General features: G+C 68.9%; 227 protein-coding genes and 1 other RNA gene (1 of these 228 only partly in view). 107 read left to right on the top strand and 121 right to left on the bottom strand.

All coding sequences use genetic code 11. The annotated features are described in order from the left end of the window. Window positions 1-2,160: the 5' portion of a DNA polymerase III subunit alpha gene (gene dnaE / locus OG804_RS31320; RefSeq protein WP_328392233.1), read on the bottom strand. The gene continues 1,389 nt to the left of window position 1, outside the view; only the first 2,160 of its 3,549 coding nucleotides appear in the window; it begins with the start codon at window positions 2,158-2,160; its stop codon lies off the left edge, out of view. 248 nt (window positions 2,161-2,408) lie between these two features. On the opposite strand from dnaE, the gene OG804_RS31315 reads away from it, so the two are divergent. Then, complete coding sequence (locus tag OG804_RS31315; RefSeq protein ID WP_328392232.1) at window positions 2,409-2,855, top strand: hypothetical protein; 447 nt, start codon at window positions 2,409-2,411, stop codon at window positions 2,853-2,855. Window positions 2,856-3,180: 325 nt separating this feature from the next. Continuing rightward, window positions 3,181-4,353, top strand: coding sequence for a sensor histidine kinase (locus OG804_RS31310; RefSeq protein ID WP_328392231.1), 1,173 nt, complete (start codon window positions 3,181-3,183; stop codon window positions 4,351-4,353). A gap of 106 nt (window positions 4,354-4,459) precedes the next feature. Here OG804_RS31310 and OG804_RS31305 read toward each other — a convergent pair whose 3' ends face one another. The 7 genes from OG804_RS31305 to OG804_RS31275 form a co-directional block, all read right to left on the bottom strand. Continuing rightward, window positions 4,460-6,094, bottom strand: coding sequence for a solute symporter family protein (locus tag OG804_RS31305; RefSeq protein ID WP_328392230.1), 1,635 nt, complete (start codon window positions 6,092-6,094; stop codon window positions 4,460-4,462). Beyond that, on the bottom strand, window positions 6,091-6,444 hold the full coding sequence (locus tag OG804_RS31300) for a DUF485 domain-containing protein (RefSeq protein WP_328392229.1): 354 nt from the start codon (window positions 6,442-6,444) through the stop codon (window positions 6,091-6,093). Before OG804_RS31300 ends, OG804_RS31305 begins: the two co-directional genes overlap by 4 nt. Window positions 6,445-6,595: 151 nt before the next feature. Next, window positions 6,596-8,350 (bottom strand): sodium/solute symporter, encoded by a 1,755-nt coding sequence (locus OG804_RS31295; protein WP_328392228.1) that lies wholly within the window; start codon window positions 8,348-8,350, stop codon window positions 6,596-6,598. A 42-nt stretch (window positions 8,351-8,392) separates the two neighbouring features. Further along, entirely contained in the window at window positions 8,393-8,761 is a 369-nt protein-coding gene (locus OG804_RS31290) for a hypothetical protein (RefSeq protein WP_328392227.1), read from the bottom strand. After that, complete coding sequence (locus tag OG804_RS31285) at window positions 8,758-9,540, bottom strand: LytR/AlgR family response regulator transcription factor (RefSeq protein ID WP_328392226.1); 783 nt, start codon at window positions 9,538-9,540, stop codon at window positions 8,758-8,760. The genes OG804_RS31290 and OG804_RS31285 overlap by 4 nt, the downstream gene beginning before the upstream one ends. 41 nt (window positions 9,541-9,581) lie before the next feature. Beyond that, complete coding sequence (locus OG804_RS31280) at window positions 9,582-10,043, bottom strand: VOC family protein (protein WP_328392225.1); 462 nt, start codon at window positions 10,041-10,043, stop codon at window positions 9,582-9,584. A 90-nt stretch (window positions 10,044-10,133) separates the two neighbouring features. Then, on the bottom strand, window positions 10,134-11,033 hold the full coding sequence (locus OG804_RS31275) for a hypothetical protein (protein WP_328392224.1): 900 nt from the start codon (window positions 11,031-11,033) through the stop codon (window positions 10,134-10,136). A gap of 211 nt (window positions 11,034-11,244) precedes the next feature. Between OG804_RS31275 and lspA the strand changes: the two genes are divergently transcribed. The 3 genes from lspA to OG804_RS31260 are packed head-to-tail and all read left to right on the top strand — an operon-like array spanning window position 11,245 to window position 13,649. After that, complete coding sequence (gene lspA / locus OG804_RS31270; protein WP_328392223.1) at window positions 11,245-12,009, top strand: signal peptidase II; 765 nt, start codon at window positions 11,245-11,247, stop codon at window positions 12,007-12,009. After that, complete coding sequence (locus tag OG804_RS31265) at window positions 12,006-12,932, top strand: RluA family pseudouridine synthase (protein ID WP_328392222.1); 927 nt, start codon at window positions 12,006-12,008, stop codon at window positions 12,930-12,932. The genes lspA and OG804_RS31265 overlap by 4 nt, the downstream gene beginning before the upstream one ends. A gap of 9 nt (window positions 12,933-12,941) precedes the next feature. Then, window positions 12,942-13,649, top strand: coding sequence for a hypothetical protein (locus OG804_RS31260; RefSeq protein ID WP_328392221.1), 708 nt, complete (start codon window positions 12,942-12,944; stop codon window positions 13,647-13,649). Between the two features lie 13 nt (window positions 13,650-13,662). Here the strand turns inward: OG804_RS31260 and OG804_RS31255 are convergent, their stop codons facing one another. The 5 genes from OG804_RS31255 to OG804_RS31235 all read right to left on the bottom strand — a co-directional run bounded on the left by OG804_RS31255 (window position 13,663) and on the right by OG804_RS31235 (window position 22,609). After that, window positions 13,663-14,481, bottom strand: coding sequence for a PhzF family phenazine biosynthesis protein (locus OG804_RS31255; RefSeq protein WP_328392220.1), 819 nt, complete (start codon window positions 14,479-14,481; stop codon window positions 13,663-13,665). A 222-nt stretch (window positions 14,482-14,703) separates the two neighbouring features. Beyond that, complete coding sequence (locus tag OG804_RS31250; RefSeq protein WP_328392219.1) at window positions 14,704-17,130, bottom strand: HAD-IC family P-type ATPase; 2,427 nt, start codon at window positions 17,128-17,130, stop codon at window positions 14,704-14,706. Between the two features lie 34 nt (window positions 17,131-17,164). Next, window positions 17,165-20,389: an arabinosyltransferase domain-containing protein gene (locus tag OG804_RS31245; protein WP_442941687.1), complete on the bottom strand. Its 3,225-nt coding sequence runs from the start codon at window positions 20,387-20,389 to the stop codon at window positions 17,165-17,167. A gap of 124 nt (window positions 20,390-20,513) precedes the next feature. Then, window positions 20,514-21,023: a hypothetical protein gene (locus OG804_RS31240; protein ID WP_328392218.1), complete on the bottom strand. Its 510-nt coding sequence runs from the start codon at window positions 21,021-21,023 to the stop codon at window positions 20,514-20,516. Window positions 21,024-21,121: 98 nt separating this feature from the next. Beyond that, the gene (locus tag OG804_RS31235; protein ID WP_328398869.1) at window positions 21,122-22,609 is read right to left on the bottom strand and encodes a DNA polymerase IV; all 1,488 of its coding nucleotides are present in this window, start codon (window positions 22,607-22,609) and stop codon (window positions 21,122-21,124) included. A gap of 354 nt (window positions 22,610-22,963) precedes the next feature. Between OG804_RS31235 and OG804_RS31230 the strand changes: the two genes are divergently transcribed. Then, entirely contained in the window at window positions 22,964-23,839 is an 876-nt protein-coding gene (locus OG804_RS31230; protein ID WP_328392217.1) for a UTP--glucose-1-phosphate uridylyltransferase, read from the top strand. A gap of 32 nt (window positions 23,840-23,871) precedes the next feature. Here OG804_RS31230 and OG804_RS31225 read toward each other — a convergent pair whose 3' ends face one another. The 24 genes from OG804_RS31225 to OG804_RS31110 form a co-directional block, all read right to left on the bottom strand. Beyond that, window positions 23,872-24,387: an NlpC/P60 family protein gene (locus tag OG804_RS31225; RefSeq protein WP_442941686.1), complete on the bottom strand. Its 516-nt coding sequence runs from the start codon at window positions 24,385-24,387 to the stop codon at window positions 23,872-23,874. A 278-nt stretch (window positions 24,388-24,665) separates the two neighbouring features. Beyond that, window positions 24,666-25,634: a hypothetical protein gene (locus tag OG804_RS31220; protein WP_328392216.1), complete on the bottom strand. Its 969-nt coding sequence runs from the start codon at window positions 25,632-25,634 to the stop codon at window positions 24,666-24,668. 198 nt (window positions 25,635-25,832) lie between these two features. After that, a complete protein-coding gene (gene ileS, locus OG804_RS31215) occupies window positions 25,833-28,970 on the bottom strand; it encodes an isoleucine--tRNA ligase (protein ID WP_328392215.1) in 3,138 nt (1,045 codons plus the stop codon). Between the two features lie 369 nt (window positions 28,971-29,339). Beyond that, the gene (locus OG804_RS31210) at window positions 29,340-29,537 is read right to left on the bottom strand and encodes a hypothetical protein (protein WP_328392214.1); all 198 of its coding nucleotides are present in this window, start codon (window positions 29,535-29,537) and stop codon (window positions 29,340-29,342) included. 56 nt (window positions 29,538-29,593) lie between these two features. Next, window positions 29,594-30,439, bottom strand: a complete 846-nt coding sequence (gene wag31 / locus OG804_RS31205) for a DivIVA-like cell division protein Wag31 (RefSeq protein ID WP_328392213.1) — start codon at window positions 30,437-30,439, stop codon at window positions 29,594-29,596. A gap of 63 nt (window positions 30,440-30,502) precedes the next feature. Next, a complete protein-coding gene (locus tag OG804_RS31200) occupies window positions 30,503-30,805 on the bottom strand; it encodes a YggT family protein (RefSeq protein ID WP_328392212.1) in 303 nt (100 codons plus the stop codon). A 90-nt stretch (window positions 30,806-30,895) separates the two neighbouring features. Next, a complete protein-coding gene (locus OG804_RS31195) occupies window positions 30,896-31,672 on the bottom strand; it encodes a cell division protein SepF (protein WP_328392211.1) in 777 nt (258 codons plus the stop codon). 187 nt (window positions 31,673-31,859) lie between these two features. Beyond that, complete coding sequence (locus OG804_RS31190; RefSeq protein ID WP_328392210.1) at window positions 31,860-32,561, bottom strand: YggS family pyridoxal phosphate-dependent enzyme; 702 nt, start codon at window positions 32,559-32,561, stop codon at window positions 31,860-31,862. A gap of 338 nt (window positions 32,562-32,899) precedes the next feature. Then, window positions 32,900-33,631 (bottom strand): peptidoglycan editing factor PgeF, encoded by a 732-nt coding sequence (gene pgeF, locus OG804_RS31185; protein WP_328392209.1) that lies wholly within the window; start codon window positions 33,629-33,631, stop codon window positions 32,900-32,902. Between the two features lie 125 nt (window positions 33,632-33,756). Next, a complete protein-coding gene (ftsZ, locus tag OG804_RS31180; protein WP_328392208.1) occupies window positions 33,757-35,049 on the bottom strand; it encodes a cell division protein FtsZ in 1,293 nt (430 codons plus the stop codon). Between the two features lie 385 nt (window positions 35,050-35,434). Further along, window positions 35,435-36,100: a cell division protein FtsQ/DivIB gene (locus OG804_RS31175; RefSeq protein ID WP_328392207.1), complete on the bottom strand. Its 666-nt coding sequence runs from the start codon at window positions 36,098-36,100 to the stop codon at window positions 35,435-35,437. 33 nt (window positions 36,101-36,133) lie between these two features. Further along, window positions 36,134-37,573 carry a UDP-N-acetylmuramate--L-alanine ligase gene (gene murC, locus OG804_RS31170; protein WP_328398865.1) on the bottom strand — a complete coding sequence of 480 codons (1,440 nt, stop codon included), beginning with the start codon at window positions 37,571-37,573 and terminating at the stop codon, window positions 36,134-36,136. 68 nt (window positions 37,574-37,641) lie between these two features. Then, on the bottom strand, window positions 37,642-38,787 hold the full coding sequence (murG, locus tag OG804_RS31165; RefSeq protein WP_328392206.1) for an undecaprenyldiphospho-muramoylpentapeptide beta-N-acetylglucosaminyltransferase: 1,146 nt from the start codon (window positions 38,785-38,787) through the stop codon (window positions 37,642-37,644). Continuing rightward, on the bottom strand, window positions 38,784-40,226 hold the full coding sequence (gene ftsW, locus OG804_RS31160) for a putative lipid II flippase FtsW (protein ID WP_328392205.1): 1,443 nt from the start codon (window positions 40,224-40,226) through the stop codon (window positions 38,784-38,786). The genes murG and ftsW overlap by 4 nt, the downstream gene beginning before the upstream one ends. Beyond that, a complete protein-coding gene (murD, locus tag OG804_RS31155; protein ID WP_328398863.1) occupies window positions 40,223-41,689 on the bottom strand; it encodes a UDP-N-acetylmuramoyl-L-alanine--D-glutamate ligase in 1,467 nt (488 codons plus the stop codon). Before murD ends, ftsW begins: the two co-directional genes overlap by 4 nt. Window positions 41,690-41,738: 49 nt before the next feature. Further along, on the bottom strand, window positions 41,739-42,815 hold the full coding sequence (gene mraY / locus OG804_RS31150) for a phospho-N-acetylmuramoyl-pentapeptide-transferase (protein ID WP_328392204.1): 1,077 nt from the start codon (window positions 42,813-42,815) through the stop codon (window positions 41,739-41,741). Further along, the gene (locus OG804_RS31145) at window positions 42,812-44,365 is read right to left on the bottom strand and encodes a UDP-N-acetylmuramoyl-tripeptide--D-alanyl-D-alanine ligase (protein ID WP_328392203.1); all 1,554 of its coding nucleotides are present in this window, start codon (window positions 44,363-44,365) and stop codon (window positions 42,812-42,814) included. Before OG804_RS31145 ends, mraY begins: the two co-directional genes overlap by 4 nt. Continuing rightward, a complete protein-coding gene (locus tag OG804_RS31140; RefSeq protein ID WP_328392202.1) occupies window positions 44,362-45,978 on the bottom strand; it encodes a UDP-N-acetylmuramoyl-L-alanyl-D-glutamate--2,6-diaminopimelate ligase in 1,617 nt (538 codons plus the stop codon). Before OG804_RS31140 ends, OG804_RS31145 begins: the two co-directional genes overlap by 4 nt. Window positions 45,979-46,067: 89 nt before the next feature. Continuing rightward, window positions 46,068-48,029: a peptidoglycan D,D-transpeptidase FtsI family protein gene (locus OG804_RS31135; protein ID WP_442941685.1), complete on the bottom strand. Its 1,962-nt coding sequence runs from the start codon at window positions 48,027-48,029 to the stop codon at window positions 46,068-46,070. Then, window positions 48,026-49,048, bottom strand: coding sequence for a hypothetical protein (locus OG804_RS31130; protein ID WP_328392201.1), 1,023 nt, complete (start codon window positions 49,046-49,048; stop codon window positions 48,026-48,028). Before OG804_RS31130 ends, OG804_RS31135 begins: the two co-directional genes overlap by 4 nt. Before the next feature lie 235 nt (window positions 49,049-49,283). Then, window positions 49,284-50,261, bottom strand: a complete 978-nt coding sequence (rsmH, locus tag OG804_RS31125; protein ID WP_328392200.1) for a 16S rRNA (cytosine(1402)-N(4))-methyltransferase RsmH — start codon at window positions 50,259-50,261, stop codon at window positions 49,284-49,286. Window positions 50,262-50,542: 281 nt separating this feature from the next. Beyond that, window positions 50,543-50,974, bottom strand: a complete 432-nt coding sequence (mraZ, locus tag OG804_RS31120) for a division/cell wall cluster transcriptional repressor MraZ (RefSeq protein WP_328392199.1) — start codon at window positions 50,972-50,974, stop codon at window positions 50,543-50,545. Window positions 50,975-51,447: 473 nt separating this feature from the next. Beyond that, the gene (locus OG804_RS31115) at window positions 51,448-51,882 is read right to left on the bottom strand and encodes a DUF3040 domain-containing protein (RefSeq protein ID WP_328392198.1); all 435 of its coding nucleotides are present in this window, start codon (window positions 51,880-51,882) and stop codon (window positions 51,448-51,450) included. A gap of 195 nt (window positions 51,883-52,077) precedes the next feature. Then, window positions 52,078-52,470, bottom strand: a complete 393-nt coding sequence (locus OG804_RS31110; protein ID WP_328398859.1) for an SAV_6107 family HEPN domain-containing protein — start codon at window positions 52,468-52,470, stop codon at window positions 52,078-52,080. 241 nt (window positions 52,471-52,711) lie between these two features. On the opposite strand from OG804_RS31110, the gene OG804_RS31105 reads away from it, so the two are divergent. The 6 genes from OG804_RS31105 to OG804_RS31080 all read left to right on the top strand — a co-directional run bounded on the left by OG804_RS31105 (window position 52,712) and on the right by OG804_RS31080 (window position 58,174). Beyond that, on the top strand, window positions 52,712-53,326 hold the full coding sequence (locus OG804_RS31105; protein ID WP_328392197.1) for a GNAT family N-acetyltransferase: 615 nt from the start codon (window positions 52,712-52,714) through the stop codon (window positions 53,324-53,326). Further along, a complete protein-coding gene (locus OG804_RS31100) occupies window positions 53,323-54,888 on the top strand; it encodes a phytoene desaturase family protein (protein WP_328392196.1) in 1,566 nt (521 codons plus the stop codon). The genes OG804_RS31105 and OG804_RS31100 overlap by 4 nt, the downstream gene beginning before the upstream one ends. Continuing rightward, window positions 54,885-55,718, top strand: coding sequence for a carotenoid biosynthesis protein (locus OG804_RS31095; protein ID WP_328392195.1), 834 nt, complete (start codon window positions 54,885-54,887; stop codon window positions 55,716-55,718). Before OG804_RS31100 ends, OG804_RS31095 begins: the two co-directional genes overlap by 4 nt. Window positions 55,719-55,734: 16 nt before the next feature. Continuing rightward, on the top strand, window positions 55,735-56,514 hold the full coding sequence (locus tag OG804_RS31090; RefSeq protein WP_442941684.1) for an LppM family (lipo)protein: 780 nt from the start codon (window positions 55,735-55,737) through the stop codon (window positions 56,512-56,514). 41 nt (window positions 56,515-56,555) lie between these two features. Beyond that, window positions 56,556-57,713: a glycosyltransferase gene (locus OG804_RS31085; protein WP_328392193.1), complete on the top strand. Its 1,158-nt coding sequence runs from the start codon at window positions 56,556-56,558 to the stop codon at window positions 57,711-57,713. Window positions 57,714-57,817: 104 nt separating this feature from the next. Beyond that, window positions 57,818-58,174, top strand: a complete 357-nt coding sequence (locus OG804_RS31080; RefSeq protein WP_328392192.1) for a hypothetical protein — start codon at window positions 57,818-57,820, stop codon at window positions 58,172-58,174. A 49-nt stretch (window positions 58,175-58,223) separates the two neighbouring features. Here OG804_RS31080 and OG804_RS31075 read toward each other — a convergent pair whose 3' ends face one another. Next, window positions 58,224-59,225, bottom strand: a complete 1,002-nt coding sequence (locus OG804_RS31075) for a methylenetetrahydrofolate reductase (protein WP_442941683.1) — start codon at window positions 59,223-59,225, stop codon at window positions 58,224-58,226. A gap of 207 nt (window positions 59,226-59,432) precedes the next feature. Between OG804_RS31075 and OG804_RS31070 the strand changes: the two genes are divergently transcribed. The 4 genes from OG804_RS31070 (at window position 59,433) to OG804_RS31055 (ending at window position 64,978) form a co-directional block, all read left to right on the top strand. Further along, on the top strand, window positions 59,433-60,557 hold the full coding sequence (locus tag OG804_RS31070; RefSeq protein ID WP_442941920.1) for a polyprenyl synthetase family protein: 1,125 nt from the start codon (window positions 59,433-59,435) through the stop codon (window positions 60,555-60,557). Window positions 60,558-60,636: 79 nt separating this feature from the next. Beyond that, a complete protein-coding gene (crtI, locus tag OG804_RS31065; protein WP_442941682.1) occupies window positions 60,637-62,223 on the top strand; it encodes a phytoene desaturase family protein in 1,587 nt (528 codons plus the stop codon). A 74-nt stretch (window positions 62,224-62,297) separates the two neighbouring features. Continuing rightward, entirely contained in the window at window positions 62,298-63,971 is a 1,674-nt protein-coding gene (locus OG804_RS31060) for an alpha-(1->6)-mannopyranosyltransferase A (protein ID WP_328398855.1), read from the top strand. After that, window positions 63,968-64,978, top strand: coding sequence for a phytoene/squalene synthase family protein (locus OG804_RS31055; RefSeq protein ID WP_328392190.1), 1,011 nt, complete (start codon window positions 63,968-63,970; stop codon window positions 64,976-64,978). The genes OG804_RS31060 and OG804_RS31055 overlap by 4 nt, the downstream gene beginning before the upstream one ends. A gap of 16 nt (window positions 64,979-64,994) precedes the next feature. Here the strand turns inward: OG804_RS31055 and OG804_RS31050 are convergent, their stop codons facing one another. Further along, a complete protein-coding gene (locus OG804_RS31050) occupies window positions 64,995-65,363 on the bottom strand; it encodes an Rv2175c family DNA-binding protein (RefSeq protein WP_328392189.1) in 369 nt (122 codons plus the stop codon). Window positions 65,364-65,507: 144 nt separating this feature from the next. Between OG804_RS31050 and pknB the strand changes: the two genes are divergently transcribed. After that, window positions 65,508-67,421: a Stk1 family PASTA domain-containing Ser/Thr kinase gene (gene pknB / locus OG804_RS31045; protein ID WP_442941919.1), complete on the top strand. Its 1,914-nt coding sequence runs from the start codon at window positions 65,508-65,510 to the stop codon at window positions 67,419-67,421. Between the two features lie 40 nt (window positions 67,422-67,461). On the opposite strand, the gene OG804_RS31040 is transcribed toward pknB, so the two are convergent. The 5 genes from OG804_RS31040 to OG804_RS31020 all read right to left on the bottom strand — a co-directional run bounded on the left by OG804_RS31040 (window position 67,462) and on the right by OG804_RS31020 (window position 73,560). Next, window positions 67,462-68,289, bottom strand: coding sequence for an alpha/beta fold hydrolase (locus OG804_RS31040; protein WP_442941681.1), 828 nt, complete (start codon window positions 68,287-68,289; stop codon window positions 67,462-67,464). A 92-nt stretch (window positions 68,290-68,381) separates the two neighbouring features. Further along, on the bottom strand, window positions 68,382-69,350 hold the full coding sequence (locus OG804_RS31035; protein ID WP_328392187.1) for an AraC family transcriptional regulator: 969 nt from the start codon (window positions 69,348-69,350) through the stop codon (window positions 68,382-68,384). Window positions 69,351-69,419: 69 nt separating this feature from the next. Next, window positions 69,420-70,253 carry an alpha/beta hydrolase gene (locus OG804_RS31030; protein ID WP_328392186.1) on the bottom strand — a complete coding sequence of 278 codons (834 nt, stop codon included), beginning with the start codon at window positions 70,251-70,253 and terminating at the stop codon, window positions 69,420-69,422. 56 nt (window positions 70,254-70,309) lie between these two features. Next, window positions 70,310-71,320, bottom strand: coding sequence for a helix-turn-helix domain-containing protein (locus tag OG804_RS31025; protein ID WP_328392185.1), 1,011 nt, complete (start codon window positions 71,318-71,320; stop codon window positions 70,310-70,312). Window positions 71,321-72,174: 854 nt separating this feature from the next. Beyond that, window positions 72,175-73,560 carry a class II 3-deoxy-7-phosphoheptulonate synthase gene (locus OG804_RS31020; RefSeq protein ID WP_328392184.1) on the bottom strand — a complete coding sequence of 462 codons (1,386 nt, stop codon included), beginning with the start codon at window positions 73,558-73,560 and terminating at the stop codon, window positions 72,175-72,177. 172 nt (window positions 73,561-73,732) lie between these two features. Here OG804_RS31020 and OG804_RS31015 point away from each other — a divergent pair, with 172 nt between their 5' ends. Continuing rightward, window positions 73,733-74,221 (top strand): polyadenylate-specific 3'-exoribonuclease AS, encoded by a 489-nt coding sequence (locus OG804_RS31015; RefSeq protein ID WP_328392183.1) that lies wholly within the window; start codon window positions 73,733-73,735, stop codon window positions 74,219-74,221. Window positions 74,222-74,312: 91 nt separating this feature from the next. Here the strand turns inward: OG804_RS31015 and qcrB are convergent, their stop codons facing one another. The 4 genes from qcrB to ctaE all read right to left on the bottom strand — a co-directional run bounded on the left by qcrB (window position 74,313) and on the right by ctaE (window position 78,785). Continuing rightward, window positions 74,313-75,953 carry a cytochrome bc1 complex cytochrome b subunit gene (gene qcrB, locus OG804_RS31010; RefSeq protein WP_328392182.1) on the bottom strand — a complete coding sequence of 547 codons (1,641 nt, stop codon included), beginning with the start codon at window positions 75,951-75,953 and terminating at the stop codon, window positions 74,313-74,315. Continuing rightward, complete coding sequence (gene qcrA / locus OG804_RS31005) at window positions 75,950-77,098, bottom strand: cytochrome bc1 complex Rieske iron-sulfur subunit (RefSeq protein ID WP_328398851.1); 1,149 nt, start codon at window positions 77,096-77,098, stop codon at window positions 75,950-75,952. The genes qcrB and qcrA overlap by 4 nt, the downstream gene beginning before the upstream one ends. Before the next feature lie 96 nt (window positions 77,099-77,194). Continuing rightward, window positions 77,195-78,058: a cytochrome bc1 complex diheme cytochrome c subunit gene (gene qcrC, locus OG804_RS31000; protein ID WP_328392181.1), complete on the bottom strand. Its 864-nt coding sequence runs from the start codon at window positions 78,056-78,058 to the stop codon at window positions 77,195-77,197. Window positions 78,059-78,176: 118 nt separating this feature from the next. Continuing rightward, complete coding sequence (ctaE, locus tag OG804_RS30995; protein WP_328392180.1) at window positions 78,177-78,785, bottom strand: aa3-type cytochrome oxidase subunit III; 609 nt, start codon at window positions 78,783-78,785, stop codon at window positions 78,177-78,179. Window positions 78,786-79,020: 235 nt separating this feature from the next. Here ctaE and trpD point away from each other — a divergent pair, with 235 nt between their 5' ends. Next, window positions 79,021-80,079, top strand: coding sequence for an anthranilate phosphoribosyltransferase (gene trpD / locus OG804_RS30990; protein ID WP_328392179.1), 1,059 nt, complete (start codon window positions 79,021-79,023; stop codon window positions 80,077-80,079). Window positions 80,080-80,097: 18 nt separating this feature from the next. Here the strand turns inward: trpD and OG804_RS30985 are convergent, their stop codons facing one another. Together OG804_RS30985 and OG804_RS30980 are read right to left on the bottom strand one after the other, a co-directional pair. After that, entirely contained in the window at window positions 80,098-80,373 is a 276-nt protein-coding gene (locus tag OG804_RS30985) for an Lrp/AsnC family transcriptional regulator (RefSeq protein ID WP_328392178.1), read from the bottom strand. Between the two features lie 145 nt (window positions 80,374-80,518). Next, complete coding sequence (locus tag OG804_RS30980) at window positions 80,519-82,315, bottom strand: DEDD exonuclease domain-containing protein (protein WP_328392177.1); 1,797 nt, start codon at window positions 82,313-82,315, stop codon at window positions 80,519-80,521. A gap of 543 nt (window positions 82,316-82,858) precedes the next feature. Here OG804_RS30980 and OG804_RS30975 point away from each other — a divergent pair. The 10 genes from OG804_RS30975 (at window position 82,859) to OG804_RS30930 (ending at window position 91,535) form a co-directional block, all read left to right on the top strand. Then, window positions 82,859-83,437 (top strand): C40 family peptidase, encoded by a 579-nt coding sequence (locus OG804_RS30975; protein ID WP_328392176.1) that lies wholly within the window; start codon window positions 82,859-82,861, stop codon window positions 83,435-83,437. Window positions 83,438-83,608: 171 nt separating this feature from the next. Beyond that, window positions 83,609-84,694 carry an NlpC/P60 family protein gene (locus tag OG804_RS30970; protein WP_442941680.1) on the top strand — a complete coding sequence of 362 codons (1,086 nt, stop codon included), beginning with the start codon at window positions 83,609-83,611 and terminating at the stop codon, window positions 84,692-84,694. A 45-nt stretch (window positions 84,695-84,739) separates the two neighbouring features. Continuing rightward, a complete protein-coding gene (locus OG804_RS30965; RefSeq protein WP_328392175.1) occupies window positions 84,740-85,867 on the top strand; it encodes a glycosyltransferase family 4 protein in 1,128 nt (375 codons plus the stop codon). 87 nt (window positions 85,868-85,954) lie between these two features. Then, window positions 85,955-86,335: a polyketide cyclase / dehydrase and lipid transport gene (locus OG804_RS30960; RefSeq protein ID WP_328392174.1), complete on the top strand. Its 381-nt coding sequence runs from the start codon at window positions 85,955-85,957 to the stop codon at window positions 86,333-86,335. 42 nt (window positions 86,336-86,377) lie between these two features. Then, window positions 86,378-86,815, top strand: a complete 438-nt coding sequence (locus tag OG804_RS30955; protein WP_328392173.1) for an SRPBCC family protein — start codon at window positions 86,378-86,380, stop codon at window positions 86,813-86,815. 80 nt (window positions 86,816-86,895) lie between these two features. After that, window positions 86,896-88,185 carry an ArsA family ATPase gene (locus OG804_RS30950; protein ID WP_328398847.1) on the top strand — a complete coding sequence of 430 codons (1,290 nt, stop codon included), beginning with the start codon at window positions 86,896-86,898 and terminating at the stop codon, window positions 88,183-88,185. Next, on the top strand, window positions 88,182-88,715 hold the full coding sequence (locus OG804_RS30945; RefSeq protein WP_328392172.1) for a hypothetical protein: 534 nt from the start codon (window positions 88,182-88,184) through the stop codon (window positions 88,713-88,715). The genes OG804_RS30950 and OG804_RS30945 overlap by 4 nt, the downstream gene beginning before the upstream one ends. Beyond that, entirely contained in the window at window positions 88,712-89,701 is a 990-nt protein-coding gene (locus OG804_RS30940) for an ROK family protein (protein WP_328392171.1), read from the top strand. The genes OG804_RS30945 and OG804_RS30940 overlap by 4 nt, the downstream gene beginning before the upstream one ends. Before the next feature lie 360 nt (window positions 89,702-90,061). Next, complete coding sequence (locus OG804_RS30935; RefSeq protein WP_328392170.1) at window positions 90,062-90,787, top strand: lysophospholipid acyltransferase family protein; 726 nt, start codon at window positions 90,062-90,064, stop codon at window positions 90,785-90,787. A gap of 22 nt (window positions 90,788-90,809) precedes the next feature. Continuing rightward, entirely contained in the window at window positions 90,810-91,535 is a 726-nt protein-coding gene (locus OG804_RS30930) for a phosphoribosylanthranilate isomerase (protein WP_328392169.1), read from the top strand. Here OG804_RS30930 and OG804_RS30925 read toward each other — a convergent pair. Together OG804_RS30925 and OG804_RS30920 are read right to left on the bottom strand one after the other, a co-directional pair. Beyond that, window positions 91,444-92,328 (bottom strand): DMT family transporter, encoded by an 885-nt coding sequence (locus tag OG804_RS30925; protein ID WP_328392168.1) that lies wholly within the window; start codon window positions 92,326-92,328, stop codon window positions 91,444-91,446. The two genes, OG804_RS30930 and OG804_RS30925, sit on opposite strands and share 92 nt — an antisense overlap. After that, the gene (locus OG804_RS30920) at window positions 92,325-93,638 is read right to left on the bottom strand and encodes a hypothetical protein (RefSeq protein WP_328392167.1); all 1,314 of its coding nucleotides are present in this window, start codon (window positions 93,636-93,638) and stop codon (window positions 92,325-92,327) included. The genes OG804_RS30925 and OG804_RS30920 overlap by 4 nt, the downstream gene beginning before the upstream one ends. Before the next feature lie 171 nt (window positions 93,639-93,809). On the opposite strand from OG804_RS30920, the gene OG804_RS30915 reads away from it, so the two are divergent. Together OG804_RS30915 and OG804_RS30910 are read left to right on the top strand one after the other, a co-directional pair. Next, the gene (locus OG804_RS30915; protein ID WP_328392166.1) at window positions 93,810-94,568 is read left to right on the top strand and encodes a sporulation protein; all 759 of its coding nucleotides are present in this window, start codon (window positions 93,810-93,812) and stop codon (window positions 94,566-94,568) included. A gap of 1,014 nt (window positions 94,569-95,582) precedes the next feature. Next, entirely contained in the window at window positions 95,583-96,863 is a 1,281-nt protein-coding gene (locus OG804_RS30910) for an FAD-binding oxidoreductase (RefSeq protein ID WP_328392165.1), read from the top strand. 463 nt (window positions 96,864-97,326) lie between these two features. Here OG804_RS30910 and OG804_RS30905 read toward each other — a convergent pair whose 3' ends face one another. Then, a complete protein-coding gene (locus OG804_RS30905; RefSeq protein WP_328392164.1) occupies window positions 97,327-97,743 on the bottom strand; it encodes a cytochrome c oxidase subunit 4 in 417 nt (138 codons plus the stop codon). Window positions 97,744-97,756: 13 nt separating this feature from the next. Further along, window positions 97,757-98,743 (bottom strand): aa3-type cytochrome oxidase subunit II, encoded by a 987-nt coding sequence (gene ctaC, locus OG804_RS30900; RefSeq protein WP_328398845.1) that lies wholly within the window; start codon window positions 98,741-98,743, stop codon window positions 97,757-97,759. Between the two features lie 443 nt (window positions 98,744-99,186). On the opposite strand from ctaC, the gene asnB reads away from it, so the two are divergent. Continuing rightward, window positions 99,187-101,130 (top strand): asparagine synthase (glutamine-hydrolyzing), encoded by a 1,944-nt coding sequence (gene asnB / locus OG804_RS30895; protein ID WP_328392163.1) that lies wholly within the window; start codon window positions 99,187-99,189, stop codon window positions 101,128-101,130. 93 nt (window positions 101,131-101,223) lie between these two features. Here the strand turns inward: asnB and OG804_RS30890 are convergent, their stop codons facing one another. After that, a complete protein-coding gene (locus OG804_RS30890; protein ID WP_328392162.1) occupies window positions 101,224-102,195 on the bottom strand; it encodes a carbohydrate kinase family protein in 972 nt (323 codons plus the stop codon). Window positions 102,196-102,378: 183 nt separating this feature from the next. Then, window positions 102,379-102,735: a HesB/IscA family protein gene (locus tag OG804_RS30885; protein WP_328392161.1), complete on the bottom strand. Its 357-nt coding sequence runs from the start codon at window positions 102,733-102,735 to the stop codon at window positions 102,379-102,381. A gap of 243 nt (window positions 102,736-102,978) precedes the next feature. On the opposite strand from OG804_RS30885, the gene OG804_RS30880 reads away from it, so the two are divergent. The 6 genes from OG804_RS30880 (at window position 102,979) to OG804_RS30855 (ending at window position 107,794) form a co-directional block, all read left to right on the top strand. After that, a complete protein-coding gene (locus tag OG804_RS30880; protein ID WP_442941678.1) occupies window positions 102,979-103,659 on the top strand; it encodes a DUF3043 domain-containing protein in 681 nt (226 codons plus the stop codon). A gap of 7 nt (window positions 103,660-103,666) precedes the next feature. Beyond that, entirely contained in the window at window positions 103,667-104,209 is a 543-nt protein-coding gene (locus OG804_RS30875) for a bifunctional adenosylcobinamide kinase/adenosylcobinamide-phosphate guanylyltransferase (RefSeq protein WP_328392160.1), read from the top strand. Window positions 104,210-104,327: 118 nt separating this feature from the next. After that, window positions 104,328-104,969, top strand: a complete 642-nt coding sequence (locus OG804_RS30870) for a maleylpyruvate isomerase family mycothiol-dependent enzyme (RefSeq protein ID WP_328392159.1) — start codon at window positions 104,328-104,330, stop codon at window positions 104,967-104,969. 174 nt (window positions 104,970-105,143) lie between these two features. Beyond that, on the top strand, window positions 105,144-106,217 hold the full coding sequence (cobT, locus tag OG804_RS30865; protein ID WP_328392158.1) for a nicotinate-nucleotide--dimethylbenzimidazole phosphoribosyltransferase: 1,074 nt from the start codon (window positions 105,144-105,146) through the stop codon (window positions 106,215-106,217). Window positions 106,218-106,239: 22 nt separating this feature from the next. After that, window positions 106,240-106,989, top strand: a complete 750-nt coding sequence (locus tag OG804_RS30860; protein WP_328392157.1) for an adenosylcobinamide-GDP ribazoletransferase — start codon at window positions 106,240-106,242, stop codon at window positions 106,987-106,989. A gap of 91 nt (window positions 106,990-107,080) precedes the next feature. Beyond that, complete coding sequence (locus OG804_RS30855) at window positions 107,081-107,794, top strand: MBL fold metallo-hydrolase (RefSeq protein ID WP_328392156.1); 714 nt, start codon at window positions 107,081-107,083, stop codon at window positions 107,792-107,794. Window positions 107,795-108,197: 403 nt separating this feature from the next. On the opposite strand, the gene OG804_RS30850 is transcribed toward OG804_RS30855, so the two are convergent. The 3 genes from OG804_RS30850 to OG804_RS30840 all read right to left on the bottom strand — a co-directional run bounded on the left by OG804_RS30850 (window position 108,198) and on the right by OG804_RS30840 (window position 111,212). Continuing rightward, entirely contained in the window at window positions 108,198-109,298 is a 1,101-nt protein-coding gene (locus OG804_RS30850) for a branched-chain amino acid aminotransferase (RefSeq protein WP_328392155.1), read from the bottom strand. Between the two features lie 91 nt (window positions 109,299-109,389). Further along, window positions 109,390-110,487, bottom strand: a complete 1,098-nt coding sequence (gene gcvT / locus OG804_RS30845) for a glycine cleavage system aminomethyltransferase GcvT (RefSeq protein ID WP_328392154.1) — start codon at window positions 110,485-110,487, stop codon at window positions 109,390-109,392. Window positions 110,488-110,600: 113 nt separating this feature from the next. Next, window positions 110,601-111,212: a GNAT family N-acetyltransferase gene (locus OG804_RS30840; RefSeq protein ID WP_328392153.1), complete on the bottom strand. Its 612-nt coding sequence runs from the start codon at window positions 111,210-111,212 to the stop codon at window positions 110,601-110,603. A 257-nt stretch (window positions 111,213-111,469) separates the two neighbouring features. On the opposite strand from OG804_RS30840, the gene OG804_RS30835 reads away from it, so the two are divergent. After that, window positions 111,470-112,984, top strand: coding sequence for a leucyl aminopeptidase (locus tag OG804_RS30835; RefSeq protein WP_328392152.1), 1,515 nt, complete (start codon window positions 111,470-111,472; stop codon window positions 112,982-112,984). A 391-nt stretch (window positions 112,985-113,375) separates the two neighbouring features. Here OG804_RS30835 and OG804_RS30830 read toward each other — a convergent pair whose 3' ends face one another. Further along, complete coding sequence (locus OG804_RS30830) at window positions 113,376-113,729, bottom strand: oxidoreductase (RefSeq protein WP_328392151.1); 354 nt, start codon at window positions 113,727-113,729, stop codon at window positions 113,376-113,378. 255 nt (window positions 113,730-113,984) lie between these two features. Between OG804_RS30830 and sucB the strand changes: the two genes are divergently transcribed. The 9 genes from sucB (at window position 113,985) to OG804_RS30785 (ending at window position 121,294) form a co-directional block, all read left to right on the top strand. Next, window positions 113,985-115,709 (top strand): 2-oxoglutarate dehydrogenase, E2 component, dihydrolipoamide succinyltransferase, encoded by a 1,725-nt coding sequence (gene sucB, locus OG804_RS30825; RefSeq protein ID WP_328392150.1) that lies wholly within the window; start codon window positions 113,985-113,987, stop codon window positions 115,707-115,709. Between the two features lie 12 nt (window positions 115,710-115,721). Beyond that, the gene (locus OG804_RS30820; protein ID WP_328392149.1) at window positions 115,722-116,612 is read left to right on the top strand and encodes a TIGR01777 family oxidoreductase; all 891 of its coding nucleotides are present in this window, start codon (window positions 115,722-115,724) and stop codon (window positions 116,610-116,612) included. Next, the gene (locus OG804_RS30815) at window positions 116,609-117,136 is read left to right on the top strand and encodes a GNAT family N-acetyltransferase (RefSeq protein ID WP_328392148.1); all 528 of its coding nucleotides are present in this window, start codon (window positions 116,609-116,611) and stop codon (window positions 117,134-117,136) included. Before OG804_RS30820 ends, OG804_RS30815 begins: the two co-directional genes overlap by 4 nt. Further along, window positions 117,133-117,912, top strand: coding sequence for a lipoyl(octanoyl) transferase LipB (gene lipB, locus OG804_RS30810; RefSeq protein ID WP_328392147.1), 780 nt, complete (start codon window positions 117,133-117,135; stop codon window positions 117,910-117,912). Before OG804_RS30815 ends, lipB begins: the two co-directional genes overlap by 4 nt. Beyond that, complete coding sequence (gene lipA, locus OG804_RS30805; protein ID WP_328392146.1) at window positions 117,909-118,931, top strand: lipoyl synthase; 1,023 nt, start codon at window positions 117,909-117,911, stop codon at window positions 118,929-118,931. Before lipB ends, lipA begins: the two co-directional genes overlap by 4 nt. Window positions 118,932-119,236: 305 nt before the next feature. Further along, window positions 119,237-119,560 carry a type VII secretion target gene (locus tag OG804_RS30800; protein WP_328392145.1) on the top strand — a complete coding sequence of 108 codons (324 nt, stop codon included), beginning with the start codon at window positions 119,237-119,239 and terminating at the stop codon, window positions 119,558-119,560. Next, window positions 119,557-120,282 (top strand): hypothetical protein, encoded by a 726-nt coding sequence (locus tag OG804_RS30795; RefSeq protein ID WP_328392144.1) that lies wholly within the window; start codon window positions 119,557-119,559, stop codon window positions 120,280-120,282. Before OG804_RS30800 ends, OG804_RS30795 begins: the two co-directional genes overlap by 4 nt. 2 nt (window positions 120,283-120,284) lie before the next feature. Beyond that, window positions 120,285-120,722 (top strand): hypothetical protein, encoded by a 438-nt coding sequence (locus tag OG804_RS30790; RefSeq protein WP_328392143.1) that lies wholly within the window; start codon window positions 120,285-120,287, stop codon window positions 120,720-120,722. Then, window positions 120,719-121,294, top strand: coding sequence for a hypothetical protein (locus OG804_RS30785; protein WP_328392142.1), 576 nt, complete (start codon window positions 120,719-120,721; stop codon window positions 121,292-121,294). The genes OG804_RS30790 and OG804_RS30785 overlap by 4 nt, the downstream gene beginning before the upstream one ends. Window positions 121,295-121,305: 11 nt before the next feature. On the opposite strand, the gene OG804_RS30780 is transcribed toward OG804_RS30785, so the two are convergent. After that, window positions 121,306-122,034 carry a nuclear transport factor 2 family protein gene (locus tag OG804_RS30780; RefSeq protein ID WP_328392141.1) on the bottom strand — a complete coding sequence of 243 codons (729 nt, stop codon included), beginning with the start codon at window positions 122,032-122,034 and terminating at the stop codon, window positions 121,306-121,308. A 117-nt stretch (window positions 122,035-122,151) separates the two neighbouring features. Between OG804_RS30780 and OG804_RS30775 the strand changes: the two genes are divergently transcribed. Continuing rightward, entirely contained in the window at window positions 122,152-122,763 is a 612-nt protein-coding gene (locus tag OG804_RS30775; RefSeq protein WP_328392140.1) for a TetR/AcrR family transcriptional regulator, read from the top strand. 125 nt (window positions 122,764-122,888) lie between these two features. On the opposite strand, the gene OG804_RS30770 is transcribed toward OG804_RS30775, so the two are convergent. From OG804_RS30770 to OG804_RS30750, 5 genes are all read right to left on the bottom strand, one after another. Further along, window positions 122,889-123,551 carry a formylglycine-generating enzyme family protein gene (locus tag OG804_RS30770; RefSeq protein WP_328398841.1) on the bottom strand — a complete coding sequence of 221 codons (663 nt, stop codon included), beginning with the start codon at window positions 123,549-123,551 and terminating at the stop codon, window positions 122,889-122,891. Window positions 123,552-123,727: 176 nt separating this feature from the next. After that, entirely contained in the window at window positions 123,728-124,213 is a 486-nt protein-coding gene (locus OG804_RS30765) for an SRPBCC family protein (protein ID WP_328392139.1), read from the bottom strand. Window positions 124,214-124,555: 342 nt separating this feature from the next. Continuing rightward, window positions 124,556-125,488 (bottom strand): SMP-30/gluconolactonase/LRE family protein, encoded by a 933-nt coding sequence (locus OG804_RS30760; protein ID WP_328392138.1) that lies wholly within the window; start codon window positions 125,486-125,488, stop codon window positions 124,556-124,558. A 46-nt stretch (window positions 125,489-125,534) separates the two neighbouring features. Then, window positions 125,535-126,167: an NAD(P)-dependent oxidoreductase gene (locus OG804_RS30755; RefSeq protein ID WP_328392137.1), complete on the bottom strand. Its 633-nt coding sequence runs from the start codon at window positions 126,165-126,167 to the stop codon at window positions 125,535-125,537. Then, window positions 126,164-127,105, bottom strand: a complete 942-nt coding sequence (locus OG804_RS30750; RefSeq protein ID WP_328392136.1) for an EamA family transporter — start codon at window positions 127,103-127,105, stop codon at window positions 126,164-126,166. Before OG804_RS30750 ends, OG804_RS30755 begins: the two co-directional genes overlap by 4 nt. Window positions 127,106-127,199: 94 nt before the next feature. Between OG804_RS30750 and OG804_RS30745 the strand changes: the two genes are divergently transcribed. Further along, entirely contained in the window at window positions 127,200-128,090 is an 891-nt protein-coding gene (locus OG804_RS30745) for a LysR family transcriptional regulator (RefSeq protein WP_328392135.1), read from the top strand. Between the two features lie 38 nt (window positions 128,091-128,128). On the opposite strand, the gene OG804_RS30740 is transcribed toward OG804_RS30745, so the two are convergent. Beyond that, the gene (locus OG804_RS30740) at window positions 128,129-128,941 is read right to left on the bottom strand and encodes an NAD(P)H-dependent oxidoreductase (RefSeq protein ID WP_328392134.1); all 813 of its coding nucleotides are present in this window, start codon (window positions 128,939-128,941) and stop codon (window positions 128,129-128,131) included. Between the two features lie 130 nt (window positions 128,942-129,071). On the opposite strand from OG804_RS30740, the gene OG804_RS30735 reads away from it, so the two are divergent. Beyond that, window positions 129,072-129,932 (top strand): helix-turn-helix transcriptional regulator, encoded by an 861-nt coding sequence (locus OG804_RS30735; RefSeq protein ID WP_328392133.1) that lies wholly within the window; start codon window positions 129,072-129,074, stop codon window positions 129,930-129,932. A gap of 88 nt (window positions 129,933-130,020) precedes the next feature. On the opposite strand, the gene OG804_RS30730 is transcribed toward OG804_RS30735, so the two are convergent. Then, window positions 130,021-130,929, bottom strand: a complete 909-nt coding sequence (locus OG804_RS30730; RefSeq protein WP_328392132.1) for a hydrogen peroxide-inducible genes activator — start codon at window positions 130,927-130,929, stop codon at window positions 130,021-130,023. Window positions 130,930-131,059: 130 nt separating this feature from the next. Here OG804_RS30730 and OG804_RS30725 point away from each other — a divergent pair, with 130 nt between their 5' ends. Together OG804_RS30725 and OG804_RS30720 are read left to right on the top strand one after the other, a co-directional pair. Continuing rightward, window positions 131,060-131,647, top strand: coding sequence for a peroxiredoxin (locus OG804_RS30725; RefSeq protein ID WP_328392131.1), 588 nt, complete (start codon window positions 131,060-131,062; stop codon window positions 131,645-131,647). Window positions 131,648-131,664: 17 nt separating this feature from the next. Next, window positions 131,665-132,204: a carboxymuconolactone decarboxylase family protein gene (locus OG804_RS30720; RefSeq protein ID WP_328392130.1), complete on the top strand. Its 540-nt coding sequence runs from the start codon at window positions 131,665-131,667 to the stop codon at window positions 132,202-132,204. Window positions 132,205-132,286: 82 nt separating this feature from the next. Here the strand turns inward: OG804_RS30720 and OG804_RS30715 are convergent, their stop codons facing one another. Beyond that, a complete protein-coding gene (locus OG804_RS30715; RefSeq protein WP_328392129.1) occupies window positions 132,287-133,222 on the bottom strand; it encodes an AraC family transcriptional regulator in 936 nt (311 codons plus the stop codon). A 128-nt stretch (window positions 133,223-133,350) separates the two neighbouring features. Between OG804_RS30715 and OG804_RS30710 the strand changes: the two genes are divergently transcribed. Next, window positions 133,351-134,067, top strand: coding sequence for an NAD(P)H oxidoreductase (locus OG804_RS30710; RefSeq protein ID WP_328392128.1), 717 nt, complete (start codon window positions 133,351-133,353; stop codon window positions 134,065-134,067). On the opposite strand, the gene OG804_RS30705 is transcribed toward OG804_RS30710, so the two are convergent. Together OG804_RS30705 and OG804_RS30700 are read right to left on the bottom strand one after the other, a co-directional pair. Further along, window positions 134,048-134,476, bottom strand: a complete 429-nt coding sequence (locus OG804_RS30705; protein WP_328392127.1) for a TA system VapC family ribonuclease toxin — start codon at window positions 134,474-134,476, stop codon at window positions 134,048-134,050. The two genes, OG804_RS30710 and OG804_RS30705, sit on opposite strands and share 20 nt — an antisense overlap. Beyond that, window positions 134,473-134,715 (bottom strand): CopG family transcriptional regulator, encoded by a 243-nt coding sequence (locus tag OG804_RS30700; protein WP_328392126.1) that lies wholly within the window; start codon window positions 134,713-134,715, stop codon window positions 134,473-134,475. The genes OG804_RS30705 and OG804_RS30700 overlap by 4 nt, the downstream gene beginning before the upstream one ends. Before the next feature lie 115 nt (window positions 134,716-134,830). On the opposite strand from OG804_RS30700, the gene OG804_RS30695 reads away from it, so the two are divergent. Then, the gene (locus OG804_RS30695; RefSeq protein ID WP_328392125.1) at window positions 134,831-135,046 is read left to right on the top strand and encodes a type II toxin-antitoxin system VapB family antitoxin; all 216 of its coding nucleotides are present in this window, start codon (window positions 134,831-134,833) and stop codon (window positions 135,044-135,046) included. After that, window positions 135,043-135,483 (top strand): PIN domain-containing protein, encoded by a 441-nt coding sequence (locus OG804_RS30690; RefSeq protein WP_328392124.1) that lies wholly within the window; start codon window positions 135,043-135,045, stop codon window positions 135,481-135,483. Before OG804_RS30695 ends, OG804_RS30690 begins: the two co-directional genes overlap by 4 nt. Window positions 135,484-135,529: 46 nt before the next feature. On the opposite strand, the gene OG804_RS30685 is transcribed toward OG804_RS30690, so the two are convergent. Continuing rightward, a complete protein-coding gene (locus tag OG804_RS30685; protein ID WP_328392123.1) occupies window positions 135,530-136,399 on the bottom strand; it encodes a helix-turn-helix domain-containing protein in 870 nt (289 codons plus the stop codon). Window positions 136,400-136,565: 166 nt separating this feature from the next. Between OG804_RS30685 and OG804_RS30680 the strand changes: the two genes are divergently transcribed. Continuing rightward, window positions 136,566-136,886, top strand: a complete 321-nt coding sequence (locus OG804_RS30680) for a putative quinol monooxygenase (protein ID WP_328392122.1) — start codon at window positions 136,566-136,568, stop codon at window positions 136,884-136,886. A 52-nt stretch (window positions 136,887-136,938) separates the two neighbouring features. Here the strand turns inward: OG804_RS30680 and OG804_RS30675 are convergent, their stop codons facing one another. From OG804_RS30675 to OG804_RS30665, 3 genes are all read right to left on the bottom strand, one after another. After that, entirely contained in the window at window positions 136,939-137,403 is a 465-nt protein-coding gene (locus OG804_RS30675; RefSeq protein WP_328392121.1) for an NUDIX domain-containing protein, read from the bottom strand. A 279-nt stretch (window positions 137,404-137,682) separates the two neighbouring features. Continuing rightward, entirely contained in the window at window positions 137,683-138,477 is a 795-nt protein-coding gene (locus tag OG804_RS30670) for a maleylpyruvate isomerase family mycothiol-dependent enzyme (RefSeq protein WP_328392120.1), read from the bottom strand. A gap of 291 nt (window positions 138,478-138,768) precedes the next feature. Beyond that, window positions 138,769-139,209, bottom strand: coding sequence for a MarR family winged helix-turn-helix transcriptional regulator (locus OG804_RS30665; RefSeq protein ID WP_328392119.1), 441 nt, complete (start codon window positions 139,207-139,209; stop codon window positions 138,769-138,771). 112 nt (window positions 139,210-139,321) lie between these two features. Here OG804_RS30665 and OG804_RS30660 point away from each other — a divergent pair, with 112 nt between their 5' ends. Both OG804_RS30660 and OG804_RS30655 read left to right on the top strand, forming a co-directional pair. Next, the gene (locus tag OG804_RS30660) at window positions 139,322-140,224 is read left to right on the top strand and encodes an MBL fold metallo-hydrolase (RefSeq protein WP_328392118.1); all 903 of its coding nucleotides are present in this window, start codon (window positions 139,322-139,324) and stop codon (window positions 140,222-140,224) included. 180 nt (window positions 140,225-140,404) lie between these two features. Then, window positions 140,405-141,004 (top strand): AAA family ATPase, encoded by a 600-nt coding sequence (locus tag OG804_RS30655; RefSeq protein WP_328392117.1) that lies wholly within the window; start codon window positions 140,405-140,407, stop codon window positions 141,002-141,004. A 76-nt stretch (window positions 141,005-141,080) separates the two neighbouring features. Here OG804_RS30655 and OG804_RS30650 read toward each other — a convergent pair whose 3' ends face one another. Then, entirely contained in the window at window positions 141,081-141,935 is an 855-nt protein-coding gene (locus tag OG804_RS30650) for a methyltransferase domain-containing protein (RefSeq protein WP_328392116.1), read from the bottom strand. A 241-nt stretch (window positions 141,936-142,176) separates the two neighbouring features. On the opposite strand from OG804_RS30650, the gene OG804_RS30645 reads away from it, so the two are divergent. Together OG804_RS30645 and OG804_RS30640 are read left to right on the top strand one after the other, a co-directional pair. Next, window positions 142,177-142,665, top strand: coding sequence for a GNAT family N-acetyltransferase (locus tag OG804_RS30645; protein WP_328392115.1), 489 nt, complete (start codon window positions 142,177-142,179; stop codon window positions 142,663-142,665). Window positions 142,666-142,821: 156 nt separating this feature from the next. Then, entirely contained in the window at window positions 142,822-143,046 is a 225-nt protein-coding gene (locus OG804_RS30640; protein ID WP_328392114.1) for a hypothetical protein, read from the top strand. Window positions 143,047-143,270: 224 nt separating this feature from the next. On the opposite strand, the gene OG804_RS30635 is transcribed toward OG804_RS30640, so the two are convergent. Both OG804_RS30635 and OG804_RS30630 read right to left on the bottom strand, forming a co-directional pair. Continuing rightward, complete coding sequence (locus OG804_RS30635; RefSeq protein ID WP_328392113.1) at window positions 143,271-143,402, bottom strand: hypothetical protein; 132 nt, start codon at window positions 143,400-143,402, stop codon at window positions 143,271-143,273. Next, entirely contained in the window at window positions 143,399-143,989 is a 591-nt protein-coding gene (locus OG804_RS30630) for a GNAT family N-acetyltransferase (protein ID WP_328392112.1), read from the bottom strand. The genes OG804_RS30635 and OG804_RS30630 overlap by 4 nt, the downstream gene beginning before the upstream one ends. A 446-nt stretch (window positions 143,990-144,435) precedes the next feature. On the opposite strand from OG804_RS30630, the gene OG804_RS30625 reads away from it, so the two are divergent. The 3 genes from OG804_RS30625 to OG804_RS30615 all read left to right on the top strand — a co-directional run bounded on the left by OG804_RS30625 (window position 144,436) and on the right by OG804_RS30615 (window position 146,379). Further along, a complete protein-coding gene (locus OG804_RS30625) occupies window positions 144,436-144,597 on the top strand; it encodes a hypothetical protein (RefSeq protein ID WP_328392111.1) in 162 nt (53 codons plus the stop codon). Window positions 144,598-144,792: 195 nt separating this feature from the next. Next, window positions 144,793-145,209: a hypothetical protein gene (locus tag OG804_RS30620; protein WP_328392110.1), complete on the top strand. Its 417-nt coding sequence runs from the start codon at window positions 144,793-144,795 to the stop codon at window positions 145,207-145,209. 321 nt (window positions 145,210-145,530) lie between these two features. Further along, window positions 145,531-146,379 (top strand): LLM class flavin-dependent oxidoreductase, encoded by an 849-nt coding sequence (locus OG804_RS30615; RefSeq protein WP_328392109.1) that lies wholly within the window; start codon window positions 145,531-145,533, stop codon window positions 146,377-146,379. 184 nt (window positions 146,380-146,563) lie between these two features. Here the strand turns inward: OG804_RS30615 and OG804_RS30610 are convergent, their stop codons facing one another. Beyond that, window positions 146,564-147,226, bottom strand: coding sequence for an NAD(P)H-dependent oxidoreductase (locus tag OG804_RS30610; RefSeq protein ID WP_328392108.1), 663 nt, complete (start codon window positions 147,224-147,226; stop codon window positions 146,564-146,566). Window positions 147,227-147,312: 86 nt separating this feature from the next. On the opposite strand from OG804_RS30610, the gene OG804_RS30605 reads away from it, so the two are divergent. The 3 genes from OG804_RS30605 to OG804_RS30595 all read left to right on the top strand — a co-directional run bounded on the left by OG804_RS30605 (window position 147,313) and on the right by OG804_RS30595 (window position 150,069). Further along, window positions 147,313-147,768 carry a MarR family winged helix-turn-helix transcriptional regulator gene (locus OG804_RS30605; protein ID WP_328392107.1) on the top strand — a complete coding sequence of 152 codons (456 nt, stop codon included), beginning with the start codon at window positions 147,313-147,315 and terminating at the stop codon, window positions 147,766-147,768. Between the two features lie 347 nt (window positions 147,769-148,115). Then, window positions 148,116-149,678: a SulP family inorganic anion transporter gene (locus OG804_RS30600; protein ID WP_328392106.1), complete on the top strand. Its 1,563-nt coding sequence runs from the start codon at window positions 148,116-148,118 to the stop codon at window positions 149,676-149,678. Window position 149,679: 1 nt separating this feature from the next. Next, window positions 149,680-150,069 carry a MerR family transcriptional regulator gene (locus OG804_RS30595; RefSeq protein ID WP_328392105.1) on the top strand — a complete coding sequence of 130 codons (390 nt, stop codon included), beginning with the start codon at window positions 149,680-149,682 and terminating at the stop codon, window positions 150,067-150,069. A 141-nt stretch (window positions 150,070-150,210) separates the two neighbouring features. Here the strand turns inward: OG804_RS30595 and OG804_RS30590 are convergent, their stop codons facing one another. Next, window positions 150,211-151,224, bottom strand: a complete 1,014-nt coding sequence (locus tag OG804_RS30590; RefSeq protein ID WP_328392104.1) for an alpha/beta fold hydrolase — start codon at window positions 151,222-151,224, stop codon at window positions 150,211-150,213. 31 nt (window positions 151,225-151,255) lie between these two features. Then, a complete protein-coding gene (locus OG804_RS30585; protein WP_328392103.1) occupies window positions 151,256-152,281 on the bottom strand; it encodes a LacI family DNA-binding transcriptional regulator in 1,026 nt (341 codons plus the stop codon). Window positions 152,282-152,433: 152 nt separating this feature from the next. On the opposite strand from OG804_RS30585, the gene OG804_RS30580 reads away from it, so the two are divergent. Genes OG804_RS30580 through OG804_RS30570 form a run of 3 tightly spaced genes read left to right on the top strand, consistent with a single transcriptional unit; the run spans window position 152,434 to window position 155,894 of the window. Continuing rightward, window positions 152,434-153,312: a nitrilase family protein gene (locus OG804_RS30580; protein WP_328392102.1), complete on the top strand. Its 879-nt coding sequence runs from the start codon at window positions 152,434-152,436 to the stop codon at window positions 153,310-153,312. Next, entirely contained in the window at window positions 153,309-154,493 is a 1,185-nt protein-coding gene (locus OG804_RS30575) for a hypothetical protein (RefSeq protein WP_328392101.1), read from the top strand. The genes OG804_RS30580 and OG804_RS30575 overlap by 4 nt, the downstream gene beginning before the upstream one ends. A gap of 21 nt (window positions 154,494-154,514) precedes the next feature. Further along, window positions 154,515-155,894 carry an amidase gene (locus OG804_RS30570; protein ID WP_328392100.1) on the top strand — a complete coding sequence of 460 codons (1,380 nt, stop codon included), beginning with the start codon at window positions 154,515-154,517 and terminating at the stop codon, window positions 155,892-155,894. A gap of 44 nt (window positions 155,895-155,938) precedes the next feature. Here the strand turns inward: OG804_RS30570 and OG804_RS30565 are convergent, their stop codons facing one another. Both OG804_RS30565 and OG804_RS30560 read right to left on the bottom strand, forming a co-directional pair. Continuing rightward, window positions 155,939-156,502 carry a TetR/AcrR family transcriptional regulator gene (locus OG804_RS30565; protein ID WP_328392099.1) on the bottom strand — a complete coding sequence of 188 codons (564 nt, stop codon included), beginning with the start codon at window positions 156,500-156,502 and terminating at the stop codon, window positions 155,939-155,941. 111 nt (window positions 156,503-156,613) lie between these two features. After that, a complete protein-coding gene (locus tag OG804_RS30560; protein ID WP_328392098.1) occupies window positions 156,614-157,312 on the bottom strand; it encodes a TetR/AcrR family transcriptional regulator in 699 nt (232 codons plus the stop codon). A gap of 142 nt (window positions 157,313-157,454) precedes the next feature. Between OG804_RS30560 and OG804_RS30555 the strand changes: the two genes are divergently transcribed. The 4 genes from OG804_RS30555 to OG804_RS30540 all read left to right on the top strand — a co-directional run bounded on the left by OG804_RS30555 (window position 157,455) and on the right by OG804_RS30540 (window position 161,679). Then, entirely contained in the window at window positions 157,455-158,546 is a 1,092-nt protein-coding gene (locus OG804_RS30555; RefSeq protein ID WP_328392097.1) for a homogentisate 1,2-dioxygenase, read from the top strand. A gap of 107 nt (window positions 158,547-158,653) precedes the next feature. Further along, complete coding sequence (locus tag OG804_RS30550; RefSeq protein WP_328392096.1) at window positions 158,654-159,829, top strand: serine aminopeptidase domain-containing protein; 1,176 nt, start codon at window positions 158,654-158,656, stop codon at window positions 159,827-159,829. Window positions 159,830-159,916: 87 nt separating this feature from the next. Then, window positions 159,917-161,128 carry a CaiB/BaiF CoA transferase family protein gene (locus OG804_RS30545; RefSeq protein ID WP_328392095.1) on the top strand — a complete coding sequence of 404 codons (1,212 nt, stop codon included), beginning with the start codon at window positions 159,917-159,919 and terminating at the stop codon, window positions 161,126-161,128. Window positions 161,129-161,298: 170 nt separating this feature from the next. After that, window positions 161,299-161,679: a VOC family protein gene (locus OG804_RS30540; RefSeq protein WP_328392094.1), complete on the top strand. Its 381-nt coding sequence runs from the start codon at window positions 161,299-161,301 to the stop codon at window positions 161,677-161,679. Between the two features lie 45 nt (window positions 161,680-161,724). Here the strand turns inward: OG804_RS30540 and OG804_RS30535 are convergent, their stop codons facing one another. Continuing rightward, entirely contained in the window at window positions 161,725-162,894 is a 1,170-nt protein-coding gene (locus tag OG804_RS30535) for an acyl-CoA dehydrogenase family protein (RefSeq protein ID WP_328392093.1), read from the bottom strand. 127 nt (window positions 162,895-163,021) lie between these two features. Between OG804_RS30535 and OG804_RS30530 the strand changes: the two genes are divergently transcribed. The 4 genes from OG804_RS30530 to OG804_RS30515 are packed head-to-tail and all read left to right on the top strand — an operon-like array spanning window position 163,022 to window position 167,685. Beyond that, window positions 163,022-163,804 carry a hypothetical protein gene (locus OG804_RS30530; RefSeq protein ID WP_328392092.1) on the top strand — a complete coding sequence of 261 codons (783 nt, stop codon included), beginning with the start codon at window positions 163,022-163,024 and terminating at the stop codon, window positions 163,802-163,804. Between the two features lies 1 nt (window position 163,805). Continuing rightward, window positions 163,806-164,903, top strand: a complete 1,098-nt coding sequence (locus OG804_RS30525) for a hypothetical protein (protein WP_328392091.1) — start codon at window positions 163,806-163,808, stop codon at window positions 164,901-164,903. After that, window positions 164,900-166,378 (top strand): hypothetical protein, encoded by a 1,479-nt coding sequence (locus OG804_RS30520; RefSeq protein ID WP_328392090.1) that lies wholly within the window; start codon window positions 164,900-164,902, stop codon window positions 166,376-166,378. Before OG804_RS30525 ends, OG804_RS30520 begins: the two co-directional genes overlap by 4 nt. Continuing rightward, a complete protein-coding gene (locus tag OG804_RS30515) occupies window positions 166,375-167,685 on the top strand; it encodes an AAA domain-containing protein (RefSeq protein WP_328392089.1) in 1,311 nt (436 codons plus the stop codon). Before OG804_RS30520 ends, OG804_RS30515 begins: the two co-directional genes overlap by 4 nt. Before the next feature lie 45 nt (window positions 167,686-167,730). Here OG804_RS30515 and OG804_RS30510 read toward each other — a convergent pair whose 3' ends face one another. The 3 genes from OG804_RS30510 to OG804_RS30500 are packed head-to-tail and all read right to left on the bottom strand — an operon-like array spanning window position 167,731 to window position 169,759. Further along, complete coding sequence (locus OG804_RS30510) at window positions 167,731-168,249, bottom strand: hypothetical protein (protein ID WP_328392088.1); 519 nt, start codon at window positions 168,247-168,249, stop codon at window positions 167,731-167,733. 26 nt (window positions 168,250-168,275) lie between these two features. Then, on the bottom strand, window positions 168,276-169,457 hold the full coding sequence (locus tag OG804_RS30505) for a WXG100 family type VII secretion target (RefSeq protein ID WP_328392087.1): 1,182 nt from the start codon (window positions 169,455-169,457) through the stop codon (window positions 168,276-168,278). After that, window positions 169,454-169,759, bottom strand: coding sequence for a hypothetical protein (locus tag OG804_RS30500; protein ID WP_328392086.1), 306 nt, complete (start codon window positions 169,757-169,759; stop codon window positions 169,454-169,456). Before OG804_RS30500 ends, OG804_RS30505 begins: the two co-directional genes overlap by 4 nt. A gap of 72 nt (window positions 169,760-169,831) precedes the next feature. On the opposite strand from OG804_RS30500, the gene OG804_RS30495 reads away from it, so the two are divergent. The 5 genes from OG804_RS30495 (at window position 169,832) to OG804_RS30475 (ending at window position 174,836) form a co-directional block, all read left to right on the top strand. Next, window positions 169,832-170,272, top strand: coding sequence for a YbaB/EbfC family nucleoid-associated protein (locus OG804_RS30495; RefSeq protein WP_328392085.1), 441 nt, complete (start codon window positions 169,832-169,834; stop codon window positions 170,270-170,272). Between the two features lie 94 nt (window positions 170,273-170,366). Then, window positions 170,367-171,680 (top strand): S8 family serine peptidase, encoded by a 1,314-nt coding sequence (locus OG804_RS30490; RefSeq protein WP_328392084.1) that lies wholly within the window; start codon window positions 170,367-170,369, stop codon window positions 171,678-171,680. A gap of 9 nt (window positions 171,681-171,689) precedes the next feature. Then, the gene (locus OG804_RS30485; protein WP_328392083.1) at window positions 171,690-171,947 is read left to right on the top strand and encodes a hypothetical protein; all 258 of its coding nucleotides are present in this window, start codon (window positions 171,690-171,692) and stop codon (window positions 171,945-171,947) included. An 88-nt stretch (window positions 171,948-172,035) separates the two neighbouring features. Continuing rightward, the gene (locus tag OG804_RS30480) at window positions 172,036-173,571 is read left to right on the top strand and encodes a serine/threonine-protein kinase (protein ID WP_328392082.1); all 1,536 of its coding nucleotides are present in this window, start codon (window positions 172,036-172,038) and stop codon (window positions 173,569-173,571) included. A gap of 104 nt (window positions 173,572-173,675) precedes the next feature. Continuing rightward, window positions 173,676-174,836, top strand: coding sequence for an FAD-dependent oxidoreductase (locus OG804_RS30475; protein ID WP_328392081.1), 1,161 nt, complete (start codon window positions 173,676-173,678; stop codon window positions 174,834-174,836). Between the two features lie 4 nt (window positions 174,837-174,840). Here the strand turns inward: OG804_RS30475 and OG804_RS30470 are convergent, their stop codons facing one another. The 9 genes from OG804_RS30470 to OG804_RS30430 form a co-directional block, all read right to left on the bottom strand. Continuing rightward, on the bottom strand, window positions 174,841-176,475 hold the full coding sequence (locus OG804_RS30470; RefSeq protein WP_328392080.1) for a polyamine aminopropyltransferase: 1,635 nt from the start codon (window positions 176,473-176,475) through the stop codon (window positions 174,841-174,843). A 1-nt stretch (window position 176,476) separates the two neighbouring features. After that, window positions 176,477-176,902, bottom strand: a complete 426-nt coding sequence (locus OG804_RS30465) for a DUF350 domain-containing protein (RefSeq protein WP_328392079.1) — start codon at window positions 176,900-176,902, stop codon at window positions 176,477-176,479. A 40-nt stretch (window positions 176,903-176,942) separates the two neighbouring features. Beyond that, a complete protein-coding gene (locus OG804_RS30460) occupies window positions 176,943-177,365 on the bottom strand; it encodes a DUF4247 domain-containing protein (protein ID WP_328392078.1) in 423 nt (140 codons plus the stop codon). A 51-nt stretch (window positions 177,366-177,416) separates the two neighbouring features. Next, on the bottom strand, window positions 177,417-178,010 hold the full coding sequence (locus OG804_RS30455; protein WP_328392077.1) for a DUF4178 domain-containing protein: 594 nt from the start codon (window positions 178,008-178,010) through the stop codon (window positions 177,417-177,419). 115 nt (window positions 178,011-178,125) lie between these two features. Then, window positions 178,126-180,462, bottom strand: a complete 2,337-nt coding sequence (locus OG804_RS30450; protein ID WP_328392076.1) for a CHAP domain-containing protein — start codon at window positions 180,460-180,462, stop codon at window positions 178,126-178,128. A 94-nt stretch (window positions 180,463-180,556) separates the two neighbouring features. Beyond that, window positions 180,557-180,871, bottom strand: a complete 315-nt coding sequence (locus OG804_RS30445; RefSeq protein WP_328392075.1) for a hypothetical protein — start codon at window positions 180,869-180,871, stop codon at window positions 180,557-180,559. Between the two features lie 110 nt (window positions 180,872-180,981). Then, window positions 180,982-181,314, bottom strand: a complete 333-nt coding sequence (locus OG804_RS30440) for a hypothetical protein (RefSeq protein WP_328392074.1) — start codon at window positions 181,312-181,314, stop codon at window positions 180,982-180,984. A 40-nt stretch (window positions 181,315-181,354) separates the two neighbouring features. Beyond that, a complete protein-coding gene (locus tag OG804_RS30435; protein ID WP_328392073.1) occupies window positions 181,355-181,690 on the bottom strand; it encodes a hypothetical protein in 336 nt (111 codons plus the stop codon). Between the two features lie 249 nt (window positions 181,691-181,939). After that, entirely contained in the window at window positions 181,940-182,611 is a 672-nt protein-coding gene (locus OG804_RS30430) for a class I SAM-dependent methyltransferase (RefSeq protein WP_328392072.1), read from the bottom strand. Window positions 182,612-182,713: 102 nt separating this feature from the next. Between OG804_RS30430 and OG804_RS30425 the strand changes: the two genes are divergently transcribed. After that, on the top strand, window positions 182,714-183,265 hold the full coding sequence (locus OG804_RS30425) for a TetR/AcrR family transcriptional regulator (RefSeq protein ID WP_328392071.1): 552 nt from the start codon (window positions 182,714-182,716) through the stop codon (window positions 183,263-183,265). Window positions 183,266-183,318: 53 nt separating this feature from the next. Here the strand turns inward: OG804_RS30425 and OG804_RS30420 are convergent, their stop codons facing one another. The 3 genes from OG804_RS30420 to OG804_RS30410 are packed head-to-tail and all read right to left on the bottom strand — an operon-like array spanning window position 183,319 to window position 185,242. Continuing rightward, the gene (locus tag OG804_RS30420; protein ID WP_328392070.1) at window positions 183,319-184,011 is read right to left on the bottom strand and encodes an ABC transporter permease; all 693 of its coding nucleotides are present in this window, start codon (window positions 184,009-184,011) and stop codon (window positions 183,319-183,321) included. After that, window positions 184,008-184,925 carry an ABC transporter ATP-binding protein gene (locus tag OG804_RS30415; RefSeq protein WP_328392069.1) on the bottom strand — a complete coding sequence of 306 codons (918 nt, stop codon included), beginning with the start codon at window positions 184,923-184,925 and terminating at the stop codon, window positions 184,008-184,010. Before OG804_RS30415 ends, OG804_RS30420 begins: the two co-directional genes overlap by 4 nt. Then, window positions 184,922-185,242 (bottom strand): GntR family transcriptional regulator, encoded by a 321-nt coding sequence (locus tag OG804_RS30410; protein ID WP_442941918.1) that lies wholly within the window; start codon window positions 185,240-185,242, stop codon window positions 184,922-184,924. Before OG804_RS30410 ends, OG804_RS30415 begins: the two co-directional genes overlap by 4 nt. A 551-nt stretch (window positions 185,243-185,793) precedes the next feature. Between OG804_RS30410 and OG804_RS30405 the strand changes: the two genes are divergently transcribed. Further along, a complete protein-coding gene (locus tag OG804_RS30405; protein WP_328392067.1) occupies window positions 185,794-185,991 on the top strand; it encodes a helix-hairpin-helix domain-containing protein in 198 nt (65 codons plus the stop codon). Window positions 185,992-186,021: 30 nt separating this feature from the next. Here the strand turns inward: OG804_RS30405 and OG804_RS30400 are convergent, their stop codons facing one another. Together OG804_RS30400 and OG804_RS30395 are read right to left on the bottom strand one after the other, a co-directional pair. After that, window positions 186,022-186,336, bottom strand: coding sequence for a hypothetical protein (locus OG804_RS30400; RefSeq protein ID WP_328392066.1), 315 nt, complete (start codon window positions 186,334-186,336; stop codon window positions 186,022-186,024). Between the two features lie 99 nt (window positions 186,337-186,435). Next, window positions 186,436-186,867, bottom strand: a complete 432-nt coding sequence (locus OG804_RS30395) for a VOC family protein (protein WP_328392065.1) — start codon at window positions 186,865-186,867, stop codon at window positions 186,436-186,438. 262 nt (window positions 186,868-187,129) lie between these two features. On the opposite strand from OG804_RS30395, the gene OG804_RS30390 reads away from it, so the two are divergent. Beyond that, window positions 187,130-188,233, top strand: coding sequence for a C40 family peptidase (locus OG804_RS30390; protein WP_328392064.1), 1,104 nt, complete (start codon window positions 187,130-187,132; stop codon window positions 188,231-188,233). 115 nt (window positions 188,234-188,348) lie between these two features. On the opposite strand, the gene OG804_RS30385 is transcribed toward OG804_RS30390, so the two are convergent. Both OG804_RS30385 and glnA (OG804_RS30380) read right to left on the bottom strand, forming a co-directional pair. Next, window positions 188,349-188,564, bottom strand: a complete 216-nt coding sequence (locus OG804_RS30385) for a DUF4287 domain-containing protein (protein WP_328392063.1) — start codon at window positions 188,562-188,564, stop codon at window positions 188,349-188,351. A gap of 268 nt (window positions 188,565-188,832) precedes the next feature. Beyond that, the gene (gene glnA, locus OG804_RS30380; RefSeq protein WP_328392062.1) at window positions 188,833-190,269 is read right to left on the bottom strand and encodes a type I glutamate--ammonia ligase; all 1,437 of its coding nucleotides are present in this window, start codon (window positions 190,267-190,269) and stop codon (window positions 188,833-188,835) included. 224 nt (window positions 190,270-190,493) lie between these two features. On the opposite strand from glnA (OG804_RS30380), the gene OG804_RS30375 reads away from it, so the two are divergent. Then, window positions 190,494-190,949: an RDD family protein gene (locus OG804_RS30375; protein WP_328392061.1), complete on the top strand. Its 456-nt coding sequence runs from the start codon at window positions 190,494-190,496 to the stop codon at window positions 190,947-190,949. 45 nt (window positions 190,950-190,994) lie between these two features. On the opposite strand, the gene OG804_RS30370 is transcribed toward OG804_RS30375, so the two are convergent. Further along, window positions 190,995-191,729 (bottom strand): DUF4191 domain-containing protein, encoded by a 735-nt coding sequence (locus OG804_RS30370; protein WP_328392060.1) that lies wholly within the window; start codon window positions 191,727-191,729, stop codon window positions 190,995-190,997. Between the two features lie 171 nt (window positions 191,730-191,900). Here OG804_RS30370 and OG804_RS30365 point away from each other — a divergent pair, with 171 nt between their 5' ends. After that, the gene (locus tag OG804_RS30365) at window positions 191,901-193,316 is read left to right on the top strand and encodes a M20/M25/M40 family metallo-hydrolase (protein WP_328392059.1); all 1,416 of its coding nucleotides are present in this window, start codon (window positions 191,901-191,903) and stop codon (window positions 193,314-193,316) included. Between the two features lie 197 nt (window positions 193,317-193,513). After that, on the top strand, window positions 193,514-194,371 hold the full coding sequence (locus OG804_RS30360) for an alpha/beta hydrolase (RefSeq protein WP_328392058.1): 858 nt from the start codon (window positions 193,514-193,516) through the stop codon (window positions 194,369-194,371). Between the two features lie 57 nt (window positions 194,372-194,428). On the opposite strand, the gene OG804_RS30355 is transcribed toward OG804_RS30360, so the two are convergent. After that, a complete protein-coding gene (locus OG804_RS30355; protein WP_328392057.1) occupies window positions 194,429-195,871 on the bottom strand; it encodes a metallopeptidase in 1,443 nt (480 codons plus the stop codon). Between the two features lie 269 nt (window positions 195,872-196,140). Between OG804_RS30355 and OG804_RS30350 the strand changes: the two genes are divergently transcribed. Beyond that, window positions 196,141-196,428, top strand: a complete 288-nt coding sequence (locus OG804_RS30350) for a hypothetical protein (RefSeq protein ID WP_328392056.1) — start codon at window positions 196,141-196,143, stop codon at window positions 196,426-196,428. On the opposite strand, the gene OG804_RS30345 is transcribed toward OG804_RS30350, so the two are convergent. From OG804_RS30345 to OG804_RS30335, 3 genes are all read right to left on the bottom strand, one after another. Further along, complete coding sequence (locus OG804_RS30345) at window positions 196,425-199,436, bottom strand: bifunctional [glutamine synthetase] adenylyltransferase/[glutamine synthetase]-adenylyl-L-tyrosine phosphorylase (RefSeq protein ID WP_328392055.1); 3,012 nt, start codon at window positions 199,434-199,436, stop codon at window positions 196,425-196,427. The genes OG804_RS30350 and OG804_RS30345 overlap by 4 nt on opposite strands. A 58-nt stretch (window positions 199,437-199,494) precedes the next feature. After that, a complete protein-coding gene (gene glnA, locus OG804_RS30340; protein ID WP_328392054.1) occupies window positions 199,495-200,832 on the bottom strand; it encodes a type I glutamate--ammonia ligase in 1,338 nt (445 codons plus the stop codon). Window positions 200,833-200,896: 64 nt separating this feature from the next. Next, complete coding sequence (locus OG804_RS30335; protein ID WP_442941675.1) at window positions 200,897-202,429, bottom strand: alpha/beta hydrolase; 1,533 nt, start codon at window positions 202,427-202,429, stop codon at window positions 200,897-200,899. A gap of 157 nt (window positions 202,430-202,586) precedes the next feature. Here OG804_RS30335 and panB point away from each other — a divergent pair, with 157 nt between their 5' ends. The 4 genes from panB (at window position 202,587) to OG804_RS30315 (ending at window position 205,834) form a co-directional block, all read left to right on the top strand. Next, window positions 202,587-203,459, top strand: a complete 873-nt coding sequence (panB, locus tag OG804_RS30330; protein ID WP_442941674.1) for a 3-methyl-2-oxobutanoate hydroxymethyltransferase — start codon at window positions 202,587-202,589, stop codon at window positions 203,457-203,459. Window positions 203,460-203,587: 128 nt separating this feature from the next. Beyond that, a complete protein-coding gene (locus tag OG804_RS30325) occupies window positions 203,588-203,992 on the top strand; it encodes a hypothetical protein (protein ID WP_328392052.1) in 405 nt (134 codons plus the stop codon). After that, window positions 203,992-204,960, top strand: coding sequence for a prolyl aminopeptidase (gene pip, locus OG804_RS30320; RefSeq protein ID WP_328392051.1), 969 nt, complete (start codon window positions 203,992-203,994; stop codon window positions 204,958-204,960). Before OG804_RS30325 ends, pip begins: the two co-directional genes overlap by 1 nt. Further along, entirely contained in the window at window positions 204,953-205,834 is an 882-nt protein-coding gene (locus OG804_RS30315) for a CHAD domain-containing protein (protein WP_328392050.1), read from the top strand. Before pip ends, OG804_RS30315 begins: the two co-directional genes overlap by 8 nt. 115 nt (window positions 205,835-205,949) lie before the next feature. On the opposite strand, the gene OG804_RS30310 is transcribed toward OG804_RS30315, so the two are convergent. After that, entirely contained in the window at window positions 205,950-206,216 is a 267-nt protein-coding gene (locus OG804_RS30310; protein WP_328392049.1) for a hypothetical protein, read from the bottom strand. A gap of 452 nt (window positions 206,217-206,668) precedes the next feature. On the opposite strand from OG804_RS30310, the gene OG804_RS30305 reads away from it, so the two are divergent. Beyond that, window positions 206,669-207,055, top strand: a complete 387-nt coding sequence (locus OG804_RS30305; RefSeq protein WP_328392048.1) for a hypothetical protein — start codon at window positions 206,669-206,671, stop codon at window positions 207,053-207,055. Between the two features lie 119 nt (window positions 207,056-207,174). On the opposite strand, the gene OG804_RS30300 is transcribed toward OG804_RS30305, so the two are convergent. Next, on the bottom strand, window positions 207,175-207,432 hold the full coding sequence (locus OG804_RS30300) for a hypothetical protein (protein WP_442941673.1): 258 nt from the start codon (window positions 207,430-207,432) through the stop codon (window positions 207,175-207,177). A 64-nt stretch (window positions 207,433-207,496) separates the two neighbouring features. Beyond that, window positions 207,497-207,910, bottom strand: an RNA gene (gene rnpB, locus OG804_RS30295) — RNase P RNA component class A. A 112-nt stretch (window positions 207,911-208,022) separates the two neighbouring features. On the opposite strand from rnpB, the gene OG804_RS30290 reads away from it, so the two are divergent. After that, window positions 208,023-208,910 (top strand): alpha/beta hydrolase, encoded by an 888-nt coding sequence (locus OG804_RS30290; RefSeq protein WP_328392047.1) that lies wholly within the window; start codon window positions 208,023-208,025, stop codon window positions 208,908-208,910. Between the two features lie 81 nt (window positions 208,911-208,991). Here the strand turns inward: OG804_RS30290 and OG804_RS30285 are convergent, their stop codons facing one another. Further along, window positions 208,992-209,441 (bottom strand): DUF4870 domain-containing protein, encoded by a 450-nt coding sequence (locus OG804_RS30285; protein WP_328392046.1) that lies wholly within the window; start codon window positions 209,439-209,441, stop codon window positions 208,992-208,994. Between the two features lie 406 nt (window positions 209,442-209,847). Between OG804_RS30285 and fabG the strand changes: the two genes are divergently transcribed. Further along, window positions 209,848-210,600 carry a 3-oxoacyl-ACP reductase FabG gene (fabG, locus tag OG804_RS30280; protein ID WP_328392045.1) on the top strand — a complete coding sequence of 251 codons (753 nt, stop codon included), beginning with the start codon at window positions 209,848-209,850 and terminating at the stop codon, window positions 210,598-210,600. A gap of 20 nt (window positions 210,601-210,620) precedes the next feature. On the opposite strand, the gene OG804_RS30275 is transcribed toward fabG, so the two are convergent. Both OG804_RS30275 and OG804_RS30270 read right to left on the bottom strand, forming a co-directional pair. After that, the gene (locus tag OG804_RS30275; protein ID WP_328392044.1) at window positions 210,621-211,505 is read right to left on the bottom strand and encodes an SAM-dependent methyltransferase; all 885 of its coding nucleotides are present in this window, start codon (window positions 211,503-211,505) and stop codon (window positions 210,621-210,623) included. A 159-nt stretch (window positions 211,506-211,664) separates the two neighbouring features. Further along, on the bottom strand, window positions 211,665-211,946 hold the full coding sequence (locus OG804_RS30270) for a hypothetical protein (protein ID WP_328392043.1): 282 nt from the start codon (window positions 211,944-211,946) through the stop codon (window positions 211,665-211,667). A gap of 574 nt (window positions 211,947-212,520) precedes the next feature. Between OG804_RS30270 and OG804_RS30265 the strand changes: the two genes are divergently transcribed. After that, a complete protein-coding gene (locus OG804_RS30265; RefSeq protein WP_328392042.1) occupies window positions 212,521-213,534 on the top strand; it encodes a hypothetical protein in 1,014 nt (337 codons plus the stop codon). Here the strand turns inward: OG804_RS30265 and OG804_RS30260 are convergent, their stop codons facing one another. Together OG804_RS30260 and OG804_RS30255 are read right to left on the bottom strand one after the other, a co-directional pair. Next, window positions 213,535-214,572, bottom strand: coding sequence for an NAD-dependent epimerase/dehydratase family protein (locus OG804_RS30260; protein ID WP_328392041.1), 1,038 nt, complete (start codon window positions 214,570-214,572; stop codon window positions 213,535-213,537). Between the two features lie 22 nt (window positions 214,573-214,594). Then, window positions 214,595-215,725, bottom strand: a complete 1,131-nt coding sequence (locus tag OG804_RS30255) for a M20 family metallopeptidase (RefSeq protein ID WP_328392040.1) — start codon at window positions 215,723-215,725, stop codon at window positions 214,595-214,597. Window positions 215,726-215,762: 37 nt separating this feature from the next. Here OG804_RS30255 and OG804_RS30250 point away from each other — a divergent pair, with 37 nt between their 5' ends. The 6 genes from OG804_RS30250 (at window position 215,763) to OG804_RS30225 (ending at window position 220,025) form a co-directional block, all read left to right on the top strand. Next, a complete protein-coding gene (locus OG804_RS30250; protein ID WP_328392039.1) occupies window positions 215,763-216,368 on the top strand; it encodes a class I SAM-dependent methyltransferase in 606 nt (201 codons plus the stop codon). A gap of 40 nt (window positions 216,369-216,408) precedes the next feature. Then, on the top strand, window positions 216,409-216,888 hold the full coding sequence (locus OG804_RS30245; RefSeq protein ID WP_328392038.1) for a GNAT family N-acetyltransferase: 480 nt from the start codon (window positions 216,409-216,411) through the stop codon (window positions 216,886-216,888). A 56-nt stretch (window positions 216,889-216,944) separates the two neighbouring features. Next, window positions 216,945-217,343: a TOBE domain-containing protein gene (locus tag OG804_RS30240; RefSeq protein WP_328392037.1), complete on the top strand. Its 399-nt coding sequence runs from the start codon at window positions 216,945-216,947 to the stop codon at window positions 217,341-217,343. A 2-nt stretch (window positions 217,344-217,345) separates the two neighbouring features. Next, window positions 217,346-218,143, top strand: coding sequence for a molybdate ABC transporter substrate-binding protein (modA, locus tag OG804_RS30235; RefSeq protein ID WP_328392036.1), 798 nt, complete (start codon window positions 217,346-217,348; stop codon window positions 218,141-218,143). Between the two features lie 77 nt (window positions 218,144-218,220). Further along, on the top strand, window positions 218,221-218,979 hold the full coding sequence (gene modB / locus OG804_RS30230; protein WP_328398837.1) for a molybdate ABC transporter permease subunit: 759 nt from the start codon (window positions 218,221-218,223) through the stop codon (window positions 218,977-218,979). Continuing rightward, window positions 218,976-220,025, top strand: a complete 1,050-nt coding sequence (locus OG804_RS30225; protein ID WP_328392035.1) for an ABC transporter ATP-binding protein — start codon at window positions 218,976-218,978, stop codon at window positions 220,023-220,025. Before modB ends, OG804_RS30225 begins: the two co-directional genes overlap by 4 nt. A gap of 198 nt (window positions 220,026-220,223) precedes the next feature. Here the strand turns inward: OG804_RS30225 and OG804_RS30220 are convergent, their stop codons facing one another. The 4 genes from OG804_RS30220 to cobC all read right to left on the bottom strand — a co-directional run bounded on the left by OG804_RS30220 (window position 220,224) and on the right by cobC (window position 224,686). Then, window positions 220,224-221,363 (bottom strand): bifunctional RNase H/acid phosphatase, encoded by a 1,140-nt coding sequence (locus tag OG804_RS30220; RefSeq protein ID WP_328392034.1) that lies wholly within the window; start codon window positions 221,361-221,363, stop codon window positions 220,224-220,226. Between the two features lie 266 nt (window positions 221,364-221,629). Beyond that, window positions 221,630-222,367 carry a zinc ribbon domain-containing protein gene (locus OG804_RS30215; protein ID WP_328392033.1) on the bottom strand — a complete coding sequence of 246 codons (738 nt, stop codon included), beginning with the start codon at window positions 222,365-222,367 and terminating at the stop codon, window positions 221,630-221,632. Between the two features lie 103 nt (window positions 222,368-222,470). Further along, complete coding sequence (locus tag OG804_RS30210; RefSeq protein WP_328392032.1) at window positions 222,471-223,631, bottom strand: Nif3-like dinuclear metal center hexameric protein; 1,161 nt, start codon at window positions 223,629-223,631, stop codon at window positions 222,471-222,473. 11 nt (window positions 223,632-223,642) lie between these two features. Then, on the bottom strand, window positions 223,643-224,686 hold the full coding sequence (cobC, locus tag OG804_RS30205; protein ID WP_328392031.1) for an Rv2231c family pyridoxal phosphate-dependent protein CobC: 1,044 nt from the start codon (window positions 224,684-224,686) through the stop codon (window positions 223,643-223,645). 43 nt (window positions 224,687-224,729) lie between these two features. On the opposite strand from cobC, the gene OG804_RS30200 reads away from it, so the two are divergent. Both OG804_RS30200 and OG804_RS30195 read left to right on the top strand, forming a co-directional pair. Beyond that, entirely contained in the window at window positions 224,730-225,236 is a 507-nt protein-coding gene (locus OG804_RS30200; RefSeq protein WP_328392030.1) for a low molecular weight protein-tyrosine-phosphatase, read from the top strand. After that, complete coding sequence (locus OG804_RS30195; protein WP_328392029.1) at window positions 225,236-226,090, top strand: SURF1 family cytochrome oxidase biogenesis protein; 855 nt, start codon at window positions 225,236-225,238, stop codon at window positions 226,088-226,090. The genes OG804_RS30200 and OG804_RS30195 overlap by 1 nt, the downstream gene beginning before the upstream one ends. Window positions 226,091-226,097: 7 nt before the next feature. On the opposite strand, the gene OG804_RS30190 is transcribed toward OG804_RS30195, so the two are convergent. Further along, entirely contained in the window at window positions 226,098-227,075 is a 978-nt protein-coding gene (locus OG804_RS30190; protein WP_328392028.1) for a cobalamin biosynthesis protein, read from the bottom strand. A gap of 377 nt (window positions 227,076-227,452) precedes the next feature. Here OG804_RS30190 and sigJ point away from each other — a divergent pair, with 377 nt between their 5' ends. Then, window positions 227,453-228,394: an RNA polymerase sigma factor SigJ gene (gene sigJ, locus OG804_RS30185; protein WP_328392027.1), complete on the top strand. Its 942-nt coding sequence runs from the start codon at window positions 227,453-227,455 to the stop codon at window positions 228,392-228,394. The last annotated feature ends 50 nt before the right edge of the window (window positions 228,395-228,444 follow it).

Raw genomic sequence — 228,444 nt, 5'->3', positions numbered from 1 at the left:
CTTCTGCGCGATCTGCATGATCTGTTCCTGATAGACGATCAGGCCGAAGGTATCGGCCAGGATCTCCTTCAGGGGTTCTTCCAGCTCGGGGTGGATGGGCTTGACCTGCTGCCGGCCGTTCTTGCGGTCCGCGTAGTCGTTGTGCGCGTTCATGCCCATCGGACCCGGGCGGTAGAGCGCGAGCACGGCGACGATATCCTCGAAGCCGGTGGGCTGCATGCGGCGCAGCAGATCACGCATGGCGCTGCCGTCGAGCTGGAACACCCCGAGAGTGTCACCGCGGGAGAGCAATTCGTAGGTCGGCGGATCGGCGAGCGGCAGATTGTCCATATCGAGGTCGATCCCGCGATTGGAACTGATGTTGTCCAGCGCGTCACCGATCACGGTGAGGTTGCGCAGGCCCAGGAAGTCCATTTTCAGCAGGCCGATGGCCTCGCACGACGGATAATCCCAGCCGGTGATGATCGCGCCGTCCTGCGCGCGCTTCCACAGCGGGATCGCTTCCATGAGCGGTTCGGAGGACATGATCACCGCGCAGGCGTGCACACCGGCATTGCGGATCAGGCCCTCGAGACCGCGGGCGGTCTCGTAGATCTTGGCGACATCGGGATTGCTGCCGATGAGGTCGCGGACCTCCGCGGCCTCTTTGTACCGCTCGTGTTCGGGGTCCATGATCCCCGACAGCGGAATATCCTTCGCCATGATCGGCGGCGGCAGCGCCTTGGAGATCTGGTCGGCGATGGCGAAACCGGGCTGGCCGAACTGGACGCGCGCCGAATCCTTGATGGCGGCCTTGGTTTTAATGGTGCCGAAGGTGATGACCTGCGCGACCCGGTCACTGCCCCAGCGATCGGTCGCATAGCGAACCATCTCACCGCGGCGGCGATCGTCGAAGTCGATATCGATATCGGGCATCGAGACGCGTTCGGGGTTGAGGAAGCGCTCGAACAGCAGCCCGTGCGGAATGGGGTCGATATTGGTGATCCCCATGGCGTAGGCGACCAGCGACCCGGCCGCTGAACCGCGCCCCGGACCGACGCGGATACCGACCTCGCGGGCATGGTTGATCAGGTCGCCGACCACCAGGAAGTAGGCCGGGAAGCCCATCTCGATGATGACGTTCAGCTCGAATTCGGCGCGCTCGACGTATTCGCGCGGCACACCGTCGGGGAAGCGCCGATCCAGACCGCGATGGACCTCTTTGCGCAGCCAGCCGGACTGGTCCTCCCCCTCGGGAACCGGGAAGACCGGCATCCGGTCGCGGTGTTCCCACACCTCGGCGTAGGACTGGACGCGTTCGCCGATCCACACGGTGTTGTCGCAGGCGCCGGGCACCTCGGCGTCCCAGAGGGCGCGCATCTCGTCGGCGGACTTCAGGAAGTATCCGTCGCCGTCGAACTTGAACCGGGTGGGGTCGGACAGCGTCTTACCGGTCTGGATGCACAACAACGCCTCGTGGTTGAGTGCGTGTTCCTTGGTGACGTAATGGCAGTCGTTGGTGGCCAGCGGCGGGATGTCGAGGGTGCGACCGACCTCGAGCAGGCCCTCGCGAACCCGCTTCTCGATGGACAGACCGTGATCCATCACCTCGAGGAAGAAGTTGTCGCGGCCGAAGATCTCCTGCCATTTCGCGGCGGCCTCCAGCGCTTCGCGCTCGTGCCCGAGCCGCAGCCGGGTCTGCACCTCGCCCGAGGGGCAGCCGGTGGTGGCGATAATGCCCTCGGCGTGCGCGGCGATGAGTTCCTCGTCCATCCGGGCCCACTTACCGAGCTGGCCTTCGATGCTGGCGAGCGAGGACAGTTTGAACAGGTTCCGCAGACCGGTCGCGTTCTCCGCGACCATGGTCATATGGGTGTAGGCGCCGGAGCCGGATACGTCGTCGCCCTTCTGGCTGGGATCGCCCCACAGGACCCGCTTGGTGTCGAAACGGGAGGCGGGCGCGATATAGGCCTCGATCCCGATGATCGGTGTGATCCCGGCCTTCTTCGCCGAGTGGAAGAACTCGGCGGCGCCGTACATATTGCCGTGGTCGGTCATTCCCACCGCGGTCATACCGAGGCGGTCGGCCTCGGCGAACAGCGGTGAGATCTTGGCGGCACCGTCGAGCATCGAGTACTCGGTGTGGTTGTGCAGATGAACGAATCCGGACGAGGCGGCCAAGATCTGTCCTTCCTCCCAAGGCTCGGCGGGGGTTGGTGTAGCGAGTTTATGCGCTCGGTCCGACCACCCGAGCGCGGCCCGGGCGTGCCCCGAGGCTCGGGCGTGTCCCCCCAGGTACCCGGGCCACGAACTCGATTCCGCCACCGGCAGTCTCGGTCACTGGTAGGGTCGTGCCGCGTCACGACCACGGATGTACCGCACGAACCACGATCGACCCGCATACGCACGATCGATCAGCGAGGTGAACGATGACAGCACGTACGACGGCGTTCGTCCTGCCTGCCGCCGCGGCGCTGGCGGTGGGAACGCTGGCGGCCACCGCGGCTCCCGCCGCGGCCGACGGCGGTTCGTTCCAGACCGTCTACTCCCTCACCCAGGGCTCCTGTGTGGCCCAGGTCGACACCTCGGTCAACGGTCCCGGCTATCCGGAGCACGCGTCGTTCACGGTTTCGACCATCATGTTCGGGGTCGGACCGTGCAGCCTGCCGGTCACCCTGAACTGGCGGAATCTGGACACGGGTGAGACGGGGACGACCACGCGGACCGCGAACGGACCCGGATACTGGATGAACGACGGACGTTCGGCACTGTTCCATCCCGGTATCGGGCGCTTCACCGCGACCGTGACCGTCGGCGCGGCCCATCTCCCCGAACCCGGTTCGGTGGAATTCACCGTCGACAAGTACCAGGGGTGATCACCGGCCCCCGCAGACCAGCATCCGAACCGGTCGCCGTCTGATCGATCCGGGCATCCGTAAGACGCGTGCCCTCCGATCTCTAGGTCCGACTCGATGACGGCGTCGGCTCCTCGGCCCTGTCCTCCCCTGTCCCCTCGAACTCGTCCGCTCGACCTGTCCGCGTTCCGGCTCGCCGGCGTGGGCCGGTCATCGCTTCCGGAGAAGGTTTCCCGCGGCAATGGCGGTTGCCGCGGGAAGCGTGAGACGATGACCGGCCCAGGCCGGCGAGACGAACCGATCACGGTGCCGGCCCGGTTCCGGACGAATCGAGACAGGGAGTGCGATGACCGCGGCCGTCCTCGCTGTCGCCGCGGCGGCGGTACTGATCGCCGGGGCGCTGCTGATCCGGTCGCCGCGGCGCATGGTCACCACTCCGGCCGAACGGGCGGTCCACCTCGCGCTGCACACCGCGTCGCTGGCGGCGCGGCCGCTGCGGCAGGGTCTGACCCGGACCTCGGCCACGGACGCGGTCCCGCATCTGCGATCTCTCGTCGGGGCCGAGGGTCTGGGGGTGAGCGATCCCGAGGGGGCACTACTGGCCTGGGACGGAGCGCACGAGAACCTGGCGGCGGAGTTCACCGAGGCCGCCCGGCGGGCCGTGGCGGCGCAACGACCGGTACTGGTTGCACTGCCCGATCCCGACCGTCCGGGCCGCACCCTGGTCACTCAGCCACTGCTCACCGACAGCGGCACTGTCGCGGGCGCGCTCGGCATGGTCACCGGAAATCGCCCGGGGCCCGGGGCGCTCGGCGCGTTGGCGGAGGTGGCCCGGTATGCCTGCGGCCAACTGGAACTGGCCGAACTCGACGCTTCACGGTCCCGGCTGGACCGCGCGGAAGTCCGCGCCCTGCGGGCCCAGATCAGTCCGCATTTCATCTACAACGCCCTGAACACCATCGCCTCGTTCGTCCGCACGGATCCGGACCGGGCCCGGGAACTCATCCTCGATTTCGCCGATTTCACGCGGTATTCGTTCCGCGCCGCCGGGGAGTACACCGTCCTGGCCGACGAACTCAGCAATATCGAACGCTACCTGGAACTCGAACGCGCCCGGTTCGGTTCCGCACTCGAGGTCCGGCTGCGGATCGCACCGGAAGTGCTCGGGGTGACGCTGCCCTTCCTGGCATTGCAACCCTTGGTGGAGAACGCCGTCCGGCACGGTCTGGCGGGTACGCCCGGCGGCGGCACGGTCACGATCGAAGCGCTGGACGCCGGGACGGACTGTGTGCTGAGCGTCGAGGACGACGGCGCGGGCATGGACCCCGATCTGTTGCGTACGGGATCGCTGGACGCCGCGGGAGCCGGGGGCGAGGCGCATGTCGGGCTGGCCAATGTGGACGACCGGCTGCGCGCCGCGTTCGGAAACGACTACGGCCTCGTGGTGGACACCGCGCCCGGAGCCGGGACGAAGGTGAGTATGCGGGTGCCCAAGTTCCGGCCCGGGATCAGGCCGTGAACGCCGATCGGCCGTGCCCCGCTCACCCTCACAGAGCGGGGTCCGGCCGATCGGCGCCCGGGATCATCGGCCCGGGTACCGCCGTGACGGCACCCGGGCCCCGGATTCAGTGCGCGACCGCCTTCTCGGCGCCGACGCCGGTCAGCGCCCTGACCTCCATTTCCGCGGCCTTCGCCGGGTCTTCGCCGTCCTTCCCGCCGAGATAGGTGCCGACCACACCGAGTACGAATGCCAGCGGTATGGAGACGATGCCCGGGTTCGACAGCGGGAACCAGTCGAAATCCAGATCCGGCAGCATCGCCGTCGCGGACCCGGAGACCGCCGGGGAGAACACGATCAGCACGACCGTGGAGATCAGCCCGCCGTACATGCTGAACAGCGCGCCCGTGGTGTTGAAGCGCCGCCAGAACAGCGAGTACAGGATGGTCGGCAGATTCGCCGAGGCCGCGACGGCGAAGGCCAGCGCCACCAGGAAGGCGATGTTCTGCCCGTTGGCGAGAATGCCCAGCGCGATGGCCAGCACCCCGATCACCACCGCCGTGATCCGGGACACCCGGACCTGCGCGGCGTCGTCGGCTTTGCCGCGGCGGATGACGTTGGCGTAGATATCGTGCGCGAAAGACGCCGAGGCGGTGATGGTGAGACCGGCGACCACCGCGAGGATGGTCGCGAAGGCCACCGCCGAGATCACGCCGAGCAGGATCACCCCGCCGAGTTCGAAGGCCAGCAGCGGCGCCGCGGCGTTCTGCCCGCCGGCCGCCGCGAGGATCCGGTCCGGTCCGACGATCGCCGCCGCCCCGTAGCCGAGTACCAGGGTGAACAGGTAGAAGGCGCCGATCAACACGATCGCCCAGACCACCGAACGCCGCGCTTCTTTGGCGGTCGGCACCGTGTAGAAACGCATGAGCACATGCGGCAGGCCCGCGGTGCCCAGCACCAGCGCCAGCCCGAGCGAGACGAAGTTCAGTTTCGACATCTCGCTGCCGCCGTACTGGGCGCCGGGCGCCAGCACATCGCGTGCGGCCACCTTCGTATCGGCGGAGCCGCTGATCGCCGACTGCGCGCCGGTGAGGATTTCCGACGGGTCGAAGCCGAATTTCGCCAGCACCATGACGGTCATCACCGCGGCGCCGGTGATGAGCAGGACGGCCTTGATGATCTGCACCCAGGTGGTGCCCTTCATTCCGCCGACCAGCACGTACACGATCATCAGCACCCCGACCACGGCGATCACCACCGCCTGCCCGGTCTCACTGGACACATCCAGCAGCAACGCCACCAGGCCGCCGGCGCCGGCCATCTGCGCGAGCAGGTAGAACAGCGACACCGCCAGCGTGGTGATCGCGGCCGCGGTGCGCACCGGCCGCTGCTTCAGCCGGAAGCTCAGCACATCGGCCATGGTGAATTTTCCGGTGTTGCGCAGCATTTCGGCGACGAGCAGCAGCGCCACCAGCCAGGCCACCAGGAACCCGATCGAATACAGGAATCCGTCGTATCCGTAGACCGCGATGGCGCCGGCGATCCCCAGGAAACTCGCCGCGGACAGATAATCACCGGCGATGGCGATTCCGTTCTGCGGACCGGTGAACCCGCGGCCGCCGGTGAAATAGTCGGTGGCGCCGGAGGTATTACGACCCGCCCAGAACACCACGACCATGGTGACCACGACGAACGCCGCGAATATGGCGATATTGGCGGTCGGATTGCCGACGGTGGCGTCGGCGGCGTACAGCGTGTTCACGACGCGCTTCCTTCCAGTTCGGCACGCAGTGCCGCGGCCCGCGGATCGAGTTCCCGGTTGGCGAATCGGACGTAGAGGCCGGTGATGAGGAAGGTCGAGACGAACTGCCCCAACCCGAGCAGCAGCCCGATATTGATCTCACCGAACACCTCGGTGGCCATGAAGTCGTGCGCGTAGGCGCCGAGCAGCACATAACCGAGATACCAGAGCAGGAACAAGGCGGCCATGGGGAAGATGAAGCGGCGCAACCTGGTCCGGAGTTCTTGGAACTCCGGACTGGTCTGCACGGCGACGAAGTCGGGCGGCGGGGCGTCCCGCCCGCCGCTCTTGTCGAGATCGATGTCGGTCATGCCGGGTTCCTCGCAATGTGACGGGTGTTACCTGTGCAGAAGGTAGCGGCCCGGCACGACCTGCCGATACCTGTGATGCGGGTCACTCGGCAGAGGTGGGCAACTCTGCGGTGAGCGGTCGCCGCGACGCGACGAGCGGTAGCGCCCCGGATCAGTCCGTCCGTGTTCCGGGCACCCGGTCGGCGCCCATCCCCAGTCGTTCCGGCGCGTGCATCCGCACGAAAGCCCGGCCGACTCCCGGCGCGCGCGGCGTGAACCGGCTGACGAGCACCATCGACGCGAACGCCAACGGGACCGCGACCGCCGCCGGATAGCCGAGCAGTGCGGACGCCCAGCCGGCAGCCACGTCATCGGAGACGCCACCGAGCACCGAGACCAGCGTGGCCCCACCCGCCACGACTCCCCCGGTCACCAGACCGGCCGCGGCGCCCGCCGCCGTGAGGCCCGGCCACCAGATCCCCAATACCAGTAGCGGGCACAGGGTGGCGGCCGCGAGCGAGAACGCCAGCCCCACCGTGCGCGACAGATCGAGCGAGACCACCCCCAGCGACAGCCCCAACGGCACCGCGCCCGCGACCAGCGCCGCCACCCGGAAATCGCGGATGCGCCCGCGGAGCACATCGGTACTCAGTACCCCCGCGATGCTCACCACCAGACCGGAGGACGTGGACAGGAACGCCGCCATGGCCCCCGCCGCGACCAGCGCCGCGAGCAGCTGCCCCGGCAACCCCGCCAGCGCCGAGGACGGCAACAGCAGTACCGCCGCGTCCGAGGTTCCGGTGATCAGCAGCTGCGGTACGTACAGGCGGGCGAAGACACCGAGCAGCACCGGGAACAGATAGAAGGTCCCGACCAGGGCGATCACCGCCAGCGCGGTGGACCGGGCCGCCCGGCCGTCCCGGTTGGTGTAGAAGCGCACCAGGACATGCGGGAGCCCCATGGTGCCCAGGAAGGTGGCGATCATCAGTGAGTACACCTGGTACAGCGGATGGGGTCCGGCGAAACCGCCACCGGGCAGCAGCCAGCGCGCGCCGTCGCCCGGCGCCCCCGCCACCACCGGCACCGCCGCGCCCGGATCGAGTATCAAGCGGGTGTCCGGCGCCAGCTGGTGGACTCCCGCACTCAGCGATACCGGCCCGTCCACGGTCCGGCCGTCGAGCACCCCGTGCACCGAAACCCGCTGTGGGGCGGCCAACTGCACCAGCACCGGTGTCGTCACCTCCACCGTGGTGCGTTCGCTCACCGTCGGCGGCGCCGGCGCACCGAGTTCGCGATCTCCGGCGGGCCGGTCGGCGGCGAAGAAATGCATCAGCAGCACGAGGGCCGGCAGCGCGACCGCGGTCAGCTTCAGCCAGTACTGGAACGCCTGCACGAGCGTGATCGAGCGCATCCCACCCGAGACCACATTCGCCACCACGATCACCGCCACCGCCACCGCCCCCACCCAGCCCGGCACACCGAGCAGAATCCGCAGGGTCAGCCCGGCGCCTTGGAACTGCGGGATCACATACACCACGCACACCACCACGACCAGCGCGGCGGCGAGCCGGCGCAGCCGCGGCGAACCCAACCGGAACTCGGCGAAATCCGGCACGGTGTAGGCGCCGGACCGCCGCAGCGGCGCCGCCACGAACAGCAGCAACGCCACATACCCCGCGGTGAAGCCCACCGGGTACCACAGCGCGTCCGCACCGTATTTGGCGATCAACCCGGCCACCCCGAGAAACGAGGCGGCCGAGAGGTATTCCCCCGATACCGCGGCGGCGTTCCAGCGTGGTCCCACGCTGCGCGACGCGACCAGGAAATCCGAGGTGGTACGCGCCCACCGCACGCCGTAGACGCCCAGCACGACGGTCGCCACCGCCGCCGCGACCAGCGCCGCCACGGTGAGGCCGGACGCGTTCACGACACCGCCCGGTGCGGCCGGGCCGCCGTGGACAGCCGCGGCTCAATCACCGGTCAACTCGAGAAAATCGTTCTCGTTGCGTTCGGCCAGCCGCAGGTAGACGCGGCCGGAGAGCCACAGCACCGGATAGGCGGCGCCGCCCAGCAGCAGCCACGGCAGCCGGATGCCGAGTACCACCGTTTCGGCGATCGCGGTCACCCTGAACAGCAGCGGCAGCGCCGCGAACACGAGCGCGAGCGCCAGGCCGCAACTCAGCGCCAGTCCCAGTTGCGCCCGGACGAGCCCGCCGATCAGCGCCGCCCCGATCTCGGTCTGTTCGGCGACCTCCACCCGGGTCCGGACGCGGCGCGCGCCCCGGCGTTCGGCGAGCACCACGCGCCGTCGCGGTGGTCTCGGCGCCGGCCCGATCATCGCCGGTCCGGTGCCGGATGCGGTCCGTGCACCAGCCGCTGTTTGAGTTCGCGGACCTGCCGTCGGCTCACCGGCAGCTCCACCGGACCCGCCCCGCGCAGACAGACCAGCGTGCCCGAACCCGCCGTGCGCAAACCGGTCACCCGCCCCAGCGCCACCAGGTACGACCGGTGCACCCGGAGGAAATCGTCACGCCAGCGCTCCTGTAACGCCGACAGTGGAATGCGCACCAAATGCGATCCGGTGTCGGTATGCAGGCGCGCGTAGTCGCCTTCGGCCTCCACCCAGTTCACCTGCGACCGGTGCACCAGTGTGGTCACACCGCCCAGCTCGACCGGAATGACCTCGTTGTTCGCGCCCGGATCGGATTCGGGTTCGGTGCGGGCGCGCCGCTGCGCGATCCGCCGCACCGCGGCACCAAGCCGCTGCTGCCGGACCGGTTTGAGCAGATAGTCCACGGCGCCCAGATCGAACGCGGCCACCGCGTGATCCTCGTGCGCCGTAACGAAGACGATCGCCGGTGGATTCGCGAATTCCGCCAGCACCCCGGCCAGTTCCATCCCGTCCAGCCCCGGCATGTTGATATCCAGGAACACCGCGTCGGCGCCGCGCGCACGCAGTATCCGCAACGCACCGGTCGCGTCGGCCGCGCCGTGCAATTCGGTCACCGCGGGTTCGGCGCGCAGCAGGTACAGCAGCTCGTCCAGCGCCGGCTGCTCGTCGTCCACGGCCAGCACCCGCATCGCCAGACCCTCTTCCTGCTCCTTCGACTCGGTCATCGTAGTCATCGGGTGCACGCCGTGGGTCCGGGATGGGCGGTTCAGGATCCCAGCTGGTCCATTCGCCGCTGCATCTCCGCCGGCTCGATATCCTCCACATGGGTGGCGACGGTCCACTGATGACCCCAGGGGTCGACGAAGGAACCGGTCCGGTCGCCGTAGAACTGGGTCTGCGGGGCGCTGATCTCGGTGGCGCCCGCGGCGAGCGCCGCCGCGTAGGCAGCGTCCACATCCGCTAGATAGACGTAGAGGTTGACCGGGGTGCCGCCGATCGAGTGCGGATCGCGGAACGCCATATCGGGAGCCGGGTCACCGAGCATGAGCACGGAATTGCCGATCAGGAGTTCGCAGTGCATCACCGTGTCGTCGGGGCCCGGGATCCGCATCCGTTCGGTGGCGCCGAGCACCCGTTTGTAGAACTCCACCGCGTCGGCGGCGCCGGCGATCGCCAGACCGGGCGAAATGGTGGGGTAGCCCTCGGGAACGGGAGAGACATCAGACATCACAAGACCTCCGTCTCGGATCGTTTGTCGGATATCTGTGAGCTTAGGCCCGGTCCGCGGCCTCGTCGGGGCCCGGACGCGGCGGACCGGTCAGCCGCCCCAACTGACGTTCGTCTCGATGACCTGCCGCAGTACCGTGGAGGTCCGCGGATCGCGATAGAACTGGTGGCCGCCGATCGCGATCGATCCGGCAACCGGCAGCGGCAGACCCAGATCCACGGTGATATCGCCGCTGCCCTGCATCGCGTAATCCTCGATATCGAGGGTGCCGGCCTCGTTCGGCAGATCCCAGATACTCGACGTCGGGGTCTGGGTGACATCCAGATGGACCGTCAACCGGCCGCCGTCCCGATTCACCAGCGTGGCGGTGGTGACCTGGTCGAGATCGACCGCACCGCCGACGGTCTGCTGCACCCGCCACACCGCGCCCTCGCCGACCGGCTCGTCGGGAAAAGTGATGGACCGATAAACCGCCTGATAAAAGGCCTGCTCCAGGGCCGCGCGGGCGGAATTGGAGGTATCGGGAGCGGGCGCCAGGCGGAGCGCGGTGATACCGCCGAGCTCGCTCATCTCGAACCCGGCGTGGGTGCCGCCGGCGGCCGTGAGCGCCTCCGACAGTGCCGGATCGGTAGTCGTGACCGAACCGAGGGTGAGCTCCACACCGTCGGAATCGGTGGTAGCGGTCATCGGGATGGTCAGCGCGGGACTGGAGAAGTCGCGTACCTGCTGGGAATCGATCTGTTGTTGGATCCGGTGATCGGTGCGCAGTGTCACCGCCTGGATCGTGCCGTCGAAATAGGACGGCCGCAGCAGCGATCGTGGCTCGCTACCGGGATCCACGGTGGTGACCACGGCCGCCGCGATCGGCACCGTCACCTCGTTGCCGATACCCAGCGGTTCCGTACCGTCCGCGTCGGTCCCGGACTCCCCGCCGTCGCCGCAACCGGAACCGAAAGCGGTCAGCCCCACCGCGAGAACCGCTAACAGCACTCGGGACCTCGCCAGGCGAGGCGTGGGAATCGAACACAACACCGTCACGACCGACAGCCTACGAGGCATACCTGAGCGTGGGCTGGGACATCGCGCGGATCATCGGCCACCGGTCCCGGGCAGGCGCCGCGCCGGGCCGCGACGCGCCGCGACGACGGGCTCCGCGCGCCCGCGCGGGTGCCCACGGTGCTGCACCGATACACCTCGAGAGATGATGGTCGTCGTGAGTGAGGACCGGCCTACGCCAGAGCAGGACCCCGAAACCCTTCCCGGCGATACCGGCGCGCAGCCCCGGCAGCGGCTCCGGCTACTGCTGGCGGTCGCGGCGACGCTGTTCACGCTCGACCTGGTCACCAAGGTCATCGTGGTCGCGCAGCTGCGTCCCGGCGAATCGGTCTCGATCGTCGGCGATCTCGTGGAGCTCACGCTGGTGCGCAATCCCGGCGCCGCGTTCTCCATGGCCACCGGGATGACCTGGCTGCTGACTCTGGTCGCGACCGCCGTGGTGATCGGGGTGCTGCGCATCGGCCGCACCCTGCGCTCCACACTGTGGGCCGTCGGACTGGGCGGGGTGCTCGGTGGCGCGCTGGGCAATCTGATGGACCGCTTGTTCCGCGCGCCGGGACCCCTGCAGGGCCATGTGGTGGACTTCGTATCGGTCGGCTGGTGGCCGGTGTTCAACGTGGCCGATTCCTCGATCGTGTGCGGGGCGATCCTGCTGGTGCTGCTCACCGTTTTCGGTTTCGAACCCGACGGCACCCGCTACAAGGACAAGGTGGCCGCCGAGTCCGCGCAGGCCGCCGACTCCGCCGAGGGCACCGCGTCATCCCTGGACGCCACATCGTCGCCGGACACAGCGTCATCCCGGGACACAGCGTCATCCGATGACGCGACGCCCGCTCCTCCCGACACTCCCCGCCCCGACCGCGGCGGACCCGCCGCCGAGCGCGCCGACGGCGAGGAGACCGCCGCATGAGGGAAACCAGGACGATGCCGGTCCCCGACGGACTCGACGGCATGCGGGTGGACGCCGGGCTCGCCCGGCTGCTCGGTCTCTCCCGCACCGCGGTGGCGGCACTGGCCGAAGACGGTTCGGTACAGCTCGACGGCGTACCCGCCGGAAAATCGGATCGGCTCACCGCCGGCGCCTGGCTCGAAGTGGTGTTCCCGGAACCCCGCCGTGTCCTGACCATCGAAGCCGAGCCCGTGGAGGGTATGAGAATCCTCTACGCCGACGACGATATCGTCGCCGTCGACAAACCGGTCGGCGTGGCCGCGCACACCGGAGTCGGCTGGAGCGGCCCCACCGTCGTCGGTGGACTGGCCGCGGCCGGCTACCGGATCTCCACCTCCGGCGCACACGAACGGCAGGGCATCGTGCACCGGCTCGACGTCGGCACCTCCGGGGTGATGGTGGTCGCGCAGTCCGAGCACGCCTACACGGTGCTGAAACGAGCGTTCAAACAGCGCACCATCGACAAGCGCTACCACGCCCTGGTCCAAGGCCACCCCGACCCGAGCAGCGGCACCATCGACGCGCCCATCGGCCGCGCCCGCGGCAACGAATGGAAGTTCGCGGTCACCTCCGACGGCCGGCCCAGCGTCACCCACTACGACACCGTGGAGGCGTTCCAGGCGGCGAGCCTGCTCGATATCCATCTGGAAACCGGCCGCACCCATCAGATCCGGGTGCACTTCTCCGCGATCCGCCACCCGTGCTGCGGCGACCTCACCTACGGCGCGGATCCGCGGCTCGCCGAACGACTCGGGTTGCGACGCCAGTGGCTGCACGCGCGGTCACTCGGATTCCAGCATCCCGCCGACGGCCGATACCTGGAGATCACCAGCGAATACCCCGACGACCTCACCCAGGCGCTGCGCACCCTGCGCGACGCCTGACCCGCCCGCATGACCGAGCCGCCCGCGCCCCCGCCATTCCGGACCCGGCACCGCCGCCGGATGCGGGGCCTCGGGTTCGGCGCGGCCGCCGTCGCGTGCGGGGCGTTCATCCTGGCGCTCGGGGTGCTCGAGCCGCCCGCCGACGAAGGGGTGTCGACCGACCGTCTCGGACCCGACCAGGGAGAACCGGTCGCCGAATACCTCGACCGGGCCGGGGAGTCGCTGAGCGGACCCGACGACGGCGACCGCTGGGCGCTGGTGTCGTTCACCGACTACCGGCCCGCCGCCGAACTCCGGAACCGGGTCGGTGACCTACGGGTCGGACAGGCGCTCTACCAGGTGCCGTTACCCCGCGTCGCGACCCCGCTGGTCGCGGTCCAGGTTCCCGGCAGCGACGCCGCGCTGCTGCGGTCAGGTGACGACGCCGCCTGGCAGCTGGCCGACCAGCTCCGGTACACCGTCGCCGACGAGCGCACCGCCGCCACTCTGGAGGTAGCGGTGTCCCGCCTGCGCGCCGGCTGCGCCTGCGCACCCGGGGCGATCGTGCGAGCCCCGCTCCCGCGCCTGCGTGAACTCGCCGACCGCCCCGGAATCCGCGCGGTCCAGGCACTACCGGCCGACGCGACAGCCGGGCGGTTCGCAGTCGCACCGCTGCTGCCCGACTCCACCGACCCGGTCGGTCCGCCGCCCGACGACGGGCCGGTACCGACCGGCTGACCGGAACTGGCGATCAGAACTCCAGGGTCACCACGCCGTCCAGATACCGGTGGCAGCGACCGGTGAGCAGCACCCGGTCGCCGACGTGCTCGACCCCGAGCGTGCCACCCCGACGGGAAAGCTGACGCGCGGTCAAACTGCTCCGGCCGAGTTCGGCAGCCCACAGCGGCGCCAGCTGGGCGTGCGCGGAACCGGTGACCGGGTCCTCCGGTACCCCCACCCCCGGCCCGAAGAACCGGGAAACGAAATCCACCTCGTCACCTCGCGCGGTGACCACCACTCCTCGCGGTACCGGCGGAAAAGCACTCAACGCCGGCGCCAGCTCACGAACCCGCCGCTCACTGTCCACCACCACGACCACGTCCGCGCCGGAATACACCCGCACCGGCTCCACCCCCAATGCCGCCATCAACACCGGATCCGGTTCGACCGGCGTCGACTCCCCGGCGGGCAGATCCAGCACGTACTCGTCGTCATCGGTGCGATCCACCCGCAACCAGCCGCTGCGGGTGAAGAAACCGACCCGATCCTCACCCGGCTGGATATCGGTCAGAATATGCGCGGCGGTCGCCAACGTGGCATGTCCGCACATCGCCACCTCGGTCGCCGGAGTGAACCAGCGCAAATGGTAGGCGGGCCAACTCCCCGGCGGCGGCCCGGCTTCCGGAGGCAACCGCGACGTATAGAACGCGGTCTCGGCGAGATTGTTCTCCTCGGCCAACTGTTGCAGCACGGTATCGGGCAACCAGGTGGGCAACGGCATCACCGCGGCCGGGTTCCCGGAGAACGGTGCGTCGGCGAACGCGTCGATCTGATGCAACAGAACCTCCATGCCACGAAGGTACTCCAGACCTGAATGAACCCACCCCACAAGGCATCTGGGTTGGTAGAGTGTCGCGTCCGACGCGCCGCGATGCGGGTGCCGACGGGCGGTTCGCAACAGCGCGACCCGCTCCCACAAGGCGGCTCGTGAAAGACGGGTGGGCCGCGCCGCACACTTTGTGGGCCGCGCCGGACTGGGCGCGGGGTGGGTGCAGCTGTTCGCGGACGGGGCTCAGGATTCGCCGGGGGCCGCGGGAATCAGCGTGTGGGATTCACCGCGCAGGGTTGCGTTCGCCCACCAGGCGACCTCGACCAGCACGATCCCCACCGCGCCGCAGATGAACGCGGCGGTCGTGAGGCGGACGTTGGACGGGTCGAGCGCGAAGAACTCGCGGGTGAACGGAACCGAGAACAACACCAGGTACGCCGCTACCGAGACCGCCAGCAGCAGGATCTTCCACCAGGTGTACGGGCGCGCGACGATCGCCAGCACCCATACCGCGATCATGATCAGGGTGATGAGCGCTGTCGTGCCCGCTTGCATCTTCTGCTGTTCGCTGGCCTCCGGGCCCGCGTAGGCGATCAGATAGGCCACGAACGTGGCCGTACCGATCACCACACCCGACGGGATCGCCAGACGCATCACTCGCCCGACGAATCCGGTGCGCGCTCGTTCGTTGTTCGGCGCCAGTGACAGCACGAACGCCGGGATGCCGATGGTGAACCAGGCCGCGATCGTCACATGCCGCGGCAGGAACGGGTACCCGATCGGTTCGTAGCCGAAGATCTGCGAGCCCACGCCGGCGGCGCCGACGAGGAAGGCCAGCAGTACCGAGTACACGGTCTTGGTGAGGAACAGATTGGAGACCCGCTCGATATTGCCGATCACCCGCCGGCCCTCACCCACCACGTACGGCAGGGTGGCGAATTTATTGTCCAGCAGCACGATCTGCGCGACCGCGCGGGTAGCGGGGCTGCCCGACCCCATGGCGACACCGATATCGGCGTCCTTCAGCGCCAGCACGTCGTTCACCCCGTCACCGGTCATCGCGACCGTGTGGCCGCGCGACTGCAGGGCGCCGACCATGGCGCGTTTCTGGTCCGGGCGGACCCGGCCGAAGGTGGTCTGCGCGTCCACCACCCCGGCGAGTTCGTCCGGGTCCTCGGGCAGGGTCCGCGCGTCCACCGGGCGATCGCCGCCGGGCAGTTCCAGCGAGGAGGCGACGGCGCCGACCGAGACGGCGTTGTCGCCGGAGATCACCTTGATCGACACATCCTGGCTCGCGAAATAGTCCAGGGTGTCGCGGGCGTCGGTGCGGACCTTCTGTTCCAGCACGACGAGCGCGACGGGAGTGAGGGTCCCGGGCGCGCCGGGGGCGTCGACCGGACGGTCACCGCGAGCCAGCAGCAGCACCCGCAGGCCGGTCGCGCCGAGTTCCTCCGCGGCGCGGGCGTCCGCCGAGTCCGTGTCCAGCAGGACGTCGGGTGCGCCCAGCAGCCAATCGCCGTGTGGTCCGTAGGAGAAGCCGCTCCATTTCTTCGCCGACGAGAACGGCGCCACCGCGGTGTACTGCCAGCCGGGTGTGTCCGGGAGCGCTTCGGCGATGGCCTGCACGCTGGCATTGGGCCGGGGATCATCGGCGGCCATGGCAGCCAGCGCCTGCCGTGCCCTCGCCTCGGCGTCCGCTGTCGTCTCGATCATCCGGAGTTCGGCCAGGCGCATACCGTTCTCGGTCAGTGTGCCGGTCTTGTCCGCGCACACCACATCCACCCGCGCCAGGCCCTCGATCGCGGGCAGCTCCTGGACCAGGCATTTGCGCTGACCGAGCCGGACCACGCCGACCGCGAACGCGATCGAGGTCATCAGCACCAGGCCTTCGGGCACCATCGGTACCAGCGCGGCCACCATTCCGGTCACCGCGGGCCGCCACGATTCCCCGCTGGACACCAACTGGTTGTAGATACTCAGCGCACCGGCCGGAATCAGCAGATAGGTGATCACCTTGAGGATGGTGTCGATACCGTTGCGCAGTTCCGAGTTCACCAGGGTGAACTTGCTGGCCTCGGCGGCCAGTTTCGCGGCGTAGGCGTCCTTGCCGACCTTGGTCGCCCGATAGGCGCCCGACCCGGACACCACATAGCTGCCCGAGAGCACCTGCGCGCCGGTCCCTTTGGCGACATCGTCGGCTTCGCCGGTGAGCAGCGATTCGTCGATCTCGAGGAGCTCGGCTTCCACCACTTCCCCGTCGACCACGATCTGGTCGCCCGGTCCGAGTTCGATCAGGTCGTCGAGCACCACCTCGCCGGGCGCGATCTGCCCGGCCGTGCCGTCGCGGCGCACCGTGGGTTTGGCCTGGCCGACGATCGCCAACCGGTCCAGCGTGCGTTTGGCCCGGGTCTCCTGGATGATGCCGACCGCACTGTTGGCCACGATCAGCAGCCCGAACATGCCGTCGATCACCGAGCCGGTGGCCATCACCAGGACGAACAGCACACCCAGGATGGCGTTGATCCGGGTGAACACATTCGCCCGGACGATATCGCGGACCGAACGGCTGGCGCGGTCCGGAACATCGTTGGTGAGCCCGTCGCGCCGGCGTTGCGCCACCTCTGCGGCGCTGAGACCGGTCATCCCGACGGACTGCACAGTTGTCGACATGGGAGTCAGCGTAGCCAGCGTCGCCGCACGCGGCTCAGTAGGCGACATTGATCGGGCCGGGTGTCCACATACCGGAGCGGTCCTCCTGGGTGATCCGCGGGCGGGCCGGCACCGCATCGGGATCGATGGGCAGGAACTGCTGGAGCTGTCCCCAATCACGGTCCCAGTCCTGGTCCAGATAGGTGGGCAGGGTGCGGGCGTACAGCAGCAGGCCGGTCCAGCCCAGCGGGCCGCCGCCGTCGTGGTTCTGCCACAGGTTGGTGTCGTGCGCACCGACCCGGTCCGGCAGGATCCGGTACTTCGGCGCCTCGGCGATGCCGGTGCGGTGGTCGAACGGCCGCTGGCAGGGGAACTGCAGGCCGACAGCCCAGTCCAGCAGCACCGGATCGGCGGTTCCGACGACCGTGTTCAGGTCCTGGGTCTGCGGGATCCGGGGCGGGGTGAAGGCCAGCCACTGACGCGGATCGCGGTCACGGTCCTCGGCCACGATGCGCACGGTGTCGGCGTCGGCGTAGGGGGCCAGCGGTACCCGCAGGTTGCGCCAGGAGGGCGCCGGGCCGATGTCGATCGGGTTCACTCGGCGCAGCGCGACCGGGTTGTCCGGTGAACCGCCCGGCGCGGTGGTCGACCCGAACTCCAATTCCAGGGATTGCCCATGGGTCACCACACCGTCGGCGTCCTTGGACCAGATCCGCCCGGCGGCGCTGAGCGCGAGGATATCCGCGCGGTCGGCTACCGCCGGCAGGCGATACCAGCCGCTGGTCAGCTCGGCCGGTCCGTCCGCGTTATCGCTGCCCTGGACGGGTGTTCCCGGGTCGAGACCGAACGGCAGTGCGGGACTGTCCGTTTCGGTGGCCACCCCGGTTCCCGACGTCGCCGCCCCCATCGAATCGGCGATAGCGGCGTCCGCGCCTTCCTCGGCGTCGGCGCTCAGATCCGCCGCGACTCCGGTGGCGCTGAAACCGGTTCCGACGCCGGCCAGGGCAGCCGCGGGATCACCGGAGAGCGGGGCGAGCAGCCCGCGGTTCGGATCGGTTTCCACCAGGACGTGCGGGGCCAGACCACAGGCATTGCCGGCGAGCGCACCCAGGTTCGAACTCGCCAGCGAGAACGCCGGATATTGCGTGACAGCGCCTTTCGCGAACGACGCCACCTCGAACAGCACGATGAACGCGGCGGCCACCGTCAGCGCCGGGACCTTGGCGAACCGCCAGCCCCAACGCGAGATCCGATGGTGCCCCGCGTCCGGCGCCCGCACATGCCACCAGGCGGCGAGCGCCAGCAGCGCGACCGTGCCGAGCAGGAAAACCTTGTTGACGGCGATACCGGCCACCGACGGTTGTTTGTCCCACCAGGGGATGCTGTAGGAGGAGACGTACCACCAGCCGTTGGGGCCGGAGAAGACCAACGCCAGCAGGAAGGACACGGCCGCGGCGAACAGCGCCCGATTGCGCGGGCCGCGCATGACCCGCGGCCCGACCGCCACCGCGGTCAGGACCGCCACCGCCCCGGCAAGCCCGGCGAAAACACCCAGGTGGTGGGTCCATTTGGTGGGAGTCGTCATCATGAGCGCCATGGCGCCGACGGTGACGCCCAGGATGCGGCGCGACGGTCCGACCGCCGCCGTGGGGATACGGCCGCCTTTGCGCAACAGGGTCAGCAGGCAGACCGCCAATCCGGCGATCATCACGAAGATCCCGAACCGGCGGGCCACCGAACCGTCCACGGTGCCCATGAACAGGTACTGGTAGCGCAGGTATTCGTCGAACCACAGCACATGGGGGCCGGCCAGTTCGTGCACTCGGCGCATCTCCTGCATGGCCGACAGCGGCTGGTCCGCGAAGGCCACCACCAGCACCAGCACCCCCGCCGCGGCCAGCGGCAGCAGTTGCGCGAGCCACCCCGCCCGCGGCGCCCGCGCCGCGACGATCTTGATCAACGGCCGCAGCCCCGCCAGCAACGCGGCGAGACAGATCACGCCGTGCGGGCCGGCGGTACAGCTGAACGCGGCGATCAGGATCGCGACGGCGAACGGCAGCAACCGCCGAGTCGCGACTGCGCGCTCCACCGAACACCAGGTGAGCAGAACCCCCAGCGCGACCATGGGTTCGGGCCGCAGCCCGTTGTTGTAGGGCAGCCAGACGGCGAGGAACACCAGCGCACCGGTCCACGGCACGAACCGGTTCCGGTGCAGTGCGGCGCCGAACCGGGGCACCACCTCGCGACTGATCACCAGCCAGGCCAGCATCCCGGCCAGCAGGCTCGGCAGCCGCACCCACGGACTGGCCGTGCTCAGGTCGGCCATCCAGCCGATCAGGTCGTAGTACGGGGTGCCGACCGGATTCTCCGGGACGCCGAAATACCGGAAGTAGTTCGCCATGTATCCGGAGGCCTGCGCGGCCCGGCCCATCCCGAACTGATAGCCGTCGTCGGAGGTGGTGGCGCCGATGAAATGCCAGAGCACCAGGGTGCCCAGGACCACCACGTCGACCGGCCGGAAGGTCCACCAGCGGGCCGGCAGGAAACGGCGGGCCCGCCGGCCGTCCAGGCTGTCCAGCCGGTGCAGCGCGAACAACGAGATCAACGTCGCGACCACGGCCGACCAGATCGCTATCCGCTTCAGCGGGGTCGGGCTGGAACTGAAACGGCTGTCCACCTCGGCGGTCACGCTGGTACCGGCGGGATCCTCGAGATCGCTGAACACTCCGACCAGCTGCGGGCGGAAATCCCCGCCCAGCACCACTGGTTCGCGTCCGGTGAGCGTGGCGACGGATTCGCTCATGCCGGCGCGCACGCCGAGCTCACAGCCGGGGGCTAGATCCGCGACGGGAACGCTGTACAGCGATTGGTTGCGCAGCACGACATCGAGCTGGGCGCCGGTCTCCGGTGTCGCCGGCCGCACCCGGGCCAGGAAACCGTACCGTTCCAGATCGGGTGCGCCGTACGGAGCGGTCGAGGTCAGTACGCCGCCACCGGGACCCAACTGCTGGATCGCCGCGCACGGCACGGTGGCCGTGAAGTTCAAGGGCGCGTAGGAGACCAGTGGCGCCTCGATCGACGCCGCGGAATCGTCCTGCGGCCAGGTCAGGGTCGCGGCGTCCACTCGGACGGGTAGCAGCGGCACCGACAGTGCCAGCAGCGCTGCGATGAGCGCCGATACCAGCGCGACCGGCCGCGCCCAGCCACCCCGCGATCGGGGTCGCGGACCATCGGAGATCTTCGCCGGCTCGGGCGCCGCCACCACCATCGTGTCAGCCACGGGGCGCAATCCTAGCGGGGACCGCGGCGGCCCTTGCGGCTGCGCTCACCGATAGCACACGGACCCGACAGACGAAACCGGCCGGTCCGCTCTGTGCGGACCGACCGGTTCCATGATCCTGAACTCAGGCCACGCAGGCCGGCGACTGCACCTGAGCCTGGGCGAGCATGTTGCAGGCCCAGGTCTTCTCGACCTTCCAGACCCCGTCCTCGGCGACGAAGGGGACGTCGACGACGTTCTGGGTGTCGCCCAGTTTGAAATTGGCCTTGGCATTGAGGGTGTCGGCGAAGTCGTTCACCTCGGTGACCTCGATGGTGGCGCCCGAATCGGTATAGAACTGGGTCAGTTTCGCCGGCAGCTCCGGATCCGCCTCGGCGCCCTGCACCATCCCCAGCTTCTCCTCGTTCGGAACAGCCGGGTCGAGCGCGCGCTGGAGCTGGGTGTTCAGATCGGCAGCGGTGGGCACCGGAGGCAGATCGGCGGCGGCCTCGTCGGAGGCGGCGGCCGACGCGGACGTGGTGCTCGCGGCCTTGGTGTCCGAGTCGGAATCATCGCTACCACACGCGGTCAGGGTCAGCGCGGCCACGGCGGCCAGGCCGGCGATCGCGATACGTCCGGTCTTGCGAAGCTTCAACTGCTCGTCCTTTGCGTTCGAGGGTTCGGAGTCGTGATAATGGGACAGATCCACCGGAGCCGGCAGCGCTGCCCGGGACCAAACTACCCGGCGCCCCCTCAGGACAGACTGTCGAGCGGGCTCGCCGGGCACAACTCCCTGTTGTCGGCAGCGAAAGTACGCGCGATCCCCGGTCCTGTCGAGCGCGTCTCGAATCGCACGGTCACTCGCCCGTGCCCCGAACCCTGTATCCAGCCGAATCCCCATTCGGGATGCCGCACATCCGTACCCGGCCGCCAGAGTGCGTCGCCACCAGCGGAGATGCCGGAACTCGGCGCGACAGTGACGTTTTCGGCGGGTCCGGATCCGGAGACCGGGCCCGGGGGCCCCCCGGCGGCCGAGCCCGCCGCACCCGGCGCGGGTCTTACCGAATCCACAGAGCTCTCTTCGGCGGGCGCCAGAGAATCCGACCCCGCCGCACCGCCGTCCGGCGCCGATCCGGTGACGCCGGACAGCCCGGCCCCGGCCCGGTCGGCAGGCTCGGCGCCCAGCCGATCCAGTTCCGGGAACAGCGATTCCTGTCGAATCGTGGACAGCCCCGCGTACCCGACACCGACCAACCGGATAGGTCCCAGCTCACGCGGGTCCACCGCGGCCCGCTGGGCGGCGGCGGTGAGCGTCGGCAGATCCTCGGTCGCATAGGCGAGCGTGGTGGATCGGGTGGTGATGCTCATATCGGCGCGGCGGAGCTTCAGCACCACGGTACGGGCGGCGCGACCGTCGCGCACGAGCCGGCGATGGGCGGCGGCGGCCATCTCGCTGATCGCCGGGCGCAATCTCTCCAGCGTGACGATGTCGTGTTCATACGTGGTCTCGGCACTGATCTGTTTGGCCTCGGCACGTTCGGTGACCGGCCGGTCGTCTATCCCGCGGGCGAGGCGGTGCAGGGCCGCGCCCACACTGCCGCCCAGAACGGACGCCGCCTCTGACTCCGGAAGCGCCGCGAAGGCTCCCACCGTTTCGATCCCGAGGGCGCGCAGCCGGCTCTCCGCGACAGGTCCGATCCCCCACAGTTTGCGCACCGGCAGCGCGGACAGCAGCGCCTGCTGTTCACCCGGTGCGATCACCCGTATCCCGTCGGGTTTGGCCATGCCGGACGCGATCTTGGCCAGCTGTTTCCCACGCCCCGCCCCGACCGAGGCCACCAGGCCGGTGCGCTCCCGGACCTCCGTGCGCAACTCGGCACAGAACGCGGCGACCTCGGCCACGCTCGCTCCGGCCAATTCCGCCGGCTCGGCGAACGCCTCGTCGAACGACAGCGTCTCCAGCACCGGGATCCGCCCCCGCAGCGTTTCGAAGACCCGCCCGCTCAGCGTTCCGTACAGCGCGCCCCGCGGCGGAACGACCACCGCCGAGACGCCGACCAGTCGCCGCGCGTACTGCATCGGCATCGCCGAACGCGCCCCGAAGACCCGCGCCTCGTAACTCGCTCCCGCGACCACACCCCGCCCTCCGGTCCCGCCGACGAGTACCGGCCGCCCACGCAGGGTCGGACGCGTCAGTTGTTCGCAGGAGGCGAAGAACGCGTCCATATCGATGTGCAGCACCCAGCGCCGGGAAGTCTCGGCCGACAGCGAACCATGTACCGGATCGACATCCGGATGCCGGCCGCTCACCACGGAGTGGCCCACCATTTCCCGGCCGGCCGCCACCGCGGCCTTCGCCGCCGTCCGGTCACGCCCCTGCTGGTGTCCATGAACGCAGAATCTACGCGGGGTCGCCGACAGGTTCGGGCCGCCGCGGGCCGGATGCGGGTCGGTCACTACTGGGTTGCCGGAGATTCCCTGGATGGGCGCGCTCGCTGCCGACGGCCCGCCGGACCCGCCCACCGGGCATTTCCGGTGTCATCGGTCCGGACCGGGATGCCGCTACCCGGGTCACCGATATGTGATGATCGGACGATGAAGATCCGCAAGGCCGTGATCCCCGCTGCCGGTATCGGTTCCCGACTGCTGCCGCTGACCAAGGCGATCCCCAAGGAGATGCTGCCGGTCGGCGACAAGCCGGTGATCGAGCACACGGTACGTGAGCTGGTGGCCTCCGGGATCACCGATATCACCATCGTGGTCAGCGGCGGGAAATCGCTGATCCAGGACCATTTCCGGCCCAACCCCGCCCTGGTCGCCCAGTTGCGCGCCGACGGGAAGTCCGCCTACGCGGACGCGGTGGAGGAGGTCGGCGAACTGTCCCGGCTGGGCCATATCACCTATCTGGATCAGCAAGGGCCGTACGGTAACGGCACCCCGGTCCTGAACGCGGCCCGCACCGCCGCCGACGAGCCGATGTTGGTGCTGTGGCCCGATGATGTGTTCGTGGCCGAGGAGCCGCGCGCCCAGCAGTTGATCCGCGCCTACGAATCGACCGGCTGCCCGGTACTGGCCCTGATGCCGATGAACCCGACAGAATCGCAACGCTACGGCGTCCCGGTGGTCCGGGAGGATCTGGACGACGGCCTACTGCGCATCTCGGGCCTGGTGGAGAAGCCCAAACCGGCGGACGCACCCTCGGCCTACGCGGCCATCGGCGGATATGTGGTGACGCCGGGCATCATCGACGAACTGCGCGAACAGACGGAGAGCTGGTACGCCCACCGCACCGGCGAGGTATACCTGACCGACTCCATCAACGCCTATGCGGCGAACCATGCCGTGTACGGGCAGGTCATCCAGGGCCGCTGGTACGACACCGGCAACCCCGGGGACTATCTGATCGCGCAGTTCGCCTCGGCGCTGGCGCATCCGGACTACGGACCGCTGCTGCGCCGACAGGTGGACTGAGCACGGTCCGGCGGCGGGTCGCCTCCGGACCGTCAGAACCGCCGGATGCTGTAGATGTAGAACTGGCCGAGCGGACTCAGCCCCACGGGAACGCCCGCGCCGTAGGCATTGAGCACCTGGCCGAACCCCGCGTAGATTCCGACGTGGGAGGCGTCTTCGTTGATGATGATGACGTCACCCGGCGAGAGCGCGTAGCGCGGCACCGAGGCGCCCGCCTCGGCCTGTTCCCAGGTCGTGCGCGGGATCATGACGCCCACCTGACTGAAGGCCCACTGCACGAGTCCGGAGCAGTCCCAGGTATCCGGGCCGGTCGCACCCCATTCGTACATTTTCCCGGTCTGCGACGTCGCCGCGGCGAGCGCGCCGAGCCCGTTGCTGCTCGAGACCGGCAGGGCCGCCGATCCGCTGGCGCTGAGCGATCCAGAGCCGGAGGACGATCCGCTGGCACCACTTCCGGTCTGCGCCCACCCGGGCGCGGCCGCGGCGGCCCCGACAGCCGTCGCGAGAAGCAAGCCGGCGATACCCCGGCGCAGTGCAATTCCGATCACGTGCCCACCCTTCTGCCCGTCGGTGCCCGGGGCGCCGTGCGGCGCCCCGGTTTACTCGCGGCACCCGCCACGGGGGTGGGATACCGCAACCACAGGGGTCACGCCGGGTGAATCGGCTCCGACGCAACTTCACTCAGGTAGAACCGAACGAAATGATCACCGTTCCCGGTCGTCCGGAGGCCCGGACTCAGCGGTATCGGCGATGATTTTGCCCGCCTGACCGAAGGCCGACAAGAGTCTGGCAAACTTTCAGCATGTGATCTAAATCACAAAGATGTTTATTGCGTTTGGGTGGATATGTCGTTCAGGGTCTTCAGCACCGCATCCTTGGAGCCCGGCGGGGACTCCACGAAGACCCCCAGCTGCCAGACCGGTTCGCCACCCGGTTCCGCCGCGATGTACCTGCTGAAATCCACCGTGAACTTACCCTGCTGATTCGACGCCGTCTGCACGTAGGAAGTGCGGTCGTCGAACCGCTGCGCCGTACCGGGAGCATCGAACCACTCGTTGTCGAATCGGGTCCGCGTCGCGGCATCGCAGGTCGCCGGACATTTGCGGAGAATGAGGTTCACCTTCTGTCCGGCAGCGGAATTGCCTTCATCGACGCACCCCCAGGCCTCGGCATCGGGGATCTTGTCGACCGAGCCCTTCATGCATCCCCAGGACCCCGGCGTACGAAAAGCGAAGGGCCAGCCCTTGAACGCCATGGTGTAGGTGTCCTCGCCCGCCTGCCAGGTCGGACCGAGTATCGCGACCGGCGCCACCCCCTCGCGCAGCGCCGGTTCGCCCGCGGAGGGCAGCGCGCTGGTGGTCGCCGTGGTGGAGGTCGCCGATGCCGAGGCGGAGGGGCCGGCGGAATCGGTGACCGCCGACGAAGTTCCGGCGGCGATATCCGCGGGGTCCTCCGCCGACCCCCGCGATTGCAGCACCACCAGTCCGACCACACCGACCAGCACCAGCACCACCACGGCGACCAGCACCGCGATCAACGGACCGTTGCTCTTCGGCGGCGGACTCCCGTACCCGCCGGCATCCAGCGGCGGCACCTCCCAAGCGCCCTGCTGCGGTGTGGGCTGCGGGCCGTGGCCCGCGGCCGGCCCCCATTGCCCGCCCGTACTCTGCTGCCCGCCCGTACTGTGCTGCCCGCCCTGCGACTGGTAGCCCTGCTGCCACTGCCCCGAAGGAGAGCTCTTCTGTTGTCCCTCAGGGGAATGCCGCCACCATTCGTCGGGATTGTCCGAAGCCATAAGGCCCCACCCTAGTGCGGACCACGCGCCCTGGTCACGGCCATGACCTCACGACCTCGACGCGTTTACGGCCACCTGAGGAACAACTGGGGCACGCGTAGATCCCTCTCGCAACCGGATCTCCGGCAAGGGCCCAGCGAACAGCCACCCAGCGAACAGCCGCCGGCCGGACCCGGCGGTCCGGCCGGCGGTGGATCCTCAGCCCGCCTTGACGATCCGTGCGCGTGCGCCGCCGGTCAGATCGGCGGCGTCCGGCCCGGCGGGGCCGAATTCCAGTTCGACGGCCAGGATCTCCCGGGCGATCAGGTCGCGATGGGTGCGCGCCCATTCCTGCCGGTCGGCCGGCACCTCCAGTGTCGCGGCGATGCGATCGGAGACATCCAGGCCGAGCGATTTCCGGGTCTCCTGCAGGTCCCGGATGATGTCGCGGGCCCAACCCTCGGCTTCCAGTTCGTCGGTGACCACCGAGTCCAGCACCACCAGACCGGCGTTACCGGGCAGCGCCGCGGTGGATTCCGGTTCGGCGGCCACCAGCCGCTGGGTGTACTCCTCGGGCAGCAGATCGATCCCGGCCGCGCTGACCACCCCGTCGGCGTTCTCCGACCAGTCGCCCGCCTTGACCGCCTTGATCACCCGCTGCACATCCTTGCCGAGCCGGGGCCCGGCGGCACGCGCGTTGACCGCCAGTTCGAATCGGCCGTGCGCGGCGATATCGGTGGTCAGATCGACCTTCTTGACGTTCACCTCGTCGGCGATGATATCGGCGTAGGGCGCCAATCGCGCGGCATCGGGGGCGGCGATGGTGACCTCCGCCAACGGCAGCCGGACCCGCAGTTTCTGCGCCTTGCGCAGGCTCAGCACCGTCGAGCACACGCTGCGCGCCTCGTCCATCGCCGCGACCAACTCCGGATCCCGGGGCAGCGTCTCGGCATCGGGCCAGTCGGTCAGATGTACCGAACGCGCGCCGGTCAATCCGCGCCAGATCACTTCGGTGACGAGTGGCAACAGCGGAGCCGCCAGCCGGGTCACGACCTCCAGCACGGTGTGCAGGGTGTCGACGGCATCGCGTTCCTCGGACCAGAACCGCGAACGCGACCGGCGCACATACCAGTTGGTGAGCGCGTCGGCGAAGGTGCGCAGTTCTTCACAGGCCCCGGCGATATCGAGTTCCTGCAGGGCGTCGGTCATCACGTCCCGGGTATGGGCGAGTTTCGCCAGGATGTACCGGTCCAGCACATGCGGCGAATCCGTCCGCCACACTCCGGGCCGGTCGGCGTACAGCTGCAGGAATGTCCAGGCGTTCCACAGCGGCCGCAGGGCATGGCTCGCGCCCTCACGGATCCCGCGTTCGGTGACGATGAGGTTCCCGCCGCGCAACACCGGCGAGCTCATCAGGAACCACCGCATGGCATCGGAACCGTCCCGCTCGAACACCTCGTTGACATCGGGGTAGTTGCCCTTGGACTTGCTCATCTTCAGGCCGTCGTCGCCCAGCACGATGCCGTGGGCGACCACGTTCGAGAATGCCGGGCTGTCGAACAAGGCGGTCGACAGGACGTGCAGGTTGTAGAACCACCCGCGTGTCTGGCCGTTGTACTCGACGATGAAGTCGCCGGGGAAGTGCGTACCGAACCAGTCCTGGTTCTCGAACGGGTAGTGCACCTGGGCGAACGGCATGGAACCGGATTCGAACCAGCAGTCGAGCACTTCCGGCACCCGGCGCATGGTCGACCGTCCGGTCGGGTCGTCGGGATTGGGCCGGGTCAGTTCGTCGATCACCGGCCGGTGCAGATCGGTGGGCCGGACCCCGAAATCGCGTTCCAGCTCGTCCAGCGAGCCGTAGACGTCGACGCGGGGATACGCCGGATCGTCGGAGGTCCATACCGGGATGGGGCTGCCCCAGTAGCGGTTGCGGCTGATATTCCAGTCGCGGGCCCCTTCGAGCCACTTTCCGAACTGGCCGTCCCGGATATGTTCGGGCACCCAGTTGATCTGCTTGTTCAGCTCCACCATCCGATCACGGAACTCGGTCACCGCGACGAACCAGGACGGCACCGCCATATAGATCAGCGGCTGCCCGGAGCGCCAGCTGTGCGGATAGGAGTGCTCGACGGTTTCGTGCCGCAACAGTTTCCCGGCGGCCTTGAGGTCTTTGATGATGACGGGATTGGCATCGAACACCATGAGCCCCTCGTACGGGGGCACCATGGAGGTGAATTTGCCGCCTTGGTCGAGGGGCTGCACCAGCTCGATCCCGTTGGCGCTGCACACCTCCATATCCTCTTCACCGAACGCGGGCGCCATATGGACGAGCCCGGTGCCGGAGTCGGTGGCGACATAGTCCGCGGACAGCACCCGGTGCGCGCGCGGATGTCCGAGGAAGAAATCGAAGGGCGGCAGATAGTCCAGGCCGACGAGCGCGGCGCCGTCGTATTCGCCGAGCACCTCCGGTTCGTCACCGAGTTCGCGGGCATAGTGGCCGAGCCGTTCGGCGGCCAGGACGTACCTCTTGCCGTCGGCGCCGCGTACCTGCACATAGCGCACATCGGGGTGCACCGCGACGGCGAGGTTGGACGGCAGCGTCCACGGAGTGGTCGTCCAGATCAGGGCGGCGGCGCCGTCGAGTTCGGCCAGGGGATGGTCGGCCGGTACCCGCAGCACCATATCGACGGTGACCGCCGGGTCCTGCCGCATCTTGTAGGCGTCGTCGAGCCGGGTCTCCTGGTTCGACAGCGGCGTCTGCTCGTACCAGCTGTAGGGCAGCACCCGGAAACCCTGGTAGACCAAACCCTTGTCGTGGAGCGACTTGAACGCCCACATCACCGACTCCATGAAGTCGAGATCGAGTGTCTTGTAGTCGTTGTCGAAGTCCACCCAGCGCGCCTGACGGGTCACATAATCGCGCCATTCTCCGGTATAACGGAGCACCGATGTCCGGCACGCGGCATTGAATTCCGCGAGGCCCATCGAGTCGATCTGTGATTTGTCCGTGATACCGAGCTGCTTTTCCGCTTCGATTTCCGCCGGCAGGCCGTGACAGTCCCAGCCGAAACGTCGCTCGACCCGCTTACCGCGCATGGTCTGGAAACGTGGGATGACATCTTTTACGTATCCGGTGAGCAAATGTCCGTAATGCGGCAGACCGTTGGCAAACGGGGGGCCGTCGTAGAAGACGAACTCCGCTGCCTCCGCGCCGCGGTGGTCGATGCTGGCGCGGAACGTTCCGTCGGCGGCCCATGCGTCCAGGACGGCCCGCTCCAGTTCGGGGAAGGACATGCCGGACCCGCCGAGATCGACACGGGGGTATGCGCTGCTACTGGAATTCTCGTCCGCCATCGCGGATACACGTCTCCTCGTGCCCGGCGCGCCCGGATGGGCGCGGTGTGTCGGCACGGGGACGATCACCGGCGGGTGCGCCGGAACCGCGGTACCACCCCGCTTGTCCACCGGCCCGGCAGGCCGGGCGGACCTCTCGTTTCGAGCTGTGACGGGCTCGCCCGTTCGGTTCTAGTGAGCGTGCGCGGCAGGGACGAGCATCGCGCCGCGTGGCGCCGTTCTTCCGAAAGCTCCCCGGTGATGGCCGGATCGTCGCCGACTTACAGGTTTGATTCTAACCAGGACGGTCAACCACTTATACAGCCGCCCACGGAGCCGCACGACCCGCAGACCTTGGAAGGACGTTTTGGTTCTCGTTCGAATTTGTCGTCAGCGCTTCGCGTGCTGATCACGTGGCGGCAGTTCCTCATCGGGCGCGCGCATGGACAGCGCACTCACCAGCAACACCACAGCACCGAGCACGCAGACCACGATGCAGCCCCACGCCCAGATCACCGATCCGGTGGCGAGGGACAGGATCAGCAGCGCCAGACCGACCGCGGCCAGCGCCAGTGTCAAGACAAGCATGATGACCCCCAGAACAGCAGGCCGGGTGCCCGTTCGCTCCCAGCGGTATCGGGCGTTTACTCGCCTTTGCCGAACGACGCGGGGGCGAGCTGGTTGGCGCCGGTATCGAAGGAGTCACCCTCGTCGACCGGTACTGCCGAACCACGGTTCTCCAGCTCTTCGAGCTGCGATTCCAGATACGATTTCAACCGCACCCGATACTCGCGTTCGAAGGTTTTGAGCGTCTGGATCCGACTCTCCAGGACGTTGCGCTGCTGGGTGATGGTGCCCATGATCTCGGTGTGCTTGCGCTCGGCGTCGGCCTGCAGGGCGTCGGCCTTCTCCTTGGCCTGGCGCAGCTGGCTGTCCGAACGGGTCTGGGCGTCGGAGAGCATGGCGTCGGATTTGTGCCGCGCGTCGGCGACCATCTCCTCCGACCGCGCCCGAGCGTCGTTGACCAACCGCTCCGAATTGACCCGGGCGTTCGCCAGCAAATTCTCGGCTTCGGTCTTGGCGTCGCTGGTGAGTCGGTCGGCCATCTCCTGGGCCAAGCTCAGAACCTTGGCCGCCTGCATATTCGCGTCGGCCGCGGCATCGGCGGCGGACGGGGCGGGCGGAACCACGGGGATCGGCGCCGAAGGAGGCGCCTGGACCGGCGGTTTGATCGGTTCCGGAGGCGGGGCCTGCTGCACCGGTTTACCGAGCCCGGGCCCACCCGGACCGCGGCTGGTCTTGGCGTCGGCGAGCTCGGCGTCCAGTTCGGCAACCCGCTGGCGAAGGTCGGCGTTCTCCTCGATCAACCGGGAAAGTTCCTGCTCCACCAGATCCAGGAAGGCATCTACTTCGTCCTCGTTGTAGCCGCGTTTCCCGATAGGCGGTTTGCTGAACGCGACGTTGTGCACATCGGCTGGGGTCAGCGGCATGGAAGGATCCCTTCGCGCGTTGGCAGATCTAGCGGCTCTGGCAAGTCTTCACGGCCCATTCTGTCACACCGGAGCTACCGGCTGCCCGAGCCGGCTTACCACCGACATCAGGATGAAGACCAGGAACAGCAGAACCATAATCGACAAATCGAGCCGAATTCCGCCCAGCGAGATCGGCGGTATCAGCCGCCGCAGCAGCTTTACGGGGGGATCGGTGATGGTGAAGATCACCTCGAGTATCACGACAACCACCCCGGTGGGACGCCAGTCGCGGGCGAAGCTTCGGATGAACTCGACGATCACCCGGCTGATGAGCAACAGCCAGAAGATGAACAGTACGAAGTACAGCACCGCGAACAAGGCCACGACCTCACTCTGCCGCAAAATCGGCGCGGTGCAAAATGCCCGCGCCGACTCCGGCGATACCGCGTCACGCCGCCGACTCAGGCGCGGTGGCTATTTCTGGTTGTAGAACCCGGTTTCCGCGATCCGCCGGCGTTCCTCCGCCGATACGTCCACGTCGGCGGGCGAGAGCAGGAACACCTTGGTGGCGACCTTGTCGAACGAGCCACGCAGGGCGAAGGCCAGCCCGGCGGCGAAGTCGACCAGACGTTTGGCATCGGCATTGCTCAGGTCGACCAGGTCCATGATCACCGGGTTGCCCTCACGGAACCGCTCACCGATGATCGCGGCCTCGCTGTAGTCGCGCGGGCGCAGCGTGGTGATCTTGGACAAGGGACCTCCGTCCTCGAAGATCGCGGGACGGCGGGCGGCGACCGGTTCGGGACGGACCCGCTCGGCCAGCCGTCGCTCCTCGGCGTCGGGATCGACCGCCAGCGCTCCCCTGGTCGCGCCGCGCAGGGAGGCGCCGCCGCCCGGACGATACCGCCCCGAGGCGGCGGCGTCGATACGGGTGGGGCGGCGCGGCCCCTCGTAATCGTCGTCGTAGGCGTCGCCCGGGTAGTCGTCCCGGCGGGGCGCGGGGTAGCCGGGCTGGTACGAGGACTTGTACGGCGACTCGCGGTAGTCGGGGCCGTCGTAGCGGTCCTCGGCGTACCGGTCGTAGTCGGGACGATCGTCGTAGTCGCGGGGAGCGCGGTCGGAGTAGTCACGCGGCCGGCGCCCGCCGCGATCCTCCACCCCACGGGGGGTGCGATCGTCGACGTAGTCGTCTTCGTAATCCTCGAGCGGAACCATGCCGAAGTACGCCTTGAACTTGTGCAGCGTGCTCATGACTGCGCCTCGCTGTCGCTCGGCTCCGTCATGACCACGATGGTGGCTGCGTCGATTACTCGCTCGCTGCGCTCGCTCATTCTGGTCGACCTTCCTTCGGCCCCGGTGGCGGCCGGGTGTTGAAGTCTTGCTCAGCCCTCGTCGTGTCCCAGCATATGTGTCGAATGTGACTGATGAGGTTTGTTTGCTACGCCGAGGTTATCGGTCGCGTGCCCATGAGAGCGGTACCGACACGCACACACGTGGAACCATGGGCAATAGCCCTTTCAAGATCATCGGACATTCCGGCGGACAGTTCCGTGGCACCGGGATGCCGGGCGCGCAGACGGGTATGCAGTTCGGCCAGGCGGGCGAATTCCGCGTCCGGATCCGCGGCCTGCGGCGGAATAGCCATAAGCCCTGCTAAACGCAGTTCCGCCGTGTCCGCGATCGCGTCCGCCAGCGCCGGCACCGCGGCGGGCTCGACGCCGCCACGGGCAGGATCGGCATCGAGGCTCACCTGGATCAGCACCTCGAGCGGCGTATCCCGCTCACCGGCATCCCGGGCGGCCGCGGTGGCGGCCCCCAGCGCGGTCGCCAGACGTTCGCTGTCCACCGAATGCACCGAATGGGCCCACCGCACCACCTGTCGCGCCTTGTTCCGCTGCAGCCGGCCGATCAGATGCCACCGGATCCCGGTACCGATCGGCTCGGCGGCCTTCGCGGCGGCCTCCTGCGGGCGATTCTCCCCGAAGTCACGGCGGCCCAGACGATACAGCTCAGCGATATCGGTGGCGGGAAAATATTTGGTCACCGGCAGCAGTCGTACCTCGCCCGGATCCCGGCCGACAGCCGCACACGCTGCGTCGATGCGCGCGAGAAGGCGAGTCAGGTTAGCCGCCAGCTCCACAGCGCGAGCTGAAGTCCCGGCATCCGCGCCCGCGGTGTCCGGGACAGCCCGAGCCGGTTCGGCACGTCCCGCCGCGCCGGGCGGCACTTCACCGCAACACTCGGGAGCGCCGGAATCCGCTCGCCCACGCGCGGATCCGGGTCCGGATCGATCTCCCTGGCGTACCTCGTTCACGCCGTCGCGCCGATCCGGCTCCGCCGCAATACCTCTGCTGTCATCGGTCACTCTCCTCCTAAGCCCGACTACCCGCTTCTTCGCACCACATCCCCGGGGAACCCGACACACACGGCGACCGCACTCTCAGCGACACCCCGCGCGCCACCCGGGGAACCCACGGCTCACGCCGCGCCCGGCTCCATCCAGATGACGCTGCCGAGACGTCCGGTCGGCGCACCGCGACGATGACTGAAAAGCGCGGCGTCCTCGATGGTGCAGCGCGGATCCTCGGCGATCGCGGTGATACCCGCGGCGGTGAGCTGCCGACGGATCCCGGCGCGCAGATCGAGACCGGGCGTACCGCGGACAGTGGTGGTTGCGCTACCCGGTAGATGCTTTTCCACATCGGCGCGCATCGCGGCGGGCACCTCGTACTGGCGGCCGCTGGCCGCGGGGCCCAGCAGGGCCCCGATCCGATCGAGCCGGGCGCCTGCGGCGACCATCGCGTCGAGGACCCGGGGCACGATCCCGATCCGCGCCCCGATCCGTCCGGCGTGCACGGCGGCGACGACCCCCGCCTCGTCATCCGAGAGCAGTACGGGCACACAGTCGGCGGTCAGCACGACCAGTGCCAGCCCGCGCCTGGTGGTGACCAGCGCGTCGGTACCGGGGAACGGCTCGTCGCGGGGACCGTCCACTGTCGCCACCGTACGACCGTGGATCTGCTCCATCCAGATCACATGATCCGCGGGCAGGCCGAGAGTGTCGGCGAGCCGGGCACGGTTGCGCCGCACCGCCTCGGGATCGTCGCCCACGTGGTCGCCGAGATTGAACGAGTCGTAGGGCGGCGCGGAGAAACCCCCCGCGCGCGTGGTCACGACCCGTCGAACGGTGAGTACCGGTGCCGCTGTCATGCCCTCGAGCCTAGTGGCACTCCCATCCGGCGCCGGTGCCGCGCCCGCGCCGACCGGGTGCACCCGCGGGCACACCGAATCCGCGCAGGTGCACCGCCGGTCGACGAGCCGTGCCGACCAGCGGTTCAGCGGCGCATGAAATCCGGAACGTCGACATCGTCGTCGTCATCGTCGGGCAGGTCCGGCGGCGACTGGAGATGCGACCGGCCGCTGTGACTCAGCGTCGGATCCACCGGCGGCCGCGTGCGCTCGGTATCCCGGTAACTCGGTGCCGGACCGCGCGCAATGGACGAGCCCGGATCCGACGACCGTGGGGAGACCGGTTCCTCGGAATGGCCGCGGCCCGCACCGAGTTCGGCCGTACGCGACTGCCCGAGTTCGGCGGTCCGCGACTGGGCGGAGATCTCGGCGGTCCGCCCGGAGCCGAGCGAACCCCGCGTGGTCGCCGCGTCGAAGGTACGCCGCGCCGGACCGCCGCCGTCGAATCCCGCGGCGATCACGGTGACCCGCACCTCGTCGCCGAGCGAATCGTCGATGACCGTACCGAAGATGATGTTGGCCTCGATATGCGCGGCTTCCTGCACCAGGGACGCGGCCTCGTTGATCTCGAACAGGCCGAGATCCGAACCACCGGCGATCGAGAGCAGCACCCCGTGCGCGCCGTCCATGGACGCTTCCAGCAGGGGCGAATTGATCGCCGCCTCGGCCGCTTTGACCGACCGCCCCTCGCCGCGCGACGATCCGATCCCCATGAGCGCGCTGCCGGCCCCCGACATCACGCTCTTGACGTCCGCGAAGTCGACGTTGATCAGGCCCGGGGTGGTGATCAGGTCGGTGATGCCCTGGACACCGTTCAGGAGCACCTCGTCGGCCGACCGGAAAGCGTCCATGAGGCTTACCGCGGCATCGCCGAGTTGCAGCAGCCGATCGTTGGGAATGACGATCAGGGTGTCGCAGGATTCGCGCAGCAGGTTGATCCCGACCTCGGCCTGGTTACCGCGCCGCTTGCCCTCGAAGGAGAACGGGCGGGTGACCACACCTATGGTCAGCGCGCCCAGTTTCCGCGCGATACTGGCCACGACGGGAGCGCCGCCGGTACCGGTACCGCCGCCCTCGCCCGCGGTCACGAAGACCATATCGGCGCCCTTGAGCACCTCTTCGATCTCGTCCTTGTGGTCCTCGGCGGCCTTACGGCCGACCTCGGGGTCGGCGCCCGCGCCGAGTCCCCGGGTGAGCTCCCGCCCGACATCGAGCTTCACGTCGGCATCGCTCATCAGCAGTGCCTGGGCGTCGGTGTTCACCGCGATGAACTCGACACCCTTGAGACCCTGCTCGATCATTCGGTTGACGGCGTTCACGCCGCCGCCGCCGATACCGACGACCTTGATCACGGCAAGGTAGTTGTGCGGGGGCGTCATGAGCTCTCGCCTTCCTTCGATCCAAAGTCTGTCGTTTTCGGATGACCGGTGCCGATCCACGGGACAGCTGACCGTGGACCGCGATCCGGGCAAACCCTGAACCTCAACCATAGGGTTGGAGTTATGTCAAGTATCCGACTGGTGCGGAACGCTATTCGCCGCCGTCGCGATCCGCTCGCAGGCGCGCCGAGACGAAAACCAGTTTCTTCTGCGAACTTGCTTCTACCAAGACCGCACCCGTCGTATCGTGAACGGTTGCCTCGTGGCCCGCACCCACATCGTGGGACGCCCCCTGCCCCCGCCGTACCCGGTCGCCGGGCCGAAGCCCTGAGACGAGGCGAGGCATCGAACCCGACAGGGTCGAACCGAACAAGATTGCTGGAAGTCATTTTACCGTCACCAGACTGGGACTCGAGACGTCGAACACGGTTCCCGGACGAGTCAGCAGCGGCAGCACCACCGCCGATTTGCGTTCGCCGTCCTCGCTGCTGCCCCACAGTACCGTGCGACCGTCGCGCAGTGTCAGCGAAATATTCGACGCGCCCTCGGCGTGCACGGTTTCCACCTGCGCCTCCAGTTCCGGCGGCAGCACCGTCGCCACCGTGACCGCGGCCCGGGTGAGGGCGTCGGCCCCACTCGGACTGGCGGTGCGCAACTTCGGAACTCCGATCGGCGCGGGCTCGATGGCGTACTCGATCCCGCCGGCGTCCAGCAGATGGGCGCCCTCGGGAGTGTCGTAGTACAGCACCGGAGCTCGTTCCTCGATCCGCACCCGCACCGTCGACGGCAGCACCCGCTGCACCCGCGCACTGCGGACCTTCGGCATGGTCGCCACCCGCGCGGCCATCGCGGCCGTATCTATCCGCAGAATCGAACCCGTCGCCGGAACCTGTAGCAGCTCGCGGATCTCGTCCTCCGGTATCGCGCCCGCCCCTTCGATCCGCACCTCGCGGACCGACATCAGCGGCGTGAACCAGGCGAGCGCGACCAGTGTGATCAACACGGCGAGCGCGGGCAACGCCCACAGCCGGTAACGCCGCAATCCGCCCACCCCGAATCGTCGCGCCCCGGACCGCAACGCGCCTCACCGCCCGTACTGCGGACGCGCGCGTAGTCCGTCCAGGATCTGGCTGCCGAGCATCGTGACATCGCCCGCGCCCATCGTGATCACCACATCGCCGGGCTGCGCCAAACCGGCCACCTGCCGGCCCACCCTGGACATATCCGGCTGGTAGTGCACGGGTTTGCCGACCGACTGGGCGACCAGCGCGCCGTTGACCCCAGGCAACGGCTCCTCCCGGGCCCCGTACACATCGAGCACCACCACTTCGTCGGCCAGATCCAGCGCGGCGCCGAATTCGGCCGCGAAAGTCGCGGTGCGGCTGTACAGATGCGGCTGGAAGACCACTATCACCCGGCCCCGGCGCGACAGCGCACCGTCGCGTGCCTCCTGCTCGACCAGTTCGGCGGCGGCGCCGAGCACCGCCCGGACCTCGGTGGGATGGTGGGCGTAGTCGTCGAAGACCCGGACCCGATTCTCCCGGCCCACGAACTGGAACCGCCGGTGCACACCGCCGAAACTCTCCAGCCCCTGGATTATCTCGTCCACATCGGCGCCGGCCGCCCGCGCGGCCAGCAGCGCGGCCAGCGCGTTGAGCGCCATATGCCGGCCCGGCACCGACAGCCGCAGGGTGCGCGGCGCGGGTTCGCCGTCGAGTTGGAACTGCGCGATACCGCCGACATCCCGTGGTTCCCAGCTGTAGAGCCGCACACCCACGGGAACCGGCGCGTCGGGCAGCTCCCCCGAGCCGTAGCCGAGAACCCGGACACCGCGGGCGGCCAGCCGCTGCCCGGTCCTTTCCGCCAGCGCCCGCGCCCCCGGATCGTCCAGGCACACCACCAGCAGTCCGCCGTCGGCCAACCGGTCGGTGAAATCGTCGAACACCTGGGTATAGGCCTCGTCGGACCCGAAGAAATCCAGATGATCGGATTCGATATTGGTGACGACCGCGACATCCGGGTCGTACTGCAGCAGCGAGCCGTCGCTCTCATCGGCCTCGGCGACGAAGATATCGCCGCTGCCGTGATGGGCGTTGGTGCCCGCCTCGTTGAGTTCGCCGCCCACCGCGAACGACGGGTCCAGCCCGCAGTGCTGCAGCGAGACGATCAGCATCGAAGTGGTGGAGGTTTTGCCGTGCGTCCCCGACACGAGCAGAGTGCGATGGCCGCTCATCAGTGCGGCCAGGACGGTCGGCCGCAGCAGCACCGGGATATCGCGGCGATGCGCCTCCACCAGTTCGGGATTGGTCTTCGGGATGGCGGCGTAGGTCGTCACCACCACCGTCGGGCCGCCGGGCAGCAGGTCCAGCGCTCCGGCATCGTGGCCGATGCGCACCTGCGCGCCCCGCGCCCGCAACGCGAGCACACCACGGCTCTCCTTGGCGTCGGAGCCGGAGACCGCGCCGCCGCGCGACAGCAGAATACGAGCGATCCCCGACATTCCGGCGCCGCCGATGCCGACCATGTGCACCCGGGCCAGTTCCGGCGGCAGCGCGCCGGGCCCCGTCTCGGGTGCGGTCACCTGTTCCCCGTTCACCGGCCCGCCGCCCGCAACACGATCCGCGCGACCTCGTCGGCGGCGTCGCGGTGGCCGGCGCCGGCGGCGGCGCGGCCCATCTCGGCAATGCGTGCTGGTTGCGTGAGCAGCGGTATCACCTCGTCGATCACATATTTCGGGGACAGTTCGGAGTCGGGAACGATTCTGCCACCACCGGCCGCGACGACGGGTCGGGCATTGAGTTCCTGTTCGCCGTTTCCGTGCGGCAACGGCACATACACCGCGGGCAGCCCCACCGCCGACACTTCGGCGACGGTCATCGCCCCGGAGCGGCAGACCACCGCGTCGGCCGCGGCGTAGGCGAGGTCCATCCGGGAGAGATAGGGCACGGCCACGTAGGGGGCGGCGGGGTCGACGGACACGACGTCGAGAGTGTTCTTCGGGCCGTGCGCGTGCAGCACCGAGATTCCGGCGGCGGCCAGTTGCGGCGCGGCGCCGGAGATCGCGTCATTGAGCGAGCGCGCACCCTGGGAACCGCCGAACACCAACAGCACCGGACCATCGGTGGGCAATCCGAAATGCGCACGGGCCTGCGCGCGCAACCCGGCCCGGTCGAGTGAGGTGATCGCGGAGCGCACCGGGATGCCGACGATATCGGCGGCGAGCCCGGAATCCGGTACTGCCGCGAGTACCCGGGCCGCGCGCCGGGCGCCGACCTTGTTGGCGATACCCGCTTTCGCATTCGCTTCGTGGACCACCACCGGCACCGCACGGCGCCGCCGCCGCAGGCCGCGGCCCGCGGCGAGATACGCGGGCAGCGCCACATACCCACCGAACCCGACGATCACATCGGCCTCGACCGCATCGATGATCTCGCGCGTCCGGGTCACCGACGCCCGGATCCGGCTCGGCAGGCGCAGCAGATCCGCGCTGGGTTTGCGCGGTAACGGCACCGGCGGAATCAGTTCGAGGGGGTAGCCGCGTTCGGGCACCAGGGTCGTCTCCAGACCGCGCCGAGTCCCCAGCGCGGTCACCCGGATTCCGGGATCGAGCCGTCGCAGCGCATCGGCCACGGCCAAGGCCGGTTCGATATGCCCGGCGGTGCCGCCGCCCGCGACGATCACCGATATCCCGTCCGCGCGCCGCGCCGTGTGCTCGTTGGCGGACTGAGGTGCGCTCACCTGTTTCTTCCCCGTTCTCGTGCGTGTGTCACCGAATAGCTGGGTTCCCAGGCCCGGGTGGCCCGCAGGGTGTCGGTGCCCCTGCTGTTGGCCCGCGACCGGGCGCGCGGCTCGTCCCGGTCCCGGGGCTGATCGCGCGCCGGGCGGCGGGCGGGCCCTTGGTCACGGGCCGGCGCGGCGGCGCGGACCCGAGCCGGATGGTAGACCTCGGGTTTGGGCAGCCGCAGCAGCCGGCTGACCCGCCCGTCCTGTCCGGCGTGCAGCGCCGCCACCGCCTCGGGTTCGTGCCGGGCCGCATTGGCGATGACGCCGAACATCAGCAGGGTGAGCGCCAGCGAGGAACCGCCCGCCGATACCAGCGGCAGCTGCAACCCGGTGACCGGCAGCAGACCGACCACATACCCGATGTTGATCAGCGCCTGGCCGGTGATCCAGGTCGTGGCGGTCGCGGTGAGCAAACGCAGGAAGGGGTCCACCGAACGGGCCGCGATCCGCAGGCCGGTGTAGACGAACAACGCGAACAGGCCCAGCACCAGCGCACAACCCAGGAAACCGAGTTCCTCACCGATGATGGCGAAGATGAAATCGTTGTGTGAGTTGGGCAGATAGCTCCATTTGGCCCGGCTCTGCCCGAGGCCCCGGCCCCACAGCCCGCCGTCGGCGAGCGAGTACATCGCCTGACGGGCCTGATAGTTGATGCCCTGCGGGTCGTCGGCGGGATTGAAGAACGCGCGCATCCGGTCGGAGCGGTACCCGGCCGAGAGTGCCAGCGCCAGGGCGGCGATCGCGCCCGAGGCCAGAATCGCGACGAACAACCGCACCGGCAGACCGCCGAACCACAGCAGGGCCAGCAGCACGATGCCGAGCGCGATGGTGGTGGACAGGTTCGGCTGCAAGACGATGAGCAAGCAGACGATCAGACCCGCGGGCACGAGCGGAACCAGAAGGTTCTTCAAACCGCCCGGATCATTGGCCGCACGCCCCGCGGCCCGCCGCGAGATGAGCAGATGGGCGCCCCACACCACGAACGTCACCTTCACCAGCTCCGAGGGCTGGACCGAGAAGAGTCCCAGATCGATCCAGCGGCGGGCGCCGTTGACGGTACTGCCGACGCCCGGGATCAGCACCAGCACCAGCAGCAGCACCGAGAGCGCGAACACCGGAAAAGACGCCTGCCGCAACCGCCGGAACGGTATCCGCAACGCCAGATAGAACAGCACCGCACCGACCAGCGCGTACATCATCTGCTGCATGAACAGCGAATAGGCCGAACCACCGTCGGCATAGGACTCCACGCTCGACGCCGACAACACCATCACCAGACCCAGCACGGTGAGCAGAGTGGCGATGGTGACGACCAGATGGAACGAGGCCAGCGGCCGCGCCAGCCAGGCGCCGAATCGGCCCACCTGAACCTGCCGCGTACCGCGTGCTCTCATAACCGCCGCCCGAGGTCCTCGTCCTTCAGGTCCTCGACCGCGGCGGCGAAGCTGCGACCGCGGTGGGTGTAATCGGTGAACATGTCCAGTGAGGCGGCCGCCGGCGCCAACAGCACGGTATCGCCCGGTCCGGCGAACGCCGCCGCCTCCCGCACCGCGCGGTCCATGACCGCGTCGGCGATATCGGTGTTCGGCGTGCCGGTGATCGCTTCGTCCATCGCTGCCTGCCCCATCCCGGCATGATCCCGCGTATCCAACTCGACCACGGGGACTTCCGGCGCGTGTCGCGCCAGCGCGGCCGCGATGACCGGAGCGTCGACACCGAACAGCACGACCGCGATCAGCCGCTCAGCGACCTCCTCCACCAGATCCTCGACCCCAGCGCCCTTGAGCTGACCACCGGCCAGCCAGACGACCTGCTGATGGGCGAGGATCGACGATCGCGCCGCGTGGGGGTTGGTGGCCTTGGAATCGTCGATGAACTCGACCCCGCCCAGTTCCCGAACCAGCGCCGACCGATGCGGTCCGACCTTGTGCTCGATCAGTCCTTCCCGGACGAACTGCGGCGCCACATCGATCGCCCGCGTCAACGCCGCGGCGGCCAGCGCGTCGGCGATGCCGGCCGGCCCGGGTGGGCTGATCTCCTTGGCCTCGGCGAGGATCGCGGCCTTGGTGAAGGCGCGGTCCAGCAGTTTGCCGTCGACCACACCGAGTTCACCGTCGGCCGGTACCCCGATCCGGAATCCGATGGTGCGGCGGGCCTTCGACCGCCGCGCCAGGCTGGCGGCCACCGGATCGTCGAGCCCGACCACGCCTACCCGCCCCAGCAGCGCCCGCGATTTCGCGGCCGCGTAGGCGTCGAGCCCGCCGTGCCAGTCCAGGTGATCCTCGGCCACGTTCAGCACCACTCCGGCTTCCGGACGCACCGACGGCGCCCAGTGCAGCTGGAACGACGACAGCTCCACGGCCAGTACCTGCGGCCCCGGATTGCGGCGCAGCGCGTCGAGGATCGGCAGCCCGATATTGCCGCAGGCGACACTGGGGACACCGGCGGCGCGCAGAATGGAATGGGTCATCGACGTGGTCGTGGTCTTACCGTTGGTTCCGGTGACCACCAGCCATTTACGGACGGGACCGTAGATCCGGGCCTGGTCCACCCACCACGCGAACTCGACGTCGCCCCAGACCGGGATGCCCTCGGACACCGCCGAGGCCAGGACCGGGGAGTCCGGTCGCCAGCCGGGGCTCGTGATCACCAGCGCGAACCGCGACCAATCGGTTCGCGCCAGATCGGCCGCGGGCGCGATATCCAACCCCAGTTCGGCGGCTTCGGCCAGGGCCGCGGCCCCGCTGTCGGTGACCACCGGACGGGCTCCGATATCGCGCAGCGGAGTGATCAGCGAACGACCCGAGACGCCCCACCCCGCGACCAGCACATCACGGCCGCGTAGGAATTCCAACATCGGACCCGGTGAACGCAGGGCCCGCGGCGCATGTTCCTCCATCGTCAGCTCACCCGACCGCGGAGAGATATTCGCTGTAGAACAACGAGAGTCCGGCTGCCGAGGCTATCGCTGCCAGCAGCCAGAACCTGATGATCACCGTAGTCTCCGCCCATTTGCTCAGCTCGAAATGATGATGGAACGGCGCCATCTTGAACAACCGGTTGCGGGTGGTCCGGAAAACCGCCACCTGCAGCACCACCGAGGCCGCCTCGGCGACGAACAGCGCACCGATGACGACCATCAGCAGCTCGGTCCGGGTGGTGATGGACAGCCCGGCGAGCAGACCGCCGAGCGCCAGGGATCCGGTATCGCCCATGAATATCTTGGCGGGCGCGGCGTTCCACCACAGGAATCCGATACACGCGGCGGTACCCGCGGCGCAGACCAGCGCCAGATCCAGCGGGTCGCGCACGTTGTAACAGCCGGTCTCGGGTTTGGTCTCGCAGGAGTGGTAGTACTGCCAGAAGGTGATGACGACGTAGCCGCCCATCACCAGGCTCATGGATCCGGCAGCCAGTCCGTCCAGACCGTCGGTCAGGTTCACCGCGTTCGACCAGGCGACGACGATGAGGCAGACGAAGGCCAGGAACACCACCACGCTCATGGAGACGGTGTTGATATCGCGCACATAGGACAGTTGCCGGCTGGCCGGGGAAAGTCCGCTGCCCCCCGGGAACTGCAGCGCCAGTACACCGAAGACGACCGCCGCGGTGATCTGTCCCAGGTATTTGCCCGCGGCGGTGAGACCCAGGTTGCGACCCTTGCGGATCTTGATGAAATCGTCGATGAAACCGACCACGCCCAGCGCGGTGGCCAGACCCAGCACCAAGAGCGCCGAGGCCGTGGGTCCCTCGGCGTCGTAGCCGATCCCGATCAGATGGGAGCCGAGGTAGCCGGCCCACATACCGATGATGATCGCCACCCCGCCCATGGTGGGTGTACCGCGTTTGGACTGATGGCTGGCCGGACCGTCGACCCGTATCTCCTGACCGAAACCCTGCCGGGCGAATATCCGGATCAGCAAAGGGGTCAACAGGATCGACACCGTCAGTGCGATCGCCGCCGCGAACAAGATCTGTCTCATCGCACTGCCTCCGTGCTCACCCCGTCGGCGGCGCCGGCGCCGCCGGATGCCGGTGTGCCGGCACCCGTGTCCTTCTCACCCACGGCCAGCAGTTGTTCCGCCACCGCCCACAGGCCGACCGATTGCGATGCCTTCACCAGCACCACGTCGCCCGCGCCGACTTCGGCGTCGAGCAGTTCAACGGCCGCTTCGATATCCGGGACGAGCACCGACTCCTCACCCCATGAGCCTTCCATGACCGCTCCCTGGTGCATGCCCCGGGAGGGTCGTCCGGTGCCGACGACGATGAGCCGGTCCACATCCAGGCGGACCGCGAGGCGCCCGATACCGTCGTGCTCCACCACCGATTCCGGGCCGAGTTCGGCCATTTCGCCGAGAACCGCCCAGCTCCGCCGGGGCGTGTCGCCGGACCGGGCCATGGTGACCAGCGCTTTCAGCGCGGCCCGCATGGAATCCGGATTGGCGTTGTAGGAATCGTTGATCACCGTGACCCCCGCCCCGCTGGTGCGGACGTCCATCCGCCGCGCCGACGCCGCGCGGGCGCCGGAGAGCGCCGCGACGACGGTGTCCAGATCGGCACCGCATTCCAGCGCCACCGCGGCCGCCGACAGCGCATTACCGACCTGGTGTTCTCCGTGCACGGCGAGTGTCACCGGGCGGTCGCCGAGCGGCGTGTGCAGCGTGAACGATGCCCGCGCCTCATCGTCGAGGGTGGTCCCGGTGGCCCGGATCCGCGCGCCGGCGGAGTGCCCAACCGTCACCACCCTGGCCTCGGTTCGCGCCGCCATCGCGCTGACCTGCGCATCGTCGGCGTTCAATACCGCCAGACCGGTCGCCGGCAGAGCTTCGACGAGTTCGCCCTTGGTTTTGGCGATCGCTTCGCGGCTGCCGAACTCACCCAGATGCGCCGTGCCGACGTTGAGCACCACTCCGATACTCGGGGGCGCCACCCGGGCGAGCGCCGCGATATGCCCCGGCCCCCGGGCCGATAGTTCCAATACCAGGAAGCGGGTCGAGGGATCAGCGCGCAGAGCGGTCCACGGATGACCCAGTTCGTTGTTGAAGGATCCGGGCGGGGCCACCACCGGGCCGAGCGGCGCGAGCACCGCCGCCAGCAGATCTTTGGTCGACGTCTTACCCGACGATCCGGTGACGCCGACCACGGTCAGCCCGCCGGCCGCGACCAGGCGCGAAACGCTCTCCCGTGCCAGCGCGGCCAGCGCGGTCAGCACGGCGGCGCCCGCCCCGGTCAAATCATGGCTCAGCGCAAGCGAATTCGACGGCACCGATTCCGGTGCGGGCTCGACGACGATGGCGGGTACGCCCACCGGCCGGGCGGCCAGCACCGCGACCGCACCCGCTTCGATCGCCGCGGCCGCGTAGTCGTGGCCGTCGACGCGCTCGCCGGGCAGCGCGAGGAAGATGTCCCCGGGACCGACGCGGCGCGAATCGAATTCGACCGATCCGGTCACCCTCACCTCCGGGTCACCGAGGTCGTGCAGCTGTCCGCCCACGACCTCGGCGATATCCCGCAGTGTCATTTCGATCATGAAACTGTCAAGTCCTCCGCGCCGTTCGGCCACGAACCGTTGTCCGCGTCCCCGGAACTGTGCCGCAATGTCGAATCGATCGCGGCCGCGAGCACCTCGCGGTCGTCGAACGGATATTTCACCCCGTTGATCTCCTGCCCTACCTCGTGGCCTTTCCCCGCCACCAGCACCACATCACCGGCGTTCGCCCAGCCGACAGCCGCCTCGATGGCCGCTGTCCGGTCACCGATGTCGCGGACCTCGCCGCACTGCTCCTCCGAAACGCTGCGCGCGCCCGCGATCAGCGCGGCACGGATCGCGGCCGCGTCCTCGGAACGCGGATTGTCGTCGGTGACGATCAGCAGATCCGCCCCGCGCGCGGCGGCCGCGCCCATCAACCCGCGCTTTCCGGTGTCCCGATCGCCGCCCGCGCCGACCACCACCGCCAGCCTGCCCCGGCTCCCCGCGTCGGCCAGATGGGTGCGCAGGGTGGAGATGACCGACTCTACGGCGGCCGGTTTGTGCGCGTAGTCCACCAGAGCCAGGAACTCCTGCCCCCGCTCCACCCGCTGCATGCGGCCGGGCACATCCACCGCGGCCAGCGCGGGCCCGGCGGTCGCCGGCGCGACTCCCGCGGCCGCGCAGATCGCGAGTGCGAGCAAGCCGTTGGCGACGTTGTAGTCACCGGGGAGCCGCAACCGGACGACGGTGTCGCCCTGCGGCCCGGCCGCGGTGAATTCCTGTTCGCCGCTGTGCGCGCGGGCCGGGCCGGTCAGCGACCAATCCGCCGACTCGGTCGTCGAGACCCGCACCGGCGCGGCCAGGCCGTCGGCCAGGCGACGTCCCCACGCGTCGTCCACGCACACCACCGCGGTACGGGCGGCCACCGGCGATTCGGGCTCGAACAGCCGGCGCTTGGCGGCGAAATAGTCCTCGAAATCGGCGTGGAAATCCAGATGGTCCTGCGACAAGTTGGTGAACGCGCCCACCGCGAACCGCACCCCGTCGACCCGGCCCAGCGCCAGCGCGTGGCTGGACACCTCCATCACCACCGCGTCCACACCCTGCTCCACCATGAGCGCGAACATGGCGTGCAGTTGCGGAGCCTCCGGGGTGGTGAGCGCGCTCGGAACGCGCCGGCCGCCGATCCGGGTCTCGATGGTGCCGATCAGAGCCGTGGACAGGCCGCCCGCGGCCAGACCCGCCTCCACCAGATACGAGGTGGTGGTCTTACCGGAGGTGCCGGTGATCCCGATGATCCGCAACCGCTGCGACGGCTGACCGTAGATCACCGCGGACAGCTCGCCGAGGATCGCGCGCGGATTCTCACGCACCAGGACCGGCACCGGGAGTTCACCCGCGAGCTCGGCGCCCGCGGCATCGGTGAGTACGGCGACCGCGCCCCGGCGCACAGCGTCCGCGGCGAACCGCGCGCCGTGCGCACGGGCACCCGGTAACGCGGTGAACAGGTCACCGGGTAACACCGCGTCGGAGCGCTGTTCTATCCCGGTGACGAGCAGGTCGGGGGCGACCGGCGGCCGAGATTCGGCGTCGATCAGATCCAGCAGGTCGGGCAGCGGGGTCGACAGCGGCCGGGCCGGCCGCAGCGCGTGCTGGCTGGACTGCGCGGGCACAGGGTTCCTCTCTGCGTGATGGAGCGCGGATACGACGACGAGTCAGGTTACCGACGCCACGTCACGGTCGGACAATCCGGTTCGCCGAATCACGACGCCTGCAGGACGAACTGCCGTTCCGGTTCGCTCGACGGCGGTATCCGATCCCGCTGCAGAGCCCACGAGGCGATGTTGTGGAACAGCGGTGCCGCCGATTGTCCGCCACTGCCGTCGGAACTGCGCACCGGCGCGTCGAGCATCATGCCGACGACATAGCGCGGATTGTCCGCGGGCGCTATACCGGCGAAGGTGATCCAGTACGAGGAACTCGAATAGCAACCACAGTTCGGGTCGACCTGCTGCGCGGTCCCGGTCTTCCCGGCGATCCGATACCCGTCGACGGCGGCAGCGGACCCGGTGCCCATCTGGACGCCCGTCGGATCGTTCTGCAGGACCGACTGGAACATCGTGCGCAACGTGCGCGAGGTCTGCGCGCCCACCACGCGGACCCCCTCGGGCGCCGGCTCCTCGGTGCGGGTTCCGTCGGGCGCCACGGTGGCGCGCACGATGCGCGGGGGTATCCGGACCCCGTCGTTGGCGATCGCCTGGTACATCCCCGTCATCTGCAGTGTCGTCATCGACAGACCCTGTCCGATGGGCAGGTTCGCGAAGGTGCCGCCCGACCACTGATCCCGGGCGGGCAGCAGACCCGAACTCTCGCCGGGCAATCCGACCTCGGTGCGACGCCCCAGACCGAAGCGGTCGAGCATATCGGCGTACCGGTCCTCCCCCACCCGTTGCGCCAGCATGAGGGTGCCGACGTTGGACGATTTACCGAAGATCCCGGTGGTCGTATAGGGGGCCACACCGTGCTCCCACGCGTCGCCCACCGTCACCCCCGACATATCGATCCGGCCCGGCACCTGGTGTACCTCTTCGGGGGTGGTGAGCCCGTATTCGATGGCCGCCGCGGCCGTGACGACCTTGTTGACCGAACCGGGTTCGAAGGGCTGGGTCACCGACGGATTGTCGAGTCCGGCCGGGTCCCAGTGCTGCGGACCGAGCGCCGGATTGAAGGTGTTGTCGTTGGCCATCGCCAGCACCTGGCCGGTCTTGGCGTCCAGCACCACCGCGGAGGCCGATCTCGCGCCCGATCGGTCCTTGGCCTGCTGTACCTGCTGCTGCACATAGTTCTGCAGATAGGAGTCCAGGGTGAGCTCGACATTGTTGCCGTCCAACGCGGGCTGGCGGTCGCGCAGACTGCCCGGTATCACCGCGCCGTCGGAGCCGCGGTCGTAGGTGTAGGACCCGTCGGTGCCGGCGAGCGCCGAGTCCAGCGAGGCTTCGAGCCCGACCCGGCCGTGCCCGTCCCAGCCGGTGGCGCCGACGATATTGGCCGCGAGCGATCCGCCCGGGTATTCACGCAGGTCCTGGCGCTCGGTTCCGACCTCGGGGAACTTCGCGGTGATCTCGTCGGCCTTGCGTGGGTCGACATTGCGCGCCAGATATACGAAGGTCTGGTCACTGCGCAGTTTGTCCAGCAGTTCGGACTCCGGCGGCCCCTCGTCGCCGAGGACCTGGTGAACGGTACGGGCGATGTCTTCGAGCCGCCGATCGGGTTCGGGTGCGGAATCGTCCTTCGTGTGCGCGTCGGCGAGATCCTTGCGCACCCGGATCGGCTGGAAGTTCAGCGACTGGGCGGTGATGGTGAAGGCCAGCGATTTACCGTTGCGGTCGGTGATCGTGCCGCGGGTGGCGGGCAGATCCTGGTACGCGGTGCGCTGCCCGGCCGCCTGCGCGGACAGCGTGGGCGCGGCGATCGTCTGCAGCCACAGCAGTTGCAGGGCCACCACGGTGAGCGCGACCAACATGATCAACCGGCCGGCGCCGAGCCGGATCCGGACCGGGCCGTCCGGGGTGGATCGGCCGGTGCGGGGTCGCGCGGGGGGCCGGGATCGGGGAGGCGCGGATCGGGCGACCTCGGCGGATCGTTTCTTGCCGGTGCCGCGGCCGGCCGCGGCACCGGATCTCGGCGCGGAATCGCGTCCGCGACCCGACCCGCGCCGGTTCATCGCATCTCCTCACCCGTCGTGTCGGGCGGCAGCCGCGGGGTGCCGGCGGGCGGGACGCCGGCGACCTCCGGAGCCGGGACATCGGCGGCGACCGGGCCGCCGGCGGGTACTCCGTTCTCGGCGGGCGGCGCGACCGGAGTGGGCACTCCGTTGGCCGGCACGTCGGCCGGTAGCGGGGCATCGGCCGGCGCGACGGCGGCCCCCTCGATCGGCGCGGACTCTCCCGCCGGATCGACTACCTCGGGCGGAGCCGGCGGCGGCACCTCGGCATTCGCCGGAGCCGAACCGTCGGGGTCTTGCACCGAGTCGGGAGCCGGAGCGTCCGGTACGGGCGATCGGGCACCGAATTGATCGCCCGGCGCAGGAGCGGTCTCCGGGCCCTGCAGTACCGGGGCCGGGGCGGTGCTCGGCGCGGCCAGTACGTTGCCCTGGTTCGGGGCAGCCGAGTCCGTACGGGGCAGCGCGGGAACCGGGACGATCCGCTCCCCGGGATCCGCGCCGGCGCCCGGCGCCCCGGGACGGGGAGGGGCGTTCAGCGGCGGCGCCGGCGGGCCCTGGGCCGGCTTCGGCTCACCGACCACGGTGACCGTCCCGTCCGGGGCGACCACCAGGCGAGCCGGGTCCTCCGCCGGGATCATCCCGAGTTCCCGTGCGCGGGCCGCGAGTTCGGGCGCGGAATCGGCCGCGGCCACTTCGCGCTGCAGGGCGGCGCGTTCATCGGAGAGCACCCGGTTGGCTTCGCGGGCGTCACTGAGCTGGTAGCTGTCCTCGGCGGCGCGCGTGGTCAGCACCAGGGTGAGCGCGAGACCGCAGCCGAACATGGCGAGGATCGCGGCGACGAACGGACCCCGCCCGGCCAACTCGGACCTCGCCGCGACCGCCGGCGCCGTATCGGACGGGCCCGCGGCGCGCTGTCGGCGCCGGGCGTAAGCCCGTTGTGCGGCACCGGATCTCACCCGCTCCGCGTCGTGCACCCGGCGCGCCGGACGCCCGGTCTCGGTACGTGTGCCCACACTCATACCTGATACCCCCGTATCGGTGTGATGGCCCGCGGTATCGACCCGCGCGCTCCGCTCCTGTGGTCCGTCGTACCCGGTCGGTGCTCCTCCGACACCACCGCGGCACTCTGGACATCGATGCGATATCCGGTAATCGCATACGCACCGTCGTACCGGAACCGGGCTACGGAGACAACCGAATTCGGCGCCGGGCGAACGGCTGAACCGCCACGGCCGATGGTGCCGGTGTTCCGGATCATCCCGCCTCCTGCACGATTTTCTCCGCCGCGCGCATCCGGACCGGCGCGGCGCGTGGGTTCTCCTCGATCTCGGTGGCGCCGGCTTGCTCGGCGCCACGGGTGAGAATGCGGAACTCCGGTCCCATGCCCGGAAGTTCGACCGGCAGGCCGACCGGGGTCCTGGATTTCGCGCGATCGGCGAGTTCGTGTTTGACGACCCGGTCCTCGAGCGACTGGTAGGACATGACGACGATCCGGCCGCCCGGGCGCAGCGCGTCCAGTGCCGCCGGCAATGCCGCCCGCAGCGAATCGAGTTCGCCGTTCACCTCGACCCGCAAGGCCTGGAAGGTCCGCTTGGCGGGATGCCCGCCGGTACGGCGGGCGGGCGCGGGAATGGTGTCGTAGAGCAGGCTCACCAGTTCGGCGCTGGTATGCAGCGGCTGCCGGGCCCGGCGTCGGACGACCTCGGCGGCGATCCGATTCGCGAAGCGTTCCTCACCGTAAACTCGCAGCACCCGCGCGATTTCGCCCTGACTATAGGTATTGAGCACATCGGCGGCGGTCGGGCCGGTGGTGGCGTCCATCCGCATATCCAGTGGTGCGTCCACCGAGTAGGCGAAACCTCGTTCGGCCTCGTCCAATTGCATGGACGAGACACCGAGATCCATCAGGATGCCGCTCACCGAGCCGACGGCGGGCAGATCGGCCGCCGCGAGCGCATCGGCGATCCCGTCGTATCGGGTGTGTACCAGGGTGATCCGGTCTTCGTAGGGCCGGAGCCGATCACCGGCGAGCGCGAGCGCGCGGGTATCGCGGTCGAGTCCTACCAGGTGCAGATCCCGGTGGGTCCGCAGGAAGTATTCGGCGTGGCCGCCGAGACCCAGTGTCGCGTCGAGATACACCGCCGCCGGACCGTCGACTACCGGGTCGAGCAATTCGGCCGCGCGAGTGAGCAGAACAGGTACGTGTCGTGTGCCGTGCTGCTCACGGTTCAAATCGACCTCCCGGATTCGTGCCTGGCCCCGTGACGACCGGATTCGGGTCGCATCGCACCCGGATTCTCGGTGCGGATACCGGTGCCGAAGCGGTCGAACAATTGATTGCGTGAGATACGGCCGCGCCGACATCACCCGATCCAGCGCATTCACAGGAATTGCGACAGCGGGAAATCGGTGATGTACGAATGCCGCGGGGTCTCTGACCGAAGCGGCACCTGGCGTCGGGGAAGTACGTCAGGGTCCGCATCCGGGCAGAGGCCGCGTGGCACTCGCGCGGGCTAGAAGATTCCGCCCAGTGCCTCGTCTCTCGCTTCTGCGTAGTCCTCCTCGTGCTCGGCGAGGTAGGTCTCCCACGCCTGCTTGTCCCAAATCTCCAGGAAGTCGACCGAACCGATGACCGTACAGTCGCGGGTGAGGTTGGCGTACCGGCGATGTTCGGCCGACAACACGATCCGGCCCTGCCCGTCCAACGTCTGTTCGTCCGTTCCCGCCGCCAGCGCCCGGACGAAGGCCCGCGCCTGCGGGTTGCTCCGGGATGCCGACGCGGCGCGCCGGGCGAGTGCACTGAACTCGTCCTTCGGATACACGGCAAGGCTGTGGTCCTGTCCTTTGGTGACCATCAACCCTCCCGCCAGATCATCTCGAAACTTCGCGGGCAACGTGAGCCGCCCTTTGTCGTCCAGACGAGGTGTGTAAGTACCGAGAAACAACCCGATACCTCCTACCGGACCACCTCGAATGGTGTTGGCCGACTGCGCCGGCCGAGTGCCTTACGGCCTCTCCTGTAGTGCGCGCTCCACATTACCCCACTTTCCCCCACTTTCAATCGAAACACGGGGTGATGTGCCTCCCCGGCCGTCCGATTTCGCAGGTCATCCCAGCTATCACTCACGGGGTGAACTTTTCGCGGGCCCTGCCTCCTCGCGCGCGTCCACGCGGGCCGACTCGGACATCCCCCGTCAACTTCCAGCAAACCCCCTGTTCACACCCACTCCGCCGCCGCGGTGGGGCAGTGCGGAGGGGCCCGGTGGAGCGATGTGGGAAATGGGCGGGCGGGGACACGCCGCGACCCCCGCCCACCCGGCATCCCACAGGACGGGCGGTACCCGTACAGACAGCGGTGCCGCACCGGAAATCCGGTGCGGCACCGCTGTCGATCGTTGTGGCCGGTTCGGTTGCCCGGCTAATCCTGTTCGAACCTCCGGCGGAAACGGTCCTCCATCCGCTCGGTGAACCCGCCGGTCCGACGCTGGCGGCCGCGGCCACCGGCTCGTTCCGCCGGCCCGGATGTCCCGGGCGAATCGCCCGACGAACCGCCGCCCCGGCCCGGCGCACCGCCCTTGGCGCTGCCGAGCAGGAGCAGCACTCCCGCACCGAACATCACGATGAACCCGACCAGACTGATGATCGGAAAGCCGCCTGGTCTCACCGGAAGGGCGATACCCGCGACGAGTAGGACAAGGCCGAGTACGAACAAGGCCGCGGCCTGGAGTCTGCGACGACTAGAGGTCGTTCGAAGACGTCCACCGCGGACGGACGACGCGAACTTCGGATCCTCAGCATAGAGAGCGCTCTCGATCTGTTCGAGCATGCGCTGCTCGTGCTCGGAGAGTGGCACGGTACCTCCCCCGGCACTAGGACGTGGCTGTCGCCTCCGGGTAGGCGACAGATAACCCCTTGGCGGCTATCTGTCATCAATGATACGAGTTCGCCAAGAGCCGTACCACCATATGGGTGCAGCCGAACGAAGTTCGTCGCCGGATCGAATCCCGCCCGGAGCCGAAAGCAGAGGTCCGGCCACTGACGGCGACGGTCAGCGCGGCGCGCCGCCGCCTTCACCGGCCGCCCGCAGCCGTGCCGCCGGGGCTATGAGGTCCTCGACGTCGTGCAGGAATGCGCCCACCCGCGAGGAGAACTCGTCCGCCTCCGCATCGTCGATCGCCCGGGGCAGACCGGCCTCGAGCGCCGCTCTGGTCGCGGAATGGCCACTGAAGTAGTCGGCCCACATCACGAATTCGGGGGCGGCGCGCTGCAACATCACCCACGCGTTACGCGATCGCGCCCGGGGCGCGGCGTCGGCTCCGGTGAGCGCCAGCACCGCCCCCGCCCCGCGCAACGCGGCCAGGTAGGCGACGCGGAACCGTTCCCGCGGATCCCGTTCCCCCGCGGCCTCCATGAGCAGTCCGTCGGCGCGCCGTAACAACATCCCGGCCCGGCCCGGTTGCACCGGGTGAACGCTTCGGTCGGACATGGCCGTCCCTCCGTATCTCGCCCGTGGCACCCCGCGGCGGTCCACCGGTATGGCAGGCTGAGGTGCACCGTGGGAGCCGAACAGGCATTCGAACGTTTGGCTCGAGCTTGAATATAGAGACGACCACCGACATGTTCGCGTGCCCGAAATCCGCAGCTCCGGCCCGCCGACCGCGAAAGAGCCCACCGATACCGCAATGACCGCCGTCAAGTCGAACCATCTCCCCGCCCCGGTCGTCGTCGACCTCTCGGTTGCCGCGCTGCGCGCCCGGCTCCACGACGCGCTGGCGGTGTACGTCGCAGCAATGGAATATCCCCGCGGCACCGAGCATCATCGCGCGCCGATGTGGACCGAACACACCCACCGCGCGGGCTGGCAGGCCGTCGCCGCGGTGGTGCCCGAGGACAACGGCGAGTTCGACCTGCGCCGCTCCCCCATCGTGGCAATAGCCTACGGCTATCGTGGCGGGCCTCATCAGTGGTGGCAGCAACAGGTGCACGCGGGGATGCGCCGGGCCGGCTGGCCGGAGCCGGCCGCCCAGCAGCTGCTCGGCGACTATTTCGAACTCACCGAACTCCATGTACATCCGAGCGCGCAGGGTCGCGGCATCGGCGCGATCCTGCTCGAACAACTGCTACGGAACCGACCCGAGCGCGCCGTGCTGCTGTCGACGCCCGAGGTGTGCGCGGAGGACAACCGGGCCTGGCGCCTGTACCGGCGGATGGGGTTCCGCGACGTCCTGCGTGATTTCGTGTTCGCCGGCGATAACCGCCGGTTCGGCATCCTCGGCCGGTCGCTCCCGCTGTCATGAGCGTGGTGATCATCGGCTCCGGTCACAATGCGCTGGTGGCGGCCTGTTATCTCGCACGGGAGGGGCGGCGGGTACGGGTGCTCGAACGCGATGTCGTCCTGGGCGGAGCCGTTTCGACAGTGGAACGATTCCCCGGACATCGAGTGGACCGGGGGTCCTCGGCGCACCTGATGATCAGGCATACCGGGATCATCGAAGAGCTCGAACTGGACCGGTTCGGGTTGCGCTATCTCGACTGCGACCCGTGGGCCTTCGCCCCGGCCTGTCCGGACACCGGGGCGGCGCCGATCGTCTTCCATCGGAACCTCGACCGGACCTGCGCGTCCATCGCCGGCGCCTGCGGCGACCGGGACGCCGCGGCGTACCGGCAGTTCGTCGGCGTCTGGGAGCCGCGCGCGCGGCGGGTGATGCGTTCGTTCGGCGGCGCCCCTACCCCCGGCCGGTTGCTGCGCTCGTTCTGGGGCCTGGACGCCCGCGGCGGCGGGAGCGCCCTGTCCCGGGAATTCCTGCAGTCCGGTGACGCGCTGCTGGACACCTGGTTCGACGACGAACGCCTCAAGGCCGCGCTGGCCTGGTTCGGGGCCCAGTCCGGACCGCCGATGTCGGAGCCCGGAACCGCACCCATGGTCGCGTTCGCGGCCTTGATGCACACCCTTCCGCCGGGGCGGGCGGTGGGCGGGAGCGGAGCGCTGACCGAGGCGCTGGTCGCACGCCTGCGGTCCGACGGCGGCGAAATCGTGGCCGGTGACGCCGCCACCGCACTCACCCGCCGGAGGGACGGCTGGCGGGTACGCACCGCCGCGGGACGGGAATACCACGCCCCGACCCTGATCGCCGGCACCCATATCCTCACCACGCTGGAACTGCTGCGGGCCGGTGGATTCGATCCGGAACCGCTCGACCGGTGGCGACGGCAGATCAGGGTGGGACCCGGAATCGGCATGGTGGTCCGGGCCGCGACCAGCGCGCTGCCCAGTTATCCGGGGGCCACGGCCGCCGAGTCGGCGACCGGATTACAGCTGCTGGTCTCCGACCGCCGCCGGCTGGCGTCGGCACACGGCAACGCGCTCGGCGGGCGGCTGCCACCGCGGCCGGTGGTGCTCGCCATGAGTTTCAGCGCACTGGACCCGAGTATCGCGCCCGCCGGGCAGCACCAAGTCTCCCTGTGGTCGCAATGGCACCCCTACCGGCTCGCCGAACCGGGCGGCTGGGCACGGCACGCCGAAACCGAGGGCGACCGGATCATCGCGGAACTGGACCGCCACGCACCGGGTTTCGCCGCCTCCGTGCTGCGCCGGCACGTACAGACCCCGGTCGATCTGGAAACGGAGATGGGGTTGCGCGGCGGGAACGTCATGCACGTGGAGATGAGCCTCGACCAGATGATGATGTGGCGGCCGCTGCCGGAACTGTCCGGGCACCGGGTGCCCGGGGCCCCGGGTCTGTACCTCACCGGCGCCTCGACCCACCCCGGCGGCGGCGTATCGGGCGCGAGCGGGCGCACCGCGGCCCGCCTGGCACTACAGGACGGCCGTGGGATGCGCGCGTGGTTGCGCCGATGACGGTGCCCGGACACGGGCGCCGGACAGCGGACGCGCTGCCCGCCGGATTCCTGGCGCTGCTGGTCGGGACGCAGATCGCCTACCCGCTGACCAGCGGTTCGGCCCGCGACGCGGTGACGGTGGCCGTGGTGGTGCTGGCCGCCGGCACGGCGCTGCTGCATGCCGCGGTGACCCGCGGGATCCGGTACGCGGTCGGATTCGCCGTGATCGTCTCCGGGATCGGACTGCTCGCCGAAGCAGTCGGCACGGCGACCGGGGTCCCGTTCGGCGCCTACGACTACGCCGACGGGCGCATCGGTCCGGAACTGTTCGACGTACCGCTCGTGGTGCCGCTGGCGTGGACCGGCGGGCTGTACCCGATCTGGGTGGTCACCGGGTTGCTGTGCACCACACCGGTGACGCGGATCGCCGCCACCGCGGTCGGGGCGGTGGGCTGGGATCTGTTCCTGGACCCGCAGATGGTGGCCGACGGTCAATGGACCTGGCAGACCACCGGCTCGGGGCTGCCGGGACTGGAGTCCATCCCCGGCACCAACTATCTCGGCTGGCTGGGGGTGGCGGCGGTGATGGCCGCGGCGCTCGCCCGGTGGGAGCGGTCCGCCGACCGATCCGTGCGCAACGCGGTCCCGGTACTGATGTTCCTGTGGACCTGGCTCGGGTCGGCGCTGGCGCACGCGGTGTTCCTCGGGCTGCCGTACTCGGCGGTGTACGGCGGTCTGGTGCTCGGGGTCCTCGGGGTTCCGCTGCTGGTCGGGCTGGTTCGCGCGGCCGGGCAGCCGGCGGCCGGCCGCGATACCGGATCTGTCGGGCCCGTCGCATGGCGTGGGTGAGTTCCGGCCTGGCACCATGTCATCCGTGCCTCCGAGTCCCGTTACCGCGAAACCCGGCTCTCCGGTCCCCGCGCCGCGCTCACGCCGTCCGCTCCGGATACGGATAGCGGCGGCCCTCGTCCTGGCGGCCCTGCTGACGCCCGCGCTGGCCGGTTGCCTGCGCGTCCAGGCGTCGATGGGGTTGTCGTCCAACGACCGGGTCTCGGGCCGGATCGTCGCGGCGGTCGTCCCGGAGAACGGTGAGGACAAGGGCCCACAGTTCACCGCCCCGGAAGCCTTGGCGACCAAGGTGCGAATAGAGCCGTACAACCAGGACGGGTACGTCGGCAGCGAGGTGTACTTCGACGACCTGAACTTCGGCGAGGTCGAACAGCTGGGGCAACTCTCGGAGCAGGCCCAGGGGCTGTTCCAGCTGAAATTCCAGCGCAACGGCGACCTGGTCAGCCTCAGCGGCCGGGTGGACCTGGAAACGCTGGCCCCGCACGGATCCGATGTGCAGCTCAGCGTTGCTTTCCCGGCCCGGGTGGCCAAGACCAACGGGACCCGCGAGGGCGATTCCGTGGTCTCCTGGAAACTGCCCGCCGGTGAGGTGAGCACGGTCCGGGCCGAGGTCGGCTACGCCGATCCGAATACCCGCTCGTTCGCGGGCTGGGCCGGGATCGTCGGCGGTATCACCTTGGCCATCGCGGCGCTGGTCATCGCCCTCGCCTATCTCGATCGCAATCCACCCGCTCCCGGATCTCCGGCCGGGTTCTCCCTGCGCCGCTGGTGGGATCAGGTCAAGACCGACGCGTGAGATCCGCCGCGCGAGATCCGCGGAGGTGGAGCCGGCGTGCGGTGACCGCGGGAACCGGCCTGGCCGTGGGCGGCGCCGCGCTCACGGCCTGGAACCGGATCACGGTGCCCAGGCTGCCCGCCACCGTCGCACCCGTCACCGAATCCGTGACTGTCTGTGTACCCGCACGCGACGAAGCCGAACTGCTACCCGTTCTGATCGGTGACCTGCGCGCCCAGACCGATATCCGGCGGTTGCGGATTCTCGTCCTCGACGACGCCTCCACCGACGGCACGGCCGAACGCGCCCTTCGGGCGATGGACGACGACCCACGCTGCGTACTCCTGCGCAGTACCGCCGATCCGCCCCCGGGCTGGACCGGCAAAGCCGCGGCCTGCGCCGCGCTCGCCGAGCATGCGCGTGAATCCGGCGGGGATCCGGGAGTCCTGGTCTTCCTCGACGCCGATATCCGGCTCGCGCCCACCGCCGTCGCCGCGGCGGTGACCCGGCTGCGGAGGCAGGGCCTCGCCCTGCTGGCGCCGTGGCCGGAGCAGCGGGCGGAGACGACCGTCGAGCGTCTGGTGCAGCCGCTGCTGTGCTGGTCGTGGGCGTCCACCCTGCCGGTCGCGTTCGCCGACCGCGGTACTCGCACGTCGACCGTCGTGGCCTGCGGGCAGTTCCTGGTCGTCGACGCGGCGCGATACCGCACGGTCGGCGGGCACCGGTCGGTCGCCGGCAGTGTCACCGAGGACCTCGATATCGCACGGGTTTTCCGCCGCGCCGGATACCGTACGGCGGTGGCCGCCGCGGGCGAGCTGGCCCGGACACGGATGTACCGGGGCCCGGACGATCTCGCGGCCGGCTACAGCCGATGGCTCTGGTCGGCCTACGGCGGTTCGGTTCCCGGCGGTCTCGCGGTGGGAACAGCGGCCGCGTGGGCATACTGGCTCCCGCCGCTCGCCGCCGTCCTGGGCCGCGGCCGGATCCGCCGCATCGGATTGCTCGGGTACGCCGCCGCCGGCGCCGGCCGGATGCTGGCCCGGAGTATGGAAACCGGCCGGTGGCCGCACCGGCGCGACCTCACCGCCGCGCTGGCGCACCCGATGTCCGTCGCCACCTACCTGTACCTGTGGCAACACTCACACCGCGCGCGCCGCGGCAACGCTCTCACCTGGCGTGGACGCTCTCTCACCCCCTGCCAAGGCCTGGATTCTCACTGATTCTGGCTCTTGTGCCCGGTACGGACCGGAACGGATGATGAACCCGCCCGGCACGACCGGCGGGCGGGGCCCCGCGGGGCCCGGGGTTTCGAGGAGGCTGCACCATGACCATCGTCGGCCACACCAGCGTCGATACCGCGTGGACGCAATGGCTCGACCGATACTCGGTCCGGCTGCGCAGCCCGCAGGGCACCGATCCCGTCGCACGGCATTGGCTCAGTGAGTCACCGGAGCGCCTGCCCGGCCTCCCCGGCACCTGGTGGGTCGTCGACGGTCGGGTGTTCATCGCCGCGAAGCCGGGCGATCGACTCGACCATGACGGCGACCGGATCGCCGGTATCGAAATCCTCGATCCGGTCGACGGCGCGCCCGGGCTGATCCTGCGGCACGACGACCACGCGCTCGAGGTCGTCCGCCACGACGGCCGCACCGCGGTCCGCGTCTACGCGACCACCGACTGAGCCCTGCCCCGAATCGACTGCTGTCGGGTTCCGGCTCGGCGACGTCGGATCAGGCGCTGATCGGCGCGGTGGTCACTCCGTAACCGAGATTCGTCAGCACCTCGGACGTCGCCTTGGCGAAGTTGAGGGTGATGAAGTGCAGGCAGGGGGCGCCCTCGGCGATCAACCGCTGCCCCATCTCGGTGGCGATCTCGATCCCGGCGGCCCGGACGGCCGCGCGATCCTCCTCCGGTCCGGAACCCGCGGCCCGCCGGAGCCGCTCGAGCACCGGGGCCGGCAGCGGGCGGCCGCACAACTGCTCGGCGCGTTCCACGGTCCGCAGCGAGGTGATGGGCATCAGCTCGGGAATGATCGGTTTGGCGCCCTCCACCGGATCCCAGGCGGCGATCCGATCCCGCAGCCGCAGATAGTCCTCGACGTCGAAGAACATCTGGGTGATCGAGTATTCCGCGCCCGCACGCAGTTTCGCGGCCAGGTAGGTGGTGTCCTGGTCCAGGTCGAGTGAGCGGTGGTGTCCTTGCGGGAACGAGGCCACTCCGACATGGAAGTCCCCGAGATCACGCACGATCCGCACCAGTTCCTCGGCGTATTCCACCCCCTCGGGGTGTTTGTGCCACTCACCCAGCGGGTCTCCCTGCGGGTCCCCGCGCAGCACGAGGATATTGCTGATTCCGGAATCGGCGTACGCGCCGACGATGGATCGCAGTTCGGCGACGCTGTGCCCGACGGCGGTCAGGTGACCGACCGGCAGCAGGGTGGTCTGCTGGGCGAGTTCACCGGTGACCCGCACGGTCCGGTCACGGGTGCTGCCGCCGGCGCCGTAGGTCATCGATACGAACGCCGGGTGCATCCGCTCGAACGTGCGCACCGCACGCCACAGCCGCTGCTCACCCGCCTCGTCGCGCGGCGGCGAGAACTCCACCGAGAACGGCACGGCACAGCCGGAATGCCGACTCAAGCTCTGCACGACCGAAGGCGTCGCGGAGACGTCCGGTGACGTGGGGGACGGCCGGCCAGGGGTCGGGAGTCCCCGCGCGTTGTCGAAAGTCACCGGCCCAGTCTAAAGCGGAGCCCGGACCGGCCCTGACGGTCTCCCGTCCGGCCCGCCACCCGATCCCGGGCGGCGCCCTCGCGCGCGTATTCTGCGATCAGGTCCCGCCGCGCGGCGGGCGAACGCGGGTCGCTTCCGGCCCCGGGGCACGGCGACGCCTGCACCGGTGGCCGCGCCCGCGGCGGAACTACGAACTGGGAGGTCACCCTGTCCGCCGGAACCGGTACTCCGACCCGGTCGGGTCCCACTTCGGCCGTCCCCGGGACCGCGGCCTTCGTCACCGCCGTGGAACACGCACTCACCGAGTTCTTCGCCACCCGCCGCGAGGCGGTCGCCGAACTGGGCCCGGTGTTCGTCGAAAGCGTGACGGCGCTCGAATCGTTCGTGCTGCGCGGCGGTAAACGCACCCGGCCCGGTTTCGCGTGGATGGGCTGGCTGGGCGCGGGCGGCGATCCGGCGGGCGTCGAGGGGGCTGCCGTACTGCGGGCCTGCTCCGCCCTGGAACTGGTCCAGGCGTGCGCGCTGATCCACGACGACATCATCGACTGCTCCCGGACCCGGCGCCGCTTCCCGACGGTGCACGTGGACTTCGAGCAGCGGCATCGCGACTCGGCGTGGGCCGGGGATTCCGCGCACTACGGCGAGTCGGTGGCGATCCTGCTCGGTGATCTGGCGCTGGCCTGGGCCGACGATATGGTGCACAGCGCGGGACTCGATCCGGCGGCGCTCGCCCGGTTCGCTCCGGTGTGGTCCCGGATGCGCACCGAGGTGCTCGGCGGGCAACTGCTCGACGTGCACGGCGAGGCCAGCGGCGACGAATCGGTGGCCGCGGCGCTGCGGATCAACAGGTACAAGACCGCCGCCTACACCGTGGAACGCCCGCTGCACCTCGGCGCGGCCCTGGCCGACGCCGGCCCCGAGCTGGTCACCGCCTACCGGACCTACGGCACCGATATCGGGACGGCTTTCCAGCTCCGCGACGATCTGCTCGGAGTCTTCGGCGATCCCGCGGTGACGGGCAAGCCGTCCGGTGACGATCTACGCGAGGGTAAGCGCACCGTACTGGTCGCCGAAGCGCTGCAGCGGGCCACGGAGACGAACCCGGCGGCGGCCGGCAAGCTGCGCGCCGAGATCGGCACCGACCTCTCCGAAGAGCAGGTCGGCGAATTGCGCGCGCTGCTCATCGAACTCGGCGCGGTCGAGGCGGTCGAGGCGCGGATCACGGCGCTCACCGACCAGGGCCTGACCGCGATCGACGCGAGTTCGGCCACCCCGGAGGCGAAAACACGGCTCCGCGAGATGGCTCTGGCCGCCACCCGGCGCGCGGCGTGAACGCAGAGATCAGCGGACGACCGCGGCGGACGACCGCGCGCGGCCGGGCGGGACGAGACCGCACGCCACCGGGGCAGCCGTGAGAACGGTGGCGGGCCCGGTGAACCGGGTGATCGTGGTCGGAGCCGGCTTGTCCGGACTGTCGGCCGCGCTGCACCTGACCGGGGCGGGCTGCTCGGTCACGGTGCTGGAGCGTGCCGATCATGTCGGGGGCCGGGTCGGTCGGTACCGGTTCGACGACTACGAGATCGATTCCGGCGCGACCGTTCTCACCCTCCCCGAGCTCGTCGACGACGCGCTGGCCGCCGTGGGCCTCGACGCAGCGAGCGCCGACCCGCCGTTGCGGATCCGGCCGCTCTCCCCCGCCTATCACGCCCGTTTCGCCGACGGCTCCGACCTGCGGGTGTTCTCCGACCCCGACCGGATGAGCAGGGAAGTGGCCCGGGCCTACGGGCCGGAGGAGGCCGCCCGGTATCGGCGGTTGCGGGACTGGCTGGGCCGGGTCTTCCGGGCCGAATACGAGCAGTTCCTGGCGGCGAACTTCGATTCACCGCTGGATATGGTGCGTATCCCCGAGAAGCGGGCGGCACTGCTCGACCTGATCCGGCTGGGCGCGTTCGGACGGCTGGGCGATCGGGTTTCCCGCACCCTGCGCGATCCGCGGCTGACCCGCCTGTTCACCTTCCAGGCGCTGTACGCGGGCACCGCGCCCGCACAGGCGCTCGGCGTATACGGCGCGATCCCCTACATGGACACGGCCCTGGGCGTCTACTTCCCCGACGGCGGTATGCGATCGGTCGCCGAAACCCTGGCCGGGGCGCTCACCGCGACCGGCGGCCGACTCGAACTGGAGACCGAGGTCACCCGGATCGAATACGCCGGGGGCCGCGCCCGGCAGGTGCGGCTGGCCGATGGACGGGCCCTCCCCTGTGACGCGGTCGTGGTCACCGCGGACCTCGGATCGCTGGACCGTTTCGGTGCGCGGCCCAGGCGCGGGCTGCGGGCCTCACCGTCCGCGGTCGTCGCGCACGGGACCGTACCGGCCGAGATCGCCGAAACATGGCCGGTGCAGGCACATCACACGATCGACTTCGGCGCCGCCTGGGCGCGGACCTTCGCCGAGATCACGCCGCGCCGGGGCGGGCGGCTCATGAGCGATCCGTCACTGCTGCTCACCCGGCCCGCACTCAGCGACGCCGGCCTGTACCTCTCCCGCGGCGGCGCCCGGTACGAACCGTTCTCCGTGCTCGCTCCCTGCCCCAACCTGGATTCGGCGCCGCTGGAGTGGGACCGGCTGGGCCCCGCCTACCTGCGTGAACTGCTCGCGGTGCTGGAAGGGCGCGGTTACCACGGGATCGCGACACGATTCGACGTCGACCGTCTCGACACGCCCGCGACCTGGCGGGATCAGGGCATGCTCGCCGGGACGCCGTTCTCGGCCGCGCACCTGTTCCGTCAGACCGGCCCGTTCCGCACCCGGAATCTCGCGCGCGGCAGCGCGAACGTGGTCCTGGCCGGATGCGGCACGACACCGGGGGTCGGTGTACCGACGGCGCTGCTGTCGGGAAAACTCGCGGCGCAACGGGTTGTGGGCGAGAATCGCGTAGTCCGAACGCGCGCCCCTGCCACCGTCCGGCGGGCTTCCGCGACGGAAGCCGTAAACTGAGCGCCGACCTACACACCCGCGGTTGCGACCGCCGACCATTCAGGGGGGACCGACACCAGATGCCAGCCCCCCATATGCACACCACAGCCACTACCGTTCCGGTCTCCGACACCGGCGTCGCCGCACCCCACGCGCAGCCCGCGCGCATACCGGGACGTGCCGGTTTCGCGCCGGGCTTCTGGGGTTGGCTCCGGTTCTGCGCCGATTTCCTGCGCAGCCCGGAGGGACACGCGGCGCTACTCGGGTTCGCCGGCGCGCTCATGATCACCTTCGGCGGCTTCGGCGCCGGCGGTGTGCGCAAACGCGACCCACTCCTCGAGGCGGTGCATCTGTCCTGGCTGCGCTTCGGCCACGGATACGCGTTGTCGATGATCTGCGTCTGGGCCGGTGTGCTGATGATGGTCGCGGCTTGGGTGCGGCTGGGCCGGATCACCCTGGGCTTCGGCGGCCACTCCGGTGAGGTGCGGCTCAACGAACTGCGCGCCATCGTCGGCATCTGGATCGCGCCGTTGATGTTCGCGGTCCCCATGTTCAGCCGGGACGCCTACTCCTATCTCGCCCAAGGTGCGCTGCTGCGCGACGGATTCGACCCGTATCAGGTGGGTCCGGTCGCCAACCCCGGAATCCTGCTCGACAACGTCAGCACCGTCTGGACCACCACCACCGCGCCCTACGGCCCGGTGTTCCTGCTGCTGGGCCGCGCGATCACCGCGGTCACCGGGGACAGCGTCGTCGGCGGCACGATCGCCCTGCGGTTCGTGATGCTGCCCGGCCTGGCGTTGATGATGTGGGCGGTGCCGTACCTGACCAAACATCTCGGCGGCCGGCCCGCCGTCGCGTTGTGGCTCGCGGTGCTGAACCCGTTGGTGCTGATCCACCTGATCGGCGGCGTGCACAACGAGATGCTGATGGTCGGCCTGATGTGCGCGGGTATCGCGCTGGTGCTGGAACGTCACCATGTGGCGGGAATCGTGGTGGTGGCGATCGGGGTCGCGATCAAGGCGACCGCGGGCGTCGCGCTGCCGTTCCTGGTGTGGATCTGGATGCTGCACGAGCGCGACCGCCGCGCCGAGGACGGACAGCGAGCCGCCCTGGCCACCACCAGCCGCGAGTTCCTGGCCCATCACTGGAAGATGTTCGCCAAGATCGCGACCCTCGGTCTCGCGGTGTTCGCGGCGGTCTTCGTGGCGGCGTCGGCGATCGCGGGCGTCGGAATCGGCTGGCTCACCGCGTTGTCGGGGTCGCGCAAGATCATCAACTGGTTGTCGCTGCCGACGGTCATGGCGCACGCCACCACCTGGATCAGTCCGTTCGGGCTGGATTCGTCGCTCGAGGTGACCCGCATGCTGTGCATGCTCGCGCTGGTGGTGCTGCTGGTGTGGACGTGGTGGCGGTTCAAGCTCACCGAACGGGACGCGGTGCTGGGCATCCTGATCGCCTTCGTCGCCATCGTCATCCTCTCGCCGGCCGCGCTGCCCTGGTACTACTCGTGGCCGCTGGCGCTGGCCGCCGGTTTCGCATTGTCGACCACCACACTGATGACGCTGGTCGGTGTCTGCACCTGGCTGATGCTGGTGTTCCAGCCCGACGGTTCGATCGGCCTCTACAACTTCTGGCACGTCGCGGCCGCGACCTTCGCCTCCGTGGTCGCCGCGCTGTCACTGCGCACGGTCGACCCGCTGCGGCTGCGCGGCACTCCGCGCGCGGTCGCCCGGACACCCGCGCCCGCGGTCACGGGCGGTCTGTGAACGACGCGCACGAGGCGAGATCCGGCGCACTGCCGCACTCCGGCACGCCGGGGAGAACCCCGGCCGATCTCGACACCGAGCACACGACGCTCACGGACGCCTACCGACTCTGCCGACGTATCGCCGCGGCACACGGGCGTACCTATTATTCGGCCACCCGCCTGCTGTCGGCCGATCGCCGCCCGGCCGTGCACGCGCTCTACGCCTTCGCCCGCACGGTGGACGATATCGTCGATACACCGGCCGCCTACGGCTCACGGGAAGCCCTGGCGGCGCTGGACGCCATCGAATACCGTCTCCGGCACGCCTGGACGCTCACCCGCGCCGATAGACCGGCCCCTCCGCCGACGGCACTACCCGCCGAATTCGACGCCGTCGCTCGCGCGCTGACCGATACCGTCGATCGATTCGCGATAGACCCGCGCCACTTCTGGACCTTCCTGGACTCGATGCGGATGGACATCCCCGAATCCCCGTTGTTCCGCAACCGCTACCCGACCATGCCCGCACTGCACGAGTACATGCGCGGCTCGGCCGCCGCCATCGGTCTGCAACTGCTGCCGGTACTGGGAACCGTCGGCCCGGTGGCCGACGCGGAACCCGCGGCGGCCGCGCTCGGCAACGCCTTCCAGCTCACCAATTTCCTGCGCGATCTCGGCGAGGACCTCGACCGGGACCGGATCTATCTGCCCACGACCGAGCTCGCCGCCTTCGGGGTGGACGAGGACCTGCTCGCGCACTGCCGGCGCACCGGCCGCACCGAACGCCGCGTCCGCCGGGCCCTGGCCCATCTGATCGCCGTCAACCGCGACCTCTACCGCCGGGCGGCACCGGGAACAGCTCTGCTGAACCCCCGGGTACGCCCGGCGATCCGCACCGCCGCGACCCTCTACGCGGCCATTCTCGACCGGATCGAGGACAGCGGCTACACCGTGTTCGCGCGGCGCGCGGTCGTCCCGGCACACCAGCGGATACGGCTGGCGGCCGGGGCGGCGTTCCGGGCCTGACGACCGCGCCCGCGGGTCAGAGCGGGTCCGCTGCGGCGCGCCGCAGCACCTCGCGCGCCAGGTGACCGTGCAGCGCCTCCACCGGTTTCCCGGGCAGTGTGTCGTCGTCGGTGAAGATCCACTCGAGGATCTCCTCGTCGGTGTATTTCGCGTCGCGCATCACCGTGATCAGACCCGGCAGCCATCTCAGCACCGCGCCCGTATCGTCGAAGAAGATCTCCGGGACCCCGACCACGCCGTCCCGGCGGACGGCGAGCAGCTGATTCTCGCGCAGCAGCTCGTGCACCCGGGTCACCACGATGCCCAGTTGCTTCGCGACTTCGGGGAGCGCGAGCAGAGGGACCGAGGCGGGCAGGACATCGTCGCTGCAGGGAAAGACACTCACGGGTGACAACGGTAGACGCTGCCCATCTCCCCGCCGTGAGACACCCGGATCAGTCCGGCCGATACCATCGGTGGAGCCGCGCGGGGCGGCCACCGTGTCGGACACGGTACGAAGGTGGAGAGGTTCGTGACAGCCGGAGGACAATTGATCGGCGCGGTACTGGACCGGCGCTACCAGATCGACGCGCCGATCGCTCGGGGTGGGATGTCGATGGTGTTCCGCGGGGTCGACACCCGCCTGGGCCGCCAGGTCGCCATCAAGGTGATGGATCCCAAATTCGCCGGCGACCCCCAGTTCCTGAGCCGCTTCGAATTCGAGGCCCGCGCCGTCGCCGGGCTCAAACATTCCTCCCTGGTGGAGGTGTACGACCAGGGCATCGACGGCGAGTACCCGTTCCTGGTCATGGAGCTGGTCCAGGGCGGCACGCTGCGCGAACTGTTGCGCGAACGGGGGCCGATGCCGCCGCACGCGGTACGCGCGGTCGCCGAGCCCGTGCTGGCCGCGATCGGTGTCGCACACGCCGCGGGGCTGGTGCATCGCGATGTGAAACCGGAGAACGTGCTCATCTCCGACGGCGGCGATGTCAAGATCGCGGACTTCGGCTTGGTCCGCGCGGTCGCGGCGGCCAACACCACTTCGGCCAGCGTCATCCTGGGCACCGCCGCCTACCTGTCACCCGAACAGGTGACCTCCGGTAGTGCCGACGCCCGCAGCGATGTGTACGCGTTCGGGATCCTGATCTTCGAGCTGCTCACCGGAAAGGTGCCGTTCACCGGCGACAACTCCTTGTCGGTGGCCTACCAGCGAGTGGAGAACGACGTACCCGCGCCCAGCGATTTCATCGCCGGGGTGCCACCCGAGTTCGACCGTCTGGTCGCTCGCGCGACCGCACGAGAACCCGGCCACCGGTTCGCCGACGCCAACGAGATGGTCGCCGAACTGCGCGCCATCGCCGCGAGCCTGGACCTGCCCTCCTATCGGGTCCCCGCACCCCGCGATTCGGCCGAGCACACCAGCGCCCGGCATCCGATCACCCGGCCCCCCGCCCCCGAGCCCGCCGCCGGACCGCACGCCACCCGGATGGTCACCACGGCCCGGCCGCGCGTCGACGGACCGCCGCCGCCGACCTATATCCCGCCGCAGCAGCCCACTCAGTACGGCTCCTACCAGGAGAACCGGGCCACCAACCGGCGCAACGGCATGATCTGGGCCGCCGTCGTGGTGGTGCTGACCCTGCTCGTCGGAGTCGGCGGCTGGTGGCTCGGGATGGGCCGCTACGCCACCGTCCCGTCGGTCGCGGGCATGACCCTCGAGAACGCCACCGCCGAACTGCGGGACACCGGATTCGAGACCGGGACCCGGGACAAAGCCTCCGATACCGTGCCCGTGGGCGGTGTGGTGGGCACCGACCCGGGACCGGGCGCCCGGCAGACCAAGGGCTCCACCATCGACATCCTGGTGTCCAGCGGTAAACCACAGGTGCCTGCGGTCTCCCCCGGCGACAACTGGGACGACGTCCAGCAGCTCATCCGCGATCAGGGCCTGCAACCGGTCGACGGCGGCGAGATCGCCAGCACCGCCCCCGAGGGCACCGTGGCCCGGATCGATCCCGGCCCAGGCACTGTCCTGCCCGCCGGCGCCCACGTGCAAGTCTGGAAGAGCAACGGCTCCAAACCCGTCCAGCTACCGGACCTACGCGCCGCCACCCCCGACCAGGCCCGGGCGAAACTCGCCGACCTCGGCCTCACCGTGGGCGGCGAACGCAATGTCTACGACAAGCTCGTGGAGGCCGGTCGGGTGATCGGCACGGACCCGGCGGTCGGCACCACTGTCGACGCCGGCTCCTCGGTCACCCTGCTGATCTGCGAGGCCGTCACGATGCCGTCGGTCACCGGAAAGAAGGTCTCCGACGCCCGCCAGACCCTGCAATCCCTCGGCCTGACGGTCCAGGTCCGCCAGCTCGCGCCCCTGGACTCCTCGGCCGTGGTCTCGCAGAACCCGCCCGCGAACGCCAATGTCGAACCGGGGGCGACGGTCACCATCGTCGCCTTCCCTTGATGGGAGCGGACCGGGCGGCCGGCCACGGCCGTCGGAGGTGTCAGGACGTGGCGGTGATGGCCTCGCGCACCAGGGCGGTGACCCGGCCCGGCTGCGAGACCAGCGAAACGTGCGAGGCGTCGACTTCGGCGGTGTGCCCCGGTGCGGCCCGGCCCGCCATCATCCGCTGCAGCGCGGGCGGAATCACCCGATCGTCGCGGGAGACCAGGTACCAGCTCGGCGTGTCCGACCAGGACGGGTCCCCGCTGGGTTCGAGATTGGCGACCAGTGCCGCGGACTTCTGGTGGGCGAACATATCCGCGGCGACGGCCGGGGAAACATCCTGGCAGAACACCTCGTGGAAGTAGTCCCGGCTGATATAGCCGTCCACTCCGGCGCCGACCGGGCTCGACGTGTCGGGGACCGCGGTGAGTTGCAGTGCGGGCGGAAGCAATCTGCTGCCCGGGTAGGTGATCGGATTCAGCAGCCCCTGTACGAATTCGCCGCGGTCGGGAGCGAATGCGGCGATGTAGACATTGGCCCGCACATCGGGATCGTGGGTGTTGGTGATGACCACGCCACCGTAGGAATGCCCGACCAGCACGATCGGTCCCTTGATACCCGCAAGGAAGTCGGTCAGCCGGGCGGCGTCACCGGCCGGGCCGCGCAGGGGGTTGTCGAAGGTGCGCACCGGGTAGCCGCTCGCGGACAGTTGCGCCGCCACGTCCGCCCAGCCGCCGGCATCGGCGAAGGCGCCGTGCACGAGTACGACAGTGGGTGTGGTCGCGGCAGCGGCGGGTGCCGCGGCCAGGCCGCTGACGGCGAGGAAGGCGACGGCGACCGTCGCGGCAGTGCGGAGCCCTCGGCGAAGCATTGTTCGGGACTTCATGGATCCTCCGGTGTTCGAACGAGACAGATCTCGTGCCCAACTCTAGGAAGCAGTACCGCCGCCGATCTGGCTGCGCGGGCACGATTGTGTGCTCAGCGCGACGCGACCGCGATGCCGGTGGCCGCACCGTGGCGCCACTGGGAGGGGGTGACACCGTAGGCGGCGCGGAAGCGGTGGGCGAAGTGGGTGGGGTCGCTGAATCCGTGCCGGTGCGCCACCGCGGTGATGGTGAGATGGCGTTGGGCGCGCAATGTTTCGCGGGCCCGGTCCAGTCTGCGGCCGATGATGTGGTCGGCGAGTCCGGTGCCGGTGCGCGCCCACACCTTGTACAGCTGGCGCGGGGAGATATTGTGCGCGGCGGCGATCATCTCCGCACACAGCGCGGAATCGTCGAGATGGTCCTCGATGAAACGCCGGATGTGTTGCACCGTATCCGGGTTCGCCGGTACCGCATCCGGGTCATCGGCGGCGTTCAGCAGCAGCGCCCGGATGAGATCCATGGTGGTGCTGTGCAGTTCGGGCAACATCTCCTCGTTGGCGCTCGCCACCGTCGCGAGTTGCTGCAGATAGGTGCGCACCAACCCGTACAGGGAATTACCCGAATGCAGGCCGCGCATCGCTCTGGCCGTCGTCGAGGTGGCGAGATTGATTCGGGCGCAGTCGAAATGCAGTGCGAGTATCGTTCCCGTGCTGCCGCGACGGAAGTCGAACCGCGTCGCGTCGTCCACGGCGACCAGTGTCGGTTCGCCCGGCACCGGTGCGACGGTGTCACCGGCCCGGTTCAACCTCCATTCGCCGGGGGAGAGCACGGCCACCCCCATGCGCCGGACCGGCGTCTCGCCCGGCCGTGGCGCGGACCGGGCGACGGCGATACCCGTGCTCTCCAACCGCAGTAGTGCCGTACCGTCACCCAGTTCCCAGCTGTGCACCCGCATGCGTGGCGCGGTCGAGGGCAGCGGGGTCACCGAGATCGACCGCGGCAGTCCGGCGCGACGCAATGCCGATCGCAGCGCGGCCCGGTCGTAGGGCCGTGCCTCGGAGACCTCGAGCAGTAGTGCCATGCCGGGCCTCCTCGCTGCCGGTAACGCGGACTTCAGATCTTATCGAGCCCTCGCGCCGGGATGCGGGTCTCAGTCGGCGACGGATTCGGTGGCGGGCTTCGCCGCCTGCGTCAGCGCCCAGTCCAGTGCGTAGTCGGCGACTTCTTGCCAGCCGGGTTCGGCGCAGGTCCAATGCGAGCGGCCGGGGAATTCGTGGTATTCGGTGACGGCCGCGGACTTGTGGTAATGCGCGGCGTTGGATTTGTTCACCGACGGCGGCATGATGTGGTCTTCGCTGCCGCCGATGAACAGCAGCGGGGCGCGGTCGTCACGGGAGTAGTCGACCCACGTCTCATGGTGGCCGGGCCGGAAGTTCTCGAATACCCCGTAGGTCCACACCCAGTTGCCGGGTGCGGGGATGTGGTAGCGGTCGTAGGCGGCGCGCGACGCATTCTCGTCGATGGTGTTGGTGAACGCGTAGTGGAACTCCTCGGCAGTGAAGCCGACCGCCTTGTGCCGGTTCGACAGGCTCTTGAGCACCGGGAACAGCGATTTCGCCTGCGAGGGCGGGGTGACGCGCACCCCTTCGGTCGGCGCGGAGTCGATCGCCACCGCCGCGACGCCGAGGCCACGGTCGATGAGCAGCTGGGTGAGGGTTCCACCGAACGAATGCCCCATGATGATCGGCGGCGTCGGCACCGATTCGATCGCGGCGGCGAGGTGGTCGACGGTCTCCTGCACCGTGAGCTCGGCGATGAGCGAGGGGTCCTCCCGCAGCGCTTCCACTTCGATCTCGAAACCGGGGTAGGCGGGGGTCAGCACGGTGAAGCCCTTGGCCCCGTAGTACTCGACCCAGTGCTCCCAGCTGCGTGGGGTCATCCACAGACCGTGGACCAGGACGATGGTGTCGGGTGTGGTGGTCATATCGTGTCTCCGTCTCGTGCGGTGCGGTCCGCCGCGGGCTGTCGGACGCCGCCAGGCTAGAACGCGCGCGGGTGCTCGAACTGGCTCGCGCGGCACGGTTGTGTGCTGTCGGCGCCGCGTTCCTCGGGCGCGATGCGCCGCCATTCCCTGGGCGACATGCCGAACATGTCGCGGAACCGTCTGCTGAAATGCGCGTTGTTGACGAATCCCCAGCGCCGCGCCACCGCGGCGATGGCGGTCGCGGCATCTTCCCGGCGGGCCAGATCGGCGCGGGCGCCGGCGAGGCGTTCGGCGATGATCCACTGCTCGAGGCTGAATCCGGCGTCGGCGCACAGCCGGAACAGCCTGCGCGTGGAGATGTCGTGTGCGCGCGCGATCCGTTCCGGGGTGAGAGCGGGCTCGCCGAGGTGTCGGCGCGCATAGGCCCGGACCCGCGGTAACAGCACTTCGGCCATGAGCCCGCGCGCGTAATCGATGTCGTAGGCGGAGGCCAGCAGTGCCCGGGCGAGTTCGACACTGGTCTCCCCGAGGGCCGGTGCGGCGGGGTCGGCGCTGAGTCGTTCGGCGTGCCGGGTCAGTTCCCCGATCTGCGCGGTCACCAGGTTGTACAGCGGGCTCGCGGCGAGTCTGCTCGCGGCTTCGCGCACCACCTCATGCGGCAGGCCGACGGCTTCGATCGGGACGTGCAAGCATTGCGAACTGCCGTATCCGGCCAGCTGGTAGTCATAGGGCGTATTGAGATCGACCACGAACAGCTCTCCGGTGGCCAGCACCTGCTGCCTGCCGAACTGTTCGTTGTAGCCGATACTGCTCTCCTGCACCGCGATGGCGAGGACATCGGCGGGGCCCGCCTTCACCTGGTTCGGGGAACGCACCAACTGGTAGCCGGTCATGACGCTGCGGAAGATGCTCGCTTCCCCGTAGGGCCAGACTTCCATGAGGGAATCCACCCTGTCCGGATTCTCCAGCTCCACGTGGGAGGGCACCGACTGTTCTTGCATGGCGACGCGTGTCGCGTCGGCACGTTCGTGCGCGGCGAAATCCTGTGACCGGAACACCACTACCATGCCGAACCTTCCCGCCCAACCAGCCGCTCGCCCCGCGTAAGGGCAGAATAGGTCACCATTCGCGCACCTCGCGCGCCGAATCGGCACGCGTCCCGCGCACGCCCCTGTCATGGGCGCACAACCGGTTCCGAGCGGCGGGGGTGAAACCGAACGATTCGGCGAAGCCTCGAGGTGGCGGGCGATCCGAGCAGGGTACGCAGCAGCGACAGCGCCGAATCACCGAGGGTGTCGCCCATGGTGTCGGGGTGGTCCCACCCCTGCCAGATGTAGTCGCGGACGAGGTCGCGCAGCGGATTGTGCGCGATATCGCGCACCGCGGCGCGGACAGCCCCCCGCCCACCACCGCGAGTTACCTCACTGTGTAGGTGAGCCCACCGTCACGAGCAACCCACCCTCCAACGTCAGGGCAGTGCTGACATCCTCAACCTCCACAAATCACCCACCCCACCTGACAAGGTCAGCATCAAGTGGTCGGGGCCCGCCCCGGTTCTGGAGCGACAGAGCGAGGGAGCGCAGCGACTGAGCGGCGGAGTGAAGAACCGGGGTTAACGAGGGCCGCGACCCGCGCCGCCGGAGGCGGGGCAATCCAACACAGTCGGGGCCCGCCCCGGTTCTGGAGCGACAGAGCGAGGGAGCGCAGCGACTGAGCGGCGGAGTGAAGAACCGGGGTTGACAAGGGCCGCGACCCGCGCCGCCGGAGGCGGGGCAATCCAACACAGTCGGGGCCCGCCCCGGTTCTGGAGCGACAGAGCGAGGGAGCGCAGCGACTGAGCGGCGGAGTGAAGAACCGGGGTTGACAAGGGCCCCGACCCGCCCCGCCGAAGGCGGGGCAAATAAACACAGCCGGGGTCATGTCACCGCAGCATCTCCGCGACCAGGAAGGACAGTTCGAGGGACTGCTGGGTGTTCAGGCGCGGGTCGCAGGCCGTCTCATAGCGCCCGGACAGGTCCAGGTCGGAGATGTCCTGGGCGCCGCCCAGGCATTCGGTGACGTCTTCGCCGGTGAGTTCGATGTGCAGGCCGCCGGGGTGGGTGCCGAGCGCATGGTGGACCTCGAAGAAACCCTGAACCTCGTCGACGATGCGGTCGAAGTGCCGGGTTTTGAAACCGGTCGAGGATTCGTGGGTGTTGCCGTGCATCGGGTCGCACTGCCAGATGACCTGGTGGCCGGTGGACTGCACTTTCGCCACGATCGCCGGGAGGATTTCGCGGACTTTCGTGTTGCCCATCCGGGATACCAGCGTCAGCCGGCCGGGCTCGTTGTTCGGGTCGAGGCGCTCCACGTATTCCACCGCTTGTTCGGGGGTGGTGGTGGGCCCGATCTTCAGGCCGATCGGGTTGGCGAGCAGTTCGGCGAGGGCGATATGCGCGCCGTCGAGCTGGCGGGTGCGTTCGCCGATCCACAGGAAGTGGGCGGACAGGTTGTAGAGCGCCGGTTCGCCCGCGGAGTTCTCGGCGAGGCGCAGCATCGCTCGCTCGTAGTCCAGCACCAGCGCTTCGTGCGAGGCGTAGATGCGCGCCGATTGCAGGCTCGGGTCGTTGACCCGGCAGGCTGTCATGAATCGCAGGCCGCGGTCGATTTCTCCGGCGAGTGCTTCGTACCGCGCCCCGGCCGGTGATTGTGCGACGAAATCCCGGTTCCAGTCGTGCACCCGGTGCAGGTCTGCCATTCCGGCGTGGGTCAGTGCGCGCACCAGATTCATCGCGGCACTGGCGTTGGCGTAGGCACGCACCAGGCGGGAGGGGTCGTGTTCGCGTACGGCGGGGTCGGCGACCAGCGAGTTGACCATATCGCCGCGATAGGACCGCAGTCCGAGCGCGTCGGTATCGGAGGATCGCGGTTTGGCGTACTGGCCGGCGATCCGCGCCACCTTCACCACCGGCAGGCTGGCGCCGTAGGTGAGCACCACGGCCATCTGCAGCAGCGTGCGGATATTCCCGCGGATATGCGGCTCGGTGTTGTCGGCGAAGGTTTCCGCGCAGTCCCCGCCCTGCATCAGGAACGCTTCACCGCGCGCGACTTCGGCGAGCCGTTCGCGCAGCTCGTCGACCTCGCCCGGCAGGCAGATCGGCGGCACGCTCTCCAGCACCGTACGCATGTCAGCCGCCTGTTCCGGGTCCCAGGAGGGCTGCTGCAGCGCCGGCCGCGACAGCGCGTCGTCGAGCTGTTTACGCAGGTCCGACGGCAGTGGAGGCAACTCGGGCAAACGATCGATGGGCACGTCGACGGTCCAGTTCACATGTTCAGGATACGTGGCGAGGATGCCGCCCCCGGCGGCGCCGGGGTCGCGGCCGGGTTCCGAATGGGCCACCACTGCGGTGGCACTCGATGCCCTCCGGTCTCCGGCGGGTCGCAGCACACGCACGCGTAGGCTCATCCCGATCAATACTGCTGCCGACGGGATCCGCTACTTGCGATATTTCTACGATTCGGAGTTCATCGAGGACGGCCGCGTGATCGATCTCGTGTCGATCGGAGTGGTCGGCGAGGACGGCCGCGAATACTATGCGGTGTCTTCGGAGTTCGATGCCGCGCGGGCCGGGCCGTGGGTCCGCAAGAATGTGCTGCCGAAACTGCCTCCGGCCGCCTCTCCGCTGTGGCGTACCCGGGCGCAGATCCGCGACGAGCTGCTCCGCTTCCTGGTCCCGCGGCCCACGGTGCAGCCGGAGATGTGGGCGTGGGTCGGCGCCTACGACCATGTGGTGCTGTGCCAGCTGTGGGGGTCGATGGTGGATCTGCCCGCTACCCTCCCCCGCTACACCAACGAGCTGCGCCAGCACTGGGAGGCCCACGGCCGCCCCGATCTACCGCCGCCGCCCCGGGACGCGCACGACGCGCTCGCCGATGCCCGGCACAACCTCGCCAAATTCGAGGCGATAGAGGCGGCTCGACGCCGCTGACAGCGGACCGCTACACCCGGTCCCGGAAAACGTAGTGGCGCCCCCGGAAGGTTCCGGGGGCGCCACTACGACACGGTGTCGCGGGTGCGGATCAGTGTCCGCCGTGTCCGTTGGACTCCGCCTCGTCCTGCACTCGCTTGAGCACGGCGAGCTGGCGGTGCTCTTCTTCCAGCTCGGTCGCGAAATGCTGGTCGCTCTCCGCGCGCGGGTCGGCCCGCAGGAAGCTGCCGGTACCCGGCTGTCCCGCCGAACCCAGCTGGTTCATCTTCTTGGGCACCACGGCGCCCTGGTATTCCAGCGGGATCGGATGCCCGTGGCCGTCCACCGGGCCCAGCGGCTGGTGCACCTCGATGTACTCACCGTGCGGCAGCCGCTTGATCACACCGGTCTCGATACCGTGTTCCAGTACCGCGCGGTCGCTGCGCTGCAGACCGATGCAGAACCGGTAGGCGAGGAAGTAGGCGACCGGCGGTGCGACCAGCAGACCGATACGCCCGATCCAGGTGGTCGCGTTCAACGAGATGTCGAACTTGAGCGCCAGGATGTCGTTGACACAGGACAGCGTGAGCACCACGTAGAAGGCAATGGCCATGGCGCCGATCGCGGTCCGCACCGGAACGTCGCGCGGCCGCTGCAGCAGGTTGTGCCGCGCGTAATCGCCGGTGAGCTTCTTCTCGATCCACGGGTAGGCGATCAGCACCATGAACACCAGGCCCATGATCAGCGCGACCCAGAACACCGCGGGCACGGTGTAGCGGCCCAGGTACAGCTCCCACGGTGGCATCAACCGCGCCAGACCGTCGGTCCACATCATGTAGAAGTCCGGCTGCGAACCGGCCGACACCTGCGACGGGTTGTACGGACCCAGGTTCCAGATCGGGTTGATCTGCAGCACACCGCCCATGACGGCCACGAAACCGAGGGTGAAGGCGAAGAACGCACCCTGATCGGCAGCGAACACCGGGACGATCCGGGCGCCCACCACGTTCTTCTCGGTGCGTCCCGGTCCGGGGAACTGGGTGTGCTTCTGATACCAGACGATCGCGACGTGTGCGGCGATGAGCGCCAGCATGATGCCCGGGAACAGCAGCACGTGCGCGATGTAGAGGCGCGGGATGATGATCTCGCCGGGGAAATCGCCGCCGAACATCAGCCAGTGCATCCACGTGCCGATGACGGGGATACCCATGGTGATACCGCCGAACGCGGCCCGCAGGCCGGTGCCCGAGAGCAGGTCGTCGGGCAGCGAGTAGCCGAAGAAGCCCTCGAACATGGCCAGGATCAGCAGCAGCGAGCCGATCACCCAGTTCGCCTCACGCGGTTTGCGGAACGCGCCGGTGAAGAAGATGCGGAACAGGTGGATGATGATCGACGCGGCGAACAGCAGCGCCGCCCAGTGGTGCACCTGCCGGACGAACAGGCCGCCGCGCACCTCGAAGGAGATGTTGAGGGCGGTCTCGTAGGCCCGTGACATGCCGACACCGCGCAGCGGCTGGTAGGCGCCGTCATAGGTCACGTGCGTCATCGACGGATCGAAGTACAGGGTCAGGTACACGCCCGACAGCAGCAGGATGATGAACGCGTAGAGCGCGATCTCACCCAGCAGGAACGACCAATGGGTGGGGAACACCTTGTTGATCGATCGTTTCATGAAGGCGGCGGCGCGATACCGCTCGTCCACTTCGTTGGCCTGTGCCGCAAGCTTGCGGCCGACAGCCTCTCCAGCACTCATGATCGACGCTCCCAGAAGGCCGGGCCGAGGGGTTCGATGAAGTCACCGTTGGCGACCAGGTACCCCTCGGAGTTTACGGTGATCGGCAGCTGCGGCAGCGCTCGGGCGGCAGGACCGAAGATCGGCTTGCCCCATTCGGTCGCGGAGAACTGCGACTGATGGCACGGGCACAGAATTCGGTTGGTCTGCTGTTCGAACAACGAGGTCGGGCAGCCGAGGTGGGTGCAGATCTTCGAGTAGGCGAAGTAGTCGCCGAAGTTGAAGCTCTCCTGACCCTTACGTTTGATCGCGTTCTTCGCGTCCTCGGTCCGCAACCGGATCATCATGACGGCGTTTCGGATACCGCGCAGCGACTGCAGAGTCGCGTGCTCGTCACCGCGCCAGGATTCCTTCCACGGGAAGACGGTCTCCATGGCGCCCGCGTCCAGGTCCTCGGGGCGGACCAGGACGATGTCCTGTGGACGGCCGGTATCGCGGCGGATGTAGATGGTTTCGCCCGGATAGTCCGGGGTCCAGCCCGATACCCACAGCGGCGACTTCTCGCGCTGCGCCCAGGGGTTCTTCACCATGCCGCCGACGAACACCAGCAGCGCGCCGAGTCCGAACACACCGAGGCCGGCACCGGCCGTGCGGGTGATGAGCTTGCGGCGGCCCAGGGTGGAGGTCTCCAGGGCGTCGCCCAGTTCGGCGGCCAGCGTGCGCCGGTCGACCTCGCTGGACTTGCCGTCGTGGCGGTCCTGTACCGACAGCTCCGCGGGAATGAACTTCTTGCGGATGAGCACCACGGCGATACCGACGGCCAGGATGGACAGACCGAAGGTCAGGCCGTAGAGCGGAGTGGTGAGCGCGTAGATGCCGTGCCCGCTGTCTTCCTTGCCCTTGTACTCCCAGGGCCAGAACAGGAACACGCCTACCAGCGCGGCAGCGGCCAGACCGGAGATCGCGAACCAGAACGCGACCTGCCGTTCGGCCCGCTTCTCCGCGCGAGTGCCCGGCACCGGCCAGCGTTCCCGCCGGTAGACCACTTCTACGCCGTCACGCGCGGTCCCGAGCTCGACGAGCTCCTCCCGCGACATCGCGTCCAGTTCGGCCTCGGTCGGTTCCGCCGGGGTCGCGGCCGCGGAATCTTTGTCCAGGCGACCCATCTCGTTTCGCTCCTGTTCTTCACTCATGGCTAGAGCCCTTCCGATGGGACATGCCCGGATGCCCGCCGTGGCTACCGACGCCGGGCGCTGACCCGGTCATGTCCGGGATCCGATCCAGATCGCCGCACCCACAACCGCCACGATGCCGATGGTCCACATGGCCAGGCCCTCGGTGGCGGGACCGAACCCGCCCAGGCCCCAGCCGCCGGGCGACTTCGCCTCGGCCGAGTCCTTGACGTAGGCGATGATGTCGCGCTTCTCCTCCGGGCTGAGCTGCCGGTCGGAGAATTTCGGCATGTTCTGGGGGCCGGTCACCATGGCGGTCCAGAGCTGCGCCTCGGACGCCTCCTCCAGCGGGGGGGCGAACTTGCCCGAGGACAGCGCGCCGCCGCGGCCGGTGAAGTTGTGGCAGGACGCGCAGTTCATCCGGAACAGTTCGCTACCGCGGCCGATATCGTCGCCGCGCAGCGACTCCTGGGCGATCTCACCGTTGGCGTCGCGGATCACCGTCGGGCCGCCGCCGTTGGCTGCGACATAGGCGCCGAGAGCATCGGTCTGGTGCGCATCGAACTTCGGGGGTTTGCGTTCGGCCTGCGCTTCGTTGCGGGTCATCGGCATGCGCCCGGAGGACACCTGGAAGTACACGGCCGCCTCGCCGACGCCGATCAGGCTCGGGCCGCGGTCGGCGACGCCCTGCAGGTTGGCGCCGTGGCAGGTGACGCAGGAGGTCTCGTACAGTTGCTGACCCTCGCGGATCAGCGCCACCGAATCCTCGTTCGCCGTGGCGACCTGCGGTTCAGGGGTGAGCGCCGAGGCGAGGAAACCGGCTCCGACGAGACCCACCATGAGCGCGAGGCCGCCCGCTATCCGTCGGCGTACCCGCCGCTGCCTGCGCTTCTTGCTGGCCTCGCCGTGCCCACCGCTGGCGGGCGCTGGCGCTGTCGGGGGCGATGAACTCATCTGTGTCCCTTTGGAGTAGACGGAACCTGGTGGGCTGTTGACTTGTGCACCCGAGCTATGCCTGCGTGGTCACGCTGCGCTACCTCCTCCGGCGCTGATGCTCGGGCGCCGGTCGGCGTCACCGGACGAAGTAGATCGTGGCGAAGAGCCCGATCCAGACGATGTCGACGAAGTGCCAGTAGTAGGAGACGACGATCGCGGCGGTCGCCTGAGCGGGCGTGAACTTGCTCATCGCGGTCCGCGCGAGCAGGAACAGGAAGGCGATCAGACCGCCGATCACGTGCAGACCGTGGAATCCGGTGGTGATGTAGAACACCGACCCGTAGGAGCTGCCGGAGATCGAGGTCCCCTCCGCCACCAGGTGGTAGTACTCGTAGGCCTGCCCGCACACGAAGAACGCGCCCATGAAGAAGGTGACGACGTACCAGCGGCGCAGCCCGAACACGTCACCGCGTTCGGCCGCGAACACACCCATCTGGCAGGTGAACGACGAGGCGATCAGGACCGCGGTGACCGGGATGGCCAGCTTCATGTTCAGCTCGGTCGGCGGCATCGGCCATTCGGGCGCCTGACTTCGCGCGACGAAGTACATCGCGAAGAGGCCGGCGAAGAACATCAGCTCGCTGGACAGCCAGATGATGGTACCGACGCTGACCATGTTGGGCCGGTTCAGCGAGTGCACACGCTGGGTTATGGCCGATCCTGAGGTACCTACTGCGGTCGTCACGGGGTAAGTATGACTCTTCGTAGTACGACAGTCTAAGTCGGGTTCCCATCTTGATCTTCCGTGTCGTGATTCACCCGCTCCGTGCGTCTCTCACACCGGTCCGGCGTGTCGGCGGGACCGGTTCCGGGCGGCCTCGCGAACAGCGCCGATGACGTGGTGCGGTGCGGAGTGCGGCGCGCGGTTTAGGGTGTGCACAACCGTTCGGTCACGATATCGGTGCGACGAGGAGATTGAGATGAGCGTGCGCAGCTGGCCCCAGATGCTCGGGGCGCTGGCCGACGGACAGGACCTCACCGCGGACGATACGACCTGGGTGATCGACGAGATCTTCACCGATAACTCCACCTCCGCGCAGATCGCCGCGTTCGGGGTGGCGATGAAGATCAAGGGCCCTACGCCGACCGAACTGTCGGGCATGGCACGCGGCATGCTCGGCCACGCGCGCCTGGTGAAGATCGACGGCGACGCGGTGGACATCGTGGGCACCGGCGGCGACCGTTCGGGGTCGGTGAACATCTCCACCATGTCCTCGATCGTGGTCGCCGCGGCCGGAGTCCCCGTGGTCAAGCACGGTAACCGGGCCGCGTCCTCCAAGAGCGGCGGCGCGGACGTGCTCGAGGCCCTCGGCGTGAAACTCGCCCTCGGACCGGAATCGGTGGCGCGCTGCGTGCGCGAGGTCGGGATCGGATTCTGCTTCGCCTCGCTGTTCCATTCGGGCCTGCGGTTCGCCGGACCGGCGCGTAAGGAGATCGGGATCCCGACGGTGTTCAATGTGCTCGGCCCGCTCACCAACCCGGCCCAGCCGCGCGCCGGACTGGTCGGATGCGCGTTCGAGGATCTGCTGGAGACCATCGCCGGCGTATTCGCCGACCGTGGGGCCGGCGCGCTGGTGGTGCGCGGCCGCGACGGTCTGGACGAGATCACCACCTCCGATGTCACCGACGCCTATGTGGTCGCCGACGGCGCCGTGCGGCACACGGTCATCGATCCCTCGCGATTCGGTATCCCCAGGGTCCACTTGGACGCGCTGCGCGGCGGCGACGCCCAGGTGAACGCACAGGTCGCCCGGGACGTGCTGGCCGGTATCCCCGGCGCGGTGCGCGACGCCGTACTGGTGAACTCCGCCGCCGCGATCGCCGCGTACGACCTGTCCCGCGGCGTCGATACCGCGGCCGGCCTCGACGATCGCCTGGCGGGCGGGATCGAACGCGCCGCCAGCGCCATCGACACCGGTACGGCCGCGGACCTCCTGGACCGCTGGGCCGCGCTCACCCGGACCCTCGGCGACGACTGACCCCGGCCCCGGGGCGGATCACTCCCCGAGGGCGAACCCGGCCTCGACGTCGGCGCTCGAATACGATTTGAACGCGATATGGGTGACCGTGCGCTGGACGCCCGCCACCTTGTCGATGCGGGCCGTGACGACCTCGGCGACCTCCTCGTGGTCGCGGACGCGCACCAGGGCGATCAGGTCGATATCTCCCGCGCACGAGTACACCTCGGTGACGCCCTGGGTATCGGCCACCGCCTGCGCGGTCTCCGGAATACGCCCGTTGTCGGCCTGGATCAGAACGATCGCGGTAATCATGGGGACAGCCTAGGCACCGTGCGCCCGGCCGCGGCCCGGCAGCTTCCTTCGGCGCGGTGCGGGCCGGCGCGTTTCGGCGCGGCATCGCCGCGCAACCAGCGGCACGGCGCGCGGAGCGCGACCAGGCGTCACCGGCCCCGGCCGATCAGCCGCGCTGTTCGTCGTAGGACTCCGCTCCGCGCGCCGCACCCGCGGCGGCGTCGGCGGCTTCGGCCCAGCCGATCCAGCGCCCCGTGCCGTGGGCCGGTTCGGCGTACCCGTCGGTGGTGCGCACGATCCGCACGCCGGGACGTTCGAGCCAGCTCGCGATCAGTGCCACCTCCTCGGGTGAGGCGCCACGCAGCGGCGGCGGTTGCGGCCCGGCTCCGGCCAGCGGAAGTTCCGCCGACCGCGCCTCCTGCGCGCCGGGTCCGGTGGGCAGCACCGTCTGCGCCCCGGCCACGATCTGTTCGACCACCGGCATGGGCGGAATGCCGCGTGCGGCGGTCCCCGCGCCCGCGAGCCTGCCGTAGCGGATCACCGCAAACTCCCAGCCGCCGGCGCCGTCGGGGTGGGCGGCGACGAGTTCGGCCGGCCGGGCCAGGGCGGCCAGCCGCTGGGTGCGGCGCAGTGCGCGGATGAGGGCTGCCGCGCGATCACGTAACCGCGCCGCGGATTCGTACTGCTCGTCCACGGCGTAGGCCTCGATCCTGGAGAGCAGGGCGCGGATCGCGGTGTCGTCGGTTCCGGCGAACAGGGCGCGCGCCGCGTCCGCGGCGTAGGCGTAGGCGTAGGCGCCGCGCGGCGTGGGGGTGGCGGCCGGGCAACCACCGACCGCTTCCGGCGGGCAGCTGTGCAGCGCGGTCCGGGACAGCCGGGCCGAACAGGTGCGCAGGCCGCAGTATTCGGACACGGTGGCGGCGATATCGGCGGCGGCGGCCCGCGCACGGAAGGGGCCCACGGCCGGGCCGCCGGGATCGCGGACCAGCGAAAGCCGCGGAAAGGCTTCGGCGGTCAGCGCGATCCACCAGGCCCGCTTCGGGAATTTGGAGCGCCGGTTGTAGGGCGGGGCGTGCGCGGCCAGCAGGCGCAGTTCCCGGACACCGGCCTCGAGGCCGTGCGCGCACACCACGTGATCGACCCGAGTGGCCAGCCGGACCATCTCCCGGATCCGGCCCCGGGTCTCCGAGCCGGTGAAATAGCTGCGGACCCGGCGGCGCAGGTTCACCGCGGTCCCTATATAGAGGACTTCGTCGGACGGGCCCCGGAACAGGTAGACCCCGGGTGCGGCGGGCAGGTCTACGGCGAGTGCGCGTTTCGCGCGCTGACCGGCGGTGACCTCGGGCAGATAGTCGATGAGCTCGGTGAGACTGTGCACGCCCTGATTGCCCACCCGGCCGATCAGCGCGTGCAGCACATCCACCGTGGCACGGGCGTCGTCGAGGGCGCGGTGGGTCGGAGTGGTGTTCGCGCCGAGCAGCTGTGCCAGTGCTCCCAGGCGTACCGACGGCGCCTCGTCCCGGCCGAGAACACGGCGGGCGAGCCGCACCGTGCACACCACCTGCGCCCGCGGCCACGAGGTGCCGCAGCGGGTGGCGGCGGCTTTCAGGAACCCCATATCGAATCGCGCGTTGTGCGCGACCAGGACCGCGCCGGCCGCGAACTCCAGGAATCCGGGCAGTACCGCCTCGATGGTCGGCGCGGCGCGCACCATCGCGGTGGTGATGCCGGTGATCTGTACGACCGTCGGCGGGATGGACCGGCCCGGGTCGACGAGAGTGGCGAATTCACCGAGTATCTCGCCGCCGCGCACCTTCACCGCGCCGATTTCGGTGATCGCGTCGTCCGCCGGACTGGTGCCGGTGGTCTCCAGGTCCACGACCACGAAGGTGGTGTCGTAGAGCGGGGTGTCGAGTTGGTCGAACGCCAGTTGCCGGGCGGGCAGCGGCGCGGGTTCGGACACGGCGGCAGGGTACGGGGCGGGTCCGACAGATTCGCGCTATCGGATCGTTGTGCGTGATCTTGTCCGGGGCCGGAACCTGTCTGTGTTCCCCCTTACGCACCTCTCACCACCAAACTGTGCGCCAGTTCACATTCGATGTCCATTAGCTATGCAATTGCCGAATTCTTCAGAAAATGGTCGGAGAGCCCAAAACGACCACGGGCCGGCCGGGCAAACACTGGACGACAGCACAGAAGGGTCGCTGTCCAGCGCGCGACATCCCCCCGCTCGAGCTGGGGAAAGCGATGAGCTTTCCACTCGAGATGCACGGCAATAACAAGGGCGGCGACCGCCCATCTCATCCAGACGTAACCGCGACGCAATCTTTCGACGGCATGTGATTTCCCTCGCACAGTTTGCCAGCGGAAAGCTGCATTGCGCACATTTATCGATGACGCAGGCTTTACAAATGACCGTGATCAGTTCGTAATCTTTTCGAGACCTCGCGGAGTTTCGGCGCACCAACCCGGTGTGGCCGGGCGGGGAGATCGGAAGGACCGCATCATGGCGTTCAACACCGTCAAGCGACAGGCGCGGCGCGCAGCCGTCACCGGAGCCGTCGGCGCTGCCACCCTGGGCGCATTCCTGGTCCCCGCCGCACCGGCTGCCGCCCAGCCGGTGACGATCCACGGCGTGGGCACCTTCGAGGTGCCCAACGAGATCCCGATCCCGGCGGGCATCCCCGGCGTCGAGGCGCCCAACTCCCCCGCGGGGCCGCCGCCGTTCGTCACCCCGACCAAGACCGCCGGTGACCTCGCGCTCGACGCCGCACTGTCGAAGGTCGGCGCGCCCTACGTCTACGGCGCCGCCGGACCGGACGCCTTCGACTGCTCCGGCCTCGTGCAGTGGTCGTACAGACAGGCCGGTCGCGAACTACCGCGCACCAGCGACGCGCAACTCTCCTCCGGCGCTCCCATCTCGATGGGCGACCTCCGGCCCGGCGACGTGGTGTCGTTCTACGGCGGCGGCCATTCCGGCCTCTACGCCGGCGACGGCAACGTCGTACACGCCGCCACCTCCGGCAGCCCGGTGGCCGTGGCGCCCATCTCGTCCATGCCCTTCGCCGGCGCCCGCCGCTACTGAGCGCCGCCCGCGGGGTGGGTCCGGGGCGCGCTCGACGCCGGGGTCGGCCGTCCGTTCGATGTGACCGATTCGCGCCTACTGGACACCCCGCGGGGCCGTCCGTAATCTAATCGAGACCTTCGACGGCGTCCTCGAACCGGGCGTCACAACGAGAGCGGGGCACGGCAAGCTGTGGCAGCACAACAACGGAGTCAGCGTTACGGCCACAGTCGGAACCGGCGTCCCGGACGCGCGGCCCTGGCGACCGGACTCCTCGCGGCGGCCCTCTACGGCGGTGGCCCCGCCGGCGCCGACCCCGTCCAGGCGCCCGCACCGACCTCCGCGACCGAGGCGGTTCAGCAGATGATCGACCTGTCCCGGCAGACCGAACAGCTCAACCAGCAGGCGCTCACCGCCCAGGCCGACCTCGACGCGAAACTCGCCGTCCAGCGCGACGCCGACGCCAAGGTCGCCGCGGCCACGGCCGCGGTGGACGCGGCCCGGAACGAGGTCGCCCGCTACCGGCCGATGATCGACCGCACCGCCATCGCCGCCTACCAGGGCGCACGCACCAATCGCCTGTTCTCGGTGCTGGTCAGCGATTCCCCGCAACAACTCCTGGACCAGATGTCCACCCTGGACGTGGTCGCCACCCAGACCTCCGACCAGCTCAAACAGTACAAACGCGCCACCGACGCCGCGACCGCCGCGCAATCGGCGGCGCGCGCCGCCGCCGACACCGCCCGCGCCGCCGCCGATCAAGCCGATGCCGTCCGCGACGATGTACAGCGCAAACAAACCGATCTGGGCAGCGCCGTGGCCCGGGTCATCGAGATCTGGGGCACGCTGTCGAGCACGGACCGGACCGCGCTGGCCGGCTCGCCGTTCCCGCCCGGATTCGACCGCGACAGCCTGCTTCGTGACCTGGTGCCCGGCAACGGCACCAGCGCCCTCGCCGCCGGACTCACCCGCGTCGGCGACCCGTATGTGTGGGGCGCCACCGGCCCCGACCAGTTCGACTGCTCCGGGCTGGTGCAGTGGGCGTTCAAACAGGTCGGCAAAGACGTCCCGCGCACCAGTTCGGCGCAGGCGGCGTACGGCATCCCGGTCGACCGGGGCGACCTCCAGCCCGGCGACGTCGTGTTCTTCTACGACGACATCTCCCATGTCGGCATCTACGCCGGCAACGGCCTCATGCTGCACGCGTCCACCTTCGGTGTCCCCGTGGCCGTCGCACCGATGGATTCCACCCCCTACCATTCGGCCCGCCGCTACTGATACCCGAAGCACCGCCGCCGACAGCGCGCCAATACTGTGGGTCGTATGGCTCGAACTCTGCTGGTTACCAATGATTTCCCGCCACGGCCGGGAGGTATCCAGTCGTATCTGCAGGCGCTGGCCGGACAGTTGTGCCCGGACGATCTGGTCGTCTACGCGCCCCGGTGGCGCGGTGACAGTCACACCCGATTCGACGCGAAACAACCGTTCCAGGTGGTCCGCCACCCCACCACCCTGATGGTGCCCACACCGGCGGTACTACGGCGTGCACGGAAGGTGCTGCGGGCCGAAGGCTGTGAATCGGTGTGGTTCGGCGCGGCCGCGCCGCTGGCCCTGCTGTCCCCGGCGCTGCGCCGCGCCGGCGCGGACCGGATCGTGGCGAGCACCCACGGCCACGAGGTCGGCTGGTCGATGTTGCCGGCCGCGCGACAGGCACTGCGCGTCATCGGCGACCAGACCGATGTCGTCACCTATGTCAGCAAGTACACGCGCCGGCGATTCTCCTCCGCGTTCGGCCCCGAGGCCGCGCTCGAATACCTGCCGCCCGGTGTGGACACCGAGATCTTCCGCCCCGACCCCGCCGCCCGCGCGGAACTCCGGCAGCGCTACGGCCTCGGCGACCGCCCCACGGTGCTGTGCCTGTCCCGGCTGGTGCCGCGCAAAGGTCAGGACGTACTCCTGATCGCCATGCACCGGATCCGCGAACTGGTACCCGGCGCGGTCCTCGTCATCGCCGGCAGCGGCCCCTACGAAGAGCGGCTGCGCGGACTCGCCGATGCCCTGGGCCTCGCCGACGACGTCGTGTTCACCGGCCGCGTGCCCGCGGACGAACTCGCCGCCCATCACACGCTCGCCGACGTATTCGCGATGCCCGCCCGGACCCGCGGCGCGGGACTGGATGTGGAGGGGCTCGGCATCGTCTATCTGGAAGCTTCCGCGTCGGGCGTCCCGGTGGTAGCCGGACTATCGGGCGGCGCCCCGGAAACGGTGCTCGACGGCGAGACGGGACGGGTGGTGGACGGACGCCGTGCCGACCATGTCGCCGAGGCGATCGCCGATATCCTCGCCGACCGCGAGGCGGCCGCCGCGATGGGCGCGGCCGGGCGCGCCTTCGTCGAACGCCAATGGCGTTGGGACGCCCTCGGCGCCCGCCTCCGGCAACTGTTGTACTGACCTTCGCGCACCGCGGTTTCGGACACCTTCGCGGTCCAGCAGGAAGCTGGTGCCGTTACCGAAGGCCGATCTACTACGCTCACCCGGGTGAGCAGTATCCAGGTCGCGGACCAAACCTTCCTCGCCGCCCCCGGCGCCGCGGTGGCGGCCGCGCTGGCGGCCCCGGGTCAATGGCGGCGCTGGTGGCCCGATCTCGAACTGGATATCCGGGAAGATCGCGGCGACAAAGGGATTCGCTGGTCGGTGCGGGGCGCACTGACCGGAACCATGGAAGTATGGCTGGAACCGTCGCTGGACGGCGTGATCCTGCACTACTTCTTACACGCCGAACCCGCGCAGTCGCTGCCGCCACGCAAACTGGCCGCCGCCAACCGGGATCGCCGGGTGGCGGGCAAGGTGATGTCCTTCGAGATCAAGGACCGGCTCGAGGACGACCGCCCGGCCGGGGTCGCTCCGCACGAGAACTGACGAATCCTGCACCGCACCGCCGAAAGGAATCACTGAGAACCTATGGCCGACCGGACCCAGAGATCGATCGTCATCGCGGCGCCCGCAGGGCAGGTGATGTCCGTTATCGCCGATCTGGCGTCCTACCCGGAATGGGTATCGGCGGCCAAGTCGGTGGAGGTGCTCGAGACCGGGCCCGACGGCCGGGCCCGGACCGCCCGGTTCGTGCTGGACGCGGGCGTGGTCAAAGACACCTACGTGCTGTCCTACACGTGGCAGCCCGATGATCTCGCGGTCAGCTGGACACTGGTGAGCGGCGAACTGCAGAAGGCCCAGGAGGGCCGCTACGAACTCGTCGAACAGCCCGGCGGCGGCACCGAGGTGCGTTACGAACTGACCGTGGACCTGACCATTCCGATGATCGGCATGTTCAAACGCAAGGCGGAGAAGGTGATCACCGATACCGCGCTCAAGGAACTGAAGAAACGGGTCGAAGGCTGACCGGGCCGCAACGCTCCGGAGACCATCACCGCGGCGGCGGCCGGCCCGCCCGCGGCGCGCGACCACGCACACGGGTCGAACTGTTCGTCGGTAAGGGCGGTGTCGGAAAGACGACGCTGGCGTGCGCCCGGGCCATGAGTTGCGCCCGGGCCGGTCAGCGGATTCTGGTGGCTTCGCTGGATCAGGCGCACTCCCTGGGCGACGCACTGGGGTTCCGCTTCGCGCACGACGCGGGCACCGTCCCCGGGATCACCCAGGTCGTCCCGGGGCTGGAGGTGATCGAACTGGATTCGCTGGCGCTGCTGGAAGACCGCTTCGGCACCGTCGCCGCGCTGCTGGGTGCGGATCCGGGCCATGATCACGGACTCGATCTGAGCGCACTGGATCCGGCCGAGATCACCGGTTTGCCCGGGGTCCAGGAACTGCTCATGCTGGTGGAGATCGCCCAGTACGCGGCCGAGGACGAATGGGACGCGATCGTCCTGGACTGCCCGCCGACCGCCGATATGCTGCGCATCGTCACCGCACCCGAGACCATGCTCGGCTACCTGGACCGGGTCTGGCCGCCGCATCAGCGGATGATGAGTTCGATCGGCACCGACATCCGCCGGGCCGTCCTGGCGGCGACGGTGCAGCGGATCGTCGCCGCGGTCACCGAGGTCCGGGATCTGCTCGCCGATACCGAGCGCACCAGCGCCCGCCTCATCACGCTGGCCGAACGGGTCTCGGTCGCCGAATCCGCACGCGTGCGATCGGCGACGGCGCTGCTCGGGCTGCGGCTGGACGCGGTGGTGGTGAACAAGGTGCTGGCTCCGGTGCCGCCCCCGGGTCCGGAACCACAGCATCCCGCCGTGCGCTGGTATCTGAACCGCTGTGCCGAACAGTTCGATGTGATCGCCGGGCTGCGGCGCTCGATGCCCGAGATTCCGGTGCTCGTCGCGGGGCATACCGGCGCCGAACCGGTCGGGATCGGCCCGCTGGCCGCGCTGTCGTACGTGGTCGCGGAGGACGCTGTGGGCTCCGAGAGCGAACTCGACGACCGAGTTCGGCTCGACAGCGGCGGCGTGGTGCGCGACGATCCGGGTTCGGCGCCACCGCACGATACCGATACCGCCGCGTCCGGGGTCCGGCTGGAGTCCGGCGCCGGTCTGCAGTCGGTGTACGCGATGCGTATCCATCTGCCGGTCGCCGATCCGGCGACCTTACGACTCGGACGAGTGGAGGACGATTTGATCGTGGGAGCGGACGGCGTCCGCCGCCGGTTGCGCCTGGCACCCGTGCTACGCCGCTGCACTGTCAGCACCGCCGAACTGGACAACGGATACCTCGTGATCCGTTTCCGTCCCGACCCGCAGGAGTGGCCGCAGTGACCGGAACCCGCTATCGCCAGCCCGAGGGCGTCGCCGAATTCGCCGATGAACTCCGCATGCTCGCCGAGGCCGTGCTCGAACGTGTCGAACCGGTCCTGCGCACCGCCGCGGCGGAAGGGCAACCGGAGTGGTCCAATTGCACCTGGTGCCCGCTGTGCGCCGCGGCGGCACTGGTCCGCGGGGAGCATCATGAGGTCCTGAGCACGGTGGCGGCCCACGGCACCGCGATCGTAACGGTGCTGCGCGAAGCGTTGGCCGGGGTGCCGGTGGACCCGGTCGCGCCGCATGATCACGGGCCGGAAACCGCTGCCGCGTACGGTCACCCCCACCACGACTCGGCCGCCGGGCCAGCCGCAACGGCCGCGGCCACCGGAGATACGGATCGGGCGCAGGCGGAGCCCACCGGCGCCGGCAGCTCGCCGGACGAGACCACCGATCCCACCGCGACCGGCGACGCCGCCCCTGATGGCCGGGTCCCGTCCGCCGGGAAGACCCGCTATGTCGGTATCCCCGTGAACATCAAACAATGACCGCATCCGGCCCGGGCGCCCCGCTGACCGTCGGAATCGATATCGGGGGCACCAATATCCGCGCGTCGGTGGTCGACGGCACCGGCGAAGTCCTCGATACGGTGCAGTACCCCACGCCGCATTCGGCGGCGGCGTTGGAGGCCGCGCTCGATCGCGCGGTCCGCGAACTCTCCGCCCGGCACGCACTCGACGCGGTCGGCCTGGCCGTGGCCGGTTTCATCTCGCACGATCGCAGCACCGTGCGTTTCGCCCCGCACCTGCCCTGGCGCGACGCTCCGGTCGCGAAAAGGCTGACCGAGCGGCTCGGGCTCCCCGTCCTGCTCGAACACGACGCCAATGCCGCGATGTGGGCCGAATACCGATTCGGCGCCGCCGCCGGCGGCCACAATGTGGTCCTGGTGGCGATCGGCACCGGTATCGGCGCCGCGCTGCTGATCGACGGCGAACTGTATCGCGGCACCCACGGGGTCGCACCGGAACTCGGCCACCTCCAGGTGGTCCCCCAGGGCCGCGACTGCGGCTGCGGGAAGCGCGGGTGCTGGGAGCGGTACTGCAGCGGCACGGCGCTGGCCGAGACCGCGATCGAACTGCTGGCCACCGATGCCACACCGTCGGCGCTGGCCCGTGAGGTCGTGGCCGATCCGGGCGCGCTCACCGGCCGCCGGGTGGCCGACGCCGCCCACGACGGCGACCCGCTGGCTGTCCGTGTCATGGCGGAATTCGCCCGCTGGCTCGGCCTGGGCCTGGCCTTCGTCGGCGATATCTTCGACCCCGACCTGGTGGTGATCGCCGGCGGGGTGAGCAGTTCGGCGCCACTGTTCCTCGACGAAGCGCGCGAAGAGTACGCGGCCGCGGTCACCGGGCACGGGCATCGGCCGCTGGCCCGCATCCGCACCACCCAGCTCGGGGAGGCGGCCGGAATGATCGGCGCCGCCGAACTGGCCCGCACTGTGTTGAAGGCGCCGCCCGCGGCGTCGCGGGGGTGAGCTGTGTTATCGGCGCGCTGGCGCGCGCGGGGGTTGAGGCCCTCTTGGTCCCGGCGTTCAGCCCTCGAGACTCGCGCCTGCGGCGCATGCGCTTCGAGGGCTGAACGCCGGGACGGGCCTCAACCCTTTGTGGCGTCTCGCTGAACTCGACTCCGGCGGTTACGTCGGCTGCGGGCGATCCGAAATGCCCGAATAGTTGTCGCGGGGCGTTCACGAATACGAAACGCCCTGGTGAAGAGCCGGACCGAAGCTGTGAGTGAGATTATCCGTCGGGGTTGGATGTGATCTGCGACCGGCGGTAGAGTCGGCAGGCGAGAGGCATTCCCCCAATTCCATCCCGGTTCCCGGAGTAAGGACGTCATGTTCTACTGGCTGCTTAAGTTTGTGCTGCTGGGTCCGTTCATCAACCTGTACAACCGGCCCGAGGTGGAGGGCGTGGAGAACATCCCGGCCGACGGCGCGGCCATCATGGCGGGTAACCATCTCTCCTTCGCGGATTGGCTTTTCGCTCCGCTGTCCAGCCCGCGGCGGATCAACTATCTGGCCAAGGCCGAATACTTCAACACCCCGGGGCTGAAGGGCCGGCTGCAGAAGTTCTTCTTCAGCGCCTCCGGTCAGTACCCGATCGACCGCAGTGGCGCCGACGCCGCCGAGGACGCGCTGCACGCGGCCCGCGCACTTCTGGACGAAGGCAGGCTCGTCGGCCTGTACCCGGAGGGAACCCGCTCCCCCGACGGCCGGCTGTACAAGGGCAAAACGGGAATGGCCCGGCTCGCGCTGGAGACCGGGGTCCCGGTGATCCCGGTCGCCGTGACCGGCACCGACGAGGTGAGCCCGCCCGGACCGTTCCGGTGGCGGCGGCGCAAGGTGACGGTGAAGTTCGGCAAACCGATCGATTTCTCCCGCTACGAGGGGATGGGCGGGAACCGCTTCGTCGAGCGCGCGGTCACCGACGAGGTCATGTACGAGCTGATGCGGATGTCGGGTCAGGAGTACGTCGACGTCTACGCCTCCAGCCTGAAGAAGAACGTTCCGTCGGGGCCCACCTCACACCTTCCCCGGATCCCGGAATCAGCCGCGAGCTGAGCCCGGCGCGTACCATGGTCGGATGACGGTTCGCGCCAAGATCTGCGGTATCCGGTCCCGCAAGGACCTGGAAATGGTGGTGAGCGCCGGCGCGGATGCCGTCGGATTCATCTCCGGGACAACCCATTACAGCGAAGATGCCCTGTCCGCCGACGCGGCGGCGGAATTGTGCGCGGCCACCCCCTCGTTCGTGAACCGCGTCCTGGTCACCCATCTCGAGGACGCCCACGCCATTCTCGATCTCGCCGACCGGGTCGGCGTCGACACCATCCAGGTCCACGGACTGGTCGACCGGGACACCCTGCGGGCCGTGCACTCCGCCGCGCACGGTCGGACCATCGTGCGCGCGGTCCACGTCACCGGCGCCGACGCGGCCGCCCGTGCCCGGGAGATCGCCGCCGACTGCGACGCGATCCTGCTCGACTCCCGCACCGCCGATCGGCTCGGCGGTACCGGCCGTACTCATGACTGGTCGGTCAGCGCCCGTATCGTCCACGAGCTCGCGCTCATCGGCCGGCCGGTGATCCTGGCCGGCGGCCTGAACGCCGATAATGTGGATCACGCGATCGGCGCGGTACATCCGTTCGGCGTAGATGTGAACAGCGGCGTCGAAACCGATACGGGGGACAAGGATTTCACCGCGTGCGCGGGATTCGTCAAGACGGCGCACGAAAGCGATCGAGGCCGCCCAGTTCCAGTCCCACGGCGCCGAGCACCAGAGCTCCAGCCAACAGGGTCGCGACGGTGATATCCGCCCCCACCACGACCGCACCGGACGCCGTCGCCACCACCGCCTCGTTGAGACCCACCAAGCCCGCGGTCACTTCGTCGAGATCGCGCAGCGCCAGCCAGTAGAAGGCGAACCCCGGCCCCAGCAGCAGTGCTCCGATGGCGGCGAGGGCCAGCGACTGCCCGGCGCTCGGCCCGGCCCCCGTGACCACCGCGAAACCGAGCAGCGGGGCGCCCAGCGCGGAAGCCGTGAGCAACTGCAGCCCGGCAGCCGATCCACTGGGCCGATCGGCCGATTCCCGCACCACCAGGGTGATCAATCCGGCCACACAGGCCGCGCTGGCGACCGCGAGCGCGCATCCGGCCAGCGCCGGCCCGAGTGCCGTATCCGCAGACTGGTGCCAGGCCACCAGCCAGATCGCCGCACCCACCGCCACCAGTTCCGCCGTCACCACCACCGTGATCGACCGCCGCCCCCGCACGACCTGGGTAATGATCATCAGCACCGGAGCGGTGAGATGCAGCGCCACCACCACCGGCAGCGGCCCGATGTGCAGCGCGGCCACGTAGCACACCAGATTCAGCACCTCGAGGACCCCGAGCCGCAGGAACAACCCTGGCGCGCTCCGGAAGTCCCGCCAGGGGGCGGTGCCGCGCAGCACCGCGACGGCCAGCAGTGCCGCCGCACCGCCGGCGGCGACCGGCGCGGCTGCGAACCCGGCCGCGCCCACACCGGCGATTCCCGCACTCGACGCGCCCCACAGGCTGGTCGCCACGATCAACAGTGCCAGACCGCGCCCGGTCTTCTTCATGAGAGCAGGAAGGTCACGACGGGCAGGATCACCGCGGTGAACGCCGCGAACACCGCGGCTGCCGTCCGCCCCTTGGGTACCGACGGCAGCCGGGTCGCGATCCCGGTGTAGGTGCCGAGAGCGACGAAGAACGTTCCCCAGACGACCAGCGAGCGACTCACCACCGCCCCTAGGTCGTCGGCGAACAGCACGGCCAGCAGCGCGATGGTGACCCCGGCCGGGACCGCCGCGGCAAGGGTCATCGCACCGGCATGACTGTTCATCAGCACGACCGTCCCCTGGAACCCCACCACCTCCTGCGCGTCCCTCGGATGCACGCCCTGCTCCCGGCAGATCATGTCGAAAACCGTGGCCGGATTGACCCGTTCGCTCACCATGCGGCGCACCGCGGTCATGGCCTCCAGCCCCTGCACCGTCGCGTAGGAGGTCACGAAACCCTCGGTGGAGGTGCGGAAACCGCCGCGCGCCGCCGACAGATCCTGCGTCTCCTGCAGTTCCAGCAGTTCCACCAGCCCCCGGCGCACACCGGGGTCGAATACGGCGCGCTCGTCGGCGGTGACCACCGCGCACACCGCGAGATGCAGACTCAGATGCCGCCAGGTGTCGGCGACCGTGCCGCGCCGGAACGGCTCCTCCTCCACGCGTGCCTCCCCCCGGCGCAGGCCGTCCAGCATCCGCTCCACCGTCAGCGCCCGGACCCGGTCGACCCGTTTACCTCCCACCAGGGCGATCTCGGGCCGGGACAGCAGCAGCGCGGCATGCGCGCACGCGTACATCGGCTGCGTCCGCGGATCGTCGTCCAGCAGCAACGACACCACCAGGGAGCTACCCTGCAGCAGTGCGGCGGCAGCCGTCTCGTCGGCCGCGGCCAGGCCCGCCAGCGCGTGCAGTGCGGCTGTGGTCGCCGTCAGCGAGACCGGGCCCACCGGACCGGACAAGCGCCAGCCGCGGGTCTCGGGGTCCCGTTTGGACAGCAGTTCACGCAGGCAACCCACCACCGCGGGATCGGTGGGCGCGACACCCAGGCAGCCCAGCGCCCGCAATCGCCAGGACAGGTCGATCGGCGACCGGAACTCCCAGGCGCCGCTATCGGTGTCCACCACATCGCGCCGCACCAGCGCACGTACCTCGTCGGCCCGCGGCACCGGCCAGGCGGCGGCGGTCAACGCGACCACCGCCTCAGCGGTGTTCTGCGGATTCGGCGGTACATCGGATACCCAGCCCCAGCCGGCGCCGCCGTGCCGATCGCCGAGCTGACTGCGATGCAGCCAATCCACGGCCCAGCCGATCCGCTGCTCGATATTGGACACACCGGCCTCCCTCCCGCACCCTCCACACCGGATTCCGCAGGCGCTCAAGGACTTCGACCACCCTACCGGGACAGTCACGCGGGGGCAGTCGATTACGTCTACGCTGTTGTCCCGATGAACCCCGGAGTGGCGGAACAACTCTCGGGCAGGGCCGGAGGGAGAGATTCGCCGATGTTCAGGACGATGCTGGGGGCGCTCGGCGCGCATACCGCCGAGGTGGAGACCGAACTCTGCACGCCCGGAGTGCAGCCCGGACAGCCGGTGCGCGGCATCATCCGGATGCGCTGCCACGACCGCCCGGCGCGGATCGAGGAGGTCGCGGTCGAGCTGATCACCCGGGTCGAGCACGAAAACGACGACGGTGAACGATCGGCCGATATCGCGTTCGCGCGGCAACCGGTATTCGGCCCGTTCGAACTGCGGCCCGGATATCCGCTGGAGGGACAGTTCGCACTGCACACCCCCTGGGAAACACCGATCACCTTCTACAACGGACGACACCTGCGCGGGATGGCCGTCGCGGTGCGGACCAGGGTCGATGTGGACGGCGGGTTCGACGCCGCCGATACCGATCCCATCGGTGTGGGCGCGCTACCGCCGCAGCATGTCCTGCTCACGGCGGTGGAGTCCTGGGGTTTCGTATTGCGGCACGCCGATGTGGAAGCGGGCCGAGTGGACCGGATCCCGCATCGACTGCCGTTCTTCCAGGAGATCGAATTCGGCCCCTCGCCGCACTTTCCGAGCCTGAACCAGCTCGAGGTGACCTTCCTCGCCGACCCGCACGGCATGTACGTGGTGATCGAAGCCGACAAACGCGCCGTGATGTTCGCGCCCGGACGTGACGTACAGGACGCGATCCGCGTCGATTTCGCCACTTTCGAACAGGTGAACTGGGTCGAGGTGATCGGGCAGCGGCTGCGCCGGCTGTGATTTTCGGCGGGCTGGATCGGTGCGAGAGTCGGGTGCAGGCGACAAGTGGGCGCACCCACGAACACGAGGGCGGGCCCGCACGCGAACACCAGACGTGAGCCCCCACGCGAACACCAGACGTGAGCCCCCACGCGAACACCAGACGTGAGCCCCCACGCGAACACCAGACGTGAGCCCCCACGCGAACACCAGACGTGAGCCCCCACGCGAACACCAGACGTGAGCCCCCACGCGAACACCAGACGTGAGCCCCCACGCGAACACCAGACGTGAGCCCCCACGCGAACACCAGACGTGAGCCCCCACGCGAACACCAGACGTGAGCCCCCACGCGAACACCAGACGTGAGCCCCCACGCGAAGGTCTGTGTCTATTTGCGCCGCCTGCGGCGTCGCGGGGTTGAGGCCCCCTTGGTCCCGGCGTTCAGCCCTCGAGACTCGCGCCTGCGGCGCATGCGCTTCGAGGGCTGAACGCCGGGACGGGCCTCAACCCTTTAAGTGTCTCGCTGAACTCGACGCGGGGGGTTGCGTCGCGCACCGAACTCACGATCCTCGGCCCGCAGTCCGCACCGGTGAGCCCCCGAATGTTTCGCTCCGCGGAACGTCGCACAGCCCGCGTCCAGCCTCAGACGGCTCACGAAGGAGCAGGTCGCGCGGTGAACCCGCACCTTCCGGATCTACATCACTGTTCGCGCGCGCCTCAACCGCCTCCCTCCGCGAAAGGCCGCACCCTCCGTACACCGAGTCAAGTGAGGGCTACAACCGACCAGATTTCGGCTCGCCCCGTTCCTGGACGCCCGAACCGCATGTATCGGCCCCGAACGGCAAGACCTAGAAGGGCCTACTACATGGTCGGGGCCCGCCCCGGTTCTGGAGCGCCGGAGTGAAGGAGCGCAGCGACTGAGCGCCGGAGTGAAGAACCGGGGTTGACGAGGGCCCCGACCCGCGCCGCCGAAGGCGGCGCAATAAACACAGATATCGCCAGCGCAGCCCAGCTGTGGTTAGCTTTCGTGCCATGAGCACGCCGCACCTTGTTTCCCCCGCCGAGTACCTGCCTCGCGACACCGCGGATGTCGTTCGCACCGTGCGGAATTCCCGGGACCATTCCAGGCCGCTCACCGTCCACGGGGGCGATCCCGCCGCCGACGGCGGGCTCGACCTGCCGGATCAGCAGACGGTGGTGTCGCTGCGTCGGATGAACGCGATCGTCGATCTGAACCTCGGCCGCCGCACCGTGCGGGTGCAGGCAGGCGCGCGCCTGTCCGATATCGACCGCAGGCTGGCCGCGCACGGCCTGGGCCTACCCGTGGTCGGCGATCATCGCGATATCACCGCGGGTGGTTTCGCCTCGGTCGGCGGCGTGAGCACCGCGTCGCACCGGCACGGCCTGTTCATCGATCAGATCGCCGATCTGGAGTACGTCGATACGGATGGCCGGATCGGCACCTGCGGCAGAACCCACCACACCGAGCGGTTCCATCGGATCCTCGGCGCCGGCGGCCGGGCGGGCATCATCACCGCGCTCACCCTCGACGCCGTGCAGGTCGACAAGGACAACACCTGGCTGTCCACCGATTCGCACCGCTTCCTCGATTTCGACAGTTTCGTCGATTACGCCTATGCCGAGGTCTGCCGGCCGCGCGACGCCGTGCTGCAGGTGGGACGCTGGGTGGATACCGCCCCGCTCAAGGTCTCTCGCCCGGTCGGCGCCGGCCAGGTGCAACTCGGTACCGTGCGTTTCGGCCAATGGTCCAGCCTCTACCCCACCGCACCCACCCGGTCGCTGCGAGCGCGCCGCGAGGTCGGCAGCCGGGCCCGGAAATCGCTGGGCGCCATCGCTTCGGCCACTCCAGGGAAGGCCGGTATGCCGGTCCGCAACGCCGCCGCGGGCGCGGTGATGTTCACACCCAAGGTGCTGACGTTGCGTGACGCCGAATACCTGGCCGACACGGTGATCAGCTCCTCCGAGCGGGGCGCGGCCTACCGGGTCGGTGTCTTCGCTCCGCTGTCGAACTACACCTCGGTGTTCTACCGCCTGCACGATCTCTTCAACGGGCATCGCGAGCGGACCGGCTGCTTCACCGTCATCTCCGCCATGACCTACGGGGTGCGCTCAGCGCATCTGCGCGCCGAGTCCGCGGCGCACAGCCTGCCCGCCACCGACCACGGCCTGATCACCTTCACTTGCCGGCTGCGCCCGCAGGCGCTGCCCTCGGAGCAGTTGCGCGATATCGTCACCGGGATCGAGGAGATCTGCCGTTCGGAGAACAGCATGCGCTACGAATCGGTCGACTGAGCTGTGTCTGTTGCCCCGCCTTCGGCGGGGCGGGTCGGGGCCCTCGTCAACCCCGGTTCTTCACTCCTCCGCTCAGTCGCTGCGCTCCTTCGCTCCGTCGCTCCAGAACCGGGGCGTGCCCCGACCACAGAACGATGACCATCCGGAGAGGTGGTCGTAGGGTGGTTATTTCTGTCGATCGGTGGCTGCGCGCCTTCGCTCGCTCGCTCCAGAAACCGGCCGGTCGCGTCCGCGGGAGGGTGACCGGCCAAAGGAGTGCTGTCGCTCGGAACCAGAAAACCCTGCTGCCCGAAAGGACAGCAGGGTTTTTGCTTGTGCCGAGGTCCAGCGATCTCGGGTCTGTCGAGTTATGCCGACTGCGTGTGGCACTCGTCCGTGCACACTGCCCGTCCACTCCGGCGGGAGTGAAGAACCGGGGTCTCGAGGGCCCCGGCCCCGACCCGCTGGAGGCGGGACGGACAGTTCAGTGCTTCTCGGGGCCGAGGTAGTACTCGAACACCAGGCCGCCGGCGGCGGTCAGGATCAGGATCACACCGAGCGCGAGCAGCCAGGGCTCGAAGAAGGCGAAGCCCAGGCCGGTCACCGCGGCCGCGCCGGCCAACAGGATGGGCCAGTAGCTGCCGGGCGAGAAGAAGCCCAGATCACCGGCGCCGTCCACGATCTCGGCGTCCTCGAAGTCCTCCGGGCGCAGATCCAGCCGACGGGCCACGAAGCGGAAGTAGGTGCCGATGATCAGCGACAGTCCCGCGGTGAGGACGATCGCCGTGGTACCGGCCCATTCGATCCCGGTCCGCGACTGGGAGGTGAAGAAGCCGTAGATGACGCCCACGAGAATGAAGAATGCCGTGAGCAGTTCGAACAACCGTGCTTCGATCCTCATCTCAGATCAGCCCTCACTTGCTCTCGGTGGTGTCGGTTTTGACCGTGCGATCGGTGTTGAACGGCTGCGTCGAGGTGGCCACCGGCGATTCGCCGATGGATTCGAGTGCGGCCGCGTTGGTCATACCCGATTCCCGTGCCTGGATGTAGCGCTGGAACTTGTCCGGCGAGACAGCCCGGACCTCGAAGTTCATCATCGAGTGGAAGGTGCCGCACATTTCCGCGCAGCGGCCCACGAACGCGCCTTCTCGGTCGATCTCACTGATCTGGAAGACGTTGTCGGAGTTGTTCTCCTTCGGGTTCGGCATCACATCCCGTTTGAACAGGAACTCCGGAACCCAGAACGCGTGGATGACATCGGCGGCGGCCAGCTGGAACTCGATCACCTTGCCGGTCGGGAGGACCAGGACGGGCACCTCGGTGCTGCTGCCGATCGTCTCGATCTTGTTGTAGTGCAGGTACGAGAGGATGTCGTTCTCGGGACGGCCGTGCACCGGACCCGGCTGCGGGTGACCCTCTTCGTTGGTGCGTTCCGCGTATTCCTGCAGCTGCTGCTGGTTCAGGTCCTCGCGGGCGGTGTCGACGCCGTTGTAGGTGAAGCCGTTCTTCAGATCGACGTCGCGGTAACCGAATTTCCAGTTCCACTGGAACGCCGTCACGTCGACGACGACATCCGGGTTGTCGACCTTCTCGTGCACATAGTTCTGCACGACCACGGTGAAGTAGAACAGCACCGCGATGATCACGAACGGAATCGCGGTGTAGGTGAGTTCGAGCGGCACGTTGTAGCCGGTCTGCCGGGGGAATTCCGGCGAGTTCTTCTTCTTGCGGTGGAACACGACGGTCCAGAAGGTCAGGCCCCAGACCAGCACGCCCATGATGAGGGCCGCGACCACCGACCACGTCCACAGCTCACGCATACGGTGGGCCTGCGGGGTGACACCCGAGGGCCAGCCGAACCGCAACCACACATTGTCGATCGAGCAGCCGGAAACGAGCATGGTGGTGATCCCGAGGGATACCGCCAACCCGGCCCGCCGCAGGACACGACCCCGCCGCCGGGCAGGCCGTGCCCCGATCTCGTCGCTCGCCTTGTGCGCCACGCTCAACGCCTTCCTGGTCGCCACACATTCCGACATCGCATCCCCGTGGCGGGACCCGCCGCCGGGGACACAGACAAACAGCTCGTTCGGGCTACCCGGGCGGCTCCGCGCACCGCGCGACACCACCCGGAAGAGTCCGAGTACTACGCAGCGTAGACCAAACTCGCGCCCGGTACGCCGTCGGGTCGGCTTCGACACTCCGTAGGGTGGCGGCCGGGCCGAGCGGAGGTGAATCGCACGGAGAAACCGAACGTGCGGCATACTCGGACACTAGATTTCGCCTGCCGCGCCGAGCCCCTCGGTGCGGATCTCCTACCAGTGGAAACGAGGTTAGCGCCGCAGTGTGTGGACTGCTCGGATTTCTGACGTCCGATACCGCAGCGCCGGAAACGGTGGAGCGGGTGTACGAAGCCCTGCACTGTGTGCGGCACCGGGGCCCCGACGAGCGCGGTACCTGGCACGACGACCAGTTGATCTTCGGTTTCAACCGGCTGTCGATCATCGATATCGAGCATTCGCACCAGCCGCTGCGCTGGGGCCCCGCCGACGATCCGCAGCGCTACGCGCTCACCTTCAACGGCGAGATCTACAACTACCTCGAATTGCGCGAGGAGCTGGCACGCGAGCACGCCGCGGAGTTCGGCGAGCAGCCCATGTTCGCCACCGAGGGTGACGGCGAGGCCATCGTCGCGGCGTTCCACTACTGGGGCCCCGAGGCGGTCCGGCGACTGCGCGGCATGTTCGCGTTCGCGATCTGGGACACCCACACCCGGGAGCTGTTCCTCGCCCGCGATCCCTTCGGGATCAAACCGTTGTTCCTGGCCACCGGCCCCGGTGGCACGGCGTTCGGCAGCGAGAAGAAGAGCCTGCTGGAACTGCTGCCCGACCTCGGGCTCGACGAATCGCTCGACCACCGCGCGCTCGAGCACTACACGGTGCTGCAGTACGTTCCGGAGCCGGAGACCCTGCACGCCGGTATCCGCCGCCTGGAATCGGGCAGCTACGCCGTCGTCCGCGGTGGCGCCGAACCGGTCGTCACCCGCTATTTCGTGCCGTCGTTCCGGGTACGGCCCTTCGCCGCCGGTACGGAACCGGCCCGCTACGCCGAGATCGCGGCCGCGCTCGAGGATTCGGTCGCCAAACATATGCGCGCCGATGTCACCGTCGGCTCGTTCCTCTCCGGTGGGATCGACTCCACCGCTATCGCGGCGCTGGCCATGCGGCACAACCCGAAGCTCATCACCTTCACCACCGGCTTCGAACGTGAGGGCTATTCCGAGGTCGACGTGGCCGCCGAGAGCGCGGCCGCCATCGGCGCCCGACATATCGTGAAGGTCGTCTCCCCCGCCGAGTTCGCCGCCGCCATCCCGGAGATCGTCTGGTATCTGGACGACCCGGTGGCCGACCCGGCGCTGGTACCGCTGTACTTCGTGGCGAAAGAAGCGCGCAAGCACGTCAAGGTCGTGCTCTCGGGTGAGGGCGCCGACGAACTGTTCGGCGGCTACACCATCTACCGGGAGCCGCTGTCGCTCGCCCCGTTCGACAAACTGCCCGGTGGCCTGCGCCGGTTGGCGGGCAAGGTCTCCGACCTGATCCCCGACGGCACCCGCGGGAAGAGCCTGCTGCACCGCGGGTCGCTGCCCCTGGAGCAGCGGTATTACGGCAACGCCCGCAGTTTCAACGACGCGCAACTGCGCTCGGTGTTGCGCGAGTTCCGCCCGGAATGGACCCATCAGGACGTCACCGCCGCGCTCTACGAGCAGTCGGCCGGCTGGGACCCGGTGGCGCGCATGCAGCATCTGGACCTGTTCACCTGGTTGCGCGGCGACATCTTGGTCAAGGCCGACAAGATAACCATGGCGAATTCGCTGGAGTTGCGGGTGCCGTTCCTGGACTCCGAGGTGTTCCGGGTGGCCGAGCAGATCCCGCTGGACCAGAAGATCACCAAGGACACCACCAAGTACGCCCTGCGGCAGGCGCTCGAGGGCATCGTGCCGGGGCATGTGCTGCACCGCGCCAAACTCGGGTTCCCGGTGCCGCTGCGGCATTGGCTGCGCGGCACCGAACTCTACGACTGGGCCCGGCAGCAGATCATCGAATCGCAGACCGATCACCTCCTGGACAAGGCCGCCGTTACCGCCATGCTCGATGCGCACCGGGCCGGGGACTCCGATCACAGCCGCCGGCTGTGGACGTTGCTGGTGTTCATGATCTGGCACGGGATCTTCGTGGAGGACCGGATCAAGCCGGAGATCGCCGAACCCGCCTACCCGGTCCACGTGTAGCCGCGGTCCGGCTCCCGGGACACGCGAAGGCCCGCTCACCGTGGTGAGCGGGCCTTCGCTTATCCCGGCGCCGTCCGACGGCGCCACGGGTCCTCAGCGCAGGAGCGGTTCCAGTTCGGCGGCCGCTTCCGCGCCGTAGGCCTCGCCGAGACGTTTGAGCGCCGCATCGGGGTCCAGCGTCCATTCCTGGGTGCCGACCGTCTCCAGCACGAGCACCGCGACCAGCGATCCCAGCTGAGCCGCGCGTTCGAGGCTCAGGCCCGCGCTGTGCGCGGTGAGGAATCCGGCCCGGAACGCATCGCCCACACCGGTCGGATCGACCTTGGCGTTCTCCGGCACGGCATCGACGCGCACCTCGGTGCCGTCGGTGTCGACCACCAGGACGCCGTCCTTGCCGAGGGTGGTCACCCGCACACCCACCCGGGTGGCGATTTCTTCCTCGGTGAGGCCCGTCTTCTGCTTGAGCAGGCCCCATTCGTACTCGTTGGTGAACAGGTAGGTGGAACCTTCGATCAGCTGCACCGCCTGGTCGCCGTCCAGCCGGGCCAGCTGCTGGGACGGATCCGCGGCGAACGGAACACCGAGTTCACGGCATTCGGCGGTATGCCGCAACATCGCCTCGGGATCGTTCGCGCCCACGAGGACCAGATCCAGCTGCCGCTCCTCGGCCAGCGCGGTGAGCGAGATATCGCCCGCCTCGCTCATCGCACCGGGATAGAACGAGGCGATCTGGGCCATGTCCTCATCGGTGGTGCAGACGAACCGGGCGGTATGGGCGGATTCGGACACCCGGACCACCGAACAGTCGACGCCGTGGGACTCCAGCCACTGCCGGTACTCGTCGAAATCCCGGCCCACCGAACCGATCAACAGCGGTGATTTCTTGAGCAGGCCCATGGCATAGGCGATATTGCCCGCGACCCCGCCGCGGCGGATCACGAGGTCGTCGACGAGAAAACTCAGCGAGACATGCTCGAGCTGATCGGGCAGCAGTACATCGGCGAAACGGCCGGAGAAACGCATGAGATGGTCGGTCGCGATGGACGCGGATACAGCAATGGACACGAAAGTGGGCCCCTTCGGAATCAGCGCGAACAAGAAAGTGAACGGGGCTTTGCCCCCGGTTCACCGTATCAATTCGCCGGGGCTACGACTACGTGTCGTAACCGGCTCCGCGACAAGTTGATCGTCACGTAACCCGGTCTATCCGTGCGTACCGGGCCGGCGCTGTCACCGGCCCGGGGACACTCAGTTGAACGAGTCGCCGCAGGCGCAGGAGCCGGTGGCGTTCGGGTTGTCGATGGTGAAACCCTGCTTCTCGATGGTGTCGACGAAATCGATCGCGGCGCCCTGCACGTACGGCGCGCTCATCCGATCGACAGCCAGCTTGACGCCGCCGAACTCCGCGGTCAGGTCGCCGTCGAGGGTGCGGTCGTCGAAGAAGAGCTGGTAGCGCAGACCGGCGCAGCCGCCCGGCTGCACCGCGATCCGCAGCGCGAGATCGTCCCGGCCCTCCTGATCGAGCAGCGCCTTGGCCTTGTCCGCGGCGGCATCGGTCAGCTTCACACCGTGGGTTGTGGTGGCGGTGTCGTTCTGCACACTCATGAACTCTCCTATGGACAGCGTGGTCGGTCCGTGAACAGCGCACGGTTCAGGGTGGGACAACACCCTCGGACGGGCTGCTATTCCCTATCTTGCCATCTCCGGGGCCCGCGGCGACACCACCGTGCCGGTCCCGGCGACCGGGCTCGGGTGCGCGCCGCCACGACCGGCCCGGCCGGTGCTCGGCCGCACCTGTGCCACCGCCCCGGGTACGGGCCGGTCAGCTGACCGATTAGCCTGGTTACCGTGAAGTTGTTCCGACGCGGTGAGTCCAGCGGTACCGATGTGTCCGCAGACGGCTCGCGGGCCGCGACCGCCACCGCGAGCGCCACCGAGGCCGATACGGCCGCGGCCAAGGCCGCGCCCACGGCAGGCAAGGGCCGGCCCACCCCGAGCCGGCGCGATGCCGAGGGCAGACGCCGCGGCCCGGTCTCGCCGCCGCCCATGACCTCGAAGGAAGCACGCGCCCGGCGTAAGGAAACGCGTGGCTCGAAGGAGGATCGCAAGTCCGCTTCCGCCGACCGCCGCGCCGCCGCGCAGGACCGGCGTGCCCGGATGCTGGCGGGTGAGGACAAGTATCTGCTGCCCCGCGATCAGGGGCCGGTCCGCGCGTTCGTGCGCGATATCGTCGACGGCCGCCGCAATCTGGTCGGGCTGTTCATGCCGATGGCGCTGCTGCTGATCCTGACCATGTTCGCCGCCCCCGCCTGGCAGTCGATCATCACCCTGGCCATGCTGGTCATGATGGCTTTCATGATGGCCGAGGGTTTCCTGCTCGGCCGCGTGGTCAACCGCCGGGTCCGGGAACGCTTCCCGAAATCCACCGATACCGGTTTCCGACTGGGCTGGTACGCGTTCGTGCGCGCGTCCCAGCTGCGCAAGATGCGCGCACCGAAGCCGCGAGTCGGCCCCGGCGACGCGATCTGATCCGCGGGTGTCCCGGCCCGCATCGCCCCCTGGACAGCGCACCCTTGTACTGGGCGGCGCGCGCTCGGGTAAATCCGCCTTCGCCGAATCCCTCGTCGCCGAGGGCGCGGTCCGCTACCTGGCCACCGCGATACCCGATCCCGCGGATACCGATTTCGCCGCGCGGATCGCCGCGCACCGGGCCCGCCGACCCGCGGACTGGACGGTGGTCGACGGCGCCGATCCGGCGATCGAGCTGCGCACCGGCCATCCCGGCGCCACCTTGGTCGACGATATCGGCACCTGGCTGACCGCCCGCCTCGATGCCCGTGCCGCCTGGGACGCGCCACGCGGCACGATCACCCCCGATCTCGACGCCCTCGTCGCCGCCGTCGCGGACTATCGGCACCGCTTGGTGATAGTCACCCCGGAGGTCGGTCTCGGCGTGATCCCGGCGACCCGGTCGGGTCGCCTGTTCCGCGACGAGATCGGCTCGCTCAACCAGCGTCTCGCCCGAGCGTGCGACGAGGCCTATTTCGTGCTCGCCGGCTTGCCGACCCGCCTGAAATAAGACCGGACGGTACGCACCGTGCACACCGGTCCTGCCGATCGAGGTCCGCTCCTCGCTCGGCGCGACACGACGGATCCATCGCGCTTCCGTTGTCGGAGGTCGATGGTTGAATCCGACGATGCGGACCACTCGGCGCACCGATATCTGGGCGGCCATCCATCGGGAACGAGCCACCCTGGCCGACGAACTGGCCGCCTTGACCCGAGCACAGTGGGCGGCTACCTCCCTCTGCGGCCAGTGGTCGGTGGAGGAGGTCCTCGCCCATCTCACCGCGGCCGCGAGCATCGGCCGGATGCGGTGGATCCGCAGCATGATCGGCGCGCGCTTCGATGCCGATCTGCACAATCAGCGGCGTATGCGCGAGCACCGCGGCGCCGATCCCGCCGAGACGCTCGCGCGGTTCCGTGCCGTCGTCGCCAGTACCACGGCACCCTCCGGGCACACCCCGGCATGGCTGGGTGAGGTCGTGGTGCACGGTACGGATATTCGCCGGCCGCTGGGGCTGACCGGCGCCCCGGCTCTCGAATCGACGACCGAGGTCGCCCGGTTCTTCGCCGCCCGCGATTTCACGGTTTCCGGTCGCAGCGCCACCGCAGGATTGCGCCTCGAGGCCACCGACGGTCCGTTCGCCACCGGCTCCGGGCCCGCCGTACGCGGCACCACCCTCGCCTTGGTCATGGCGATGGCCGGGCGCACCGGGTACTGCGCCGAGCTCACCGGACCGGGCGTGGCCACCCTGCGTGAACGAACAGCGACCTGACGCGGGGCAAGTCGCGGCACGTAGCCGGGTCGGCGGCGCTCGTTCCGGGTGCCTCCCCGGCGTACCGCGTGCGGCGGGCAATATTGTCCGGAAGACGACGCGACGCCGACGGCCGGGACAGTTCCCGGCGCGACGCACGCCGCCGCGACAGCACCCGATCGGAAGGCTCGAACAGTGACAGAGGGATTCGCACCCGTCGCCCCGCCGGATGCCGCCATCCGCGCGGCGGCCGAGCAGCGGCAGGCGTCGCTGACCAAACCGCCCGGGTCGCTGGGGCGGCTGGAGGAGCTGGGCAACTGGGTGGCGGCCTGCCAGGGCGTATGCCCGCCGAAACAGTTCGAACGGGCGCGGGTGGTGGTGTTCGCCGGTGACCACGGCGTAGCGCGGCACGGGGTGTCGGCCTTTCCCAGTGACGTCACCGCGCAGATGGTCGCCAATTTCGGGGCGGGCGGGGCGGCGGTCAACGCGCTGGCCGGTGTCGCCGATGCCACGGTGCGCGTGGTGGATATCGCGGTGGCGACCGATACCGATGCCACCGTGAGCGCATACAAGGTGCGCCGATCCAGCGGCGCGATCGACCGGGAGGACGCCCTCACCGCCGACGAGGTGGCCGCCGCGCTCGCGGCCGGCCGGGCGATCGCGGACGAGGAGATCGACGCCGGCGCGGACCTGCTGGTGGCCGGCGATATGGGCATCGGCAACACCACGCCCGCCACCACGCTCATCGCCACTCTCACCGGGATCGAACCGGTGCGGGCAGTCGGTCGCGGTACGGGCGTCGACGATCACGGCTGGATGCGCAAGGTCGCCGCCATCCGGGATGCCATGTGGCGGGCGCGGCCGGTGGCCCGCGACGGTGTGGAATTGCTCCGGGTGGCCGGCGGCGCCGATATCGCGGCGATGACCGGGTTCCTGGCGCAGGCGGCCGCCCGGCGCACCCCGGTCCTGCTCGACGGGGTGATCGTCACCGCCGCGGCCTTGGTCGCCGAAGACCTCGCCGCCGGCGCCGCGGCCTGGTGGGTGGCCGCCCACCGCTCCACCGAACCCGCGCACGCCGAAGCGCTGACCAAACTGAAACTCACCCCCGTTCTCGATCTGGAGATGCGGCTCGGTGAGGGCTCGGGCGCACTCACCGCGCTGCCGATCCTGCGGGCCGCGGTCGCGGTGCTCGCGGAAATGGCGACCTTCGCCGATGCGGGAGTCAGCACCGCGAGCCCCGAACCGGCCGCGATCGACCTACACAAGTGACCGGCGCGATGAGCCGAAAGCGATGCTGACACTGCGTCTCACCTTCTCCTGGCTCACGGTGCTGCCGGTGCGGGGGCCGAGCGAGGTCGATCGCCGGGCGGCGGGCCGCGCCATCGGGCTGGCGCCGGTGGCCGGAGCAGCGCTCGGGCTGATCGCGGCGGGTGTGCTGTGGGTGCTGCAGCCGGCCGGCATCGCGGCCGGATTCGTCGCGGTCGCGGTGCTGGCGCTGCTGACCCGGGGCATGCATCTGGACGGGCTGGCCGATACGTTCGACGGGCTGGGGGTCTACGGTTCGCCCGAGCGGGCGCGCGAAGTCATGAAAAGCGGTGGGGCCGGGCCGTTCGGGGTGGCCGCGATCGTGCTGGCGGCCGGTGTCCAGGCCGGCGCGTTCACCACGCTGGCCGCTTCCGGCCACTGGCTCGCGGTGATCACAGCGGTGGCGCTCGGCCGTATCGCGGTCGTCGCGGCCTGCCGGCGCGGGATCGAGCCCGCGCCGGGCACCTGGTTCGGCTCGATGGTCGCCGGAACGCAATCGCGTTCTGCCGTGATCGGCTGGGCGGCGGCCGCCGCAGCGGCGGCCGTGTTCGCGGTACCGGAGCTCGGGTGGTCCGGCCCGTTGATCGCGCTCCTGGCCCTGGCGGCCGCCGTCCGCCTCGTCGACCACGGCGTGCGCCGGATCGGCGGACTCTCCGGTGATCTGCTCGGCGCGGCCGTCGAACTCACCACCGCGCTGGCCGCACTGGGGTTCGCGGGCGCCGCGAACTCTGTCTGAGCCACAAAAGACCGACCGCCTGATGTCACCCGGCCTCAATATTGCGAACGCACCTCTTCACCGATGCCTCGCTGCCCATAGGGTGGAGGTCATGTCAGCCGAGCGCCTCTACTTCCGACAACTACTGGCCGGCCGGGATTTCGCCGTAGGAGATCCGATCGCCACGCAGATGCGCAATTTCGCTTATCTCGTGGGTGACCGGGACACCGGTGAATGCGTCGTCGTCGACCCGGCCTACGCCGCCGGGGATCTGGCCGATATCGCCGAGAACGACGGACTGAAGCTGTCCGGGGTACTGGTCACCCACCATCACCCCGACCATATCGGCGGCAGCATGCTCGGATTCACCCTGCGCGGAGTCAAGGAACTGCTCGAACAGACGACCGTCCCGGTGCACGTGAACGATCAGGAGAAGAAGTGGGTGGCCGATGTCACCGGGATCGCGCCCGGTGAACTCACCGGCCACGGTCACGGAGACAAACTCGGCGTCGGCGTCTTCGATATCGAATTCCTGCACACGCCCGGCCACACCCCCGGCAGCCAGTGCTTCCTGGTCGAGGACAAACTCATCGCGGGCGACACGCTTTTCATCGACGGCTGCGGCCGCACCGACTTCCCGGGCGGCGATAGCGACGCCATGTTCCAGAGCCTGCGCAACCTCGCCGACATGCCGGCCAACCCCGAGGTGTACCCCGGTCACTGGTACTCCGCGGACCCGCACGCGTCGCTGGACACGGTCCGCGAGAGCAACTATGTGCTGCGCCCCCGCTCGCTGGCCGAATGGCACACCCTCATGCCCGGCTGATCCCAGAGCAGGCGAGCCCGTCGAGCATCGACATCGTGGTGATCCTCCACAGGTGATCACAGTTCACGACCGCACGGATGTCACACACGTCCGCACGGCCGGCGTCGCGGCCCGGGGCACCAGGGCCCCGACCCGCGACGCCGCAGGCGACGCAATCCAGCCCGGCCGGGCCCGGGTTCTACAGCGACGGAACGAAGAAGCGCAGCGACTGACCGGCCGGGGAAGGCCGGGATCCCCAGGACTCCCCCGCGCCGCGACCCTTTCTGCCAGAGGGTCGGCACCTGCGGTCGGGGCCCGCCCCGGTTCTGGAGCGACAGAGCGAAAGAGCGCAGCGACTGAGCGCCGGAGTGAAGAACCGGGGTTGACGAGGGCCCCGACCCGCCCCGCCGAAGGCGGGGCCAAATTACAGCACCCGCATCCACTGGTGTACATCGGCGAAGGTGCCGCGCTGGATTCCGGTGAGTGTGTCGCGCAGCGCCATCGTCACTTCACCGGGCTCCCCGCCGCCGATGGAGAACTCCCCGTCGGGCCCGCACACCGACCCGACCGGGGTGATCACCGCGGCGGTGCCACAGGCGAAGACCTCGGTGATCTCGCCGGATTCCGCGCCCGCCCGCCAGTCGTCGACGGAGATCTTGCGTTCGGTCACCGGGTAGCCGGAGTCGGCGGCCAGGGTCAGCAGCGAATCCCGGGTGATGCCGGGCAGCAGCGACCCGGACAGTTCCGGGGTCACCAGTCGTGCGTCCGATCCCGACCCATAGACGAAGAACAGGTTGTTGGTGCCCATCTCCTCGACGTAGCGTCGTTCGATGGCGTCCAGCCACACCACTTGGTCACAGCCCTTGGCGGTGGCTTCGGCCTGCGCCAGCAGGGACGCCGCGTAGTTGCCGGCGACCTTGGCTTCACCGGTGCCGCCGGGCGCGGCCCGCACATAGTCGGTAGACAGCCACACCCGCACCGGTTTCACGCCGCGCGGGAAGTAGGCCCCCGCCGGGGATCCGAGCAGCAGGTATTTGTAGGCGGAGGCGGGTTTGACTCCCAGACCTGATTCGCTGGCGAACATGAACGGCCGTAGATACAGCGACTCTTCGCCGCCGGCCGCCGGGACCCAGTCCGAATCGACCTCGAGTAGTTGGCGCACCGATTCGATGAACAATTCGTCGGGGAGTTCGGCCATTGCCAGCCGGCGCGCGGACCGGCGGAACCGGGCCGCGTTCGCGTCGATCCGGAAACAGGCGATCTGCCCGTCCGGTTGCCGGTACGCCTTGAGTCCTTCGAAGATGGCTTGCCCGTAGTGGAACACCATGGTCGCGGGGTCCAGTGTCAGCGAACCGTAGGGTTCGACGACGGCGTTGGTCCAGCCGTCGGCCTCGGTGTAGTCGATGGTGACCATGTGGTCGGTGAAGTACCGGCCGAAACCGGGCGCCGTCAGAATCTCCTGTACCCGCTGCGCCGGTGTGGGCGCAGGATGAGGGATACGGGCGAACTGTGCAGCAGCGGTCATGACCAGCAGTGTATGTCGTGGGTCCGGGTCGAATCCTCGGTGGTCCGCCTCGCCCGACTTCGCGGGCCGCGACCGGGGCGGGTCGCGGGGCTCAGCTGGTGTGCGCGGCGACGAACGGCGGCCGCACCACGGTGCAGCGCAGCGACCGCCCCCGTACATCCACCACGACCTCGGTCCCGGGTGACACCGCCGCCGGGTCCAGCAACGCCAGCGCGATCCCGAGCTGCCGGGTCGGCGAGAAGGTGCCGGAGGTGGTCACCCCGACCGGTTCGCCGTCGAGCAGCACGGCCTGGTCCTCCCGCGGGATACCGCGATCGAGCGCTTCCAGGCCCAGCAGGACCCGGCGCGCCCCGGCCGCTCGCTCGGCTTCCAGCGCGGCCTTGCCCCAGAAATCCGGTTTGGCCCAGCCCACTGCCCATGAGGCCCGGGCCTGCACCGGCGTGATCTCCGGCGACAGTTCGTGCCCGTGCAGCGGATAGCCCATTTCGGTGCGCAGGGTGTCGCGGGCGCCGAGCCCGGCGACCTCGCCGCCGGCCGCCCGCACCTGTTCCACCAGGGCCCGGAACAGCGCCTCGGCGCCGGCCCAGCGCGGGAGCAGCTCGTAGCCGTGCTCACCGGTGTAGCCGGTCCGGCACACCCGCACCGGCTGCCCCGCCCACTCGGCGTCGGCGAAGGCCATATAGGACAGGTCGACCGGCAGTCCCAGCGCGGTGAGGACTTCCGCCGACCGCGGTCCCTGTACGGCGAACACGCCGTACTCGCGATGTTCGCCGGTCACTGTGATCGCCGGCGGCGCGGCGGCCGCGAGCTTCTGCACCACCGCGGCGGTATTGGCGGCGTTGGGCACCAGGAAGATCTCGTCGTCGCGCACGAAATAGGCGATGAGGTCGTCGACGACCCCGCCGTCGGGAGTGCAGCACAGGGTGTACTGCGCGCGGCCCGGGCCGATCCGGCCCAGGTCGTTGGTCAGCGCGGAGTTCACGAACTCCGCCGCCCCGGCCCCGCGCACGGTCGCCTTGCCCAGATGGCTCACATCGAACAGTCCCACCGATTCCCGCACCGCGGTGTGCTCGGCGACTGTTCCCGTGTACGAGACCGGCATCTCCCAGCCACCGAACGGCGCGAATTTCGCCCCGAGTTCGACGTGTACTCCATGGACAGGGCCCTGCTGCAGCTCGGCGTCGCTCACCCGGCGAGCTTATCCCGGGCCGTCCGGGGCGGGTCCGCCACCGCGCCGGGTCGCCGTCACCGGTACCGGACGCCGGGCCGGCCGCCCGCGCGACCCGTACCGGCGCGGATCCGTCAGGCCTCGAACCACATCGGGATCAGGGTGGGTCCTTCTTCTGGCAGCGGGAGGGTCTCGCCGGTGCGCACGAAGCCCTGCCTCGTGTACAGCCGCGACGACCGTTCGGTGCTCGCCTCCAGGTAGGCCGGCATCCCGGCGGCACGCAGCGCTCTGGTTCGTTCGGTGAGGATGGCCGCGCCTGCCCCCTTGCCCCGGCGCCCGGGCACCGTGACGATCACCTCCAGGTAGCTGTGCGGGAACTTCCGCGGATGCTCGCGCGCCATGAGTTCGGTGACGTAGGCGGACCGTTCCAGCGGCCGCACCCCGGGAGCCTCGTCGGCGTGGGCCCGGGCGGTCGCGGCGTCGGCGACGAGCCGGTCGGTCGAGGTGAGCTTCTGCCAGACCGAGATCGCCCAGATCTCGTCCTCGACCCCGGCCACCCAGATCTCGTCGTCACGCAGACCGCGATCGATGATCTGCGGAACCCATACGTCGAGGAACTCGTCCATGGGGTACCCGCGCATGATCCACTCGGTGACCGCCTCGTCCGGAGTCGCCTCCCGGAAGGCTTCCGTCAGCGGTTCGAGATCGCCCGTTCCGGCCCGCCGCACGGTCAGTTCCGTTCCCATACCGCCTCCTGTGAATAGTGTTCCCATCAGCGAACTTATGCGCTCCACTACCGGATGAACGTCATTTCGTCACGGTATTTCGTATGCGGGGCCCGGGCCCGGTGACCGCGGGCCCGAGCAGCGGCGTCGTTGGTCGCCGACTGTGCCCCGCGACCGCCGCCGGTACTCGATTTCGACGAATCGCCGCCGCGGCGGTGGACATGCTGCTCGAAGGCGTCGCGGTACGCCGGGCCGGGTCCACCGAATAGCCTGGGGCCATGACCGCAGTCGCAGATCGTCCCCTCGGACCGGAATTGGCACGCACCCAGACCATCGAGCCCGATACCGATGTCCTCGTCATCGGCCTGGCCACCACCGACGATGGGCCGGTCCTCCTGCCCGGGGACCTGTTCGGCGATGTGCTCGGCACCGATCTGCGCGACCGGCTGCTCGACCAGCTGACCGCCGTCGGCGCCACCGGCAGGACCGACCAGCTCACCCGTATCCCCGCCCCCGCCGGCCTGGACAATGTCGCCAGCGTGCTCGCTGTCGGTCTCGGCAGCGCCGCCGACCTGGACGCCGAGCAGATCCGCCGCGCCGCCGGCGTCGCCGCGCGCGCGCTGACCGGTGTCGCGCGCGCCGTCACTACGCTCTCGGGTCTCGATATCGGCGCCACCGTGGAGGGTTTCTATCTCGGCGCGTACTCGTTCACCCCGTTCCGTTCCGCGAAATCGGCGCCGAAGCCCGATGCCGGCCCGCTGGCCCGCGTCGAACTACTGGTCCCCGAACCGGATTTCGGCGGTGACGCGCTGCTACGCGCCCAACTCACGGCCGAAGCCGTGGCCACCGCCCGCGATTTCGTGAACACCCCGCCGAGTCATCTGTATCCGGCCGAATTCGCGCGGCGGGCCGCGCTGCTGGCCGAGGGCGCCGGCCTCGAGGTCGAGGTACTCGACGAGAAAGCGCTGGAGGACGGCGGTTACGGCGGCGTGCTGGGTGTCGGCAAGGGATCGTCGCGTCCGCCGCGGCTGGTCCGGCTCAGCTATCGGGGCGGCGACAAGAAGGTCGCGCTGGTCGGCAAGGGCATCACATTCGACACCGGCGGCATCTCCATCAAACCGGCCGCGAACATGGAGAACATGACCTCGGATATGGCCGGTGCGGCGGCGGTCGTGGCGACCACCCTGCTCGCCGCGCGGCTGAGTCTGCCGGTGACCGTGATCGCGACCGTGCCGATGGCCGAGAACATGCCGTCGAGCACCGCGCAGCGCCCGGGCGATGTGCTCACCCAGTACGGCGGCACCACGATCGAGGTCACCAACACCGATGCCGAGGGCCGGCTGATCCTGGCCGACGCCATGGTCCGCGCCGGTGAGGACGACCCGGACTACCTCATCGATGTCGCGACGCTCACCGGCGCCCAGATGGTCGCGCTCGGCACCCGCACCCCGGGCGTGATGGGCACCGAGGAGTTCCGCGACCGGGTCGCCCGGATCTCGCAGGAGGTCGGCGAACACGGCTGGCCGATGCCGCTGCCCAAGGAACTGCGCGCCGACCTGGATTCCAAGGTGGCCGATATGGTCAACGCCACCTCGCACCGCTGGGGCGGCATGCTGGTCGCGGGCACATACCTCAAGGAGTTCGTCCCCGTCGGCGTCGAATGGGCCCATATCGATATCGCCGGGCCCGCGTACAACACGGGTGGCCCGTTCGGCTATATCGGCAAGGGCGGCACCGGCGTCCCCGTCCGCACACTCATCGCGGTGTTGGAGGACATCGCCGCGCAACAGTGAGTGTCCGGCGATAGACCGGTGACGCGTCGGCGGGAAACCGTCCCGACATCCGGCGGGTTGCGCCGTTCCCGAGGGACGGCGCAACCCGCCGAGCTGTGGGCTGTGGGCTGTGGGCTGTGGGCTGTGGGCTGTGGGCTGTGGGCTGTGGGCTCGAGAGTCCGGTATCCGGCCGCACCTCGGCGGCGGGACTCGTGCGATCGCCGGTGCCGAGGTGCGGCCGATTCCATCAGGTCGATCCGGTCACGGATCGCACCGGGCAGGGAGGGTTCGGAACGGATCGTCCGCGCGCCGGATCCCGGTCGCATCGACGCGGCAGCACGGTGAAGCCGGGTCGCTGACTGTCTTCGGAGAGCACTGGTGATCCGACCGCGCTCCCACCCATCGCGCCTGTTCAGTCCTCGTGGAGATCCCGCTCGAGGGCGCGGCGGCGTTCGATCCGCCGCCGCTCGTCGTAGTCACGCATGCGCTGCGGATAACCGGTCCGGCCCACGTCGTACACCGGGATCCGCAGGTCCCGGGCGAGTCGGTGGGCGCCGCGCTCACCGACGATCCGGCGCGTCCATTCCCCATCGGCGGCAACCAGCACGACCGTGACATCGGTCACAGTGGTCTTCGGTTCGACGTAACCCTCGACGCCCGTATGCGTGCGCACCCACTCCGCCAGATATCGGGACTCCGCGCCGCGGCCACGGGAAACACCGCTGCGCCCGGCCGTGCCACGACGGAAACGGTCCAGCAAACCCACTGCCGCCGACCTCCTGCTCGCCACTCGAATCGCGCCGCATCCGGCGGTGATTCCATGGTGCCACCTACCAAAATTGGATGCCCTCCGGTAAGCGCGCCGCGCGGCGAATGTAAGGATGGTTCCCGGAACAACAACCACACGGATCTCCGGCGCCGCGCAGAATGAACGCCGGCTGGAACACCGTCGCGACCCGCGGCAGGATCCTCCGGAACGAACTGTTGTAGACCCGTCGAGCAGTTAGAGGAGTCAACGGACATGGCCTTCTCCGTCCAGATGCCCGCTCTTGGTGAGAGCGTCACCGAGGGAACGGTGACACGGTGGCTGAAGCAGGAAGGAGACACGGTCGAGGTCGACGAGCCGCTGCTCGAAGTCTCCACCGACAAGGTCGACACCGAGATCCCGTCCCCTACGGCGGGTGTGTTGACGAAGATCGTCGCCAAGGAAGACGACGTCGTCGAGGTGGGCGGCGAACTGGGTGTCATCGGTGATGCCGGCGAGGCCCCCGCGCCCGCCCCGGCTCCCGAACCGGCCGCCGCCGAGCCCGCGCCCGAGCCCCAGCAGGCGGCCGCTCCGGCCGCCGCGGAACCGGCTCAGGCCCCCGCCGCCCCCGCCGTCGGCGCCGCGGCCGCCGGCACTTCCGTGAAGATGCCGGAACTCGGTGAATCTGTCACCGAGGGCACCGTCACCCGATGGCTCAAAGCGATCGGTGACGAGGTCGCCGTCGACGAACCGCTGCTCGAAGTCTCCACCGACAAGGTCGACACCGAGATCCCGTCCCCCGTGGCCGGCACGCTGCTGGAGATCACCGCGCAAGAGGACGACACGGTCGAGGTGGGCGGTCAGCTCGGCGTGATCGGCTCCGGCTCCCCTGCGGCGGCTCCCGCACCTGCCCCGGCTCCCGCACCTGCACCCGCGCCCGCCGCGGCCGCGCCGACACCGGCCCCTCAGCCCGCTCCGGCTCCCGCACCTGCCCCGGCTCCCGCACCCGCACCTGCCCCGGCAGCGGCGGCTCCCGCGCAGCCCGCCGCCGGCAACGGCGCCAACCCGTACGTCACCCCGCTGGTCCGGAAACTGGCCGAGGAGAACGGCGTCGATCTGGGCAGCGTCACCGGTTCGGGTGTCGGCGGCCGGATCCGCAAACAGGACGTGCTCGCCGCCGCCGAATCCAAGCAGGCTCCGGCCGCCGCCCCGGCGGCCGCCGCTCCCACCGCCGCGGCTCCGGCCCGGTCGGCCGCGCCCAGCCCCGCCCTGGCGGCGCTGCGCGGCACCACCCAGAAGGCCAACCGGATCCGGCAGATCACCGCGACCAAGACCCTGGAGTCGCTGCAGACCACCGCGCAGCTCACCCAGGTGCACGAGGCCGACGTCACCAAGATCGCCACGCTGCGCAAGAAGGCCAAGGCCGAGTTCACCAAGCGTGAGGGCGTGAACCTGACCTTCCTGCCGTTCTTCGCCAAGGCCGTGGTGGAGGCGCTCGGGGTGCACCCGAACGTCAACGCCAGCTACGACGGGAACAGCAAGGAGATCACCTACCACGCGTCGGTGCACCTGGGCATCGCGGTGGACACCGATCAGGGCCTGCTCTCGCCGGTGATCCACAACGCCAGCGACCTCTCGCTGGCCGGCCTGGCACGCGCCATCGCCGATATCGCCAACCGTGCCCGTTCGGGCGGGCTGAAGCCCGACGAGCTGGCCGGCGGCACCTTCACCATCACCAATATCGGCAGCCAGGGCGCCCTGTTCGACACCCCGATCCTGGTGCCGCCGCAGGCGGCGATGCTCGGTACGGGTGCCATCGTGAAGCGCCCGACCGTGGTCACCGACGAGTCCGGCAGCGAATTCATCGGCGTCCGCTCGATGTGCTACCTGCCGCTGACCTACGATCACCGGCTCATCGACGGTGCGGATGCCGGCCGGTTCCTGACCACCATCCGGCACCGCCTCGAAGAGGCGGCGTTCGAGGCAGATCTCGGCCTGTAAGGGACGACGACGATGTCGGTTGTGGTTGCCGGTTCGTCCGGACTGATCGGGACCGCGCTCGTCGCGGCGTTGCGCCGCGACGGGGAGCAGGTGATCCGTTTGGTCCGGCGGCCGGCCGCCGCGCCCGACGAACGTCGCTGGGACCCCGCGCACGCCGAACTCGACCCCGAGATCTTCGACGGCGTGCACGCCGTGGTGAACCTGTGCGGCGCCGGTATCGGCGACAAACGCTGGACCGGCGCCTACAAACAGTTGCTCCGGGACAGCCGGATCACCCCCACCGATGTACTCGCGACGGCCGTCGCGCGGGCGGGGGTACCGACTCTGGTGAACGGCAGCGCGGTCGGCTATTACGGCGATACCGGCGATCAGGCGGTCGACGAGACGGGCCCGATAGGGACCGGTTTCCTGGCCACGCTGTGCCGCGACTGGGAGGCCGCGACCCATGCCGCCACCGAGGCCGGGACCCGCACGGTCCTGCTGCGCAGTGCCGTGGTGCTCTCCGGAGCCGGCGGCATACTTCCGCAGCTCAAAGCGCTGTTCCTGCTGGGTCTCGGGGGACGGCTCGGCAACGGCCGCCAGTATCAACCGTGGATCTCACTCGACGACGAGGTCGGCGCGATCCGGCATGCTCTCACCAACGAATCGGTGCGGGGCCCGCTGAACGCCGTGGGACCCGCCCCGGTCACCAATGCCGCGTTCACCCGCGCGCTCGCGCACGCGCTGCACCGTCCCGCACCGCTTTTCGTCCCCGGTTTCGCCCTGCGCCTGGCGGTCGGCGAGTTCGCGGAGGAAGCGATCCTGCACAGTCCGCGCGCCCTGCCGGGTGTGCTCGAGGAGACCGGCTACGAGTTCCGCCACGCCACGGTCGGCGCGGCGCTCGCCGCCGCAGTAGGCCGATGACAGAACCCAGCACCACCGTGGTCCGGGACGCCCGGACCGGCGATCTGCCCGAGATCCTGGAGATCCACAACAAGGCCATCGTTGAGACCACCGCCATCTGGGACGACGAGCCCGTGGAACTCGACGAGCGCCTCGCCTGGTTCCGCAACCGCACCGAGCACGGCCGTCCGGTCCTCGTGGCCGAGGTCGGCGGTGCGGTCGCCGGATACGCCAGCTACGGGCCGTGGCGGCCTAAATCCGGCTACCGGCACACCGTCGAGAATTCCGTCTATATCGCCGACCGTTTCCAGCGGCGCGGTATCGGCGCGGCACTGCTGGCCGAACTCATCGCGCGCGCCGGGAAATCCGGCGATATCCACGCCGTGATCGCGGTCATCGAATCGAGCAACACCGGGTCGATCGCCCTGCACGAACGGTTCGGGTTCCGCACGGTGGGCGTGCTGCCGGAGGTGGGCCGGAAATTCGGCCGCTGGATGGATTTGACGCTGATGCAGCTCACACTGGAGACGAGCGTAACGTCATGAATGTGAACAACACCCGCACCGCAACCCGGTCGGCCCGCTACGACAGCACCCCCGTCGACGTGCGTGAACTGGGTCTCATCGACTATCAGCAGGCCTGGGATCTGCAACGCGATATCGCCGCCCGGCGCGCCGAGGGCGAAGGCGACGACACCCTGCTGCTGCTGGAACACCCTTCCGTCTACACCGCGGGCCGGCGGACCGAACCGGCCGATCGGCCGACCGACGGCAGCCCCGTGATCGACGTGGACCGCGGCGGGAAGATCACCTGGCACGGACCGGGTCAGCTGGTCGGGTATCCGATCATCCGGCTCGGGGAACCGCTCGACGTGGTCGATTACGTCCGGCGTCTCGAACAGGCGCTCATCCGGACGGTCACCGATCTGGGCGTCGAGTGCGGGCGGGTTCCGGGACGGTCCGGAGTGTGGCTGCCGGCCGCCGGCCTGCTGCCCGAGCGCAAGATCGCCTCGATCGGGATCCGGGTGCAGCGCGGGGTCACCATGCACGGCATCTCGTTGAACTGCGACTCCGATCTCGGCGCGTTCGGCAGCATCATCGCCTGCGGTATCCGTGATGTCGGCTCCACCAGTCTGAGTCAGGAGCTCGGTCGCGCGGTCACCGTCGCCGACGCGGCGCCCCTCATCGCCCGATTCGTCCCGGCCGCACTCGACGGCGAGCTCCCGGTCACCGAGCACGATATTCCGCACGCCGGCACCCCGGCCGTCGCGGACCACGCCGCCGCCACCGCGGCACGCGATCCGAAAGGTGCCACCGCATGACCTCCGCCCAAGCTCCCGCCGGCCGCAAATTGCTGCGGATCGAGGCCCGCAACGCCGAGACCCCGATCGAACGCAAACCCAGCTGGATCCGGACCCGCGCCACCATGGGTCCGGAGTACACCGAGCTCAAGGGCCTGGTGAAGCGTGAGGGCCTGCATACGGTCTGCGAGGAAGCCGGCTGCCCGAACATCTTCGAATGCTGGGAGGACCGGGAGGCCACCTTCCTCATCGGCGGCGAACAGTGCACCCGGCGCTGCGATTTCTGCCAGATCGATACCGGTAAACCGTCGCCGCTGGACCGCGATGAGCCGCGTCGGGTCGCCGAGAGCGTCCAGGCGATGGGCCTGCGCTACTCGACCATCACCGGGGTGGCCCGCGACGATCTCGAGGACGGCGGCGCCTGGCTCTACGCCGAGACCGTACGCGCCATCAAGAAACTCAACCCGAATACGGGCGTGGAGCTGCTCATCCCGGATTTCAACGCGAAACCCGATCAGCTCGCCGAAGTATTCTCCGCCCGTCCCGAGGTGCTGGCCCACAATCTGGAAACCGTGCCCCGGGTCTTCAAACGGATCCGCCCCGCGTTCCGCTACGAGCGTTCCCTCGAGGTGCTCACCGCGGCCCGCGCCGACGGCCTGGTCACCAAGTCCAATCTGATCCTCGGAATGGGCGAGACCCCCGACGAGGTCACCCAGGCGATGCGCGACCTGCACGAAGCGGGCTGCGATATTCTCACCATCACCCAGTATCTGCGCCCGTCGCCGCGCCACCATCCGGTGGACCGCTGGGTGAAGCCCGAAGAGTTCGTGGAGCATTCGAAGGTCGCCGAGGAGATCGGCTTCGCCGGCGTGATGGCGGGCCCCTTGGTGCGCTCCTCCTACCGGGCCGGCCGCCTGTACGCCCAAGCGATGGCACATCACGGCCGCCCCATCCCGGAAGCCATGGCCCACTTGGGCGCCGAGGGCACCGCGAGCCAGGAGGCCAGCGCCGTCCTGGAACGGTTCGGCTCCCGGACCTGAGCCCGATACCGCCCGTCGGGCCGCGTGCCGCATTCGGCATGCGGCCCGACGCGTCGGCGGCGTCGATCGCCTACCGAGCGACCACCCGTGGCTCGACAGCTGCCCGGTCCGGCCGGTCGTAGCCGGTGAACTTTCGCGCGCATACCTGGTGACCGAGCCGACCGGAATCCCGGCGCACCGGGAACCGATCGGTCCCCCATCGCGTCCAACTCTGTGACCACCTTCGGATAGCCGTGTTCTGAACACGCACCGGGCAGCAGCGCAGCGCAGACGATCACCCAGGTCCGCGCCGGTGAGGAGTACGTATGACCGAACCACTGGCAGTGGACCCGAACGCCCTGGACACGCTGGCGACGACACTCCAGCAGCTCGCCGCGGACAACGACGCGAAAGTCGGCCCGTACCTGAAGGAATGGCTCGACGTGCCCGACGATGTCGGCGGTATCGTCCCCACCGTCGCGCAGGCCGCCCACGATGTCCGCGACGCACTGACCCCGAACTACGCGACGCTCGGCCGGATCACCGCCGCAGCGGCCGCCGAGCTCACGAAGACCGCGACGATGTACCGAACCACCGACGGCGCCACCGCGGCCGCGCTCGACCGGACCTACCCGGGAGCCGCGAAATGACCGCGGCACCCGGCGACCTGCTCACGAAACCGCAGCCGCAGGACCCGATCCCGGACCTGGCGGAGTTCCTCGTCACGGCCAACGCGATCTCCCCGACGTACTGGACCCAGCAGGTATGCCAGCACTTCTTCGGTACCGACCCCATTTCGTGGGTGGCGAACGAGTTCTGCGGTGATTGGGAGGCGATCCAGCAGGCGGCTTTCGCCGCGGACACCATGTCGAAGTACAACACCGCGTACGCGGCTGCTGTGCGGCAGGCAGTCGCGGCGCTGGAACCGAGTTGGCGGGGGAACGCGGCCGACAGTTCGCGGCAGTACTTCGCCGCACTCACCACCGCGCTCGATACCCAGGCCGTGGCACTCCGGGAAATAGGCGAAAAGGTAGAGGGTTTCGCCCAGGCCGCGTATCTGCAGGCGCAGGCGATCGGCAACGCGCTCCAGGGTGTCATGGATATGGTGATCATCCTGGCGGTCGAGTGGGCGGCGGCCGCCGCGCTCTCGTCCACCGGAATCGGTGCGATCCCCGCGGTCGGGATCGGCGCCCTCAGCGCTCTGCAGATCACGACCATGCTGACGCGGTGGGCAAAAGTCGTGGAGCTGACCACCGAAACGGTGACCCTGGCGGAGGGCGTCTACGGCGGCGTGCTCGGACAGATGGCGCACGCCACGTCGATTCCGATTCCGGCGCTCCCCACTGCCGCCTACGACCACCCGGGGGTGTGACGATGCCCGATCCCGAACCGATTCTCGATGTCGCGGGCGGCGATATCGCGCTGTCGCGCCACCTCTCGAAATCCCTGCGCGCGCTCGCCGACCGGACGCTGGATCCCGGATTGAAATCGGAGATACGGGCGATCCTGGCCGGTCAGGGCAGCGTGCGCGACCTGATGCGCAACGAATCGTTCAATCAGGTGCTCGACCGGGTACTGCCCACCATGATCCAGCGCGCGCAGATGCTCCCCGACGCCGAATTGCGGCGGCTCGCCGAGCAGGGGCGCCGTGAACTCGAACACCTTCGCACCCAGGCCGATCCGCCCCCGCCGATCCGCCTGCGGCCGCCCCCGCTCCCGGCGCCACCCGTGCGCAGGGACCTCTCACCCGAGATCGTCGAAGCGGACGACGAGTACTTTCGCGAACACCATCGACGAGGGTGGCTGGTATGAAACTCGGACTCGCCGTTCATCCCGAGATCGGGACGCCCGCCGCGGGGTCGCCCTGGCATCTGGTGTTCGCCGAGGACCTGCCCGATATCTGTGCCGCGCACGGCCGGGACTGCGTCGAGCGCCGGGCGGAGCAGCTGACCTTCTACCGCACTCGCCGGGGCGGCCGGCCGGTGAACCTGCTGCGCCTGGTGCTGCGGATAGTGCAGATCTGGCGGTTGAACTCGGTGGCCCGCACCTACCCGGATATCGTCCTGCACGGTGAATGGCCGCTCTGCCCAGCCTGTCTCGTCCCCGCGCGGATCTACCGTGCGGCGGGCACCGCGCTCATCGCGCTGGGCGCGGTGAACATCGTCGCCGTGGTGCTCATGGTCGCCGCCCATATCCGGCCGCCGGCCTGGCTGGTCTTCGCGATCTTCCCCGGCTGGCTACCGCTCGGGCTGCTGGTGAGCATGAGCCTGTTCCGCGGTGGCGAGACCTTCGTGCGCGCCCGGATCGCCCCGGATCTGCGCGCGGCCGATATCGTCTCCCACCCGCGTTTCGACGAGGCCGTGGCGACGGCGCCGAGAAGTTGAGTCCGGGCGCGCTAGGACCTGAGACGCTGCAGCAGGGCGGGGATCTTCGACGCCGACATCAGCGCTTTGAACTGCCAACTGTCGTCACGGGGCAGGATCCCGCCGCGCTGTGTGACATCGAATGCGTCGTACAGGGTCTCGCCCTCTTCCATCAGCCCGTCGGCGTCGAAGTGATAGCGATCGACCGCGGGGCACTGGATGAAGCGGCCGTTTCCGTAGAGCACCGGCGCGCTGTCGTCGTACGGATACAGGCGCAGCGGCCCGTCCCAGTGGCCGCTGCCGATATAGCGGATGACGACCCGTACGCGCTCGTCCGGGGTGACGTCGAGATACACCTGATTCGGCAGCGGGTCGTAGCGCCAGTCCGGGATGGCGTCGAAGAAAGCGAAGTTGTACTTCACGAATTCGTCGATGCCGACGATGGTGCGCCCGAAGGTGGTGACGTCGGTGTAGCGGATATCGGCCGCGTACAACTCGTGGTTGAGGCTCATGTCCCGGGCCAGGAAGCTCCACCAGTATTTCTTCGCCCACTCCATCAGCCAGGACAGGTCGAGGCCGAGTTTGCCGTAGTACTCCAGTTTCCGGTCGAACTGGACGAACCATTCCTCGGTGGTGGCTTGGAGTTCCGGTTCCGGGATCACTCGGATGGGGACCGCGCGGTTCGCGTCGAGGAATTCGGGGGCGGGCCGGGCCAGGCGGGGCCGGCGCAGCGCTTGCTGGAACTGTTCGTCACTGAACACGTACGAGCCTCTCGACCGACGCGACCGGGGCCGCGCGCGCACTTCAACGTGAATCGTATGATTCATGTTGAATCACCTGATGTCAATGAATGCCCGGAGCGATGCGAGGATGAACCGGTGAACGCACCCAAGCTGTGGCGCGGCCGGACGCTGGACGACCGGTCCGCGCAGCGTCGCGAGCAACTCGTGGACGTCGGTCTCGCCCTGCTCGGCACCGACGGATCGGCGGCCGTCACCATGCGCGCGGTCACGCGCCTGGCGAACCTGAGCCCCCGGTATTTCTACGAAAGTTTCGAAGACCGCCGAGCCCTGTTGACCGCCGTCTACGACCGCCTCGAAAGCGAGCTCCTGATCCGGCTGAGCACGCTGCGCCCCGATGCCGATCCGCGGGCCACGGTCCGTTCCGCGCTGGAGATCTGCGCCGCCTATTTCGAAGAGGATCCGCGCCGGGCCCGCGTACTGCTCCGCGAACCCCTCACCGACGACACCCTGCGCCGGCACAGCGCCGATCGGCTGCCCGCTTTCCTCCGCACGGTGGTGCCCACCCTGGGGCACGACACATTGATACCGAACAGCGAAGAAGCGCTCGCGATCCTCGGTACCGCCCTGGCGGGCGCCCTCGTCGCCCTCTATGTGGACTGGATCGACGGCCGGCTACCGGTGCCGCGGGGTCGACTGGTGGACGCGGCGGCCGAGATCGTCCTCTCGCTGGCGAAGATCCACCTCTGAACATCCACGCCGAGTTCCCGGCGGTCCGGCGATCCGCGACCCCGCTGCCGCCGCCTCCACAATCCCGCAGCCGGGCCGCGTCCTACCCGTCCACCGGGTTCGTCCCAGCGCAGCGATCGGCGAGCTCAGCCGGCTACTTCGCACCCGGAGTCCGCTCGCCCCGACCGCGCGACCCGGAATCCGACATCGTCGAGCCGCAGCGTCGGATGACTGCGCCGGCGCACCGACACCCGGCAACTCCAGTGCTCGTCGAACCAACCGCCGCCTCGCAGCACCCGGTATTCGCCGTACACCGCGGGATCGTAGATATCCCAGCACCATTCCCACATGTTGCCGAGCATGTCGTGCAGACCCCACGGGTTCGGCCGCTTCTCGCCGACCGGATGCACGCGTCCCCCGGAATTCGCCCGATACCAGGCGATCTCGTCGAGTTCGCCGTAACGCGGGCCTTCGGTGCCCGCCCGGCAGGCATACTCCCATTCGGCTTCGCTGGGCAGCCGGTATCCCTGACTCGTATCGATCCGCTCCACGTTCGTACCGTCGAGGCGGTACGCGGATGCGAGTCCTTCCCGCTCGGACAGGGCATTACAGAACCGCACCGCGTCCAGCCACGAAACGCTGTCGAACGGCAGCCCCCCATCGGGCACCCCACCCGCACCGAAAGTCCGCGCGTACTGCTCCCGTGTCACCGGAACAGACGCGATCCGGTACGCGGCCACCTCGACCGTCCAGCGCCGCTCGGTCCGGCGGTCCGACAACTCCACCCGGCCCGGCGCGATATCGACCAGTGCGACCCCAACCTCCACCACTGATGTCTATCATCGGCACCGGCCGGCGGCGCGGGAACCCACCCGCGACAACCAAGGCGGTGTCGGCGGGGACGTGTTCCGAGATCCGCGAGGCGCTGACCACAGGGCATTCGCCGGTATGCCGGCGGCGGGCAATGCGCAGGCGCCGAAGGGAGTCAGGCGCTGGGCTCGGGCAGGGCCGCACCCGTCTCGAGCAGCGTTTTGAGGCCGGCGACGATGGCGGGCCAGCCCTCGCTGATTCCGGCGAGCACAGCGCTGCCGGGCTCGAAGCCGTTGTGCACCACGGTCAGTTTCACCACCTCGCCCTTGGACTCGAGCTCGAAGGTGACCTTCGAGCGGGCCTCCCGGCCCCATGCCGCGACATCGCCGGGCTCCATCTCGAACGCCTCGGCGAATCGGGAGTCGAAGGTGTGCCAGGTGTAGGACAGCCGCGTGTACGGTTCGGCCTCCAGCACCACCTGCTCCGGGTCGTCGCTCGACCAGCCCTGCTGATGCCACACCATTCGTGATCCCGGACGCCAGTCGGTATCGAATGTCGCGCCCCAATAGCGTTTTGTGAAAGCGGGTTCGGTCAGCGCCTCCCACAGCTGCTGCGGAGTGGTCCGAATATAGGTGGTGTAGACGAATTCCGGTGCGCTCACAGGTTCCTCCAATGCTCGTTTCAGGTCCGCGAGGGCGGCGACCCGTTCGCGGTCGTATTTGCCGATCCACCCGGCGACCCGGCGACCCGGCGACCCGGCGACCCGGCGACCCGGCGACCCGGCGACCCGGCGACCCGGCGACCCGGCGACCCGGCGACCCGGCGACCCGGCGACCCGGCGACCCGGCGACCCGGCGACCCGGCGACCCGGCGACCCGGCGACCCGGCGACCCGGCGACCCGGGACTCGGGACTCGGGACTCGGGACTCGGGACTCGGGACTCGGGACTCGGGACTCGGGAGGACCGTCGCGCGCGGCGGTATCGACGGCAACCCACCCCACCTCAGAACCGATCGACCGACACCACCGTGTACCGGGTGGCCGGTGTCGACGGCGTCGCGTAACGAGCGTTGGGCAGGTACAGGCGCCCACTGTGGATCGCGACAGTCGTCGGTACATCGAACCCCGGTTCGGTGAAGCGATCGGTCAACTCGCCCCGCGTGCCCGCGCTGTCGAGCCTGATCTCGGCGAGGGTGTTGCGCCTGTTCTGCACGACGAGCAGCACGCACCCCCGTAGCAGCAGCCCGTCCCCATCCGGCACCGCCTCGGGGCCGAGATCGATCCGCGTCGCGACACCCGTGGCCGGGTCCACGCGGAACAACCGTCCGGTCACCGATTGCACGATGATCAGTCCCGTTCCGTCGGGCGTGCGAACGATCCCGTTGGCGTTGATCGCCCCGGCCACATAGCCGATATCACCGGTCAGCGCGCGCCCTTGCACCGCCGCGGGTCCCGGCAGCGCACCGCCGGGACCGAGCGGCAGATGGTAGAGCACCGGCGTGCGCGAATCGGTGAACCACGCACCCGTGGGAGTGAGCACGACATCGTTGACGAAGGTTTCCGGCGGTGTGCCCAGCTGATAGTTCGCGAGCACCGCACCCGTCCGGCTGTCCACGACTCGGGCATCACCGCCGGTGCCGCCCGCGACGAACAGGCGGCCGCGGTGGTCGAGCGCCACACCGAGCGACGGCGTACCCGGTCCGCGGCTCAGGACGGCTCCCCGCCCGGTCACCAGATCCGCGCGGTAGAGCGAACCGTCCACTCGCGAACCGATGTAGGCGATCGGCCGTGTTCCGATCGCGATTCCTTCGGGCTGGAAGCCGGCGGGCAGGTCGACCACGCGGGGTGACTCCGCCACCGCACGGTCCGCGGGCACCGATACCGTCGCGCCCAGACAGGCGAACGCGATCACGATACCCAGCACGCGCCGCTTCATCCGATGATCTCCGTGTGCCGCCATGCCGTCGAATCCGATCGAATCGCTAGTAACCGACAGTGAAATTCCGTGATCCACCGGGACTCTCGAGTTCGTCCACGATCGCCACCGCGAGATCCTCGGCCGAGATCCGGGACGCGCCGTCGGCATCGACCAGGAGTGTGGTGGTGCCGCGGCGGTATTTTCCGGTGCGAATTCCCGGTTCCAGGACAGCGGAGGGGCTGAGGTACACCCAGTCCGCCGGGTGGGCTCGGCACGCTTCCCATTGCGCGACACTGGCGGCGGCGATCGGGCGGATCGATTCCGGCACGTACTCGGGACTGTCGAGCACCAGCAGATCCGGACGATCAGGGTTACGCAAGGGTGCGGCGCCCCCGACCATGAGGATGCGCGCACCGCTCGCCGACGCCGCGTCGAGCAGCGCCGTAGCCGTTTCCGGGACGGCGTGTTCGGACCCGGGCGCGGGGCGCGTCGCGGCCACTACCGCGTCGGCGCCCGCGAACAGCTCACTCATTCGGCCTGGATCGTTCGCGTCGCCCGCGACGGCGGTCACGCCGAGCGGTAGGGCGGCCGGCGCGCCGGCCCGGAACACGGCCACGAGTTCATGGCCCCGGCCCACGGCTTCGGTGACGACGCGGGAGCCGACCATTCCGGCGGCGCCGACAACGGCGATTCTCATCGGGATATTCCTTTCGGTGCGGGTGTCGCAGTGGAAACGGAGAAGCGGCCGGGTGCGGGCAGCTGCCCCGCCACGATCGCGGCGAGGCCGAGCGCGAATCCCGCGAGCTGGATCGCGCCGAGCGTCTGTCCGAGCAGGGCGGCGCCGAGCACGGCCGCGACCAGCGGTGAGAGCAGGGTGAGGATCGCGACCGAGTTCACCGGGAGGGTGGTGACACCGCGGAACCACACGGCATAGGCGATCAGACCGCCGCACAGGCCGAGCCAGAGATAACCGATCGCCGCGGCCGGGCCGATCGCGGGCGGCGGCCCCTCGACGAACGCGGTCAGGGGCAGCAGCAAGACACCGCCCGCCGTGAGTTGCCAACCGGCGAACGCGGTCGGACCGACTCCCGCCGGTCGGCCCCAGTGTTTGGTGAGGGTCAGGCCGAGTGCCATCGAGACCGCACCCCCCAGCCCCGCCGCGACGCCGACCCCGTCGAACGCCGCGGCCGGGCCGAGCACCACCAGTGCGACGCCGGCCAGTCCCATCGCCCCCCAGCCGATTCGCCACGTGGAGGGGCGCTCACGCAGGACCGCCACCGCCAACACCGCGACGACGAGCGGCTGGGCGGCCGCCAAGGTCGCGGCGACCCCTCCGGGCAGGCGTTCGGCCGCGAGGAACAGCAGCGGGAAGAGCAGCCCGATGTTCAGCACACCGAGTACCGCGGACTTCCCCCACCAGGCTCCGCGCGGCAAGGTCCGGGTGATCGCGAGCGCGATCAGGCCGGCGGGGAGAGCGCGCAGCAGCCCCGCGAACAGCGGGTGTCCCGCCGGCAGGAGTTCGGTGGTGACGATGTAGGTCGTGCCCCACACGAACGGGGCGAAGGCCGTCAGTGCGGCGCGGGGCAGATCTCCGCGCGGAGAACCTGTCGCGGAACCGTCGTAAACCCTGTGCACAGCTGGACTTTTCACTCTCGAAGTCTCACCCGGCATTGATCAATGAGTCCAACACATGTTTGTCACCCCATCGATCTCCAGACAAGATTGATCCATGGAGCTTCAGCAGCTGCGCTATGTGCTCGCCGTCGCGGAGACGAACAACTTCACCCGGGCGGCCCAGCGCTGCCTGGTCGTGCAATCCGCGCTCAGTCACCAGATCGCCCGCCTGGAAAGGGAACTCGGCGCGAAACTGTTCGAACGCACCAGCCGCCGAGTGCGGCTGACACCGGCGGGCGAGGCGTTCCTCCCCGCCGCCCGCCAATGCCTCGACGCCGCCGAACGCGCGGCCGCCGAAGCCGCCGCGGCCGTCGGAGAGGTACGGGGACGGCTGGCCGTGGGGCTGATCGCCACCGTCACCGCGGTCGATATCCCACGCGCCCTGCGGGAATTCCGCCGGAGGTACCCGCATGTGCGCGTCACCCTGCGGGTGGGCGCCAGCGACGACCTCACCGACCAGGTCCGCGAGGGCACCCTCGACGTGGCGTTCCTCGGGCTGCCGACCACGGCCCGGCCGCACGGTGTCGCCGACCACGAACTCGCCCGCGACCGGCTCGTCGCCGTGGTCGCGCCCGAGCACCCGCTGGCCCGCGAACACTCCGTGGACCTGTGCCGCCTCGCCACCGAGATATTCGTGGACCTCCCGGCCGGCACGGCCGGACGCCTCCAATCCGATCAGGCCTTCGCCGCCGCCGGACTCGACCGGGAGGTCGCCTTCGAGGTGACGACCGCCGACTACACAGCCCGGCTGGTCGAGCAGAACCTGGGCGTGGCCATGCTCCCGTCCGCCTACGTACCCCAGCTCACCGGCGTGGTCACCCTCGAAGTCTCCGACGCCCCGGCCCGCGTCGAACACGTCATCTGGAGCCGCGTCACCCACACGCCGGCGGCATCGGCGTTCCTCGCCGTCCTGGACATCCCGTCATCGGGCGCCGCGCACCCCTGAACGCCGGTACCGTCGCCGCTATCGGACAACCCGGCGTTTCATCGTCCGGGTGCCGAGGCTGCCGTCGCTTCGTCCGGTTCCCGGTCCGGGCCGGCGATGTGCAGCGCGAATCCCCTGGTGCCGGGAGATTCCCGACCGGATAACAGCTCCGAACCGTCCGGGTACGTCAGGCCGGTGTAGTCGCCGCCGGACTCCGCGCGATACGGGATCGGTTCGGTGGTGAAGGCGGTCGTCAGTCGTTGCCGGAAGCGTTCGGCGATCTCGGCGTAGCGCTGATCGTCCAGGTGTACGGCACTGTGCTCGACGAACGGCGGCAGCACCTCGAATCCGGTGAACGACAGCACGCCGTGATTGATCGGGAACAACAGGTCGTCGATCGGACCATTGACTCCCCGCTCGGTGTAGTGCCCGATCCTGCCGCCCGCGGTCGTGACGACCATGGCGCGTTTGCCGACGAACGGACCGGCACCATAGCGCAGTAGCTGCGCGCCGTAGGCGAAGCCGTAGGTGAACACTCGGTCGATCCAGCCCTTGAGGATGGCGGGCATGGTGAACCACCACAGCGGGAACTGCAGGATGACCAGGTCGGCGTCGAGCAACTTCTGTTGTTCCACGCGAACTTCCTCGATGAGCCGGCCGGATCGGTAGGCCGCACCGGAGGCATGCATGAGGTCCGGCCCGGTGATGCCGTCGAAGTCGGTGTAGTCGGCCGCGGCCTGCCATTTCATGGCGTACAGGTCGGTGACCACGACCTCGTGACCGTCCGCGCGCAGGACATCGACGGCGAGGTCTTTCAGAGAGCCGGTCAGTGAGTTCGGGTCGGGGTGTGCGTAGACGATCAGTACGTTCATGTCAGCAATCCTGCGCCCGGACGCCGGGCATCGACCAGAGTCCGCTCGTACCACCGGACACGGGTTCCTGGGACTGACAGGACCACCCTTGTCGCCGCCGGACCGGGTGCCCACGCGCATACTGGGACGCATGGACGATCTCGGCGACCTCAGCGCTTTCCTGCAGTCGCGTCGCGCGCACGTGTCACCGGAATCGGTCGGCGTCACCGTCGGTGGCCGCCGCCGCGTGACCGGGTTGCGACGGGAGGAGCTGGCGCAGCTGGCCGGCCTGAGCGTCGACTACTACACCCGGCTCGAACAGGGCCGAGCGACACAACCGTCGGGGCAGGTGCTGGACGCGCTGTCCCGAGCGCTGCAACTCGACGAGGTGGCCCGTGAACACCTGTACAAGCTGGTCGAACAGCGCAGCCGCCGGCCGCGGCCCACCAACTACCCGGCCACGATCCGGCCGCAACTGCGGCAGATCCTGGACACGATGCACGACTATCCGGCGTTGATCCTCAACCACCGCATCGACGTACTGGCCTACAACCGACTGGCCGGCCTCCTGTACTGGGATCTTGATCAGGTGCCGGCGGAGGACCGCAATCTGGCCAGGATGATCTTCCTCGACGCGGACCGCTTCGACCTGTACGCCGATCGCCCGTCGTGCACCGCCGAGACCGTGGCCCACCTGCGCCATGCCGCCGGCGAGTTCCCCGACGACCATGAACTGGCCGCGCTCATCGGTGAGTTGTCCATCGGCAGCCGCCGGTTCAGCGAACTGTGGGCCGCCGCCGAGGTGAGTGTGCGCGGCCACGGAGCGCTGCGCTTCCGGCATCCGATGGTCGGCGTGATCACGCTGCATCAGGAGCGTTTCACGCTGCCGGACGGTTCCGGCCAGGAGCTGATCACTTTGGCGCCCGAGCCGGGCAGTATCGATGCGGACAATCTCCGATTGCTCGCCAACCTTGGCGTCGACGAGACCGACGCGCCCCGGTCGCGACCGTGAGCCGATCGGCGCGAACCGGCATGGATACGAGCGCCGGGTCCTCGACACCCGCGGACCGCGATTCCGGCCGGCCGATCGGCGACCGAGCTCAGAACGGCCGCTGGGTGCGGATGATCTCGGCCAGGTAGGCGTAGTCGTCGGCCCGGGCGGTGGACGCGCGGAACACCAGGCCGAGCGTTCGCCCGGGCGCGGGAGCGGCGAAGCGGGCGATCTCGAGTGCGCCCCGCCCGGTTTCGGCTTTCACCGCCATTTCGGGAACGAGCGTGACACCGAGCCCGCCGGCGACACACTGCACCACAGTCGACAGCGATGCCGCCCGGGTGTCGCCGACCGTGCCGGGGTGCGCCTCCACCGACCGACACAGCTCCAGTGTCTGGGCGCGCAGGCAATGGCCCTCGTCCAGGAGCAGGATCGGCAGCGCGTCCAGTGCGGACGGCTCGAGATCGGTGCGGCCCGCCAGCTCGTGGTCGGCCGGTACGACGACCACGAATTCCTCCGTGTACAGCGGCATCTCGACCAGCCCGGGCAGCTCGGTGGGGACGGCGACCACCGCGACGTCGAGCACTCCCGCGCGCAGTTCGTCCAGCAATCGCGTGGTCTTGTCCTCGATCACCTGCGGGATCAGCGCGGGCAGCTTGCGGCGCAGGGTGGGCAGCAGCGACGGGAGAACGTACGGGGCGACGGTCGGGATGAAACCCATGCGGAGCACCCCGGTGAGTACGTCGCCGGTTGCCGCGGCCAGGAATTGGTCGGCCGCCTCGAGCGTCGCCATCGCCTGTGGTAGCAGGCGCGCGCCGACCGCGGTGACCAGCACCCGCCGCGTGCTGCGTTCGATCAACTGCAGACCGAGGCCGTTCTCCAGCGCGGCCAGTGCTTGCGACAGCGTGGGTTGACTCACATCGAGACGGGCGGCGGCGGTTCCGAAATGCCGATATTCCGCGACAGCGACGAACGCACGCAGCTGTGAAAGGGTCGGCTGATAAGACTGATCGGGCACACCTATCAGTCTAGTGCGACTGATCACTTTTACCTTTCACCGCTGGTTGGGCAAGATCGAACACAGGCTTTCGCCGCACCGGCCGGGCATCGATTCCGCCGGTACCACCGACACAACGAGGAGATCACGCATGCCCCTGCTGACCATCGGCGACCAGTTCCCCGCCTACGACCTCACCGCGGTGATCGGCGGTGACCTGTCGAAGGTCGACGCTCAGCAGCCGGACGACTACTTCACGCGGGTCACCAGCGCCGACCACCCGGACAAGTGGCGGATCGTGTTCTTCTGGCCGAAGGACTTCACCTTCGTATGCCCCACCGAGATCGCCGCGTTCGGCAAGCTGAACGAGGAGTTCGCCGATCGTGACGCCCAGGTGCTCGGCGCGTCCGTCGACAACGAGTTCGTCCACTTCCAGTGGCGGGCCCAGCACGAGGATCTGAAGACCCTGCCCTTTCCGATCCTGTCCGACCTCAAGCGTGAACTGGCCACCGCCACCGGCGTTCTCAACGCCGACGGCGTCGCCGACCGCGCCACCTTCATCGTCGACCCGAACAACGAGATCCAGTTCGTCTCGGTGACCGCCGGTTCCGTCGGCCGCAATGTCGACGAGGTGCTGCGGGTACTCGACGCGCTGCAGTCCGACGAGCTGTGCGCCTGCAACTGGAAGAAGGGCGACCCGACCATCGACGCCGGCGAACTGCTGGCCGCGGCCGTCTGAGACCGGAGGGAACAGCCATGAGCATCGACGCCCTGAAGAACTCGCTACCCGAGTACGCCAAGGACCTGAAACTCAACCTCTCGTCCATCTCGCGGACCACGGTGCTGAACGAACAGCAACTATGGGGCACGCTGCTGGCCGCCGCCGCCGCGACGAAGTCCACCACCACCCTGCGCGAGATCGCGGAGGAGGCCGCCGACGTGCTCTCCGCCGAGGCCTACGACGCCGCGCTCGGCGCCGCCTCGATCATGGGCATGAACAATGTCTTCTATCGCGGCAAGGCATTCCTGGACGGCAAGTACGACGATCTGCGGGCCGGGCTGCGGATGCAGATCATCGGCTCGCCGGGCGTGGACAAGGCCGATTTCGAGCTCTGGTCGTTCGCGGTGTCCTCGATCAACGGCTGCCAGCACTGCATGGAGGCGCACGAGCACACACTGCGCGAAGCCGGGGTCTCGCGTGAGGTGATCTTCGAGTCGCTGCGTGCCGCGGCGATCGTGGCCGGCGTCGGCCAGGCCGTGCAGTCGACCGAAGCGCTGGCGACGGCCTCGGTCTGATCTCTTCGGCGAACTCGCCGCCGGGATCCGGACACCGGTCCGGCCGCAACCCCGTTTCAAGGGTCGCGGCCGGACCGGTGTCTCACGCTCCGATATCGGAGGTGGCGCGGAAGTCACTCGGGCGAACGCCCCGGTGCCGTTTGAACGCCGCGCTGAAACCGAAAGCGTCCGCATAGCCGACGGCTTTCGCCACCTGCGCCACGGTGAGCCGGCGGTCGGCCAGCAGTTCCTCCGCGTCGTCCATCCGGCACTCGGTGAGATACGCCAGCGGCGACTGCCCCATCACCTCGGTGAAACGCCGCGCGAACAGGGCTCGGGAGACCCCGGACTCGGAGGCCAGCGACGCGACCGTCCAACCGGCGGCGGGTTGCCGGTGCATCGCTGCCAACGCCGGCCCGACCACCGGATCGGCCGGCCCGCGATACCATCCCGGCGCGTCGGTGTTCTGCCCCTCGAACCAGTCGCGCAGTGTGCACACCAGCGCCCAGTCGAGCAGCCGGTCCATGAGCGCCTGCGCTCCGGCCGGCCGTTTCGCCGCGTCCGCGGCCACGGTTTCCATCCAGGCGCACACCTCCACATCGTCGGACACCACCAGAACGGGCGGCACCGCGCGCAGCAGCCGTTCATGACGCCGGCCGGAGGCCCGGTAGGCGCCGACGATCAGCGCGGTCTCACCGGCGGGGTCGTTACCCCACCGGCCACTGCCCAGACTCGCCTCGCATTCCGCATCGGTGGTGAAGCAGGCGATCTCGTATTCCTCGTGGGGCAGGTCCACCGAATCGGCTCGATCGGCGAGGAGGAAAGGTTCGGGGCCGCGCACGATCGCGGTGTCCCCGACCGAGATCCGGCGCTCCGCCCCGTCGGGCAGCAACAATGTGCCCCCGCCGCGCAGCACGGTCACCATGGTCAACGGCGCGCCGTCGGCGAAGCGAATGGTCCACGGGGCCTCCAGGACCGCGTGGGTGAGGACGGCTCCTTCGGCCCGGATACCGCCGAGGAGGTTGCTCAAGGGATCCACACCCCGAGCGTAGACGAACTCCTATCAGATCTAGATCTTCAGCCATAGATCGTCCAGCGGATCGAGTGTGGAATGGAATCCGACACCACAACCGATCGTCCGGGAAACCGGACGCACTGGAGGATTTCGTGCAGATCAACCCGGCCGAGCACACCACGACCACTCGTACCGCGCTGGTCGTCGTCGCCCACCCCCGCCCCGACTCGCTCACCGCCCATATCGCCCGGCTCGCCGCCCGCCGGCTCACCGCGGCCGGTTACCGGATCGACCTGCTGGATCTGCACGCCGAAGGCTTCGATCCCCGCATGACCGTCGCCGACCTGCCCGACTGGGGCAACCGGGAAAAGACCTACTCCCTCGAGGTGGAGAACCAGATGCGGCGCATCCTCGCCGCCGACATCGTCGTCGCGGTGTTTCCGGTGTACTGGGTGCAGGTCCCGGCCATCCTCAAAGGCTGGATCGATCGCGTGTGGAACTACGGATTCGCCTACGGCCGCAGCAAACCCCGGCTCGCGGGAAAGCGGGCGCTGTGGCTCGGGCTGGCCGGCGCGGCGGATGACGACGGAGTCGTCGACCTCATGCGGCAGTCACTGAGCATGCAACTCGACGACGGCGTCGCCTACTACTGCGGCCTGGCGCAGTCGTCGGTAGGACTGCTGCCCGGCGCCGAGGAGAAACCGCAGCGTGTGGACGCCGACGGCAACCTGCTGCTCGACGAGACTCTCACCGGGGCCGCGCGCGACACCCACTATGCGGATCTGGAAGGACGCGCGATTCGCTTCGTCGACGATTTTCTGGCCGGTGACCGAGTGTCGGCGGTCGCTGTCACCGACCGAGTGGGTTGATCCATGTCACCTCGGGGAATCGGGCGAAATCGGTGTCGAAAGAACACACGGCGACTCCGTGCTCGATAGCCAGAGCCGCGAGGTGTGCGTCCGGCACCAGATTTCCCGTGGCGTAATGATCATCGACGAGCCGGCCGAGGACCCGCCGGTGCCGGTCTGTCGGCAGCGGCACCCAGGCCATATCGTGATCCAGCCATTCATCGACGTAGGTCCAAGCTTCCCGCCCCGTCATCGGGGTGGTGAAGATCTTCGGATGTGTAGCGATCCGGACGAAACCGACCAGGCTGTGCCACGGGAAGCCGACACGCACATCACCGTTCATCGCACTCTCCAGCCAGGAATGCGCCACCTCGTGATGGGGACTGCTTTCGTCGACCGCATACAGCAGCACATTCACGTCGAGGATCACGATTGCCCGGGGTACGGCTCGTCGACCAGATCCGATACGTCCGAATTCCGGGACAGATCCACCCGCGCGCCCAAGGAGCGGGTCCGCTGCCGGAACGGGCGTCGCACGGCCGGCTGCCCATGATGAATACCAGCTCGCACCAGCTCATTGACTGCCTCGCCGAGGCCTATGCCCCGTTCGAGTCGCAGCCGCTCGGCTGCTGCGAGGACATCGCTGTCGAGGCGGATCGTGGTGCGCATGTTCTCAGGTTACATCAGTGATGCACATATTCGGCACCACTGATGCTAACCTACGGACACCACCCACCGATTGAGATATACTTCCGAAGAGATTTATATATCCGATTGGAGGGCCATGACCAAAACACTGATCGACATTCCGGACGAACTGATGGAGCAGGCCCGGCAGATCACGGGCGGAGCGACGAAGACAGAGACGGTGCGCACCGCCCTGCGACTGCTCGTCCGCCAACAACAGCAGCACGACGCGATCGCGTGGTTCGCCGATCACGGACCGTTCCTATCCGAGGACGAGATCGCCGAGGAAAGCGACCGGCAGCCTCCAAGGTGACCCCTACAGTTCGCGCGCTGTATCTGGCCGACCACAGCGCGGTCGCCCGCATCCAGCGCCACGTTCCGGTACGCGAGGCATTCGACCGACTCAACGCCTCGGCCGCGGTGCTCTGTTCCTGCGCCGTCACCACCGACGAAGCGGCATTCAGTGCCCGCAACCCCGACGAACTCCAGAAGATCCTGCAGATCTACACCGAGGCGTTCCGCTATCTGCCGATGGAACCGGCCATCGACCCGATAGTCCGCTCCATCCGGCAGCAGCTGTGGTCCGCAGGTCAAGGGCGGTCCGCCCAGGCCACCGATATCCTCATCGCAGCAACCGCGGTCCACTACGGCGCCACAGTCCTGCACTACGACAAACACTTCGAACTGATATCCGCCGCATACCCCGACCTGCGTCAGCGCTGGATCGTGCCACGCGGTTCGATCTCCTGAACTGCAGACGGCGGTGGATACGCGAACCCACCGTAGCCCGGCGCGCTCACGAATCCGCGATCTGATCGAGGCGCACCTCGGGTGCCGGGGCCGCCAACGCGGCCAGCAGTCGCAGGTCGGCCGCGGCGGCCGAGTCGGCGGGGGCGCTGTAGATCATCATCGTCATATCCGGGTCGTCGGGCGCGCGCATCGCGACATAGTCGAGTGCGAGTTCGCCGATCTGGGGATGGCGGAACCGTTTGCGGCCACGCGTTTTCGCATGCACATCGTGCTCGGCCCACAGCCGCCGGAACTCGTCGCTGACCAACGAGAGTTCACCGATCAGCGCGGCCAGCTGTGGATCGTCGGGATGACGGCCGGCGTCGTAGCGCAGGTTGGCGACCGTATCGCGGGCCTTGGTCTGCCAGTCGGGGTAGAGATCGCGGGCGGCTTCGTCGAGAAAGACGAGCCGGGCCATATTGCGTTCGGCTTTCGGGAGCCCGGGGAAATCGGCGACGAGCGCGCGGGCCAGTTCGTTCCAGGCGAGGATGTCCAGCCGGCGGCCGACGATGTAGGCGGGGACGGCCGCGAGGGCTTCGAGAGCCTGGCGCATTTCCGGCCCGACCCGCTGTGGCCGACTGGGTCGTTTCCGGGCTGTTCCCGGTTCGGCCAGGTTGTGTAAGTGCCTGCGTTCGTCGGCGTCGAGCTGGAGAGCGCGCGCCACGGCGTCGAGCACGCCCGGGGAAACGTTGCGGGCACGCCCTTGTTCGAGGCGGGTGTAGTAGTCGACGCTCACCCCGGCGAGCAGGGCGAGTTCCTCACGACGCAGACCGGGCACCCGGCGTCGGCCCCCGAAGTCGGCGGCGCCGGCTTCCTCGGGTCTCAGGCGGGCGCGGCGGGTCTTGAGGAACTCACTGAGCTGGCGAGCACGATCCATACCCTCCAGCATCCCGGATGACCGGTGGCCTGTGCCTGGTCCTGGCAAACCCAGGCCGGCCCGACCCCGGTCGATCGGAGCACTGGGTGCGGCGGCGGTGTGCCGACACGATGGAGATCGTTCGCCGAGCGAACACCACACCGATCGACACGACCAGGAGTTACCCATGTCGAACTCTCTGTCCATCATCGCCGGATTCACCGCCCGCCCGGGTCAGGAGCAGCGGTTGCGCGACGAGCTGACCGCGATGATCGCACCCTCACTGGCGGAGCCGGGCTGCCTGGGTTACCACCCGTACTCGGATCCGGCTCGCCCGGACCGGATGATCATCATGGAGGAATGGACCGATGCCGCGGCACTGGACCACCACTTCACGCTGCCGCACTTCGAGCGGGTGGCGGCCGCGCTGGAAGAGATCCTCGCCGAGCCGTTCACCCTGCGCCGCTTGACCGATGTCTCGCCCGAGGACGCCGACTCGTGCGCCTGATTTCGTTCACCCGGCCGGACGCTCCGATACCGGGCCTCGACCGGGCCCGGGTTCAGTTGGGGACCGGCGCGAAGCCGAATTCCCGCAGCAGTCGCCCTTCTTTCGCATCGGCCCACGCGGTGGCCAGGAAGTCGAGCGCGTCGCCGGGCAGGTCCTCCGGATCGGCCCAGACGAGTTCGGTGCACTTGTGCGGTTCGCGAATAACCGGCGTGCCCGCCCACGATTCCGCGGTGAGGAAGATGTCCACCCGGGCTTCTTGGACCAACCGGACCATGGTGCCGCTGGGGCGCAGATCGGCAGGAGCGAGGGTGATTCCGAGTTCTTCGGCGATTTCACGGACCGCGGACGCGGTGGGAGCCTCGCCGCGGTCGACGTGGCTGGTCGGCAACCCGAGCCGGCCGTCGGCGTAGCCGCGGCCGGCGCGGCGCATCAACAGGATTCGGCCGTGCTCGACCAGAAAGACGTGTACCGCCAAGGGATAGCGGTCGTGCTTGGTGTCGAACACGTATCCCGACATCGGTTTCCTCGTTTCGGAGCTCCCGCGGCGAGCGGCTGGGTGCGCATCGTGTGATTTGCCGACGTACACGGTAGCCCCCATGACAGGACCCGTCGAAGTTGGCGATCAACCGGGCGCGCCGTCGCAGTACCGGACTCGCGTGCGCTATCCGAGAAAGGTGACCTCGCCAGCGTGGACCGGACCGGAGCCGGGGAATGGAGTGGTCGCGTTATCGGGCAGTGGGCGGCCCGGGCTGATCAGTACGCGCTGATCAGTCCGGCGCCACGCACGCGAGGGGGGTCAGACGATATCGATGAGGTCGAGGACGGCCGTCGCGTACTCGTCGTCTCCGGAGATCGCGACCTGTTCGGCCCAGGGACTGCGTCCGGTCCCCCACAGCACGAAATCCGCTGCCGAAGAGCTGACGATCGTGTCGGACGAATCGATTCCGGCGGTGACCGCGACCCGATCACCGATCGAGGTCAGCGTCCACGCGCCTTCACCGGGCCCGGTGAGCCGGACGCCGAGCGGACGGGTGAGCGCGGGAGCCACCTCGGGACACATCTGCGGCAACCCCGCCCACATCCAGTCGACGGCCGCACGTAGCGACTGATGATCGTGGGGCCCGACCGGACGATTCACCGGCCCCTCCGGCGCCAGGAGATCGACGTACATATGGCACCAGAGGTCGAAGGCGAACGCGTCGGCGAGCTGGTGGGCTTCGTAGGTGCCGAGGTCGGTCAAAGTGATCGGGGCCGTGGCCATCTCACCCTCCTGCATGGCCGTCAACGCCCCCATGGCGCCGTCCATGTTCTGCAGGAACTCGTCGGCGACCTGGGTCGCGGACCAATGCCGGCGCTGCGCGACCAGCAGTTCCTGGAGTTGCTCGGCGGTCTCGGGCGCCGGTACTGCGGGATCGGCCGGCGGCGGATCGATGAGAGCCGCGAAATTGGATCCGGTGTGGGCGACCAGATCCTGCACCGACCATCCGGCGCACCGGCTCGGGGCCGTCCACTCGTCAGCGCGCAGGCTGGTGACCACATCGGCGTAGCGCGCGGCGAGATCTCGTGCGGCGGACAGTCCGGACATACTCATCGGGTTCCTCGGTTTCTGCTGTACAGCCGTCCCCCGGTCCGTGGCGAGCGCGGACAGGCCGGACGGTTTGTTCTCGATCACTGTATAGAGATCCCCCCACCCTGTCGCGCCGATGGCCGAGCGCCGAGAAAGCTACGCCCGAGCTCCCGTCAGCCGCAGCGCACGTGTATCCGCCACCGCACCGACCGCCGTAGCTTGCGGGGGGTGGCGGGGAAGGCCTGCGTTGTCGGAGCACAGGTTCGGCATCATGGGCCGTCGCGTGAGCGCATTACCCCGCTACCGGGAGCGGCGTCAGCTTCCGGTGATCGCGCGGGAGAGGAGTTGCTGCAGGGTCCGCTGCTCCGGCTGAGTGAGGGGCTGCAGCGGGGAGTCCTGGGCGAGGACGGCGAGCAACTGCTCGCGTCGCGCCGTGCCGTCGGAGGTGAGGACGATCTGTTTGGTGCGGCGGTCACGAGGATCGGGGCGGCGTTCCACGAAACCCTTACCTTCGAGCCGGTCGATGATGAACGTGGCGTTGGACGGTTCGCAGCTCATGCGATCGGCCAGGTCCCGCATCGTCATGGGTCCGGTCAGTTCGCGCAACGCCACCGCCTGCGCGGCGGTCAGGTCGAGGGCGGTGGCGCGGTCGCGGACGTGCGACTCGATCCGGCGGGCCAGCGCGTTGACCAGCCCGCACAGTTCCCGGTCGGCGGTGGCCTGTTCCTCGGCGTCCGACGCCGGCCCGTTGTTCATGCGACCAGCATAAGCGATTCATCAAGCTGAAACAGTTGCAACTTTAATAGTTCTAGCTTTAAGGTTTTTGGTGTGGCCACGCACTCACCCACACGACAGACAGGCCGGAACCATGACCACCTCTGAGACCCGCACCGCCGCAGTCGACGACTCGCGACTCCAGCGCCCCGCCCGGATGCGCTCGATCCACGTGGGCGAGCTCCGCGTGACCTACGTACCCGACGGGGCGGTCGGGCTCGAGCCGCGCGGCTGGCTGCCCGACGCCACCGACAAGGAGTGGGCCGCGCACGCCGACCACCTCGACGAACACGGAAAGCTGCCGGCGGGGATCGGCGGACTACTGGTCGAATACGGCGAGCGGGCGTTGCTGATCGACGCCGGAATCGGACCGATCGCCGAGCCCGACGACCCGGGCAACACGCTCATCGGCGCCATCGGCGGTGGCGCTCTCCTGGAGAATCTCGCCCTGACCGGTCGCACACCGGACCGGATCGAGGCCGTCGCGTTCACCCACCTGCACACCGACCACATCGGCTGGGCCCACCACCCGGCGCCCGGCACCGACGCACCGGCATTCACGGGCGCGGAATACCTTGTCGCGGAGCAGGAGTGGGACCAGCGCCACCTCGCCGCACACGGCGTCACCCCGGAGATGCTGACGACGATGGCGCCGCGGGTGCGCACGATCAGGGACGGCGACGAGATCTTCCCCGGCGTCCGCGTCGTCGAGATACCGGGCCACACCGCCGGGCACACCGGATTCGCCATCGCCTCCGGCGAGCAACGCCTGCTGGCCTTCGGCGACGCGCTGCACTCGCCGTTGCAGATCCGCTACCCACACTGGACTTCCGGAGCCGATCACGACATCGCGGCGGCGATAGACGGCCGTCGGCGGTTGGTCGACGAACTCGCCGCCACCGGCGATCCGGCATTCGGGATCCATTTCGCCGACGTCGCGTTCGGCACGGTCGCCCGGGCGGCCGACGGCAGCACCCGATGGGCCCCGCTGCCCTGAAAACCCGGTGCGGACCTGCGGGTTCGGGCGCCGACCGGCCACGTGCACCCGATGGCGGGCCGGTCGGCCGCGTCTACGCTCCGGGTCACGGCGCGCGCCAGACCCGACGGGCCGTACACCTCGTCGTCCCGAGCGCGGACAGGATTCGCGATCCGATCTCCGCCCGGCGACGATGGGCCGGTGGGCAAACTCCTGGTGCTGGTGAACGGACTGCCCGGCTCGGGCAAATCGACACTCGGGCGCGCGCTCGCCCGGACGCTGGCCGCCGAGTTCCTCTCGAAAGACACCGTCAAGGAAGCGCTGGCCGGCTGCGTCACCGATATCGATGCCGTGCCGGAGATCGGCGGAATCGCGATGGACGCGGTCTGGGCACTCGCCCGGGCCGCGCCGCGCGATGTGGTGGTCATCGACTCCTGGTGGTTCCGGCCCCGCGATCTACGGTTCGCCGAAGCCGGGATCGAGACGGTGGCGCCCGAGCGGATCGTGGAGGTCTGGTGCGAGGTCCCGGTCGGAGTGGCACGATCCCGATACGCCGGCCGGCGCCGCGCCGCACTGCATCGAGACGAACTCCGGTTGGCCGCGGACTGGGATTCGTGGGCGGAACAAGCCACACCGTTGGGAATCGGGCCGGTCGTGGTCGTCGACACCACGCGGCCGGTCGATTGCGCGGAGTTGGCCATCAGAATCGGCCGGGTAGCGGCGAGGCCCGCATTCGGATCCGGGGCGGCCGGGCACCGGCCCGCACCCGGTGGGGCCGAAGCGCGGAACACAATTGCGTGAGATAGCCGAGGTGACAGGACCGTTCGACCTGGAGCTGGTCGGGACGATCGGCGCATCCCCACACCGGTAGCCCTGACTACCGCGGCGGGAGGTGGCCGAGGGCGGCGAACATCGTCACCGCCAAGTGATAGTCGCCGATCTCGATACCCGCATCGATATCGGCGACGAGTTCGTCGCGCTCCTGTTCGGTGATCACGCCACCCGACAAGGCGCTCTTACCCAACTGCTCGAACATCGGGCGCACGGTCACCGGGTCCCAGATCACCGCTTCCGAGCCGATATCGTCGATCGCGAATCCCGCCGCGACGAGCAGTCCGCGCAGTAGCCGACCGGATACGGCGTTGGGGGTGGCCGCCAGCATCGCGGCGGTCATCCGCCCCACCACCTCGGGGTTCCCCGGGTGCAGGATCGCGGTCTGCCAGTCGCTGTCGATCAGCAGCGCGCGCCCGCCCGGCCGCAGTACGCGCGCGATCTCCGCGGTGGCCGCCGCCGGATCGTCGAGATGCTGGTAGACGCGCTCACAGCGCACCGCGTCGAACGAATCGTCGTCGAACGGCAGGCGGTAGGCATCGCCCTCGACGAACCGGCCGGGCGTTTCGGCGGCCGCGACGCGCTCGCGCGCGATGGCGAGCATCGCCGGATTCGGGTCGACCCCGACAGCGTCGCCCCGCTCCCCGACGCGGGCGGCGAATTCCACGACCTCCGAACCGGTACCCGAACCCACATCCAGCGCCCGCTCCCCCGGACCGACGGCCAGCGCCTCGTGGCCCCAGCGCCGCATCCGCTGGATACCGGGCAACGCGGCCTGGAGGTCCAGGACAGCGACCAGCACGGCCATCGGATCATCGTCCGAGGTCGAGCGCTCGGCGCCGATCGCGTCCAGATGGAACGACGGCGTCCGCGGGGGCGGTGCGGCGTGTTCGCGCGGCATCTTCCCGACCCTAGCCCCGCGCGGTCGCGCCGTCACTGCCACGCGCCCGACCCTGGTTCACAGCGCCCGAGCCCTGGCACGGACCAGCGAACGCGCCCACCGGCACCACCACGTCGACCGCACCGTCCACGACCGCGAAGACCCTTCGTTCGGATCGCTGGGTGTCGGCGGCGTGTTGCGCGGACGCCCAGTCACAGCGGGATTTCGATTGCGGTTCGCCGCCGCCGGGCATTCTCGCATCGTGATCGATACGCGATCGGTAAGTCCGGACGATTGGCGGATCTGGCGGGAACTTCGGCTCGAGGCTCTCGCGGATGCCCCGTACGCGTTCGCGTCCCGGCTCGAGGATTGGCAGGGCGACGGCGACCGCGAAGAGCGCTGGCGGGCTCGCCTGAGCATCCCGGGATCCTGCAATGTGCTCGCCGAGTCGGACGGGCGCTCGGTGGGGATGGTCAGCGGCTTCCCGGGCTCGGAGGAGGGCGTCGTCGAGTTGGGAACGCTCTGGGTGGAACGGATGGCGCGGGGTCGAGGGGTCGGGGATCGGCTGGTGCGGGCAATCGAGCGGTGGGCGGGGCAGGTGCGTGCCAGGACCCTGTTGCTCACGGTATCGCCCACCAACGAACACGCCATCGCGCTGTACCGGCGCCACGGATTCGACGATGCCGGACGGTCAGAGGATCCCCGAGCCCCCGAGTGGGGAGCGAACATGATGGCGAAGACGTTGCGGTGAAAGCGGCACCGGACGCCGGTGATCTCGGCTGCTGTCCGGCATGATCGACACTCGGCGCCGCCGAGAATCCGAATCTCGCTGTAACACTATCGCGCTCTCCGGACATATGACATCGTCACTATCTGTCCCGACCCGGGACGAAACGAAAGGAACCCTGTGAGATCCAACAAATTCCGCACATTCGCCGGTGCCGCGCTCATCGCCGCGGCCGGGATCGGCGCTGCCGCCGGTGCCGCGGGCGCCGCACCCCTCTCGTTGACCGAGTCCGCAACGCCGATCGAGGCAGAACCTCCCGCGGGCGGCACCGGATCCGCCGAGGCGTTGCTGCCGGTACTGCTGCCGCTGCTCACCGGCTCCGCCGGCGAGACCCCCCCTCAGTAAAACCCGTACGTCCCCGCATTGACGATCGCGGCCCCTGTTCGCCGGGCGTGGCCGCTCCGGTGAGGGATGTACAGCTCCACCCCAAAACTGCGTAGGTTTCGGACAGTTCCCCCGTAACCGCCGGACCCCGGAAAGCCATCCGCTTTCCGGGGTTCCTGGTTTCAGGGCCAAGGAAACCGCGGCACCGAGTAGCGGGAGACGTGCGCGACATCCTCCTCGCGATATCACTCACCCAGTTCGCGGGCCGTGTCCCGGCCGCGAATCGACAGCGCTCCCGGTAACCAGCCGGTGGCGATTCCCTGCTCGTTGTCGACTGCGCGCGAACATGTTTCGAAGATCGGTCTCGACCCGGTCACCCGGGGCCTCCGTGTCGAGGCAGGTCGCGGATCAGCACATCGAAGGTGGGTGCGCCCTGCCAGCTCGGACGCAGCGTCCCCACCCGGGACCAGCCCCAATTCTGGTACGCGCGGTAGGCACGTTCGTTCTCCGGGTCAACGAGCAGGGTCGCGCGGGATTCCGCACGGCCGCGCAACAACTCGTCGTGCAACGCGCGGGCGAGGCCGCGGCCGGTGTGCTCGGCGCAGACCATGATCTCCGAGAGCGCGAAGGTCCGGGCCCCGGTCTCCGCGGTGAACTCGGGATCCACACCTTCGTCCGGCTGGAAACCACGCCACCAGCCGGTGTCCGGAGTCAAGGGCCAACCCCAGGTCTGGCCGACCGGGGCGCCGGCGACACGTGCGATCACCAGCTCGAATCCGGCCCCGCGAGTGGGGCCGGTGTAGACATCGAAGCGGCGCATGAATTCGGCGGGGGTGTCGAACGGGTCACCGCCGACGATGGCCTCCACGTAGGAACCCAGATAGACCGCCTCGACGGTCGCGTGGAGTTCCCTGGCTCGGGCGGCGGTGCAGTGGTGGAAAACGACCGGATCCGCGGTGGTCACAGCGTGATCGCCTTCAGTCTGATTCTCGACACGAGGGCGTCGAATCGGTCACGGAAATCGACCGGAGTTTCGGGCAGAGGACGCAGGGGTTCCAACACACCGCCTCGGACGACGACACCCTTGGGGAAACACCGCATGCCACCGCACACCACACCGATGTGCCGCTGCCGGACCGGGCCGTGGGTGCACACCGGGATGCTCACCGTTGCCGGGGAATCCGGGCTGATCCGCTGCCCGGAAACACAGTTCTGCCTGCGGGGCGCCCATATCCGCGCGGGCCGCATCGACGACCACTGGCGTAACGTGCCCGGGGCGTGCCCGTGGGTCGGTATGCGGGTTCGCGACATCCGGCGCTGTGAGTGCGGGCGGGGACCGTGGATCACCACCCGGCAGCTGCGGCTGTTCACCCGCCGGGACGGCATCACGGGACCCGTCACCGGAGTCGAATGCCCCGGCAGTTCCGTAGCCGGCTGGTGCCTGTCGCCGACGGATTCTGCACCGGTCACCAGCGCGACCGTGCGAGCGGCTGTCCGTGGTCGGGCGCACAGATCGTCGAGAAGGGCATCCACCCGCCGCTGTTCACCCGGGAACCGCCCGGCAGCTGGTGATCGGACAGTGGGCCGGGCACCTGTGTTCGCGGGCGGCTCGACGGCCGACCGGTGATTCGCGCGATGCGATAGCGGCCCTTTCGTGATCCGGATACCGGGACAGGAACGAAAGCAGGTCATCGGGCCGCCCGACTATCGCGATCCGCCGGAAGGAGCTTCTTCCTCTTGGCGGGAAGGGCGTTGTTCCGTGCTTAGGTGGCACGTATTGCCCGGCAGCACAGACGAAGAGAGATCGCGATGTTCAGCCTCAATAGAATTTCCGAGCGCATTCCGGTTCTGCCTGCGGTCATCTCCGGATTCGCCGTGGTGGCGGTGTCGGCGACAGCCGGTGCGGGGGTGGCTCAGGCGGTTCCGCCGGGAATCGCGTACTGCTCATCGGTTCCGGTCGGCAGCCGGGTCGAGGTGAAATGCACGAATACCGATGTGGGCGCGGCAACCGCCGGAATGGCCGGGTTGTGTAGCAACCTTCGTATTCTGTACAGGCAGGCGGAAAGAATGCGAGGCGAATCGACGATCGAATGGAGTGAGGAGTGCGGCCCGGGCGCTCACCCCATTCTGTGGAACGCGCGGGCCGAAACCGATTATCAGCGGTCGCTCGACGACGACGACTGACACCCGGCTCCTCGCGGTGGTCACGAACGCGGACACGATCCGTGTCCGGGCTTCCCGCAGGCCCGCGACAGCGAACGCCCGCGGCGGACAACACCCTGATCGCCGCATGCGCGGGCCCATTCGGACACGTTGCCCGATGGGCGCGGGCAGATCGGCCGACCGCAGGGCCGGGTACGCGGCCGTTCCTGGCGGATCTATAGTGACAGCAATCCGATTGGTGCTCCCTGGAAGTACAGCCGCAGAATGGGAGCCCCCGCCCGGATGATTCCGGGCGATGGAGTGGGCGGCGTTATCTGCCCACCCATTTTCTGGAGGAATCCCATGCAAATCGGACTCGGCTTGCCGATCGCCGACCCCGCCGCCCTGCTCGATTGGGCCCGTCGTGCCGACGCGGGACCGTTCTCGACGCTCGGCCTGCTCGACCGCCTCGTCTATGACAATCCCGAACCGCTGGTCGCGCTGTCGATGCTCGCCGGCGCCACCAGTCGCGTGCAGGTGCAGACCGAGGTACTGCTCACGCCGCTACGCGATACCGCGCTGCTCGCCAAACAGGTCGCGACTCTGGACCGGATGTCCGGGGGCCGGCTGGTGCTCGGGCTCGGCGTCGGCGGTCGCGCCGACGACCATCTGGCGGCCGGTGTCGACCTGCGTACCCGTGGCCGCCGGATGGACGAACAACTCGCGCTGCTGCGCAGGCTGTGGTCCGGTGAGCCGTTCGGAGCCGAATGCGGTCCGATCGGACCGGCGCCGCTGCGGCCCGGTGGGCCGCCGATCCTCTTCGGCGGTTTCCGGCCCGCCGCGCTGGAGCGCGTCGCCCGCTGGGGCGACGGGTTTCTCGCGGCGGCCCCCGCGCCGTGGTGCGGCGAACTGTTCGACTCGGTCCGCGGATACTGGCGCGAACACGGGCGCGACGGCGAACCCCGGATGGTCGCGCAGGTCAATATCGCTCTCGGTCCGCAACCGGTGGTCGACGACGCCCGCGCGGCCCTCGGCGCCTACTACGAGTTCACCGGTATCGCCGAGAACATGCTGTCCGGCCTGCGCACCACCTCCGCCGAGATCCGCTCGGCGATACGACAGTTCGCCGATCTCGGGGCCGACGAGGTGATGCTGTACTGCTACGGCGCCGATCCCGACCAGGTCGACCGCCTCGCCGACATGATCGGCTGACGCCGGTTCACCCGAGTCCGGCGACAGTGTCGGCCGACCCGGGATAGGGGCCGAGATGCGGCCGCCGACCGAGTCGTCGGCCGCTCTCGCCCTATCGGGGTTGTAACCCTGCCCCACGCAAGGGCAGGGTTGCTCGCCGAGCGGTTGCGGGCGGCCGCCCGGAGCAGGGGTCCTGCCATCGACCTCACGCCCGCGACCGCGCAGCGGACGCGACGGGCCCGAGGGACAGACCTCCGAATCTGCGTTCGGCGTCGGCGAGCATCTGCTCCCGTTGCTTCGAGGTTTTCGCGGTGACATCGTCGAAGTTCATCCAGGTCAGGTTCTTGACGCCGATCTTGGCGAAAGTGCCCTTGAACATGATCTTGGTCAGCGGGTCGCGGTACCACCAGCGATACACCTTGCCCGGGGTGGTCATCACCGACATCACGGTGACCCCGGCCAGACGTGGCATCAGATTGCGGAACGGATTGCCCTTGGCCTCGGCCAGTTCCTCGAAGACCACGCCCTTGGTGAGCACACGGTCCAGGAATCCCTTCGTCGCGGCGGGCATCGCCTCCCACCAGACCGGGAACACGAATACGAGGTGATCGGCTTCCATCAGCCGCCGCTGGTAGTCGGCAACCACGGGATCGACCACCGCGCTCTGGCGCCATGCCCGCAGATCGTCGGCGGTCATCGCCGGATTGAAGCCGTCGGCCGCCAGGTCGATCAGATCGACCTCGTGTCCGGCCGCTGTCGCGCCGCGGATCGCCGCCGCCGCGAGGGCAGCGGAAAAGCTACGACGATGCCGCACGTTCTGCGACGACTCGAGGGTATAGGGGTGGTCGAGAACCAACAGGACTCGCATCGGAGCACTCCTCACAGCAGGGTTTGATAAGCAACTGTTGCATCTCAAACTGTTTGATGTCAAACCCGGATGTCTATGCTGAGCCAATGCAGAACGCACCCTGGCCGGACGACTGGTCGAAGCTGTGGTTCCTCGTTCGTCGCGTCGCCTCGCTGATGGATCGCGCCGGCGAGAGCATGTTCCGCCGCGAGCTGGGCATTTCGCTGGCGCAGTTCCTGGTCCTGAGCGTGGTGGACGCCCATCCCGGCGAGATCAACCAGCAGGCCATCGCCGACCGCCTCGGCTTGACCAAGGGCACCGTCAGCCGCCAGATCGACGCGGCGGTGACCGCCGGGCTGATGAACGTGGCGGTCTCACCGCGCACCCGCCGGGCCAACACGATCACGCTGACCGAAGCGGGCACGGAAATGGTGCGTCGCGGCGACGCCACCTTCGAGCAGGCACGACACACCGCCCTCGAGCGTATGGCTCCCGACGATCTCGCGGCCGCGCTACGCCTGCTGGCGTCGATGGACGAAGCACTCACCGCGTCCCTGCGCTGAACGACGCTTCGCGGCGCCCCCTCGCCGACGCGATCGGCCAGTGCTACCGCCGCAGGTCCCGATCTCGCCGATCGGCTCGGCCGCGTAGGTCTTCGCACGCTGAGTCACCGGCCGGGTGATCGACGCGACCGTCAGTTCCGGGCTCTGCGTCTCCCGACCACATCACGGGCCACCGGATCGGCCGACTCGATGCGCTCGACGGGGGTCCGGACCACTATCACCCCGCCGGATTTGCAACCCTCCCCTTACGGGAGGGTAGGGTTGCTCGCCGAGTGGTTCCGGGCACGCCTGCCCGGCAGTGCGGCCTAGACCGGACCGCCCGCCACCTCCATCGAACATTCCCGCCGATGAGCAGCCCCGCTCACCCGGCCGCGCCCACGTGCGCACGACCTCTGAACGGAGTAGCGATCGTGTCGAGCACGGATCGGCCGGGCACCGCCGGTATCTCGGTGGCGGCGGCGCTGCGCAGTCCGAAGCGACTGCGCACGGAGGTGCTGGCCGGGCTGGTGGTGGCACTGGCGCTGATCCCGGAGGCGATCTCGTTCTCCATCATCGCGGGTGTGGACCCGCGGGTCGGGCTGTTCGCCTCGTTCACCATGGCCGTCACCATCGCGATCACCGGCGGCCGGCCCGCGATGATCTCGGCGGCGACCGGCGCAGTGGCGCTGGTGGTCGCCCCCGTGGTGCGCGACCACGGATTGGACTACCTGATCGCGACCGTGATCCTGGCCGGTGCGATCCAGGTCGTGCTCAGTGTGGCGGGGGTGGCGAAGCTGATGCGGTTCATCCCGCGCAGTGTGATGGTCGGATTCGTCAACTCGCTGGCGATTCTGATCTTCCTCGCTCAGCTCCCCCACCTGTTCGGTGTGCCGTGGCTGGTGTATCCGATGATCGCGGCCGGGCTCGCGATCATCGTGGGGCTGCCGAAACTCACCACCGCGATTCCGGCCCCGCTGGTCGCGATCGTCGCGCTCACCGCGATCACGCTGGTGTTCGCGCTGCACGTGCCGAATGTCGGCGACGAGGGCGAACTGCCGTCGAGCCTGCCGCTGCCGCTGCTCCCCGATATCCCGCTCACCTTCGAGACCCTGCGCATCATCGCCCCTTACGCCCTGGCGATGGCGCTGGTGGGGCTGCTGGAATCGCTGCTGACGGCCAAACTGGTCGACGACATCACCGATACTCATTCCGACAAATCCCGCGAGGGCCGGGGACAGGGCATCGCCAATATCGTGACGGGTTTCTTCGGCGGGATGGGCGGCTGCGCCATGATCGGCCAGACCATGATCAATGTGAAGGTGTCCGGGGCCCGCACCCGGATCTCCACGTTCCTGGCCGGTGTCTTCCTGCTGATCCTGGTGGTCGGCCTGGGCGGGCTCGTCGCGCAGATCCCGATGGCGGCGCTGGTCGCGGTGATGATCATGGTGTCGGTGGGCACCATGGATTGGCATTCGCTCGCCCCGGCGACCCTGCGGCGGATGCCGATCGCCGAGACCACGGTGATGCTGGTGACCGTCGCGATCACCGTGGCCACCCACAACCTGGCCTACGGCGTGATCGCCGGCGTCCTCACCGCGATGGTCGCCTTCGCACACCGGGTCGCCCACTTCACCGAGGTGGTCCCGGTAGCCGGAACAGATGCCGATACCCGCGTCTACAAGGTGCAGGGCGAACTGTTCTTCGCCTCCAGCAACGATCTCGTGTACCAGTTCGACTATGCCGGCGACCCCCGCAATATCGTGATCGATATGTCCGATACGCATATCTGGGACGCGTCCACCGTCGCCGCGCTCGACGCCATCACCACCAAATACGCCGCCAAGGACAAGCGAGTGGAGATCCTCGGGCTCAACGCCGCTTCGGTAGCCCGGCACGAACGCCTCTCGGGACACCTCACCGGCGCGCACTGAAATGGACGGCGACGCACAGTATCTGCAGATCGGGCAGGTGTCCGATCGAACCGAGCTGTCCCTCAAGACCATTCGCCACTACGACGAGGTGGGTCTGGTGCAGCCCTCGGCGCGGTCGGCGGGCGGGTTCCGGCTCTACACCGCGGCCGATGTGGAACGGCTGCTGACCATCCGCCGGATGAAGCCGCTCGGGTTCACCCTCGCCGAGATGAAACGACTGCTCGACGCCATCGACGTCATCGACGACTCCACCGCGTCGGCCCGGCTACGGGCCGCGGCGAGCGCGGAGCTGCGGGATTTCCGGGCGAAAGCCCGTGACAGCGCCGAACAGCTCCGGCGGCAACTGGCCTACGCCCAGGAATTCGCCGAGCTGCTCGACCGGCTTGCATGATGGGGACCCGCTGCGCCGATATCGGCGCTCGGAGCGGCACGGGGCCCTGATCGCGCGAGTTCTGGCACCGCCACCATCGGATGCAGCCGGCCGCCGCTCACGAAACGACACACTTCGCTGCGAGCGGCGGCCGTTCGCGGATCACACAGTCGCGTCGAGCAGCCGGCGCGTCTGCTCGCCGATGATCTCGGCGCCGACCGGATCGGCCCCGCCGCCCGCCTGATGTCCCCACACACTGTGGATGGTCAGGGCTTTCCCGTTCCGGAGGTGAGCCGCGGCCGCTTCCTCGTCCTCCGGCGGGAAGTACAGGTCGGTATCGCAGGCCAGGGAGACGAGCTGAGCGTCGATCGCGCCCAGTGCCGCGGGCAGGTCGCCGCCGAACCGCGGACCGCGCGAGATGTCGGCGGTGATCCAGGTGTCGAGCTGGCTGAGCACGTTGTCGACGTCGAGACCGGCGAAGTTGGCGATCCAGAATCCGCTCGTCGTCTCCTCCGCGGAATCGAATCCGAGTTCGCGATAGGCCTCCTGCCGGTGGAAGGCCTGCGAGAAGCCCCAGCTCGCGAATACCCGCGCGAATGTCTCCAGAGCGCTGCGGGATTCGGCGGCGGTGCGGTCACCGGCCCCGTTCAGCGGTGCGGTGAGCGCCGCGCGCAGGCCGTCCACGAACACTCGGCCGTGCGCGGGGGTCCGGGGCGCTCCGCAGTACGGGAGCGCACGCCGGACCATCTCGGGATGGTCCACCGCCCACTGGTAGGTCTGCACGGCTGCCATCGAACAGCCGAGTACCAGTGCCAGCCGCCCGATGCCGAAATGCTCGGTGACCAGCCGATACTGCGCTTCGACGTTATCGCGCATGGTGAGGCGGGGGAACCGCGGTCCGTCGAAGGGCGCGGCGGTGTTCGACGGCGACGAGGACAGCCCGTTGCCGAACGTATTCGGGACGATGACGAAATAGCGGTCGGTGTCGAGCGGGCGGCCCGGGCCGATCAACCATTCGTTGGATTCATGGGTGCCGGCGAACCAGGTGGGAAAGACGATCGCGTTGCCCCGGCCGGGATCGAGTTCGCCGTAGGTGGCGTAGGCGAGGACCGCCTCGGGGAGCGTCTCGCCGCTTTCGAGCTCGAAATCGCGCAGAACGAATTGCTGTACAGCCATGATGGTTCCTCGTTGTTCGGTGTCGAATGATCTATCGGGTGGTTCGGAAGTCGGAGGACGCTCGGACGACGAGCGTGGGGGGCAGGGCGCGGCTTTCCGGGGTCTGCCCCGCGATGATCCGCACCAGGGCATCCACGGCCGCGCGGCCCATACCGTGCATATCGGAGTGCACCGAGGTCAGCGGCACGGCCAGCTGCCGGGCGATGGAGATATCGTTGAAACCCACCACCGCCAGGTCGGTTCCGACCGTGCGCCCGTGCTGCCGGACCGCCGACATGGCACCGATCGCGGAGAAATCGTTCACGGCGAACAGCGCGGTGAGCTCGGGACGGTCCCGGAGCAGCCGATCCGCGGCCTCGGCCCCGGACTCGGGGTCGAAACCGCAGTGCGCCACGAGTTCCTCTGGGATCGGGCACTCGTTCTCGGCGAAATAGTCCAGGAATCCGCGACGCCGGTCCGAGCCGGTGCTGGCGTAGGGCTGCGCGGCGACGATGCCGACGGTTCGATGCCCGTGCCGGAAAAGGTGTTCGGCCGCGAGCCGGCCACCGAGGTAGTCGTCGCAGGTGATCGATACGTGCCCCGGCGCCCGGCGGTTGACCAGGACGTAGGGCACTTTGCGCCGACGCAGTTCGGCGGCGACGACGCCGTCGAGGCGAGAGTCGCCCAGAATGATGCCGTCGACCCGGCGCGAGAGGGCCAGTTCCACCTTCTGCTGCTGGATCCGCGGATCGTCGAAGGTGTTGGTGACGAACGCGGAGAGCCCGGCCTCCGTGGCGGCCTCGTCGATTCCTTCGTAGATGGTGGACAGGACCAGATCCGACAGGCGCGGCACCAATGCCGCCACCTGGTTGGTGCGCTTGGTGCGCAGGCCCGCGCCCAGCGGATTGGGACGGTAGTCGACCTCTTTCGCGTAGGCCCTGACCCGTTCGACGGTCTTCGACGAGGCCGCCTTCGCGCCGTCGGCGGCCGAGGCGTTCAAGATCCGGGACACCGTGGAGACGTGCAGCCCGAGATCGGCGGCGATCTGCTGCAGTGTCGCGGGACGCGGGTTCGACATCGTCAACGGGTTCCTTCTCGAGTCTTGACAACATGTTCTGGATCACACTAGCGTTCCGAACACCTCCTACCCAAACGTTTGGCCTTGCTCCGGCAGGTTAACCCAAACGTTTGGCCAATGGCAACAGCCAGTAAGCCGAAAGAGTCGATGCCATGACCGTCAGTCCCGTGACCATCGCCGTAGTCCAGTCCGACCCCAAGGTCGGGCTCGAGCATCGGGAACAGAACCTGACCGCAGGCCTGGCCGCCGCGGAAGCGGCGGCCGCCGAGGGCGCGAACCTGATCGTGCTGCCCGAACTGTCGTCCTCGGGCTACTCCTTCGACAACCGCGCCGAAGCCTTCGCGCACGCCGAACCGGTCGACGGCCCCTTCATCGACGCCTGGTGCGAATTCGCCGCCCGGCGCGCGGTGTACGTCGTGGTCGGCTTCGCCGAGCTCGACGGTGTGCGGCTGTTCGACACCGCGGCGCTCATCGGCCCGGGCGGGCTGATCGGCACCTACCGCAAAACCCACCTGTGGAACCAGGAGAAACTCTGGTTCACCCCGGGTGACCTGGGCTTTCCCGTGTACGACACACCTATCGGCCGGATCGGGATGCTGATCTGCTGGGATATCTGGTTTCCCGAGGTGCCGCGGATCCTCACCCAGCAAGGCGCCGACATCATCTGTTCGAGCAACAACTGGGTCTGGACTCCGCCGCCGTTGTTCGACGAGGCCGGCCGGTGCATGGCCGACTATCTGACGATGACCGCGGCCCACACCAACAACGTGTTCATCGCCGCGTCCAACCGGGTCGGCGTCGACCGCGAGGCGCGATTCCTCGGCTGCTCGATGATCGCCGGAACCAACGGCTGGCCCCTCGGCGCCGTCGCCGGGCCCGAAGAACGCACGATCGTCTACGCATCCGTCGACCTGGCGACCGCGCGCAGTGCACCGATCTGGAACGACCTCAACGATCTGCACCGGGACCGGCGCACGGATCTGTACGACTCGATGCTGGGATACACCCGCGGCGAAAGGTTCCCGCGATGAGGGGCCCAGCGCTCGTGCGTTCGTTCCGCCGGAACGACCACGCGGCGGTCCTCAGCGTCGCGGCCGTCGCCGCCACCGTCTCGATCTCGGCGGCGGGAGCCCTCCCCGCACTGGCTCGGACCACGACCGGCGACACCTGGATCGGCGATGCGCTGTCGGGCATTCGGGAAACAGGCACGGCCGTCCTCGCGAATCTGTCCGATCCGACCTTCTACGGGACGGCCGCGGCCGGGCTGCTGATGCTGGCCGGCGCGGGTTTCGCGCACGCGATCCGCACCAGAGACGTCGGCTGGAAGGGTTTCCCGGTCGCCTGCGATTCCGGCCTGTGGGGCTGGATGGCCGGCGCGGGGATCCTCGCGCTGCTGCTGAGCCACCTCTGCTGGGGCTGGACCCGATCGCCGGACACCCCCTGGCAGCCGTTGTTCGTCGCCTTCGTCTCGGTGACGCCCGCGGTGGTGCTGATGTACGGCCGGGGCTGGAAGGTCGCGCTGACCGCCGCCGTGCTCGGCGCCGGACTCACCGCGCCGGCGGCCATCGCCGCCGCGACCTACCTCTGTGTCCCCCTGGGAGTTCCGACCGTCGCGGGGTTCACCGCGGCGATGGCGGTCACCGCCTATATCTCGTTCGCCGTCTGCCGCCGACTGCCCTGGTTGGATCTGCACGCGGGAAAATACGTGCAGCAACCCGGCCTCGGTACCGGGGTGGGCGCCGATTCGCCGCAGTCCGCGACCTGGATGCTGCGCCGCGTCCTCGCCGACTTCACCGAGGCGCCGTTCTTCGGCAACGAATGGGCCGGTGCGGGGCTGATCGCCGGGGCCGTCCTCGCCTATCTCACGACACAGCCCACCGAGGGTCTCGCCGCCCTGTTCCCGCAGATCCTCGGCGCGCAACTGGCCGCCGGCGCGCTGTCGGTCATCGTCTGGCGCGGCCGGTGGCGGGCCCACGGGTGGTACCCCAGCTTCGTCCCCGTCGTCTCCGTCGCGCCGGCGGCCGTCATCGCCTTCGAGGCGTCACCCGTCCCCACCCTGGCCGCCCTGGTACTCGGCGTGCTCAGCGGCCCGCCGCTGGCCTTCCGGATCGGGGCGCTCGTACCCCGGCACGTCCACAGATTCGTCGGGTGCGTCGGTTCGATGGCGATCTGCACATCCGCCATCGTCCCGGCCATCAGCCTCCTCACCTGACCCGGATCGGACCGACCTACCATGTGCACAGCGAATACCGTTCCACGCAAGGCGAATACACGCGCCGACGCACCGTCGATCCGCGACCTGTCCACCCGGTTGCGCGCCGGTTCGACCACCTCGACCGAGCTCGTCGAACAGGCGCTCGCCCGGATCGACGCGGTGAACCCCGAGATCAACGCCTTCACCTACGTCGACGGCGCCGGCGCGCTCGACCGGGCCGCCGCCTTGGACCGCGAGAGGCGCGGCCCGGGGCGTCGGGGACAGCTGCACGGCATCCCGATCGCGGTCAAAGACGTGATCGACGTCGCCGCCATGCCGACCGAATGCGGCTCCGCCCAGCTGGCCGGGAACATCGCCACCACGTCCGCACCCATCGTCGCGCGGCTGGAAGAACTCGGCGCGGTCGTACTCGGCAAAACCGTCACCCACGAATTCGCCTACGGGCCCACGGGAGACTGTTCGGCCGCCGGGCCCTCCCGCAACCCGCACGATCTCGCGCGAATGACGGGCGGCTCCAGCGGCGGCAGCGCCGCGGCGGTCGCGGCCGGAATCGTGGCGCTCGCCGTGGGAACCGATACCGGCGGCTCCTGTCGCGTCCCGGCCGCGCTGTGCGGGGTCACCGGATTCAAACCCGGATACGGACAGATCAGCGTGGACGGCGTATATCCGCTGGCGTCCAGCCTGGACCACGTCGGCTTCCTGCTCGCCGACCCCGCCGATCTCCACGTGGTGGGCCGGGAACTCGGGCTGGAACCGGCCGGACCGCCGCGCGGGGACGGCCCGATCACGGTGGGCTGGCTGGACCCGGTCCACCTCGGACCGGCCGACCCTGTCCTCGTCGCACGCTGCCGTGCGGTCCTCGCCGGGCTGGAAACCACCGGAGCGATCCGCCTCGTCGAGCCGCGCCTACCGCACCCGGAGCGGCTGCAGGCGATGTTCCAGACGATCCAGAGCTTCGAGGTCACCGCCGTACACGCGACCATGCTGCGCGACCGTCCCGACCTGTATCAGCCCGATACGCTGGACCGCCTGCTCGGCGCCCGGCAAGTGACCTCGCGGGAGTACGAAAAAGCCCGCGCCGAGCGTCCACGGGCGGTAGCGGAGGTGAGGCAGCTGTTCGACGGCGAGATCGACGTGCTGGCCACGATCACCGCACCGATCACCGCACCGGCCCTCGGCGAGCGCCTCTCGGTCGTCTCCGGCTACCGCGTCCCCACCAAGCAGGCGCTGCTGTCGATGACCGGTATCTGGAATCTCATCGGGGAACCCGCGATCAGCGTTCCCGCCGGGCAGATCGACGGACTGCCGATCGGGATGCAACTGGTGGCCCGTCGCTCGGTGCGACAACTGGCGGAGCTGGGCTCGGCTGTTTCGCGGCAGGCGGCCGCCGCGGGGTGAACAGGCGCGGGCCGGGCCGTCGATTCGCGGATCGAGCGAGGATTTCACGGTCGCAGCAGGAAATCGACCAGTGCGGTCCGCTCGCCCGCCGCCGCCCGCTCGGCCCGCGGCGAATCCGACAGGTGCAAGGCGCCGATGCCCATCGCGAACATCCACTCCGCGCGCCGGGCGGCGGTATCCGGGTCGAACCCGTGATCCAGGAATGCCTGCCGGACCGCGCGGCGCGCATGCCGGTCCGACGCCCGCACGCTCGCGGCCGCGCGTGGATCCGAACGCGCCCATTCGCGCATGGCCCGTTCCAGGGTCCAGTGCCGGGAACTGTTGAGCAGGGCCGTCATCGCGATCAACCGTTCCCGCGGCGGGGCGCCGGCGAGGGCGTCGATCCGCCCATGCTCCCGGTCGCGCCAGCCGCCCCAGGAGGTCACGAGCGCGTCCTTGAACGCGGGGATATCGGGAAAGTGGTGGTAGAAACTGCCTTTGGTCACCCCGAGACGCCGGCACACCTCGTCGAGCTTCAGGTCCCGGAATCCCGCTTCGGCCAGGATCGTGTATCCGGTCTGCAACCAATCATCGACCGTCAACTGGACGGCACCCCGAGCCCGCGCCATCGCGACAGCTTAATGGGTGCGGCGGGGCACAGTCCGTCCACCGGCTGTGCCCGGCCGGGGCAGAGACGAAGGTACGCGCGGCGGGTGGACGACGCGGCTCCCGACGGTCGATCAGCCGGACTCCCCGGCCGGACGCCGCGCCGCCCGTGCCTCGATGCCCGCGACGATGGTGTCGGCGACCAGCCGGGCGTGGCGGCGCACCGCGCGTTCGGATCTCGGATCCGCGGGCGACATCCGGGTCGCCAGCGGCAGCAGCGCGAACGGCGCGGTCGCGCCGTGGGCGATCAGGAAATGCAGGGATCGTAGATCGTCGCGGTTCAGGATTCGCTGCTGGATCAGGGGTATCAGGGGTTCGGCGATGAGCACCGACATCGGTTCGATGTGCCGGTCGTAGAGGTAGGTCAGGCGGGGGCCCTCGATCGCGGCCTCCATACTGATCAACCGCACCACATCGGGGTGCTCGGCCTGGAGTTCCAGGAACCGGATGATGCCCGCCCGGAATTCCTCGAGCGGCGGCAGGTCCCGGCGCGGCGGGCGGATCTTCAGCAGGGTGACCACATTCCCGAAGATCCAGTCCACCACCGCGTACCAGAGCGCTTCCTTCGAACCGAACCGCTGGTGGATCAGGTTGTGGCTCACCCCCAGTTCGCGGTTGATCGCGGCCACCGAGGCCCCGGCGAATCCGTCGCGCGCGAAGACCCGCAGCGCGACGGTGAGGATCTCGTCCGCCGAGGCCGGTGAATCCCCGGTGGGCGGGCGCCCGCGCGCATTGCGCGGACCCCGCGGTTCGGGTGGGACGACAGCGTTCATGGTCCGATTATATTGACACCCATCAATTTCTCTGCAATATTGACCCCCATCGACTTTGCTCCGCGGTGTGGCGGATCGCAACGCTTGTCGGCCCAGTCGGCAGCTACGTCCGCTCCGCGCCCGACGAGGACTGGATGCTGCTATGGAATCCTTTGTTCACCTGCGGAAAGGCACCACCCCGGATCGGCTGCACGCTGACCTGAACGGGCTCAAGGACGACGAACTGGGCCGCGGCGGATTCACCGGCCGGACCGCCCAGCTGTACCGGCGCAACGATCCCGTCAGCTATCGCGCCGTGGGCCCCCTCGCCCCGGTCGACGTACTCGCCGACGCGCTGCAACCCACCGACGCCACCGATCCCGCGGGCGCACCGCTGCTGTTGTTCTCCAACGCCGACTGCCGGATATCACTGAGCAGGCGCGCCGTGGAGATGCCGTTCTTCGCCCGGCACATCGATGGCGATCTGCTGTCGTTCGTGCACAAGGGAACCGGCCTGCTGGAAACCGAGTTCGGACCACTGCGCTACCGCGAGGGCGATTGGGTCTATCTGCCGAAGGCATGCACGTTCCGGCAGGTGCCCGACGACGAGACGACGCTGCTCATGATCGAAGCGACCGAGGAGTTCCGGGTCCCGCCGCCCGGACCGCTGGGCCGCCACTTCCCGTTCGACCCCGGCCGGACGACCGTCCCCGAGCCGTATGCCTTCGACGACGACGGGCGCGACGAGTACGAGATCCGCCTGATCCACGAGGGCGGCCCGACTTCGCTCTTCTACCGGCATCACCCGCTGGACGTGGCGGGTTGGCAGGGCGACAATTTCCCGTTCACCTTCAATATCGCCGACTACAACGTGATCCTCTCCGATACCGTGCACCTGCCCGCCACCGTGCATCTGTTCATGCAGGCCACGGGCGTGTACGTGATGAACTTCCTGCCCAAGCGCGCCGAATCGGCGCCAGGCACCGAAACCGTTCCGTGGTATCACCGCAACGCCGACTACGACGAGATCGCGTTCTTCCATGGCGGCGACATGTACGGCGTGCCGATGCCGCCCGGCCTGATCTCGCATGCGCCGCAGGGCGTTCATCACGGGGCGCCGGAGAAGATGCGTGAGCGGGCACGACGCAAACGCGAGGAGATCACCCATATCGGGTGGACCACCATCGCGGTCGACACCCGGCGCAGACTCGTTCCCTCTCCCGAGGTCATCGCCGGCAATCTCGGCGCGCACTGATCTCGGCCGATCCCGATCCCCGCCGGCGCCGAATTCCCGCCGGTCGGGGCCCGCACTCCGCGCCGCCCCGGACACGGCCGGATCGAAAGATCAAGGCAGGCAACACAATGTCGCATCATGTCGAACGCATCCCGTATGTCGTGGCCTACGCGAACACCTCCGGAACCCGAGACGCCTACGGCGGGCTCACCGAAATGGTCACCCTCGATTCGATTCTGGTGAAACCCGCGGACCTCGCCTCCGATACGGTGCTGGTGCTCATGCACCCGGTCTCCAGCGGCACCTACCTGCCGATCGTCACCGCACTCGCCAGGGCAGGGCATCACATCATCGTGTGCAACAGCCGCTACCGGGGCGCCGACGCCGCGCTGCTCATGGAGAAAGTGGTGCAGGACCTCGGGGAATGCGTCCGTGACGCGAAGAACCGGCTCGGCTACGACAAGGTCGTGCTGGCCGGGTGGAGCGGCGGCGGCTCGCTATCGGTGTACTACCAGCAGCAGGCCCAACATCCGACGGTCACCGCGAGCCCCTCCGGTGACGGTCCCGACCTCACCGCACTCGGCCTGATCCCCGCCGACGGAATTCTGCTGATGGCCGCGCATATCAGCCGTCACCACACCCTCACCGAATGCCTGGATCCCGCGATCCTGGACGAGACCGACCCGACCCGGCGCGACCCGGAACTGGACCTCTACGACACGGCCAACCCCAACCAGCCGCCCTATACCCCGGAATTCGTGGCTCGCTACCGGCAGGCCCAACACGACCGGAACCGGCGGATCACCGCCTGGGTGAAGGAGAAACTGGTCGCCATCCGGGCTTCGGACCGTCCGCAGGACGAATTCTGCTTCGTCGTGCACGGCACCATGGCCGACCCCACCGTCCTCGACCCCGCCCTCGACCCCAATGACCGCACTCCCGGTGAGTCCTATCTTGGTGAACCGCAGGAGGTGAACACCGGCGCGTTCGGGCTGGCCCGGTTCACCACCCTGCGCAGTTGGCTGTCGCAGTGGAGCATCGACGACGCACTGGGCGACGCGGTGGCCTGCGGACCGGATATCGCCGTGCCCACGCTGGTGCTCTACAACGCCGCCGACAATGTCTGCACCCCCTCGCACGCCCATCGGATCTACGCGGCGCTGGGCTGCGCGGACAAGGAACTGCACGAGATCCCCGGCGCCAACCACTACTATCTCGGTCCCGACCAGCGTGAACCGCTCGCGAAGGCGATCGGCCTGGTCGACGACTGGCTGCGCACCCGCGACCTGGGCCCGCGCGCATGAGCCGGTCCGCGCTGCCGTCGCGGGACACCGTCCGGCCGCGCGCAACCCCTCGGATCGAGCCCGGCCGGCGCAGGAGATAATGCCGCGATGGACTCCGCGACTACGGGCGCTCTGGACGGTATCCGGGTACTCGAGATCGGCACGTTGATCTCCGGACCGTTCGCCGGACGGCTACTCGGCGATATGGGCGCCGAGGTGATCAAACTGGAGCCGCCGGACGCCCCCGACCCGCTGCGCACCTGGGGCCAGGCCGAACTGGACGGGCATCACTTCTTCTGGACGGTGCACGCGCGCAACAAGAAAGCGCTCACCCTCAACCTCCGGGAAGACGCCGGTCGGGACCTGTTCCTGGAACTGGCGGAGACGTCCGACATCATCGTGGAGAATCTGCGCCCCGGCACGCTGGAACGGTGGGGTCTCGGATACGAGGTGCTGCGGGCACGCAACCGGGGCATCATCCTGGTCCGCGTGTCCGGATACGGGCAGACCGGACCGGAAGCGCAGAAAGCCGGGTACGCCTCGGTCGCCGAGGCGGCCAGCGGCCTGCGCCATATGAACGGTTTCCCGGGCGGTCCGCCCCCGCGGCTCGCACTCTCCCTAGGCGACAGCCTGGCGGGGATGTTCGCCGCCCAGGGTGCGCTGGCCGCGCTCTACCGGCGCACGGTCACCGGCGACGGGCAGATCGTGGACGCCGCGCTCACCGAAGCCTGCCTCGCCGTGCAGGAATCCACCATCCCCGACTACGACGTGGGCGGCGTGGTGCGCGGCCCCTCGGGCACCCGCCTGGAAGGTATCGCGCCGTCGAATATCTACCGCAGCGCCGACGGCAGCTGGGTGGTGATCGCCGCCAACCAGGACACGGTGTTCCGACGGTTGTGCGCGGCGATGGAACGACCGGAGCTGGCCACGGACGAACGTTTCGCCGGCCACACCGCGCGCGGCCGCAACCAGGACGTACTCGACGAGATCATCGGCGAGTGGGCCGCGGCCCGGCAGCCCGCGGAGATCATCGCCACCTTGAACGAGGCGGGCGTGATCAGCGGGCCCATCAATACCGTCGCCGAGGTCGTCACCGACCCGCAGCTCAACGCGCGCGGCATGATCGCCGACCACTACGACGAGCGGATCCAGCGGAATGTGAAGGGCCCGGGCGTGATTCCCGTCCTGTCGGTCACTCCGGGGACCATTCGCAACGCCGGGTCGGCCCGGCCGGGACAGCACAACGACGAGGTGTACTCCGGTCTGCTCGGAAAAACCGAGGCCGAGCTCGAGGCTCTCCGGTCGCGCGGAATCATCTAGCCGACGCGAGGATTCCTGTGGTGCCGGATTCCGCCACCACAGGCCGCTTCGGTGCCGGATTCCGTCCGGACCGGCGTATTTCGTCGCCGAGCAGCGTGCCGCGATGCACGATCGGAACGGTAAACCCGTTACCGGACGGCCGTGGCCGCCCACTCTGCCCAGGAGGATCCGTGCTGACTGCACTGCCTATCCGATACGTCGCCGATGTCGAGGAATCCCGCCGTTTCTACGCCGGGCTCGGATTGCGCCCCGGCAATGACACCGGACTGTCGGTCTGGACGCAACTGGACGCGGACGCGGGCGCGGTGGGCATCCACGACGCCTCGGTCTCGAAGGGGCGTCCGCCGGGCGCCGTGGAACTGGGATTCGCCACCGACGAGCCCCTCGAAACAGTCGCCACCCGCCTGCGCGAAGCCGGTTACACCCCGGAGTTGGTCGAGGAGGACTTCGGACGCAGCCTCCGGCTGATCGACCCCGACGGCGTCACCATCCAGATCCAGGAACTGGACACCGAGGTCATGCGCCGCTCGGAGGCCGCGCTTCGGGAATAGGCCGGCCGAGCACCCGCTCGGGCCGAGCGGGTGCGACAGCTGTGGTCAGAGCATGGCCGAACGTGGCACCTTAATACCGATCGCGGTGGCCCCGGCGAGTTCGCGGGCGGTGTCGTAGTCGAAGACCACATGGCCGCTCAGCACGTCGACGTCGCGTTTCAACCGCTGCATCGGATGGTCGGTGAAGTGCACACTCGCGCCGGACGCGGACAGCAGGTCGCCGATGACCGACCGGGACTCTCGGACGATATGCGCGGCGGCCAGCCGGGCCTGCGCCCGGACCGGCACCGCGACGGGCGTTCCGGTGTCGAGCAGCCCTTCGATCTCGCCGACCGTATCGTCGAGCAGGCCGTGCAGGGCGCGCAGCCGGACCTGAGCCTGCCCCAGGTGGGCCTGGGCGATCGGTTTGTCCCGCTGCCGGGTACCGCCCTCGTACAGGACCCGGCCCTCGAGACGGTCGGCGTAGATATCGGTGGCGCGTTCGGCCGCTCCCAACGCCGGCATCGACGCGGCCAGCGCCAGGGCCGGTACCAGCGGCCATCGGTAGGTGCTGGCGTCGTGCAGGCGGGCTCCGGGCGCGGTGCCGCCGTAGATGTCGAGCACCCGCGCCATCCGGTGTTCGGGGACGAATACATTCTCGATCACGACATCGTTGGATCCCGTCGCGCGCATCCCCTCGGTATGCCACACGTCCTCGATCACGACGCCGTCGGCGGGCAGCAGTGTCAGCGCGAGGTAGAGGTCGTCGGTGGGCCCGCACAGCGCGCCCACCATGATCCAGTTGCCGCTCATCACGCCGGTGGCCCAGGACCACCGGCCCGACAGCAGGATCCCGCCCTCGGCGGGAATCCCCCGGCCGGTCGGCGCCAGTGGGGCCGGGCACAGGAACGGACCGCTGCCGTAGGCCTCGGTCTGCGCCTGTTCGGGAAACAGGGCGAGCAGCCAGTTGTGCAGGGCATAGAATCCCAGCGTCCACGCGCTCGACACACATCCGTGGGCCATCCGGCGAATCGGATCCAGCACGGCGGGGAATCTCTCCTGCGGGCCGCCGAACCGCTTGGGCACCAGCGCTCCGAGGAAACCCGAGGCCACCGCGTCGGCGATGGTCTGCTCCGGTAATCTGCGCGCGTCCTCGGCGGCCTGCGCCCGCGCGGCCAGTTCGTCGATGAAACTCTGACCGATTCCCAACTCTGTATTCGACCCCGCCGCAATCATATTCGCGACGCTAACATACGCAAAAGTATGCTGCGGCGGCTCTGCCCGAATCCGGAATCCGGCGACATACCCCGGTAAATACTGGCATTCACTGGACTTCCCTGGAATTGCCACCTACATTCTCCCCATGCCCACCGCGGAGGCGCTCGAACAGCGCATAACCGAGTTACGCGCGCAGGTGCGCCGCGCCGCCGGATCCGGCGACCGGACGGCGGCCCGCCGCCTGCGTGCCGAACTCCGGGCCGCCGAAACGGAATGGGACACCGCTGTTCTCGGCGCGCCGGAACAGCCCGCGCCGGTCCGGCAGCTCGCGGCGGCGGTACCGGTCCGTGAGCATGTGCACCGGGCGCTCACCCTGCTCTCGGTGCCCGCCGCCCCGAAACTGATCCTCGCCGTGCACGACGCATTCTTCTCCGGAGAACTGGTCCCGGCCCGGCTCACCAGCCTGCGCCGGGACGAAGAACGCTCCTTCCGGGCCGCGCCCTACGCACGCCCGTACTACCTCTGCGCGGCCATGACCACCGATCTGCTGGCCCCCGCCCGCGGCCTGCTGGCCGTGAGCACCTGGCCGCTGGCGCAGCGTATGGTCGGGCCGTTGAGTCCGCGGGTGGATCTGCTGACCGGCGCGATCCGGCTGGCCCGGCATATGACCGACCACGGGTGTACACCGGCGGGGCAACGCGTGCTGTGGCAACTGGGAGTGTCGATTCCGGGGGCGACGGACGGGAAGAGCATCGACCCGGACGTGGTGCTCGCGGCCGCGGAACGCGAATTAGAGGTGCACAGAGACGACGACACACAGCAGCGGGCCGACGCCGCGGAGCGTGCGGTACGGCAACTGGCGGATCCCGCGGCGCAATTGTTCGGTGTTCGGCTCGCGGTGGCCGATCGCCGACGGAACGAGGCCTGAGATGACGCTTGCGGAGAAAACCCTGACCACCCGGCTGGACGAATTGCGCGGCGACGCACCCACCAGCCGCCACAACGCCCGGACCATCGCCGCGCTGACCGCCAACCCGGGCTGCGCCCGCCGGGCCCTGCTGGACGCCGCCGCGGTCGACAAGACCGTGATCGCCCAGGAGCTGGGCTTCCCACCCAAGTTCGGCCAGTCGCCGTTCGCGATCACCCGTGGCAACAGTTTCGAAGCCATGGTGAAATCGCACGGATGCGCCGAGCTACTGCGGCTGCTGCGCGAGGAGCTGGGACTGACCATCCCGGAGGTCGGGTACCACGATCTGGAGACCGTCGGCGACAACGCGACCAATTCGGTGCGCTACCAACGCACCAAACAGCTACTGGGGCAAGCGCTCTCGTCCGGCCAGGGCACGATGTTCGACCATCCGATGCTGCGCCTCGAGATCGCCGGAGCCACCGCCTACCTCGAACCCGATGTGGTGGCGCTGCAGATCGGCGGGCTCTTCCACGTGGTCGAGATCAAATCGTTCGCCATCGTGGACGGACAAGCGGACCCGGCGCAAGTGGCCTCCGCGGCGCGGCAGTCGGCCGTCTACGTCCTGGCCATGCGGGAACTGCTGCGCGAACTCGGACAGCCCCCGGAGCTGGTCGCGCACAACTCGATCCTGGTGTGCGCCCGGGATTTCACCAACCGCCCGACCGCGGCGCTGGTGGATCTGCGCAAACAACTCGCGGTGATCGGCCGTCAGCTGTCACGGCTCACCTCGATCGACACGCTGCTGGATCTCGTTCCGCCCGGCGCCACTTTCACACCCGGCGCCGGACTGTCCGACACCGTCGCGGCGATCCCGTCGCGCTACGCGCCGGACTGCATGTCCAGCTGTGAACTGGCGTTCGCCTGCCGGTCCGAGGCCCGCACCCACGGCTCGGTGGATACGCTGGGCCGCGGCGTCTGCGACGACCTCGGCGGAATCGACAACCTCGACACAGTCCTGGCCCTGGCCGACGGAACCCTCGATCCCGGACCCGAACACGCCGATATCGCGGAGATGCTGCGGCGGGCGCGCGCACTGCGCCTGGAGGTCGCCCGATGAGCGTGCTCAGCGCGCTGGCCAAGGCGACCGCGGCGCGGACCGGGCGCGCCGAACCCATCGCGGCCCGGCGGCACTACCACCTGTCGGAGCGTCCGCTGGTGCTGGTGCCGTTGCGGCTCGCCGGTGAGGCGGCCGCCCCGCTGGCGGTGATCCTCGGTTGCGCACCGGAGGATTCGACAGTGCTGATCGTGGCGCAGCCGCGCGACCGGGTGCTGCGGTTGCGGTTCATCGAACACCTCGCCGACCGTGTACTGCCCTATATCTCGGCGTTCTGCGAGGACGCGGAGGAACTGACGGTGAAATCGACCGGTGAGGCCTACCTGCGCTATCTGGACGCGCCGCAACTGCTGCTACCCAACCCCGGTGGGATCGAATTCCTGCGGCTACTGGGCCGGTCGGTGCGCTTCCATCGCACCGAGGGCGACAACGCGGTACCGGAATCGCTTCCGCTGCTCGGCAGATGGCTCACCTGGTTCGGCGATCGCTCGGATTTCCCGGGGTCCAACGTATCGCTGGCGATGACCTCGGTACTCACCACCCACTGGGCGTCCGGACAGTCCGCCCTCGAGGACGGGAACCTGGCGGCGCTGCTCGGCTGGATCGACCCGCCGGCCGGAATGACCGGGCCGGAGGCCGCCGCGCTGGCCGAGGATCCGCTGGCGTATCCGCCCGCCGGACCGGCGACCGATCCCGGATTCGACAACGAAGAACTGGCGCCCTTGATCTCCGCCTACGACAGCGCCGAACACGAATGGGCGAAGGTCATCGCCGCGGAACGGCTCGAACAAGCGCTGCGCGGACAACTGGAACCGACCTGGCGATCGATGTGGCGGGCGGTGGAAATGCTGCGCGAACTGCCGGAGGGGGCGAGCGTGGCGAAGCGGTGGACCGACGACCGGTCCGCGTTCTCCTGGTTCGTCTCCGATATCCCCGAGGGCTATCCGCAGGCCCGCCGGGATTCGGCGGTGTCGGCGACCCGGCGGCTGCTCAAACAGGAACAGGCTCTGGACGCCTTCCAGGCGCAGCGGGCCTTCGACGACCCCCGCGTGCTGATCGAATACCGGCTCGTCGGCGAAGCGTTCCAGGGGGCGGTCGCCGCCTGTGAACCCGAGCGGCGCGCGAAACCGAAATCGCGCGAGGTCCCGCGACCGTATCTCTGGGTGCACACCGCCGACCCGTTCCGGGCCCGGATCGGGGAAACACTGATCCGGATCGACCGGCCCAACCAGAAAGCCGAGGTCGTCGCGGTCGACGACGATGTGATCCAGCTGGAACTGGTGAGCGGTATGGGTCAGGGCAAGAATCCCGCCCTGGGCAGCGTGCCCGAGGAGGGCGACGCGATCGGCTTCGCCCGCTTCTCCCCCACCGGCTTCGCCGGGCCGCCCGCCAAACTCCCGCCCCGCGAGGAAACTCCGTGGACGCACGGCGGTCCCCCGCCCGAAGCGGCCCCCGAACTCACGGAGGAATGGTCGTGACCACAGCGGACGAGGTGGTCGGCCGGATCCTCACCGACCTCGACGACACCGCACACCGGGCCCTGGTGGTCGATTCGCCGCCCGGCGCCGGTAAATCCACGCTGGTGGTGCGCGCCGCCCGGCAGCTGGCCGCCGCCGACGACGAGCAACGGATGATCGTCGCGCAGACCAACGAACAGGTCGACGACCTCATCGACCGGCTGGCCACCGCCGACCCCGCACTCCTGATCGGCCGGCTCTCCGCCGGCGACTATCGCCGCAGCGCGCGAATCGACCGCGACAATGTCGAGGTCGCCAACCGGCCCGCCGACCTGGAGAAATGCGCGATCGTCATCGGCACCGCCGCGAAATGGGCGACCCTGGACGAAGGCCGCTGGTCGTACGCGATCGTCGACGAGGCCTATCAGATGCGCTCGGATATGTTGCTGCGCATCGCGAATCGCTTCGAGCGTGGCCTCTTCGTAGGCGATCCCGGCCAGTTGGACCCGTTCGCCACCGTCGACGCCGACCGCTGGGCGGGCCTGTCGTGGGATCCGACCATGAGCGCGGTCGCCGTGATGCTCAACCACAACGACGGAATCCCCGTGCACACCTTGCCGGTGTCCTGGCGGCTGCCGCCCTCGGCGGCCGCGGTGGTCTCCTCGGCGTTCTATCCCTTCGCACCGTTCGCGGCCGGCACCCGGCCTGAACAGCGCCGCCTCGAATTCACCACCCGCGGCCTGCGCGGTCCGGTGGACGATGTCCTCGACGAAGCCGCCGTGCACGGCTGGGCGTACTACGAATTACCCGCCCGCCACACCCTGCGCACCGACGGGGAAGCCGTCGCCGCCATCGCCGACCTCACCTGCCGGCTGCTGGAACGCGGCGGAGTCGCGCACTCCGAACACGGCGACCGGGCGATCGACGCGACCCGGATCGCGGTCGGCACCGCGCACCGCGATCAAGCCCAGGCCGTGCGCGACGCACTGGCCGGTACGATCGCGGCCGAGGTCACGGTCGATACCGCCAACCGGCTCCAGGGCCGCGAATACGATGTCACGGTCATCCTGCATCCGCTCTCCGGCCGCCGCGACGCGGGCGCCTTCCACCTGGAGGCCGGTCGGCTGTGCGTGCTGGCCTCCCGGCATCGACACGCCTGTATCGTCGTGGGCCGCGCCGGGATCGGGGAACTCCTCGACGCGCATCCGTCGGCGGAACCGGTCTACCTCGGGGTGCCGGTGAAATTCCCGGACGGCTGGGAAGCCAACCAGGCGGTGCTCAATCGGCTCGCCGACCATCGCGTCGCCGCCCCGAGCCACGCACGCTGAGACGCGGCGGCCGGTGCCTGACCGCAGCGAGACCCCGCGCGGATATCAGCCGGCCTCGTCGATATCCAATCCCCAGTAGGTTTCGGTCCCTGGTCCGGTCGGATTTCCCTGCTCCCGCTGCACCGGTGTCACCATCGAATCCGGTGTGGCGTAGTGGTCACGACTCACCCCGAAGGACGGAACATTATCGACGAAAGCGTGGACGACGCTGCCCTCGTTCAGAAATATCTGCACCGAGGAGTCGGAACCGCCCGGCAGACCGGACCAATAGACGTCGGTCCCGAGCGCGGCATTCAACTCGTCACCGTCCTTCAACGAAGAGAATCGATACATCCGATCCCAGGAGTCGAACGGCAGATCCGCGTCGGCCATCACATCCCCGAGTCGCGCGGGCTGCCGGGAATCCAGCACCCGCTGGAACGCACCGTCCACCGCGGCATCGTCCCGACCGACCTCGATACGCTCACCGAAAACCACACCGCACCCGGAGCCTGCCGCCAACACGAACGCGGACGCCCCCACGGCCAGCAGCCCCCGGAATCCTCGTCCACTCGAGGTAGTCATCTTCACCAGACCCTTCGCTGGATATCTCATTTCGTCGACGGATTATCGTCGGGTAGAGGGGCGCCCGGAAGGAATCTCGGGTTCTCGTTGAAGATATCCGAGTCCACGGTGTCGCCGATCGCCACGTCATCCGACCAGCTCAACTCGTGGCCCTGATTGATGACCACGGTATCGCCGCGCCCCACCGCGTCTTTCACCAGCTGCTGCAGTTCCTCCGGACTCGCGTCGGGATTCTGCAGCGCGATATTGCGTCCGATCTCATTGTTGTGCAGGTCCATAGCCTCGCGGACGGCAGCGTTATCAGGTCTGCCCTCATGCTTGGACCCGTACTCCTTCGTCCAGTCCTCACCGAACTCCTGAGTCATCAAGGCATTCCAGTAAGCGTGGCGGAAGGCGTCGGTCTGATCGTCCTGTTCCTTGTCGCCCGGGTACACCCCGAGCGCGGTGTCCTCTGCCTCGGTCATGAGCTGGTAGAACTTGGCCTTCTCCACCAGACTGAGCTGATCCAGCATCTCGGCTTCGGCCACGGTGACCTGTTTGGCCTTGCCCAGTGCACCGGCGACGATTCCGAGCAGCCCGTCCTCCGGCCAGGTGACCATCCCACCCGGATCAGCCTCCACCTGATACTCGGTGACGATCGCTTCCAGCTCCCACCCGGCGGGCAATTTGACGTTCTCGAAAGCCTTGTCCAGCGCGTTCCGCACGGTTTCCGCGGCGTCACCCGCGGCCCGCAAGGCGGGCTTGATCACCTCTTCGTGCTTCTTCGCCTGTTTGTACAGAATCGAGTACGCCGACTGCCAGCTCGCGATCCCGAGTTCCCCCTGCACCCACGCCAGCATTTCCTTGGTGAAGCCGACATCACCCTGGTCCCCGACCACGAACCGATCCCCCTCGGCCGTCGCGATCGCGTTCACCGCGGCGGTCTTCGCGGCGGACAGGCTCGGTCCGGCCTGGGTGACTATCGTGCCCGCCTGTTCCAGGGCCCCGGCTACCGAAGACAGGGAGGTCCGCGTCTCTTCGCCTTTCACCCGCATGGCGTCGGCGGCGTCCCCACGCCAGATTCCCGGCGAGTCCGCGAGTTGCCGCGACACCGACCCGTGCTCGGTGTGCACGGTCTGCGCGGCCCGCGCCCATTCCTGACCCTGTTCACCGAGTTTGGCGGTATCCCACAGTCGGACCTGTGTCTTGGTCGGTGGTAGCGAACTCATCGCGGCGGCTCGCCGGCATTCGCGACATCGGCGGCGTTCTGTTGCTCGGTCTGCAGGAATTCGCCGATATCGGCCTTGGCGCGATCGCAGATCTCCTGGACCTGGCCACCGGCGCCCCGGGTGCTGGCGCGGGCCCGGAACCCCGCGAGCATCACGGCGTGCCCGAGGCCGGAACCGGGCAGGGTCTGCTCGATCTGCGCGACGAAGCTCTCCGTGGGTATACCGTCCAACACGGTTTTGGACTGGCCGAGGGCACCGATCATCCCCTCCACCGCAGGTGCGTCGACATACAGATCAGACATACAGAACCTCCCCGAACGGGTTGCTACGCTAGCACAGCAAGATTCCATGTCCGTGGGGGAAGCGAGTTCCGTGTGCCACCGAATTCCGGCGATATCGATCCGATCAGCGGGCAGCTCGAGGCCGTCCAGCGCGCGCTGCTGACCGATACCGGCAGTGCCGGCCGTTACGGTGTCGCCGTGCAGGTCCGGGCCGACGGCACACTCGAATCGGTCCGGATCGACCAGTCCGTCACCCCGTACGGCGCCGAGCTCGGGCAGCTCATCACCCAGCTCGCGCAGGAGGCGCTCACGGCCGCGCGCGACAATGTGCGGGAACAGATGGACATCATCACCGCCGACCCGCGCCTCACCGCGGTCGCCGAAGCCTTCGGCGACGCCGTCGACAAGCCCCGCCCGGTACCGCCGCCGGTCGAGCCCCGACCCACCCGGTACGCCGATCCCGACGACGAACTGTCCGAGGAAGAGCTGATCGAACTGAACCAACGCCGTAACCAGGGCTTTTTCGGCGGCTGACGGTTCCGCCCGCGAAACGGCGCCCCGCCCGCTCGCCCCGCCCGCACCCGTACACGGATTGCCGTTCGCGGATCCGCGGGGCACTATTGCGGGCATGCGAGTCGTGATCGAGCTCCGCCCCGAACCCGAACTGATCTCCGCCGCAACCACATCCGCGGCCGGTATCTCCGCCGCCGAAATCACCGGCGAGGTACCGGGATTCACTCTCGACACCGCCTTCGGCCCGGTCGCGCTGCCACCGAGCACCGCGGTGAGCGATGCTTCGCGCCCGGATGGCGGCTCGTACCTGGTGCGCGGGGAGATCCCCGACGGCGACCCGGCCGCCCGCGCGGCGGTCTCCGGCGCACCGGGTGTGACCGGCATATTCGCCGATCCACTGATCGAGCCGGTACTCACCTGCGGCGACACCGGACCGGTGGGCACCTGGCAGGAGGTGGCCGCCCTGCTCGGACGCGACGAACTCGCCGCCGCCGGACTGACCGGCGCAGGGGTCGCACTGGCCGTCCTGGACACCGGGATCAACGCCGCGAAGGTGGGTCAGGTCAGCGGCGCCGCCATCGCGATCGACGCGGCCCGCAGCTGGAACCCCGCGGGAGTCGTGGGCACCGCGGGACAATTCCCCGTCGACCACGGCACCATGTGCGCATTCGACGCCATGATCGCCGCGCCGGCCGCCGCCTTCCTCGATATCCCGTTGCTGCAGAGCACGCGGTCCGGCGGCAGCCGGATGGACGGCCTGCTCTCCGACGCCCTGGCCGCCTTCGCCCACCTGCGCACCGTGCTGACCGAGCAACCCGCCGACCGCCGGGCCCTGGTGATCAGCAACAGCTGGGGGTCGTTCGCGCCGCAGTGGGATTTCCCGGTCGGCGATCCGGGCAACTACTCCGACAATCCGGATCACCCTTTCAACATCATCATCGGCTCGCTGGACGCGGCGGGCGCCGATATCCTCTTCGCGGCCGGCAATTGCGGCCGCGACTGCCCGGACGGGCGCTGCGCCTACCCCGAGCGGCCGATCACCGGTGCGAACTCACATCCGAACGCGCTGTCGGTGGCCGGTGTCGATACGGGTAAACAACGCGTCGGGTATTCCTCGCAGGGTCCCGGACGGCTCTCCGAGCGCAAACCCGATCTCTGTGCTTACTCCCATTTCCTCGGCTCCACCGCTTTCGGCGCCGATGTTCCGGATACCGGCACCTCCACCGCCTGCCCCGTACTGGCCGGAGTGGTCGCCGCGATCCGCACCCGGTGGTCGGCCACCGAGCTGCCGCCGGCCCGATTGCGGGAACTGCTGCAGCGCACCGCGACCGACCGGGCCGGCACCGGATTCGACTACGACTACGGCTACGGCATCGTCGAGCCCGGGGCCCTGCTCGCGGAACTGCAGAAGGTCGCGGCCCGCGCGTAACCTGGGGTGATGCCATTGCTGACCGTCGCACTGCCCCCCGGTTCGGTGCTGGCCGACGCGCTGCGCGAACTGGGTCTGCGCGAGGACGAGGTCGACGGTGAATACGGGCTGATCGCGCTCGACCCCGACACCGGCCGGTTCGCGCTGCGCGTCCACGCGACCGCGGCCGCGCGCCTGGCCGCCGATACCGCGGCCACCGTGTTCGCGGACCCTCCCGTCGAATCCGTGGAGCGTGAATCCATGGGGCGAGACGAGCCCGATCGTTAGCGGAAAAGTCCTTCTCGCTGGGTGATTCCACACTCACCCGCGGTGATGGGGTGCTGTCATCGATCACAGGATGTGGTATCCGTAGCTCGTGGAAGGTGTGGAAGGTACAGAGTTCGGTCGTTACCGACTGCTCGATCCACTCGGGGCCGGCGCCATGGGGGAAGTCCACCGCGCCTACGACACCGGCACCGAGCGCATGGTGGCGGTGAAGGTGCTGTCGGCGGAGTTCGCGCAGGACAAGGTGTACCGTCGGCGCTTCCAGCGCGAAGCCCAGCTGGTGGCCCGGCTGCACGAACCGCATATCGTGCCGATCCACGATTTCGGCGAGATCGAGGGCCGCCTGTTCCTGGAGATGCGTCTGGTCGAGGCCCCCAACCTGGCCACTGTGCTCACGGACAAGGGGACGCTCGGCCCCGCCGAAGCGGTCGCGGTGATCACTCAGATCGCGGCCGCCCTGGACGCCGCGCACACCGGCGGCGTGCTGCATCGGGATGTGAAACCGTCCAATATTCTGGTCACGCCGGAGGACTTCGCGTATCTGATCGATTTCGGGATCGCCCGCAGCGGTCAGGACACCACGCTCACCCGGGCCGGCACGATGATCGGGACGCTGGCCTATATGGCGCCGGAACGACTCACGCTGGACCAGACGGACGCGCGCTCGGATGTGTACTCCCTGGCCTGCGTGCTGTACGAATGCCTGGCGGGGACGAAACCGTATCTCGGGGACAGTGTGGAGCGGCAGATCGCCGCGCATCTCACCGATCGGCCGCCACTGCCCTCGGCCGCGGGTCTGCCGCCCGCGTTCGACGCGGTGATCGCCCAGGGAATGGCGAAGAAACCGGACGAACGGTACAGCTCGGCGGGTGAACTCGCCGCCGCGGCACAGCAGGCGTTGCTGCCTCCGGCTGTCGCGCCGCCCGAGCCGCGGCGGACGCCACGGGCCGGGATCGCTGTCGCGGCACTGGTCTTCGCGCTGGTGAGCGGGTCCGCGCTCGCACTGACCAGGGACGGCACCGCGACGGTCACCGATGCGCCCGCGCCGCCGGCGCCCCCCTCGGCATCGGCGACCGTGGTGCCGGGCCCGGCGGTCGCCGAACCGGCCCCCGAACCCGCACCCGCGCCTCGGCTCCCGGTGCCGGAACCAGCGCCGCACACCGTACCGAGAGCTACCACCACGATTCCGGCCGCGCCGCCGGTCCTACCGGGTACCGCCGTCGCGGAGAGCGTTCCTACCGCGCCCACCGAGGGCCCGGCGGCCGAACCGCAACCCGCCCCGCCGCTCGCGCCACCGCTTCCGACCACCAGTGTCGCCGCGCCGCCGACCACCACCGCCGCCCCTTCCTCGTCCACTCCGGCGACCTCGACCACACCCGAAACCACCCGGCCCACCACGACCACACCCACCACGACCACACCGCCGACGACGACCGCCCCCGAAAGCACCGGTAGCGGTGAGCCGACCGGTTCCGCCGCGGCGTCGGGCAGCGCGACCACCGAGAAGGCCGATTCCCAGGGCAGCACCATCGCCACTTCGTCGGCGTCGGCACCGGCCACGCCGTCCGGTGCCACACCGACCCCGTCCACGCCGCCGACCCCCACCGCGCCGACCTCGACCCGCTGATCGGGGCACGCCGGTAGCGCGCGACCGCGCTGCGGGGGAACCGGGCGGCACCGGCGATAATCGAGCCGAGTCCGGACAGTGCGGCTTCGAGATCGGAGGTAGTGATGGCCACGGATCCGAACCACGCCGACCGGCGCGCCGTCATTGTGGGCGCCGGAATCGCGGGTCTCACCGCGGCGGTGGCGTTGCGGCGGCGCGGCTGGCGGGTGGAGATCCTGGAACGGGCCGCCGGGCCGGAACCCGCCGGGTCGGGACTCAGCCTGTGGCCCAACGGTTTACGTGGCCTGGACGCCGTCGGAGTCGGCGCCGCGGTGCGCGAGCAGTCCCTGGCGGCGACCGAGGGCGGTATGCGCGATACCGCCGGCCGCTGGCTGGTGCGCACCGATATCGCCGAACTACGCCACCGTTATGGGAATCTGGTGGTCATCCACCGCACCCGACTGTCGGAGATCCTGCGCGACGCGCTCGGACCGGACTCGCCGCATTTCGGCGCGACAGTGCATTCGGTGGAAACGACCGGCGCCGGAGTCCGAGTACAGCACAGTCGCGGCCTCAGCGAGGCCGATCTGGTGCTGGGCGCCGACGGTGTCAACAGCACGATCCGGACGACGCTGTGGCCGGATTCGCGACCGCCGGTCTACGCCGGATACACCGCCTGGCGGACCATCGTCAGCCCGGCCGCGCCGATCGATTCGGGCGGGGAGACCCTGGGCCGGGGCCGGCGTTTCGGGATCGCCCCGCTGCGCGACGGCCGGGTGTACATGTTCGGCTCCGCGAATCTTCCCGCGGGACAGCGCAGTCCCGACGGCGAACTCGCCGAGATGAACCGCCGCTTCCACGACTGGCACGATCCGATCCCGGCGCTGCTCGCCGCGGCCGACCCGGACGCGGTCCTGCGCCACGATATCTACGAATTGCCGCCGCCGGCCACCTATGTCCGGGAGCGGGTGGCACTGCTGGGGGACGCGGCGCACGCCATGACCCCGAATCTGGGGCAGGGAGCGAACCTGGCCGTCGAGGATGCCGTCACGCTCGCGGCGCTGCTCGACCGGATCCCGGACATTCCGGCCGCCCTGGCCGAATACGATCGGACTCGCCGCGCCCGCGTACAACCGCTGGTCCGGCTGTCCCGCAGGATGGGCGCCGCACTCCAGATGTCCTGGCCGCCGGTCGCCCTGGTGCGCAACACCGTGCTGCGGCTGACCCCGGACGCCGCCGCCCTGCGCGCCCTCGGACCGGTGCTGTCCTGGGAACCGCCCGTGTGAGCTCCTACACCCACTCTTTGCGGGCGAGGTCGAGGATCGTCGGATGCATGAGCGTCGACGGCTGTTCGCCGGTGTCCCGGCGGTCCGGCGCGAAAACCGTGGCCGCCGGCAGGCTCTGCTGATCGATCGACCGCGGCGGCACGGGCGGGTCCAGGGCGAGCTCCGGTTCGGGGTCACGGGTGGCCTGGACGAAGCCCCAGTCGCCGAAACTCGGCACGTCCACGTGGTACGGAAGAATGTTCAGCCCCGACGTGCGGACGGTCGCCGCGATGCACCAGAACGAATGCGGGGCGAAGAACGGCGAACCGGCCTGCACCACCATGGTTCCGCCGGGCGCCAGCACCCGGGCGGTCATCGCGTAGAACTCGGTGGAGTAGAGCTTGGCGATGGAGGTCTGGTCCGGATCGGGCAGGTCGACGATGACGGCGTCGTATTCGGATTCCGCGGTACGCAGCCAGGCGAACGCGTCGGCGGTGACCACCCGTACGCGGGGGTCGGCGAAGGAGTGCCGATTGAGTTCGGTGAGCCGCGAATCCGTGCGAGCGAGTTCGATCATGGCCGGGTCGAGTTCCACCAGGGTGACGGTGTCCACATCCGGATACTCGAGGATCTCCCGTAACGCGAGACCGTCACCACCGCCGATGACCAGCACATTCTTCCGCGTCCCGGCGAGGGTGGGGTGCACCATCGCCTCGTGGTATCGGTATTCGTCCACCGACGAGAACTGGAGGTCGCCGTTGAGGAAGAGCCGGGTATCGCGGGTCCCGAAGGGCGAAACGGATTCGGTGAGCACGATCTTCTGGTATTCGGTCTGGCGCTGCCAGACGATCGGATACGCGAACAGCGCCTGCTGCGCGGTCGCCTCGAACCGGTCGGCGTAGACGTAGCTGCCGATCAGCACCGCCGCGACCAGCAGGGTGACCGCGCCGAAAGCCGCCTTCGCCCACCGGGACAGATCGCCACGGAACCAGACGAGAACCAGCACCAGCCCGGCGACCGCGTTCACCACCCCGACGATCAGACTGCCGCGGATCTGCCCGAACACCGGTAGCAGCAGGAACGGGAACGCCAAACCACCGAGCAGGGCGCCGACATAATCCGCCGCGAACAGATCGGCGACCGCGCTGCCCGCCTCCTGTTTCCGGATGCGCTGCAGCATCTCCATCAGCAGCGGGATCTCGGCGCCCACCAGCGCGCCGATCAGCGCCGCCGCCGCCACGAGCGCCGCCGTGTAGAGATCGAGCCAGGCGTAGGCGGCGTACAAGCCGAGCACCGAGAGCCCGCCCACCAGCGCGAGAGCCAGTTCGACCGCGACGAACGCCGGGGCCGCCAGCCGCCGCAGCGGTTTCGCGGCCAGTGCGCCGACCCCCATGGCGCAGACCATCACACTCAGCGTGATCGACGCCTGGGTCGCGGTGTCACCGATCAGATAGCTGCCCAGCGTCACCAGGGACAGTTCGTACACCAGTCCGCACGCGGCGCATACGAACACCGTGAGCAGTAGAGCGGACCGCGCGAACCGGCCGGGAACGGGCGGCGGCGCGGCGCCGGTCCCGGACGACGCATCCCGGACAGGCGCGTCCCCGACCGCCGGGGACGGCGACTCGACGGTGCTCGCCGAGGAATCGTTGCGCGGCAACTCAGGTCAGCGCGGACGCGACCACGGCGGCGACCGCGATGTGCACCGCCGCGCTCACCCACACCCCGGGATGCAGTTCGTGCTCGTTCACCACGCCCCGGAACTCCCCGGGAGTCGCGAACTCCAGCAGCAGGAACGCCAGCGCCATCGCGACCAGGCCGATGATCCCGTACACCGCGCTGGTCACCAGGGCCTGCCCGATCGCGCCGTCGGAGGTCCAGATGGCGGTGGCGACGATGATGCCCACGCCCAGCATGTTCGCGGCGACCAGCAGTGCCGCGTTGCGGTTGCGCTCGATCCAGATCTGATGACGCAGGTTACCGGGCGTGAGCACGTCCACCAGGACGAACCCCAACACCATCAGGACGAACCCGAGGCCGGAATAGGCAGCCGCGGCGCCGGCGTTCGCGGGCAGGTCTTCGAGCATTGTTTCCTCCTGGGAGTGGATCTGTGGGCGGAGCCGGCGGCTACTTTCCCTCGCCGGAACCGCCGCCGCGGAAGCCGGTGTTGTCACTGGGCCAGCCGAAGACGCTGACCGCGCTGTGGTGCCGGCGGTGCCCGGTCCGATAGTCGTCGAGCAGGATCTTCGCGCCGGACCCGTTCGGCGAGATCGCGATGATGTCGTCGCGGTACTGCAGGTAGGTGGTCGCACCGGCGGTCCGCCGGTCCAGCGGCCGAATCGCCTTGGTGATCTCGTCGGCGACCGCCGTCGGCTTCTTGCTCGCCGTATACGCGGTCCCGTTGTTCGCTTCGTCGAGCTTGGTGGCACGCGTGTAGTTCGCGGCGATATAGGACCGGATGCCCTCGTCGTCGTCATCGGATCCGCATCCGGACAGCACGACCGCGAGGATCGCGCAGACCATCGCGATCACCCAGGACTTACGACTCACAGAAACCTTCCCCCGTCCGGCGCACAGTCCCTCCGGTACCGCGGCTACTGCTCACGAGGAGGACTGCGGGTAGATCATAATCGCACTTCGGTACAGCACCTGCCCGATCGCGGCTTCCTTTTTGCCCGATTCGCCGAAATCCTCGAACGACAGCCGGGTTCCGTCGTCGGCGACATAATCGTGGTACGCCACCGTGCCCGACGGTGTCAGCCCCGTCGTCGCTTCACTCAGGTACCGGGCACTGCCCGACTCGTCGAGCCGGAACCGCTTCCCGTCGTGCTCGAGCTCGTTTCCGCCCGCCGCCGCAACACCGGGGGTCTCCGTCCACAGAACCAGCTCGAGGTCCGGGTCCTCCTCCACCGACAACCATTTGCGGGTGCCCTCAGCGGTATCCAGCAGATGCTCACTCCACTGGTACCCGCCCTCTTTCAGCCGCAGCGAACCGCGGACGGTGAAGGTCTCCCCGAAGATATCGACGATATCTCCGGCCTTCAGAGCCCGCGGGTCACCGCGCAGGGCGTCGGAGTCCTTGTCGGCGAACGGGTCGACGGGCCCGGCCGCCGCGACCGGCTCGTCCTTCTTCCGGACCAGCAGATACAGCGCCACGCCGGCCACGACCAGCACGACGATCAACAGGACGAGCAACAGCGCGTTGATGGCAGCCTCCCTCTGGCGAACTCAGCGGAGACTAGCATTCGCCGACGCCGGTTCCGGGTCCCCCGGAACGGGGACCCGGAACCGTCGGTACCGCACCACCGGATCAGGTCGCCTGGGGCGCCTGCACGGGCGGAGGCGGCGGCGGTTGCGACTGGGTGATCTTCGGTTCCGGCAACTCCGTCGGCGCGGGCTCGCTGGGCGCGATACCGGCGGCGTCCAGACCGGTCGGGTGCAGAAAGTTCTGGAACTTGCCGTACTGGGCGCTGTCGAGATTGTTCTGATCGATGGCGACCATCTGGCCGTTGTCGATGTAGAACAGGCCGTTCCCGTTGTTGACCACGATCGCACTGTGGTTGTTGTCCCACACGATCACATCGCCGGTCTGGGGAGTGGTATCGACGACCGACCACGGCTTCTCCGGGGTCTGCGCACCGGGCGTGCCCTCGTAGGCGGTACTCGCGCTGATCGCCGGGTTGCTCTCCTGCCGCGTCAAGGCGTCCGCGACACCCTGTGGGACCTTGATCGTCGGACCGTTCGCCCCCGGCAGTTTGTGGTCGACCGTGGCGCCCGGGGTGTTCACCGGCGGCGGCGTGCCGTTGTCGGGGGCGGCTACCGCCGGCTGCGCCGTGGCGCCCGGATCTCCGGGGGCAGGAGCCGCGGCGACGCCCGGCGGCTGCTGACCGGGCCCGGGGGCCGGCTGGTCCTCGTCGCGACGATCATCATCGTCGTCGTCCTTGTCGTTCTTGTCTTCCTTGCCGGCCTGATCGCCGCCCATCACGCCCGACAGCATCGGCCCAAGGGCCGCCATCGCCATCATGCTGCCCATTCCGTTGTCGCCGCCGCCGTTGTTGACAGCCGGCTGGACATTGGGTTGGGCCGCGCCGCCATTGGTGCCGGTATCGCCCGCGAGGTAATCCTTGATCTGCTGCAGGCCGGACTTCTCGTCGTCTTTGCTGTCGGTGCCGCCGAGCGGATCTGATTCGTCGGTCCCCCCGGTCTCATCGGTCGGCGAACCGCCCACGATGTTCGAGAATTCCTTCTCCAGATCGCTCTGCACGTCGGCGGCGTCGCCCGGCTTGGGGTCATCGTCACCGGTGCCGGTCTCTTTACCCTTATCGGTCTCGTCGCCGGAACCGAACTGGGGATCACCCTTGGTGTCGTCGCCGGTGTCCTGGGGCTTGGGGGTTTTTTCGGGCTCGGGCGTCGGTTTGGGGTCTGGATCGGGCTCGGGATCGGGATCGGGCTTCGGTTTCGGTTTCTCCGGGTCGTTCCCCGGATGATTGTCACCGTCGTCGATTATCTCCTTGAACTCGGGATTCTCCTTTGCCAGCTTCTCCATCTCCTCGACGTAGTCGTTGACATACTTGGCGCAGTCGTCGACTCCCTCTTTGATGTATCCATAGAGAGGCTGTTCTTCGATGGCATGCTGAATACCCGGGTCAGCGGCGTCTATCGCGTCGCCTTTTTCGTTCTTGAGATTTTCTTCATTTTTGTTCACCCCGATCAGGCTGTTGGCGATCTTGTCGTTCAGTTGCAGAACCCGCTCGTACATGCTCTTGTACGTCATATGATTGAAGTCGTCGATCACCACGAGCTTATCGCCGAATCCTTTGTCGACCGCCGCCCCCCTCCTCTTCAGCAACGCTAATCGGGCCGAGAGTACGCCTTCCGCCTCGTAGGATTTACCCGCAGCCTCCGCCAGCTCGTCCGTGAATTTCTGGTCGAAACCGCTGTCTTTGGCCTTGTCGTCTTTGGGATCCTTCAGAAAGCTCGGCTTGTTGATATCACCGGTCCCGATCTGATGTGTCAGATAGGACAGGTAGTCGTTGTTCAGGTCGATATAGCCCGCTAGAAAAGTGGAGATCTCGGCGCCCCCGGTAGCGCGCGGCTTCTGGATTTCGAGCGGAAATCCTTCCGTGTCACTGTCCGGCTTCAGTTTATCCGGATCTTGCGGATTATAGCCGAGCCCGAACGTTTGCCGTCGAAGGTTTTCGATGGTGTCTACAGACTCAAGGCCGTCGAATTTGAAATCCTTGAAGACTTTATCGTCGCCGGGGTACTTGCCGTCCCAACTATCCTTCAGCTTCGAATCGCCTCTGACGAAGATTATCCGTCCGTCGTTGGTGATCGCTATCTGGGATATATCGTCGTTTCCGCCTGCACCATCATCGTTCGAATGCGCGATAAGCTCGCGCCTTTCATCGCCATCGTTCTCGAGCGTGATGCGAGTATCGTCGTCGAACCAGCCGTCGTCTTCGTCGAAATAGATTTCGTTGGCGTCCCAATCGCCAGTCTGCTGTACGACGTGATCGTTCTTGTCCACGACGACGAGTCGGCCGTCCTGCAGGCCCATCTTGTAGTCGCCGTTCTTCGAAACAATCCAGTCGCCATCGCTCAACTTGTTGTCGTCGATGTCGAATGTACCTTTGTGGTCCGTCACCGGAACGACTCCTGACGTCTATTTCGCCGCGGTCACCCGACGGCATCCCTATCTTGTGGGGTGGACCCTTGCGGGCGCCTTATCGGATCAACGGTCACAAGTCCGCGGCACGCCGGTTCACCCCGGCCCCGCCTTCGATGTCAGTGTCCTCGAACGTCGTCGCGGCACCGTATTTCGTATCGCCCGAACCCTGTTGGGTATCGGCCGTGTACGTCCAGTTCGCGGTTCGAGCCCGGCGTATCTCCCGGGCAGCCACGACCATGGGCCACACGCCGTCTCCGCCGCCCGAGTGGAACCCCGACTCCCAATCTTGATCATCCTTGGCCTTTTCGTGCAGCGCTGGGACCTTGCTGTGGTCCTGGCTCCCGCTGCTGCGCAAATCGTCCGGCTGCTGCTCAAAGCGGCTCATGGGTCGGATCCTTTCCCGCCTGTACTCCGTAGGCATATTTTCGGCTATCCCCACCCTTGGGATGCGGAACCGCGTGTGGTATGCACACGTCCGACCGTGGGTATCGGACATCAGAACACGTCGCCGAACTCGGCTTTCTCTATTCGCTGATAGTCCGCCTCGGTCGGCAGGCCCTGCTCGTCGAGAACATGTGGCAGCGCCCCCCTCGCGGAGAGCACCGACCTTCTCCCGACCTGGGACTTCAGATGCGCCAAGCGGGCCACCCGAACGATCTCGGCCGCCAGCCAGGCGTCGGTGTTCTCCCAGACCTCATCACCCAGGTGCACACCGACGATCACCCCGAAGAGGTTGCATCCCACCCCGACCGAATAGTCGGGATTGAATGCCTCGTACACGGGCGAATTCCGATTCGGCTGCGATTCGACGTCGTCCATCGCGCTCACACCCGACATGGCACCGCACGCAGCCCGTGCGCGATCTCGACTAGCGGCGGCGGCGCACCCATGGCACCTTCGGAACATCAGGCCAGACGGTTTCCTGGATCGCGATAGTGTGCTGCCGCAGTGCGTCGTCCGTACTCTCCGTGATCCCGGCCATGATGTCGGCCGCGAGGCTCGCTGGATCAGCGGCGGCGGCAATGGTTCCGGGAGCGATGTACATGTCGGTGAGCCGGCCACTCCCGTTCACCTCGGGGATCACCCGCCCGCTGGGCGAGGGACGCCGCGCCCGGATCGAGTCGATTCGGTCGAGCATATCGTCGGTCGTGTGCACCAGAGCACGCCCCAACGCGAGTGTCGCGACCGTCCTCGGATGTCTCACCGCCGCGCTCCCCCCGACTGCACCACCGCCGAGTGCCGGACACGGAAAAGACCTCGGCCGGGATGTGACTCGAAACCGTCCCGCAGCACAAGAGACGTTCCGGGGCCCGGACCCCTTCCTATGTTCTGGAGAGTCCGCAGCAACGCTCCACCTCCCGTCAACGGCACAAGATCCAATTTGTCATATCCCTTAGCGACTCACCATCAGTGGGAAGCTCCGGCTCAGCGAGACTGGATGCCGGCCGTCAACTCAGCGTATCGGCCTGATGGCCAGCAGCGTCGCAGTGTTGTGGCCGCGTGACACGAACTCCGGCTCATCGAAGCCGATCTCACGCAGCGCCGGCGAGTAGCGGCGAATATCGGCGACCGCGAAGCGATCCGCGGGTTCCCTTCGACGGACCCGGTCGCTCATAGCGAATGCTGTCCGCACAGTGGGCGACGGGTGCGCGTCCGCGAGGAGCAGCCTGCCCCCTGGCCGCAGCACCCGCCACATCTGCGCGAGCGCTGCCGCCCGATACTTCTCGGGAATATGGTGCATTACGAACGTGCAGGTCACCACGTCGAATGCCGCGTCGGGAAAGTCGAGTTCCTGGGCCGCGGACCGAACATATCGATGCCGCGGATCCCGACGCTGATTGTGTGCGACCGCCTCCGCGGAGGGATCGGCGCCGGTAGCGGTTCCGGCCTCCCCCGCCCGCCGACCGAGTGCGCGCACGAGTTTGCCGGGCCCGCAGCCGATGTCCAGGGCATCCTCACCCGGCCGCAACCCGGTGCGGTCGACGAAATCCCGCAGCAGCCGGCCCTGGCGGCCCAGGAAGAACACCGCGGTGAACAGGTTGTACCGGCGCAGGCCGGAGAGGACGAGCCCGGTATCGGGCTGGTCGACGAACATAGGTTTGCGTACACGCTGATCGGATGTCATGAGTCGATCGTCGCCACCCACCCCGTTCCCGACCAGAATCAGAACCGCGTGATCCGTCCGTTTCCGTACAGATCCGCCGGAACTGTCCGCCGAGAGGAGACCATGTCCGCGCCAGATCGCCGGGTCCGCCGCACCCGCGATGCCCTGCACGAGGCTCTCATCGGGCTGATGATGGAACGCCCCTATGACCGGATCACTGTCAGCGATGTCATCGACCGCGCGAATATCGGGCGTTCCACCTTCTACGCCCACTACCGCGACAAGGACGATCTGCTGGTGGTGAGCTGCGCCGAATTCCTGCGCACCGAGATCGGCCGCCGCGCCGGGCGGGGGCTCTGGGCGCCGGTTCGTGTGATGCTCGTTCTGGCCGCCGGCCACCCGGACGTGTACCGAGCGCTGATCGGCCCGAAGAGTTCGGCCACCGCGTTGCGCGGTTACCGGCAGAGTATCGCGACGATCTTGCGCGAACACCTCGCGGAGCAGCCGCAACCGTGGGTCGACGACCTGACTGTCACAAGCCTGTCGTGGGCGCTGGTCGGCCTGCTCGGCGCGGTCACCGATCGCACCGATCCCGTCCCCCCTGAAACCGCGTGGCGCCATTTCCAGCAGATGTGCGCACATCTGCCCCCGCCCGGCGGTACCCGCTCACGGTGAAAGGAAGGGCCCCGCCACACCTCGGGTGCGAGCGGGGCCCCGGGTGGGCCGGGTCACGCGGTAGCGCGGCGAATCGTGGCCCACGCACCGGCCAGCGCCACCAGCGCGACCGCGGCGGGCAGCACCGCCATCGGCACCACGCGCGGAACGTCGGCGAACCAGGAGCCGACCTCGGGCCACCAGCGTTGCCAGGTGACCAGTACGGCCGCGAGGCCGCCGGCGATCAGGACAACCGCGGCGGCGGTGTAGAGGCCGTTGACCCGCCAGCGCTGGAAGATCGCACCGAGCAACAGACTCACGCAGGCGAGCAGGGCCAGGAAGGCCGGGTAGGTTGCCAGCTGGACGAGCCCGCTGTCGGTGAAATCGGCGGGTAGGCCGAACATCTCCATTCGGACACCCCACCCGTCGGTCAGGCCCTCGACGACGGCCAGCGCCCAGAGCAGCAGCCCCAGCCCGAAGACCTGAACGGCGCCGACCAGCACGGTCCCGGCGAAGAAGTCGCGGCGGGTGACGCCGAGGCCGAGGGCGAACGGGAAGGTCTGCGTCATCGCGCTCATGTAGAAGGCCGTCATGAGGCCGAGGATGGCGTAGATACTGCCGGTCGTGGTCGTCTCGGTGGCGTCGATCAGCGCGAAGATCACCCACGGGATCACGAAGGCCGCGAAGAGAATCGCCAGCGGCCAGGCGATCAGCGCCGGCCAGGCCATCGTGTGGATCCGGGAGACGTTGAGAGCGCGGGCGATCATGACTTTTCCTTGCGGTGCAGTGTGGTGGTTTCGACGATGAGTTGTTGCAGCGAAACCGGCTCGACGGTCAGGCCGAGAGCTTTCGCGAGCCGGGTGTCCTCGGCATTGCCGGTGGTGCGCAGCAGCACCCGTGACTGGGCGCCGAGCGACTCACGGCGCAGTTCCGCCCGGTCACCGAGGAATTGGTCGATATCAGTCGTCGCGCCGGATACCGTGATCGCGGAATCGCGCAGCGCGTCGGCGGAGGCGTCGGCGACGACCCGGCCCCGATCGATCAGCAGCACATGCTCGAGCAGGTCGGCGACCTCGTCGATCAGATGGGTGGACAGCACCACGGTGCGCGGATGTTCGGCGTAGTCGGCGAGCAGGCGGTCGTAGAAGAGGTGGCGCGATACCGCGTCCAGGCCCAGGTAGGGCTCGTCGAAGAAGGTCAGCGGAGCTCGGGAGGCGAGCCCGATGATCACGCCGAGCGCGGAGGTCATACCGCGCGAGAGCTTCTTGACCTTGCGGTCGGTGGGCAGATCGAAATCGCTCACCAACTCGCGGGCGAAGTCCTCGTCCCAGTTCGGCAGCAGATGACGGGCCACGGTCAGCACATTCTCGACCTTGTAGTCGGCCGGATACGCCTGGCTCTCCTTGATGAACGACACCGAGCGCAGTACGGCGGCGTTCTCGTGCGGGACGGCGCCGAGGATCCGGACCTCTCCCGCGGTCTGGAACATCTGCCCGGTGAGCACCTGCATGAGGGTGGTCTTCCCGGCGCCATTGCGCCCGAGCAACCCGTAGATGGTGTTCTCGCGCAGATCGAAGGTCACATCGTCGAGTGCGGTGACCGAGCCGAAGCGCATGGTCAGGCCGCGGGCCGATGCCAGCACTTCGTTGTCGAGCGCCGGATCGATGAAGGTGGTGCTCATCGGGTCCCCTCCCGCTGGTCCAGCAGGGTCTTGAGTTCGTCGATGCCCATGCCGAGCTTGTCCGCCTCGGCGATGAGCGGGTCGATGTACTGCTGCGCGAATCGTTCCTTGCGCCGCAGCCGCAGCGCGCCGCGCGCACCGGCGGTGACGAACATGCCGATCCCTCGTTTCTTGTACAGAATTCCGTCCGACGCCAGCTGATTCAGGCCCTTCGCCGCTGTCGCCGGGTTGATCCGATGAAAGGCCGCGAGCTCGTTCGACGACGGCGCCTGCGTCTCCTCGGGCAACGATCCGTCGACGATCGAGTTCTCGACCATCTCCGCGATCTGCAGGAAAAGCGGCTTACCGTCCGCGAGCACAGGACCTCACCTTCCCTGGTTGAGTGGTTCATTACTCATGTAATGAACCATAGTACCGTCGCGACCACGGCGCAAGGCGAAACAGAATCGGCGACAGGGCGACCCGACGACCCGATCGCGTCGAAAGTGGACCGGACCACGAATGCCGATCACCACGTCGAGATCCGGGCCGGGCATCGGATAGCCCCGGTAACGCACAGGGGTCGCGGCGTTCACCGCATCCGGAAGAATTCGGCGCTGGAACAACAAACGAGCGACCGGCATCGTCGAAACGTCTGACGGCGCCCATATCTGGGTCGGGCTCGACTCGTTGCACGGACACAGTTCGACGGCATCGCGATCGGCGACGCGGTCAGCATGTAATACGAGACCGCCGACCAGGACTCCCGCACCCTACGAGCCACCGCATCGGTCTAGCACCGAGCTCCGCGGCGGGGGCGGTCAGTCCTGCTTCGTCACCAGGCCGAATTCTTCCAGCAGTTCACCGATTTCGGGGGTAAGTTCGCGGCATGACGGCAACCGAGGATCGCGGACCGGTCTTCGACGGTGTGAAGATCGGCCGACCGGCGACCGGGGCGCTGATCGACGCGGGCTACCGGTCGATCGGCGACCTGCCCGAACGCCTGGCGGACCTGTCGGCCCTGCACGGTGTCGGGCCGCGCGCGATAGCGCTGCTCACGCGGGCGCGGCTCGGCGCGAACAGCTGATCGCGCCCGTCAGCGGCTACCGCACAATGATCAGGAAGTGCCCGAGCGCCGGCGGGAGAGGTCCGGCCACGGCGGGCGCCGCAGCACCGCCAAGGCGGTGATCACGGCGGCGAGCAGACCGATCCATTCGCCGGTCAGCGCGATGCGGCTGACATCGACCGCAGGCACCCAGCTGGCCGCCCCGTCGCTCACCACGAAGACCCCGGCCGGCCGCAGCGTGGTGGTGAACGGGTTGCTGCGGCGGGCGACGGTGATGACGATCGTGCCGTCCGCCGTCTCGAACGGTTCACCGTAGACGGGTGCGGTATCGACCGCGGTCATTCCGAGTCGTTCACGAATCACCATGTGCGAACTCCGATTCCTCGCGGGTGCCCGGCCGTGGCCGAATTTCGGGCATCAGCCTACGGCGGCGGGAGGCGAGCCGGAGCCGATCCACCGCCCGCGTCAACTCAAGACGACAGAACCGTCCGGGTCGATCCGCCACGCGGGGTTGTAGGCGATTTCCCAGACCACGCCGTTGGGATCGGCGACGTGCCCGTTGAACACTCCACCGAACTCACTGTCCGTGGGTTGTTTGAGCACGGTGCCACCCGCGGCGACCATGGCGTCCACGGTGCCGCGCACCTCCTCGCGACTGCCGAGGTTGTGCGACAGGGTGAGTCCCGATACCGCGGCCCGATCGGACCCGTCGGAGATATCGGCGTTGAACTTCTCCGCGTGGAAGAAACCCAGCACCAGACCCGGTGCGATCTGAAAGAAAATGATCTCGTTGGGCACATCGAGCAACGGCTCCCAGTCGAGGGCGTCGACATAGAACCGCCGGGCCGCGTCGAGATCGGCCGTCGCGATCGTCAAGAAGTGCGCCTGCTGTTTCACGGAACCTCCTGATCCGGGGGCTCGATATTAGCCCCGCGCGAGGTAACAACGGCGCCCACTCGCCGACGGATTCCGTATCCACGGAACATCTTCGGCGCCCGGCCCCGCGATTCCGTGGGGTGAATCGGATACATTTCCCTACGCCGAGAATGTCCGATAATGGCGATATGTCGCACTGGGTGACACTCCGGCCCGACGCCGGTCGCCCCCGTACCGGCAGCGCGCTGGGACCCGTCCAGTCGGCGCAGAGAGAAGGATCCGGATGAGTCCGACCAGCGCGGCGCAACTCGAGATCACCCTGCCGCACCCTGACGGCTCCAGCCCGGGCCTCGACGCGATCATCGACGCGGTCGAGGAATACATTCAGCGGTCGGTGCTGCTGCTGGCCTCGGGCGACCCCGGCAGCCAGCCGGACTTCGTCGAGTGGCTGGAGAAGAAGGGTCTGCTCAGCGACGAGGGGCTGGATGCACCCGAGGACAAATCCGTCCTGGTCGACAGCTATTCCGATCGCCGCAAAGAAGTCGAGACCCGGGTATCGGAACTCGAACGGGAGAACCAGAACATCGACAGCTCGAAGTTCGCGGCGTTCGACACCTCGAACAAGACCTACCAGAACGTCCGGACGATCGAGAGGGAACTGAAGAACACGCTCACCAGCGCGCCCGCACCGGCCTCCGGCGACGACGGGATCTACCGGCTCTCCGCCGCAGCGGAGATCGGACTGATCCACGCTCTCCTGAACTCGGTGGATCGCGTGCACGACGAAGTCGACAGGGCAGCCGACGATATCGACAGGCGTGCCCGCGAGATCGATGGATCTGTTCCGACCGTCCCGTCGAGCCACCGCAACGGTGGCGGCGTCGTGCCGGTGAGCACTCCCTTCCGGCAGACCGCTAGCGACGCCGGGTACGAGGACAGCGACCACGACGACCCGGTGGGCGATGCGCTCGACCGCGCGCGTAGCCAGATCGGGGTGAGCGAATTCGACGAGGCATTCGACAGCAAGCCCTATGACAACGACAGCGCCTGGTGCGCCGCGTTCACCAGTTGGTTGTGGGACGAAGCCGGCTACAAGGTCAACTGGACCGACTACGACTACGTCCCCGCGGTCTGGAACGACGCGCTGACCATGAATCTGGACGCGACGGCCGGCCAGGCCCAGCCGGGCGATCTGATCGTCTTCGACTGGAAAGGCGACGGCAATCCCGACCACATCGGGATCGTGGAGTCCGTCCGGGACGGCCGGATCCACACCATCGAGGGCAATTCCAGCGATAAAGTGCAGCGCCAGAACTACGCGATCGGCGCCGGGCAGATATTCGGCATCGTCAAAGCACCCTCCGCGGAGCGCTCGGTCGAGGCGTAACCGGAACACCCGTCGAATCCCGGACTCCGTGCGAGCTGCCCACAGCAGAAGCGGATAGACCCGCAGCACCCCTCGTGCGCGTCGGCCCGCCCGCCGATGTCCCGGATGAATTCGTTCAGGCAGCCGCCCATTTCTCGGGGTGCAGGTGGTGCTGGACGAGTGCGTTCGCATGCCCGTGCCCGAAACCGTGGGTCTTCAGCAATTCGACGAGTTCCTTGTGCGCGGACGATCCGGAGTCGCGCAGGACGGCCTTCCATTCGTCGATACTCCGCCCGTACTTCGCCTCGATGGACGGAAAGTAGGACGCGGGGCCCTTCGGTGTGGTCGACATCTTCGATCTCCTTGCTCGACGCGAACTCTGAAAAGAAGACGCGAGACCGGCCGGGATCTCATCGGCCGCCGGACCCATGTGTCGGGCATCACTTTCCGGGAGGAGTCGGCGGTTCTCCACGGAGGAGTAGTCGAGCCACGAGTCCACCCGCCGAGTGATCGCGTCTGTGATCACTGAGCGGGTGGACTCGTCTACAGCTGTTGCGGACGTATTGCGGACGGAAGGTGGTTCGTAGATGCTCCGTCGCAGGTCAGACCGCTATAGCGGCTTACACGTCGAAGTAGAGCTCGAACTCGTACGGGTGCGGCCGCAGGTTCACCGGGGCGATCTCCTGCTCACGCTTGATGCTGATCCAGGTTTCGATCAGGTCCTCGGTGAAGACATTGCCTTCGGTGAGGTAGTCGTGGTCGGCCTCGAGGCGGTCGATCACCGACGCCAGGCTGGTGGGGGCCTGCGGGATGTTCTTGGCCTCCTCCGGCGGGAGCTCGTAGAGGTCCTTGTCGACCGGAGCCAGCGGCTCGATCTTCTTCTTGATGCCGTCCAGGCCTGCCATCAGCATGGCGGCGAAGGCCAGGTACGGGTTGCCCGAGGAGTCCGGCGCGCGGAATTCGATGCGCTTGGCCTTCGGGTTGTTGCCGGTGACCGGGATGCGGACCGCGGCGGAGCGGTTGCGCTGCGAGTACACCAGGTTGATCGGGGCCTCGTAGCCGGGGACCAGGCGGTGGTAGGAGTTCACCGTCGGGTTGGTGAACGCCAGCAGCGACGGGGCGTGGTGCAGGATGCCGCCGATGTAGTGCCGGGCCAGGTCCGACAGGCCGCCGTAGCCGGCCTCGTCGTGGAACAGCGGCTTGCCGTCCTTCCACAGCGACTGGTGCGCGTGCATACCGGAGCCGTTGTCACCGAAGAGCGGCTTCGGCATGAAGGTGACGGTCTTGCCCTCGGCCCAGGCGGTGTTCTTCACGATGTACTTGAACAGCTGCAGATCGTCGGCAGCGCTCAGCAGGGTGTTGAACTTGTAGTTGATCTCGGCCTGACCGGCGGTGCCGACCTCGTGGTGGCCGCGCTCGAGCTCGAAACCGGCGTTCTGCAGGTTGGTGGAGATCTTGTCGCGCAGGTCGACGTAGTGGTCGTAGGGGGCGACCGGGAAGTACCCGCCCTTGTTACGGACCTTGTAGCCGCGGTTCGGGCTGCCGTCCGGGTTGAACTCGGCACCGGTGTTCCAGGAGCCCGAGATCGACTCGACCTCGTAGAAGGCGCCGTTGATACCGGAGTCGTAGCGGACCGAGTCGAAGATGTAGAACTCGGCCTCGGCGCCGAAGAACGCGGTGTCGGCGATACCGGTGGAGCGCAGGTACTCCTCGGCCTTGCGCGCGATATTGCGCGGATCGCGCGAGTAGGACTCACGGGTGAACGGGTCGTGCACGAAGAAGTTCATGTTGAGCGTCTTCGCCGCACGGAACGGGTCCAGCTGCGCGGTGCTGAAGTCGGGCAGCAGCAGCATGTCGGATTCGTCGATGGACTGGAAACCCCGCACCGAAGAACCGTCGAACGCGAGGCCTTCCTCGGCGAGGTCGGTGGTGAAGGCCTTCGCCGGGATGGAGAAGTGCTGCTGCACACCGGGCAGATCGCTGAACCGGATGTCGACGTACTCGACATCCTGATCCGCGATGTACTTGATGACCTCGTCGGCCGTGCTGAACGTCACTTAGTTCTCCTTACGGATAGATTCCCAGCCAGTATCGAGTGCAGGGCGTCGCGCCCCGACGCTATGGACAGGGTGTTTCCCGCCAGTCAAGAGTGTGTTTCGCCAGTGTTACACGTCGTGTCGGCGGGGTGTCTTCGGCCACGCCACGAACAGCGGGTTCGGCCGACCCCGGTCCAGCCCGCCACGGCCGCGGCGCGCGTGCGGGTACCGCTTATCCTGGGAGCATGGCACGTATCACCGGCTCCTGGCTCTCCGGACCTCCCGTCGCCCCCGGCTCCGCGGGCAGCGACGATTACGCCGGTGCCCGGTTGGGATTGCCGCGCGACGGCGTCGGATCGCTGCCGGGGATGTTCCGCCGCGTGGTCGCGATGCTGGTCGACTGGCTGATCGCGGTCGGGATCTCCGCGCTGATCGCACAGGGGGTGCCGGCGTCGACGGTGAACCTGCTCCTGTGGTTCGTGATCGGGCTGGCCGCGGTGACGCTGTTCGGGTTCACCCCCGGGCAGTACTTCCTGCGCATCCGGGTGATCCGGGTGGACGCCGAAGCGCCGGTCGGATTCCTGCGGGCGCTGGGCCGGCAGGTACTGCTGGTGTTCGTGATCCCCGCCCTGTTCACCGACGAGGACGGCCGCGGTATGCACGACCGGGCCACGGGGACCGCGGTGGTGCGCTCGCGCTGACCGCGCGACGTGCGGGTGCGGACCCGCTCGCGGGTCCGGTTCCGCTCAGCGGCGGCGGATAGTGCGCTGCATACCGCGCATCTTCGCGTTCCCCGGTGTCGGCCCCTTGGGCATCGCGGGACCGCCGCGCGAGCTCAGCGCGCTGAGCCGGCCCTCGATCAGATCCATCCGTTTGGCGTCGATATTGCGCGGGAGTTTGGTGAGGTACCGCTGGAGCTCCTTGAGCGGGACCTGGCCCTCCTCGTTACCGATCACCACGTCGTAGATAGGGGTGTCGCCGATGATCCGGGCGGTGCGCTTCTTCTCCTGCGCGAGCAGTGACCGCACCCGCTGTGGGGAGCCCTCGCCCACGAAGATCACCCCGGGCAGGCCGATCACACGATGGACCGCGTCGAGCTGGGTGGTGGCGGCGATCCCGTTGCTGACCCGCCATTTGCCCTGCAGGTTGTCCAGCACCCAGGCGGCCGCACCGGCCTGGCCCTCCGCCTTGCCATACACGGATTTCTGCACGCGGCGGCCGAAGATGATGAACGCCAGCAACGCGCCCAGCAGCACGCCCAGCGGCAGCAGGAACCACTGCACGCCGAAGAGGAACCCGATCCCGAACAGCACCAGCGTGCTGAGGACCACCGCGCCGATCATCAGCGGCAGCAGCAGTTTGTCCTCTTTGCGCTGCATCTGGAACGCCTGCCAGATCTGCTGACGACGTTCCTTCGACTGCTGTTTGCGCGCCGCTTTCGCCGCGGCCTTGGCCTCTTTGTCGGGCTTGCCTGCTGCCATGGCTCCCAGAATAATGCCCGGCCATCGGCGCTTCGACCACGGGACGGGCCCGGCGGCACGCCCGGGTGCGCGGCGACTCCGCCGCGGCCGGTCGCAGCCTTCCGGCGGCGGTGGTCACGGCGGGGCCGGCAACCGGACCCACGGGATCGCCGGGCCGAGCAGAATGCACGTATGTCCACCAACATCGAGGCCCGCCCGTCATCCGGTGTCCCGGTCGACGACGCCACCGCGGAACGACTCGCGACCGCGCTGCGTTGCGTCACCGTGTCCCGGGAAGAAACGGACGAGACGTCCGAGGCTCCGGACACCGACGCGGAGTTCGTCCGCTTGGCCGCGCATCTCGAGCGGTCGTTCCCACGGGTGCACGCCGAACTCGACATGGAGAAGTTCGGTCACAGCCGTCTCTACACCTGGCCCGGCGCCGATCCGGCACGCACCGCGGCGATCCTGCTCGCGCACCAGGACGTGGTGCCCGCGAGCGACCCGCAACGCTGGACCCATCCCCCGTTCGACGGGGTGGTGGACCAGGAGTTCATCTGGGGGCGCGGCGCGATCGACGACAAGAGCCGGGTGCTGGCGATCCTGGAGGCCGTCGAGTCCGCGCTCGCCGCCGGGGTCCGTCCGCGCCACACCATCTATCTCGCGTTCGGTCATGACGAGGAGGTGTTCGGGAACACCGGCGCGGCGCGGATGGCGGCCCGGTTGCGCGAGCGGGGTGTGCGGGCCGATCTCCTGCTGGACGAGGGCGGGGTGATCACCGACGGGATCGTGAACGATGTGCGCGTACCGGTGGCGACGATCATGCTCGGTGAGAAGGGGTACGCGACGGTCCGGTTGTCGGTATCGGAGACTGGCGGGCATTCGTCCATGCCGGGACGGCAGACCGCGGTCGGACGGCTCGCGCGCGCGGTGAGCCGGATCCAGGACGATCCGATGCCCCTGCGGGTGACACCGGTGGTCACCGATATGCTGGCCCGCCTCCGGCCGCATCTGCCCACGGTCAAACGCCGACTGCTCGGCTTCGCGGGCGCGGCCGCGCCGGTGATCGCCCGGATCATGGCCGCGACCCCGCAGACCGAGGCAATGGTGCGCACCACCACCGCGCCGACCGTGATCCGCGGCGGGGTGAAGGCGAATGTGCTGCCGCAGCAGGCCGAAGCGCTGATCAACTTCCGCATCCTGCCCGGGGATTCGGTCGATTCCGTCCTCGCCCACTGCCGCCGGGCCGTACGCGATGAGGGCGTGACGATCGAACTGGTGGGGATGTCCTCCGAACCGACCCCGGCAGCCGCGCCCGGACCGGCCTTCGACCTGGTCGCCGGGATCACCGCGGAGGTGGCGCCCGGCGTCGCGGTGACCACCGGCCTGGTGCCGGGCGCCACCGATTCGCGGCACTACGACGATCTGGCCGATACCCGCTGTAATTTCGCCCCGGTCCAGCTCACCGCCGCCGATCTGGAACGGATCCACGGAAACGACGAACGGCTGTCCCGGGTGAACTACGCTCGGCTGATCGACTTCAACCGGCGCCTGGTCACCGCGCTCGCCGAGCCGGACCGGGCCCGAGGGCGTCAGGAGCCGCGCTGATGCAATATCTCCGCCTCCGCCGCGAACCACGTATGCACCGGCTTCGAGGGAGGACCCAGTGATGCGATACCTCCACCTCCGTTCCGGCCTTCGCGGACAGCATGTACCGGCTTGGAGGGAGTGCTGATGATGCGATACCTCCACCTCCGTTCCGGCCTTCGCGGACAGCGTGTACCGGCTTCGAGGGGAGTGCAGTGATGCGTGATCAGGGCGTGCAGAAGCGCCGCGGGGAATTCGAACACGCCGGGAACCGGATCAGCACACGGTCCTGGATACCCGATGTCGCGGTCCGCGGGGTCATCGTCCTCGTACACGGCGTAGCCGAACATTCGGGCCGCTACGACTACGTCGCGCGGACTTTCGCCGCGGCCGGTTTCGCGGTCCACGCGCTCGATCATGTGGGGCACGGGGAGTCGGCGGATGCCGGGACGCGGGCCAATATCGGGTCGGTCGACAATGCCGCGGACAATGTGGCGGCACTGCTGGACCTGGCACGCGAGGAACACCCCGGTGCGCCCGCGTTCGTGGTCGGCCATTCCATGGGCGCGTTGATCACCTTGTACCTGGCCACCAGGGCGCCGCTGGAGGTGGCCGGAGTGGTGGTGTCGGCGCCGCCGCTGATCATCGACGCCGGTAATCCGGCGCAGCGACTGCTGGCGCCGGTACTCACCCGGCTGGCGCCGAACCTCGGTGTGCTGAAACTCGATTCGTCGCAGATCAGCCGGGACCCGGCGGTCGTCACGGCCTACGACGACGACCCGCTGGTGTTCCGGGGCAAGCTGCCCGCCCGCACGGCGACCGAAATCCTCACGGCCGCCGCGACGGTCCTCGATCGGCTGCCGCGGCTACGGGTGCCGACGCTGGCGCTGCACGGCACCGCCGACGTCATCGCCGCCCCGGCGAGTACCGATCGCATCGAACAGCACGCGGGCACCACCGATCTCACGGTCCGCCGCTACGACGGGCTCTACCACGAGATCTTCAACGAACCCGAACGCGATCGGGTACTCGCCGATGTCGTCGCCTGGCTGGACGCGCGGGTTCCGGCGGAGTAGTTCCGGAGGCCACTGCACCCGTGGAACCGGTGTGCGCACCGGTTCCACGGGTGCGTCCTACTCGTACTCGTTCAGGCAGGCGGATTCGCCTTCGAGTACGCCCAGGCGGAAGGCCTCCAACCGCAGATAGCCTTCGGGGACGACCTCACCGTCGACATCGGCGGCGGCCAGCCCGTCGGCCAGCAGGCCCGATACCGCCTCGTCCAGATCGCCTGCGGACAGCCGCGGGTTGCTGTCGACCCTGCTCAGCGCGGTGGTCACCACCCCCGACAGGCAGGCCGTGCGCAGTCCGGCGCTGTCGGCGCCGGTCAGGGTCAGCTTCTGCGCGTTCTGATAGGCGAGCGTGTAGCGGGAGACGAAGACGACGAACGCGTTGTAGTCACCGGTGACGACCGCCGACAGCGGTTCGTCCTCGTCCCCCGTTCCACCGGCCCGCTCGGCCAGCGCGTCGACATCTGTCCCGATCACCTCGGTGGCCGGGCAGTATGCGACCGGTTCGGTCGGTGTGGCGTCCGAGCAGCTGCTGGGCACACCGTCGTAGTCGTAGTCGGGGGAATCGGCGACCGGCAGGATATCGGCCAGCGCGGCCGCCATCTCGCCCAGCGCGTCCTCGGTGACCTCGAGCTGCATGTACTCCTCCCCCGTATCGAAGGTCACCGGGAGGCCGGCGCGGCGCTGCTCGATCTCTTGTTCGTCGATCTCGGCGCAGCTTCCGGCGCCGTCCGTGTACCCCATCTGCACAGCGGTGACCCGTTCGAAAGCGCTGCCGTGCACATTCTCCGGATCGTCGGGGTCGCGGTCGCGCACCGCGACGGTGGCGCCGAGGACACCGTTGAGACCTGCGCTGGTGTTGAGGTCGAAATGGGGTGAGTCGCCCTCGGCGACATGCCGGAGGAACACTCCGGCCAGGCAGTCGGCCTGCTGTTCGGTGACCAGGCCCGGTGAATCCTCGGTCGCGATCCCGGCGGGTATCTGCAGCGCGTGCCCGTACTCGTGCGCGAGCACCATCACCACCGCCATCTCACCGAACCGATCCACCAGCTCCGGCAGCAGCACTCCGCGATCCCAGCCGATGGTCTCGTCCTCGCCGCAGTAGGCGGCGTTCACCAGTTCGTGGGTGCTGACCGTGCAGAACTCGACCGAGTCGCGCTCCGCGGCGTCGGCGTCCCAGGAGATGAGTTTCGCTACCGGGCGGAATTCGCCCGGGAAGTTCGCCGAATAGTTCTCCGACCAGAAGGCCTCGATATCGGCGACCGCGTTGAGCGCGAGGCGGTCCATGTCGCCGCCGTCCCCGTTCTCGGCCTGCCGGTCGCTGTCGGGCACCCCCTCCCGCGGGCCGCTGGGGCCGGTACTGGTCGTCGCGCCCGCGATCTGCCACGGATTGTCCGAGCTCGTCGCGTTCTGCGCGGAACCGGCCTCCGCACACGCCGACAGCGCCGAAAACGTCAGCATCGCCGCGGCCGCCGCGACGCCCCACCGCACCCACCGTGTCGTGGTCATTACTGCCTCCCCGTTTCCCTACCGGACCCCGGTACCGCCCGGACCGCGCTATCGCCCCGCCCGACCCGTCGATAATCGAATCACAAGGCGGGCAACGGCGTACAGCGATGAACACGAGCGACCCCTTCGCTCTCCGGTATAGGAATCGACCGTCCCACCGTTAGCACCTCCGGCTCCACACCGGCCACAAGGAGCGCAGCGACTGAGCGGCGGAGTGAAGAACCGGGGTTGGCCCCGACCCGCCGCAGGCAGGGCCATAGATTACTGCCGTGTACATCGAGGAATTCCGGTCGCCCGGAGCGCTCACCGCCGAGATCGCCGAAGCGCTGGCAGCCTGCGCGGCGGGCCATACTTCTCGGATCACCCTCGCCGCCAACGAGCATGCGGTGAACCTGCCGGTTCTGCCGTGGTGCTGGGCCGATCTCCGGATCGAGGTCGGCACCAGGGTGACGGTCACCGCGGAGGGCGGCCGGATCGCGCCGGATCGAGAGGATCGGCATGCGCTCGACGAGGTGGTCGCCCGGTTCCGCGCCCTGACCTCCGGAGCCGGCGGCTAACTGCCGAACACCCGCTCCACCACGGCTTTCGCCCGCCGGGTGATCCGCAGATAGTTGTCCAGGAATTCGCCGCCGTCATCGTTGGGCCAGCCGGCCACCTTGGCCACCGCCGAGAGGGTGCGTCCGGGACCGGGTAGTTGATCGGAGGGCTTACCGCGGACCAGGACCAGTGCGTTGCGGGCCGCCGTCGCGGTGATCCAGGACTGCCGCAGCAGGTCGGCGTCCTCGGCGCCGAGGAGGCCCGCCTTCTCGATGACATCCAGCGATTCCAGCGTGGAGGTGTTGTGCAGCGCCGGGATCTCGTGTGCGTGCCGCAATTGCAGCAGCTGCACCGTCCATTCGATATCGGCCAGGCCGCCGCGCCCGAGCTTGGTGTGGGTCGCGGGGTCGGCGCCCCGGGGTAGCCGTTCGGAATCGATCCGGGCTTTGATCCGGCGGATCTCGCGCACCGCGTCGGCCGAGACCCCGCCGGCCGGGTAGCGCACGCGGTCGATCGTATGCAGGAAACGAACACCCAGGTCCTGGTCTCCGGCGACCTGATGCGCGCGGAGCAGGGCCTGCACCTCCCACGAGTGCGCCCATTGGCGGTAGTAGGCGTCGTAGGCGGTCAGCGTGCGCACGAGCGGACCGCTGCGTCCCTCCGGTCGCAGCCCGGCGTCGACCTGCAGCGGCGGATCGGTGCTGGGGGCGCCGAGCAGTTTCTGAACCTGTTCGGCGATGCCGTTGGCCCATTTCACGGCGACGTGTTCCTCTTCGCCGGGACGCGGGTCGCAGACGAAGAGCACGTCGGCGTCGGACCCGTAACCCAGTTCCATCCCGCCGAGCCGGCCCATCCCGATCACCGCGAAATCCGCCGGTGCGGGCGCGCCGCGTTCGGCGACGCTGGCCCGGATGACCGCGCGCAGCGAGGCCTCGAGCACCGCCACCCATACCGCGGACAACGCGGCGCAGACCTGGGGCACGTCCAGCAAGCCCAGCAGATCCGCCGACGCCACCCGGGCGAGCTCGTGGCGGCGCAGCGAGCGCGCGGTGGCGACGGCGCGCTTCGGGTCGGTGTAGCGGTCGGCGGCGGTGAGGATTCCGTTCGCCACCTCGACGGGACCGGTGCGCAGCAGCAGCGGGCCGTGCGGGCCGTCGGCGTACATGCGGATGGTCTCGGGCGCGTTGATCAGCAGATCCGGTAGATACGCCGAGGACCCCAGCACCATCATGAGCCGCTGTCCCACCGCGCCCTCGTCGCGCAGCACCCGCAGATACCAGTCCTGGTCCACCAGGCCTTCGGATACCCGCCGGTAGGCCAGCAGCCCGGCGTCGGGGTCGGGGGTTTCGCCCAGCCACTCCAGCAGGGTCGGCAGCAGCACCGCCTGGATGCGTCCTTTACGGGAGACACCGCTGGTGAGTGCGCGCAGATGACCGAGGGCGTGCTCGGGGTCGGCGTAACCGAGGGCGGCGAGCTGACGGACCGCGGCGTCCGGGCTCAGCCGCAGGGCGTCCGAGTCCAGCCGGGCCACCGATTCCAGCAGCGGGCGGTAGAAGAGTTTGGTGTGCAACCGGCGGATCCGCCCGGTGTGCCGGCGCAGTTCGCCGCGTAGGACGCCCGCGGCGTCGCGGGTGCCGTCGGGTCGGATATGCGCGGCGCGAGCCAGCCAGCGCATCCCTTCCTCGTCGTCGGCGGCGGGCAGCGTGTGGGTGCGTTTGAGCCGCTGCAACTGCAGCCGGTGTTCGAGCAGGCGCAGGAACTCGTAGGAGGCGGTGAGGTTGGCGGCGTCGTCACGGCCCACGTATCCGCGCGCGGCGAGCGCCGCCAGGGCCTCCACAGTGCCCTGGACGTGCAGTTTGGGGTCGACGCGTCCGTGCACGAGTTGCAGAAGTTGCACCGCGAACTCCACATCGCGCAGGCTCCCGCTGCCGAGTTTGAGTTCCCGCTCGCGCAGGTCGGCGGGGACCAGGTCCTCCACCCGGCGGCGCATCGCCTGCACATCGGGGACGAAATCGGGTCGTTCGGACGCGGTCCACACCATGGCGTCGGTCGCGGCCCGGTACTGCTCTCCGAGCTCGATGTCACCGGTCATCGCCCGCGCTTTGAGCAGGGCCTGGAACTCCCAGGTCCGCGCCCAGCGCTGGTAGTAGGCGAGATGGGAATCGAGGGTGCGCACCAGCGCTCCCGCCTTGCCCTCCGGCCGCAGTGCGGCGTCCACATCGAAGAACGCCGAGGATCCGACGGTCATCAGTTCCGCGGCCAGCCGGGTCGCGACGGCGTCGGCGGGTTCGGCGACGAACAGGATGTCCACATCGCTGACGTAGTTGAGTTCGCACGCCCCGCTCTTGCCCATGGCTATCACCGCCAGCCGCACCGGGCACGGCTCGTCGCGGCACACCCGGGCCACCGCGACCGCCAGCGCGGCGGTGAGCGCGGCGTCGGCCAGGGCGGTGAGCTGTCGGCCCACCACCTCGTACGGGACGACCGGCTCGTCCTCGACGGTCGCGGCCAGGTCCACGGCGGCCAGCAGCATGAGCTGGTCGCGGTAGCGCTTGCGCAGCAGGGCCACCACTTCGGGTCCGGATTCGCCGGCCCGGAACAGCATCGGCCCGGCGTGCGGACCGGACTCGGGTTCGGCGGCGACCACCGCGAGCAGATCGGCGATCAGCTCGTCGTGGTCGGGTAGTTCGGTGCGGCGCAACAGGATCCAGGACCCCGGATCCGCCACCAGGTGATCGCCGAACGCGGTCGACGATCCGAGCAGCGCGAACAGCCGGCCGCGCAGTGTCTTCTCGGAGCGGATCGCCGAATCCAGCTCCGCCCACTCGTTTCCGAGCGCCTCGGACAGCCTGACCAGGGTGCTCAGCGCCAGGTCCGCGTCCGGCGCCCGGGACAGCGACCACAGCACCGCGATGCTGTCGACGTTGTCCCAGCCGAGAGTTCTCAGCGAGTCGGCGGCCGACGGCTCGAGCAATCCGAGCCGGCCGACGCCGGGGACGGCGGACCGGGCGGACGGGGGGCGGACCATGAAGCTCAAGGTACCGACAACCGGACCGGAATTGTGCCGGACCCTCAGCTGCCGAGGATCAGAGACCGAGGTATTCGCGCAGTTCGAACGGCGTCACCTGGGCGCGGTAGTCCGACCATTCCCGGCGCTTGTTGCGCAGGAAGAAGTCGAACACGTGCTCACCCAGCGTTTCGGCGACCAACTCCGACCGTTCCATCGCGTGCAGCGCCTCGTCCAGCGTGCCCGGCAGCTCCTTGAACCCCATGGCGCGCCGTTCGGCGGCGGTGAGCGACCAGACGTCGTCCTCGGCCTCCGGCGGCAGGGTGTAGCCCTTCTCGACACCGCGCAGGCCGGCGGCCAGCAGTACCGCGAAGGTCAGGTAGGGGTTGCAGGCGGAATCAGGGCTGCGGATCTCGACGCGTCGCGAGGACGATTTGTTCGGGGTGTACATGGGCACCCGGACCAGCGCCGACCGGTTGGACCGGCCCCAGGACGCCGCGGTCGGCGCCTCACCGCCGTGGATGAGCCGCTTGTAGGAGTTCACCCACTGGTTGGTGATGGCACTGATCTCGTGCGCGTGTTCGAGGATGCCGGCGATGAAGGCGCGGGCGGTGGCGGAGAGGTTGTTCGGGTCGTCCGGATCGGAGAACGCGTTCGCCTCGCCTTCGAACAGGCTCATATGCGTGTGCATGGCCGAGCCCGGATACTGCGCGAACGGTTTGGGCATGAACGTGGCACGCACGCCCTCGTCGATCGCGACTTCCTTGATCAGGTACCGGAAGGTCATCACGTTGTCGGCCATGGACAGCGCGTCGGCGTAGCGCAGGTCGATCTCCTGCTGGCCGGGCGCGCCCTCGTGGTGGCTGAACTCCACCGAGATGCCCATGGATTCGAGCGCGTCGATGGCGTGCCGCCGGAAGTTCGGGGCGGAATCGTGCACGGCCTGGTCGAAGAAGCCACCTGTGTCCGCGGGGACCGGGTCGACGCCGTCGGGCTGGTTCTTCAGCAGGAAGAACTCGATCTCCGGGTGGACGTAGCAGCTGAACCCGACGTCACCGGCCTTGTTGAGCTGACGCCGCAGCACGTGGCGCGGATCGGCCCACGACGGCGAACCGTCGGGCATGGTGATGTCGCAGAACATCCGGGCGGAGTGCTGATGTCCTTTGCTGGAGGACCACGGCAGCACCTGGAAGGTCGACGGATCGGGCCGGGCCACCATATCGGCCTCGGAGATCCGGGCGAATCCCTCGATGGCGGAACCGTCGAACCCGATGCCCTCCTCGAACGCCCCCTCGAGTTCGGCGGGCGCGATGGCGACGGACTTGAGATAGCCCAGCACGTCGGTGAACCAGAGACGCACGAAGCGGATGTCCCGCTCTTCGAGCGTCCGCAGCACGAATTCCTTCTGGCGATCCATGACCGCGAGAGTAGGCACCCGGCGTTAAATCCGTGTTACATGACGCGCTGCGCTGTGTGTCGGGTCAGCAGCGCAGACCTTCGGGCGGGGATTTCAGGTCCACCAGATAGCTGATGACCGCATCGTCCACGCAGGTCGCGCCCCCGGTGAGCACCACGGTGTGACTGTCGCCCTCGTGTGTGATCAGGGCCGCGCCGAGTTGCTCGGCCAGGTCCACACCGGCCTGATAGGGGGTCGCCGGATCGCCGGTGGTGGACACCACCACGGTCTCGGGCAGGCCCTGCACGGAGATCTCGTGCGGCCGGCTGGTGTTGGGCACCGGCCAGTCCGCGCACAGTTCCAGCGGCGCCGCGCCGGTGCCGCGGCCGTCGTCGAGGAAGGGCGCGGCCTCGCGGTACTCGGTGTCCTGCCGGCCGGCGACCGCGCGATCGGTGATCCGGGGATCGTCCACGCAGCGGATCGCGTCGAACGCGTCGGAAAGGTTGCTGTAGGTGCCGTCGTCGCGGCGGCCGTTGTACATATCGGCGAGTTGCAGCAGCGTATCGCCGCGACCTTCGGTCAGTTCGGTCAAACCGACCGTGAGCACCGGCCAGAAGTCGGCGCTGTAGAGCGTCTGCTGGACTCCGGTGACGGCGTCGTCGTAACTGAGCCCGCGCGGATCGGTGGTGGCCGCGGGCGCGTCCCACAGCGGGTCCACCAGGGCCCGGAACCGCGGGACCACCTGAGCCGGGTCGGTCCCCAGCGGACAGTCCGGGGACTGCACACAGTCCGCGGCGTAGGCGTCGAAGGCCCGCTGGAACCCCGCGGCCTGGCGCAGCGATTCGGCGACCGGATCCTGGGACGGATCGATCGCGCCGTCGAGCACCATGGCGCGGATATTGCCGGGATACCGCTCCGCGTACGCCGCCCCGAGCCGGGTGCCGTAGGAGTAGCCGAGATAGGTGAGTTTCGGATCGCCCAGCACCGCCCGGATGACGTCCATATCCTGGATGACCTCCTGGGTACCGACATGGGCGAGGAACTCCGCACCCGTACGGGCCACACAGCGGCCGGCGTACTCGCGGTTCTCGTCCTCCGCCTCGGTGATGCCCTCCGGAGTGTTCGGCAATGGCGGTTCGGCCCGCTCGGCATCGGTTTCCTGCGGATTCAGGCAGTCGACGGCGGGGGTGGAGGCGCCGACGCCGCGCGGATCGAAACCCACCCGGTCGAACCGCTCGGCCAGCGGGGTCCCGCCGCCGATCATGACCGTGGACAACCCCGACATTCCCGGGCCGCCCGGGTTGATCAGCAGCGACCCGATCCGATCTCCGGTCGCGCGCATCCGGGACACCGCCAGCTGCGCGGTCGGGCCGTCGGGGTCCCCGTAGTCGACGGGTACCTCGATCCGCGCGCATTGCGCGGCCGGCGCCAAGCCCTCGCCCGGTTCGGTGTACCCGGCACAGGGTTCCCAGTCGGGCGCCTGGGTATAGAAACGAGTCAACTCCGCGGGAACCGGGGCGGGCGGGGCGGACTGTTCCCGATCCGAGTCCGCGCATCCCACGAGGCACACCGTCGCCGCCGCCAGCACACCCGCCAGCACACCACACCCGCTCCGCACCGCCGCAATGCTAGCCGGACCGGCCCCCACTCCTGGGGATGTGACGAACCGCACCTGGTCGCGGGCTTAATCCGGGCTCGGCCGCGGGTGCACACTGGAAGGCGTCAACCAGACCCGGGGACCCGCACAGGGCCTCGAGGAGACGAAAGGGACGATGATGTCCGACTCATCAACCATGCCCGATGCCACGGCGGAAACGCCCGCGTACGGCGCCACCGACCCCGCGAAGCCCGCGCGCCGGGCCACCCGCGTCCAGCATCTGCAACAGATGAAGGCGACGGGTGAGCGCTGGGCCATGCTCACCGCCTACGACTACTCCAGCGCCCGCCTCTTCGAGGAGGCGGGCATTCCGGTGCTGCTGATCGGCGATTCCGCCGCCAATGTGGTGTACGGATACGACACGACCGTGCCGATCACCACCGACGAGCTGATTCCGCTGGTGCGCGGTGTGGTGCGCGGCGCCCCCCGCGCGCTGGTCGTCGCGGATCTGCCGTTCGGCAGCTACGAGGGTTCCCCCGAGCAGGCCCTCGCCACGGCCACCCGCTTCATGAAGGAGGGTGGCGCGCACGCGGTGAAACTGGAGGGCGGCGAACGCGTCGCCGACCAGATCCGGCTGCTGACCAGCGCCGGAATCCCGGTGATGGCGCATATCGGCTTCACCCCGCAGAGCGTCAACACCCTCGGCGGTTTCCGGGTGCAGGGCCGCGGCGCGGGCGCCGAGGGGCTGCTCTCCGACGCGATCGCGGTCCAGGCGGCGGGTGCGTTCTCGGTGGTGATGGAAATGGTCCCGGCCGAGGTCGCCGGTCAAGTGACCCGCAAGCTGACCATCCCGACCATCGGTATCGGCGCGGGCGCCGACTGCGACGCCCAGGTGCTCGTCTGGCAGGACATGGCCGGGTTCACCAGCGGCCGGACCGCCAAGTTCGTGAAACGGTTCGCCGCGGTCGGCGACGCACTGCGCGGGGCGGCCGCCGCATACGCCGAGGAGGTCCGGCACGGAACGTTCCCGGGCCCGGAGCACAGTTTCTGACCTGCCCCGGAACTCGGAGGCGACTCCCCACCACCGCGCGGGATGGCAGACTCGAAGTCGACGGTTTCGACTCGAGTACAGAGGTACTGATGCGGCAACGCGCTTGGACAACACGGGGTGCCCTCTTGGTGGCGGGAGTTTGCGGGACGGTGCTGCTCACCGCGTGCGGCGGTGCGCAGCTCGGTTCGGAGCAGTCTTCCCCCGCGGCTTCCGCCGCCTCCGCGACCAGCACGGCGACGCAGAGCGCCGCGCCGGTCGCGCCCCTCGAGGTGACCGACAAGGCCGCGAAGAACCTGTGCGACATGATGCGGCCGGAGCTGCCGAGCTGGCGTGTCCAGGGGCCGACGCTGGGCCGGATCGGGCTCAACGCCATGGTCCACGAATGGGCGTTCACCAACGGCCAGATCAACGCGCAGGTTCTGGCCGATAAAAGCGTCGTGGACACGGTGACCATCGAGAACTGTTCCGATGTGCACAGCGAGGCCGTCCGCGCGCTCGAGATCCCCGACCTGGCCTCCGGCCTGGCATTCTGATGCGCCCGCTGTACCCGCCGATCGAACCCTACGATCAGGGGTTGCTCGAGGTCGGCGACGGCCAGGCGGTGTACTGGGAGACCAGCGGTAACCCGGACGGTAAACCGGCGGTCTTCCTGCACGGCGGGCCGGGCGGCGGCACCACACCGCAGAACCGCCGCTACTTCGACCCGGACCGCTACCGGATCGTGCTGCTGGACCAGCGCGGATGCGGCCGGTCGACCCCGCATATCGCCGACGGCGCCGAACTGTCGGTCAACACCACCGGCCATCTGATCGGCGATATCGAAGCGCTGCGCGCGGCACTCGGCATCGATCGCTGGCTGGTCTTCGGCGGTTCATGGGGTTCGACCCTGTCGCTGGCCTACGCGCAGCGATATCCGGAGCGGGTCACCGAATTGGTGCTGCGCGGCATCTTCCTGCTGCGCCGCAAGGAAATCGACTGGTACTACAACGGCAGTGCGGGTTACGTGTACCCCGACGAGTGGGAGAAGTTCCTCGCGCCGGTTCCCCCGGACGAACGCGGTGGGGATCTGGTGGAGGCCTACCACCGGCTGCTGCACGCCGCGGACCCTGCGGTCGTCGCCGCGGCGGCCAGCGCCTGGACCACCTGGGAGAGCGCGACCAGTTCACTGCGCCCCGATCCCGAGCGAGTGGCCGAAACCGCCGATGCCCGTTTCGCGCTCGCCTTCGCCCGGATCGAGAACCATTACTTCCGGCACGGCGGTTTCCTCGACGAAGCGCAATTGCTGCGCGATATCGACGCGATCACCCATATTCCCGCCGTCCTCGTGCAGGGCCGTCACGATATCGTCTGTCCCGCGGTCAGCGCCTGGGATCTGCACCGGGCCTGGCCGGAGTCGCGACTGCACATCGTCGACGATGCCGCGCACTCGTCCAGCGAACCGGGAATCGTCGACCGGTTGGTCGAGGCGACCGATACTTTCGCGGCGGTGGATCATGGGTGAGAAGGCGAGCACCGCGGGCGCCGCGCTCACCGAGGCCTTGCGCGCCGATATCGAACGTCTACTCACCGCGGAGCCGGATGTGCGCGCCGACGCCGACGATTCGGTGCACCAGATGCGGGTCGCGACGCGGCGGTTGCGCAGCGTACTGCGCTCCTACAAGAAACTGCTCGATCCCGACGCCGACAACCGGATCCGCACCGAACTCGCCTGGCTGGCCGCGATCCTGGGAGTGGCACGCGACGCCGAGGTGCGAGCCGAACGTTTCGCGGACCTGCTCGACCGGTACGCCGCTCCCGATTCCGCCGCGCTGGAAGCCGCACACGACCGTCTGGTCCGCACCGAGCGCGACCGCTACACCGCCGCGCACGGCGAGGTGCTCGCGGCGCTGGACAGCGACCGCTATCGGGAGATGCGGCGCGAGTTGAAGAAATGGCGTAAGTCCCCGCCCCTGCTGGAGTCGGTCGCCGGAACACCCGCGCGAGAGGTGTTCGACCGGGTGCTGCGCGCCGATCGCAAGAGAGTGCGCCGCCTGGTGCGTGCCGAGCCGACCGTCACACCCACCGACCGGGTGGAACTGCTGCACGATATCCGTAAGAGCGCCAAACGGTTACGTTATTCCTGCGAGGCGGCGACGGCGACACTCGGCGACACTGCCGCGGATCTGGGCAAACGCGCCAAGAATCTGCAAACCGTGCTGGGCGATCACCGCGACGCGGTCGAATCCCATGACGCCCTGCGCGCCCGGGCCGCCGCGGCCCGCGCCGCGGGTGAGGACATCGCCCTGCTCGAAACCCTCGCCGACGCCGAGGACACCGCGGCCGGTCGATGCCTGACGCGCTACCCCGCCGCCGCGGCCGCTATCGACACGGCTTGATACCGACCCGGAAGACCAAGCGCCACAACCGAATCCGGGCATCGGTCGGCAAACGGACCGGGCCGGCGCCGGGTTGCCCCGGCACCGGCCCGAACTGCGGAAACTCCGCGAGACACTACTGCAATGCCAACATCGATCCGCTCAGTTCGTGCAGCGGGCCGAACACGGTGAAAACCACCCGGCCGTTCGGATAGGCCGAGGACACGGCCGCGGCCGCGTCCAGTGCCTGCCCGAACGACGGGGCCGACGGATGCGGAATGCCCGCGACCGCCTGCCCGATATTGTTCTGATCCACCCAGCGAGTATCCGCGGGGCTGAGGTCCACCCGCACTCCACCGGGCATCGGCGTCACCGCGACAGCACCGGCGGAACCGGCGCCCACGGTAGCGAGAACAGATGCGGCCCCGGCGATCAAAGCTCCGGTTGCCAAGGTACGTGCTACCCGCATATGTGTTGTGACCTGTCTTCCGATAGGAATGAATCGGCTCGCTCCGCGAACTCCACGGCCCCGAACGAGCCTGCCGACCCCGCATACTTTATGACGCCGATCACCATTCATGCCAGTTCTACACGAATCCAGCGGGAAAATATCCCGTTGACCGAGCAACTGCTACTGTGGCGAACCGTAAGCGTCCGACTAAATCCCGAGCTGGAGTTTCATCACGTATGTCTACTCTCATCTATGACTATCTGCTTCCCATCCTCGGCCCGCAGCAGGCCACAGCGCTGGCGCAGATGCTCGTGATCGGTCCCTCGGCCTGAGCTGCCGCTGGATGAACGTCGTCCCCCGCCCGGCGGGGGACGGTGTCCATCTCGTGGAGTTACCATCCGGCGGTGTACAGACCGCTACTCCTGCTCTCCGCCGCCCTCATCGCCGTCCTACCGGGCGTTACCGCCTGCCAGAGCGATACCGGCACGCCGGAAACCGCCGCGACCACCACATCCGCCGCGACGAATCCCGATGCCGCGCAACTCGACCAGGTGAAGGCGGGGTCGTTCGTCATCGGCTTCCGCGGCGCGTTCCCCGGCCTGGCCGAAGGGCGTGACGATCCGGCGATCACCGCGATCTTCACCGAAACCTGCGCCGATATCCGGGCCGGCACGCCGGAGGACGAGGTGACCACCGCGTTGACCGACCGGCTCACCGTCGGCGACACCGAACCCACCCCACCCGAAACCGCGGCCGTTCAGCAGATGGTCACGGTTATGTGCCAGGGGTAGCGAACCCCGGCCCTCTCCGTGCCCGGCCGAATTCCGCGGGCCGGCCGCCGCGGCGGAATTCGCCGGAATAGGAACATCGGTCCGACACGCCGCGCGGGCCGACACGCCGGAATTTCCGATCAGCGGTCCACAGGAACCGCACCGAAGAATTCGTCCGCATATCGCCGGGCCCATTGCGCGAAGGTCATCGCCGGACGGCCCCGAATCGTTTCCTCCCGCGAACTCGGCACGAATCCGATTTCCCGACCGAGCGCCGCGGCTAGCTCGCGCACGAGATCGGCACGGGTGAGTTTCTCCGGGCCGGTCAGCGGGTACGCCTTGCCGAGATGTCCTACCTCGGTCAGCGCCACGGCCGCCACGGCCGCGATATCGTCCATCGCGATCGGAGTACCGCCGGCCCCGGCGACAAGCGGCGGCGGTCTCCGCGAGACCCCCGCCGGGCGGATGAGCCGGCCATAAGCCGGATCCTGTCCCCGGTTCGCACCGGGGGGCGGCCATCCATCTGGGCACACCGTCGCCGGGTACCTCGAGCGGTCCACCCGCAGGCTCGGGCGAGCAGCCCTCGAACACCTGCGCAACCGCACCGCGAGGTGCGATCTTCGACCTTGCTCCGGGCGGGGTTTACCTAGCCGCCCCGGTCACCCGGGGCGCTGGTGCGCTCTTACCGCACCGTTTCACCCTTACCGCACGGCCCTCGCGGGCCGTGGGCGGTTTGTTTTCTGTGGCACTGTCCCGCGGGTCGCCCCGGGTTGCCGTTAACAACCGCCCTGCTCTGTGGAGTCCGGACTTTCCTCGACTCCGGGCGTGACACCGATCGGTGTCCGTTCCCGGTGCCGCGACCGCCCGGCCGACTCATCCGCCGCCACAGAATACTCGGTGCGGTCGAGTGGGCCGCCGCCAGTCGCCCGGGGTTGTCGCCACAGCCGGATAGTTCACCGAAGGCAATAACTCGGTACCGTCACTGTTCATGGAGCGCGTCGAGGTCGGCTTCCCGTCGGGAGGTCAGAAATGTGCCGGTTGGTTGTACCTACCGGCCGGCCCGCCCAAGCCCCGCCCCATCGTGGTGATGGGGCACGGGTTGGGGGCCAACAGGGAAATGGGACTGGATCGGTTCGCCCGGCGGTTCGCCGCGGCGGGAATGGGGGTGCTGGCATTCGACTACCGGCATTTCGGGGACAGCGACGGCGATCCCCGGCAGGTCGTCAATCTCGCCCGGCAGCGCGAGGATTGGACGGCCGCCGTGGCCTACGCCCGCACGCTGCGCGGATTCGATGCCACGCGGATCGCGCTGTGGGGCACGTCGCTGGGCGGCGGGCACGCCCTGTCGGTGGCCCCGGACGACGCCTATATCGCGGCGGTGGTCGCCCAGGTTCCGTTCGTCAGCGGATTGTCCTCGGCCCTGGCGAAAGGGTTGCTGAGTTTCGTGAAGGTCGGGACGCGGGCGGTCGCCGATCTGGTGTTCGGCACGGTATTCCGCAAACCGGTTCAGGTCCGGCTCGCCGGTCGTAAACGCGCCACCGCGATGATGAGCGGGACGGAAGTTCCGGCCGGATTCGGCCGGCTGGCCGAGGACAGCCAGAGCTACCGGCCCCAGATCGCGGCCCGCGCCGCCATATCGCTGCTGTTCCACAGCCCGGGCCGGCATGTGAAGGAGCTGAAGATGCCGGTGCTGTACGCGCTGTGCGACAACGACTCGATCACCCCGGTGAAACCGTCGTTACGGGCGGCCGAGAAGACCAAGCACGCGGTGGTGAAGCGCTATCCCGCAGGACATTTCGATATCTATTTCGACGACCTGTTCGAGCAGGCCGTCTACGACCAGACCGAATTCCTGACCTCGGTCCTGCGTCCCTGACCGTGGCACCGGATACCACTGCGCCCATCCGGTACCGCGAATGTTTCCGGGCCGGCGATATACCCGCCGGCCCGGAAACAGCTATTTCACGAGCGATACGTTGAACGGGTACTTGTACTCGCGGCCGTTGTTGGCCGCGATCCCCGCCAGCACACTGAACACGATGCCCGCGATCCACACGATCGGGAACAGCAGCAGGCCGATCAGCACGATCATCAGCACCGCGGACACCACATAGGCGATGGCCAGCACGATCTGGAAGTTCAACGCGTCCACGGCATGTCGCCGCACGAACTCGTCCCGGTCCTTGTACAGCACCCAGACGATGAGCGGCGCGACGAAACCGAGCACGATTCCGCCGAAATGCGCCAGCATGGCCCAGGTCTTGGCGTCGGAGGGCGAAACGGGCGCGTGCTGGGACGCACCGTAGGGCTGTGGCGCGGGGTCGTAGGGTGGTTGGGCGCCGGCGGCCGGCTGCGACGGGTAGGGCTTGTCCGACGTCGGGTCATACGGAGACTGAGGAGTGGTCATCACATTCCAAACTCGCTGGCGACTGGTGTATTTCGAGGATAGAGCGCGCGCTACCCACCAGGGAGTGAAACAAAACCACACCGGGGTGAATTATCGGACAGGTAACACGCGGGGCGGTGACGGCCACGCTCGGACCGCGGAAAAGGCAGCGCGTGCGCTGGGTCGACGGGCGGGTCGACAACTGGCTGGACCGGCAGCGGGCCGGCGGCTCGGCGGCCTGAATATCGGCCGTGGCCGGGAGCCTCATGCTCGACAACTCACCGGCCTTGTCTGATCGCCGACCGGCACTGTCCGGCACGCACAGCGTCCCGATCGAGATCTTGTACCGCCACCCCCTCGCTCCCCGCCCCCGGCACGTTGTTAGATGGCGTAAAGACAATCGACCACACGAGAGGACTTCGAACTCATGGCCGAGAGGATCGCAGTAGTATCCGGCGCCGCCCGCGGTATCGGGGCGGCCATCGCCAAACGGCTGGCGTCCGACGGGATGCAGGTCGGGGTCCTCGACCTCGACGAATCCGCGTGCGCCGAGACCGTGACGGCGATCACGGACGCCGGTGGGAAGGCGATCGCGCTCGGCGCGGATGTCAGCAAGGAAGACTCGGTGACCGCCGCCGTGGAGCGGCTGGCCGCCGAACTCGGCGAGCCGACCGTCGTGGTCAACAATGCGGGCGTGCTGCGCGACAACCTGCTGTTCAAGATGAGCGTCGACGACTGGGACACCGTGCTGGGCGTGCATCTGCGCGGCGCGTTCCTGCTGACCCGGGCCGCCCAGAAGTACATGGTCGACCAGAAGTGGGGCCGCATCGTCAATATGTCCAGCACCTCGGCGCTGGGCAATCGCGGCCAGGTGAACTACTCCGCCGCCAAGGCCGGTATGCAGGGGTTCACCAAAACCCTCGCCTTCGAGCTCGGTAAATACGGGGTCACCGCCAACGCGATCGCGCCCGGTTTCATCGTCACCGATATGACCGCGGCCACCGCTGCCCGGGTCGGCGTCGACTTCGAGGACTTCCAGAAGGGCGCCGCGTCCCAGATCCCGGTGAACCGGGTCGGCTACCCGGAGGACATCGCGCACACCGCGTCGTTCCTGGCCAGCGAAGGGGCCGGTTTCGTCTCGGGACAGGTCATCTACGTGGCCGGCGGCCCGCGGGACTGAACACCGCGGTGGTGGGATGGTCACCGGCCGTCCCACCACCGAGCTCCCGGCGTCCGACCGACCCCCGCCAGCAACAACCGCTCCGCCACAGATCTGCCTCGCAACGGCGGACCACCCGGCCACCACTCGCCCGGCTCGACCAGACCAGGCGTGACCAGCCGTAGGCCGTCGAACAGTCCGGCGATCTGCGCGCGAGTCCGGAACCAGCCGGACCCGAGTGTCTCCAGGTACCGGAGTCGGCACGACAGCGCATACGGGTGGAGGTCGTCGCCGGGGCCCGGGTCGTGGAGGTGGGTGAGCACCAGGAACGAGCCGGGCGGCAGCACCTGGGCCCAGCCGCGCACGATCCCGGCAGGGTCCTGGTCGTCCTCGAGGTGATGCAGCACCCCGCACAGCAGCACGGCGATCGGTTCCTCCGGATCGAGGTAGGTGCGCACACCCGGTTCGTGCAGCAGGTTGGGGTCGGTGAGATCGCCTGGAAGGTAATGCGTTCGGTCGTCGGTCGCCAGCAGGGCGCGGCCGTGCGCGACGCACACCGGATCATTGTCGATGTAAACGACGGTCGGCCGATCCGCTGCTGGGATCACCTGCGAAAGGCCCACGATCTGGTGCGTGTCGACCCGGCGGGCCTCCGGGACCGGCAGGCCCGCACCGAGGTCGAGGAACTGCCGCACCCCGACCGTGCCCGCGAGGTACCGCAGCACTCGCTGCTGGAACTCCCGGCTCGCCCATGCCGCTGCGCACTGGCCCGGCGCCGACTTCTCGAGTTCCAGGACGACCTCCACGTCCGGCGGGTAATTGTCCTTCCCACCGAGCATTCTGTTGCAGACCCGCGCGATACTCGGACGGGCGGCGTCGACACCCACCGCCTTCCGTACCCCGGTCCGCGGCACGGGCTCGGTCACGTCCGCACCTCGGTCGTGTAGTGCAGGGCGTCGTAGTAGCGGCGGCATCGATGCGCGGCATGAGTCGCCAGCTCGTGATGGGCGTGTGCGTTCCCCCGGATCGGTTCCCGGCTCCGGCACTCCGATCCCGTGACCGCGGGTTCGGTCCCAGTAGTGGGGTCAGCAGGCACGGTGCCCCGCCCGCCGCTCGGCCTTCCACCGTGCGATCACACCGTCCACCTCACGTTGCAGACGTTCGCCGTCCTCCCGGGTCGGCTCGTACAGCGCGCCGGTGTCGGTGTCGAGCGCGATCAATCCGTCCCGGGTCCGTTCGAGCAGTTCTCGATACTCGGCGGCCTCCGTCCACAATCGCAGCGTCGACGACATCGCCTCGTTGTTGACCAGCGCGAGGCCGGCCGATCGCGGGGCCGCGTTCGGTATCCGGATCGGTAGTGGTTCCACGGCCGCTCTCCGGTTCTCGCAATCCATAGCTCCTGGTTCCTTTCGCTCGCGCAGTCCCGTGACAGCCGCGACGTCAAGGACGTGGGCGTCACCCACCGAAGCGAATCGGCAGAGGTGGGAAGCCCTGGAGGGCTCACCTGACGCCGCGACTTGCCCTCAGCATCACGCCGAGCGGCGGCCCACGGACGGCCCATAGCGGCCCACTTCGGCCTACATTTGGCCCACTCTCCGTGCGGCACTGCCGATATGAGGTGCAATATCGGCACGTTGACGGCCGTGAGTGGAGGTAGGTATGGGCAGAGAACCGCGTACTCGACTCGAACAGCTCGCCGCCGAGCACGGCTTCGGCACCGGCGACTTTCAGAGGGAATTCGCCAGCCGCGCCGAGACGCTCGGCATAGAGGTCGAGGTCTCGCGCAGCGCTACGAAGCGCTGGTTTCACGGCGGCGCGGGTCGACCCCGGCCCAGCGCACGGCGCGTGCTCGAAGCTTGGTTCGGTGAACCCATTGCTGTCCTACTCGGCCCGCCGCACAACGCGACTCACAGTCGACCCGCCACTGAACAGGAGCTTGCTGTGTCCGCAGCACACAAATCGGTGAACCACGCCATCGAAGCCGCATCCGCACTGGACCCCTCCGCGCTCGAGCATCTCCACGCGGCCGCAGGCAAAGCTGCGACCGCGTACTACGTCACTCCCCCGCTGGAACTGCTGAACGACCTGGTCGCGTTACGTGACACCGTCTATGACCAGCTCGACCGGACGCACAAGCCGCTGCAGCAGGCGGCGCTGTACCTGCTGGCCGGACAGGTGTGCGGGCTGCTGTCGTCGGTGTCCTGGGACCTCGGTCTGGTGGAACCGGCCGAGGAGCAGGCCCGCGCCGCCTACACCTACGGCTGCATCATCGACCACCCTTCTCTCCAGGCGTGGGCACGCGCATTGCAGGTCACTCTCGCGTTCTGGTCCGGGTTCCCGCGCCGCGCCAACCGGATCGCCGAGGCGGCGCTCGACACCGCACCGGCCGGGACCGCGCGAGCGCGGTTGCACTCCGTCAACGCGCGAGCGCTGTCGATGCTCGGCGCTCGCGGCGAGGTCCATACCGAACTCGAATCAGCTGCCGCAGAACTCGATCGAGCCGGCCACGACGAATTCCTGGACGAGGTCGGCGGCGAACTAGCGTTCGACCGAGCTCGTCGCGCGCTTTGCGCAGGCGCGGCGTATGTCGCGCTCGGCGACGGTGAGCAGGCCGAACAGGCGGCGCTTCAAGCGGTCGACCTGTTCGCCACCATCCCTCCAGCACAGCGCTGGGGCGCGGGTGCGCTCGGTGCGCACGTCGATCTGGGCGCTGCCCGCACACTGCGCGACGACCTCGCGGGGGCACAGGAAGCGTTGCGGCCGGTGTTCGAATTGCCGCCCGCGCGCCGCACCGAAGCCATAGCACTGCGGCTACATGCGCTCGCCCGCGCTCTCGGCAACTCCCGCTACAGGGGTGCGACCGAGGCGTTGCAACTCGGCGCAGCTATCGAGGACTTCACCTCGATATCGCTGTCTCGCACGACTGGTATGCGGGCACTGCCAACCTCGAAGTAGCTATTCACTGCCGCAATGGTCGAGCTGGGCGGCATCCCACAAACCGAGAATCACCGCCTCACGCGCCGGGCTGATCCCGAGTTCGCCCGCACGCTCATGCGCCACTGCGGCACCGCCGGTGGTCAGCCATGCCCAGGTGTCGGCGACCGTCTCACGAATGGGGCGGCAAGCGAACCCCGCCCTGCGAGCGCCGTCGGCGTCTACATTCCAGGCGCCCGGATAAGTGCGCCAGAGCGGAAGTTCGGTCCACTGGCGGATGCCTTGCTCGGCGAGCCACTGCTCATCGGTCACCCACTCCAGGACCGCGCTACTGCTCGTGACGTCTCGGCAAGCTCCGAGCATGTCGCCCATACGCTCGCGGCGTGCCGCTGTCAGGTTGTAGACACCGGTCAGGTCGCAAGTCAGCGCGAACGCGGCGACGTCCCGGACGTCTACGGGCTGTATCGGCCGGTCAGGGCTGCCGGGCGCGAGCACGCGGCCGCCGCGCTGCATACGCCGGAGCCACCACTCCAGGCGGCCGACGTACTCGTGTGGCCCGAGAATGACACCGGGCCGCAGGATCGTGGTCCGCGCCGGGCCGAATATTTCGGTGACGGCACGCTCGCAGCCGGCCTTGCCGAATCCGTAGGTCGACGGTCCGGGGTCGCCGTCGTATCCGTAATCCGGTCCGGCATCGGACGGACACTCCAGCACCGAAGACGACTCGCTCAATGGTTCGATCGGCCACCCTTCGTACACCGATACGGTGGACACCAACACGTAGCGGTCGGCCACCGGCTCCAGTGCGCGGGCCAGTCGCAGGGTTTCGCGCGGCACGAAGCTCGAGGTGTCGAGCACGACATCCCAGGGCCCGGACCTTGCCAGGCGTGCAAGATCGTCGGGCTCCGTGCGGTCGCCACGCACGGTGGTCACACCCTCGACGTCGGTGCCGGATCTGCCGCGCCGGAACGTTGTCACCTCCCAGCCCTGTGCCACCGACTGTTCGGCGATCTCGCGACCGAGGAACCAGGAACCGCCCAAGATGAGAACTCGCGTCACCCTTGCCATTGTGGCTCGTCGGTCACGCGGCGGGCGAAAGGTGCCGCAGCCGTTCGAGGAGGACCGCGAGCAGAGCTACCCGTTCGGGCATCGCAGTAACGTCGACATGTTCGTTGCGGGCGTGCGGGTGACCGCCGACCGCGCCGAGTCCATCCAGCGTGGGCACCCCGATCGCGGCTGTCAGGTTGCCATCCGAGGCGCCGCCGGACCTGACAGCCTGCAATGGGCCGATGCCGAGTTCTCGCGCAGCCGACGCGGCCTCGCCGAACAGCCGGCGCGCGCTGTGCTCCTCGAACGGTGGCCTGTCGATCTCGCCGGTCACCGTTACCGTGGCACCCGGCAGGTGCGGGGCCAGCGCGAACATCGCCCGGTCCACCTGTTGGAGGTCCGACAGAGCCCATGACCGCGCATCCACTGCGCACTGCGCCGATTCTGGAACGGTGTTCACGGTGGTCCCCGCCGTCAGGACCGTGGGCACCACCGATGTGTCACCGGAAGCCAGATCGGCGATCGCGAGAATCTGGTGCGCCAGCTCGACGCCCGCGTTCACCCCCAGCTCCGGCTCCAATCCGGCATGGGCTGCCCGGCCGGTCACGGAGACGCGGTAGTTGGCGATCCCCTTACGTCCGATTTTCACCGCGCCACCGTCCGCGCTCGGCTCACACACCAGGACGGCCCCGGCCTTCCGCGCTTGTTCCTCGATCAGCACCCGCGACGACGCCGAACCGACCTCCTCGTCACTGGTCAGCAGGACACTGACATGCGACGCGTCCTGGAGGAGTTCGATCGCCGCAATCACCTGGACGATTCCGCCCTTCATGTCGAACGTGCCGGGGCCGGTGGCAATCCCGTCTGTGATCGAGAACGGCCAGTCGGCGGTTGTACCCACTGGCCACACAGTGTCGAAATGACCCAGCACCAGCACCCGGGGATCGGGGGCCTCGGCCAGGACGTGCACGTTCTCGCCTACCCGTTCCAGCCGGACGGAACGCTCGAGCGCTGCCGACAGCCACGGCCGGATCAACACGGCACAGACTTCCAGGCCCCGCTGATCATTCGACGGTGACTCGCAGTCCACCAGCATGCGAAAGCGGTCCAGCATGTCGGGAAGCTTGCTCGCGGCGGTTTCGAGTGCGTTGTTGTTGTCGCCCATCGCCTGATCTTCCTACGCCCGTGTCAGAGTGTGTCACGTGCCGACCGATTCGCGTCATCGCTGGAACCACAACACGCACTACTACCCGGCCGTCCTCGATACCGCTCCTGCCGGAGCCCGGACCGCGCTGGACGTGGGAACCGGCGACGGACTCCTGGCGACGGATCTGCGCGAACGAGTACCCGATGTCACCGCCATAGATTCCGACCCGGCGGTACTCGACCGAGCCCGCGAAACCGGCGCAGAGGTCCGCTGGGTGCTCGGCGATGTCATGACCTATCCGCTGCCCGAGGAGCACTACGACCTGGTGGCCGCGGTGGCGAGCGTGCACCATCTGCCCGATCTCGCCTCCGGTCTGCGACGGCTGGCGGATCTCACCGCCGTGGGTGGCAAACTGGTCGTCATCGGGCTCGCGCGGAGCGCGTCGATAAGCGACTACGCCATGAACGTGGCCGGGACGGTGCAGCATCGGGTTCTCGCACGGTCTCGTGGCTTCTGGCAGCACACCGCACCGATGGAGATGAATTTTCCACACACCTACGCGCAAGCCCGGCGCATCGCCGCGGCGACCCTGCCCGGGATGATCTGGCGGCGGCTTCCGCTCTTCCGCTACTCCGTCACTTGGCACAATCAGCGGCGATAACTCGGTTGCCGCGCAGTCTTTTTCGGCACACCATCGCGTAATGCGGATACGAAGTATCGGGCCCGACGACTGGCCGACCGCCCGAGCGGTCCGCCTCGACGCCCTGGCCGGTTCCCCGCCGGGTACGTTCTCCACGACCCACGCGGAGGCACTGGTGTGGGAGGCACATCAGTGGCGGGAGTGGGCTACCCGGCGAATCCTGTTCGTCGCGGAAACGGGAGCGATGCCGGTGGGTTCAGCGGGTGTCATCACCAGCGTGGACGGGCCGCTGCTGGTGTCGATGTGGACCGCGCCCGTGGCACGCCGGACGGGGGTCTCGGATCAGTTGGTTCGGACGGTGATCGGCTGGGCGATCGACGCCGGGCACCGGACGTTGCGCCTGTGGGTCATCGAGGGGAACCGCCCGGCCGAGCAGCTGTATCTACGCCAGGGGTTCACCCGCACCGGGGCGGTCCAACCCTGCGGAGACGACGACCCGCGACCCGAGAACGAGATGATCCTGACGCTGCCGACCGGATGAGAGGTTTGCCGCTTTTCCCTCTTTTGTTCCGCATATCCGGCTATATACTGCCCTCCGTGACGTATCTGCGGATCAAGGAAGCCGCCGGGCTGCTCGGAGTCAGTGATGACACCGTGCGGCGCTGGATCGATCAGGGGCGGCTTCCGGCGGTCCGCCTGGAGAACGGGCGCAAAGGTGTCGAGGGCCGGGATCTGGCGGAATTCGCGCGGCAGAACGCCGAGGCGCCCGACCCCGGGGTTACTGTGGCGGCCTCGGCTCGCAACCGGATGCGCGGAATCGTCACCAGGGTCGTCACCGACACGGTGATGGCGCAGGTGGAGATGCAGGCCGGGCCGTTCCGGCTGGTGTCGCTGCTGAGCCGGGAATCGGTGGACGAACTCGGTATCGAAGTGGGCAGTGTGACGGTCGCGTCGGTCAAGTCGACGCATGTGGTGGTCGAGATTCCGGAGAGCTGACGATGAGAACAGTAGGGCGTGTACTGCGCTGCCTGGCCCCGGCGGCCGTGCTGATCACCATGCTGGCGGGTTGCGCCGCCGACGACTCCGGGGACAGCGCCGGGAGCGGTCCCGAGGACGGCCTCGTCGGGACCGTCAACGTTTTCGCGGCGGCCTCGCTCACCGAAACCTTCACCACGCTCGGCGAGAGGTTCGAGCAAGCGCATCCCGGAGTCGACGTGGTGTTCAATTTCGGCGGCAGTTCGGCGCTGGCCGAACAGATCCGGCAGGGCGCCCCGGCCGACGTGTTCGCCTCCGCGGCGCCCCGCAATATGGAACAGGTGCAGGAATCCGGCGATGTCACCGCCGGGCCGGTCACCTTCGTGCGCAACCGCCTCGAGATCGCCGTTCCCACCGGCAATCCGGGCAGCATCAGCGGACTCGCCGATTTCGGCCGCCCCGAGCACCGGATCGCGTTGTGCGCCGAACAGGTGCCGTGCGGGGCGGCGGCCGACAAGGTCTTCACCGCGGCGGGTGTGACGCCGCAACCCGACACCCGCGAACCCGATGTGAAAGCGGTACTGACCAAGGTCACCCTCGGCGAGGTCGACGCGGCGCTGGTGTACCGCACCGATGTCCGGGCCGCGGGCGATACCGTCACCGGAATCGAATTCCCGGAATCCGACGGGGCGATCAACGACTACCCGATCGCGCCATTGGCCGCAGCGCCCAACCCGGCGGCGGCCGCGGCCTTCGTCGATTACGTCATCTCCCCACAGGCTCGGTCGGTCTTCACGACGGCCGGTTTCGACACCCCGTGAGCCCGAGTCCGGCGCGGCGCCGCACAGCGGCGCTGCGGCGGCGCCGGGCGGTCCGCGGCCGGCGGCCGCTGGTCCTCATGGTCCCCGCGCTGCTGGGCCTGGTGTTCCTGATGGTGCCCTTGGCCGGACTGCTGGTCCGCGCGCCCTGGCGAGATCTGCCGGACCGCCTGTTCAGCGCCGAGGTCGGGCAGGCGCTGCGCCTCTCGCTGGTGTGCGCGAGCCTGGCCACCGTGCTGTGCCTGGTGCTGGGTGTACCGCTGGCCTGGCTGCTCGCGCGCGGCGACCTCCCCGGACGCGGACTCGTGCGGGCGCTGGTCACGGTGCCGCTGGTGCTGCCGCCGGTCGTCGGGGGTGTCGCGTTGCTGTTGGTGCTCGGCCGGCGCGGGCTGGTCGGCCAGTACCTGTACGACTGGTTCGGGGTCGCGCTCCCGTTCACCACCGCGGGAGTGGTGGTGGCGGAAGCGTTCGTCGCGATGCCGTTCCTGGTGATCTCCGTGGAGGGGGCGCTACGCGGCGCCGACCCCCGCTACGAGGAGGCGGCCGCCACGCTGGGCGCCTCCCGCTGGCTGACCTTCCGGCGGGTGACCCTGCCCTCGATCCTGCCGGGTGTCGTGGCGGGCACGGTGCTCTGCTGGGCGCGGGCGCTCGGCGAATTCGGGGCCACCATCACCTTCGCCGGTAACTTCCCGGGCCGGACCACGACCATGCCGCTCGCGGTGTATCTGGCGTTGGAGACCGATCCGGCCGCGGCGATCGTGCTCAGCCTGGTGTTGCTACTTGTCTCGGTGGTGGTCCTGGCCGCATTGCGGGAACGCTGGCTGCGGGGGGTGCTGTGACCGTGACCGCCGCGCTGCGGGTGACCCGCGGCGATTTCTCGCTCGACCTGGACCTCACCCTGATGCCCGGGGAGGTCGTCGCACTGCTCGGACCCAACGGCGCCGGGAAGACCACCGCCCTGCGCGCGCTGGCCGGTCTCACCCCGCTGACCGGGGGTTCGATCCGGTTGGACGAACAGGTGTGGGATGCCCCGCCGGGCGAATTCGTTCCCGCCGAGCACCGTTCGGCGGGCGTGGTGTTCCAGGACTATCTGCTCTTCGCCCACCTCGACGCACTGGACAATGTCGCCTTCGGCCTGCGCGCCCGCGGAATGCGCCGGGCCGCCGCCCGCGACCGGGCAGCCGACTGGCTGAGCCGGGTGGGGCTGGCCGACTACACGCACGCCCGGCCGCGCGCGCTGTCCGGTGGTCAGGCCCAGCGGGTCGCGCTGGCCCGGGCCCTGGCCGTCGAACCGGCGCTGCTACTGCTGGACGAGCCCCTGGCCGCGCTGGACGCCGCCACCCGGGTCCGGGTGCGCTCCGAACTCTCCCGCCACCTCGGCGAATACTCCGGCCACACTCTGATGGTCACCCACGACCCGCTCGACGCGATGGTGCTGGCCGACCGACTCGTCATCGTGGAGGACGGTGCGGTGGTCCAGCAGGGGCCGCCGAGCGAGGTCGCGCGACGGCCGCGGTCGGATTATGTCGCGGATCTGGTGGGGCTCAATCTCTTCCGCGGTACCGCGGAAGGCACTCGGGTACAGCTGGACGGCGGCGGCGAACTCATCGTCGCCGAACCCGCCACCGGTCCCGTACATCTCACCTTCGCACCGGCGGCGGTCGGTCTGCACCCACGGCGTCCCGACGGCAGCCCCCGCAACACCTGGCCGGTGACGGTGGCAGGTCTCGAACAGCACGCGCACACCGTGCGGGTCCGGCTGGACGGTCCGGTACCGGCGCTGGCCGATATCACCGCCGCCACCGTCGCAGATCTGCGAATCCGCCCGGGGTCGGAGCTGTGGGCCGCGTTGAAGGCCACCGAGATCCACTGCTACCCCGCCTGACCCGGCGGCGCGTCAGCCGGCGATCCGGCGCAGACCGGTGTACTCCACGGCCGCGAACACCGCGACGAAGGCGGCGCCGGTGCGCCACCGGCCCACACGGTCAGCACGCCGGCACCGGGTCGGCAACCGTGGCCGACACCGGGTCGGTAACCGTGCGCGCCGCTCGGATCTACGAGATCCCCGTCGGCCACCTGCTTCTCAGAGATAGCTCGTACCGTTGACCAGCCGCACCGACGAACCACCATCGGGATAGAACTCCGCGACCGAGAGCGACGCCAGATCCAGGTGCAGCCGGTACAGCAGCGACGGGCCGACCCCCAACGCGAGTTGCAGCAGCGTCTTGATCGGCGTCACATGGCTCACCACCACGACGTTCCCGCCCGGATACCGCGCAACCAGATCGGCGCGCACCTGCTCCACCCGTTCCCGGACCTCGTCGAAACTCTCACCGCCGGGCGCCCGCAGCGACGGGTCGCCCAGCCAGCGGGCATGCAGATCCGGGTCGCGTTCGGCGGCTTCCTGGAACGTCAACCCCTCCCAGTCGCCGAAATCGGTTTCGGTGAGCCCCTCGACCACCCGCACCTCGATCCCGAGGGCCGCGGCGGCGGCCTCGGCAGTCTCCCGGGCACGACCCAGCGGCGAGGTCACGATGGCGGAGATATCGCCCTTGGCGGCCAGCATTTTCGCCGCCCGGGCCGCCTGCTCCCGGCCCACCGGGGTCAGCGGCGGATTGCCGCGACCCGAATAGCGCCGCTGGACCGAGAGTTCGGTCTGACCGTGCCGCAACAGCAGCAGCCGGGTGGGGCGCCCGGTGGCACCGGTCCACCCCGGGCCCGGGCCGGCGAGTCGCGCCGCCGCACTGCGGGAGTCACCGGCCGAATCGGCGGCGGCCGGGGACGACTCGGCCGCGCGCACCTCGTCGACCAGTTCACCGTCGTCCATGGCCTCGTTCGCCAGCCGATCGGCATGGGAATTCTCGGCCCGCGGAATCCACCGGTAGCCCACCCGCTCGAACCCGGCCGCCAACCGGCGCGCGCGATCGGCGAGCGGGACGAGAGCCGCGTGCTTGATCTTCCAACGGCCCGACATCTGCTCGACCACGAGTTTGGAGTCCATCCGCACCGAGACCACCCGCGCGCCGAGTTCGGCGGCGGCCTCCAGGCCGGCGATCAGCGCCCGATACTCGGCGACATTGTTGGTCGCCACACCGAGGGCTTCCTTACGTTCGGCGAGCACCCCGACCCGGTCCGCGTCGAACACCACGGCCCCGTAGCCTGCCGGGCCCGGGTTGCCCCGCGACCCGCCGTCGGCCTCGACGATCACCTCGCGCACGCTCATGCTGTGTCCTTTGTGCACGAGCGAGGGCCCTCCGTGGTTACACTCGCTGCCGCCTCCGGGCCTGACTCGCTCATGCTGTGTCCTTTGTGCACGAGCGAGGGCCCTCCGTGGTTACACTCGCTGCCGCCTCCGGGCCTGACTCGCTCATGCTGTGTCCTTTGTGCACGAGCGAGGGCCCTCCGTGGTTACACTCGCTGCCGCCTCCGGGCCTGACTCGCTCATGCTGTGTCCTTTGTGCTACTCGGGCTCCGCTGTCCGGCGCGGTCTCACAATCCGGATTCTTTGGTCCGCACCAGCACCGCACCGCATTCCGGGCAGCGCACCACCAGGTCGGGTGCGGTTTTCGCGATCCGGGCGATCTCGCCGCGATCCAGTTCGATCCGGCATGCCCCGCACCGCCGGGCCTGCAGCAGCGCCGCGCCGGTGCCGTGCGCGGTGCGCTGCCGGTCATAGATCTTGAGCAGCTCCTCCGGGAAGACACCGAGGAGTTTCGCGCGATCGTTCTCGCAGCGCTGCTGGGCCACGTCGAGGTCGGCGACCGCCTCGTCGCGGCGACCGCGCGCGACCTCGAGTTCGGATTCGGTCCGGTCGAGCCGGGCGCCGGCGTGTTCGTGGTCGGCCGCGGAGGCCTCACGGCGTTCCATCACCTCGAGCAGTTCGTCCTCGAGCACCGAGCGACGGCGTTCCAGACTCGTCAGCTCGTGCTGCAGTTCGGACAGCTGTTTGGCGCCGACCGAGCCCGCCTCCAGCGCGCCCTTGTCGCGATCCTCGCGTTTGCGGACCGCCTCGATCTCACCCTCGAGTTTGCGGATATCGCGATCGAGATCGTCCAGCACGATCTCCACGGCCACGGCCGCGTCCTTGTGCGCGTTGCGTTCCGCCTCGAACCGGTCGACCTCCTGCTGTTCGGGGAGAACACGGCGCCGGTGCGCAATCCGGGTCAGCTCGGTGTCGACCTCGGCGAGACGCAGCAGTTGGGCCTGAATCGATGGTTCGACATTCAACGCTAACGAACTCCCTGCACGCTGTGGACGGATAGAACGTCCACCGTACTCCGCGGGTCACGCGCCCGGACCGCCCACCGGTCCGAACTCGCCCGGACCGCGATCAGCCGCCGCAGCCGACCGTCCAGGGGTCGGTGCGCACGGTGGATACGCGCGTTTCCAGTTCCGGGTGGCCGTCGGCCACCACCGCGGCCGCCTGCGCGCACCAAGGGAACTCGGTGGCCCAGTGGGCGGCATCGATCAGCGCCGGGCCGGACCGCCGCAGATGTTCGTCGGCCGGATGATGGCGCAGGTCAGCGGTGAGGTAGGCGTCGACCCCGCGCCGGGTGACGGTATCGAGCAGCGAATCACCCGCCCCGCCGCAGACGGCCACCGTGCGCAGCACCCGGTCCGGATCGCCCGCCGCGCGCACTCCCCAGGTGGTCTCCGGAAGCGCGGCGGCCGCGCGGGCGGTGAACTCGCGCAACGTCAGCGGCTCGGCGAGCGTGCCGATCCGGCCCAGGCCGAGAGTGCCGGGCAGGCCGGCCCGTTCGGTCACGTGGTAGGCGGGTTCCTCGTAGGGATGCGCCGCGCGCAGCGCCGCCAGGACCGCCGCGCGAACGCCGGGGGCGGCGACCACCTCGAGGCGGTCCTCGACGACCCGGGACAGCTCGCCGACCGCGCCGGCGGCCGGGTTCGCGCCGTCGAGCGGCCGGAACTGGCCGATGCCCGGCGCCTGCCAGGCCGCTTCCCGGTAGTCCCCGGTGCCGCCCGCACCCGCGGCGAACAGCGCGGCGAGCACCGCGTCGGCATGCTCCGGCGGCACCTGCACGGTCCATTTGTCCACAGCGGCAACCGGTTTCGGGTCGATCGGACCCGTCACGGTCAGCCCGAGCGCCGCGGCCAGCGCGTCCGAGACGCCGGGGTCGGCGGAATCGGCGTTGGTATGCGCGGTGAACAGCGCGCAGCCCGCGCGGATCAGCCGATGCACCAGCGCCCCTTTGGGCCGGTCGGCCGAGACACTGTCCACGCCGCGCAGCAGCAGCGGATGGTGGGCCACCACGACCTGGGCGCCCCACCGCACCGCCTCGGCCACGACGGCTTCGGTGACGTCCACGGTGAACAGCACCCGCCGCACGACCTCCCCGGGATCGCCGCACACCAGTCCCACCGAATCCCACGGTTCGGCCAGCCGTGGCGGATAGGCCGTCTCCAGCGTCGTGACGAGTTCGGCAACGGTGACCACGGTGCACCTTTCTCTCGAGAGTCGATCGGCGACAATCATGGCGCACACCGCTATACGAGCCGACCCGCCGTCCGCAGCGCCTGCACGAGCCGGTCGACGTCCGCCGCCGGCCGGACCGCCACCCGCAGATGATCCGGTCCCAGACCCGGGAAGGTATCGCAACGACGGACCGCGATCCCCTTGCGGCGCAGATATTCGCGCAGCATATCCCCGTGTTCGACGCGGAGCAGCAGAAAAGGCGCCGTCGCCGGGAGCAGTACTTCCACACCGGCCTCGGTGAGCCGCTCGGCCATCTCCGCGCGGTCGTACCCGATGGCCAGGGCCCGCGCCTCGGCCTCGGAAAGCGCGCGCGATCCGGCGGTGGCGGTGATCGCGGCGAGCTGCAGCGTGCCCAGCGGCCAATGCGCCCGGCCCCGCACCAGCTGCCCCAGCACCGACGGATCTCCCAGGAAATAGCCGCAGCGCAGCCCGGCCAGGGCCCAGGTCTTGGTGAGGCTGCGCAGCACCAGCAGCCCGGCCCCCGCCGACACGGCCAGGGATTCCGGCTCGCCGGGCACCGCGTCCATGAACGCCTCGTCCACCACCACGATCCGCCCCGGGCGCAGCAGGGCGCGCACGGCGGCCGCCGGGTGCAGGACCGAGGTCGGGTTCGTCGGGTTGCCGAGCACCACCAGGTCCGCGTCCTCCGGGACCAAGGCGGGGTCCAGGACGTAGGGCGGTTCCAGCACCACCCGGCGCACCGGGACATCCGCCTCGCGCAGTGCCAGCTCGGGCTCGGTGAACGACGGATGCACCACCGCCGCCAGCCGCGGCCGCAGCCGCGGCAGCAGCGCGAAACCCTCCGCACCGCCGGTCAGCGGCAGCACATGGTCGGCCGGGACCCCGTGCCGGGCGGCCACCGCTTCCCGGGCGCTGCGGTCGTCCGCGGCGGCCGGATACCGGCCCAGCGTGTCGAGCGCGGCGGCCAATCGGTCACGCAACCACTTCGGTGGCCCGCTGCCCTGCACGTTCACCGCGAAATCGAGCAGGCCGGGCTGAGCTTCCACATCGCCGTGATGACGCAATCCGGCGAAATCGACATGATCGGCGAGCATGAGACGCACCCTACGTGGCGCTCGGGCCGATCGACCCGCCAGAATGGCTGTCGTGGGTGAACTGCACATATCGTTCGTCTGTACCGGCAATATCTGCCGGTCCCCGATGGCGGAGAAGATCCTGGCCGGGCATCTGTCCCGCGCCGGTCTGAGCGACCGTGTCCGGGTGAGCAGCGCCGGCACCCACGGCTGGCACGCCGGATCCGACGCCGATCCGCGCACAACCGAGACACTGCGCCGCCACGGCTACCCCACGGGCCACCGGGCCACCGGATTCGGCCCCGAGCACGCCGACGCCGATCTCGTCGTCGCGATGACCACCGAACACGACCGGAACCTGGCCGTCCGCGGCGTCCCGCACCAGCGCCGCCGGCTGCTGCGCAGTTTCGACCCGGCCGCCGACGGCACCGACGTACCCGACCCCTACTACGGGGAGACGGCAGAGTTCGAGCTGGTCCGCGCCCAGATCGAGGCGGCGGTCCCCGGACTGCTGGACTGGATCCACGCCGCGCTGGACGATCGCGCCCCCGTCACCGGCGGTGCGGCCTGATGCGCCGCCTCACCTTCCTGCTCCGCCCGGGCTGGCTGATCCTGGCCGCGGTCGTGGTCGCGTTCGCCTACCTGTGTTTCACCGTGCTGGCCCCCTGGCAGCTCGGTAAGAACGAGACCACCTCCGAGCGCAACCAGTTGATCGCCGAGTCGGTCGACGCCGACCCGGTCGACATCACCGACGCGCTGGACGGCGGCGCGGCCACCGAATGGCAGAAGGTGTACGCCGAGGGCGCCTACGTTCCCGATTCGACCGTGCTGGTGCGGTTGCGCCATCTCGACGGCGCACCGGCCTTCGGCGTCCTGTCCGCCTTCACCCTCACCGACGGTCGCACGCTGCTGGTGGACCGCGGTCTGGTGGCGGCCGTCGACGGCTCCCAGCCGCCCCCGATCACGCCCGCGCCGACCGGCGTTCAGCGGGTGGAGGGCCGGGTCCGGGTATCGGAGAACATCGACCCCGGACGCGTCCCCGCGGTTCAGGACGGCGTCCCGCACGTCTACTCGATCGACGTCCCGCAGGAGACCACGGTGCTCGGCCTGCCGCTGACGGCCGTCCCGGTGGGCGAACGCGGGGCCTATCTCCAATTGTCGGAGGAACAGCCGGGCGCGTTCGCACCGGTCCCGCTCCCCCAGCTCGACGCCGGACCGTACCTCTCCTACGGCCTGCAATGGCTCGCGTTCGGCGTCATGGCGCCGCTCGGACTCGGCTACTTCGCGTGGGCCGAGATCCGCGAACGCCGCAAACAGCGCACACCGGCGGCCGGTCCCGATCCCGCCGACCCGAGACCCACCGACCCCGAGCCGGTCACCACCGAGGCCCGCTTGGCCGACCGATACGGCCGCACCCGGTCCTGAGGCGCTGTCAGCGCCGCGTCCGGCCCGCGTGGCCGGCGCGGGCCCGACCTCGCGCACGTTCTCGCACGCTCGCGCACAGCAGCGCCACCGCCACCGCCGAACCCAGTGCCGCGAACTGAACCAGTTCGGACAACCGCACGGCCCGGCGCAGATCCGCGACGGTCGGCGGCTCGCCCGCACCCAGTTCGGGCCGCTGCTCTACGCCGTGCCGGTATTCGGTACGTCCCCCCAGCCGGACCCCGAGAGCGCCGGCCGCGGCCGCTTCCACCACACCCGCGTTCGGACTCGGATGTCGGCCGCCGTCGCGACGCCAGGTCCGCAGCACCGTCCCGGGCCGACCCCCGACACCCGGCGCCACCAGCGCGGTGAGCAGCCCGGTGAGCCGGGCCGGCAGCAGATTCGCGGCGTCGTCGAGCCGGGCCGCCGCCCAGCCGAAGCGCAGATAGCGCTCGTTGCGGTAGCCGATCATGGCGTCGAGGGTGTTGATCGCCCGATAGCCCAGCAGACCCGGAACCCCCGCCACCGCACCCCACACCAGCGGCGCGACGGTCGCGTCGGAGGTGTTCTCGGCGATGGACTCGAGCGTCGCCCGCGCCAGACCGTCGGCATCGAGCGCCTCCGGGTCGCGCCCGCACAGCGCGGGCAGCAGTTCTCGGGCGCCGGACAGATCCCCAGACTCCAGCCGCCGTGCCATATCCAGCCCGGTCCGGGTCAGGCTGCGACCGCCCAGCACCGTCCAGGTGGCCAGGGCCACCGGCACCGCGCCACCGCGACGCAGTGCGAGACCCGCACCCACCACCGACCCGACCAGGACCAGTTCGTGCGCCACCCCGGCGGCCCGGTGATCGGTGTAGGTCACCGACTCCACGCTCACCGCCACCGCGCCGAATCCCGCCACCGGGTGCCATCGCCGCGGGTCGCCGAACGCGCGGTCCAGGGTGAACCCGATCAACAACCCGGCCGCGGTGGACACGCCTCTACGCACCGGGTGAGCGTATCCACCGGCATCGCCGGGTCGTCGCCGGGCGCGTGACTCGGCCGTTCACCTGGTCCAGCGCCCGGAGAGCCTCGTCGTATCGGCGGCGGTCGAACCGGAACGGACCGAATGTCCCGTAGTCGCGCGCCGCGCGGTGCGGTTGCTCGAACGAATCCCACACCACCAGCGCCTCGGTGACCGCGATCCGCGTCAGCAGCGGCCGGCAACGAAACGGATATCGTTGGTGACCACACCGCATTGTCGCAGTGGGTGAGCGACCTGTCGCGGCGGTCCGGCGCACCGGTGTCACACTCGTGAGAGCTGCGTCGTCTACCGGCTGACACCGAATCCGCCCGGTACCGGGCACGACCGAACGGGGAACCGCAGTGACCGACCGACGCGCCGCCGCCGATCCTGCCGAGCTGGCCCGGAGCTTCGAGGAACTGCGCCCCTATCTGCGTCGCCTCGCCTACAGCACCCTCGGCAGCCTCGCCGACGCGGACGATATCGTCCAGGAGGCGTGGTTGCGGTTGCAGCGGCATCAGGAGGCCGGGAACGCGCCGATCGACAACCTGCAGGCCTGGCTCACCACGGTCACCGGACGGCTGGCATTGGATCAGCTCGGCTCCGCGCGGGTGCGGCGCGAACAGTACGTCGGGGAATGGCTGCCCGAGCCCGCTGTCGGGACCTGGGACGATCCGGCGGATCGGATCTCCCAGGACGAACGGGTCACCATGGCGCTGCTGGTGGTGCTGGAATCGCTGTCACCGGCCGAACGCACCGCCTTCGTTCTGCAGGACGTGTTCGGGATGTCGGGACCCGAGGTCGCCGACGTCGTCGGCCGCACCCCGGCCGCGGTCCGGCAGCTCGCCTCCCGCGCCCGTAAACGAGTCGAGGACGGCACCCCGCGATTCCCCGCTTCGCCCGACGAGCACGAGAAGGTCGTCTCGGCGTTCGCGGTGGCCTGGCGGTCCGGGGATATGGGCGCGCTGCTGGGTGTGCTCGACAGCGACGTGACGTTCACCGCCGACGGCGGCGGCAAGGTCGCCGCGGTCCGCAAGCCACTGCGGGGCGCCGAGTACATCGCCGAGGTGCTGGTCGGCTGGTATCGCGCGCCCGCGGCGGAGGCCGGCTGGGGCCGGATGATCGAGGTCAACGGCATGCCCGGCCTGCTGATCTTCGACGGACGGCACCACGGGATCTTCTCCTTCACCGTCGACCAGGGACGGATCACCGCCATCCACGCGGTACGCAATCCCGACAAGATGCGCGACCTCCCACTCGGCGACGGGCCCGAATGGCCGCTGCGCGAGCCCGGGCAGGGCTGACGCGCGCGGATCGTGGCGGTCGCGGCTCACCGCCTCTCCGGCGGCGGAGC

It is taken from the genome of Nocardia sp. NBC_00416 (genome assembly GCF_036032445.1).
Lineage (GTDB): Bacteria > Actinomycetota > Actinomycetes > Mycobacteriales > Mycobacteriaceae > Nocardia.
The sequence above is the reverse complement of the archived record's forward strand: the minus strand, read 5'-3'. Positions and strand labels throughout refer to the sequence as shown.

Excerpts from the sequence above, each read along its gene's own strand:
- OG804_RS30850 (WP_328392155.1), bottom strand. The coding sequence starts at position 109,298 with ATGACCGCTGCTGCACAGTTCGCCCGTATCCCTCATCCTGCGCCCACA.
- OG804_RS30360 (WP_328392058.1), top strand. The coding sequence starts at position 193,514 with ATGCGTGATCAGGGCGTGCAGAAGCGCCGCGGGGAATTCGAACACGCC.
- OG804_RS30940 (WP_328392171.1), top strand. The coding sequence starts at position 88,712 with ATGACCGCATCCGGCCCGGGCGCCCCGCTGACCGTCGGAATCGATATC.
- murD (WP_328398863.1), bottom strand. The coding sequence starts at position 41,689 with ATGTTGGAATTCCTACGCGGCCGTGATGTGCTGGTCGCGGGGTGGGGC.
- ileS (WP_328392215.1), bottom strand. The coding sequence starts at position 28,970 with ATGGCGGACGAGAATTCCAGTAGCAGCGCATACCCCCGTGTCGATCTC.
- OG804_RS31310 (WP_328392231.1), top strand. The coding sequence starts at position 3,181 with ATGACCGCGGCCGTCCTCGCTGTCGCCGCGGCGGCGGTACTGATCGCC.
- OG804_RS30385 (WP_328392063.1), bottom strand. The coding sequence starts at position 188,564 with ATGTCGACCACACCGAAGGGCCCCGCGTCCTACTTTCCGTCCATCGAG.
- OG804_RS31025 (WP_328392185.1), bottom strand. The coding sequence starts at position 71,320 with ATGGTAGTGGTGTTCCGGTCACAGGATTTCGCCGCGCACGAACGTGCC.
- OG804_RS30415 (WP_328392069.1), bottom strand. The coding sequence starts at position 184,925 with ATGAGCACCACCTTCATCGATCCGGCGCTCGACAACGAAGTGCTGGCA.
- OG804_RS30255 (WP_328392040.1), bottom strand. The coding sequence starts at position 215,725 with ATGGGCGACAACAACAACGCACTCGAAACCGCCGCGAGCAAGCTTCCC.
- OG804_RS31315 (WP_328392232.1), top strand. The coding sequence starts at position 2,409 with ATGACAGCACGTACGACGGCGTTCGTCCTGCCTGCCGCCGCGGCGCTG.
- fabG (WP_328392045.1), top strand. The coding sequence starts at position 209,848 with ATGGCCGAGAGGATCGCAGTAGTATCCGGCGCCGCCCGCGGTATCGGG.
- OG804_RS31105 (WP_328392197.1), top strand. The coding sequence starts at position 52,712 with ATGACCGCCGTCAAGTCGAACCATCTCCCCGCCCCGGTCGTCGTCGAC.
- OG804_RS31130 (WP_328392201.1), bottom strand. The coding sequence starts at position 49,048 with ATGAGTGTGGGCACACGTACCGAGACCGGGCGTCCGGCGCGCCGGGTG.
- OG804_RS30860 (WP_328392157.1), top strand. The coding sequence starts at position 106,240 with ATGCTGACACTGCGTCTCACCTTCTCCTGGCTCACGGTGCTGCCGGTG.
- OG804_RS30965 (WP_328392175.1), top strand. The coding sequence starts at position 84,740 with ATGGCTCGAACTCTGCTGGTTACCAATGATTTCCCGCCACGGCCGGGA.
- OG804_RS30425 (WP_328392071.1), top strand. The coding sequence starts at position 182,714 with ATGTCCGCGCCAGATCGCCGGGTCCGCCGCACCCGCGATGCCCTGCAC.
- mraY (WP_328392204.1), bottom strand. The coding sequence starts at position 42,815 with ATGAGACAGATCTTGTTCGCGGCGGCGATCGCACTGACGGTGTCGATC.
- OG804_RS30975 (WP_328392176.1), top strand. The coding sequence starts at position 82,859 with ATGGCGTTCAACACCGTCAAGCGACAGGCGCGGCGCGCAGCCGTCACC.
- qcrC (WP_328392181.1), bottom strand. The coding sequence starts at position 78,058 with ATGAGTTCATCGCCCCCGACAGCGCCAGCGCCCGCCAGCGGTGGGCAC.
- OG804_RS30535 (WP_328392093.1), bottom strand. The coding sequence starts at position 162,894 with ATGATTGCGGCGGGGTCGAATACAGAGTTGGGAATCGGTCAGAGTTTC.
- OG804_RS30680 (WP_328392122.1), top strand. The coding sequence starts at position 136,566 with ATGTCGAACTCTCTGTCCATCATCGCCGGATTCACCGCCCGCCCGGGT.
- OG804_RS31300 (WP_328392229.1), bottom strand. The coding sequence starts at position 6,444 with ATGACCGACATCGATCTCGACAAGAGCGGCGGGCGGGACGCCCCGCCG.
- OG804_RS30725 (WP_328392131.1), top strand. The coding sequence starts at position 131,060 with ATGCCCCTGCTGACCATCGGCGACCAGTTCCCCGCCTACGACCTCACC.
- OG804_RS30670 (WP_328392120.1), bottom strand. The coding sequence starts at position 138,477 with ATGAGTATGTCCGGACTGTCCGCCGCACGAGATCTCGCCGCGCGCTAC.
- OG804_RS30420 (WP_328392070.1), bottom strand. The coding sequence starts at position 184,011 with ATGATCGCCCGCGCTCTCAACGTCTCCCGGATCCACACGATGGCCTGG.
- ctaC (WP_328398845.1), bottom strand. The coding sequence starts at position 98,743 with ATGCTCGTTTCCGGCTGCTCGATCGACAATGTGTGGTTGCGGTTCGGC.
- OG804_RS30625 (WP_328392111.1), top strand. The coding sequence starts at position 144,436 with ATGCCCCGGCAGTTCCGTAGCCGGCTGGTGCCTGTCGCCGACGGATTC.
- ftsZ (WP_328392208.1), bottom strand. The coding sequence starts at position 35,049 with ATGACGCCCCCGCACAACTACCTTGCCGTGATCAAGGTCGTCGGTATC.
- OG804_RS30685 (WP_328392123.1), bottom strand. The coding sequence starts at position 136,399 with ATGGATCGTGCTCGCCAGCTCAGTGAGTTCCTCAAGACCCGCCGCGCC.
- OG804_RS30905 (WP_328392164.1), bottom strand. The coding sequence starts at position 97,743 with ATGAGGATCGAAGCACGGTTGTTCGAACTGCTCACGGCATTCTTCATT.
- OG804_RS30745 (WP_328392135.1), top strand. The coding sequence starts at position 127,200 with ATGGAGCTTCAGCAGCTGCGCTATGTGCTCGCCGTCGCGGAGACGAAC.
- OG804_RS30605 (WP_328392107.1), top strand. The coding sequence starts at position 147,313 with ATGCAGAACGCACCCTGGCCGGACGACTGGTCGAAGCTGTGGTTCCTC.
- OG804_RS30400 (WP_328392066.1), bottom strand. The coding sequence starts at position 186,336 with ATGGTGATTCGTGAACGACTCGGAATGACCGCGGTCGATACCGCACCC.
- OG804_RS30840 (WP_328392153.1), bottom strand. The coding sequence starts at position 111,212 with ATGGGAACGGAACTGACCGTGCGGCGGGCCGGAACGGGCGATCTCGAA.
- OG804_RS31095 (WP_328392195.1), top strand. The coding sequence starts at position 54,885 with ATGACGGTGCCCGGACACGGGCGCCGGACAGCGGACGCGCTGCCCGCC.
- OG804_RS30615 (WP_328392109.1), top strand. The coding sequence starts at position 145,531 with ATGCAAATCGGACTCGGCTTGCCGATCGCCGACCCCGCCGCCCTGCTC.
- OG804_RS30505 (WP_328392087.1), bottom strand. The coding sequence starts at position 169,457 with ATGAGTTCGCTACCACCGACCAAGACACAGGTCCGACTGTGGGATACC.
- trpD (WP_328392179.1), top strand. The coding sequence starts at position 79,021 with ATGAGCGTGCGCAGCTGGCCCCAGATGCTCGGGGCGCTGGCCGACGGA.
- OG804_RS31195 (WP_328392211.1), bottom strand. The coding sequence starts at position 31,672 with ATGAGCACGCTGCACAAGTTCAAGGCGTACTTCGGCATGGTTCCGCTC.
- OG804_RS30910 (WP_328392165.1), top strand. The coding sequence starts at position 95,583 with ATGAGCACGCCGCACCTTGTTTCCCCCGCCGAGTACCTGCCTCGCGAC.
- pip (WP_328392051.1), top strand. The coding sequence starts at position 203,992 with ATGCGCCCGCTGTACCCGCCGATCGAACCCTACGATCAGGGGTTGCTC.
- OG804_RS30785 (WP_328392142.1), top strand. The coding sequence starts at position 120,719 with ATGAAACTCGGACTCGCCGTTCATCCCGAGATCGGGACGCCCGCCGCG.
- OG804_RS31135 (WP_442941685.1), bottom strand. The coding sequence starts at position 48,029 with ATGAACCGGCGCGGGTCGGGTCGCGGACGCGATTCCGCGCCGAGATCC.
- OG804_RS30815 (WP_328392148.1), top strand. The coding sequence starts at position 116,609 with ATGACAGAACCCAGCACCACCGTGGTCCGGGACGCCCGGACCGGCGAT.
- OG804_RS30510 (WP_328392088.1), bottom strand. The coding sequence starts at position 168,249 with ATGACTACCTCGAGTGGACGAGGATTCCGGGGGCTGCTGGCCGTGGGG.
- murC (WP_328398865.1), bottom strand. The coding sequence starts at position 37,573 with ATGGTCGGCATCGGCGGCGCCGGAATGTCGGGGATCGCTCGTATTCTG.
- OG804_RS30855 (WP_328392156.1), top strand. The coding sequence starts at position 107,081 with ATGTCAGCCGAGCGCCTCTACTTCCGACAACTACTGGCCGGCCGGGAT.
- OG804_RS30410 (WP_442941918.1), bottom strand. The coding sequence starts at position 185,242 with ATGGTCGAGAACTCGATCGTCGACGGATCGTTGCCCGAGGAGACGCAG.
- OG804_RS30575 (WP_328392101.1), top strand. The coding sequence starts at position 153,309 with ATGAGGGGCCCAGCGCTCGTGCGTTCGTTCCGCCGGAACGACCACGCG.
- OG804_RS30935 (WP_328392170.1), top strand. The coding sequence starts at position 90,062 with ATGTTCTACTGGCTGCTTAAGTTTGTGCTGCTGGGTCCGTTCATCAAC.
- OG804_RS30285 (WP_328392046.1), bottom strand. The coding sequence starts at position 209,441 with ATGACCACTCCTCAGTCTCCGTATGACCCGACGTCGGACAAGCCCTAC.
- pgeF (WP_328392209.1), bottom strand. The coding sequence starts at position 33,631 with ATGACAGCGGCACCGGTACTCACCGTTCGACGGGTCGTGACCACGCGC.
- OG804_RS30490 (WP_328392084.1), top strand. The coding sequence starts at position 170,367 with ATGCGAGTCGTGATCGAGCTCCGCCCCGAACCCGAACTGATCTCCGCC.
- OG804_RS31220 (WP_328392216.1), bottom strand. The coding sequence starts at position 25,634 with ATGGCTTCGGACAATCCCGACGAATGGTGGCGGCATTCCCCTGAGGGA.
- OG804_RS30930 (WP_328392169.1), top strand. The coding sequence starts at position 90,810 with ATGACGGTTCGCGCCAAGATCTGCGGTATCCGGTCCCGCAAGGACCTG.
- OG804_RS30245 (WP_328392038.1), top strand. The coding sequence starts at position 216,409 with ATGCGGATACGAAGTATCGGGCCCGACGACTGGCCGACCGCCCGAGCG.
- OG804_RS31250 (WP_328392219.1), bottom strand. The coding sequence starts at position 17,130 with ATGTCGACAACTGTGCAGTCCGTCGGGATGACCGGTCTCAGCGCCGCA.
- sucB (WP_328392150.1), top strand. The coding sequence starts at position 113,985 with ATGGCCTTCTCCGTCCAGATGCCCGCTCTTGGTGAGAGCGTCACCGAG.
- OG804_RS30375 (WP_328392061.1), top strand. The coding sequence starts at position 190,494 with ATGGCACGTATCACCGGCTCCTGGCTCTCCGGACCTCCCGTCGCCCCC.
- OG804_RS30870 (WP_328392159.1), top strand. The coding sequence starts at position 104,328 with ATGCGGACCACTCGGCGCACCGATATCTGGGCGGCCATCCATCGGGAA.
- OG804_RS30485 (WP_328392083.1), top strand. The coding sequence starts at position 171,690 with ATGCCATTGCTGACCGTCGCACTGCCCCCCGGTTCGGTGCTGGCCGAC.
- OG804_RS30700 (WP_328392126.1), bottom strand. The coding sequence starts at position 134,715 with ATGCGCACCACGATCCGCCTCGACAGCGATGTCCTCGCAGCAGCCGAG.
- OG804_RS30570 (WP_328392100.1), top strand. The coding sequence starts at position 154,515 with ATGTGCACAGCGAATACCGTTCCACGCAAGGCGAATACACGCGCCGAC.
- OG804_RS30925 (WP_328392168.1), bottom strand. The coding sequence starts at position 92,328 with ATGAAGAAGACCGGGCGCGGTCTGGCACTGTTGATCGTGGCGACCAGC.
- OG804_RS30355 (WP_328392057.1), bottom strand. The coding sequence starts at position 195,871 with ATGACCACGACACGGTGGGTGCGGTGGGGCGTCGCGGCGGCCGCGGCG.
- qcrB (WP_328392182.1), bottom strand. The coding sequence starts at position 75,953 with ATGAGTGCTGGAGAGGCTGTCGGCCGCAAGCTTGCGGCACAGGCCAAC.
- OG804_RS30290 (WP_328392047.1), top strand. The coding sequence starts at position 208,023 with ATGGAGCGCGTCGAGGTCGGCTTCCCGTCGGGAGGTCAGAAATGTGCC.
- OG804_RS30475 (WP_328392081.1), top strand. The coding sequence starts at position 173,676 with ATGGCCACGGATCCGAACCACGCCGACCGGCGCGCCGTCATTGTGGGC.
- OG804_RS30985 (WP_328392178.1), bottom strand. The coding sequence starts at position 80,373 with ATGATTACCGCGATCGTTCTGATCCAGGCCGACAACGGGCGTATTCCG.
- OG804_RS30520 (WP_328392090.1), top strand. The coding sequence starts at position 164,900 with ATGAGCGTGCTCAGCGCGCTGGCCAAGGCGACCGCGGCGCGGACCGGG.
- OG804_RS31110 (WP_328398859.1), bottom strand. The coding sequence starts at position 52,470 with ATGTTGTTACGGCGCGCCGACGGACTGCTCATGGAGGCCGCGGGGGAA.
- OG804_RS31090 (WP_442941684.1), top strand. The coding sequence starts at position 55,735 with ATGTCATCCGTGCCTCCGAGTCCCGTTACCGCGAAACCCGGCTCTCCG.
- OG804_RS30200 (WP_328392030.1), top strand. The coding sequence starts at position 224,730 with ATGGCTGTCGTGGGTGAACTGCACATATCGTTCGTCTGTACCGGCAAT.
- qcrA (WP_328398851.1), bottom strand. The coding sequence starts at position 77,098 with ATGGGTCGCCTGGACAAAGATTCCGCGGCCGCGACCCCGGCGGAACCG.
- ftsW (WP_328392205.1), bottom strand. The coding sequence starts at position 40,226 with ATGAGAGCACGCGGTACGCGGCAGGTTCAGGTGGGCCGATTCGGCGCC.
- OG804_RS30550 (WP_328392096.1), top strand. The coding sequence starts at position 158,654 with ATGTCGCATCATGTCGAACGCATCCCGTATGTCGTGGCCTACGCGAAC.
- OG804_RS30445 (WP_328392075.1), bottom strand. The coding sequence starts at position 180,871 with ATGAGCCGCTTTGAGCAGCAGCCGGACGATTTGCGCAGCAGCGGGAGC.
- OG804_RS31035 (WP_328392187.1), bottom strand. The coding sequence starts at position 69,350 with ATGGCACTACTGCTCGAGGTCTCCGAGGCACGGCCCTACGACCGGGCC.
- OG804_RS30345 (WP_328392055.1), bottom strand. The coding sequence starts at position 199,436 with ATGGTCCGCCCCCCGTCCGCCCGGTCCGCCGTCCCCGGCGTCGGCCGG.
- OG804_RS30740 (WP_328392134.1), bottom strand. The coding sequence starts at position 128,941 with ATGAACGTACTGATCGTCTACGCACACCCCGACCCGAACTCACTGACC.
- OG804_RS30675 (WP_328392121.1), bottom strand. The coding sequence starts at position 137,403 with ATGTCGGGATACGTGTTCGACACCAAGCACGACCGCTATCCCTTGGCG.
- OG804_RS30500 (WP_328392086.1), bottom strand. The coding sequence starts at position 169,759 with ATGTCTGATCTGTATGTCGACGCACCTGCGGTGGAGGGGATGATCGGT.
- OG804_RS30795 (WP_328392144.1), top strand. The coding sequence starts at position 119,557 with ATGACCGCGGCACCCGGCGACCTGCTCACGAAACCGCAGCCGCAGGAC.
- OG804_RS30530 (WP_328392092.1), top strand. The coding sequence starts at position 163,022 with ATGCCCACCGCGGAGGCGCTCGAACAGCGCATAACCGAGTTACGCGCG.
- lspA (WP_328392223.1), top strand. The coding sequence starts at position 11,245 with ATGATGGTCGTCGTGAGTGAGGACCGGCCTACGCCAGAGCAGGACCCC.
- OG804_RS30820 (WP_328392149.1), top strand. The coding sequence starts at position 115,722 with ATGTCGGTTGTGGTTGCCGGTTCGTCCGGACTGATCGGGACCGCGCTC.
- OG804_RS30610 (WP_328392108.1), bottom strand. The coding sequence starts at position 147,226 with ATGCGAGTCCTGTTGGTTCTCGACCACCCCTATACCCTCGAGTCGTCG.
- glnA (WP_328392054.1), bottom strand. The coding sequence starts at position 200,832 with ATGGATCGCCAGAAGGAATTCGTGCTGCGGACGCTCGAAGAGCGGGAC.
- OG804_RS31030 (WP_328392186.1), bottom strand. The coding sequence starts at position 70,253 with ATGACCACCACACCCGACACCATCGTCCTGGTCCACGGTCTGTGGATG.
- modA (WP_328392036.1), top strand. The coding sequence starts at position 217,346 with ATGAGAACAGTAGGGCGTGTACTGCGCTGCCTGGCCCCGGCGGCCGTG.
- OG804_RS30955 (WP_328392173.1), top strand. The coding sequence starts at position 86,378 with ATGGCCGACCGGACCCAGAGATCGATCGTCATCGCGGCGCCCGCAGGG.
- wag31 (WP_328392213.1), bottom strand. The coding sequence starts at position 30,439 with ATGCCGCTGACCCCAGCCGATGTGCACAACGTCGCGTTCAGCAAACCG.
- OG804_RS31080 (WP_328392192.1), top strand. The coding sequence starts at position 57,818 with ATGACCATCGTCGGCCACACCAGCGTCGATACCGCGTGGACGCAATGG.
- OG804_RS30195 (WP_328392029.1), top strand. The coding sequence starts at position 225,236 with ATGCGCCGCCTCACCTTCCTGCTCCGCCCGGGCTGGCTGATCCTGGCC.
- OG804_RS31100 (WP_328392196.1), top strand. The coding sequence starts at position 53,323 with ATGAGCGTGGTGATCATCGGCTCCGGTCACAATGCGCTGGTGGCGGCC.
- OG804_RS30595 (WP_328392105.1), top strand. The coding sequence starts at position 149,680 with ATGGACGGCGACGCACAGTATCTGCAGATCGGGCAGGTGTCCGATCGA.
- lipA (WP_328392146.1), top strand. The coding sequence starts at position 117,909 with ATGACCTCCGCCCAAGCTCCCGCCGGCCGCAAATTGCTGCGGATCGAG.
- OG804_RS30565 (WP_328392099.1), bottom strand. The coding sequence starts at position 156,502 with ATGGCGCGGGCTCGGGGTGCCGTCCAGTTGACGGTCGATGATTGGTTG.
- OG804_RS31060 (WP_328398855.1), top strand. The coding sequence starts at position 62,298 with ATGCACACCACAGCCACTACCGTTCCGGTCTCCGACACCGGCGTCGCC.
- OG804_RS30525 (WP_328392091.1), top strand. The coding sequence starts at position 163,806 with ATGACGCTTGCGGAGAAAACCCTGACCACCCGGCTGGACGAATTGCGC.
- OG804_RS30430 (WP_328392072.1), bottom strand. The coding sequence starts at position 182,611 with ATGACATCCGATCAGCGTGTACGCAAACCTATGTTCGTCGACCAGCCC.
- OG804_RS30735 (WP_328392133.1), top strand. The coding sequence starts at position 129,072 with ATGGACGATCTCGGCGACCTCAGCGCTTTCCTGCAGTCGCGTCGCGCG.
- OG804_RS30915 (WP_328392166.1), top strand. The coding sequence starts at position 93,810 with ATGTTCAGGACGATGCTGGGGGCGCTCGGCGCGCATACCGCCGAGGTG.
- OG804_RS30790 (WP_328392143.1), top strand. The coding sequence starts at position 120,285 with ATGCCCGATCCCGAACCGATTCTCGATGTCGCGGGCGGCGATATCGCG.
- OG804_RS31230 (WP_328392217.1), top strand. The coding sequence starts at position 22,964 with ATGAAGATCCGCAAGGCCGTGATCCCCGCTGCCGGTATCGGTTCCCGA.
- OG804_RS31290 (WP_328392227.1), bottom strand. The coding sequence starts at position 8,761 with ATGATCGGGCCGGCGCCGAGACCACCGCGACGGCGCGTGGTGCTCGCC.
- OG804_RS30560 (WP_328392098.1), bottom strand. The coding sequence starts at position 157,312 with ATGAACGCTGTCGTCCCACCCGAACCGCGGGGTCCGCGCAATGCGCGC.
- OG804_RS30210 (WP_328392032.1), bottom strand. The coding sequence starts at position 223,631 with ATGATTGTCGCCGATCGACTCTCGAGAGAAAGGTGCACCGTGGTCACC.
- OG804_RS30220 (WP_328392034.1), bottom strand. The coding sequence starts at position 221,363 with ATGAGCGTGCGCGAGGTGATCGTCGAGGCCGACGGCGGGTCGCGGGGC.
- OG804_RS30885 (WP_328392161.1), bottom strand. The coding sequence starts at position 102,735 with ATGAGTGTGCAGAACGACACCGCCACCACAACCCACGGTGTGAAGCTG.
- OG804_RS30545 (WP_328392095.1), top strand. The coding sequence starts at position 159,917 with ATGGACTCCGCGACTACGGGCGCTCTGGACGGTATCCGGGTACTCGAG.
- OG804_RS30695 (WP_328392125.1), top strand. The coding sequence starts at position 134,831 with ATGACCAAAACACTGATCGACATTCCGGACGAACTGATGGAGCAGGCC.
- OG804_RS30365 (WP_328392059.1), top strand. The coding sequence starts at position 191,901 with ATGTCCACCAACATCGAGGCCCGCCCGTCATCCGGTGTCCCGGTCGAC.
- OG804_RS30300 (WP_442941673.1), bottom strand. The coding sequence starts at position 207,432 with ATGGACGATATCGCGGCCGTGGCGGCCGTGGCGCTGACCGAGGTAGGA.
- OG804_RS31285 (WP_328392226.1), bottom strand. The coding sequence starts at position 9,540 with ATGACCGAGTCGAAGGAGCAGGAAGAGGGTCTGGCGATGCGGGTGCTG.
- OG804_RS31265 (WP_328392222.1), top strand. The coding sequence starts at position 12,006 with ATGAGGGAAACCAGGACGATGCCGGTCCCCGACGGACTCGACGGCATG.
- modB (WP_328398837.1), top strand. The coding sequence starts at position 218,221 with ATGGTCCCCGCGCTGCTGGGCCTGGTGTTCCTGATGGTGCCCTTGGCC.
- OG804_RS30390 (WP_328392064.1), top strand. The coding sequence starts at position 187,130 with ATGAGTCCGACCAGCGCGGCGCAACTCGAGATCACCCTGCCGCACCCT.
- OG804_RS31255 (WP_328392220.1), bottom strand. The coding sequence starts at position 14,481 with ATGGAGGTTCTGTTGCATCAGATCGACGCGTTCGCCGACGCACCGTTC.
- OG804_RS30590 (WP_328392104.1), bottom strand. The coding sequence starts at position 151,224 with ATGGCTGTACAGCAATTCGTTCTGCGCGATTTCGAGCTCGAAAGCGGC.
- OG804_RS31280 (WP_328392225.1), bottom strand. The coding sequence starts at position 10,043 with ATGTCTGATGTCTCTCCCGTTCCCGAGGGCTACCCCACCATTTCGCCC.
- OG804_RS30600 (WP_328392106.1), top strand. The coding sequence starts at position 148,116 with ATGAGCAGCCCCGCTCACCCGGCCGCGCCCACGTGCGCACGACCTCTG.
- OG804_RS30405 (WP_328392067.1), top strand. The coding sequence starts at position 185,794 with ATGACGGCAACCGAGGATCGCGGACCGGTCTTCGACGGTGTGAAGATC.
- OG804_RS30760 (WP_328392138.1), bottom strand. The coding sequence starts at position 125,488 with ATGAAGCGGCGCGTGCTGGGTATCGTGATCGCGTTCGCCTGTCTGGGC.
- OG804_RS30720 (WP_328392130.1), top strand. The coding sequence starts at position 131,665 with ATGAGCATCGACGCCCTGAAGAACTCGCTACCCGAGTACGCCAAGGAC.
- OG804_RS30650 (WP_328392116.1), bottom strand. The coding sequence starts at position 141,935 with ATGCCGCGCGAACACGCCGCACCGCCCCCGCGGACGCCGTCGTTCCAT.
- OG804_RS30555 (WP_328392097.1), top strand. The coding sequence starts at position 157,455 with ATGGAATCCTTTGTTCACCTGCGGAAAGGCACCACCCCGGATCGGCTG.
- OG804_RS30585 (WP_328392103.1), bottom strand. The coding sequence starts at position 152,281 with ATGTCGAACCCGCGTCCCGCGACACTGCAGCAGATCGCCGCCGATCTC.
- OG804_RS30580 (WP_328392102.1), top strand. The coding sequence starts at position 152,434 with ATGACCGTCAGTCCCGTGACCATCGCCGTAGTCCAGTCCGACCCCAAG.
- lipB (WP_328392147.1), top strand. The coding sequence starts at position 117,133 with ATGAATGTGAACAACACCCGCACCGCAACCCGGTCGGCCCGCTACGAC.
- OG804_RS30370 (WP_328392060.1), bottom strand. The coding sequence starts at position 191,729 with ATGGCAGCAGGCAAGCCCGACAAAGAGGCCAAGGCCGCGGCGAAAGCG.
- OG804_RS31210 (WP_328392214.1), bottom strand. The coding sequence starts at position 29,537 with ATGCTTGTCTTGACACTGGCGCTGGCCGCGGTCGGTCTGGCGCTGCTG.
- OG804_RS31260 (WP_328392221.1), top strand. The coding sequence starts at position 12,942 with ATGACCGAGCCGCCCGCGCCCCCGCCATTCCGGACCCGGCACCGCCGC.
- OG804_RS30465 (WP_328392079.1), bottom strand. The coding sequence starts at position 176,902 with ATGCTCGAAGACCTGCCCGCGAACGCCGGCGCCGCGGCTGCCTATTCC.
- panB (WP_442941674.1), top strand. The coding sequence starts at position 202,587 with ATGTCCGACTCATCAACCATGCCCGATGCCACGGCGGAAACGCCCGCG.
- OG804_RS30800 (WP_328392145.1), top strand. The coding sequence starts at position 119,237 with ATGACCGAACCACTGGCAGTGGACCCGAACGCCCTGGACACGCTGGCG.
- OG804_RS30835 (WP_328392152.1), top strand. The coding sequence starts at position 111,470 with ATGACCGCAGTCGCAGATCGTCCCCTCGGACCGGAATTGGCACGCACC.
- OG804_RS30315 (WP_328392050.1), top strand. The coding sequence starts at position 204,953 with ATGGGTGAGAAGGCGAGCACCGCGGGCGCCGCGCTCACCGAGGCCTTG.
- cobC (WP_328392031.1), bottom strand. The coding sequence starts at position 224,686 with ATGCTCGCCGATCATGTCGATTTCGCCGGATTGCGTCATCACGGCGAT.
- OG804_RS31145 (WP_328392203.1), bottom strand. The coding sequence starts at position 44,365 with ATGATCGAAATGACACTGCGGGATATCGCCGAGGTCGTGGGCGGACAG.
- OG804_RS30665 (WP_328392119.1), bottom strand. The coding sequence starts at position 139,209 with ATGAACAACGGGCCGGCGTCGGACGCCGAGGAACAGGCCACCGCCGAC.
- OG804_RS30755 (WP_328392137.1), bottom strand. The coding sequence starts at position 126,167 with ATGAGAATCGCCGTTGTCGGCGCCGCCGGAATGGTCGGCTCCCGCGTC.
- OG804_RS30660 (WP_328392118.1), top strand. The coding sequence starts at position 139,322 with ATGACCACCTCTGAGACCCGCACCGCCGCAGTCGACGACTCGCGACTC.
- OG804_RS31040 (WP_442941681.1), bottom strand. The coding sequence starts at position 68,289 with ATGAAGTCCCGAACAATGCTTCGCCGAGGGCTCCGCACTGCCGCGACG.